This is a genomic window from Nocardioides sp. YIM 152315 (assembly GCF_029210375.1).
Taxonomy (GTDB): domain Bacteria; phylum Actinomycetota; class Actinomycetes; order Propionibacteriales; family Nocardioidaceae; genus Nocardioides.
In genome coordinates, this window is sequence record NZ_JARGER010000037.1 from 56830 (window position 1) to 231331 (window position 174502).

The 174502-nt window shown below is 72.8% G+C and carries 160 protein-coding genes; 78 read left to right on the forward strand and 82 right to left on the reverse strand.

What is annotated here, in order from left to right; all coding sequences use genetic code 11:
* Positions 1 to 23: 23 nt before the first annotated feature.
* Positions 24 to 668, forward strand: coding sequence for a hypothetical protein (locus tag PZ894_RS11875; protein WP_275745003.1), 645 nt, complete (start codon positions 24 to 26; stop codon positions 666 to 668).
* On the opposite strand, the gene PZ894_RS11880 is transcribed toward PZ894_RS11875, so the two are convergent.
* On the reverse strand, positions 661 to 2121 hold the full coding sequence (locus PZ894_RS11880) for a serine/threonine-protein kinase (protein WP_275745005.1): 1461 nt from the start codon (positions 2119 to 2121) through the stop codon (positions 661 to 663). The genes PZ894_RS11875 and PZ894_RS11880 overlap by 8 nt on opposite strands.
* A 137-nt stretch (positions 2122 to 2258) precedes the next feature.
* On the opposite strand from PZ894_RS11880, the gene PZ894_RS11885 reads away from it, so the two are divergent.
* The 6 genes from PZ894_RS11885 (at position 2259) to PZ894_RS11910 (ending at position 8834) form a co-directional block, all read left to right on the forward strand.
* On the forward strand, positions 2259 to 3170 hold the full coding sequence (locus PZ894_RS11885) for an ATP-binding cassette domain-containing protein (RefSeq protein WP_275745007.1): 912 nt from the start codon (positions 2259 to 2261) through the stop codon (positions 3168 to 3170).
* Entirely contained in the window at positions 3167 to 3979 is an 813-nt protein-coding gene (locus tag PZ894_RS11890; RefSeq protein WP_275745009.1) for an ABC transporter permease, read from the forward strand. The genes PZ894_RS11885 and PZ894_RS11890 overlap by 4 nt, the downstream gene beginning before the upstream one ends.
* Positions 3980 to 4206: 227 nt before the next feature.
* Positions 4207 to 4773 carry an RNA polymerase sigma factor gene (locus tag PZ894_RS11895; protein ID WP_275745010.1) on the forward strand — a complete coding sequence of 189 codons (567 nt, stop codon included), beginning with the start codon at positions 4207 to 4209 and terminating at the stop codon, positions 4771 to 4773.
* Positions 4770 to 6206 (forward strand): M1 family metallopeptidase, encoded by a 1437-nt coding sequence (locus PZ894_RS11900; RefSeq protein ID WP_275745011.1) that lies wholly within the window; start codon positions 4770 to 4772, stop codon positions 6204 to 6206. Before PZ894_RS11895 ends, PZ894_RS11900 begins: the two co-directional genes overlap by 4 nt.
* Before the next feature lie 58 nt (positions 6207 to 6264).
* Positions 6265 to 7248 carry an NAD-dependent epimerase/dehydratase family protein gene (locus tag PZ894_RS11905; RefSeq protein ID WP_275745013.1) on the forward strand — a complete coding sequence of 328 codons (984 nt, stop codon included), beginning with the start codon at positions 6265 to 6267 and terminating at the stop codon, positions 7246 to 7248.
* 92 nt (positions 7249 to 7340) lie between these two features.
* Positions 7341 to 8834, forward strand: coding sequence for a carboxyl transferase domain-containing protein (locus PZ894_RS11910; RefSeq protein ID WP_275745015.1), 1494 nt, complete (start codon positions 7341 to 7343; stop codon positions 8832 to 8834).
* A gap of 280 nt (positions 8835 to 9114) precedes the next feature.
* Here the strand turns inward: PZ894_RS11910 and PZ894_RS11915 are convergent, their stop codons facing one another.
* From PZ894_RS11915 to pdhA, 3 genes are read right to left on the reverse strand one after another with little or no spacing between them, the layout of a single operon-like run.
* Complete coding sequence (locus tag PZ894_RS11915) at positions 9115 to 10527, reverse strand: dihydrolipoamide acetyltransferase family protein (RefSeq protein WP_275745017.1); 1413 nt, start codon at positions 10525 to 10527, stop codon at positions 9115 to 9117.
* On the reverse strand, positions 10527 to 11510 hold the full coding sequence (locus tag PZ894_RS11920) for an alpha-ketoacid dehydrogenase subunit beta (RefSeq protein WP_275745019.1): 984 nt from the start codon (positions 11508 to 11510) through the stop codon (positions 10527 to 10529). The genes PZ894_RS11915 and PZ894_RS11920 overlap by 1 nt, the downstream gene beginning before the upstream one ends.
* A 1-nt stretch (position 11511) precedes the next feature.
* Complete coding sequence (gene pdhA, locus PZ894_RS11925; protein ID WP_345799154.1) at positions 11512 to 12600, reverse strand: pyruvate dehydrogenase (acetyl-transferring) E1 component subunit alpha; 1089 nt, start codon at positions 12598 to 12600, stop codon at positions 11512 to 11514.
* Positions 12601 to 12951: 351 nt separating this feature from the next.
* Between pdhA and PZ894_RS11930 the strand changes: the two genes are divergently transcribed.
* Positions 12952 to 13761: a helix-turn-helix transcriptional regulator gene (locus PZ894_RS11930; RefSeq protein WP_275745022.1), complete on the forward strand. Its 810-nt coding sequence runs from the start codon at positions 12952 to 12954 to the stop codon at positions 13759 to 13761.
* 219 nt (positions 13762 to 13980) lie between these two features.
* Here PZ894_RS11930 and PZ894_RS11935 read toward each other — a convergent pair whose 3' ends face one another.
* The 4 genes from PZ894_RS11935 to PZ894_RS11950 form a co-directional block, all read right to left on the reverse strand.
* Entirely contained in the window at positions 13981 to 14904 is a 924-nt protein-coding gene (locus tag PZ894_RS11935) for a cation diffusion facilitator family transporter (protein ID WP_275745024.1), read from the reverse strand.
* A 28-nt stretch (positions 14905 to 14932) separates the two neighbouring features.
* Positions 14933 to 15874, reverse strand: coding sequence for a glutathione S-transferase C-terminal domain-containing protein (locus PZ894_RS11940; protein ID WP_275745026.1), 942 nt, complete (start codon positions 15872 to 15874; stop codon positions 14933 to 14935).
* Positions 15875 to 15994: 120 nt separating this feature from the next.
* The gene (locus PZ894_RS11945) at positions 15995 to 16129 is read right to left on the reverse strand and encodes a hypothetical protein (RefSeq protein WP_275745027.1); all 135 of its coding nucleotides are present in this window, start codon (positions 16127 to 16129) and stop codon (positions 15995 to 15997) included.
* Entirely contained in the window at positions 16126 to 17346 is a 1221-nt protein-coding gene (locus PZ894_RS11950) for a glycoside hydrolase family 3 N-terminal domain-containing protein (protein WP_275745029.1), read from the reverse strand. The genes PZ894_RS11945 and PZ894_RS11950 overlap by 4 nt, the downstream gene beginning before the upstream one ends.
* A gap of 122 nt (positions 17347 to 17468) precedes the next feature.
* Here PZ894_RS11950 and PZ894_RS11955 point away from each other — a divergent pair, with 122 nt between their 5' ends.
* Positions 17469 to 18038: a helix-turn-helix domain-containing protein gene (locus tag PZ894_RS11955; protein ID WP_275745031.1), complete on the forward strand. Its 570-nt coding sequence runs from the start codon at positions 17469 to 17471 to the stop codon at positions 18036 to 18038.
* The gene (locus PZ894_RS11960) at positions 18035 to 19309 is read left to right on the forward strand and encodes an MFS transporter (RefSeq protein ID WP_275745033.1); all 1275 of its coding nucleotides are present in this window, start codon (positions 18035 to 18037) and stop codon (positions 19307 to 19309) included. Before PZ894_RS11955 ends, PZ894_RS11960 begins: the two co-directional genes overlap by 4 nt.
* On the opposite strand, the gene hisC is transcribed toward PZ894_RS11960, so the two are convergent.
* Genes hisC through PZ894_RS11975 form a run of 3 tightly spaced genes read right to left on the reverse strand, consistent with a single transcriptional unit; the run spans position 19299 to position 21574 of the window.
* Positions 19299 to 20369 (reverse strand): histidinol-phosphate transaminase, encoded by a 1071-nt coding sequence (gene hisC / locus PZ894_RS11965; protein WP_275745035.1) that lies wholly within the window; start codon positions 20367 to 20369, stop codon positions 19299 to 19301. The two genes, PZ894_RS11960 and hisC, sit on opposite strands and share 11 nt — an antisense overlap.
* A gap of 10 nt (positions 20370 to 20379) precedes the next feature.
* Positions 20380 to 20940 (reverse strand): VanZ family protein, encoded by a 561-nt coding sequence (locus tag PZ894_RS11970; RefSeq protein WP_275745037.1) that lies wholly within the window; start codon positions 20938 to 20940, stop codon positions 20380 to 20382.
* A 52-nt stretch (positions 20941 to 20992) separates the two neighbouring features.
* Positions 20993 to 21574, reverse strand: coding sequence for a TetR/AcrR family transcriptional regulator (locus PZ894_RS11975; RefSeq protein WP_275745039.1), 582 nt, complete (start codon positions 21572 to 21574; stop codon positions 20993 to 20995).
* Between the two features lie 233 nt (positions 21575 to 21807).
* Here PZ894_RS11975 and PZ894_RS11980 point away from each other — a divergent pair, with 233 nt between their 5' ends.
* Positions 21808 to 22971: a carotenoid oxygenase family protein gene (locus PZ894_RS11980; protein WP_345799150.1), complete on the forward strand. Its 1164-nt coding sequence runs from the start codon at positions 21808 to 21810 to the stop codon at positions 22969 to 22971.
* A gap of 118 nt (positions 22972 to 23089) precedes the next feature.
* Here the strand turns inward: PZ894_RS11980 and PZ894_RS11985 are convergent, their stop codons facing one another.
* On the reverse strand, positions 23090 to 24004 hold the full coding sequence (locus PZ894_RS11985; RefSeq protein WP_275745041.1) for an arginine deiminase family protein: 915 nt from the start codon (positions 24002 to 24004) through the stop codon (positions 23090 to 23092).
* A gap of 58 nt (positions 24005 to 24062) precedes the next feature.
* Between PZ894_RS11985 and PZ894_RS11990 the strand changes: the two genes are divergently transcribed.
* From PZ894_RS11990 to PZ894_RS12020, 7 genes are read left to right on the forward strand one after another with little or no spacing between them, the layout of a single operon-like run.
* On the forward strand, positions 24063 to 24749 hold the full coding sequence (locus PZ894_RS11990) for a GntR family transcriptional regulator (RefSeq protein ID WP_275745043.1): 687 nt from the start codon (positions 24063 to 24065) through the stop codon (positions 24747 to 24749).
* A gap of 9 nt (positions 24750 to 24758) precedes the next feature.
* Complete coding sequence (locus PZ894_RS11995) at positions 24759 to 25160, forward strand: phage holin family protein (protein WP_275745044.1); 402 nt, start codon at positions 24759 to 24761, stop codon at positions 25158 to 25160.
* A 9-nt stretch (positions 25161 to 25169) separates the two neighbouring features.
* Positions 25170 to 25673, forward strand: coding sequence for a low molecular weight protein-tyrosine-phosphatase (locus tag PZ894_RS12000; RefSeq protein WP_275745046.1), 504 nt, complete (start codon positions 25170 to 25172; stop codon positions 25671 to 25673).
* The gene (locus PZ894_RS12005; protein ID WP_275745048.1) at positions 25670 to 26533 is read left to right on the forward strand and encodes a fructosamine kinase family protein; all 864 of its coding nucleotides are present in this window, start codon (positions 25670 to 25672) and stop codon (positions 26531 to 26533) included. Before PZ894_RS12000 ends, PZ894_RS12005 begins: the two co-directional genes overlap by 4 nt.
* Before the next feature lie 43 nt (positions 26534 to 26576).
* Complete coding sequence (locus PZ894_RS12010) at positions 26577 to 27281, forward strand: response regulator transcription factor (RefSeq protein ID WP_275745050.1); 705 nt, start codon at positions 26577 to 26579, stop codon at positions 27279 to 27281.
* Complete coding sequence (locus PZ894_RS12015; protein ID WP_275745052.1) at positions 27278 to 28693, forward strand: HAMP domain-containing sensor histidine kinase; 1416 nt, start codon at positions 27278 to 27280, stop codon at positions 28691 to 28693. The genes PZ894_RS12010 and PZ894_RS12015 overlap by 4 nt, the downstream gene beginning before the upstream one ends.
* Positions 28693 to 29235 carry a DUF3558 family protein gene (locus tag PZ894_RS12020; RefSeq protein ID WP_275745054.1) on the forward strand — a complete coding sequence of 181 codons (543 nt, stop codon included), beginning with the start codon at positions 28693 to 28695 and terminating at the stop codon, positions 29233 to 29235. Before PZ894_RS12015 ends, PZ894_RS12020 begins: the two co-directional genes overlap by 1 nt.
* 7 nt (positions 29236 to 29242) lie before the next feature.
* Here the strand turns inward: PZ894_RS12020 and PZ894_RS12025 are convergent, their stop codons facing one another.
* Positions 29243 to 30187, reverse strand: coding sequence for a helix-turn-helix domain-containing protein (locus tag PZ894_RS12025; RefSeq protein WP_275745055.1), 945 nt, complete (start codon positions 30185 to 30187; stop codon positions 29243 to 29245).
* Between the two features lie 71 nt (positions 30188 to 30258).
* Here PZ894_RS12025 and PZ894_RS12030 point away from each other — a divergent pair, with 71 nt between their 5' ends.
* Together PZ894_RS12030 and PZ894_RS12035 are read left to right on the forward strand one after the other, a co-directional pair.
* The gene (locus PZ894_RS12030; protein WP_275745057.1) at positions 30259 to 31287 is read left to right on the forward strand and encodes a saccharopine dehydrogenase NADP-binding domain-containing protein; all 1029 of its coding nucleotides are present in this window, start codon (positions 30259 to 30261) and stop codon (positions 31285 to 31287) included.
* A gap of 34 nt (positions 31288 to 31321) precedes the next feature.
* Entirely contained in the window at positions 31322 to 32173 is an 852-nt protein-coding gene (locus PZ894_RS12035; RefSeq protein WP_275745058.1) for an acyl-CoA thioesterase domain-containing protein, read from the forward strand.
* 132 nt (positions 32174 to 32305) lie between these two features.
* Here PZ894_RS12035 and zwf read toward each other — a convergent pair whose 3' ends face one another.
* The 4 genes from zwf to PZ894_RS12055 are packed head-to-tail and all read right to left on the reverse strand — an operon-like array spanning position 32306 to position 37529.
* A complete protein-coding gene (gene zwf / locus PZ894_RS12040) occupies positions 32306 to 33745 on the reverse strand; it encodes a glucose-6-phosphate dehydrogenase (protein WP_275745059.1) in 1440 nt (479 codons plus the stop codon).
* A 30-nt stretch (positions 33746 to 33775) separates the two neighbouring features.
* On the reverse strand, positions 33776 to 35047 hold the full coding sequence (locus PZ894_RS12045) for an anthranilate synthase component I family protein (RefSeq protein ID WP_275745060.1): 1272 nt from the start codon (positions 35045 to 35047) through the stop codon (positions 33776 to 33778).
* Entirely contained in the window at positions 35040 to 35606 is a 567-nt protein-coding gene (locus tag PZ894_RS12050; protein WP_275745061.1) for an aminodeoxychorismate/anthranilate synthase component II, read from the reverse strand. Before PZ894_RS12050 ends, PZ894_RS12045 begins: the two co-directional genes overlap by 8 nt.
* Positions 35607 to 35615: 9 nt before the next feature.
* Complete coding sequence (locus tag PZ894_RS12055; RefSeq protein WP_275745063.1) at positions 35616 to 37529, reverse strand: anthranilate synthase family protein; 1914 nt, start codon at positions 37527 to 37529, stop codon at positions 35616 to 35618.
* A 101-nt stretch (positions 37530 to 37630) separates the two neighbouring features.
* Here PZ894_RS12055 and PZ894_RS12060 point away from each other — a divergent pair, with 101 nt between their 5' ends.
* The 10 genes from PZ894_RS12060 (at position 37631) to PZ894_RS12105 (ending at position 51373) form a co-directional block, all read left to right on the forward strand.
* Complete coding sequence (locus PZ894_RS12060) at positions 37631 to 38842, forward strand: DegT/DnrJ/EryC1/StrS aminotransferase family protein (protein ID WP_275745065.1); 1212 nt, start codon at positions 37631 to 37633, stop codon at positions 38840 to 38842.
* 117 nt (positions 38843 to 38959) lie between these two features.
* A complete protein-coding gene (locus PZ894_RS12065) occupies positions 38960 to 39412 on the forward strand; it encodes a GtrA family protein (RefSeq protein WP_275745066.1) in 453 nt (150 codons plus the stop codon).
* A gap of 132 nt (positions 39413 to 39544) precedes the next feature.
* A complete protein-coding gene (locus PZ894_RS12070) occupies positions 39545 to 40642 on the forward strand; it encodes a DegT/DnrJ/EryC1/StrS family aminotransferase (protein WP_275745067.1) in 1098 nt (365 codons plus the stop codon).
* Positions 40639 to 41616, forward strand: coding sequence for a glycosyltransferase family 2 protein (locus PZ894_RS12075; RefSeq protein WP_275745069.1), 978 nt, complete (start codon positions 40639 to 40641; stop codon positions 41614 to 41616). The genes PZ894_RS12070 and PZ894_RS12075 overlap by 4 nt, the downstream gene beginning before the upstream one ends.
* Positions 41616 to 42548 carry a WxcM-like domain-containing protein gene (locus tag PZ894_RS12080; RefSeq protein ID WP_275745070.1) on the forward strand — a complete coding sequence of 311 codons (933 nt, stop codon included), beginning with the start codon at positions 41616 to 41618 and terminating at the stop codon, positions 42546 to 42548. The genes PZ894_RS12075 and PZ894_RS12080 overlap by 1 nt, the downstream gene beginning before the upstream one ends.
* 11 nt (positions 42549 to 42559) lie before the next feature.
* Positions 42560 to 44929, forward strand: coding sequence for a YfhO family protein (locus tag PZ894_RS12085; protein WP_275745071.1), 2370 nt, complete (start codon positions 42560 to 42562; stop codon positions 44927 to 44929).
* Positions 44916 to 47249 (forward strand): YfhO family protein, encoded by a 2334-nt coding sequence (locus PZ894_RS12090; protein WP_275745073.1) that lies wholly within the window; start codon positions 44916 to 44918, stop codon positions 47247 to 47249. Before PZ894_RS12085 ends, PZ894_RS12090 begins: the two co-directional genes overlap by 14 nt.
* Positions 47250 to 47301: 52 nt before the next feature.
* Positions 47302 to 48591, forward strand: a complete 1290-nt coding sequence (locus PZ894_RS12095) for a hypothetical protein (RefSeq protein WP_275745075.1) — start codon at positions 47302 to 47304, stop codon at positions 48589 to 48591.
* A gap of 62 nt (positions 48592 to 48653) precedes the next feature.
* Positions 48654 to 49568: a glycosyltransferase family 2 protein gene (locus PZ894_RS12100; RefSeq protein ID WP_275745076.1), complete on the forward strand. Its 915-nt coding sequence runs from the start codon at positions 48654 to 48656 to the stop codon at positions 49566 to 49568.
* The gene (locus PZ894_RS12105) at positions 49565 to 51373 is read left to right on the forward strand and encodes a hypothetical protein (RefSeq protein WP_275745077.1); all 1809 of its coding nucleotides are present in this window, start codon (positions 49565 to 49567) and stop codon (positions 51371 to 51373) included. Before PZ894_RS12100 ends, PZ894_RS12105 begins: the two co-directional genes overlap by 4 nt.
* A 24-nt stretch (positions 51374 to 51397) precedes the next feature.
* Here the strand turns inward: PZ894_RS12105 and PZ894_RS12110 are convergent, their stop codons facing one another.
* Positions 51398 to 52948 carry a glycosyltransferase family 2 protein gene (locus tag PZ894_RS12110; RefSeq protein WP_275745079.1) on the reverse strand — a complete coding sequence of 517 codons (1551 nt, stop codon included), beginning with the start codon at positions 52946 to 52948 and terminating at the stop codon, positions 51398 to 51400.
* A gap of 9 nt (positions 52949 to 52957) precedes the next feature.
* Here PZ894_RS12110 and PZ894_RS12115 point away from each other — a divergent pair, with 9 nt between their 5' ends.
* Complete coding sequence (locus tag PZ894_RS12115; RefSeq protein ID WP_275745081.1) at positions 52958 to 53344, forward strand: hypothetical protein; 387 nt, start codon at positions 52958 to 52960, stop codon at positions 53342 to 53344.
* Between the two features lie 54 nt (positions 53345 to 53398).
* Here the strand turns inward: PZ894_RS12115 and PZ894_RS12120 are convergent, their stop codons facing one another.
* Entirely contained in the window at positions 53399 to 55597 is a 2199-nt protein-coding gene (locus PZ894_RS12120) for a UvrD-helicase domain-containing protein (RefSeq protein ID WP_275745083.1), read from the reverse strand.
* Between the two features lie 48 nt (positions 55598 to 55645).
* Positions 55646 to 56395 (reverse strand): enoyl-CoA hydratase-related protein, encoded by a 750-nt coding sequence (locus PZ894_RS12125; RefSeq protein WP_345799151.1) that lies wholly within the window; start codon positions 56393 to 56395, stop codon positions 55646 to 55648.
* A gap of 56 nt (positions 56396 to 56451) precedes the next feature.
* Here PZ894_RS12125 and PZ894_RS12130 point away from each other — a divergent pair, with 56 nt between their 5' ends.
* From PZ894_RS12130 to PZ894_RS12175, 10 genes are all read left to right on the forward strand, one after another.
* The gene (locus PZ894_RS12130) at positions 56452 to 57939 is read left to right on the forward strand and encodes a molybdopterin-dependent oxidoreductase (protein ID WP_275745086.1); all 1488 of its coding nucleotides are present in this window, start codon (positions 56452 to 56454) and stop codon (positions 57937 to 57939) included.
* Positions 57940 to 58047: 108 nt separating this feature from the next.
* Complete coding sequence (locus PZ894_RS12135; RefSeq protein ID WP_275745088.1) at positions 58048 to 58722, forward strand: fasciclin domain-containing protein; 675 nt, start codon at positions 58048 to 58050, stop codon at positions 58720 to 58722.
* A gap of 17 nt (positions 58723 to 58739) precedes the next feature.
* Positions 58740 to 59336: an ECF RNA polymerase sigma factor SigK gene (sigK, locus tag PZ894_RS12140; protein WP_275745090.1), complete on the forward strand. Its 597-nt coding sequence runs from the start codon at positions 58740 to 58742 to the stop codon at positions 59334 to 59336.
* Positions 59333 to 60055 carry an anti-sigma factor gene (locus tag PZ894_RS12145; RefSeq protein ID WP_275745091.1) on the forward strand — a complete coding sequence of 241 codons (723 nt, stop codon included), beginning with the start codon at positions 59333 to 59335 and terminating at the stop codon, positions 60053 to 60055. Before sigK ends, PZ894_RS12145 begins: the two co-directional genes overlap by 4 nt.
* Positions 60052 to 62019: an FAD-dependent oxidoreductase gene (locus tag PZ894_RS12150; RefSeq protein ID WP_275745092.1), complete on the forward strand. Its 1968-nt coding sequence runs from the start codon at positions 60052 to 60054 to the stop codon at positions 62017 to 62019. Before PZ894_RS12145 ends, PZ894_RS12150 begins: the two co-directional genes overlap by 4 nt.
* Positions 62016 to 63197, forward strand: coding sequence for a cyclopropane-fatty-acyl-phospholipid synthase family protein (locus PZ894_RS12155; RefSeq protein WP_275745093.1), 1182 nt, complete (start codon positions 62016 to 62018; stop codon positions 63195 to 63197). Before PZ894_RS12150 ends, PZ894_RS12155 begins: the two co-directional genes overlap by 4 nt.
* Positions 63197 to 64387, forward strand: coding sequence for a cyclopropane-fatty-acyl-phospholipid synthase family protein (locus PZ894_RS12160; protein ID WP_275745094.1), 1191 nt, complete (start codon positions 63197 to 63199; stop codon positions 64385 to 64387). Before PZ894_RS12155 ends, PZ894_RS12160 begins: the two co-directional genes overlap by 1 nt.
* Positions 64380 to 65159 (forward strand): DUF1295 domain-containing protein, encoded by a 780-nt coding sequence (locus PZ894_RS12165; RefSeq protein WP_275745095.1) that lies wholly within the window; start codon positions 64380 to 64382, stop codon positions 65157 to 65159. Before PZ894_RS12160 ends, PZ894_RS12165 begins: the two co-directional genes overlap by 8 nt.
* 21 nt (positions 65160 to 65180) lie before the next feature.
* The gene (locus PZ894_RS12170) at positions 65181 to 65738 is read left to right on the forward strand and encodes a protein-L-isoaspartate O-methyltransferase (protein WP_275745096.1); all 558 of its coding nucleotides are present in this window, start codon (positions 65181 to 65183) and stop codon (positions 65736 to 65738) included.
* A 17-nt stretch (positions 65739 to 65755) separates the two neighbouring features.
* A complete protein-coding gene (locus tag PZ894_RS12175) occupies positions 65756 to 66523 on the forward strand; it encodes a tyrosine-protein phosphatase (RefSeq protein ID WP_275745097.1) in 768 nt (255 codons plus the stop codon).
* Positions 66524 to 66696: 173 nt separating this feature from the next.
* Here PZ894_RS12175 and PZ894_RS12180 read toward each other — a convergent pair whose 3' ends face one another.
* The 13 genes from PZ894_RS12180 to PZ894_RS12240 all read right to left on the reverse strand — a co-directional run bounded on the left by PZ894_RS12180 (position 66697) and on the right by PZ894_RS12240 (position 82637).
* The gene (locus PZ894_RS12180) at positions 66697 to 67728 is read right to left on the reverse strand and encodes a YihY/virulence factor BrkB family protein (RefSeq protein WP_275745098.1); all 1032 of its coding nucleotides are present in this window, start codon (positions 67726 to 67728) and stop codon (positions 66697 to 66699) included.
* Positions 67729 to 67820: 92 nt separating this feature from the next.
* Positions 67821 to 69101: a DNA polymerase IV gene (gene dinB, locus PZ894_RS12185; RefSeq protein ID WP_275745099.1), complete on the reverse strand. Its 1281-nt coding sequence runs from the start codon at positions 69099 to 69101 to the stop codon at positions 67821 to 67823.
* Between the two features lie 123 nt (positions 69102 to 69224).
* Positions 69225 to 70385 (reverse strand): acyl-CoA dehydrogenase family protein, encoded by a 1161-nt coding sequence (locus tag PZ894_RS12190; RefSeq protein ID WP_275745100.1) that lies wholly within the window; start codon positions 70383 to 70385, stop codon positions 69225 to 69227.
* A complete protein-coding gene (locus tag PZ894_RS12195; protein ID WP_275745101.1) occupies positions 70382 to 72250 on the reverse strand; it encodes a biotin carboxylase N-terminal domain-containing protein in 1869 nt (622 codons plus the stop codon). Before PZ894_RS12195 ends, PZ894_RS12190 begins: the two co-directional genes overlap by 4 nt.
* The gene (locus PZ894_RS12200; RefSeq protein WP_275745102.1) at positions 72247 to 73797 is read right to left on the reverse strand and encodes an acyl-CoA carboxylase subunit beta; all 1551 of its coding nucleotides are present in this window, start codon (positions 73795 to 73797) and stop codon (positions 72247 to 72249) included. Before PZ894_RS12200 ends, PZ894_RS12195 begins: the two co-directional genes overlap by 4 nt.
* 37 nt (positions 73798 to 73834) lie before the next feature.
* Positions 73835 to 74299, reverse strand: coding sequence for an SRPBCC family protein (locus PZ894_RS12205; RefSeq protein ID WP_275745103.1), 465 nt, complete (start codon positions 74297 to 74299; stop codon positions 73835 to 73837).
* Entirely contained in the window at positions 74296 to 75426 is a 1131-nt protein-coding gene (locus PZ894_RS12210) for an acyl-CoA dehydrogenase family protein (RefSeq protein WP_275745104.1), read from the reverse strand. Before PZ894_RS12210 ends, PZ894_RS12205 begins: the two co-directional genes overlap by 4 nt.
* Positions 75423 to 77108 carry an acyclic terpene utilization AtuA family protein gene (locus PZ894_RS12215; RefSeq protein ID WP_275745105.1) on the reverse strand — a complete coding sequence of 562 codons (1686 nt, stop codon included), beginning with the start codon at positions 77106 to 77108 and terminating at the stop codon, positions 75423 to 75425. The genes PZ894_RS12210 and PZ894_RS12215 overlap by 4 nt, the downstream gene beginning before the upstream one ends.
* Positions 77105 to 77896, reverse strand: a complete 792-nt coding sequence (locus tag PZ894_RS12220; RefSeq protein ID WP_275745106.1) for a TIGR03084 family metal-binding protein — start codon at positions 77894 to 77896, stop codon at positions 77105 to 77107. Before PZ894_RS12220 ends, PZ894_RS12215 begins: the two co-directional genes overlap by 4 nt.
* Positions 77893 to 78495, reverse strand: coding sequence for a TetR/AcrR family transcriptional regulator (locus tag PZ894_RS12225; RefSeq protein WP_275745107.1), 603 nt, complete (start codon positions 78493 to 78495; stop codon positions 77893 to 77895). Before PZ894_RS12225 ends, PZ894_RS12220 begins: the two co-directional genes overlap by 4 nt.
* A gap of 57 nt (positions 78496 to 78552) precedes the next feature.
* Entirely contained in the window at positions 78553 to 81201 is a 2649-nt protein-coding gene (locus PZ894_RS12230; RefSeq protein ID WP_275745108.1) for an ABC transporter permease, read from the reverse strand.
* Positions 81198 to 81920, reverse strand: a complete 723-nt coding sequence (locus PZ894_RS12235) for an ABC transporter ATP-binding protein (protein WP_275745109.1) — start codon at positions 81918 to 81920, stop codon at positions 81198 to 81200. The genes PZ894_RS12230 and PZ894_RS12235 overlap by 4 nt, the downstream gene beginning before the upstream one ends.
* 126 nt (positions 81921 to 82046) lie before the next feature.
* Positions 82047 to 82637 (reverse strand): PadR family transcriptional regulator, encoded by a 591-nt coding sequence (locus PZ894_RS12240; protein ID WP_275745110.1) that lies wholly within the window; start codon positions 82635 to 82637, stop codon positions 82047 to 82049.
* Positions 82638 to 82722: 85 nt separating this feature from the next.
* Here PZ894_RS12240 and PZ894_RS12245 point away from each other — a divergent pair, with 85 nt between their 5' ends.
* Positions 82723 to 84015, forward strand: a complete 1293-nt coding sequence (locus PZ894_RS12245; protein ID WP_275745111.1) for an alpha/beta fold hydrolase — start codon at positions 82723 to 82725, stop codon at positions 84013 to 84015.
* An 8-nt stretch (positions 84016 to 84023) separates the two neighbouring features.
* On the opposite strand, the gene PZ894_RS12250 is transcribed toward PZ894_RS12245, so the two are convergent.
* The gene (locus tag PZ894_RS12250; protein ID WP_275745112.1) at positions 84024 to 87023 is read right to left on the reverse strand and encodes a S8 family serine peptidase; all 3000 of its coding nucleotides are present in this window, start codon (positions 87021 to 87023) and stop codon (positions 84024 to 84026) included.
* Positions 87024 to 87072: 49 nt separating this feature from the next.
* Positions 87073 to 87738, reverse strand: a complete 666-nt coding sequence (locus PZ894_RS12255; RefSeq protein WP_275745113.1) for a histidine phosphatase family protein — start codon at positions 87736 to 87738, stop codon at positions 87073 to 87075.
* Between the two features lie 259 nt (positions 87739 to 87997).
* Here PZ894_RS12255 and PZ894_RS12260 point away from each other — a divergent pair, with 259 nt between their 5' ends.
* Positions 87998 to 88591 (forward strand): hypothetical protein, encoded by a 594-nt coding sequence (locus tag PZ894_RS12260; RefSeq protein WP_275745114.1) that lies wholly within the window; start codon positions 87998 to 88000, stop codon positions 88589 to 88591.
* A gap of 56 nt (positions 88592 to 88647) precedes the next feature.
* Here the strand turns inward: PZ894_RS12260 and PZ894_RS12265 are convergent, their stop codons facing one another.
* Positions 88648 to 90837 (reverse strand): 3-hydroxyacyl-CoA dehydrogenase NAD-binding domain-containing protein, encoded by a 2190-nt coding sequence (locus PZ894_RS12265; protein ID WP_275745115.1) that lies wholly within the window; start codon positions 90835 to 90837, stop codon positions 88648 to 88650.
* A gap of 135 nt (positions 90838 to 90972) precedes the next feature.
* Entirely contained in the window at positions 90973 to 92184 is a 1212-nt protein-coding gene (locus tag PZ894_RS12270; RefSeq protein WP_275745116.1) for an acetyl-CoA C-acetyltransferase, read from the reverse strand.
* A 121-nt stretch (positions 92185 to 92305) separates the two neighbouring features.
* Between PZ894_RS12270 and PZ894_RS12275 the strand changes: the two genes are divergently transcribed.
* Together PZ894_RS12275 and PZ894_RS12280 are read left to right on the forward strand one after the other, a co-directional pair.
* Positions 92306 to 93031: a MerR family transcriptional regulator gene (locus tag PZ894_RS12275; protein WP_275745117.1), complete on the forward strand. Its 726-nt coding sequence runs from the start codon at positions 92306 to 92308 to the stop codon at positions 93029 to 93031.
* Between the two features lie 280 nt (positions 93032 to 93311).
* Positions 93312 to 94193 carry an NAD(P)H-binding protein gene (locus tag PZ894_RS12280; protein ID WP_275745118.1) on the forward strand — a complete coding sequence of 294 codons (882 nt, stop codon included), beginning with the start codon at positions 93312 to 93314 and terminating at the stop codon, positions 94191 to 94193.
* On the opposite strand, the gene PZ894_RS12285 is transcribed toward PZ894_RS12280, so the two are convergent.
* The 6 genes from PZ894_RS12285 to PZ894_RS12310 form a co-directional block, all read right to left on the reverse strand.
* Positions 94176 to 94772: a CPBP family glutamic-type intramembrane protease gene (locus PZ894_RS12285; protein ID WP_275745119.1), complete on the reverse strand. Its 597-nt coding sequence runs from the start codon at positions 94770 to 94772 to the stop codon at positions 94176 to 94178. The genes PZ894_RS12280 and PZ894_RS12285 overlap by 18 nt on opposite strands.
* Positions 94773 to 94794: 22 nt before the next feature.
* Positions 94795 to 94989, reverse strand: coding sequence for a CsbD family protein (locus tag PZ894_RS12290; protein ID WP_275745120.1), 195 nt, complete (start codon positions 94987 to 94989; stop codon positions 94795 to 94797).
* A 56-nt stretch (positions 94990 to 95045) separates the two neighbouring features.
* A complete protein-coding gene (locus PZ894_RS12295) occupies positions 95046 to 96383 on the reverse strand; it encodes a DEAD/DEAH box helicase (protein WP_275745121.1) in 1338 nt (445 codons plus the stop codon).
* A gap of 136 nt (positions 96384 to 96519) precedes the next feature.
* Positions 96520 to 97959 carry an NAD(P)/FAD-dependent oxidoreductase gene (locus tag PZ894_RS12300; protein ID WP_275745122.1) on the reverse strand — a complete coding sequence of 480 codons (1440 nt, stop codon included), beginning with the start codon at positions 97957 to 97959 and terminating at the stop codon, positions 96520 to 96522.
* Positions 97960 to 97983: 24 nt separating this feature from the next.
* Entirely contained in the window at positions 97984 to 98715 is a 732-nt protein-coding gene (locus PZ894_RS12305; RefSeq protein ID WP_275745123.1) for a glutamine amidotransferase, read from the reverse strand.
* A gap of 67 nt (positions 98716 to 98782) precedes the next feature.
* A complete protein-coding gene (locus PZ894_RS12310) occupies positions 98783 to 99946 on the reverse strand; it encodes a CaiB/BaiF CoA-transferase family protein (protein ID WP_275745124.1) in 1164 nt (387 codons plus the stop codon).
* A 249-nt stretch (positions 99947 to 100195) separates the two neighbouring features.
* Here PZ894_RS12310 and PZ894_RS12315 point away from each other — a divergent pair, with 249 nt between their 5' ends.
* The gene (locus PZ894_RS12315; protein WP_275745125.1) at positions 100196 to 101158 is read left to right on the forward strand and encodes a hypothetical protein; all 963 of its coding nucleotides are present in this window, start codon (positions 100196 to 100198) and stop codon (positions 101156 to 101158) included.
* A gap of 139 nt (positions 101159 to 101297) precedes the next feature.
* On the opposite strand, the gene PZ894_RS12320 is transcribed toward PZ894_RS12315, so the two are convergent.
* Genes PZ894_RS12320 through PZ894_RS12335 form a run of 4 tightly spaced genes read right to left on the reverse strand, consistent with a single transcriptional unit; the run spans position 101298 to position 104247 of the window.
* The gene (locus PZ894_RS12320; protein WP_275745126.1) at positions 101298 to 102017 is read right to left on the reverse strand and encodes an amino acid ABC transporter ATP-binding protein; all 720 of its coding nucleotides are present in this window, start codon (positions 102015 to 102017) and stop codon (positions 101298 to 101300) included.
* A 26-nt stretch (positions 102018 to 102043) separates the two neighbouring features.
* On the reverse strand, positions 102044 to 102892 hold the full coding sequence (locus PZ894_RS12325) for an amino acid ABC transporter permease (RefSeq protein WP_275745127.1): 849 nt from the start codon (positions 102890 to 102892) through the stop codon (positions 102044 to 102046).
* Positions 102889 to 103770 (reverse strand): ABC transporter substrate-binding protein, encoded by an 882-nt coding sequence (locus tag PZ894_RS12330; protein WP_275745128.1) that lies wholly within the window; start codon positions 103768 to 103770, stop codon positions 102889 to 102891. The genes PZ894_RS12325 and PZ894_RS12330 overlap by 4 nt, the downstream gene beginning before the upstream one ends.
* Positions 103771 to 103791: 21 nt before the next feature.
* A complete protein-coding gene (locus PZ894_RS12335; protein ID WP_275745130.1) occupies positions 103792 to 104247 on the reverse strand; it encodes a DUF4396 domain-containing protein in 456 nt (151 codons plus the stop codon).
* A gap of 12 nt (positions 104248 to 104259) precedes the next feature.
* Here PZ894_RS12335 and PZ894_RS12340 point away from each other — a divergent pair, with 12 nt between their 5' ends.
* Positions 104260 to 105213, forward strand: coding sequence for a M28 family peptidase (locus PZ894_RS12340; protein WP_275745131.1), 954 nt, complete (start codon positions 104260 to 104262; stop codon positions 105211 to 105213).
* Here PZ894_RS12340 and PZ894_RS12345 read toward each other — a convergent pair.
* Entirely contained in the window at positions 105188 to 106549 is a 1362-nt protein-coding gene (locus PZ894_RS12345; RefSeq protein WP_275745132.1) for a CapA family protein, read from the reverse strand. The two genes, PZ894_RS12340 and PZ894_RS12345, sit on opposite strands and share 26 nt — an antisense overlap.
* A gap of 23 nt (positions 106550 to 106572) precedes the next feature.
* Here PZ894_RS12345 and PZ894_RS12350 point away from each other — a divergent pair, with 23 nt between their 5' ends.
* The gene (locus PZ894_RS12350; protein WP_275745133.1) at positions 106573 to 107700 is read left to right on the forward strand and encodes an aminotransferase class I/II-fold pyridoxal phosphate-dependent enzyme; all 1128 of its coding nucleotides are present in this window, start codon (positions 106573 to 106575) and stop codon (positions 107698 to 107700) included.
* 70 nt (positions 107701 to 107770) lie between these two features.
* Here PZ894_RS12350 and PZ894_RS12355 read toward each other — a convergent pair whose 3' ends face one another.
* Entirely contained in the window at positions 107771 to 109132 is a 1362-nt protein-coding gene (locus PZ894_RS12355) for a GH1 family beta-glucosidase (protein WP_275745134.1), read from the reverse strand.
* A 16-nt stretch (positions 109133 to 109148) separates the two neighbouring features.
* Here PZ894_RS12355 and PZ894_RS12360 point away from each other — a divergent pair, with 16 nt between their 5' ends.
* The gene (locus PZ894_RS12360) at positions 109149 to 109811 is read left to right on the forward strand and encodes a pirin family protein (protein ID WP_275745135.1); all 663 of its coding nucleotides are present in this window, start codon (positions 109149 to 109151) and stop codon (positions 109809 to 109811) included.
* A gap of 102 nt (positions 109812 to 109913) precedes the next feature.
* Here the strand turns inward: PZ894_RS12360 and PZ894_RS12365 are convergent, their stop codons facing one another.
* Positions 109914 to 110822, reverse strand: a complete 909-nt coding sequence (locus tag PZ894_RS12365) for a diacylglycerol kinase family protein (RefSeq protein ID WP_275745136.1) — start codon at positions 110820 to 110822, stop codon at positions 109914 to 109916.
* Positions 110819 to 112402 (reverse strand): FAD-binding oxidoreductase, encoded by a 1584-nt coding sequence (locus PZ894_RS12370; RefSeq protein ID WP_275745137.1) that lies wholly within the window; start codon positions 112400 to 112402, stop codon positions 110819 to 110821. Before PZ894_RS12370 ends, PZ894_RS12365 begins: the two co-directional genes overlap by 4 nt.
* Before the next feature lie 17 nt (positions 112403 to 112419).
* Here PZ894_RS12370 and PZ894_RS12375 point away from each other — a divergent pair, with 17 nt between their 5' ends.
* The 7 genes from PZ894_RS12375 to PZ894_RS12405 all read left to right on the forward strand — a co-directional run bounded on the left by PZ894_RS12375 (position 112420) and on the right by PZ894_RS12405 (position 118822).
* Positions 112420 to 113016 (forward strand): TetR/AcrR family transcriptional regulator, encoded by a 597-nt coding sequence (locus PZ894_RS12375; RefSeq protein ID WP_275745138.1) that lies wholly within the window; start codon positions 112420 to 112422, stop codon positions 113014 to 113016.
* Positions 113013 to 114545 carry a glycerol-3-phosphate dehydrogenase/oxidase gene (locus tag PZ894_RS12380; protein WP_275745139.1) on the forward strand — a complete coding sequence of 511 codons (1533 nt, stop codon included), beginning with the start codon at positions 113013 to 113015 and terminating at the stop codon, positions 114543 to 114545. Before PZ894_RS12375 ends, PZ894_RS12380 begins: the two co-directional genes overlap by 4 nt.
* Before the next feature lie 62 nt (positions 114546 to 114607).
* Positions 114608 to 115639 (forward strand): sigma-70 family RNA polymerase sigma factor, encoded by a 1032-nt coding sequence (locus PZ894_RS12385; RefSeq protein ID WP_275745140.1) that lies wholly within the window; start codon positions 114608 to 114610, stop codon positions 115637 to 115639.
* A 7-nt stretch (positions 115640 to 115646) separates the two neighbouring features.
* Entirely contained in the window at positions 115647 to 116213 is a 567-nt protein-coding gene (locus tag PZ894_RS12390) for a TIGR03086 family metal-binding protein (protein ID WP_275745141.1), read from the forward strand.
* Between the two features lie 68 nt (positions 116214 to 116281).
* Positions 116282 to 117301, forward strand: a complete 1020-nt coding sequence (locus PZ894_RS12395) for a helix-turn-helix transcriptional regulator (protein WP_275745142.1) — start codon at positions 116282 to 116284, stop codon at positions 117299 to 117301.
* A gap of 27 nt (positions 117302 to 117328) precedes the next feature.
* Positions 117329 to 118564: a low temperature requirement protein A gene (locus tag PZ894_RS12400; RefSeq protein ID WP_275745143.1), complete on the forward strand. Its 1236-nt coding sequence runs from the start codon at positions 117329 to 117331 to the stop codon at positions 118562 to 118564.
* Between the two features lie 81 nt (positions 118565 to 118645).
* Positions 118646 to 118822: a hypothetical protein gene (locus tag PZ894_RS12405; protein ID WP_275745144.1), complete on the forward strand. Its 177-nt coding sequence runs from the start codon at positions 118646 to 118648 to the stop codon at positions 118820 to 118822.
* 8 nt (positions 118823 to 118830) lie between these two features.
* Here the strand turns inward: PZ894_RS12405 and PZ894_RS12410 are convergent, their stop codons facing one another.
* From PZ894_RS12410 to PZ894_RS12420, 3 genes are all read right to left on the reverse strand, one after another.
* A complete protein-coding gene (locus PZ894_RS12410) occupies positions 118831 to 119826 on the reverse strand; it encodes a DUF2332 domain-containing protein (RefSeq protein ID WP_275745145.1) in 996 nt (331 codons plus the stop codon).
* Between the two features lie 5 nt (positions 119827 to 119831).
* Positions 119832 to 121301, reverse strand: a complete 1470-nt coding sequence (locus PZ894_RS12415; RefSeq protein WP_275745146.1) for an NAD-dependent succinate-semialdehyde dehydrogenase — start codon at positions 121299 to 121301, stop codon at positions 119832 to 119834.
* A gap of 254 nt (positions 121302 to 121555) precedes the next feature.
* On the reverse strand, positions 121556 to 124264 hold the full coding sequence (locus PZ894_RS12420; protein WP_275745148.1) for a LuxR family transcriptional regulator: 2709 nt from the start codon (positions 124262 to 124264) through the stop codon (positions 121556 to 121558).
* A gap of 149 nt (positions 124265 to 124413) precedes the next feature.
* Between PZ894_RS12420 and PZ894_RS12425 the strand changes: the two genes are divergently transcribed.
* Positions 124414 to 126510 carry an elongation factor G-like protein EF-G2 gene (locus tag PZ894_RS12425; protein ID WP_275745150.1) on the forward strand — a complete coding sequence of 699 codons (2097 nt, stop codon included), beginning with the start codon at positions 124414 to 124416 and terminating at the stop codon, positions 126508 to 126510.
* Positions 126511 to 126598: 88 nt separating this feature from the next.
* Here PZ894_RS12425 and PZ894_RS12430 read toward each other — a convergent pair whose 3' ends face one another.
* A complete protein-coding gene (locus tag PZ894_RS12430; RefSeq protein WP_275745151.1) occupies positions 126599 to 128488 on the reverse strand; it encodes a penicillin-binding transpeptidase domain-containing protein in 1890 nt (629 codons plus the stop codon).
* A 53-nt stretch (positions 128489 to 128541) separates the two neighbouring features.
* A complete protein-coding gene (locus tag PZ894_RS12435; RefSeq protein ID WP_275745153.1) occupies positions 128542 to 128970 on the reverse strand; it encodes a MerR family transcriptional regulator in 429 nt (142 codons plus the stop codon).
* A 28-nt stretch (positions 128971 to 128998) separates the two neighbouring features.
* Here PZ894_RS12435 and PZ894_RS12440 point away from each other — a divergent pair, with 28 nt between their 5' ends.
* Positions 128999 to 129838 carry an NAD(P)/FAD-dependent oxidoreductase gene (locus PZ894_RS12440; RefSeq protein WP_275745154.1) on the forward strand — a complete coding sequence of 280 codons (840 nt, stop codon included), beginning with the start codon at positions 128999 to 129001 and terminating at the stop codon, positions 129836 to 129838.
* Between the two features lie 110 nt (positions 129839 to 129948).
* On the opposite strand, the gene PZ894_RS12445 is transcribed toward PZ894_RS12440, so the two are convergent.
* The 3 genes from PZ894_RS12445 to PZ894_RS12455 form a co-directional block, all read right to left on the reverse strand.
* Entirely contained in the window at positions 129949 to 131673 is a 1725-nt protein-coding gene (locus PZ894_RS12445) for a DEAD/DEAH box helicase (RefSeq protein WP_275745156.1), read from the reverse strand.
* A gap of 65 nt (positions 131674 to 131738) precedes the next feature.
* Positions 131739 to 133559, reverse strand: coding sequence for a glutamine--fructose-6-phosphate transaminase (isomerizing) (gene glmS, locus PZ894_RS12450; protein WP_275745158.1), 1821 nt, complete (start codon positions 133557 to 133559; stop codon positions 131739 to 131741).
* A gap of 12 nt (positions 133560 to 133571) precedes the next feature.
* Positions 133572 to 133841 (reverse strand): hypothetical protein, encoded by a 270-nt coding sequence (locus PZ894_RS12455; RefSeq protein ID WP_275745160.1) that lies wholly within the window; start codon positions 133839 to 133841, stop codon positions 133572 to 133574.
* Positions 133842 to 134055: 214 nt separating this feature from the next.
* Between PZ894_RS12455 and PZ894_RS12460 the strand changes: the two genes are divergently transcribed.
* The gene (locus tag PZ894_RS12460; protein ID WP_275745162.1) at positions 134056 to 134655 is read left to right on the forward strand and encodes a YceI family protein; all 600 of its coding nucleotides are present in this window, start codon (positions 134056 to 134058) and stop codon (positions 134653 to 134655) included.
* A gap of 81 nt (positions 134656 to 134736) precedes the next feature.
* On the forward strand, positions 134737 to 135642 hold the full coding sequence (locus PZ894_RS12465; RefSeq protein WP_275745164.1) for a GNAT family N-acetyltransferase: 906 nt from the start codon (positions 134737 to 134739) through the stop codon (positions 135640 to 135642).
* On the opposite strand, the gene PZ894_RS12470 is transcribed toward PZ894_RS12465, so the two are convergent.
* The 7 genes from PZ894_RS12470 to PZ894_RS12500 all read right to left on the reverse strand — a co-directional run bounded on the left by PZ894_RS12470 (position 135639) and on the right by PZ894_RS12500 (position 143494).
* Positions 135639 to 136850, reverse strand: a complete 1212-nt coding sequence (locus PZ894_RS12470) for an acyl-CoA dehydrogenase family protein (RefSeq protein WP_275745165.1) — start codon at positions 136848 to 136850, stop codon at positions 135639 to 135641. The two genes, PZ894_RS12465 and PZ894_RS12470, sit on opposite strands and share 4 nt — an antisense overlap.
* A 10-nt stretch (positions 136851 to 136860) precedes the next feature.
* Positions 136861 to 138504 carry a sodium:solute symporter gene (locus PZ894_RS12475; protein WP_275745166.1) on the reverse strand — a complete coding sequence of 548 codons (1644 nt, stop codon included), beginning with the start codon at positions 138502 to 138504 and terminating at the stop codon, positions 136861 to 136863.
* Positions 138501 to 138803, reverse strand: coding sequence for a DUF3311 domain-containing protein (locus PZ894_RS12480; protein WP_275745168.1), 303 nt, complete (start codon positions 138801 to 138803; stop codon positions 138501 to 138503). The genes PZ894_RS12475 and PZ894_RS12480 overlap by 4 nt, the downstream gene beginning before the upstream one ends.
* A 106-nt stretch (positions 138804 to 138909) precedes the next feature.
* Entirely contained in the window at positions 138910 to 139374 is a 465-nt protein-coding gene (locus PZ894_RS12485; protein WP_275745171.1) for a DUF1707 domain-containing protein, read from the reverse strand.
* On the reverse strand, positions 139371 to 140108 hold the full coding sequence (locus tag PZ894_RS12490) for a PadR family transcriptional regulator (RefSeq protein WP_275745173.1): 738 nt from the start codon (positions 140106 to 140108) through the stop codon (positions 139371 to 139373). Before PZ894_RS12490 ends, PZ894_RS12485 begins: the two co-directional genes overlap by 4 nt.
* Before the next feature lie 225 nt (positions 140109 to 140333).
* Positions 140334 to 142253: a M3 family metallopeptidase gene (locus PZ894_RS12495; RefSeq protein ID WP_275745175.1), complete on the reverse strand. Its 1920-nt coding sequence runs from the start codon at positions 142251 to 142253 to the stop codon at positions 140334 to 140336.
* The gene (locus PZ894_RS12500; protein WP_275745177.1) at positions 142250 to 143494 is read right to left on the reverse strand and encodes an RNA polymerase sigma factor; all 1245 of its coding nucleotides are present in this window, start codon (positions 143492 to 143494) and stop codon (positions 142250 to 142252) included. The genes PZ894_RS12495 and PZ894_RS12500 overlap by 4 nt, the downstream gene beginning before the upstream one ends.
* Positions 143495 to 143605: 111 nt before the next feature.
* Here PZ894_RS12500 and PZ894_RS12505 point away from each other — a divergent pair, with 111 nt between their 5' ends.
* From PZ894_RS12505 to PZ894_RS12515, 3 genes are read left to right on the forward strand one after another with little or no spacing between them, the layout of a single operon-like run.
* Positions 143606 to 144214 carry a maleylpyruvate isomerase N-terminal domain-containing protein gene (locus PZ894_RS12505; protein WP_275745178.1) on the forward strand — a complete coding sequence of 203 codons (609 nt, stop codon included), beginning with the start codon at positions 143606 to 143608 and terminating at the stop codon, positions 144212 to 144214.
* 4 nt (positions 144215 to 144218) lie between these two features.
* On the forward strand, positions 144219 to 145226 hold the full coding sequence (locus PZ894_RS12510) for a glycoside hydrolase family 6 protein (RefSeq protein ID WP_275745180.1): 1008 nt from the start codon (positions 144219 to 144221) through the stop codon (positions 145224 to 145226).
* Positions 145227 to 145235: 9 nt separating this feature from the next.
* Positions 145236 to 145592, forward strand: coding sequence for a hypothetical protein (locus tag PZ894_RS12515; protein ID WP_275745182.1), 357 nt, complete (start codon positions 145236 to 145238; stop codon positions 145590 to 145592).
* Positions 145593 to 145668: 76 nt separating this feature from the next.
* Here the strand turns inward: PZ894_RS12515 and PZ894_RS12520 are convergent, their stop codons facing one another.
* Positions 145669 to 145887, reverse strand: coding sequence for a DUF4287 domain-containing protein (locus tag PZ894_RS12520; protein ID WP_275745184.1), 219 nt, complete (start codon positions 145885 to 145887; stop codon positions 145669 to 145671).
* Complete coding sequence (locus PZ894_RS12525; RefSeq protein ID WP_275745186.1) at positions 145887 to 146162, reverse strand: DUF1905 domain-containing protein; 276 nt, start codon at positions 146160 to 146162, stop codon at positions 145887 to 145889. Before PZ894_RS12525 ends, PZ894_RS12520 begins: the two co-directional genes overlap by 1 nt.
* Positions 146163 to 146217: 55 nt before the next feature.
* Here PZ894_RS12525 and PZ894_RS12530 point away from each other — a divergent pair, with 55 nt between their 5' ends.
* Entirely contained in the window at positions 146218 to 147519 is a 1302-nt protein-coding gene (locus tag PZ894_RS12530) for an MFS transporter (protein WP_275745188.1), read from the forward strand.
* A 4-nt stretch (positions 147520 to 147523) separates the two neighbouring features.
* Here PZ894_RS12530 and PZ894_RS12535 read toward each other — a convergent pair whose 3' ends face one another.
* The 5 genes from PZ894_RS12535 to PZ894_RS12555 form a co-directional block, all read right to left on the reverse strand.
* Positions 147524 to 148027, reverse strand: a complete 504-nt coding sequence (locus tag PZ894_RS12535) for a DUF664 domain-containing protein (RefSeq protein ID WP_275745190.1) — start codon at positions 148025 to 148027, stop codon at positions 147524 to 147526.
* Between the two features lie 22 nt (positions 148028 to 148049).
* Positions 148050 to 149705, reverse strand: a complete 1656-nt coding sequence (locus tag PZ894_RS12540; RefSeq protein WP_275745192.1) for a DUF429 domain-containing protein — start codon at positions 149703 to 149705, stop codon at positions 148050 to 148052.
* Between the two features lie 78 nt (positions 149706 to 149783).
* Positions 149784 to 149933, reverse strand: coding sequence for a hypothetical protein (locus tag PZ894_RS12545; protein WP_275745193.1), 150 nt, complete (start codon positions 149931 to 149933; stop codon positions 149784 to 149786).
* A 131-nt stretch (positions 149934 to 150064) separates the two neighbouring features.
* Positions 150065 to 150988 (reverse strand): pseudouridine-5'-phosphate glycosidase, encoded by a 924-nt coding sequence (locus PZ894_RS12550; protein WP_275745195.1) that lies wholly within the window; start codon positions 150986 to 150988, stop codon positions 150065 to 150067.
* A complete protein-coding gene (locus tag PZ894_RS12555) occupies positions 150985 to 152082 on the reverse strand; it encodes a carbohydrate kinase (RefSeq protein ID WP_275745196.1) in 1098 nt (365 codons plus the stop codon). Before PZ894_RS12555 ends, PZ894_RS12550 begins: the two co-directional genes overlap by 4 nt.
* A 63-nt stretch (positions 152083 to 152145) precedes the next feature.
* Between PZ894_RS12555 and PZ894_RS12560 the strand changes: the two genes are divergently transcribed.
* Both PZ894_RS12560 and PZ894_RS12565 read left to right on the forward strand, forming a co-directional pair.
* Positions 152146 to 152604: a nitroreductase family deazaflavin-dependent oxidoreductase gene (locus tag PZ894_RS12560; protein WP_275745197.1), complete on the forward strand. Its 459-nt coding sequence runs from the start codon at positions 152146 to 152148 to the stop codon at positions 152602 to 152604.
* 45 nt (positions 152605 to 152649) lie between these two features.
* Positions 152650 to 153291 carry a LysE family translocator gene (locus PZ894_RS12565; protein WP_275745198.1) on the forward strand — a complete coding sequence of 214 codons (642 nt, stop codon included), beginning with the start codon at positions 152650 to 152652 and terminating at the stop codon, positions 153289 to 153291.
* Positions 153292 to 153390: 99 nt separating this feature from the next.
* Here PZ894_RS12565 and PZ894_RS12570 read toward each other — a convergent pair whose 3' ends face one another.
* Positions 153391 to 154923 carry a PucR family transcriptional regulator gene (locus PZ894_RS12570; protein ID WP_275745200.1) on the reverse strand — a complete coding sequence of 511 codons (1533 nt, stop codon included), beginning with the start codon at positions 154921 to 154923 and terminating at the stop codon, positions 153391 to 153393.
* Between the two features lie 81 nt (positions 154924 to 155004).
* Between PZ894_RS12570 and PZ894_RS12575 the strand changes: the two genes are divergently transcribed.
* The 4 genes from PZ894_RS12575 to PZ894_RS12590 are packed head-to-tail and all read left to right on the forward strand — an operon-like array spanning position 155005 to position 159519.
* A complete protein-coding gene (locus PZ894_RS12575; RefSeq protein ID WP_275745202.1) occupies positions 155005 to 156501 on the forward strand; it encodes a CoA-acylating methylmalonate-semialdehyde dehydrogenase in 1497 nt (498 codons plus the stop codon).
* Positions 156502 to 156513: 12 nt separating this feature from the next.
* Positions 156514 to 157818 carry an aspartate aminotransferase family protein gene (locus PZ894_RS12580; protein ID WP_275745203.1) on the forward strand — a complete coding sequence of 435 codons (1305 nt, stop codon included), beginning with the start codon at positions 156514 to 156516 and terminating at the stop codon, positions 157816 to 157818.
* Positions 157808 to 159214, forward strand: a complete 1407-nt coding sequence (locus PZ894_RS12585) for an FAD-dependent oxidoreductase (protein WP_275745204.1) — start codon at positions 157808 to 157810, stop codon at positions 159212 to 159214. Before PZ894_RS12580 ends, PZ894_RS12585 begins: the two co-directional genes overlap by 11 nt.
* Positions 159211 to 159519, forward strand: a complete 309-nt coding sequence (locus PZ894_RS12590; RefSeq protein WP_275745205.1) for a cupin domain-containing protein — start codon at positions 159211 to 159213, stop codon at positions 159517 to 159519. Before PZ894_RS12585 ends, PZ894_RS12590 begins: the two co-directional genes overlap by 4 nt.
* Here PZ894_RS12590 and PZ894_RS12595 read toward each other — a convergent pair.
* Positions 159500 to 160333, reverse strand: a complete 834-nt coding sequence (locus PZ894_RS12595) for a class I SAM-dependent methyltransferase (RefSeq protein WP_275745207.1) — start codon at positions 160331 to 160333, stop codon at positions 159500 to 159502. The two genes, PZ894_RS12590 and PZ894_RS12595, sit on opposite strands and share 20 nt — an antisense overlap.
* A 175-nt stretch (positions 160334 to 160508) precedes the next feature.
* Here PZ894_RS12595 and PZ894_RS12600 point away from each other — a divergent pair, with 175 nt between their 5' ends.
* Genes PZ894_RS12600 through PZ894_RS12610 form a run of 3 tightly spaced genes read left to right on the forward strand, consistent with a single transcriptional unit; the run spans position 160509 to position 162939 of the window.
* Positions 160509 to 161207: a helix-turn-helix domain-containing protein gene (locus PZ894_RS12600; protein WP_275745208.1), complete on the forward strand. Its 699-nt coding sequence runs from the start codon at positions 160509 to 160511 to the stop codon at positions 161205 to 161207.
* Positions 161208 to 161251: 44 nt separating this feature from the next.
* Positions 161252 to 161827, forward strand: a complete 576-nt coding sequence (locus PZ894_RS12605) for a GNAT family N-acetyltransferase (protein WP_275745210.1) — start codon at positions 161252 to 161254, stop codon at positions 161825 to 161827.
* A complete protein-coding gene (locus tag PZ894_RS12610) occupies positions 161824 to 162939 on the forward strand; it encodes a heparan-alpha-glucosaminide N-acetyltransferase domain-containing protein (RefSeq protein WP_275745212.1) in 1116 nt (371 codons plus the stop codon). The genes PZ894_RS12605 and PZ894_RS12610 overlap by 4 nt, the downstream gene beginning before the upstream one ends.
* A gap of 29 nt (positions 162940 to 162968) precedes the next feature.
* Here PZ894_RS12610 and PZ894_RS12615 read toward each other — a convergent pair whose 3' ends face one another.
* Together PZ894_RS12615 and PZ894_RS12620 are read right to left on the reverse strand one after the other, a co-directional pair.
* Positions 162969 to 163505 carry a hypothetical protein gene (locus tag PZ894_RS12615; RefSeq protein WP_275745214.1) on the reverse strand — a complete coding sequence of 179 codons (537 nt, stop codon included), beginning with the start codon at positions 163503 to 163505 and terminating at the stop codon, positions 162969 to 162971.
* Positions 163506 to 163529: 24 nt separating this feature from the next.
* Positions 163530 to 164033, reverse strand: a complete 504-nt coding sequence (locus PZ894_RS12620; protein ID WP_275745216.1) for a GNAT family N-acetyltransferase — start codon at positions 164031 to 164033, stop codon at positions 163530 to 163532.
* A 142-nt stretch (positions 164034 to 164175) separates the two neighbouring features.
* Between PZ894_RS12620 and PZ894_RS12625 the strand changes: the two genes are divergently transcribed.
* Positions 164176 to 164820 (forward strand): TetR/AcrR family transcriptional regulator, encoded by a 645-nt coding sequence (locus PZ894_RS12625; RefSeq protein ID WP_275745218.1) that lies wholly within the window; start codon positions 164176 to 164178, stop codon positions 164818 to 164820.
* A gap of 9 nt (positions 164821 to 164829) precedes the next feature.
* Here PZ894_RS12625 and PZ894_RS12630 read toward each other — a convergent pair whose 3' ends face one another.
* Positions 164830 to 166020 (reverse strand): hypothetical protein, encoded by a 1191-nt coding sequence (locus tag PZ894_RS12630; protein WP_275745219.1) that lies wholly within the window; start codon positions 166018 to 166020, stop codon positions 164830 to 164832.
* 303 nt (positions 166021 to 166323) lie between these two features.
* On the opposite strand from PZ894_RS12630, the gene PZ894_RS12635 reads away from it, so the two are divergent.
* Entirely contained in the window at positions 166324 to 166692 is a 369-nt protein-coding gene (locus PZ894_RS12635) for a YciI family protein (RefSeq protein ID WP_275745221.1), read from the forward strand.
* Between the two features lie 22 nt (positions 166693 to 166714).
* Here the strand turns inward: PZ894_RS12635 and PZ894_RS12640 are convergent, their stop codons facing one another.
* The 3 genes from PZ894_RS12640 to PZ894_RS12650 are packed head-to-tail and all read right to left on the reverse strand — an operon-like array spanning position 166715 to position 169042.
* The gene (locus PZ894_RS12640) at positions 166715 to 167488 is read right to left on the reverse strand and encodes a MerR family transcriptional regulator (protein ID WP_275745223.1); all 774 of its coding nucleotides are present in this window, start codon (positions 167486 to 167488) and stop codon (positions 166715 to 166717) included.
* A gap of 14 nt (positions 167489 to 167502) precedes the next feature.
* Positions 167503 to 168273, reverse strand: a complete 771-nt coding sequence (locus PZ894_RS12645) for an ABC transporter permease (RefSeq protein WP_275745224.1) — start codon at positions 168271 to 168273, stop codon at positions 167503 to 167505.
* A 1-nt stretch (position 168274) separates the two neighbouring features.
* Positions 168275 to 169042 (reverse strand): ABC transporter ATP-binding protein, encoded by a 768-nt coding sequence (locus PZ894_RS12650; RefSeq protein WP_345799155.1) that lies wholly within the window; start codon positions 169040 to 169042, stop codon positions 168275 to 168277.
* Between the two features lie 181 nt (positions 169043 to 169223).
* Between PZ894_RS12650 and PZ894_RS12655 the strand changes: the two genes are divergently transcribed.
* Together PZ894_RS12655 and PZ894_RS12660 are read left to right on the forward strand one after the other, a co-directional pair.
* Positions 169224 to 169451, forward strand: a complete 228-nt coding sequence (locus tag PZ894_RS12655; protein ID WP_275745227.1) for a hypothetical protein — start codon at positions 169224 to 169226, stop codon at positions 169449 to 169451.
* 28 nt (positions 169452 to 169479) lie between these two features.
* A complete protein-coding gene (locus tag PZ894_RS12660; protein ID WP_275745229.1) occupies positions 169480 to 169806 on the forward strand; it encodes a hypothetical protein in 327 nt (108 codons plus the stop codon).
* Positions 169807 to 169852: 46 nt separating this feature from the next.
* Here the strand turns inward: PZ894_RS12660 and PZ894_RS12665 are convergent, their stop codons facing one another.
* Positions 169853 to 172552, reverse strand: a complete 2700-nt coding sequence (locus tag PZ894_RS12665; RefSeq protein WP_275745232.1) for a replicative DNA helicase — start codon at positions 172550 to 172552, stop codon at positions 169853 to 169855.
* A gap of 571 nt (positions 172553 to 173123) precedes the next feature.
* On the opposite strand from PZ894_RS12665, the gene PZ894_RS12670 reads away from it, so the two are divergent.
* Entirely contained in the window at positions 173124 to 174458 is a 1335-nt protein-coding gene (locus tag PZ894_RS12670; protein WP_275745233.1) for an MATE family efflux transporter, read from the forward strand.
* Positions 174459 to 174502: the final 44 nt, after the last annotated feature.

Below are 174502 nucleotides of genomic sequence, written 5' to 3' on the forward strand. Positions count from 1 at the left end.
CCCGGGCCGATACGGTGGGCCGCATGTGGGTGCGCTGGATCGGGCTGGCGCTCGCGCTCGTGCTCGCAGTCGCGGCCGCGCTGCTCGGGTACCGACTGGGCGAGGAGGGTCGGCCGACGCCGACGACGTTCGCCGCCGAGCCGCTGCCCGCCGTCTCTCCCAGCTATCCGGTCACCCCGGCGCGGGTCGTGCGCGACGACCCCTACCCGCCCCTGGCGCCGGGTGCCGCGGTGCGGCCGGTGCGGTTGGGGACGGCGCCCTTCCAGGTCAGCGTGCCGGCGCCGCGCGGATGGGTGCGATCGGTGCCCACGGCCGGCGAGTGGCGGTGGTACCCCTCAGCCGACAAGACGAAGAACGTGTACTTCCTGCGGGTGCGCCAGGTCGGCGCCCAGTACCAGTCGGTCTCGGCCGCCGTGGCCGATCGGATCGCGGCCCTCGACAACGCCGACGACGTCGACGACTTCGTGGTGGAGGACCGCCAGCGAGACCGGTTCGTCTCCCACTACGTCGCCGACGAGCACCGCCGGGTCTCCTACGAGGGCTACCTCCCTCGCGGCGGCGACGTCGCCTACCTGTGGGTGGCGGTCATCGGTCGGGAGGCGGACCGCGACGGTCTCCAGGACCTCTTCACGCGGGTGATGGCGGGGGCGAGGACCGACCTCAGCTGAAACCGTGGGTCTCGACGTCGTCGAGGACCCGGTTGGCGACCGTCGTGCTGTCGCTGCGGACCTGCACCCACAGCAGTCGGTTGTCGGTGAGCTGCACGACCCGCTCGACGACCACCCGGTCCTCGCAGCCGGTGAAGACGACCGTCAGCGCGTCGCCGCCGTTGGCGATGCCGTCGATCGGCGACTTCTCGCTGTCGCACTCGGGGTGGTTGGGCACCCGGTCGGGGAGCTCCGTACCGGGCAGGATGCCGACGAAGACGCCCCTTCCCTCGGTGCTCGACGCCCAGTCGTCACCGGTCCCCACGGACAGCCCGGGATAGTCGCCGTCGGCGCCGCGGGGCTGCCAGCCGTCGCCGGCCACCGCCCCGTCCCAGGCCGACGGCACCGTCACCGTGAGGTAGCCCGACGCGTCGGTGATCGTCGCCTCCGCGGGCTCCCGGCCGCCGAGCGCGTAGCCGATGGCGGCGCCGCCGGCCACCACGAGGAGGGCGGCGAGGACGCCGACCACCCTCCGTCTCCGGCGCGGTCGCCGCGGGAGGTCCGGGTCGGGCAGCGACACGTGGTCGCCGAGCATCGACGGCGCCGCCCCCGGGTGGGTGAGCTGGGGGTCGAGCGGCAGCCACGGCCGCGCGTCCTCCCCCTCCAGCGCCGGGGTCAGGGCGGCCGAGAGCGCCGCGACGTACGACGCGACGTCGGGCCACCGGTCCTCCCGGTCGGCCGCGAGCCCGCGGGCGACCACCGCCGACACCTCCTCGGAGAAGGCCCGGCCCGGCGTCGACAGCGGCGGCGGCGGTCCCGGCTCGGCGGCGGCCGCGAGCGACGCGTGCGAGAACGCCGCCCGCCCGCTGAGCAGCAGGTGGGTGAGCGCGGCGAGCGAGAAGAGGTCGGAGCGCGGGTCCAGCGGCTCGCCCTGCGCCTGCTCCGGGGACACGAACGACGGCGTCCCGGCGATCACCGTCAGTCGCGACGAGACCTCCATCGACTTTCCGAGGCCGAGGTCGGCGACCATCGCGCGCACCTGGCCGTCGACGCCGCGGAAGAGCACGTTGGCCGGCTTCAGGTCGCGGTGCAGCACCCCGCGCTCGTGCAGCGTCTGCAGCCCGGCCCCGACCTGGCGGACCACCTCGAGCGCCTGCGCCGGCGTCAGCCCGTCGATCTCGAGCCGGTCGGCGAGCGTGCCCTGGTCGGCGTACGACATCACCAGGTAGGGCCGGCCGTCGTCGATCTCGCCGGCGTCGTAGACGGTCACGACGTACGGCGACTCGACCCGGCGCAGGAAGCGCCCCTCCTCGAGGAAGCGCTGCCGCACGGCCTGGTCCTCGGTCCAGTTGTCGGCGAGCACTTTGATCGCCACCGGCGAGTCGAGCTGCTCGTCGTAGGCCAGCCAGACGGTCGCGAAGGCACCCGCGCCGATGCGTCGACGCACGGCGTAGCGACCGAGACGGGCGGGCATGGGCACCGACGCATCATCGCAAAACGTCGGCCCGATCTCTCGGGGGTCGTCCCTGAGGGGGATCGGGGTCGGCTCAGGGGTGCGTGCCCCGATCTCCCCGATGTGGCGGACCGGCCCGGCACGGGAGGGTCGTGGCCATGATCAAGGTCGACTCCCTCACCAAGAAGTACGGCGGGTTCACCGCCGTCGACGACGTCTGCTTCACGGCGCGGCCCGGCCGCGTCACCGGCTTCCTCGGGCCCAACGGCGCCGGGAAGTCCACCACCATGCGGATCATGGTCGGCCTGACGCCGGCCACGTCCGGCATCGCCGAGGTCAGCGGCCGCCGGTTCGCCGACCTGCCGAACCCCGGGCTCGAGGTGGGAGTCCTGCTCGACGCCTCGGCCCAGCACGCCGGCCGCACCGGGCGGGAGATCCTCACGATCGCGGCCCGGACGATGGGCCTGTCCACGCGCCGGGTCGACGAGATGCTCGAGCGCGTCAGCCTCACGCCCGAGGAGTCGGGCCGCCGGGTGCGCAACTACTCCCTCGGCATGCGCCAGCGGCTCGGCATCGCGACCGCGCTGCTCGGCGAGCCCGAGGTGCTCATCCTCGACGAGCCGGCGAACGGCCTCGACCCGGCCGGCATCCGCTGGATGCGCGACCTGCTGCGCGGGTACGCCGACCAGGGCGGCACCGTGCTGCTCTCCAGCCACCTGCTGCACGAGATCGAGGTGATCGCCGACGATCTCGTCGTCATCGGCCAGGGCCGGATCGTGGCCCAGGGCACCAAGGCCGAGCTGCTCGCGTCCGCGGGCACCCTGGTCCGCACCTCCGACGTCCCCACCCTCGCTCGCGCGCTCGTCGACGCGGACCTCGACTTCGTCGAGAGCGCCGCCACCGCCGGGGCCGACGCGCTGCGGGTGGAGGCCGACCCCGAGCTCGTCGGCCAGGTCGCGCAGCGCGCGGGCGTCGCGCTCGCCGAGCTGCGCGCCGCCGACGGCGCCGGCCTCGAGGAGATGTTCCTCGAGCTCACCGCAGAGACCCAGCGTGAAGGAGCAGCAGCATGACCGCCACCACCGTCGAGACCCTCGAGCCCGAGGCCGTACGCGCGGCGCGCCCGGCCCCGACGCGGATCCCGATGTCTCGGATCATGGGCGTCGAGCTCCGCAAGTCGTTCGACACCAGATCGGGCTTCTGGCTGATGGCGAGCATCGGCATCCTCGCCGTCATCGCCACCTCGGCCACGATCCTCTTCGCGCCCGACGACGAGCTCACCTACGAGTCGTTCGCCACCGCGATCGGCTTCCCGATGGCGGTGCTGCTGCCGATCATCGCCGCGCTGTCCGTGACGAGCGAGTGGAGTCAGCGCACCGGCCTCACGTCGTTCACGCTCGTCCCCCACCGCGGCCGCGTCATCGTCGCGAAGCTGGGTGTCACCATCGGTGTCGGCGTCGTGTCGATGCTGGTCGCCGCCGCCATCGGCGCCCTCGGCAACGTGGTCGGCACCGCCATCACCGGCACCGACACGGTGTGGAACGTGAGTGTCGCCGAGCTCGCCTACATCATCCTCGCGAGCGTGCTCGGGATGCTGGTGGGCTTCACGCTCGGTGTGCTGATGCGCAGCTCGGCCGCCGCCGTCGTCGGCTACTTCGTCTACGGCTTCGCGCTGCCGCCGCTGTCGATGATGCTCGCCGCGAGCCAGGACTGGTGGGACCGGCTCCAGCCGTGGGTCGACTTCTACTACGCACAGGGCAGCCTCTACGAGGGCCAGGTCAGCGGCACCGAGTGGGCGCACCTCGGGGTCGCCGGACTCATCTGGCTCGTCGTGCCGCTCACGATCGGCCTGTGGTCGGTGCTGCGGTCCGAGGTCAAGTAGGCCTTGTCGCTTCGTCCTCGGCCGTCGCGAGCGTCGCCCAGCGCGTGCGCTGGCAAGGCGGAGGAGGGAGGCGGGACGGAGTCCCGGTGACCGACGACAACGCAGTCCAGCATGCCGCTGGGCGGCGCGCAGCAGGCCATGGGACGAAGTGACGTGGCCATCACGAAGCGGTCACCCTTCCCCGTCGTCGCGCACAATGGTGCCGACGACGGGGAAGAGGTATGTGCGTGAACGACCAAGGACCGGGTCCCGACGAGATCGACGAGCTCGCCCGACGGGCGCAGGACGGTGACCGCGACGCGCTCGAGGCGCTGCTGGCCGCCGTCCGCCCGCGCACGCTCAACGTCTGCCGCGGCGTGCTCCCCCACCTGCCGGACGCCGAGGACGCGTGCCAGGAGGCGTTGATCAACGTCGCCTCCAAGATCGGCTCGTGGGGCCGGCAGGGCCGGTTCACCACCTGGCTGCACGTCGTCGCCGTCAACAGCGCGCGCTCGACGTACCGCCGCCTCAAGAACCAGGCGACACCGCGCGACCCGATGGAGCACGCCGGCGTCGAGCGGCCGGACCCGCGCACCACCAGCGTCATCGCCGGCACCCGGCTCGACCTGCTCGAGGCCATGGAGGCCATCGAGAAGGACCATCCGCAGTTCGTGGAGCCGCTGCTCCTGCGCGACGTCTACGGGCTCCCGTACGACGAGATCGCCCGGCTCGTCGGGGCGCCGCTCGGCACGGTGAAGGCCCAGATCCACCACGGTCGCAAGCTCGCCCGACCGCTGCTCCGGGGCGGCGAGTGAAGGCACGGCTCGCTGCCGCCCTCGCGGCGGCGCTGCTGCTCACGGGCTGCACGTCGGGGAGCGACGAGCCGGGCGACTCGCCGTCGCCGGCGCCCGCGGCATCACCGACCCCGGAGCGCGACCTCGGCGTCAGCACCCCCGTCGAGGACCGGGTCTACCCGGACGTCGGGGACCCGGGCGTCGACGCGCTCAGCTACGACCTCGACCTCACCTGGGACCCGGCGACCAGCACGCTCGAGGCGCAGGAGGAGATCCGGCTGCGCTCGACCCGGGCCGCCGACCACCTCCAGCTCGACCTCGACGACGACCTCCACGTCGCGCGCGTGACAGTCGACGGACGGCCCGCGGCGTTCGACCACGACGGCAAGGACCTCGTCGTCGCGCACCGGGTGCGGGCGGACGACCGCTACACCCTGGTCGTCGACTACGCGGGCACGCCGCGGCCGGTGCCGGCTCCGACGAAGCGCCAGGACTTCGACACGACCGGCTGGACCACGACACCCGACGGCGAGGTCTGGACCATGCAGGAGCCGTACGGCGCCTACTCCTGGTACGCCGTCAACGACCAGCCGTCGGACAAGGCGCTCTACTCGTTCCGCATCTCGGTCCCGTCGCCGTGGGTGGGCGTCGCGAACGGCCGGCTGCTCTCGCGCGCGGAGCGCAACGGGAGCACAGTCACCCGCTGGGCACTCGACGAGCCGGCGTCGTCGTACCTCGTCACGATCGCGATCGGCGACCTGGTGATGACGGAGGACCGCTCGGCGTCGGGCGTGCCGATGACCTACTGGACGCCGCGCGGGCGCGCCGACCTCCTCGAGCGGGTGCGGCTGGCGCCGGCCGGCCTCGGGTGGCTGGAGGAGCGACTCGGCGCCTTCCCGTTCAGCTCGCTGGGGTTCCTCGTCGTCGAGTCGAAGAGCGGCATGGAGACCCAGACCATGATCACGCTCGGCGACACCCGGTACGCCACCTCGCCCGAGGTGCTCGTGCACGAGATGGCACACCAGTGGTACGGCGACCAGGTCACCCCGGTCGACTGGCGCGACGTCTGGATGAACGAGGGCATGGCGATGTTCCTCCAGGCCACCTGGCAGGACCAGCTCCAGGACCAGCCGATCGAGCAGACCATGGACTACTGGGCCGAGCTCGACGCGCAGCTGCGCGAGGACTACGGGCCGCCGGCCAACTACGACGCCGACGCCTTCGGCGGCTCCAACGTCTACACCAGCCCCGCGCTGATGTGGGACGAGCTGCGCAAGCGGATCGGCGACGACCTCTTCTGGCGGCTCGTCCGCGACTGGCCGGCCGCCCACGACAACGGCAACGCCGACTACGACGACATCACCGCCTGGTGGTCGGAGCAGTCGGGCGAGGACCTGTCGGGCCTCTTCGACGACTGGCTGCTCGGCGAGACCACGCCCGAGCGGAGCTCCTGACGTCTGCCGCCAGCGGAATCGCTTGCCCAGCACGGACTTCCGCGACAGCGTGGCGGCCATGAAGATCCTCGTGCTCGGCGGTTCGGTGTTCCTCTCCCGTGCGGTCGCGGTCGACGCGGCCGCGCGCGGCCACGACGTGACGTGCGCCAACCGCGGCACGTCGGGCTCCGTGCCCGGCGGCGCGGCGCTCGTCCGCTGGGACCGCACCGAGGACGTGCCGGCCGAGCTCGCGGAGACGGCGTACGACGCGGTCGTCGACGTCGCCCGGATGCCCTCGTGGGTGCGCGCGGGAGTCGCGACGTGGCCGGGCGCCCACTGGGTGTTCGTCTCGACGGTCAACGTCTACGCCGACGACTCGATCCCCGGCGGCCGACCGGGCACGCTCCCCCTTCGCGACCCCCGGCCGGACGACGTCGACCTCGCGTCCGATCCCGAGGCGTACGGACCCATGAAGGTCGCGTGCGAGGAGGCCGTGCGTGCGGGCGCGGCGTCCTGGACCGTGATCCGGCCCGGCCTGATCGTCGGCCCGGGCGACCCGACCGGCCGCTTCACCTACTGGCCGGTGCGGCTCGCCGACGGCGGCGAGGCGCTGGCCGGCGGGACGCCCGACGACCGGATGCAGGTGATCGACGTCCGCGACCTGGCCGCGTGGATCGTCACCTGCGCGGAGCAGCGCACCTCCGGCGACTACGACGGCGTCGGGGAGGTGCTGCCGATCGGCGACCTCATCGCCCGCGTCCGCGTCGGCGTCGGCTCGGACACCACCGTGACCTGGGTGCCACAGGAGTTCCTCTCCACGCAGGGCGTGGAGCCGTGGATGGGTCCCGAGGCGCTGCCGCTCTGGCTGCCCAGGCCTGAGTACGACGGCCTCGGCAGCCACGACCCGGCGCCGTCGTACGCCGCCGGCCTGGTGCTGCGCCCGCTCGCGGACACCGCCCGCGACACTCTCGCCTGGGTGCGCGCCACGTCGGACGCGCCCGTCACCGGGATCACCCGCGAGCGGGAGGCCGCGCTCCTCGCGGCGTGGCACGCCCGCGGCTGATCGTCGGCAGGTGCATCACCTGCCAACCCGGAGCATCAGCGACGGCAAGAGATGACGTCCGCCTGCGCTCGACCGAGCACTAACCTCGGAGGATGACGACCGCGCCGCGCCCCGCTCGACTCTCGGCCGCCGAGCTGATCGACCTGGTCCTCGACGAGGGCTCGTGGAGCTCGTGGGACACCGCCCCGGCGTACACCGACCTCAGCGACGAGTACGCCGCGGAACTCGCCGTCGCCCGGGAGAAGAGCGGTGTCGACGAGTCGGTGCTCAGCGGCGAGGGGCTCATGCACGGCCGTCGGGTGGCGGTCGTCATGGGCGAGTTCCGCTTCCTGGCCGGGTCGATCGGGCGCGCCTCGGCCGACCGTCTGGTCGCCGCGGTCGAGCGGGCGACCCGCGAGGGCCTGCCGCTGCTCGCCGGGCCGGTCAGCGGCGGCACCCGGATGCAGGAGGGCACGCCGGCCTTCGTGCAGATGGTGCGGATCACCGAGGCGGTCGCGGCACACAAGGCGGCCGGGCTGCCCTACCTCGTCTACCTGCGGCACCCGACGACCGGCGGCGTGATGGCGTCGTGGGGCTCCCTGGGCCACCTGACCGTGGGCGAGCCCGGCGCGCTGATCGGCTTCCTCGGGCCGCGCGTCTACGAGGCGCTCTACGGCAGGCCGTTCCCGGAGGGCGTGCAGACCGCGGAGAACCTCTACGCGCACGGCATCCTCGACGCCGTCCTGCCGCCCGAGGAGATCGCGGGCATCCTCGACCGTGCGCTCGCGATCCTGCTGGCGCCGCGGCACGGCATCAAGCCGGTGCCCGCTCCGGTGCCGCTGACGCCGCTGCCGGAGGTGGAGACCTGGGACTCCGTGGTGCGGTCGCGGCGCCCCGACCGCCCCGGCGTACGCCGCCTGCTGAGGTACGCCGCCAGCGACGTGATCCCGCTCAACGGCACGGGCCAGGGCGAGCGTGACCCCGGCCTCCTGCTCGCGCTGGCGAGCTTCGGCCAGGCACCGTGCGTCTTCCTCGGGCAGGACCGGCGCGGCCAGACCGAGGAGCACCCGATGGGGCCCGAGGCGCTGCGCGAGGCCCAGCGCGGCATGCGGCTCGCCGCCGACCTCGGGCTCCCGCTGGTGACCGTCATCGACACCCGCGGCGCGGCGCTGTCGGCCGAGGCGGAGAACGGCGGCATGGCCGGGGAGATCGCCCGCTGCCTCAACGAGCTCGTGACCGTCCGGGCGCCGACACTGTGCCTGATGCTCGGCGAGGGCAACGGCGGCGGAGCCCTGGCCTTCCTGCCCGCCGACCGGGTCATCGCGGCCCAGCACGCCTGGCTCTCCCCGCTGCCCCCCGAGGGCGCGAGCGCGATCGTGCACCGCGACCTCGACCACGCCCCGGAGATGGCCCGGGCCCAGAAGGTCCGCGCGCTCGACCTCCGCGACCGCGGCATCGTCGACCGCGTCGTCGCCGAGCTCCCCGACGCCGCCGACGAGCCCGAGGCGTTCTGCCAGCGCGTCGGCGCCGTCCTGGAGCACGAGCTGGCCGCGCTGCTCGACGCCGGGCCGGGCGCGCCGGCGGACCGGGCCCGGCGTTACGTGTAACGGGGGATCGTGGGATCTTCCACCCCGTCATAACGGGGTCGCAGAACCCACAACACCCCGTTACAGCGGTCGCACCCGCGCCGCCGCGGCACTAGAACACGTTACAGTCCGGCGCATGGCCGCGGCACCGGTGGTCAACGCGGGACGCAGGTTCATCAAGGGATGACGGTCGAGCCGCGCCTCCCACGGTGAGCTCGGCCAGAGAGGCGCGTCTTCGCCTTCATCCCTTGATGAAACCCCGGCACGCCCGAGGAGCCCACGCCCGACGCCGCCGGCCGCGTCAGAAGAGCAGCGCGGTCCCGGGGTCCTCGAGCACGCCGGCCACGTCGGCCAGGAACCGCGACCCCTTCTCGCCGTCGATGTGCCGGTGGTCGAAGGAGAGCGCCAGCGTCGTCACGTCGCGCGCCACGATCTCACCGGTCGCCTCGTCGACCCACGGGCGCTTGTTGATCGCGCCGAAGCAGAGGATCGCCGACTCGCCGGGATTGATGATCGGGGTGCCCGCGTCGACGCCGAAGACGCCGACGTTGGTGATCGTGAACGTGCCGCCGCTCATCTCCGCGGGCTGCGTCTTGCCGGCCCGGGCGGTGTCCACGAGCGAGCCCAGCCCCCGGGCGAGCTCGACCAGCGAGAGCGACTGCGCGTCCTTGACGTTCGGCACGACCAGCCCGCGCGGGGTGGCGGCGGCGATGCCGAGGTTGACGTAGCGCTTGTAGACGACCTCCTGCGCGGGCTCGTCCCACCAGGAGTTGATCTCCGGCGTACGCCCCATCGCGAGGAGGCACGCCCGCGCCAGCACCAGCAGCGGGCTGACCCGGACGTCGCGGAAGTCGCGGTGCCGCTTCACCCGCTCGACGAGCTCCATGGTCCGCGTGACGTCGACGGTGACCCACTCGGTGACGTGCGGGCTGGTGAAGGCGGACTGGCTCATCGCCTGCGCCATCATCTTGCGCACGCCCTTGACCGGCTCGCGGCTCTCGCGCTCGCCGGTGGGAACCGGCTCTGGGGACGGTAGCTGCGCAACGTCCTCGACCACCGTTCCGGCCGCGGCCTGCACGTCCTCGCGCGAGACGGTCCCGTTCGGCCCCGACGGCGTCAGGGTGGTGAGGTCCACGCCGAGGTCCTTGGCCAGCTTGCGCACGGGCGGCTTGGCGAGCACCCGGACGTCGGCGGCCGACGCGGCCGGGGCCACCGACTGCGCGGGCACGGCCTCGGGCGCCGGCTCGGCCTCGACCATCGGCGGCGTCACACCCGGCTCGAACGCCGCCTGGGCCTGCATGTGTGCGGCCGCCGCGCCCGACGACACCTTGCGCGCGCGGCGCACCGGACCGCGGTCGGCCTTGTTGCGGCCGACCAGCGACTCGCCCTCCCCACCTCCGGAGGCGGCCGGGTTGGAGAGGTCGATCTCGGCGGCATCGGAGTCTCGAGACGGCTGCTGCGCAACCTCCTCGACCGCCGATGCGTCGCCGATCGCGATGATGGGCGTCCCGACGGGGATGGTCTCTCCCTCGGGCACCAGCAGCGCGCTCACGGTGCCGGCGTACGGCGAGGGCAGCTCGACGATCGACTTCGCGGTCTCGATCTCGACGACGATGTCGTTGATCGCGACCTCGTCACCGACCTCGACCTTCCAGCTGACGATCTCGGCCTCGGTCAGGCCCTCGCCCACGTCGGGCAGCTTGTACTCCGGCATCAGAACCCCACGGATCGGTCGACGGCATCCAGGACCCGGTCGAGGTCGGGGAGGAAGTCCTCCTCGATCCGCGACGGCGGGTAGGGCGTGTCGAACGCACCGACCCGCAGCACCGGTGCCTCGAGCGAGTAGAAGCACTCCTCGGTGATCCGCGCGGCGAGCTCGGCGCCCATGCCGAGGTTGACGTGCGCCTCGTGGGTGACGACCACGCGACCGGTACGGCGTACCGACTCGTAGACGGGCCCCATGTCGAGCGGCGACAGCGTGCGCAGGTCGACGACCTCGAGCGAGCGTCCCTCGCCCGCAGCCGCCTCGGCCGCCTTGAGCGCGGTCTTCACCGTCGGTCCATAGGCGAGCACGGTGACGTCGGTCCCGGTGCGCACCACCCGGGACGTGAGCAGCGGCTCGGGGGTAGCGGTGTCGTCGAGCTCGGCCTTGTCGGCGTGGTACTGCCGCTTCGGCTCGAGGAAGATCACCGGGTCGTCGGAGGCGATGGCCTGCTGGATCATCCAGTAGCCGTCGACCGGGTTGGAGCAGGCGACCACCTTGAGGCCGGGGGTGTGCGCGAACTGCGCCTCCGGCGACTCGCTGTGGTGCTCGACCGCGCCGATGCCGCCGCCGAACGGGATGCGGATGACCATCGGCATCTTCAGCTTGCCCTGCGAGCGGAACTGGATCTTCGCGACCTGGCACACGATCTGGTCGTAGGCCGGGTAGACGAAGCCGTCGAACTGGATCTCGACGACCGGGCGGTAGCCGCGCAGCGCGAGCCCGACCGCCGTGCCGACGATGCCGGACTCGGCGAGCGGGCTGTCGATGACCCGGTCCTCGCCGAAGTCCTTCTGCAGCCCGTCGGTGATCCGGAAGACGCCGCCGAGCTTGCCGACGTCCTCTCCCATGAGCAGGACCTTGGGGTCGTCCTCCATCGCCTTGCGCAGGCCCATGTTGAGCGCCTTCGCGAGCGTGACCTTCTGGGTGGTCATGTCAGCGAGCCCCCTCGAACGAGTCGAGGTACGCCGCGAAGCCGTCGCGCTGGGTCTGCAGCTCGTCGGTCAGCTCGGAGTACACGTGGTCGAAGATCGACAGCGGCGACGGGTCCGGCAGCGCCTTGCAGCCCTCGCGCAGGTGGACGCCGAGGTCGTCGGCCTCCGCCTGCACCGACGCGAAGAAGGCGTCGTCGGCGAGCCCGTTGCGCCGCAGGTAGACCTCGACCCGCGCGATCGGGTCCTTGAGCTTCCACCGCTCCAGGTCGTCGGAGAGCCGGTAGCGGGTCGGGTCGTCGGTCGTGGTGTGGGCACCCATCCGATAGGTGTAGGCCTCCACGAACGTCGGGCCCTGACCGTCGCGGGCGCGCTGCAGGGCCGCCTGCGTCACGGCGTACGTCGCGAGCACGTCGTTGCCGTCGACCCGGACTCCCGGGAAGCCGAAGCCGAGAGCCCGCTGGTAGAGAGGGATCCGGGACTGGCGCTCGAAGGGCTCCGAGATGGCCCACTGGTTGTTCTGGCAGAAGAACACGACCGGGGCGTTGTACGACGCCGCGAAGACGAACGACTCGTTGACGTCGCCCTGCGAGGAGGCGCCGTCGCCGAAGTGCGCGATCACCGCCGTGTCGCGGTCGGCGTCGCCGGTGCCGACGAGGCCGTCGCGCTGGACGCCCATGGCGTAGCCGGTCGCGTGCAGGGTCTGCGCGCCGATCACGATCGTGTAGAGGCCGAAGTTCTTCTCCGCCGGGTCCCAGCCGCCCTGGTCGACGCCGCGGAAGAGGCCGAGGAGGTCGAGCGGGTCGACGCCGCGGCACCAGGCGACGCCGTGCTCGCGGTAGGTGGGGAACACGAAGTCCTGCGGGCGCAGTGCGCGGCCCGCGCCCACCTGGGCGGCCTCCTGGCCGAGCAGCTGGGCCCAGATGCCGAGCTCGCCGTGGCGCTGGAGCGCGGTGGCCTCGACGTCGATGCGCCGGGTCAGCACCATGTCGCGGTAGAAGCCGCGGATGACCTCGTCCTCGGGCTCTCCGCCCGTGTCGAAGCGGAACTCCGCGTGGTCGACGCGCTCACCCTCGGGGGTGAGGAGCTGCACGAGCTCTGGCCCGCCGTCCTGCTGGGAGGGGCCGAAGACCTCGACGAGGTCGGGGCCGAAGCCGTCACCGCCCTCGCGTGGGGCTGATTGCTGGGTCACGTGCACTCCTTCGAGGTCACCGGCGTGGCGGGGTCTCCGCGTGCCGAGGTCAGGTGCTCCGGGGGCGGGGCGCGGGGGTGGTGCGTCCTGTGACCCGGAGCACAACGTGCACGGGCAAAAGTACCCGCGTGACGATGCCCGCCGCCAATCCGCCCCGGTCGGCCGGACATCGCGACGGGTCGCGTCCTGGCGAAGCTAGGGTCGGGACATGGCTGCATCCGGCGTCTCGGTCGCGACTGCGGACGAGGCGCCGTGACGACGGACGACCCGCTCGCGCTGCCGGATCCCGGCGACGACCACTCCGTCGTCGGCGTGGGGCTCGGTCCGCGCAACCCGATGCCCGAGTCGGTGCGGCAGACCGTGCTGGACGCGGCGGCGGCGCTCCAGATGCGCCGTACCGAGACCGCGGCGGCACTGCGCCGGGGCGGAGCCGCCGACGCCGAGGTCGTCGCGACGGGCGTCACCCGGGTCAACCGGTACCTCTACGAGGTCGCCCCGGGCTGGCAGGAGCTGTTGTCGGTGCGGCCGTCCGCGACGGTCGAGCAGCTCCGGGTGAGCGTCCCCGCCAACCGCCGGCTGGTCGAGCGGGGGCTGCGCATGGTCAGCCTCTTCGACTACGACGCGCTCGACCTCGACGCCCGCCTGGTCCTCGCCCACGAGCCAGACGGCAACTACCTCTTCGGCTCCGCCCCCGTGCAGATGAAGATCATCGACCGACGCTCGGTGCTGCTCCAGGGGCCGGAGGTCGACGGCGAGCCCTCGCTGATGTCGGTGACCTCCGCATCCTGCCTCGACGCGGCCTGGCACTACTGGGACGCCACCGTCGCCTCCGCCATCCCGCTCGAGACCGGACCCGGTCGCTATCGGGAGCTCACTGCGCGCCAGCAGCAGATCGTCGGCCTGCTGCTCGCCGACCTCACCGACGACGCCGTCGCCGCGTCGATCGGCGTCAGCGTCCGCACCATCCGGTCGGACGTCGCCGCGATCCTCACCGCGCTGGGCGTGAAGTCCCGGTTCGCCGCGGGCGCGCGGCTGCAGCTCTGGGCCGGCCGGAACGGGTGACGGCCCCGAAGCACCGGCTGCAGGAACCTGCAACCCGCATGACAGCAACCCGCCGGATCGGCTGTCCTTGTCCCGGAGTGGAATCGGCCGGCGTCGGGGGAGCTGACCGGATCCGTTCTCGGGGCTCACGGCGTGACCGTCGACCCGGTCGAGCGCCGTGCCACGTGCTGGGACGGCCGCCCCGGGTCGACGGTCGGTTCGCGTCGGACGGACGCGACGTCAGTGGAGCTCGCCCAGGTCCTCGTGTGCCTGGTGCGTGACGGGCTCCACCTGGAACGTCGAGTGGCGTACGTCGAAGTGCGCCGAGGTGCACTCGGCCAGCCGGTCGAGGATGCCGCCGACCCCGTGCGCGGCGAGCGCCTCCGGGGTGACGGTCACGTGGGCCGACAGGCTGGGCATGCCGCTGGTGATCGTCCATGCGTGCAGGTCGTGGACGTCGACCACGCCGGGCATCTCGAGGAGGTGACGTCGCACGTCCTCGAGGTCCATGCCGGCCGGGGCGATCTCGAGCAGCACCGCGGCCGACTCCTTCAGCAGGACCAGCGAACGCGGCAGGATCAGCACGGCGATCACCAGCGACGCGAGCGGGTCGGCACGGTGCCAGTCCCAGACGAGGATGACCAGGCCTGCGACGACGGCGAGGACCGACCCGATCAGGTCGGCGAGCACCTCGTTGGCCGCGCCGCGCAGGTTCAGCGAGCCGGAGTCGGAGCGGTGGAGGATCGCCAGCGAGACGGCGTTGGCGAGCAGGCCGACGACGGCGAACCCCACCATCGCGCCCGCGTCGACGTGGGTCGGATCGGCCAGACGCGAGATCCCGGCGTACGCGAGGTAGCCGCAGACCACGAGCAGCACCAGGGCGTTGACCATCGCCGCGAGGATCTCGGCGCGGTGCAGCCCGAAGGTCGACCGCGGTCCGCCGCGCAGCGACGCGACGTACGACGCACCGAGCGCGAGCACCACCGCCGCCGCGTCGGTGGCCATGTGGCCGGCGTCGGCGAGGAGCGCGAGCGACCCCGTGACGACCGCGCCGACCACCTCGAGCACCATGACGACGACCGTGACCACGAGCACCAGGCGCAGGCGGCGTCGGTCGGCCGCGCGCCCCGCGGCGTGGTGTCCGTGGTCGTGGCCGTGCCCCATGGGACCAGCCTAGGAGGCTGCCGAGCCGTCAGCCGCGGCCGTGCGGCTCCAGCCAGGCGGCGGGATCCGGGCCCTTCGGCACGACCTGGGTGGGGTTGAGGTCCCGGTGGACGACGTAGTAGTGCGTCTTGATCTGCTCGAAGTCGGTGTTGCCGCCGAAGGCCGGGACGGCATAGAGGTCGCGGGCGTAGCCCCACAGGTTCGGCAGCTCGGTGAGCTTCTGCCGGTTGCACTTGAAGTGGCCGTGATAGACCGCGTCGAAGCGGGCGAGCGTGGTCCACAGCCGCACGTCGGCCTCGGTGATCGAGTCGCCCATCAGGTAGCGGCGGGTGGCGAGCCGCTCCTCGAGCCAGTCGAGTGCCGTCCAGAGCCGGTCGTACGCCGCGTCGTATGCGTCCTGCGAGCCGGCGAAGCCGCAGCGGTAGACGCCGTTGTTGACCTCCGTGTAGATGCGCTCCATGACCTCGTCCATCTCGTCGCGGAGGTCGGCGGGCCACAGGTCGGGGGCGTCGGCGCGGTGGAGCTCACGCCACTCGAAGAAGAGGTCGTGGGTGATCCACGGGAAGTCGTTGGTGACGACCTGTCCGGTCGGGACGTCCACGATCGCCGGCACGGTGATGCCGCGGTCGTAGCCGGCGAAGCGCTTGAGGTACGCCTCCTGCAGCCGCTCGATCCCCAGCACCGGGTCGACGCCGCCGGGGTCGAGGTCGAAGGTCCAGCTGCGCTCGTCGTGGGTCGGGCCCGGCGTCCCGAGCGAGATGACGTCCTCGAGCCCGAGCAGCTCGCGCACGATGATCGACCGCGTCGCCCAGGGGCACGCCTTGGCGGCGACGAGCCGGTAACGGCCGGCCTGGACCGGCCACAGCTCGCCGTCGACCGGCCCGTGCTCCGGCCGCCGCCCGTCGCGGGTGACCCGGTCGGGGATGTAGTTCGCGTCGCGCTTGAACTCACCCGAGCTGACGTAGGCCATGCGCCTCACCCTAGGCGCAGCGCCGGATCAGCCCGCGCCCGACTCCGGTGGTCGAGGAGGGACGAAGTCCCGTCTCGAAACCACCACCAGCGCAACGGTGCACGTGCGAGGGGCGCCGGATCACCGGGGCCGCTGCCGCCGCTCGCGGACCTTGTCGGCGGCGGCGCGGATGCGGGCCTGGTTCTCGGGCTTGCGGACCTCGTCGTAGAGCTTCTTGGCGATGCCGGCCAGCGCCACGGTCCTCATCAGCTTCATGGTCCGACGGTACCCAGCGGCTTCGGCAGCAGGCCCCGCTCCTGCTTGGCGGTCAGCACCCGGAGAGCGGCGTCGCGCACCAGCGTGCGGAAGCCGGTCCGGTCCCGGGCTCGGGACAGCACGGCGCCGTACATCGCCGGGAGGGGGGCCGCGTCGACGGTGAGCACCATGTCGCCGCCGGCGGCGATGAAGCGCAGCGCCCGCTGGGCGGGTGCGATGCCGGCGACCTGCCGGGCGTGGGCGAGGTCGTCCGAGATCACCACGCCGTCGAAGCCCAGGTCTCCGCGCAGCATCGTGCCGACGACGTACGGCGAGAAGGCGGCGGGCCGCGCCGGGTCGAGGTGGGTGTAGCGGGCCGTCGACATCATCACGAAGGGCGCCCCGGCGTCGACCGCGGCGCGGAACGGCGCGAGGAAGGCGTCGTGCCGCCGCGTGACGTGGTCGACGACGTTGCCGCTGGTGTCGGTGTTCGCGCGCACCCGGCCGAGCCCCGGGAAGTGCTTGACGACGGCGGTGACGTCCGCCCGCGCCATGCCGCGCATGAACGCCAGGCCGTGGCTGGCGACGACGCGCGGCGTGAAGCCGAACTGCCGGTCGTAGTGGCCGATGGGCGGGTTGTGCCGCGCGGCGCGTCGGCTGGGGACCGTGTCGAGGACGGGCGCGAGGTTGAGGTTCACCCCGACCCGGCCCAGCTCCCGGGCCCACCGCCGGGCGGCGGACCGGAGCCGCGCCGGGGCCCACCGGCCCTGGTCGAGCGCGGTCGGGATGCGGGAGAAGCCGGGTCCCTGGAGCACCCGGACCAGGCCGCCCTCCTGGTCGGTGCCGACGAAGAGCCCCACCCGGGAGGTCGCTGCGGGCGAGACCTGGGCCGTCATCGCCCGCGCCACCCGCGCCGGCGCGCGTACGCCGTGGCGGCTGCGACCGGTCAGCATCACGTTGCCGACGTGGAAGCGGCGGATCTGCGCCCGGGTGCGGGCGTCGATGCGGTCGGCCCGGGTGCCCACCATGAAGAGCTGGCCGACCTGTTGCCGCAGCGTCATCCGGGCGAGTGCGCGCTCGGCCGGCGTCGCCCGCGGCTCGGCCCGGGGCACCGGTGCGGTCCGCGGAGCCGTCGTTCCCTCGGGCAGGGCCACGTCGGCGGCCGCAGGGGAGGCGACGACCAGGCCCGTCACGAGCGCGAGCGCAGCGAGGAGCGGGCGACGACATCGGAGGTGCATCGCGCTCGACCGTACCCGGCGGATCGGCCGCCGAACCTCCGGCGCGCGGCAGGGCGAGAACGGGCTTCGACAAATCGCAAAGAACTCTTTGCAAAGACATCTTTGCGTTCTAGGGTGGACTCGTGGACCTCACCTCGATCACCCCGTCGCCCCAGCAGATGAAGGCGCTCACCCACCCGGTGCGGGTGCGGATCCTCGGGATGCTGCGCATCGACGGGCCGGCGACGGCGACGACGCTCGCCGCACGCCTCGGACTCAACACCGGCGCCACGTCCTACCACCTCCGCCAGCTCGCCCAGCACGGGTTCGTGGTCGAGGACGCCGAGCGCGGCAACGCCCGCGACCGCTGGTGGAGGGCCGCCCACCAGATGACGACGGCCGACACCGCCGGCCCCGCCGAGCCGGAGGCCCGCGACACCCTCGACGCCTATCTCCAGTCCGTCGTCGTCGTGACGACCGAGCGGCTGCAGCGCTCCGTGGAGGAGCTGCCGCTGCTGCCCGAGGAGTGGCGCGCCGCCACGACGTACAGCGACTGGGTCGTGAAGCTGACCCCGCGCAGGGCGCTCGCGGTGATCGAGATGCTCATGGAGACGATGGGGGAGATCGACGAGGAGGAGGACGAGGCGGCGGCGCCCTTCGTGCTCCAGCTCGCGGCGTTCCCCTACCCCGGCAAGGTCGGGAGCGAGGAATGAAGAGGCCGCTCTACGGGTGGCTGGTCTCGGAGGCGATCTCGCTGACCGGCACCCGCATCTCGATGGTCGCGCTCCCGTGGTTCGTCCTCACCACGACCGGGAGTGCGACGAAGACCGGCCTCGTCGCGCTCGCGGAGCTGCTTCCGCTGGTCGTCCTCAAGGTGCTCGGCGGCCCGGTCATCGACCGGGTCGGCGCCCGCCGGGTCGCGATCACATGCGACCTCCTCTCCGTGCTCGCGGTCGGCACGATCCCGCTGCTGCACGAGGCGGGCTGGCTGCCGTTCCCGGTGTTCCTGCTGCTCGTCGCCGTCGCCGGTGGCCTGCGCGGGCCGGGTGACGCCGCCAAGGCCGCGCTCACTCCGGCGCTGGTCGCCGAGGCGGGCGTGCCGATGGAGCGCGCGACCGGCCTGCACTCGACCGTCGAGCGCACCGCCAGCCTGCTCGGTGCCGCGGCCGCCGGCGGCCTGGTCGCGCTCATCGGGGCGGCCGACGCGCTGGTCGTCGACGCGGCGTCCTTCGGCGTCTCCGCGGCGGTGCTCGGCTGGGCCACCGCCCGGATGTCGCTACGGGGGACCGCCCCCGACAGAGCGCCCGACAGAGCGCCCGACAGAGCGCCCGACGGAGCGCCCGACGGCGCGTCGTACGGCCGGCAGCTGCGCGAGGGCTGGACCTTCCTGCGCGGCGACCGGATCCTGCTCGGCATCGCGGTCATGGTGTCGCTGACGAACCTGATCGACCTCGCCTACACCGCCGTCTTCGTACCCGTCTGGGCCGAGGCCGAGACCGGCAGCGCGACGACCGTCGGCCTGGTGTTCGCGACCTTCGGCGGCGCGGCCGCGGTCGGGGCGGTCTGCGCCTCGGCCTGGGCCGACCGGCTGCCCCGCTACCGCACCTACCTGATCGCCTTCCTGGTCTGCGGGGCGCCACGGTACGTCGCCTTCGCGCTCGACCTGCCGCTGTGGGTGATCCTCGGCGTGTGCGCCGCAGGCGGGTTCGCGTCGGGGTTCCTCAACCCGATCCTGGGCGCGGTCATCTTCGAACGGATCCCGGAGGCCCTGATGGGCCGGGTGACGTCGTTGAGCACCGCGATGTGCTTCGCGCTCATGCCGTTCGGCGGGATCCTCGGCGGGCTGCTCGTCGCCGGCCTCGGGCTGGCGCCGGCGATGCTGGCCGCGGGCGCGGCCTACCTGGTCGTCACGATGCTGCCGGCCGTCGACCGCCACTGGCGCGAGATCGACCGACGGCCGGAGCCCGTGCTCGTCAGCGCCTGAACGCGCGGGCGACCTCGACCAGCCGGTCGTTGGCCTCGGTCTCTCCGATGGAGACCCGGCACCCCTCGCCGGCGAACGGGCGCACGACGATGCCGGCGTCGTCGGCGGCGGCCGCGAAGTCCAGCGTCCGCTCGCCCAGCTCGAACCACACGAAGTTGCCTTGGGCCTCCGGCACGTCCCATCCCGCGCCGCGCAGCCCGTCGACGACGCGGGCGCGCTCGGTGACCAGCGTGTCCACCCGCTCGAAGAGCTCCTCGCGGCGCTCCAGCGAGGCGATCGCCGCAGCCTGCGCCACGGTCGAGACGCCGAACGGCAGCGACACCGCCCGCAGCGCGGCCGCGATCGGCGCGGGCGCCGCGGCGTACCCGACCCGGAAGCCGGCGAGGCCGTAGGCCTTGGAGAACGTGCGGGTGACGACGACGTTGTCGTGGCGGCGGTACGTCGCAAGGCCGTCGACCGGGTCGTCCATCCGCACGAACTCGACGTACGCCTCGTCGACGACGACCAGCACGTGTGCAGGCACCTTCGCCAGGAACGCGTCGAGCTCGGCCCGCGCGACCGCCGGCCCCGTCGGGTTGTTGGGCGTGCAGACGAGGACGACCTTCGTGCGGTCGGTGACGGCCGCCGCCATCGCGTCGAGGTCGTGGCGACCGTCGGAGGTGACCGGCACCTTGACCGGTGTCGCGGCCGCGGCGGCGACGGCGATCGGGTAGGCCTCGAAGGACCGCCAGGCGAAGACGACCTCGTCGCCGGGGTCGCAGAAGGCCTGCACCAGCTGGTAGATCAGCCCCACCGAGCCGGTCGCGACCGACAGGTGCTCGACGGGCACGTCGAAGGTCCGCGCAAGTGCCTCGTAGAGCGCGACGCTGCCCATGTCGGGGTAGCGGTTCATCGCCGCGACGCCGGCCTGGACGGCCTCGACGACGCCGGGCAACGGCGGGAACGGGTTCTCGTTGGAGGACAGCTTGTACGACGTCATCCCGGGTCGGACCGTCGGCGGCTTGCCCGCGACGTACGGCGGGATCTCCGCCACGTTCGCTCGGGGCTGGGGTGAGTTCATGGCCGTCAGGCTATGCCCGGCGCCGGTGCCTCCACGGGCGGAAGGCCAGGGCCAGCACGATGCCGATGCCGACACCGAGGATCGCTCCGGTGACGTTGTCGACGACGTCGGTGACGTCGCACGCGCGGTCGATCCGAGCGAGCGCGAGCTGGGTCGCCTCGATCGCGACGGAGTAGCCGATGAGCACGAGCAGCCCGACCGGCACCAGCACCACCGCCGCCCGCGGCCAGCGCGCGACGGCGAGCACCAGCAGCGCGCCGGCGGGGACGAAGATCAGTGTGTTGAGCATCCGCTGGCCCCCGGCGAAGATCCAAAAGCCCTCCGGCGCCGGCCCGCCGATGTCCCAGGAGCACGTCTCGAGGCGGCCCTCGGCCGAGACGATGCCGGGTGCGCCGTTCGCGGGGATCAGGGTGACCGAGCCGATGATCGCCAGCGACCAGAGGAGCCCGGCGATCGACCAGGCGGTGACCACGCCGAGCCGCGGCCGCAGCGTCACGGCCACCAGCCCGCAGAGCCCCCCGGCGAGCGCGATGAGGGCGAGCATCACCCCCACGCCACCGACCGGAAACACGCCCTCGACGCTAGCCGACGCCGATCAGCCGACGCCGATCAGCCGACGCCGATCAGCCGACGCTGGCGAGCAGGTGCGCGAGCATCGGCTGCAGCACCTGGGACTCCGGGTCGTCCAGGTGGCGGTAGAAGTCGGCGATCTCGAGTACGACGTACCCGTGCAGCGCGGTCCAGAGCTGCGCAGCCACGGGCGCGGGGTCAGCCTGCCGCAGCGCGCCGGCGACCATCGCCCGCTCGACCAGCGCGACCAGCTGGTCGAACGCGGCGAGGCCGACCTCGAGCTCCTCGTCGTGGAGGCGGTACTCGCCGAGCGACGCGGAGCCGAACATCACCGAGTAGAGGTGCGGGTCCGCGAGCGCGTGTGCGCGGTAGGCCGCGGCGGCCGCGGCGAGGTCGACGACCGGGTCGTCGGTGAGCCCGGCGGCCGCGACCCGGTCGTAGAGGCGCCGGAACCCCTCCGCGACCACCGCCCGCACCAGCCCGGGCATGCCGCCGAAGTGCGTGTAGACCGCCATCGTCGACGTGCCGACGTCGCGCGCCAGCCGCCGCGCGGAGAGCGCACCGGGCCCCTCCTCCCCGAGCACGTCGGCGGCGGCCTCGATGAGCCGCTGGCGGACGTCAGGTTCGGCGGACACGGTTGCCATCCTTCCATAACGGCGTTATGGTCACCGGATAACACCGTTATCGGAGGCGTCGAGATGAACCGCTACCTGCAGGACAACTTCGCTCCCGTCCACGAGGAGCACACGGCCTTCGACCTCGAGGTCACGGGCACGATCCCCGGCCACCTCGACGGGCGCTACCTGCGCAACGGCCCGACCCCGCGACCGACCCCGGCGTCGACTACCACTGGTTCCTCGGCGAGGGGATGGTGCACGGCGTCCGGCTCGGCGACGGCCGGGCGCAGTGGTACCGCAACCGCTGGGTGCGCCCGGTCGGCGACGACTTCGCGCCCAACACCAACGTGCTCGCGCACGCCGGCCGCACCCTCGCCCTGGTAGAGGCCGGCTCGCCGCCGTACGAGCTCACCGACGACCTCGACACCGTGGGGCCGTGCGCGCTCGGCACGGTCACCGGCGGCTACACCGCCCATCCGCACGAGGATCCCGACACCGGCGAGCTGCACGCCATCTCCTACAGCTGGACGCGCGGCAACCTCGTCGACTACTCCGTGCTCGACACCGCCGGACGGGTCCGCCACCAGGTCGAGATCGAGGTCACCGGCAGCCCGATGATCCACGACTGCGCGCTGACCGAGCACTACGTGGTCGTCTACGACCTGCCGGTCACCTTCGACCTCGGCATGGTCGCCGGCGAGCCGCCGCGACCGCTGCAGGCGACCGACCGGCTGATCGACGCGACGCTGCGCACCCGCACCTACCGGCCGCTGCCCTACTCGTGGGACGCCGACTACCCCGCCCGGATCGGGCTGCTGCCGCGCGACGGCGCGGGCGCCGACGTGCGCTGGTTCGAGATCGACCAGTGCTACGTCTTCCACACGCTCAACGCCTACGAGGACGGCACGGACGTCGTCATCGACGTCGTGCGGCACGACCGCATGTTCGCGACCGACTTCACCGGCCCGAACGAGGGTCCGGCGTACCTCACGCGCTTCACCGTCAACACCGCGGCCGGCAAGGTGCGCGAGCACCGCTTCGACGAGCACAGCCAGGAGTTCCCGCGGTACGACGAGCGGCTGACCGCCCGCCGGCACCGGTTCGGGTACGCCGCGGGCGTCGTCGCGGAGGGCGTGCGCACCGGCGACTCCGTGCTCAAGCACGACGTCGTCGCGGGCACCACCATCGAGCGGCGGCTCGGCGCCGGGCGCGAGGTCAGCGAGTTCTGCTTCGTGCCCGACGCGCCCGACGCCGCGGAGGACGAGGGGATCCTGATGGGCTACGTGTTCGACCGCGACACCGGCCGCAGCGACCTGCGGCTTCTCGACGCAGCCACCCTCGACGACGTCGCCGCGATCCACCTCCCCGGCCGCGTCCCGGCCGGCTTCCACGGCAACTGGGCGCCGACCGCCTGAGGGCCGAGGGTCGCTGACGACTGCGGCCACTTCTCCCGCACCTCCCGCACTTCTCGGGTGTTGCGATGGCCGAGAAGTGCGGGAACACCCGGTGCACCGGGTATTCCGCGAGCGGCGCCTACGGCAGCACGACCTCGCCACCAGGCACGGCCGGCAGGTCCCGGCCGACCGTCACGTCGACCGGGTTGGTGAGGCAGCGGATCGAGCCGCCACCCTTGTGGAACTCCGACACGTCGACGAGGACGACCTCGAAGCCCCACTCCTCCAGCTGCGCGCGCACCCGGTCGGGGCAGGCCGGCATGAGCACCGTGCGGCCCAGCACGATCGAGTTGGCGCAGAACGTCGTGAGCGCCTCCTCCTCGGTGAGCACCAGCGGCTCGGCGACGAGCTCGAGCAGGGCGGCGGCCGACTCCTCGTCGAGGGCGGCCGGGCAGACGAGCGCGCGCCGGTCGTCGAGCGGGCAGAAGGCCAGGTCGAGGTGGTACATCCCCGGGTGGGTGATCCGCAGCCCGCGGACCCGCAGTCCCAGCTCGGTCGCGAGGTGCTTGAGCGCGAGCTCCTCGGTGCGTGGGCCGTAGCCGACCACCAGCGCGTCGCCGAACGCGAACGCGTCGCCCGCCTCCAGGTGCGCGCCGACACCGTCGCGGCCGACGTACGACGTGGCGAACCCGCGCGCGGCGAACCACGGCTGCGCGGAGCGGGTCTCCATCCGGCGCTCGTCGTAGCGCATGTGCGACATGACGACGTGCGGCACGCCCTCCTCGCGGACCAGGCCGAGGCCGAGGTTCATCGCGTAGACCATGTCGGGGGCGTCCTCGCGCTGCGGCAGCGCCTCGACGGTGCCGCCGTGTCGCTCGATCGCGGCCACCAGGCCGCGCCACTGCGCCATCGCCCGGGCCGGGTCGGGCTGGTCGTCGGGGTCCATGAACGGGTTGATGACGTACTCGACCCGGAAGTGGGTCGGCTCGACCATCACGTACCGACGTCCCCACTGCAGCTCCACGACCTGACCTCCCTCGACGGCTTTCCTCATCTATCGTCAGATTGTCTGACAAACTGACAGATCCGGAGTATAGAGCACAATGGACGCCATGTCCGATCCGGCCGGGCCCTTCAGCTCCCTGCACCTCGAGCTCAGCTCGACGGTGGACCGGGTCGCCGACGAGTTGCGCCGGGCGGTCTTCGACGGCGAGCTCGAGTCGGGCACCCCGCTGCGCGAGGTCGCGCTCGCCGAGTCCCTCGGCGTCTCGCGCCCGACCATCCGCGAGGCGCTCGGCACCCTCGTCGCCGAGGGGCTCGCGACCCGAGAGCCCAACCGGGGCGTCGCGGTGTCCGCGCCCGACCCCGACTCGGTCCGCGACATCTGCCGGTCGCGGCTCGTGCTCGAGGGTGCCGGCGTACGCCGCTGGCCGGGCGCCGACGAGCCGCTCCGTGACGCCGTGCGCACCTCGCTGGTCGACTACACCGGGGCGGTCCGGACCGGAGGCTCCTACCAGGAGCTCAACGGGCGCCACCTCGCGTTCCACGTCTCCCTGGTCGGCCTCACCGGCTCCCCGCGCCTGGTCGCGATGGCCGAGAGCCTCATGATCGAGCTCAGGCTCGCACTGGCACAGGTCGACCGGATCCGGCGCAACGCCCACGACCAGGCTGACACCCACACCCAGCTCGTGATGCTGCTCGAGCGCGGGGACGTCGACGGCGCCTCGGCGTTCCTCGAGCGCCACCTCGAGGACGCCGAGACCTCCATCCTCCAAGCGCTGGGCCTCCGACGCCTCTAGGGTGAGGGCGTGGGACTCCTCAAGTTCATCGGGTGGCTCGCCACCAACGTCGTCGCGCTGGGAGCCGCCTGCGTGATCTTCGACGGCATCGGCTTCCGTGGCTCGTCCGGCTGGGACGAGGTCACCGACAACTTCTGGCCGCTGCTCTTCGTCGCACTGATCCTCGGCATCGTCAACTCGTTCGTGAGTCCGGTGATCAAGTTCCTGTCGATCCCGTTCATCATCATCACGCTGGGGCTCTTCCTGCTCCTGATCAACGCACTGATGCTGCTGTTCACCGAGTGGCTGGCCGGGCTCTTCGACCTCGACTTCTTCGTCGACGGATTCTGGAACGCCGTCGGCGGCGCCATCGTGATCACGATCGTGACGTGGGCCGTGGGTCTCGTCTTCGGCGACGCCGCGAAGGCATGAGCCGACGGCGTGGAGAGACTGCCACCGGGGCGTGAGCCCGGCCGCTACCGCATCGAACTGGTCTGCCTGGGCAACATCTGCCGCTCCCCGATGGCGCACGTCGTCCTCGAGGAGCGGCTGGCCGGCGCCGGCCTCGCCGACGTCGTGGAGGTCACCAGCTCCGGCACGGGCGACTGGCACGTCGGGAACCCGATGGACCGCCGCGCCGCCGCCACCCTGACCGCGGCGGGGTACGACGCGAGCCGGCACCGCGCGCGGCAGTGGACCGACCTCGACGCCGCCGACCTCTACCTCGCCATGGACGCCGACAACCTCGGCGGCATCGGCGGTCCGGGCGAACGGGCCCGGATGTTCCGCGACCTCGACCCGACGGAAGCCGGGGCCGACGTACCGGACCCGTACTACGGTGGGGACGACGGCTTCGAGGAGGTCCTGGGGATGGTGGAGCGCACGGCGTCCGCGATCGTCGAGGCGCTGCGTCGCGAGCGGCCCTGGGAACCCTCCGCGCCGTGACCCGGCAACCGTTGGTCGCACGACGTGCCGAGGAGCTCCTGGGCACGTCGGTCATCGCGACCGCGCCCGTCGCCGGCGGAGACATCGCCACGGCCACGAGGCTGCGGCTCAGCGACGGCACCACCGCGCTGATGAAGACGCTGCCCCACGCCCCCGACGAGTTCTTCACCGCCGAGGCCGACGGCCTCCGGTGGCTCGGCGAGGCGGCGGCCACCGGCGCGCAGGTGCCCGAGGTGCTCGGCGCCGACCACGAGTGCCTGATCATCCGGTGGGTCGAGCCGGGCAAGAACTCCGTGGACGCCGCGGCCGCGTTCGGCCGCGAGCTCGCCGCGACCCACGCCGCGGGGGCCGAGTCCTTCGGGCGCGAGCGCGACGGCTACATCGGCCGGCTGCCCCTGCCCAACCGTCCGGCCGACACGTGGGCGGAGTTCTACGCCGTACGCCGGGTGCTCCCCTACCTCAAGCTCGCCCGCGACCGCGGGCACGCCGACGACGCGGACGCCACCACGATCGAGGCGGTCGTGGCCAAGCTGGCCGACCTGGTCCCCGCCGAGCCGCCGGCCCGCCTGCACGGCGACCTGTGGAACGGCAACGTGCTCTGGGGGCTCGACGGCCGCGTGTGGCTGATCGACCCTGCGGCGTACGCCGGCCACCGGGAGGTCGACCTCGCGATGCTGTCGCTCTTCGGGCTGCCCCACCTGCCGCGGGTGCTCGACGCCTACCACGAGGCCGCCCCGCTCGCCGACGGCTGGCAGGACCGCGCCGCGCTGCACCAGATCTTCCCGCTGCTCGTGCACGCGTGCCACTTCGGCGGTGGGTACGCCGCCCGCGCGGCCCAGGCGGCCGCGACGTACCTCTGATCGTTCTCAGTGCCGGCTCAGGCTCGGCTGGCAGAGTGTGACCGTGAGCAGCAAGCCCGTCCCGAAGCCGCGCGTGCTCGTCGTCGACGACGACAAGGCGGTGCGCGAGTCGCTGCGGCGCTCGCTGGAGTTCAACGGCTACGAGGTCGTGCTCGCCACCGACGGCGCGGAGGCGCTGGCGGCGATCGCCGCGACCGATCCCGACGTCGTCGTCATGGACGTGATGATGCCGCGGCTCGACGGTCTCGAGGCGACCAAGGCGCTGCGCCAGGCCGGCAACGACCTGCCGATCCTCGTGCTCACCGCGCGCGACGCGGTCGGCGACCGGGTCGAGGGGCTGGACGCCGGCGCCGACGACTACCTCACCAAGCCCTTCGCCCTGCAGGAGCTGCTCGCCCGGCTGCGCGCGCTGCTGCGCCGCGTCGTCCCTCGCGAGGAGGACGAGGACGAGGTGCTCGGCTTCGCCGACCTCTCCATGGACCTCGCCAGCCGCGAGGTCAGGCGCGGCGACCGGGCGATCGAGCTGACGCGCACCGAGTTCGCGCTGCTCGAGATGTTCCTGCGCCGCCCGCGCCGGGTGCTGGAGCGGTCGTTCATCCTCGAGGAGGTCTGGGGATACGACTTCCCCACGACCGCCAACTCGCTGGAGGTCTACGTCGGCTACCTGCGCCGCAAGACCGAGGCGGAGGGCGAGTCCCGCCTGATCCACACCGTGCGCGGTGTCGGCTACGTCCTGAAGGAAACGTGACCGTCCTCCCGCCCTTCGGGCCGGACGGCCGCTGGCACTACCGCCGGTCGCTGGCGTCCCGGGTGACGATCCTGACCACGCTCGCGGCGGGCGCCACCGTGGCGCTGCTGGCGTTCGGCGCCTACATCACCGTCCGGATGCAGCTCCAGGCGACGCTCGACGACTCGCTGCTGCACCGGGCCGAGACGACGCCCACCGAGACCCTGTGCAACCAGAACTTCACCTTCCCCGCGGACTACTTCGGCGCCACCAACGTGTGGGTGGCCTGCATGGACTCCAGCGGCAGCGGCCTCTTCCGCGGCAAGAAGGTCGACGAGCCCCAGAAGCTCATCGGTGACCAGGAGGTCGCGGTCTCCCGCGGCGAGCGGAGCACCTCGGTGCGCACCGTCAGCGGCAACGGCACCCGGTGGCGGATCGCCGCGGTGCACCGCGACGACGGGAGCACGATGGTGATCGGGCAGTCGCTCGACTCCCAGGAGGCGCTGCTCGCCAAGCTCGGCATCGTGATGCTGCTCTTCGGCGGCGCCGGGGTCATCGGCGCAGGGCTCGCCGGCTGGGCCGTCGCGCGCAACGGGCTGCGTCCCGTGCGCCGGCTGACGACGTCGGTCGAGGACATCGCCCGCACCGAGGACCTGCGGCCGCTGCCGGTCGAGGGCGACGACGAGATCGCCCGCCTGGCCGCGGCGTTCAACCAGATGCTCGCCGCGCTCGCCGCCTCCCGCGACCGGCAGCGGCAGCTGGTCGCGGACGCCGGCCACGAGCTGCGTACGCCGCTCACCTCGCTCCGCACCAACATCGACCTGCTCACCCAGGCCGACGGCGAGGGCGGCATGGAGCTGCCGCCGGGCGCCAAGGCCGAGCTCCTCGACGACGTCCGCGCCCAGATCGAGGAGCTGACGACGCTCATCGGCGACCTCGTCGAGCTGGCCCGCGACGAGCCGCTGACCCACGTCGTCGAGGCCGTCGACCTGCCCGAGGTCGTCGAGCGTGCGATCGCCCGGGTCCGCCGGCGGGCGCCGGGGCTGAGTTTCGCGGTCGAACTCGCGCCCTGGTACGTCGTCGGCGAGGACGCCGGCCTCGAGCGGGCGATCACCAACCTGCTCGACAACGCCGCGAAGTGGAGCCGCGAGGGCGGCCGGATCACCGTCACGCTCGCCGACGGCACGCTCACCGTCGACGACGAGGGCCCGGGCATCGCCGAGGAGGACCGACCCCACGTGTTCGACCGCTTCTACCGCTCGCCGGAGTCCCGCGGGATGTCCGGCTCCGGCCTCGGGCTGTCGATCGTGCGGCAGGTCGCCGAGCGGCACTCCGGCACCGTCGAGGTCGGCGACGCCCCGGGCGGCGGCGCGCGCCTGACGATGTGGCTCCCCGGCTCCGTGAGCCCGGTCCCGAGCTGGACCCCCGCCTGATGCGCGCCCGCCCCGTCGCCGTGCTGGTCGCGGCCGGCCTCGCGCTGGCCGGCTGCTCTTCGGACGACGCTCCCTCCGAGGCCACCTCCGAAGCGGAGTCCGCCGCCGCGAACGTCGGCTGGAGCCCCTGCGACGACCTCACCGCCGCCACGGTCGGGCGCCTGGTCGGCGCGCGCGTGGCCGAGCGGACCGGCAGCGTGACCGAGCCCCGGTGCACGTTCGTCCCGAAGCGCGACGGCGGCGCGGCGTACGACATCAGCTACCTGTGGTTCGCCGGCGGCCTTGACGAGGCACTCGACGCGATGGGCGCCGCCGGTGCCCAGCTGGAGCCGGTGGACGTCGACGGCGCCGACGCGGCGCGGATGGTCGTGCGCACGCAGAGGTCGGGCATGCTCGTCACCGGATTCGTGCAGACCGAGGGCCTGGTGCAGAGCGTCAACGCCGTGCAGGTGAAGCCGTACGACGAGGATGCGGTCGTCGCCGGCGCGAGGGCGCTGATGGCGGAGCTGGCTGACGGGGCGCCGTCGTCGCCGTCCGGATAGCCCGGCGTCAGGTCAGGCGGAACGTCGCCCGGTAGGTCGTCGGGGTCACACCCACCGCCCGGTGGAAGTGGCGGCGCAGGGTCGCCGCGGTGCCCATCCCGCAGCTGGCGGCGACCTGGTCGACGCTGGCGTCGGTGCGCTCGAGGAGCTCCTGCGCGCGGGCGATCCGCTGCTGGTGCAGCCAGACCAGCGGCCCGGCCTGGAGCTCGGCCCGCATCCGGCGGGCGAGCTGGCGGGTGCTGAGGCCGGCGTGGTCGGCGAGCTCGCGCACGGTGAGGGGCCGGTCGAGCCGGGCGCGCGCCCACTCGAGCGTCGGCGCCAGCCCGTCGGGGTTCCGGGGCTCGGTCGGTGCGGCGATGAACTGGGCCTGCCCGCCGCTGCGATGGGCGGGGACGACGAGGCGCCGGGCGAGGCCGGTCGCGGCGGTGGCGCCGAGGTCGCGACGGACGAGGTGGAGGCAGAGGTCGAGGGCGGCCGTCTTGCCCGCCGAGGTGAGCACGTCGCCCTCGTCGACGTAGAGCACGTCGGCGCGGACGTCGACCGCCGGGTAGCGCTGCGCCAGCTCGTCCGCGTGCATCCAGTGGGTGGCCGCGGCGCGTCCGTCGAGCAGGCCGGCCGCCGCGAGCACGAAGGAGCCCGTGCACAGCGACGCGATCTGGGCACCGCCGCGGTGGGCGGCGCGCAGGCCGGCGACGAGTGCCGGATCCGGGTCGGCTCCGACGTCCTCGACGGAGGGCACCACCACGAGGTCGGCTCCGCCGAGGCCGGCGTACGAGGACGTCGGCAGGTGCGGCAGCCAGCGGTGCGGCGCGCCGTCCGGGGTGCACACGACGGCGTCGTACCACGCGCCGCCGGGCGCGAGGTCGGACCGGTCGACCCCGAGGATCTCGGCGGCGATCGCCGCCTCGTAGAGCATCACGGACTCGTGCATGACGAGGGCGACGCGCGGCATGTCCGAAAGTGTACGCACCATGTCGTTTCGGACGCTCGCGCACCGGGCCGGACCGCCCGAGGATCATCGTCGTGAACACATCCGAGCGAGCTTCCGCACCGGTCCTGGTCTACGGCGCCACCGGGCACACGGGGCGCTTCGTCGTCGACGAGCTCCTGCGCCGGGGGGTGACCCCCGTCCTCGCGGGGCGCGACGCCGAGCGGCTCGCCGCCGTTGCGCCCGACCACGGTCTCGAGGTCCGCGAGGTCGGCCTCGACGACCGCGACCGGCTGCGCCGGGCCGCGTCCGACGTCGGCGCGGTCGTCAACTGCGCCGGGCCGTTCCTCGACACCGCGGTGCCGCTCGCGCGGGCGGCGGTCGGGGCCGGGGCGCACTACCTCGACCTCACCGCCGAGCAGTCCGTCGTGCGGGAGCTCTACCGCCGGCTCGACGCACCGGCTCGGCACGCGGGCGTCGCCGTCGTACCCGCCATGGCGTTCTACGGAGGGCTCGCCGACCTGCTCGTGACGTCGGTGCTCGACGGCGACACACGCGCGGACGCGGTGGACGTCGCCATCGGCCTGGACCACTGGTGGCCGACCGCCGGCACGCGCGTCACGGGGCACCGCAACACCGCGACCCGCCAGGTGATCCGGGCGGGCCGACTGGCGCCGCTGGCGGACCCCGCGCCGACCCGCACCTGGTCCTTCCGCGAACCGCTCGGCGACCACGCGGTCGTGGAGCTGCCGTTCTCGGAGGTCCTCACGATCCACCGCCACCTGCGGGTCGGCGAGCTCCGCTCCCACCTGAACGCCGCGCCGCTACAGGAGCTCCGCGACCCGACGACCCCGGCGCCGAGCCCGACGGACGGGTCCGGCCGGTCCGCGCAGCGCTTCACCGTGGAGGTGGTCGTACGCCGCGGCGCCGAGCGCCGCCGGGTGAGTGCCGAGGGCCGCGACATCTACGCCGTCTCGGCGCCGATCGTGGTCGAGGGAGCGGTGCGGCTCCTCGACGGCCGAGGCGCGGGGGCCGGGGCGCTCGCGCCGGGCCAGGCCTTCGACGCCGACGACGTCCTGCGGGCCCTGGAGCGCGAGGCGCCGGACTTCCGCGTGTGCCGTTGAGCGCCTGCCGCGGGCCACCCCCGAGAATGGCCCCGTGACCGACGAGATCGCGTTCTTCACCAGGACCGGCGACGACCTGGCCCCGACCCCGCTCGCGTGCAGCATGTGGAGCGACGACCAGCTGCACGGCGTCGCGCTCAGCGGCGCGCTCGCCCGGGCGGCGGAGCAGGCGCTCGCCGCGACCGGACGCGACGACCTGCGCCCGGCGCGATGGGTGGTCGACCTCTTCCGGGCCGCGCGGATGCAGCCGTGCACGCTGACGACCAGCGTCGTGCGCGAGGGCTCCCGGATCTGCCTGGTCGACGTGTCGATGAGCCAGGCCGGCGAGCCCGTGGCGCGCGCGTCGGCGACGTTCCTCAAGCCGTCGGGGACCGCGCCGGGCGAGGTCTGGCAGCCGCCCGAGCGGCCCGCTCCCCCGCCGCTGGACGTGGCCCCGGAGACCGACGAGCCGCGGGTGCCGTTCCTGCGCTCGGCGTCCGGCTGGTCGCAGGACTTCACCGAGCACCAGAACCCCGACCGGAAGGCGTCCTGGAGCAGCGCGATGCCCGTGGTGTCCGGCGAGCCGCTCTCGCCCTTCCAGGCCGTCGCCGCCGCCGCCGACGGCGCGAGCATGGTGACCAACTGGGGCACCCGCGGCGTGGAGTACATCAACACCGACATCGCGCTGACGCTGGCCCGCGAGCCGGTCGGCGTCGAGATCGGGCTGCTCGCCACCGACCGCGTCGAGCACGACGGCATCGCGTCCGGGACCACCGCCGTCTTCGACCGGGCCGGCGCCCTCGGCACCGTCACGGTCGCCGCCCTCGCCAACGCCCGCCGGCGCGTCGACATGGGCGGCGTGGAGTACGCCGACGACGGGCGGCGGCGTACGGCGTCGCGGGTCTGAGCCACCCGGGTCCGTGTCGACACCCTGGCCGTGACGGTCTGCTTCTCGGGCAGTCCCTGCGCTTCTGCGGGGTTGCATTGCCCGAGAAGTGCGGGAATACCCGGTGCACCGGGTATTCCGGCAAGGTCCGCGTCAAGCGCCGTACGGATTGCGCCAGGATCGCTCGAAGGGCAGCCGCCACGCGTGCGGCGCGACCAGCTGGTGGATCGCGTTCGGTCCCCACGAGCCGGGAGCGTAGAGGCGCACGGGCGACGGGTTCTGCAGCAGCGGCGTCGACTTCTCCCAGAGCGTCTCGATGCCCTCGGCGGTCGTGAAGAGGGTGTGGTCTCCACGCAGGGCGTCGTAGATGAGGCGCTCGTAGGCCTCGAGCACGGCGTACGCCGACGAGGTCTCGTGCGTCGCGAACTGCATCGACAGCTTCTCCAGCTTCATGCCCGGTCCGGGGCGCTTGCCGTAGAAGGAGAGTGACATCTTCGACTGGTCGGCGAGGTCGAAGGTGAGGTGGTCGGGTCCCTGGGTGCCCGCGTTGGAGCCCGCGGGGAACATCGTCAGCGGCGGCTCCTTGAACGCGATCGAGATGATGCGCGCCCCCTCGGCCAGCTTCTTCCCGGTGCGCAGGTAGAACGGCACCCCCGCCCAGCGCCAGTTGTCGATCTCGACCTTGAGCGCGACGAACGTGTCGGTGTCGGAGTCGTCGGTGGCGTCGGGGTTGTCGCGGTAGCCGGCGTACTGGCCGCGGACCACGTTGTGCGGCTCGATCGGTCGCATCGACCGGAAGACCTTGAGCTTCTCGTCGCTGATCGGGCCGGGCGCGAGCGAGGTGGGCGGCTCCATCGCCATGAACGCCAGGACCTGCATCAGGTGGGTGACGACCATGTCGCGATAGGCGCCGGTGGTCTCGTAGAACTTCGTGCGGACCTCGAGGCCGAGCGTCTCGGGGACGTCGATCTGCACGTGGTCGATGAAGTTGCGGTTCCAGATCGGCTCGAACAGGCCGTTGGCGAAGCGGAACGCCAGGATGTTCTGCGCCGCCTCCTTGCCGAGGAAGTGGTCGATGCGGAAGATCTGGCTCTCGTCGAAGACCTGGTGCAGCCGCTCGTTGAGCCGCTTCGCCGACTCGAGGTCGGTGCCGAACGGCTTCTCCATGATGATCCGCGACTGCTTGACCAGCCCGGCCTCGTCGAGCTGGCGGACCACGTCGAGCGCAGCCTTGGGCGGGACGCTCAGGTAGTGGAGGAACCGGACGGGCTGCCCACCGCGGCCGACGTCGCGCTCCGCCGCCCGCATCGCCTCGGCCAACGCCGGCGGACCGGCGGACTGCGGCACGTAGGTCAGCAGCTCCGAGAACCGGCTCCACTGCTCGTCGGAGAAGGCCCGGTGGCTGTACTCGACGCACGCATCGTGGGCGAGCTGCACGAAGGCGGCGGTGTCGATGTCCTCCAGCGACGTGCCGACGATGCGCGAGTCGTCGATGAGGCCGGCCTGCCAGAGGTGGAAGAGCCCCGGGAGGAGCTTGCGCCGGGAGAGGTCACCGGTGGCGCCGAACAGGAGGACCACGTGTGCGTTGTCCATGGATCGAGCCTAGTCCGCCGGCGATGGGCGTCACGCCCCGTCGAAGACGCGCAGCAGTCGCTCCGCCTTCCAGCGTGACTCGGCCCACTCCTCGCCGACGTCGGACCGGACCGTGACGGCGCCGCCCGTCCCCAGCACGTAGCGGCCCTCGCCGGCGGTCATCAGGCTGCGGATCACCACGCCGAGATCGGCCCGTCCGTCGGCGCTGACCCAGCCGAAGGCCCCGGCGTACGCACCGCGCGGCGTCGCCTCGACCTCGTCGATCACCTCCATCGTGCGCAGCTTGGGCGCGCCGGTCATCGAGCCGGCCGGGAAGAGCGCGCGCAGCGCCTCGACCGTCGTGACCTCGTCGCGGAGCCGTCCCCGGACGGTGCTGACCAGCTGGTGCACGGACTCGTAGGACTCGACGTCCATGAGCGTCGGCACCGTGACCGTGCCCGGCTCGCACACCATCGACAGGTCGTTGCGGAGCAGGTCGACGATCATCAGGTTCTCGGCGCGGAACCTCGGGTCGGTGCACAGCCGCTGGCGCGCCTCCTCGTCACGCTCGGCGGTCGCGCCGCGGGGCGTGGTGCCCTTGATCGGCTTGGTCTCCAGCGTGCGGTCGGCCGACACCAGCGCGTAGCGCTCCGGGCTCGAGCTGAGCAGCCACGCCCGCGCGCCGGGGACGTCGTGCTGGAGGAATCCGGCGTACGGCGCGGGGTTGAGGTCGCGCAGCCGCAGGTACGCCGCCGCCGGGTCGAGCTCGCTCGCGCACTCCGCCCGGTAGGTGAGGTTGACCTCGTAGGTGTTGCCGGCGTGCAGGTGCTCCTGGACGCGGTCGAAGGCGGCGGCGTAGGCGGTGGGGGCCGCGGAATACCCGGTGCACCGGGTATTCCCGCGCTTCTCGGCCGTTGCAACACCCGAGAAGCGCGCGTTCTGCCCGAGAAGTGGGTGCTCGAACACGCGCACCCGCGACGGCCGCATCCAGACGGCGTCGGGCAGGTCGCCGCCGACGGCCGCGGGCAGGTCGGGCCGGCACGCGTAGCCGAGGTAGCCGAACCACGAGGCGTCGGCCGGCCCGGACGCCAGCTCGGCGGCGAGCACGTCGAACACGTCGTCGCCCACGACCTCGGCCCGGCCGCCGGCGTGCCGCGTCACCACGCGCGCGGCCGCGTCGTACGTCAGCGAGACGTCGGACTCCTCGAGCCAGCCGACGATCGAGCGGCGGCCCGACCACTCGCGCGCGCCGCCGCCGTCGAGCCAGAAGCAGCGGGCGTGCGAGGACGCGACGGACCGGAAGACCGGCACCGGGTCAGTCATGACGCCCGAGGAAGTTCGCGACCAGGGTGGCGCCGTGCTCCGACAGGACCGACTCCGGATGGAACTGGACGCCCTCCAGCGGCAGCGTCCGGTGCCGCACCCCCATCACCACGCCGTCCTCCGACCGCGCGGTCACCGCCAGACACGACGGGACGTCGACCGCCGCCAGCGAGTGGTAGCGCACGGCCGCGAGCGGCGACGGCAGGCCGGCGAAGACGCCGAGGCCGTCGTGGGCCACGGACCCCACGTCGCCGTGGGCGGGGGTGACGCGGTCGACGGTGCCGCCGTACGCCGTGACGAGCCCCTGCATCCCCAGGCACACGCCGAGCACGGGGCTGGTCGCGCGGCGCAGCACCTCACGCCCCACCGAGAAGTCACCGGGCGCGTCCGGGTGCCCCGGTCCCGGCGACAGCACGACGTAGGGGAACGCGAGGACGTCGTCGGCCGAGACCTCGTCGTGCTGCACGACCGTCGGCAGCGAGCCGGTCACCTCGGCGATGAGGTGGACGAGGTTCCAGGTGTAGGAGTCGTGATGGTCGACCACGACGACGGCGGCCACCGGGCGGCCCTACGACGGCGGCAGCAGCAGGTCGGCCACCAGCCCGTGCAGCACGTCGAAGCCGTGCTCGGTGAGGATGGACTCGGCGTGGAACTGGATGCCGCGGTAGTGCGGTCCGCGCACCAGGTGGATGTCACCGGTCCGGACGTCCGCCTCGACCTCGACGCCGGCGGGCGCTCCGGCGGCGCCGACCCGGCCGACGAAGGTGTTGTAGAAGCCGACCCGCTCGGTGCGGCCGGCGATGGTGACCGGCGACTGCGTGCCCTGGAAGACGATGTCCTTGTAGGCGAGCGGGACGCCGAGGTGGTGGCACAGCGCCTGGTGGCCCAGGCAGACCGCGAGGAACGGTCGCTCGGCGGCCATCAGCTCGGCGACCGCGGCCCGAAGGTTGGTCATCTTCGGGTCGTCGCCGTCGCGCGGGTCGCCCGGCCCCGGCCCGACGATCGCGAGGTCGAAGCCGTCGAGGCAGCCGGGCACGTAGTCCTCGTGCCGCACGACCTCGCTGGTCATGCCGATCACGCCGAGCACGTGGCGCAGCATGTTCACGAAGTCGTCCTCGCCGTCGAGGATCACCACCGACTTCCCGGACAGCCGGGCGTCGGGCGCGGCGCCGCCCTGGTCGGTCAGCCAGAAGGTGGAGAGCCGCCGGTTGCGCGCGTTCAGCGCGAGCAGCACGTCCTCGTCGTTGACGAGCTCGGCGACGTTCACGCCGGGCGTCGGGGCCGGCGGCACCAGGCCGAAGGCGCTCAGGATGCCGCCGGCCTTGGCGTGCGTCTCCGCGACCTCGTACGCCGGGTCGGAGTCGCGCACCAGGGTCGCCCCGGCGGTGACCGTGAGGCGCCCGTCCAGCCCGACGTCGGCGGTGCGGATCACGATCGGGCTGTCGACGACCGGACCACCCTCCTCGTCGCGGCCGAGGATCGCGAGGGCCGCGCCGTAGTAGCCGCGGCCCTCGGACTCGTACTGCCTGATCAGCCGGCACGCGTTCTCGACCGGCGACCCGGTGACGGTGGCGGCGTACATGGTGTCGCGCAGCACCTCGCGCGGGTCGCGGCTCGTGCGGCCGGCCAGCAGGTACTCGGTGTGCACGAGGCGGCTCATGGGCTTGAGGAAGGGTCCGAGCACCTGGCCACCCTCGTGGCAGATGTCGCACATCATCTTCAGCTCCTCGTCGACGACCATGAAGAGCTCGAAGATCTCCTTCTCGTCGTGGAGGAAGTCGAGGAGCTGGCGCTTGAGGCCGGCACCGTCGCCGCTCGGCAGCCGGAAGGTGCCGCTGATCGGGTTCATCCGCACGTCGCCCCCGTGGATGGAGACGTGCCGCTCGGGGCTGGCGCCGATCAGGAAGCGGTCGCCGGTGAAGAAGACGTAGGTCCAGTACGACCCGCGCTCGCGCTCGAGCAGTCGTCGGAACACCGTGAGGGCCTTGTCGGCGCCCCAGTCGGCGACGGTCGCGCGGTAGTGGCGTCCGATGACGAGGTTGGCGCCCTCGCCCTGCCCGATCTCGTCGGTGATGATCGAGGAGACGAGCTTGCCGTAGTCGTCGTCGTCGGTCTCGAACCCGCCGCGGTCGGCGAACTCCACCCCGGTGTCCTCGATCGCGTCGATCACCTCCTCGACGGTGAACTCCAGCTCCGACTCGACGTCCACCACCACCAGCGGGGTGCCGTCGTCGTGCGCCTCGAACCCGCGCTCGGCCACCTGCCGGAAGGGGATCGCGAGCAGCCGGTCGGCGATGTGACCGTCCTCCGGCACCCCGTCGGCGAGAGGTACGTCGAGGATCGACTCGACCACGCTGCGCCGGCCGCCCACCACGCCGACCGTGTCGCGGTCACCGGCCCGCGTGGAGCGCCGGATGATCGCCCACGCCTCGTGCCCCTGGACGGCCGCGATGGCTTCCCGGGCAGACGTGGTCGCGTTCATGGCGTCAATCTACGCACCCGGCGGGCCCGCCGGCGGGGGCTGTCCGGGATCACGAAGGTTGGGTATGCCCGGCCGCGGACCCGCTCGGCGACGGGTGCCTCGTGTCTAGGCTCGCGGACGTCAGCCACTCCCAGCGCAAGGATCCCGTCATCACCACCACCGCAGACGACCCGATCCCGTTCGCGCAGCCGGACGTCGGCGACGCCGAGGCGGACGCCGTCCGCGACGCCATCCGCGCCGGCTGGCTGACCACCGGCAGGATCACGGCCGAGTTCGAGCGCGAGTTCGCGGAGGCCGTCGGCGCCGCGCATGCCGTCGCCGTCACGAGCGCCACCGCCGCGCTCCACCTGGCGCTGGAGGCCGCCGGGGTCGGCCCCGGCGACGAGGTGCTGGTGCCGACCTGGACGTTCACGGCGTCCGCCGAGGTGGTGCGCTACCTCGGCGCGGACCCGGTCATGGTGGACGTCGACGCGTCGACCATGGCGCTCGACCTGGAGCGTGCTGCCAAGGCGGTGACCGACCGCACCAAGGCGGTGGTCCCGGTCCACTTCGCCGGCCTGCCGATGGATCCGGCCGCGCTGTCCCGCTTCGCCCGTGACCACGGGCTGCAGGTCGTCGAGGACGCCGCGCACGCGTTCCCCGCCGGCACCGACGGCCGGCCCGTCGGTGGAGGCGACTCCGCGGCGACTGCCTTCAGCTTCTACTCGACCAAGACGATGACGACCGGCGAGGGTGGCATGCTCACCACCAACGACGACGCGATCGCCGCCCGCGCCCGGATCATGCGGCTCCACGGCATCGACCGCGACGTCCTCGACCGCTACACGCGCGTCGGCGCCAAGTGGCAGTACGACGTGGTCGCGCCGGGCTACAAGTACAACCTCACCGACATCGCGTCCGCCCTGGGCCGCGTGCAGCTGTCACGCGCTCCCGGGATGCGCCAGCGCCGCGAGGTGATCGCCCGGCGCTACACGGAGGCGTTCGCCGACCTCCCGCTCCAGCTGCCGGCCGGTCCCGCCGACAACGTGACCCACGCGTGGCACCTCTACAGCGTCCGGCTGCGGGACGCCGCGATCGATCGCGACGAGTTCGTCGAGCGCATGGGCCGCTCCGGGGTGGCCACCAGCGTCCACTTCATCCCCCTGCACAAGATGAGCTACTGGCGCGAGCGGTTCGACCTGCGCGACGCGGACTTCCCCGTGGCGACCGAGTCCTTCGCGCGTGCGGTCAGCCTGCCGATCTCCTCGTCCCTGACCGATGCCCAGGTCGAGCGGGTGGTGTCGACCGTGCGGGACTGCCTGACGACTGAGTGACCTCAGATCGTCCCGGTCACGGGGTCGACCGAGGGGCGAGATGGTCGTCCGCCGTCGAGCCATTAGTCTGGGGACCGGTGAGCACACCCCTGTGCGCCCGACGGGAGGAGCGCATGCATGCCACGTGAGCTCCACCGGCAGCTGGCCAGGTTCCTGGTCGTCGGCGGCATCAACACGCTCGCGACGTACGCGCTGTTCATCGTCCTCGCCACGATGATGCCGGCCTGGCTCGCATACACGCTGGCGTACGTCCTCGGGCTGGTGTGGGTCGTGCTCGGCACCTCTCGCTTCGTCTTCGGCGCCGCATCGAGGTCGCGACTCCTGGCCTTCGCCGCCTGGTACGTGATGGTCTACCTCGTCGGCAGGCTGGTCCTCCACCTGCTCGACCCGGCGGGTGGCCGCGAGCTGCTCGTGGCCACCGTCGTACTCATGATGGCGACCGTTCCGCTGTCCTTCCTCGGTGGGCGGATCCTGCTGCACCGTCCGGAGCCTCCGCGCGCGCCACACCGTCCCCGCGACGCCGTGATCGAGACACCCGCGGCTCGCGGACGAGTCGACGAGCGTCGCTAAGGGCTGCCCACCAGCGGCGGCACGCGATCCGCGGTGACCTCGACGGCCCTACCCCACGGAGAACGTCGGCGGCGGGAAGCCCGAATCCGCCGGAAGTCGGCGTCACCAGATCAACGTGGTTGAATTCGGCAAGTGTCCAGCCTCGTTCAGGTACCGGTCAACGACCTGTCGCGCGCCATCGCCGCACACCGCCGCGAGATCGACTCCGCGATCGCCGACGTGCTCGATTCCGGGTGGGTCGTGCTCGGGCCCCAGGTCTCGGGTCTCGAAACCGAGCTCGCGGCCCACCTCGGCGTGAGCGAGGCAGTCTCCGTCGCGAACGGGACGGACGCGCTGACCATCGCGCTCACGGCCTTGGGCTGCTCGCCCGGCGACCGCGTCGCGACGGTGGCGAACGCAGGGGGCTACTCGACGACGGCCATCCGCAACGTCGGCGCGGTCCCGGTGTATGTCGACGTCGATCCCGACACGGCGCTCATGACCCCGTCGACACTCGCGCCCGCCCTCGACCTGGACGTCGACGTCGTGGTGGTGACGCACCTGTTCGGCGCCATGGCCGAGATCGGCGAGCTCGTCGACCTCTGTCACGCGCGCGGGGTCAAGGTCCTCGAGGACTGCGCCCAGGCGATCGGTGCCGAGCGAGGCGGCCGCCGGGCAGGGTCCTTCGGCGATGCCGCGGCGTTCAGCTTCTACCCGACGAAGAACCTCGGTGCACTCGGCGACGGCGGCGCCGTCTGCAGCAACGACATCGAGCTGGCCGAGGCCGTCCGCTCCCTGCGCCAGTACGGCTGGCAGGGCAAGTACCGGATCAGTCGGCCGCATGGCCGCAACAGCCGACTCGACGAGATGCAGGCCGCGATCCTCCGCCGCCGACTGCCCTTCCTCGCGGCCGCGAACGAGCGCCGACGTGGCATTCACCGTCGCTACGCCGAGGCGATGCGGACCGGCCGCGTCTTCGGCAGCCACGATCCGTCCTTCGTCGCCCACCTGGCCGTGCTCGACCTGGACGACCGCGAGGCGGCGCGTGCCGACTTCGAAGCGGCGGGGATCGGCACCGACGTGCACTACCCCGTCCCCGACCACCTGCACACCGTGGAGGCGGGCTACCTGGTCGCGGACACGCTCGAGGTCACCGAGCGTCTCGCGGACCGGATCCTGACCGTTCCCTGCTTCGCGGAGCTGGACGACGAGGAAGTCGATCGGGTGTGCGAGGTCCTCGCGTCGTGGTGACGGCCGACTCCGCCGGCGAGGGCTGCTCGCCGATCCGCTACTCCGTCGTGGTCCCCGTCTACGGCAATGCAGAGACCCTGAACGCGGTCGTCGATCGACTGGTCGCCATGGACGGCGACCTCGGCGGCGGGCTCGAGGCCGTGTTCGTGGTGGACGGCTCTCCCGACGACTCCTACCAGCTGCTGAGCAAGCTGCTGCCCGGCTGCGGGATCCCGAGCCAGCTCGTCGCACACTCTCGCAACTTCGGCAGCTTCGCCGCCATCCGCACCGGGTTCCGCCATGCGCGCGGCGACTACGTCGCCGCGATGGCCGCCGACCTGCAGGAGCCGGCCGAGCTCGTGCACGAGTTCTTCCTCCGGCTGCGCGAGGGCGACGTCGACGTCGTGGTCGGCGCCCGGACCAAGCGCCAGGACCCCCTGCTGAGCTCGGTGATGGCGCGCCTCTTCTGGGGGACCTACCGCCGTACCGTGCACCGCGCGATCCCGCCGGGCGGAGTCGACATCTTCGGCTGCACGCGTGCGGTCGCCGAGCGGCTCGTGTCGCTCGAAGAGTCTCACTCCAGCCTGGTCGGTCTGCTCTACTGGATCGGCTACCGCCGCGTCGAGGTCCCGTACGAGCGGCAGGAGCGCACCTCGGGCAAGAGCGGCTGGTCGGTGCGCCGCAAGTACCGCTACTTCCTCGACAGCGTGTACTCGTTCTCCGACCTGCCGATCACCTTGTTGGTGCTGATCGGCGCCGCGGGATCGCTGCTCACGGTGTCCGTCTCCCTGGTCACCATCGTGGCGCGCATCGCCGGCTTCATCGACGTCCCCGGGTACACCGCTCTCATGCTGGTGACCCTGATGTCCGCCACCAGCATCCTGCTCGGGCTCGGGGTGGTCGGCTCCTACGTCTGGCGCACCTACGAGAACAGCAAGCATCGACCCACGGCGATTGCCATGAGCCACGACGTCTTCACTCCGGGAGAGAACTGATGAGCGCCTTCGTCCACCCTCAGGCACTGTGCGAGAGCGAGCACGTCGGAGACGGCACCCGGGTGTGGGCGTTCGCACACGTGCTGCCGGGAGCGGTCCTCGGGGCGGACTGCAACATCTGCGACGGCGTCTTCATCGAGAACGACGTCGTCGTGGGAGACCGCGTCACGATCAAGTGCGGCGTCCAGCTCTGGGACGGCGTCCGTCTCGAGGACGATGTCTTCGTCGGCCCGAACGCGACGTTCACCAACGACATGTACCCGCGCAGTCGCGAGTACCCGGACTCGTTCGCGACCACGGTGGTCGGGACCGGCGCCTCCATCGGTGCGAACGCGACCATCCTCCCCGGTGTCCGCATCGGCCGCCGCGCGATGGTCGGCGCGGGCGCGGTCGTGACCAAGGACGTCCCGCCCAACGCCGTGGTCGTCGGCAACCCGGCCCACATCGCCGGCTACTCCGGCAGCGCCCAGACCGTCGAGCGGCCGGGGTCCGCCTCGCCGTCGATCGCGAAGGAGACCGAGGCCCTCCCCGGAGGAGCCCGTGTCGTCACGCTGACCCGCGCGACCGACCTCCGTGGCAGCCTCGTCGCCGTCGACCACGAGGCCGACCTGCCGTTCGTCGCCCGGCGGACCTTCGTCGTCTACGACGTCCCCAGCCGAGACGTGCGTGGCGAGCACGCCCACCGGGAGTGTGAGCAGCTGCTGGTGTGCCTGCGCGGATCCGTGCAGGCGCTGGTCGACGACGGCAAGGATCGGCGCGAGCTGCTGCTCGATCGACCCGACCAGGGCCTGCACGTACCCGCCATGGTCTGGGGCACCCAGTACAAGTACTCCTCCGATGCCGTGCTGCTCGTCTACGCCTCGCGTCCGTACGAGGACGGCGACTACATCCGCGACTACGAGACGTTCCTCGCAGAGGCCGCCGCGCGGTGACCCGAGGCACGATGTGGGCCCGTCTCACGGGCAGCCCGGTCGCGCGGTCCCGCGCCGCCGTGACCCTGGTCTTCGCGGCCGCCACCCTCGTGCTGGCGTGGCCGACGCTGCGCGGGCGCACCATCTCCGTGGTGCCGACGTTCCAGACCGCCACCTATCCGTGGGCCGCGGACCCGCGGGGCCTCGCCTATGCGTGGGCGCAGTCTGACTCGGCCGAGAGCTCCTACCCCTGGTCGGCGCTGGCTCAGCGCACCTGGCGCGACGGCGCCCTGCCGCTGTGGGACCCCCACAGCTTCGGCGGTGGCACTCCGCTCGCGGTCGACGGCGTGTCCGCGACCCTCTATCCCGTCCGCGCCGTGCTGGACACGGCGTTCCCGCTCTGGCTCGCCCACGACCTCTTCTTCCTGCTCCACATCGTGGCCGCCGGGCTCGCGACGTACTGGCTCGCTCGTCGGTGGGGCTGCCGCCGCGCGGGCGCCACCTTCGCGGGTGTCGGTTGGATGACCAGCGCCTACGTGTGGGGCTGGGCGCAGCTGGAGATGGTCACGCCGTTCCTGCTCTTCCTCCCCCTCGCGCTCGCGGCGTGCGACCGGGCGGTGAAGCAGCCGACCCGGCGCTCCTTCGTCGTCGCGGCGGTCGTGCTCGCGCTCGGCATGGTGGCCGGCAACATCGCCTACGCGCTCGTCGTGATGGCGACGGCCGCGTTCTACGTCCTCGCCCTGCTCGTCGCGCGGGCGTGGCAGTCACGAGAGCGCCGCCCGATCGTCGTCGACTTCCTCCGGGCCGGTCTGCTCCTGGGCCTGGGGCTCGCGCTCAGTGCGGTCGTCGTGCTGCCGACGTTGCTGAACCTGTCGCGGGTGAGCCGGGAGCCGTACACCTTCGAACAGATCCGGACCTCGCTGCTCGTGCCGTGGCACGAGTACACCCGCCTGGTCACGCCGCCTCCGAGTCCCCCGACCGCCCTCGACCTCAACCTCCTGATGTACGTCGCCCCGGTGGTGCTGGGACTCGCCCTGGTCGGGCTGACGTTCCCGGGATCTCGCCCGGCCGGCATCGGCCGGCTGCTGCTCCTGATCGTGCCGGTGCTGGCCGCCTCCGCCGCGCCCGTCGCCTGGCTCACCTACCACCTGCTCCCGGGCTTCGACACGGTGCTGCCCTCGCGGCTGCTCCCGGTGAGCCTGCTGGCCGTGCACCTGCTCGCCGCTGTCGGCCTGGACCGGCTGCTCTCGTGGCTGCGACCGCTGCCACGGCGCCGCTTCACGGTGCCCGTCCTGAAGCGCGAGGCCGCCACGCCGAGCGTCGCGGTCGTGCTGACCGCGGCCCTGCTGCTGGCCGTCTTCTGGCCGTCCTTCGCCGTGGGCCGGTCGCTGAACCCGCCCGACCTGGATGTCGACGAGCACCCGCTCTTCCCCGTCACGCCGGCGCTCGAGGCGATCGCCGCCCTCGACGGCGACGACGACTGGCCGTCCCGGGTGGTCCCCGGCACGACGTCGCTGGCGACCGACCCGCCGAGCACGACCGCACCGGCCCTGGTCGGGGGCACTCCCCTGGTCCCCGGGGTGGACAGCTGGGGCGGGTACTCCAGCTCGACCCCCGAGCGCACCTCGGAGCTGATGCGGGTCGTCTCCGGGGAGGACCAGGCGACGGTGCTCGGCCCGGGCGTCCCCCCGTCCCTGTCGTACCCGAGGTTCCCGACCGGCGCGGTCGACTGGCCGCTGGCCTGCCGGCTGGGCACCGACGCCGCGCTCCTGCCACCGACCACGCCCGACGTGGCGGAGGACTGGGGGTCGCTGGACCCGGAGAGGTCGCTGACCGAGGTCTACTCGGGGCCGGACGGCCGCGTCCTGAGCCTCCCGGAGGCCTGCGCCTCCACGCCGTACGTCGCGACGTCGATCGTGCGCAAGTCGGGCGACGGGGCCGCGTTCGATGCCCTGCGCGACCAGGGCCGGCGCACGCTTCGCGGCAACCAGGAGCGCGCGTGGCGCACGGTCGTGCCCGCGCACGCCCCCGACCTGGACGTGGACGAGGACGCGACCGGCGAGGTGACCACGGCGGTCCGCGACGGCCTCGACGCGGTCGTGGACGTTCGGGCGACCGGGCGGGTCCTGGTGGTGCTGCCGATCTCCCACGATGCCGGCTGGCAGGCCACGATCGACGGGACCGACGCGCCCATCCGGCGGGTGGACTTCAACCGGGTCGGCGTGGTCGTCGGAGAGGGAGAGCACGAGGTCCGGCTCTCCTACCGTCCCGCCGGATGGACGCCGGGTCTCGTGCTGACCGGCCTCGGACTCCTCGCCTGCGTCGCGCTCATGGCCGGCGGGCTCGTCAGGGGATCGAGGCGCAGCAGTCCGAGACCAGGACGACAGCGTGCCCACGGCTGACACGTCACGCCGCCGATCACCGCGCGCCGACTGGCTGCGCCGCGTCGGCGTCGGCGCCTACTTCGCAGCCGCGACACTGGCCTTCGGCTGGCCGGCGCTGCTGGGCAGGGCATCGTCCGTCGTCCCCAGCATGCAGGCGCGTCTGTGGCCCTGGCGAGGCGACCTGGACCCGTCGACGTTGCCGCCGCTCGGTCTCCAGCTCGACGGTGCCGTGTCGTCCTACCCGTGGTCGCAGACGTTCCACGAGGCGATTCGTCACCTGGAGCTGCCGTTCTGGGACTGGCACAGCTTCCTGGGCGGCTACGATCTGGCGAGCAACGGCGTCGCCGGCGCCTTCTACCCGGTGCACTGGGTCGTCTGGATGCTCTTCGACCCGCTGACGGGCCACACCGCCTACATGCTCCTGCACCTGTGGCTGGGTGGACTGGCGATGTACCTGCTGCTGCGCCACTGGCACCTGGGCGGTCCCGCAGGGCTGGTGGGCGGCACCTGCTGGATGATGTGCTCCTACAACGTCGCGTGGCTCCAGGCGGAGATGATGACGCCGATCCTCGTCGTCACGCCCCTCGTCTTCTGGGCGCTGAGCGCGGTCGTCAAGCAGCCGGACTGGCCGCGGGTGATGGTCGGCTCGGCAGCCGTCGCCCTGGCGCTGGTGGCGGGCAACATCGTGGTGTTCCTCGTCGTGCTCTGGGTGGCCGGCCTCGCAGCAGCGCTCCGCGCGGCGCTGCAGGCAGCATCGTCGCGCGACTGGCGAGCCGTGCTCCGGCCGTGGGGTGCGCTGGTGGGCGTCGGGCTCGGCGGTCTCGCGCTGTCGGCCGTGGTCACCCTTCCGACGCTGCACAACCTGCTGACCCTCGGTCGGGTCACGGCATCGCGCGCCGAGTCGCTCCCGCCGCGAGTCGCGCTCGACGACGTCGCGGCGCAGTGGTGGAGCGCTCCACCTGCCGAGAGCTCGCTGGTGCTCTTCAGCCTCTTCTGGTGTGGCCGGGTGGCGCTCGTGCTGGCCGCGATCGGGCTGTCGCGGCGCGGTCGTCTCCGCTGGATGGCGCTCGCACTGGTTTTGCTCTTCGGCGCCCTGCCGTACGTCCCGGAGCTGGTGACGCTCAGCTGGTTCACCATCCCACCCGTGCGTGCCGTCTCGGGGTTCGGCCGGCTGGCGTTCCTCGCCGCGTTCGGCCTCGCGATCCTGGCCGCCCTCGGCACCAGCCAGCTGGCACGCATCGTCTCGAGCCGCGCTGGCGCGCGCCCGCGCGCGTCGACTGCACGGTGGGCTCTCGGGCTCGCTCTGGGGGTGCTCGTCGTCGCCGAGATGATCCCCTTCGCGCGAGCGTCGAACCCTCCCTGGAAGAGCTACTCGGCGGCGTCGCTCTACCCGGCGACCGAGATCCACCAGGCGCTCGCCGAGTTCGACAGGACCAGCCCGTGGCCGGCACTGGTGCTCCCGATCAGCGGAGTCGGCGATCCGCAGGTCCCCTTCAGCGGCAACTCGTTCTGGGGGGCGACCGCGCACAGCGGCGACATCGACTCGGTCGGCGGATACGACAGCGCCGTGCCCCGCCGAGCCGCGGCCGTGACGCGACTGATGCAGGGCACTCCTGCGGCGGAGGCGTGGAAACCGTACGGCGGCGCGCTCCTGCCGACGTTCTCACCCGAGTGGAGCCGGATCGACCTGGCCGGCCAACTGGGAATCACCCACCTCTACACGCCACCGGACGTGGACCTCTCGGTCTCGGCGTACAGCGGGGCGAACGCGCAGCTGCGGCGCGTCGTCTCCGGACCCCACGGCACCCTGTGGCGGGTCGACGGCACGAGTCGAGGACCGAGACTGGTCGACGACGCGGTGCTCGTGCCGGGGCCGGGCGACGCCCTGGCCCGGGTGGCCACCCACGACCCGCAGAGCAGCGCGACCGTCGTGCTCGAGTCACGGGACGGGGACGAGGCGCCGCCGAAGGCCCCGCCGGCCGCCGCGGACAGCCCGGGCTCGGTGCACGAGACCCTCCGGGAGACCAACAGCGCCCACGTCGAGGTCACCGCGGAGCGCGCGGCGTGGCTGGTGATGCCCATCGGGTTCGCCGACGGATGGCACGCCGAGATCGACGGACACCCGACGAGCGTTCGACCGGCCGACTTCGCCTACTCGGCGGTGCGCGTGCCGGAGGGCGACCACCGGGTCACGTTCAGCTACCGCCCTCCGCTCCAGGTCCCCGGCCTGGTGTTGACGTGCGCTTGGGTAGCGTTCGCGACCGGACTGCTCATCCGATCAGGGATCCGGCGACGGAGCCTTCCAGCAGAACAGGAGAGTCATGCCGCGCGGACCTGAGCTCGTCGGACAAGTGCTGGGTCGCTGGGGCGGTCTGACTCCACGTCGGACCATGGTCATCTCCGGCGTCCTGGTCTTCCTCGCGCTGATGTTGATGCGGGATCCGGCGCCGGTGTTCGTCTACGACGCGGGCCAGTACTGGCTCGGGTCCGAGCTCGTCGCCGATGGGCGCGATCCGTGGCTCAAGATGGGACTCAACGTCCGGGGGGTCCTCTCCGCCTTCGTGTACCTGCCCGCCGCCCTCGCGGTGAAGGGGCTCGGGGTGTCCGCCGGGACCGCGGTGTTGGTGCAGAACGCAGTCATGATCGCCGTCCTCGGTGCGGTCGTGCTTCCCTGCCTGGCGGGGAGGGTCGTCGCGCTCCGGAGTCGGCACGTCCTGCTGAGCGCGGCGCTGAGCGCGCTCGTGCTCAGCGGGTTCGCCCCCTACCCGCTCATGGACCTGGTGGCTGGCGCCCTGGTCCTGTCGGGCGTGCTGCTCGCCGATGCTCAGCGGTGGTACGTGCAGGTCGTCGGCGCGCTCTGCCTCGGTGCTGCCGTCAACCTGCGCCCCGCGCATCTCGCGACCGTCGTGCTCGTCGTCCTGGTCGTGCTGGTCGTACGTCGGCTCCGGGTGATCCCGGTCGCGATGGGCGTCCTGCTGGCTCTCCTGCCGCAAGCGCTCTACCTGCGCCGTCACGACTATCCGGCCGGGCTGATGCCCCCGGACTCCTTCCTCATCACCCAGATCCAGGTCGGCTACGGCGCATACGGCGTGCGCTACGACACGGTCGCCTACTCGAACGTCGACCCGCGGCAGTGGTACTGCGACCCCTCGATGGCCCGAGCGGTCGACGGCGACCTGCCGACGACCGCCCGCGGTCTCTTCGGCACGTTCGTCGGCCAGCTCCCCGACTCGGCCTCGTTCGCGATCGACAAGGTCGTCGCGGCCCTCCAGTGGAACTGGGCGACACCGTACGCACCAGCGGGAACCCCGGGCTGGACCGCTCTCGGTCTCGCCGTTCTCCTCGTCACCGTCGTCGGCGTGGTCGGACTCGTGGTCCTGTGGCCCCGAGCAGGTCGGTCGGTGGTCGCGCCGTGCCTGGTCGCGACCGTCGTCGGCACCGCGGTCACCCTCGTCGGATCCGCTCCCGAGACGCGTTTCGCGCTGCCGATCGTGCTCGTGGGCATCGTGGGGTGGACCATCCTCTTCGGCAACGTCGGGCGCGCGAGCCGCCGGCGGTTGACCGTCCTCGGTGCCTCGGCCGCGGTCGTCTTCGTGGCGATCCTGGGCCTGGCCGTGCTCGCGACCGGTCACCCCGCGGAGCCCGGCGACGTCACCGCCGCCACGTGCGGGGAGTCCTGAGGCAGCGGACGCCTGCGCCTCGTACACTCGTCAGCCTCGCCGGCCAGTCACCAGGAGTCCCGTTGACGACCAACCCACCCGCACCGGTGTCGGTGTCGGCACTCACGGTCCTCTTCGGCAACACCGTGGATGCCATGGCGCGCACCATCCGGGCCTTCGACAACGCGGCCCGGGTCGGCGCCGAGACCGGCAGGATCAGCCGGCTCGAGCTCGCCTACGGCGACGCGTCCCCGCAGCCGGTCGTGTCCGCAGACGAGCTCGCGGAGCTCCGGCAAGACGTCGAGCGGCTGGCGGTGACCTACACGTTCTTCGGCGAGAATACCGGCACCTCACGCGGCCAGAACCGGCTGGCCCGGGCGACCGACTCGGACTTCGTGCTGATCTGCAACCCGGACGTGATCCCGGACGGTCGCGCGCTGTGCCGCATGCTCGAGGTCTTCGCCTCCGACCCCGACGTGGGGCTGGTCGAGGCCAAGCAGCTGCCGGTCGAGCACCCCAAGGACTACGACCGGGCGACCGGGGAGACCTCGTGGGGGTCGGGGGCGTTCTCCCTGGTGCGGCGCGCGGCGTTCGAGCAGGTGGGCGGCTTCGACGAGGACACGTTCTTCCTCTACTGCGATGACGTCGACCTGTCCTGGAGGCTGCGGGAGGCCGGACACCGGGTCGTCCACCAGCCGGCGGCAGTCGTCTTCCACGACAAGCAGCTGACCGCGGGCGGCGAATGGATGCCGACCGAGGCGGAGCTCTACTACTCGGCCGAGGCGGCCCTGCTCCTGGCTCACAAGTGGTCGCGAGACGACATCCTCGACGACGTCATGCGGCAGCTCGAGAGCTCTCCTCAGGAGATCCACGGCCAGGCCGTCGCCGCCTTCCGGGAGCGGCGCGACACCGGGACGTTGGCCGCCAGGCACGACCCCGAGCACCGCGTCGGCCAGTTCGTCGCGGGCAACTACGCACCCCACAGGTTCGCGCTGTGACCCGGCACAAGTACGACAACCAGGTCGGTCCCGACAACGCATACGGCCACACCCTCGAGCTGCTGCACCGCCACGTCGAGACCGGCAGCGGCCGTGTGCACCTCGACCTGGCGAGTGGGCTCTCCCCGATCGCCCCCCACGTGGAGAACGACCTGGGTCTCGTCTATGTCGGACTCGACTACGACGAGGCGTCGGTCGAGGCCGTGCGCTCCCGGGGGTTCGAGGCCCACACGATCGATCTCAACTCGCCGGACGTGCTCGACGCGTTGACGGCCGTGCTGGGCGAGCGGCCGCTCGCGTCCATCACGATGCTCGACGGCCTCGAGCACCTCGTGACCGGCGAGCATGCCCTGGCGGCGATCGCGGGACTGCTGCACGACCACCACGCGACCGGCGTCCTCAGTGTGCCGAACGTGACCCACCGCGACCTGGCGGCCAAGCTGCTGCTCGGGCAGTGGGACTACACGGAGACGGGGTTGCTCGACCGCACCCACGTGCGTCTCTACAGCCCGCCGGGCCTGACCTCGGCGCTCGCCGAGGTCGGTCTCCGGGTGGCGGAGACCTACGACGTCGTCCTGGAGTGGAGCGACCAGCACTTCCCCGCAGACCACGCCGCCTTGAGCGAGGCCACTCCCGTGGGGCAGTGGATCCGCGGCCTCCGCGACGGAGTCGACGGGCACGCTCTCACCAACCAGTTCATCTGGGCCGTCGAACCGGACGCCCCGGTCGAGCCCGGCGTCGCCGAGGGCGCCGTCGAGAGCGCGGTCGAGGCGGCGGTCGAGGCGGCGGAGTCGCCGCCGTTCCTCGGCGTGGTGCTCCGCGCCGACGGCAGCAGCGCGCAGGCGCTCCGCGAGTCGCTCCTGTGCCTGTCGGCTCAGTCCGTCGACGACCTCGAGGTCGTCGTGGTCGCGGTGGGCGTGCCCGATGGCGGACTCGCCGCGATCGAGGAGGTGCTCGCCGACCAGCCGACGCACCTGGCCCGGAGGATCCGTCTGACGGTCGCCGACGCCGAGACCGAGGGTGCTGCCTACAACCTCGGACTCTCGTCGGTCCGCGCTCGCTACGCCGCCGCCTTCGACGCCGGGGACCTGGTCTTCGGCGGCTGGCTGACCAGCTTCCAGGACGCCCAGCTGGAGTGGGTCGACCGGGTCATGCGTGCCCCGGCGGTGGTCCAGGAGCACGCCGTCGTCGAGGTCCGCGGCCAGTCCGCCATCCGCGCCGAGGACTCGCCCCGCGCCGAGCCTCCGATCGGCTTCTCCCTCTGGCAGCACGCGACCGAGAACCTGTCACCCGCCCAGAGCTGGATCTGGCCGACGGCACTGCACCGCGACTTCGGGCTGCGCTACGACCCCTCGCTGTCGACGGGAGCGGCCTGGGAGATGCTCGTCAGGTGCGCTCAGCTGGCCGGCGTCTCGGAGATCCCCGGCATCACGAGCCTGCACCGCGTCTGGTCGTCCCGAGCGTCTTCGGCTGCAGCGGGCTCGCTCGACGAAGCGGCGCGCCGCGCCCTCACGAGCCGGCCGCTGCTGTTGCCGGCCGGCGAGGCGGCCCGCTTCCGTGACGGCGTGCCGGAGGGCGGCTCAGCCTCTGCGCTGCGCGAGCAGCTGGAGGCCAGGACCGAGGAGCTCCGACTCACGCATGCGCACGTGGGCAACCTCGAGGCCATCATCTCGTCCCTCGAGCGCAAGCTGGCCGCCGCCGAGGACAGTCACCGCGAGCAGGTGGCCCGGCTGCGCGCCAAGCTGAAGAAGGCGCGCGAGGCCGGTGCCCCGCGGCCTCGCCGAGGGAGACGCACCGACGGCTGACCGGGACCCAGCCTCACCTCGACGCTAATGGCGAGTCGGCCTGCTCCTGCCACGGGGAGCGGCCGCCGGTCGCCGCTGCAGCGTCGCGATCAGTCCGCGAAGCTGCCGGGGGCTCATCGCGAACACCGAAGGGTGCTCTGCCCGGGTGCCGGTCACCTGCAGGAGGTCGTCTGCCTCCCGCATGAGGCGCTGGCGGCGCTTGAACCGCGTCTTCTGCTTCTCCAGCTGACGAGTCAGCCTCTTCGCGGAACGCGTCGCCTCCTCGGCGCGCTTGGTGGCACGGGCAAGCCGTTCCTTGGTCAGCTGCCACGACGCCATGGTGCGTTCGTGCGAGGACCCCACCTCATGGAGCTGGAGGATGATCTGGTGCTGGGAGGTGGCCAGCTCCACTGCCTCGCGTCTCCACTTGTCGGTGACTTCACGGATCCGAGCAGTCGACTCGGGCGGGAGGATCAGGACCGTCTGATCCAACTTGGCCAGGACGCGCTCCCGGGCGTCGTCCCACTCGTCCGAGCTGTGCAGCTCGCGCGACGACGCCCGCTCCAGCCACCAGCGATAGATGCTCGTGACCTCCGTCGACGAGTGCGCCCCGACGAGACCAGCAGCCCGCAGGAGGAAGTCCCAGTCCTCGTTGGCGGGGAGCGACTCGTCGAACCTCATCCCGAGGTCGTGGAACAGGCCACGTGGGAAGGCGACCGACATGCACGGTGTGTGGTTCACCCGCAGGTGGTCCGCGAGGTCGAACGTGTCTGCCCACGCGGCAAAGGCGTTGCCCACCGGAACCGCGCAGAGCTGGTCGTGCCCGTCGAGGGGAATGACGTCCTGCCGCACCGTCGTCGCCCGCAACAGCCTCCCGGGCCGCTGTCGTTCGAGCGCCGCGAAGGTCTCGACCCAGTGCGCGAGGACCGTGTCGTCGTCGTCGAGCATCACGATGTAGCGACCTCGCGCCGCGTCGAATCCCTCGTTGAGCGGGGACGACCGACCCGGGCGCTGCACCTCGATGGTGCGGACGCGCTCCTGGAGCCACGGGGGCTGCGACTCCACGACGCGCCGCACGTCGGCACGCCCGTCGTCGTCCACCCGGTGGCACGCCAGGACGACCTCGAAGTCCCGGTTGGTCTGACCCGACAGGCAGGTCAGCACGTCCTCGAGACACTGCGACCGGGTGCCCTGGGTGCGGGTCACGATGCTGAGGAACGGGCGATCCGCCGCACCGGGATCCTCGGGGCCGGTCCATGGAAGTCCGACGGATCGCAGGAGCCCCCCGAGCGAGGTGTCGGCGAGGGCGCCGGGGTGGGAGTACGACGGGGGCTCGAACGCGTCGGCGGCCATGGGGCCCACCAAGCCGTCGGGGGCTCCCTCACTGTCGACGCCGACCGGCAGGAAGACGGTGGCGGTCGTGGCCACGACGACGTGCCTGCCCGAGGCGTCCGCCCAGGCGGCCACCGCGGCACCGCGCCCGTCGGCGACGGGGACACGCCAGAGCGGCCCGAGCTCGGGCAGCAGGGTTGCCTCGACCAGGCAGCACGCCGCCGACACGCGCAGCGTGGGTGCGAGCCTCAGGAGCCGTTGCACGATCTGATCGTGTCCGTGTGGGTCACCCGGCTCCGCCGGCAGATCCTCCTCGTGGTCATCGACGACGCGCGTCGTCTCCACCGGGAGGACGCGGGCGTCCACCACGACCTCCGGGGAGTCCCCACGGGTCGCGGTCAGCCGACCCACCGGGTCCGGCCCGGGAACCCACCTGGCGTCGGCGACCACCGCCAGGTCACCGACGCCGAGATCCCGCGCAGGGGCGTCGGACCACCAGTCGCGACTCCCGTCGACCACCACGACCTCGGCGGCGCCGACCCCGCCGACGGCCGCGTGCCAGGCGTCGACAGCAGCCCCCTCGAGCTCTTCCTGCGGATCGCCGACGAGAAAGACGACGGTACGTGGAGGGGCAGGCAATGCAGGACGACCTTCCGCTAGGAGCCTCGGCAGGGAACACCCTAGGTCAGGCGGCGCCCCGTCGCCGTGCGGACCTCACCCCAGCGTCGTCAGCAGCTGCGTCGCGCGGGTCAGGACGACGTAGAGCGTGGCGCGGCCGGTGGCGGACTCCTCCTCGATCTCCTGCGGGCGCACGACGACGATGCCGTCGAACTCCAGGCCCTTGGTGTCGAGACCGGTGAGCACGACGACCCGGTCGTCGCCCGACGGGGTGACCGCGGAGTCGACCGCCGCGCGGGCACCGGCCGCGTCGGCGGCGAGCTCCGGCCACGACGCCAGCCAGGCGTTGACCTCCGACCGGCGGGCGACGGGGACGACGATGCCGACCGTGCCCTCGACCTGGCCGGCGACCTCGGCGACGGCAGCCCGGGTCGTGGCCTCGAGGTCGCCGTCGGCGATGCCGGTGCGGACGACGGGGTCGACGCCGGTCGACCGGACCGCCGTGGGCAGGTCGGCGTCGAGGCCGACGCGCTCGGCGTACGCCGCGGCGTGGGCGTAGATCTCGGACGAGTTGCGGTAGTTGGTCGAGAGGTGGAACTCGTGGCGCTCCTTGCCCTCGAGCGCCGCGGCCCGCGCTGCCTCGGCCTCGGCGGGCACCGGCCACGAGGACTGTGCGGGGTCGCCGACGATGGTCCACGACGCCGTCCGGCCCCGCCGGCCGACCATCCGCCACTGCATCGGCGTGAGGTCCTGCGCCTCGTCGACCAGCACGTGGGCGTAGGCGTCGTCCTCGACCTTGTGGGTCGGCGGCGACCAGGCCCGGCCCGACGGCGCGAACTCGCGGTCGGCGGCGGTGAAGAGCTCCTGGACGTCGATGCCGCCCTCGAGCAGCCCGGTGTCGTCGAGGGTCTCCTCGTCGTCGGTGCGTGCGGGCACGTCGCCGATCGCGTAGCGCAGCTCGTCGAGCAGCGGGACGTCCTCGACCGTGAAGTCGGCGGCGTCGGCCCAGGACTTCGCGAGCAGCCGCTGCTCCTCGGGTCCGACGACGCCGTCACCGACGCGCGCGAGGAAGTCCGGGTCGCGCAGCCAGCCGAAGACCTGCACGGCGTCGAGGGGCGGCCACCACGCGGCGACGAAGTCGACGAACGTGTGGTCGGAGAGCATGTCGTCGTCGAAGGACTCGCGCCCGCGCTCGCGGCCGCGCTCGCCGCGCACCTGGCGCCACATCGCGTCGAGCAGCGCGCCGGCGACGCGGGGCAGCTGGCGGTTGCGGCGACCCTGCGACATCAGGTTGCGCCGGATCGCCCCGAGCCGGCCGCGGTCGAGCACGATCGTGTCGTCGCGCCAGAAGATCCGGAACTCGCGCGGGCTGCCCGGCGCCTGCTGGCGGGCGGTCCGCCGCATCAGCTCGGCCATCACGGCCGAGCCCTTGACGTCGGCGACGGCCGGCTCGTCGTGTCGGGTGGCGCGCACGCCGTCGACCACCTCGCCGAGCGAGCGCAGGGCGACGGCGGTCTCCCCGAGGCTCGGCAGCACCCGCTCGATGTAGCGCATGAAGACGCCGCTCGGTCCGACGACCAGCACACCGCCGGTCTCGTAGCGCCGGCGGTCGGTGTAGAGGAGGTACGCCGCGCGGTGCAGCGCGACCACGGTCTTGCCGGTGCCGGGTCCGCCGGAGATCGAGACGACTCCGCGTCCGGGAGCGCGGATCGCCTTGTCCTGCTCGGCCTGGATGGTGGCCACGATCGAGTGCATCGAGCGGTCGCGGGCGCGCGAGAGCTGCGCCATCAGCGCACCCTCCCCGACGATCGGGAGGTCCGCCCCCGACTCCTCGAGCGCCTCGGCGTCGAGCAGCTCGTCCTCGACACCGACGACGTCGCGGCCGGCGGCGCGCAGCACCCGACGGCGTACGACGCGCTGCGGCTCGGCGGCGGTCGCCTGGTAGAAGACGGCCGCGGCCGGGGCACGCCAGTCGATCAGCAGCGAGTCGCGGTTCTCGTCGCGCAGGCCGATGCGACCGATGTAGCGCGGCTCCGGGTCGAGCTCCGGATGCATGTCGAGGCGTCCGAAGACCAGACCCTCGTGGGCGGCGTCGAGCTGGGCGATCCGACGCGCGGCCTGGAACACCATCGCGTCCCGCTCGACCAGCCCGCCCTCATGACCGAGCCGCCCCCGGCTGTGACCCTCCCGCGCGAGCTCCTGGGCCGCCCTGGCCGACACCTCCAGCTGACGGTAGACCCGGTCCACGAACTGCTGCTCGGCCGCGATCTCCCTCTCGACCAGCTCTTCCGACACGCCTGTCCCCTCAACCCGTTTCAGCGAGTCGACAAGCCTACCGAAGTACTACTTCTTGCGAGACAGGAATGCCGTCATCGCCTCACGAGCCTCGTCGGAGGCGAACAACCGGGCCGACAGCTGCGCCATCTCCTCGCCGTGCGCGTCGATGCGCGCGAGCAGCTCGCGGTTGAGGATGCGCTTGGACTCGCGCAGCCCCTGGCCGGAGCCGGTGGCGAGCGAGGCGCAGACCTTCGCGACCTCCTCGTCGAGGCGGTCGGCGGGCACGGCGGCGGTGACCAGCCCGTACGCCGCGGCCTCGGTGCCGGTGAAGACCTCGCCGCCGAGCGTCGTGAGCGAGGCCGCGCGCGGAGTCATCCGGGCATGCACGGTGAGCGAGATGATCGCCGCCGCCAGGCCGAGCTTGACCTCGGTCAGCGCGAACGTCGCGTCCTCGCTCGCGACGACGACGTCGGAGGCGGCGACGATGCCGATGCCGCCCGCGCGGACCGGTCCACCGACCCGGGTCACGACCGGCTTGTCCATGCTCACGATGAGCCGCTGGAGCTCGACGATCCTGCGGGCACCCTCGTCCATGCCACCGCTGGTGGCCTCCGACAGGTCGGCGCCGGAGCAGAACACCCGGCCGGCTGAGGCGATCAGCGCGACCTTCACGCCGCGGTCCGCCTCGGCGCGCTCCAGCGCGGCGAACAGCTCGGACACCAGCTGGCGCGACAGCGCGTTGCGGTTGTGCTCGGAGTCGAGGGTGAGGGTGGCGACGCCGTCGCCCAGGTCGTAGTGCACGAGCTCGTCGGACATGCCGGCCATCCTGCCGCACCCGCCATCCGTGGCCGGTGCGGCTCCGAACCCCAGCCATGCGCTCCCGACTCCTGTTCGCCGGCTTCGGCGTCCTCGCCACTCTCGTCGGCGTGGCGACCGGCCACCTGGTGGCGGCGCTGACGGAGCCGGCCTCCTCGCCCGTGCTGGCCGTCGGCTCCCAGGTCATCGACCTGACGCCCACACCGCTGAAGGAGTGGGCGATCCGCACCTTCGGGTCCCACGACAAGGACGTGCTCGTCGGCTCGGTGACGGCGGGCGTCCTGGTCCTGGCCGCGATCGCCGGACTCCTCGCGCGGCGCCGGTTCGAGCTCGGTGCCGCGCTGCTGCTCGTGCTCGTGCTGATCCCCGCGGTCGTCGCCGAGCAGGTCCTGCCGAGCGTGGCGGCCGGCGCCGTCGGGGTCGCCGTGCTCTGGTGGCTCACCCGTGCCGCCCCTACGCCCGCGCCGGGAGGCTCCGGCCCGAGCCGACGCGCCGTCCTGGTCGCCGCGGGCACCGCCGCGGCAGCGGGGGCCCTCGCGGGCGGCGCGGGGCGCCTGATCACGTCGTACCGCACCCGCGAGACCACCGTGTCACTGCCCGCGCCCGCCGACCCGGCACCGCCCTTTCCCGCTCGCCCGCTCGACGCGCGGGTGCCCGGCGTCACGCCGCTGCGCACGCCGACCGGCGACTTCTACCGGGTCGACACCCGGCTCACCCTTCCGATCGTCGACGTCGACGACTGGACGCTCACGATCGACGGTGACGTCAGCCGGTCGGTGACGTTCACCTTCGACGACCTGCTGGACATGCCCCTCGTCGAGCGCGACATCACGATGACCTGCGTCTCCAACGAGGTCGGCGGGACCTACGTCGGCGGCGCCCGCTGGCTCGGCGTGCCGCTGACCGACCTGCTCGACCGGGCCGGCATCGCCGAGACGAGCGCCGACCAGATCCTGTCGACCGACGTCGACGGGATGACGATCAGCACGCCGCTCGACGTCGCCACCGACGGACGGGACGCGATGATCGCCGTCGGCATGAACGGCTCGTCGCTGCCGCGCGCGCACGGCTTCCCCGCGCGGATGGTGGTGCCGGGCCTGTACGGCTTCGTCAGCGCGTGCAAGTGGATCACCCGGATGACGCTCACGACGTACGCCGAGCAGGACGCGTACTGGACCCGGCGCGACTGGGCGACCGACGCGCCCATCAAGATCGCCAGCCGCGTCGACACCCCGAAGCCGCTGTCCACCGTCGAACCCGGCCGCACCGTCATCGGGGGCATCGCCTGGGCCCAGCACCAGGGCGGCGTCGCCGGCGTCGAGGTGCGCGTCGACGGAGGCGACTGGCAGCGGGCCCGCCTCGGCCCGTCGGTCGGCACCGACTACTGGCGCCAGTGGTACCTGCCCTGGACCGCCGAACCGGGCCAGCACGCCCTCGCCTGCCGGGCGATCGCCGGCTCCGGCGACGTCCAGGCCGCCGAGCGCGCCACGCCGTTCCCCGACGGCTCGAGCGGCATCCAGGAGATCGTCGTCACCGTGGCGTGACCGCGGAGAGCGGCGGCCCGCCGTTCACGTGCGGCCGCCGCCCGACCAATCCGGTCCGGGCGCGGCGCCGAATGACATGCGTCCAGACCGCAACGGGAAGGCACGATCATGAACAGCTCCCTCCGCCGTACCACCGGGCTCGCCGCCCTGGCGCTGACCGCCACCCTCGGCCTCGCGGCCTGCGGTGACGACAGCGACGGCAACGAGACCGCGGCGACCGACGAGTCCAGCTCGGCGGCCCCCTCCGACGAGATGACCCCGTCGGAGGACACCGGATCCGACGCAGGATCCGACGCAGGATCCGACGCCGCGGCCGAGACGTTCGGCGCCGGCTGCTCGCAGATCCCCGCGGACGGCGCCGGCTCCTTCAACGGCATGGCCACCGAGCCGGTCGCGACCGCGGCGAGCGCGAACCCGCTGCTCAAGACGCTGGTCCAGGCGGTCACCCAGGCGAAGCTCGTCGACACCCTCAACTCCGCCGACGGGATCACGGTCTTCGCGCCGACCGACGACGCGTTCGGGCAGATCCCGAAGAAGGACATGAACGCCGTGATGTCCGACAAGGCGACGCTGACCAAGATTCTCACCTACCACGTCGTGCCGGGTGAGCTCGGCCCCGACGAGCTGGCCGGCACCCACAAGACCCTCGAGGGCGAGAAGCTCACCGTCGAGGGCTCGGGCGAGGACTTCACCGTCGGCAAGGCCGACGCGAAGGTCCTGTGCGGCAACATCCCGACCGCCAACGCGACCGTGTACGTCATCGACGGCGTACTGATGCCCTGATCGGGTAGGGATCACGCGTGAACCACATCGGGCCCGTGGCCGCCCCGCCCCCCGAGGGCGGGGCGGCGGGCCCCGACCTGGGCGAACTGCTGCGGCGGGCCGGCCGGGCCGACGAGGCTGCGTTCGCCCGTCTGTACGACGCGACGGCCGCGCGCGTGTTCGGCCTCGCCCTGCGGGTCGTGCGCGACCCGACCCAGGCCGAGGAGGTGACCCAGGAGGCCTACCTCGAGATCTGGCGGACGGCGAGCCGCTACGAGCCCGAGCGCGGCAGCCCGATCGGGTGGCTGCTGATGATCGCCCACCGCACGGCCGTCGACCGGGTCCGCTCGGCGGAGGCGGCCTCCCGGCGCGACACGACCTACCACCAGCAGAACCAGCCGGTCGACCACGACGCGACCGCGGAGGCCGCCCAGACCTCGCTCGAGGTCCGTCGGGTCCGCGGCGCCATGGCGGCCCTCACCGAGGTGCAGCGCGAGGCCGTCGGCCTGGCCTTCCTCGGCGGCTACACCCACACGGAGGTGGCGACCATGCTCGACCTACCGGTCGGCACCGCGAAGACCCGCATCCGCGACGGACTCATCCGGCTGCGCGACGCGCTGGGGGTGCACTCATGACCTCGCCGCACGAGTTCCACGCCATGACCGGCGCCTACGCCGTCGACGCCCTCGACGAGCTCGAGCGCGCGGCGTTCGAGCGGCACCTCGCCGACTGCCCGGACTGCCGGGCCGAGGTCGCCGGCCTCCGCGAGACCGCGGCCCTCCTCGCCGAGACCGTCGCCACCGAGCCGCCCGCGGCGCTGCGCGACCGGGTGCTCACCGGCATCGGCACGGTCCGTCCGCTCCCGCCGGAGGTCCGGTCGACCACCCGGCCTCCGCACCGCCGGCTCCGCCTGCTCGCGGCAGCGGCCGCCGCGGTCGTGCTGGCCGGCGCCGGCGCCGCCGTCTGGCAGCAGCCGTGGGAGGACGGCACGACGCAGGGTCCGACGGTCGCCCAGCAGGTGCTCGACGCGCCCGACGCACAGAGCACGTCGCTCGACTTCCAGGGTGGCGCGTCCGCGACCGTCACCCACTCGGACTCGCTCGACAAGGCCGTGATCGTCACCAGCAAGATGCCGCCGCCCCCCGAGGGCAAGGTCTACCAGCTCTGGCTCGACCAGCCCGGCGAGGGCATGGTCTCCGCCGGCCTGATGCCGGTCGAGAGGGACCAGACCGTCGTCCTCGACGGCGCGGCGGGCACAGCCACGGCGGCCGGCATCACGGTCGAGCCCGAGGGCGGCTCCCCCGAGCCCACCACCGACCCGATCGCGCTCTTCGACTTCGGGAGGAGCGGGTGAGACGGGTCGCCGTCGTCGGCTCCGGCGTCGCCGGACTGACCGCGGCGCACGTCGCGTCGCGGTCGGCGTCGGTCACGCTCTACGAGGCCGACGACCGTCTGGGCGGCCACGCCGACACACATCTGGTCGACGGGCTCGCCATCGACACCGGGTTCATCGTCCACAACGAGCGCACCTACCCGACCCTGCTGCGGCTCTTCCGCGAGCTCGACGTGGCGACCCAGCCGTCGGAGATGTCGCTCTCGGTGCGCGACGACGAGACGGGGCTGGAGTATGCCGGCGCCCTCGGGATGCGCGGCCTCGTCCCGCGGCTGCGCAACCTCGCCGACCCGGCGTACCTGCGGATGCTCGCGGAGATCCCCCGCTTCCACCGGCAGGCCCGGCGCCTGATGAGCCGGGACGGCGACGACGTCACGCTCCGCGCGTTCCTCGACGTCGGCGGGTTCACGGCGTACTTCCGCCGGCACTTCATGGAGCCGCTCGTCGCGTCGGTCTGGTCGTGCGACCCGGACGTCGCGCTCGACTACCCGGCCCGCTACCTCTTCGCGTTCCTCGACCACCACGGGATGCTCGGGGTCTTCGGGTCCCCGCGGTGGCGCACGGTCTCCGGCGGCGCACGCACGTACGTCGATCGGGTCGCGGCCGCCCTCGCCGAGGTCCGCACCGGCACGAAGGTCACGTCGGTGGCCGAGACCCCGCAGGGCGTGGAGATCACCGACGGCAACGGGCGGGTCGAGAGGTACGACGCGGTCGTGGTCGCCGCCCACCCGGGCCACGCCCTCGCGATGCTCGCCGAGCCGACCCGCGCCCAGCGCGAGGTCCTCGGCGCCCTGCCCTACTCCGCCAACATCGCCCTGCTGCACACCGACACCGCGCTGCTGCCGACGGCCGCGGGCGCCCGTGCGTCGTGGAACTTCCGTCGCCCCGCGGGCGACCGCGACCACGTCACCGTCACCTACGACCTGACCCGCCTCCAGCGACTCCCCACCGACACGCGCTACCTGGTGACGCTCGGCGGTGAGGACCTCGTCGACCCGTCGACCGTGATCGACCGGATGGAGTACGAGCACCCGCTCTATACGCCGGCCTCGGTGGCCGCCCGGGCCCGGCTGCCCGAGATCGACACCGACCGGGTCGCGTTCGCCGGCGCCTACCACGGCTGGGGGTTCCACGAGGACGGTGCGCGCTCCGGAGTCGCGGCGGCGGAGCGGCTGGGGTTCGGCTGGGGTGGTTTCGAGACCCGCGCCAGCGCGCCTTCCTCCACCACCGAAACCGGCATCTACCGGACCGAGATCCGGCACACCCGGCGCGCGCCGTGGCGGCGGTCCTTCACCCACCGCTCCCACACCTGGCTGGTCGACCTCGACGACCTGCCCGACCACGGCCCGCTGAGCCCGCTGCTGGGCCGGTTCGAGGCACGTGACCACCTCGGCGACCCCGACCTCCCCCTCCGCGAGAACCTCGGTCGCTTCCTGGCGCTGCACGGTGTCGAGCTCGGCGCGGGGAAGGTCCTGATGGCGGCGCACCCGCGCGCGCTCGGGTTCTGCTTCAACCCGATCAGCGTCTTCTGGGTCCGCCCGGAGCACGACGACCCGTGCGTCGTGATCGAGGTGCACAACACCTACGGCGACCGGCACGCCTACCTCGTCCATCCCGACCAGCGGGGCCGGGCGACGACGCCGAAGGCGATGTACGTCTCCCCGTTCCACGGCACGGACGGCACCTACGACATCGCCGTCCCGGAGCCCACCGACCGGCTCCGCGTCGCCGTCACGCTGACGACCGCGGACGGCGCGCGCTTCAGCGCCTCGATGGACGGGTACCGCACCGACGACCCGCCGTGGCGGGCCGCCCCGGCGGCGCTGCGAGGCGCCGCCCTGATCCGCGCGCACGGGGTCGCGCTCTGGCTGCGCCGACTCCCGATCCGTCCCCGCCCCGACCACCGTCAGGAGGGCGTCCGATGACGCTGACGCAGAACCGCCCCGCCTGGCCGAGCCTCGAGGACGTCCCGCACGGCGCGCGCACCGCCGTCTCGGCGTACGTCGCCCGTGGACTCTTCCGGTCGGCCATCAGGCGCCTGGGCCTGGAGGACTCCGTCACGGTCCATCGCCCCGACGAGCTCTACGCGCGCCTCGGCCGGGACGGCCTGATCGGGTTCGGCGAGGCCTACCTGACCGGCGCCTGGGAGGCCGAGGACCTCACGGCGTTCCTGACCGTGCTCGCCTCGGACGTCGCCGACCTGGTGCCTCGGCCGCTGCAGCGGTTCCGGCGTCTGGTCGGCCGTCGTGCCCCGTCGGCCCATCGGCCGTCGGAGGACCACACGCGCGCCTTGGTCGCGCACCACTACGACCTCTCCAACGACCTCTTCTCCCTCTTCCTCGACGAGACGATGAGCTACTCGTCCGCGCTCTTCGACACCGGCACCGACCTGGCGGTCGCCCAGCGCCGCAAGATCGACCGGCTGCTCGACGTCACCGAGGTCGGCCCCGGCACCCGCGTCCTCGAGATCGGCACCGGCTGGGGCGAGCTCGCGATCCGCGCCGCCGCCCGCGGTGCCACCGTCCGGTCCGTCACGCTGTCCTCGGAGCAGCAGGCCCTGGCCCGCGAGCGCATCGCGGCGGCCGGCTACGCCGACCGGGTCGACGTCGAGCTGTGCGACTACCGCGACGTCCCCGGCAGGTACGACGTGGTGCTGAGCGTCGAGATGGTCGAGGCGGTGGGCCACGAGTTCTGGCCGACCTACTTCGCCACCGTCGACCGGCTGCTCGCCCCCGGCGGCCGGGCCGGCATCCAGGCGATCCTGATGCCGCACGACCGCATGCTCGCGACCCGCGGCAGCTTCACGTGGATCAACAAGTACATCTTCCCCGGCGGCTTCCTGCCGTCGGCACAGGCCATCGACGAGGTCACCGCGGAGCACACCTCGTTGCGGGTGACCGACCGGCTCGCCTTCGGCCGCGACTACGCCGAGACGTTGCGGCGGTGGGACGAGGCGTTCCTGGCCGGCGCCGACGACGTGCTCACGCTGGGCTTCGACGAGACCTTCCTGCGGATGTGGCACTTCTACCTCTGCTACTCCCGCGCCGGCTTCGCCTCCGGCTACCTCGACGTGCAGCAGCTGCTGCTCACCCGGGAGGCCTGATGGGCGTCGCCACCACGCTCGCCGCCGCCGTCGAGCCGTTCGTCGGGGGTGACCTCCCGGTCCGGCTGCGCGCCTGGGACGGCTCCGAGGCCGGCCCGGCAGACGCGCCCCTCGTCGTGCTCGACTCTCCCCGCGCCGTACGCCGCCTGCTGTGGCACCCGGGCGAGCTCGGCGCCGCCCAGGCCTACGTCACGGGTGAGCTCGACGTGCCGGGCGACCTCGACTCCGCGCTCACCCACGCCTTCGCGGTCGCCCGCGACCGAGGCCTGCCGCGGCGTCCCGCACCGGGCGCGGTCCTGCGGGCGCTCCGCGCGGCCCGGTCGGTCGGCGCGCTCGGAGCACCGCCGCGGGCACCGCGGTCCCAGGTCGGCGCGGTCCGCGACCACTACGACCTCTCCAACGAGTTCTACGAGCTGATCCTCGACCGCTCGATGGCCTACTCCTGCGGCTACTTCGCGACCCCGTCGACGACGCTCGCGGAGGCGCAGACGGCCAAGCTCGACCTGGTGTGCGCCAAGCTCGGCCTCGAGCCCGGCATGCGGCTGCTGGACGTCGGCTGCGGCTGGGGATCGCTGTCGCTCCACGCCGCCGAGCACCACGGCGCCCAGGTCGTCGGGGTGACGATCTCGGCCCAGCAGCAGGCGTTCGTCGAGAAGCGCGCCGCCGACCGCGGTCTCGCCGACCGCGTGACGGTGCGGCTGCAGGACTATCGCGACGTGCCGGAGACCGGCTTCGACGCCGTGGGCTCGCTCGAGATGGGCGAGCACGTGGGCGAACGCCACTACCCGGCGTACGCCGCGGCGCTCCAACGCGCGGTGCGCCCGGGCGGGCGGGTGCTGGTCCAGCAGATGTCGCGACCCGGGAGGCGGGGTGGTCGACACCCCGGGGGAGGCCCGTTCATCGAGGCGTTCATCGCGCCCGACATGCACATGCGGCCCCTCGGCGAGACCGTGGCGTACCTCGAGGGCGGGGGGCTCGAGGTACGCCACGTCCAAGCCCTGCGGGAGCACTACGTGCGCACGGTCGCCGGGTGGCTCGAGCGACTCGAGGCCAACGTCGACCGGCTCACCGAGCTCGTCGGCGAGGAGACCGTCCGGGTGTGGCGGCTCTACCTCGTCGGCGGCTCGATGGCCTTCCGGGACGGCAGGATGGGGGTCGACCAGATCCTGATGGAGCGCACGGGTGACTGACCTCCTGCTGGTCGCGGGCCTCTCCCTGGCCGCGGCCGTCGCCGTGATGACGGCGACTGCGGCGTGGGCCGCGCGCGTGGGTCGGGTCGCCGTCGTCGACGTGGCCTGGGGCGTCGCCCTCGTGCTCGTCGCCCTGGTCTGCGCCGTGGTAGCCGGGTCGTGGCAGTCGTGGCTCCTGCTCGGACTGGTCGCGGTCTGGGGCGGCCGCCTCTCGTCGCACGTCCACACGCGCGGCCGCGGCCACGGAGAGGACCCGCGCTACGAGAAGGTGCTCGGCGGCACGCTCGACCGAGTCGGCATGGGCGTCGCGGTGCGCAAGGTCTTCGTGGTCCAGGGCGCGGCGGTGTGGCTGGTCTCGCTCCCGCTCCAGGCGGCGGCCGTCGCCGGACTCGCCTGGTCGTGGGCGCTCTGGGCCGGTGTTGCCGTCTGGGTCGTCGGAGTGGTCTTCGAGACCGTGGGCGACGCCCAGCTCGCGTCGTACAGGCGCGACCCGGATCGCGGGCCGGTCATGGACCGGGGCCTGTGGGCCTGGACCCGGCACCCGAACTACTTCGGCGACGCCTGCGTGTGGTGGGGCATCTGGCTCGCCGGCGGCGTCGCCTCGGGCTGGCTCGCCGGCCTGGTCTCCGCGCTCTCCCCGATCGCCATGACCGTCTGGCTCGTCTGGGTCACCGGAGCACGCCTGCTGGAGCAGTCGATGATGCAACGGCCGGGCTACCCAGAGTACGCCGCACGCACGTCGATGTTCGTGCCCCTGCCGCCCCGACGCTAGCGCGTGCCAGACTGGGACGGCATGGACGTCTCGGAGGCCTTCCGGGCGGTGCCGCGCGCGTGGTTCCTGCCCGAGCAGGAGCGCGGCCGCGACTCGTACGACGGCCCGATCCCGATCGGCGGCGGCCAGACCAACTCCCAGCCCCGCACCGTCGAGGCGATGCTGCGGCTGCTCGACGTGCGACCGGGCGACCGGGTGCTGGACATCGGCGCCGGGTCGGGCTGGACCACCGGGCTGCTGGCGCAGCTGGTCGGCGCCGAGGGTGAGGTGCTGGGCCTCGAGCTCGAGCCGGAGCTCGTCGGGTTCGGCCGGTCCAACCTCCGGCGCGGCGACTGGCCGTGGGCGCGCATCGAGCAGGCCGAACACGGCATCCTGGGCGACCCCGGTGGCGCGCCGTACGACCGTGTCCTGGTCTCGGCCGAGGCTCTCGAGCTGCCGGCGGACCTCGTGGCGCAGCTCGGCGACGACGGCCGGATGGTGGTGCCGGTGAACGGCGAGATGCTGCTGGTGGAGGCCCGCGGCGACGGGCGGCCCCAGGTCAGCCGGCACGGGTTCTACCGGTTCGTCCCCCTGCGTTGACCCCCTATCCTGCGCAGGTGACCGACGCTCCGTCCGAGCTGCTCCGGCTCGCCTCCGCCGACAACTTCCGCGACGTGGCAGGCACCGGTGCGGGATACCCGACCGCCGGCGGCGGACGAGTGCGCCGCGGCGTCTTCTACCGCTCCAACGAGCTGCAGCTCACCGACGCCGAAGCCGGCGAGCTCACCGCGCTCGGCATCACCCGGATCCACGACCTGCGCGGCCGGATGGAGGTCGAGGCACACCCCGACGTCGCCGTGCCGGGCGCGGAGTGGCGGCACGTCGAGGTCTCCGGCATCCCGATGGAGATGGTGTCCGGTCTCGAGGACGCCGACGCTGCGGCGCGGGTGATGCGCGAGGTCTACGACGCCTTCGTGCGCGCGGCGCCGGCCCGCGCGTCGTACGCCCGGCTGCTCACCGACCTCGCCACCGGACCGACGCCCCAGCTCTTCCACTGCACGGCGGGCAAGGACCGCACCGGCTGGGCGGCGGCCCTCCTGCTCGAGATCGCCGGCGTCGACCACGAGACGATCCTCGCGGACTACCTGCTCACCAACGACGTGTCGTCGGCGACGCGGGAGAAGTACCTCGCGCTGATCGCCGAGCACCTCGGCCCCGAGAAGGTCGCCGTCTACGAGCCGACGATGGTCGTGGAGGCGGCGTACCTCGAGACGGCGTACGCCGCGGTCGCGGCCGACCACGGCTCGGTCAGTGCCTACCTCCGGGACGGTCTCGGACTCTCCGAGGAGCTGCTCGGTCGCCTGGGCGAGCGTCTCCGCGCGTGACGCGCCCTCCCGGCGGGGGCCGCGAGGCCGGCCCGCCCGGTCCGGGCCCGGCGGGCGACCGCGGTCACCATCGGGCGCGGCTTCATCAAGGGATGAGGGCCAACCTGCGGTTCCCTCGGTGAGCTCGGCCCGGGAAGCACGGCTCCGCCTGCATCCCTTGATGAACCGGCGCCCTACGACGCGTGGTCGGCCTGGTCGTCCTCGACCGCGGCGGTGCGCATCCGCAGCTTCTGGGTGTCGGTGAAGGTGACCTCGACGGTCTCGAATCCCTTGTGTCGCTGGGCCCTGGCGTAGCTCGTGTAGGCGCGGCGGTCGGCCTCGGTCAGCTGCACCCGGTCGGTGAACGGCGTGAGCAGCGCCCGCGGCCAGAGCCGGCGCTCGAGCACGACGTTGACCTCGATGCCGAGCACGCCGATGACGGCGGTCAGCCAGATGATGCCGATGAGGCCGAGGACCAGGCCGAAGGTCTGGTTCATCGCGCTGGTCTCGGTGAGCACGTTGGTGACGTAGAGCGTGCCGACCTTCTGCAGCCCGATCCACAGCAGCGACGCGGTGACCGCCCCCGGGATCGAGCCCGTCCAGATGTTGTGGCTGCGCGCCGAGCCGACCCGGAAGAGCGCGGTCAGGACGACGGTGTTGACGACGACGGTGATGAGCGTGATCGGCCAGCGGTACGACGACACGGTCTCCCCGAAGACCTCGGTGTTGGCGGCCAGCGTCGAGAGCACGGACACCGCGAGCACGGCGACCCCGGCCGTCAGCAGGAGGAACAGGCTCTTGAGCCGGAGCAGCACGGGGTTGGGCCGGCTGTTGCGCGGGACCGACCATGCGATGTTGAGCGCGTTCTGCAGCGCCTGGCCGAGTCCGAGGGCACCGTAGAGGGCGACCAGCGAGCCGATGACGAGCGCCGCGGCCGAGCCCTCCAGACCCTCCGGCCGGCCGAGCTGGTCGCCGATGATCGGGAACTGGGCCAGCGCCGAGTCGAGCAGCTCCTCCTGGAGGTCCGGGTTGTCCTGGAGGAAGAAGCCGAGGATCGACGACCCCAGCAGCAGCAGCGGGAAGATCGCGATGAAGGCGTAGTAGGTGACGATCGCGGCGAGGTAGTTGCCCTGGTCGTCGAAGTACTTGTAGATCACCGCGATCGGATAGCCCAGCACGGACCATCGGCGCTGGGCGCGATCGGCAGCGTCGACGACCTTGGCCACGCGGACACGCTATCGGGGTTCGGCGCCGAGCACGTGCAGGCCGTTCCCGGCGATCGAGGGGAAACGACCGGCGCCGGGCCAGAGCTCGAGGATCAGGTCGCCGTCGGAGTCCCGCGGGTCGGACGTCGAGGCGGCACGTGGTCGGGCAGCGTCGGCATCTCCAGACCGGTGTGGCGGCCGACGAGGCTGCCGCGGGTGACGGCGCTGCCGCCGTACCGGGCGCGGACCCGGTCGAGCGCGAGGTCGAGGCTGCCGGCTGCGGCCTCCTGCGCGAAGAGCGGCAGCTCGAGCTGCTCGGCGCCGTGGGCGTCGACGAGGCCGGAGATCGTGATCCCGAGCAGCGTGCAGCCGCGCTCCTCGATCAGGGGCCACGCGACCTCGAGCAGTCCCCGGCCGGTCTCCAGCCAGGCCGCGGTGGCGGCGGTCGAGTGCGGGATGGTGGTCGACCTCGTCGCCCGGGTGAAGTCGTCGAAGCGGAGGCGGAGCGTGAACGTGCGGCCGATCCGCTCGCCGCCCCGCAGCCGCCGGGCGACCCGGTCGACGAGGCCGGCGAGCAGCGCGTCGAGCTCGGTGTGGCTCTTGCGCCGACCGGGCCGCCCGATCGCACACTGGGAGCCGATCGAACGACGCCGCCGGCCGACCTCCACCGGACGCGGGTCGCGGAGGTTGGCGAGCGCCCACAGGTGCCGGCCCGCGGCCTGGCCGACCGCGGCCGTCAGCTCCAGCTCCTCGCGCCGCGCCAGCTCGCCGATGGTGCGGATGCCCTCGGCGTGCAGCTTCGCCGCCGTGACCCTGCCGACGCCCCACAGCCGCTCGATCGGCAACGGGTGCAGGAACTCCTGCTCCCGCCCGGGCGCGACCCGCAGCAGCCCGTCGGGCTTGCTGACCGCGCTCGCGACCTTCGCGAGGTACTTCGTGCGGGCGATCCCGACCGAGATCGGCAGGCCCACCTCCTCCCGGACCCGGCGGCGCAGGTCGGCGCCCACCTGCTCGGGCGGGCCCGCCAGGCGGCGCAGCCCGGCGACGTCGAGGAACGCCTCGTCGATCGAGAGGCCCTCGACCAGCGGCGTGGTGTCGTCGAAGATCGCGAAGACCCGGCGGCTCGCCTCGACGTACGCCGCGAACCGTGGCGGCACCACCAGCGCCTCGGGGCACAGTCGCATCGCCTGTCGCCCACCCATCGCGGAGCGCACGCCGCAGGCCTTGGCCTCGTAGCTCGCCGCCAGCACCACGCCGCCGCCGACGATCACCGGGCGGTCGCGCAGCCGGGGGTCGTCGCGCTGCTCGACGGAGGCGAAGAACGAGTCGAGGTCGGCGTGCAGGATGCCCGCCGACCCTCGACCCGCAGCCTCGCTGCTCCGGATGCGCGCCACGCTCCATGATCGAACATCTGTTCGATCACCGCAAGGTGCCCACGCTGGGATAGTCCGGCACGTTCCGGTTGTCGACACGCGGTGCGGGCAACCAGAACGTGCCGGACTATCCCGCCGAGGCGGTCAGTAGGACTTCGGCAGGCCGAGCGAGTGCATCGCGACGAAGTTGAGGATCATCTCCCGGCTCACCGGGGCGATCCGGCCGGCGCGGGTGGCGACCAGGAGGCCGGCCACGCCGTACTCCTGCGTGATGCCGTTGCCGCCATGGGTCTGCACGGCGGCGTCGGCGGCGTTGCAGGCGGCCTCGGCGGCGGCGTACTTCGCCATGTTGGCGGCCTCGCCCGCGCCGAAGTCGTCGCCCGCGTCGTAGAGCGCGGCCGCCTTCTGGGTCATCAGCCGCGCCATCTCGGTCTCGATGTGCACCTGCGCGAGGGGGTGCGCGACGGCCTGGTGGGAGCCGATGGCGCCCTGGAAGACCGTGCGCTCCTTGGCGTACGTCGTCGCCTTCTCGAGTGCGTAGCGGGCCAGTCCGGTGGAGAACGACGCGGCCATGATCCGCTCTGGGTTGAGCCCGGAGAAGAGCTGCGCCAGACCGCCGTCCTCGTCGCCCACGATCGCGTCGGACGGGAGCCGGACGTCGTCCATGAAGACCTGGAACTGCAGCTCGGGGCTGACGATCTCCATCGGGATGTGCGTGTACTCGAAGCCGGCGGCGTCGGTCGGGACGACGAAGAGGACCGGCTTCACCTTGCCGGTCCGGGCGTCCTCGGCACGCGCGACGACGAGCACGTGGTCGGCCTCATCGACGCCGGAGATGTAGACCTTGCGGCCGTTGAGCACCCACTCGTCGCCGTCCCTGCGCGCGGTGGTGGTGATGTTGTGGGTGTTGGTGCCCGCGTCGGGCTCGGTGATCGCGAACGCCATCGTGCCGGTGCCGTCGCAGATCCCCGGGAGCCAGCGCTGCTTCTGCTCCTCGGTGCCGTAGCGGCCGATGATCGTGCCGCAGATCGCCGGGCTGACGACCATGAGCAGCAGCGGGCAGCCCTGCGCCGCCAGCTCCTCGCACACGGCCGCGATGTCGCCGATGCCGCCGCCCCCGCCGCCGTACTGCTCGGGGATGTTGATGCCGAGGTAGCCGTTCTTGCCGATCTCGAGCCAGAGCTCGGTGGTCTTCTCGCCGGCGCGGGCCCGCTCGGTGAACCACTCCCTCCCGTACTTGCCGGCCAGCCGCGCGACCGCCTTGCGGACCTCCTGGCGCTCCTCGGACTCGGTGAACGTGCTCATGCTTCCTCCACGACTGCCAGTACCTCCCCGGCGGCGACCTGCGCCCCGGGCTTCGCGTCGATCTCGGTGACCGTGCCGGCGTACGGCGAGAGGACAGGGTGCTGCATCTTCATCGCCTCGAGCACCAGCACCTGCTGGCCCGCCTCGACCTCTTGGCCCGTCTCCACGGCGACGCTCACGACCGTGCCCGGCATCGGCGCGAGCAGGCTGCCGCTGGCGACCTGCTCGGCCGGGTCGACGAACCGCGGCACCCGCGTCAGGTGCACGTGCCCGCGGCTGCTGTCGACGTCCACATCCCTGCCGTTGACAGTGATCGCGTACGTCGTGCGCACGCCGTCGGTCTCCAGCGTGACGCTCTCCGAGCCCGCCGACACCACCGTGTGGCCGTCGACGGCATACGCGCCGTACCACTCGACCTCTGCCTCCTCGAAGACCGCGCGCTGCGGCTGGGAGACCACGTTGCGCCAGGCGACGGGGATGCCGCGCTGCACCGTGCGTGCCTCCTTGGCCCGCTCGGCCAGTGCGATCGCCGCCGCCACCGCCGCACCGTCGGTGGCCGAGGAGGGACGCAGCCCCGTCTCGAAACCATCGAGGAAGTCGGTGCTCACGTCGCCCCGCAGGAAGGCCGGGTCCCGCAGGATCGCGACCAGCTGGTCGCGGTTGGTCACGAGTCCGTGGATCCGGGCGCGCGACAGGACGCCGGCGAGCTTCCGGGCCGCCGCCTGCCGCGTCGGCGCGTGGGCGATCACCTTGGCGAGCATCGCGTCGTAGTGCGTCGACACCTCGCTGCCGGACTCGAATCCGGCGTCGACCCGGACGCCGTCCTCCAGGGGGATCTCGAACGTCGTCAGCGTCCCGCTCTGCGGCTGGTAGTCGGCGGCCGGGTCCTCGGCGTACAGCCGCACCTCGATCGCGTGACCCTGCGGCGGATCGCTCCACCCCATGAACCAGGTGGCCTCTGCCGAGGCGACCTGCAGCAGGACCAGGTCGACGTCGTGCACGAGCTCGGTGACCGGGTGCTCGACCTGGAGCCGGGTGTTCATCTCCAGAAAGAAGAACCGCTCGGTCGCCGGGTCGTAGAGGAACTCGACGGTCCCCGCGCCTCGGTACTCGACGGCCTCGGCCGCCTGACGCGCCGCCTCGTGCAGCGCGGTGCGGACCTCGTCGGGGAGGTTCGGCGCCGGGGCCTCCTCGACCACCTTCTGGTGGCGGCGTTGGAGCGAGCAGTCCCGCTCGCCATAGACCACCGAGTCGACGACCTGCACCTCGACGTGCCGGCCGCGCTCGACGTACGGCTCGACGAAGACCGTGCCGTCGCCGAACGCCGACAGCGCCTCCGCCTCGGCCTTCGCGACCTCGCCCGGCAGATCCTCGAGCCGGCGTACGACGCGCATGCCGCGACCGCCACCACCGGCGGACGCCTTGACCAGCAAGGGCAGGTCGGCCTCCGTGGGCTCGGCGGGCGCTTCCAGCACCGGAACGCCCGCGGCCTTCATGATCTCCTTGGCCCGGATCTTCGAGCCCATCGCCTCGATGGACTCCGGCGTCGGGCCTATCCAGGTCAGGCCCGCGTCGATGACCGCGCGGGCGAAGTCCGCGTTCTCCGAGAGGAAGCCGTACCCGGGGTGGATCGCATCGGCGCCCGACCCTCGAGCCGCGTCGAGCACGAGGTCGATCCGCAGGTAGGTCTCGGACGGTGCGTTGCCGGGCAGTCGTACGGCGGCGTCGGCCTCACGCACGTAGGGCAGCGCGGCGTCGGCGTCGGCGTGGATCGCGACGGTCTCGATGCCGAGCGATCGACAGGTCCGGAAGACCCGCGACGCGATCTCGGCCCGGTTGGCGACGAGGAGTCGCTTGATGGTCACGGGCGGAACACCCCGAATCGGTCGGTGCCCACGACAGGCTTGTTCTCGATGACGGACAGGCAGATGCCGAGGACGGTGCGGGTGTCGCGCGGGTCGATGACCCCGTCGTCGTAGAGCATCCCGGAGAGGAAGAACGGCAGCGACTGCTCCTCGACCGACTGCTCGACGAAGGCGCGCATGCCGGCGTCGGCCTCCTCGTCGTACTCCTTGCCGCGCCCCTCGGCCGCCGCGCGCGCGACGATCGACAGCACGCCGGCGAGCTGGGCGGGGCCCATGACGGCGGACTTCGCCGAAGGCCAGGTGAAGAGGAAGCGCGGGTCGTACGCGCGGCCGTTCATGCCGTAGTTGCCGGCGCCGTACGACGCCCCCATGATCACCGTGAGGTGCGGGACCGTGGAGTTGCTGACCGCGTTGATCATCATCGCGCCGTGCTTGATGATGCCGCCCTGCTCGTACTCCTTGCCGACCATGTAGCCGGTGGTGTTGTGCAGGAAGAGCAGCGGGGTGTCGGTCTGGTTGGCGAGCTGGATGAACTGCGTCGCCTTCTGCGCCTCCTCGGAGAAGAGCACCCCCTGCGCGTTGGCGAGGATGCCGATCGGGCGGCCATGGATCCTCGCCCAGCCGGTGACGAGCGAGGTGCCGTAGAGCGGCTTGAACTCGTCGAACACCGCGCCATTCGTCTCCGAGACGCCGTCGCAGATCCGGCGGATCACCTCGCGCGGGTCGAAGGGCTCCTTGAGGTCGGTGGGGATCAGGTCGAGCAACCCGTCGGGGTCCTCGTCCGGCTCGGCGTACGCCGACGGCGCAGCAGTGGCCTTCCGCCAGTTGAGCCGAGCCACGATCCGCCGCCCGATCCGGATCGCGTCGTGCTCGTCCTCGGCGAGGTAGTCGGCCAGGCCGGAGACGCGTGCGTGCATCTCGGCGCCCCCGAGCGACTCGTCGTCGGACTCCTCGCCGGTGGCCATCTTCACCAGCGGCGGACCGCCGAGGAAGACCTTGGCCTGCTCCTTGACCATCACCGTGTAGTCGGACATGCCGGGCACGTAGGCGCCACCGGCGGTCGAGTTCCCGAAGACCAGCGCGATCGTCGGCTCCTTGCGAGCGCTCGCCCGGGTGAGGTCGCGGAAGAGCTTGCCGCCGGGGATGAAGATCTCCTTCTGCGTCGGCAGGTCCGCGCCCCCGGACTCGACCAGCGAGATCGTCGGGAGGCCGTTCTCCTCGGCGATCTGCGAGGCGCGGAAGATCTTCCTCACCGTCCACGGGTTGGAGGCGCCGCCCTTCACCGTCGGGTCGTTGGCGGTGATCAGGCACTCGACGCCCTCGACGACGCCGATGCCCGTGACCACCGACGCGCCGACGGTGAAGTCGGATCCCCAGCCGGCCAGCGGCGACAGCTCCAGGAAGGCCGAGCCCTCGTCGACGAGCAGCTCGATCCGCTCGCGGGGCAGCAGCTTGCCGCGGGCGTGGTGACGGTCGACGTACTTCCGGCCACCGCCCTCGACCGCCTTGGCGTGCTCGGCGTCGAGGTCGGCGAGCTCCTCGAGCATCGCCTGACGATTGCGGGACGGGCGCAGAAAGCCCACCTCAATCTGAGATTTCACGCTCGACGACCGCCTTCATCCGCTCGAGGGTGGTGCGCATGCCGCGCTCGTTGGTGCGGCCGCGCAGCTTGCCGAGCAGCAGCCAGTAGAGGCGCAGGTAGGGCTTCGACTCGAGCCGGAAGTACTCGGTCACGTTCGTGCCGGTGCCGTCCGCCTCGAGGCGGTAGCCCCAGTTGTTGATCGCCACGTCCGCGGTGCCGACCCGGAACTCGAAGAGCTCGTTCGGGACGCTCCTCGTCACCTGGCAGGGCGTCCAGTACGTCGGGCCGACGCCGTTGCGCTTCACGTGGCCCTTGAAGTAGGCGCCCTCCTCGGGGCCGGTCGAGCCGCGGGTCCACTCGGCCTCGAAGGTCTCCGGTGAGAACTCACCGATGCGCGTCACGTCGGAGACGAGCGCCCACACCTTCTCCGGCGGCGCGTCCATCCGGACGGTGACCTCGCCCTTCATGAGTAGCCCAGCAGCTTGGCTGAGAGATCGGTCAACACTTCGGTGGCCCCTCCTCCGATCGGCAGGATCCGGGCGTCGCGGTAGTGCCGCTCCACCTCGGTCCCGTGCATGTATCCCGTCCCGCCGTGCAGCTGGACGGCCTGGTCGCAGACGTACGTCGCGCAGTCGACCGCGGTCTGCTTCGCGAGGCACGCCTCGGCGATCACCTGCTCGCCCGCGGCATGCCGGCGGGCGACCTCGCGCGTGTAGGTGCGGGCGACCTCGACCTGGCGCCGCATCTCGACGAGCCTGTGGCGCACCACCTGCCTGCTCACGAGCGGTTGTGAGAACGTGTCGCGGTCGCGGCAGTACGCCGCGGTCAGGTCGAGCGAGCGGGCCGCGATGCCGTAGCCGTGGACCGCCAGGGCCAGCCGCTCCACCACGAACTGCTCGGCGATCTGACCGAACCCGGCGTTCTCCTCGCCGACCAGGTTGGCCACCGGGACCCGCGCGTCGACGAACGAGAGCTCGGCGGTGTCGGAGCAGTGCCAGCCCATCTTCCGCAGCGAGCGGTCGACGGTGAAGCCGGGCGTGCCCTTCTCGATCACCAGGAGGCTGACGCCGCCCGCACCGGGCCCGCCGGTGCGGACCGCGGTGGTCACGAAGTCCGCCCGGACCCCGCTGGTGATGAAGGTCTTGGCGCCGTTGACGACGTACTCGTCGCCCCGTGCCGACTTCTGGCGGACGGCGGTCGTGCGGATGCCACCGACGTCGGACCCGCCGCCGGGCTCGGTGATGCCGAGCGCGCCGATCGTCTCCCCCGCCAGGGTCGGTCGGACGAACCGGTCGACGAGGTCGGCGTTGCCGTGCGCGGCCAGGTGTGGCAGCGCGATGCCGCCGGTGAACAGCCCGGCCATCAGGCCGGACGACGCGCCCTCGGCGAACATCCCCTCCTGCAGGTCGACCGTGTCGAGCACGTCGCCGCCCCCGCCCCCGACGTCCTCCGGGAAGGAGATGCCGAGCAGTCCCTGCTTGGCCGCGGCCAGGTGGAGGGCGCGCGGGATCGTGCCGGCGTCCTCCCACTCCTGGAGGTGCGGCGCCACCTCGCGGCGGACGAACTCGGCACCGAGCTCGCGCAGGTCGCTCACAGCAGGTTCTCCGGGAGGTCGAGGATGCGCGAGCGCACCCACTCGCCGAGTCCCTTGGCCTGCGGATCGAAGCGGGTCGACGCGGCGACCCCGTCGCCGAGCAGCCCGTGGATCAGCACGTTGACGCCGCCGAGGTTGGGCAGCACGTGCACCTCGACGTCGAGGTCGGCCGCCTCGGGCACCAGCTCGCGCACCGTGCGCGGGGTGATCAGCGTGGTCAGCCAGGCGACGCGGGCGTCGTACTCGCCGGAGCCGTCGTGCGCCACCCAGAGCCCGAGGTTGGCGTCGCCGCCCTTGTCGCCCGAGCGCGCGTGCACGAACGAGCCGAGCGGCGCGCGCCGGGACCGGGAGTCGACGGACACGGGCGCCGGAGGCAGGCTCGGGTGGTGCTCCGGCTCCGAGAACCCGGTCGGGTCGGGGATCACCTCGCGCCGCCCGTCCGCGTGCACGACGGCGTGGGTGACCGACGAGCGGTCGACGTACTCCGGCCGATAGATGCCGTACGGCGTGGGCTGGGCGGGCGGACCGGTCATCGTGAAGCCGGGGTACGACGCCAGCGCGAGCTCGACCGCCGCGCCGGTGAACGCCCGGCCGACGGGGTCGGGCTTGGCGTCCTTGACCGTGCAGCGCAGCAGGCAGGACGCGCCCTCCTCGGTGTCCGCGTCCGCCATCGGCTGTGCGGTGAGGGTCCACGAGACGTCGCTCGCGGTGAGTCGCGGGGTGAGCTGCTCGCGCACCCAGTCCGCCTTGGCGTCGATGTCCAGGCCGGTGAGCACGAACTCGGCGGTGTTGCGGAAGCCGCCGAGCTCGTTGACGCAGACCTTGAGCCGCTCCGGCGGTGCCGCACCCCGCACGCCGCCGATCTCGACCCGGTCCTGGCCGACCTCGCGCAGCTCGACGGAGTCGAGGAACGTGGTGACGTCGGGGTTGAGGTAGCGGGTCGACTGGATCTCGTACAGCAGCTGCGCGGTGACGGTGTCGACGGTCACGGCGCCGCCGGTGCCGGCGTGCTTGGTGACCACGCTCGACCCGTCGGCCGCGATCTCGGCGAGCGGGAAGCCCAACGGCCTGCGGTGGTCCGGCAGCGACCGGAACCCCGAGAAGTTGCCGCCGGTCGCCTGGGTGCCGCACTCGAGCACGTGCCCGGCAACCACGGCGCCCGCGAGCTCGTCGTACTGCGTCGGGGACCAGCCGTGGTACGCGACCGCCGGTCCCACGACCAGGCTCGCGTCGGTGACCCGGCCGGTGACGACGACGTCGGCGCCGCCGGTCAGCGCGGCGGCGATGCCGAAGCCGCCGAGGTAGGCGTTCGCGGTGAGCGCCCCCTCGAAGCCGAGCTCGCGCACGTCGTCGCCCTCGACGTGTGCGACCTGGGCGTCCAGGCCGAGGGCGCTGGCGACCTCGCGGATCCGCTCGGCGAGACCCGCCGGGTTGAGACCGCCGGCGTTGCTGACGATCTTCACACCCTTCTCGAGGGCCAGGCCCAGGCAGTCCTCGAGCTGACGCAGATGGGTCTTCGCGTAGCCCAGCGACTGGTCCTTCATGGTGTCGCGACCGAGGATCAGCATGGTCAGCTCGGCCAGGTAGTCACCGGTCAGGTAGTCCAGCGGCCCTCCCTCGAGCATCTCCCGCATCGCGGTGAGCCGGTCGCCGTAGAAGCCGGAGCAGTTGCCGATCCTCACCTCTTCGACCGCCCCTCACCGGCCGGACCGGCGAACGCCTGCGCGATCGTCAGCCACGTCTCGGCGTCGGCGCCGGTCGCGACCAGGTCGGTGTCGTCGCGGTGGACGCGCTGCGTCACGAGCAGGCACAGGTCGTACGCCGAGCCGGTGACGGTCTGCGCCGCGTCCTGCGGTCCCCACGACCACTGGTCGCCGGACGGCGCGATCAGGTCGATCCGGAACTCCTCGGCCGGCGGCTCCAGGTCGTGCACGGAGAACGCGAAGTCGCGGGTGCGTACGCCGAGGTGCGCGACGTGCCGGATCCGGTCGGTCGGCTCGGGCGCGATGCCGAGGGCGTCGTAGACGTCGAGCGCGTGCGCCCAGGTCTCCATGAACCGCGCCGTCGCCATCGACGTCGGCGACATGGGCGGTCCGAACCACGGCATCCTCTCGCCGCTCGGGCGGTCGCGCAGGGTGAGGCGGAGCGCGTCGCGGGCCGCGCCCCAGCGGGCCAGCAGCGCCTCGGGCGCGAGCCGGGCGATCTCGTGCGCGTGGGTGTCGACGTAGCCCGTCGGGTCGGCGATCGCGTCGAGCACGACCGCGTCCCACGCGTCCTCGTCCGTCGCGGCGATGACCGCCACCTCGTCTGTCCAGAGCAGGTGCGCGATCTGGGTCGCGACGGTCCAGCCCGCGGCGGGGGTCGGCGTCGCCCAGCCGCCCCGGTCGCCGGCATCGAGCCCGGCGACGGCGGTCCACAGCAGGTCGCCCTCGGCCTTGAGGTCGTCGAGGAGGTCGTCGAGCAGGGTCATGGCAGCTCCTTCTCGAGCACGCCGGCCCAGCGGTCCAGGATCGCCGTACGGCGGCGGCCGTCGTCGGTGATCGTGTTGGCCAGGCCGAGCCCGCGCACCAGGTCGAGCGTGGCCTGCACCAGCTCGCGACTGCCGGGCACCGACTCGTCGATGCCGAGCAGCTCGACCGTCAGTCGATGGGTCTCGCGGCCGACCCGCTGCTCCAGCGGAGCCACCGCGGCGAGCAGCGCCTCGTCGGTGCGCGCGGCGTTCCACAGCTCGAGGGCCGCGGCGAAGACCGGACTGGCGAAGTGGTCGCCGAGCACCTGGAGCACGGCGCGCGTGTGCCGCGGCCCCTCCGGGAGCGCCGCCGCCGCGTCGGCCAGCTCGCGACCGCGCTTCTCGGTCAGGTGCTCGACCGCGGCGACGACCAGGTCGTTCTTGGTCGGGAAGTGGTGCAGCTGCGCGCCCCGGCTCACCCCGGCCCGCTCGCTCACCAGCGTCGTCGACGTGCCGGCGAACCCCCGCTCCACCAGGCACTCGATCGTCGCCTCGAGCAGCCGTGCCCGCATCGCCCTCGTGCGCTCCTCCTGCGGCACGCGCGTGCTGGTCGCCGGCATGCCGCTCAGCATGGTGGAGGACTAACAAACAGTCAAGTCTGCCTTTTTTGGCGCGCCTCAGTCGACCCGGGCCACCAGCGGCAGGCGGGAGCGGGCGAAGAGGGCCACGAGCGCGGCCGTCACCAGCGGCAGCGCGACGACGACGCCGAGGATCATCAGCCACGGCACGTCGAGGTAGTGGGCCTCGACCTCCGGGTCCCACCCCCGGGTGAGCGGGTAGGTGACCGCGATGCCGGGGATGAACCCGACCGCCGCGCCGAGCACGGCGCCGACGACGCCGATGACGAGGGCGTACGACGCGGCGATCCAGCGTCGCCGGCGGGGCGAGGCCCCCACCGCCGACAGGGTCGCGAGGTCCGGCCGCGCGTCGGAGAGCGCGAGGAAGGTCGCGGTCAGCGTGCCGCCGAGCATCAGCACGCCGCCGAGCCCGGCGAGCACGAGCTGCACGATCACCGTCTCGTCGTCGGCCTGGTAGCCGCGCTCGACGTAGAAGCCGCCGTCGTTCGTGACCGCCTGCACCGCCTCGGTGACCGCCTCCTCCTGCTCCGGCGTGATGCGCCCGCCGCTGACCGCGAGCGCGACCGGGGCGTGGGGCAGGTCGAGCCGGTCGATCACGGCCGGCGGGATGACTAGGCTCGCCGAGGCCTCGGACCGGTCGATCGGCACGTACGTCGCGGGCACGGTCGCCCGCGGCAGGTTCCCGCTGTCGTCCATGGTCGACCACGACGGTCGCAGGACGACGCGGTCGGCGTCGACCGGGCGGTCGGTGAAGACCACGACGCGCCCCTCCGCGAGCGCCGCGTCGCCGCGGCGTCGTCCCGCGTCGGACACGCCCCGGACGATCTCCGGCATGTCGTCGTCGACGAGCACCGACGACCCGAACGTCGTCGCCATCATGGACAGCAGCGGCTGGTGTCGCGGGACGCCGGGCGCCCGGGTCTCGAGGTAGTAGGACCGCGCGTCCGGCTCGGCCATCGACGTGCTCTCCACCAGGCCGTCGACCAGCACGACGTCGGCGTCCGGGACCTTCGCGGCCACGGCGCCGTGCAGGTCACGCCACTGCGGGGGCGTCAGGTCGTACGCCGTGACGGCACCGTCGCCCATCGGCAGCATCGCCTGGTAGGTGCCCTCGTTCTCCGCCTCGTCGCTGGTCACGGCGATGCCGAGCGCGACCACACCGGCGACGGTCGCGGCGACCGCCGCCACGGCCGGCACGGTGCGGGTGCGGTGCCGGGCGGCGTCGCGCGCGGCGTACCGCGGCGAGAGCGGCAGCCGTCCGGCCAGTCGCGCCACCCCGGCGACGACCACCGGCACCAGCAGGATCATGCCCAGCACCGCGACGACCGCCGAGGCGGCGATCGCGAACTCGCCGCTCGAGCCCGAGGTGGCGCCGTACGCCGAGCCGGCGACGCCGACGCCGATCAGCACGACGCCGAGGATCGGCGACCGCAGCGACGGTCGCGTGTCGGCACGGCGTCCGGAGAGCACGGCCACGACGTCCTGTCGCGAGGCGATCCACGCCGGCACCACCGAGGCGAGCACGGCGCTGACGAGGCCGAAGAGCGCGATGCCGAGGAGGTGCAGCCACGGCACGTCGAACGGGCCGAACCACTCTCCGGACCAGTGCTGGACCACCGGCACCAGCAGCCGGCCGGCGCCGATGCCGAGGGCGACGCCCAGCAGGGCGGCCACCGTGCCGAGCACCACGCCGCCGCCGATGATCGCGCGGCGACTCTGTGCGGGCGTCCCGCCGGCGGACGCCATCAGCGCGAGCGTCCGCGCCTGGCGCCGGGCCGTGACCGCGAACGCCGGGCCGGCGAGCAGCACCACCTCGAGCAGCGCCATCACCACGATGAGCACGATCGCGGCGACCATCGCGTCGTCGGTGCCGCTGCTCCACGCCCGGATCTCCTCCGGGGCCTCGGAGTCTGGCGGGGGGTCGGCCAGGACGGCCCTCGACAGCGCTGTCGCTCCGAGGGCGTTGAGCTCCTCGACCTCCGCCCACGACACGTCGCCGCCGGCGGCGAGCCAGGCCGGTCCCGACCACTCGGAGGGCTCGATGCCGAGGCTGCCGATCGGCCCGGCGACCACCGGCATGGTGCGCGAGGTCGTGGACTCGGCGATGCCGACGACGATCGGCGCGGGTGCGTCGTCGCCGACGAGGTCGAGCCGGTCGCCCACGGCGTACCCCTGGTCGCGCACCTCGCGGTTGACGACGACCTCGGAGCTGTCGGCCGGCCAGCGGCCCGACCCGAGGTCGAACAGGCCACGCGTCAGCGGGTCGCGCAGGTCGACCTCGGTCGCCCAGACGTAGGCCACGCCGTCGTCGGTGCGCAGGTAGACGTCGCCCTGGCGGCGCTCGAGGAGCCGGACGCCGCCGAGCACGTCGGAGACCTCCGCGGCGGCCGGCGGCTCGTGGTCGGCCGGCACCCCGTCGGCCGAGGTGGATCCGTCGTAGGGGTCGAACGCCTGCAGCATCGGCGCGCCACCGGCCGGCACCTCGACCAGCGCGTCGGCAGCGCCCAGCCGCCGGTCCAGCGACTCGACGCCACTGACCTCCTGCGTCGCGATGACGACGTCGGCTGCGGTCACGGCCAGCACCGGCAGCGCGATCATCACCAGCACCAGGACAGACCGGCCGCGGTGACGCATGGCGTCGCGCCTGGCCAGGCGGAGCGCCAGACGCCAGGAGGCCAGAGCGCTCATCGGATCCGGCCCGCGTCGAGCAACGCGTCCGCGTGGTCGGCGCCGGTCTCGTCGATGACCACGCCGTCGCGCAGGAAGACGACGCGATCGGCCCAGGCGGCGTGGCGGGCCTCGTGGGTCACGAGCACGCCGGCCGCGCCCGCGTCGCAGCGGGCACGGAGCAGCCGCAGGATGCTCTCGCCGGTCTCGCTGTCGAGCGCACCGGTCGGCTCGTCGGCGAGGATCAGCCGCCGGTCGCCGACCACCGCGCGGGCGATCGCGACGCGCTGCTGCTGGCCGCCGGACATGTGGTCGGGGAAGCGGTCCGCGAGGTCCGCGATCCCGACCTCCTCCAGCGCCGCCCGGGCACCGGCCCGGGCCGTCCGGGACCGGACGCCGTCGAGCTCGAGCGGCAGCGCGACGTTCTCCACCGCGGTGAGCGCGGGGATCAGGTTGAAGTCCTGGAAGACGTAGCCGATCGACGTACGCCGCATCCGGGCGCGGCCCGCGGCGCCGACGCCGGCCAGGTCGACGCCCTCGACGCTGACGACTCCGGACGTCGGGCCGTCCAGCCCGCCGGCGAGGGTGAGCAGGGTCGACTTGCCGGACCCCGACGGGCCCATGACCGCCACCAGCTCGCCGGGATGCGCGGCGAAGGAGACCGATCGCAGCGCGTGCACCTCGGTCGCGCCCTCGCCGTGGACCCGGGTCACCTCCGCCATCCGCAGCACGGCGCTCATCGGGGTCCCCGCGAAGTTGTTCGGGGGAGCGAAGCGGAGGAGAAGAACTTCGGGGGGTGGTTCATCGGGGTCCCCGCGAAGTTGTTCGGGGGAGCGAAGCGGGGGAGAAGAACTTCGGGGGGTGGTTCATCGGCTCGCCTCCTCGTCCGCCTCTTCGGCGAGGATCTCCTCGAGCAGGGCCTCCGGCCGCTCGAGCTGCGCCCGTCGCAGCCGCGCCTCGCAGTGGTCGAGCCACCTGACCTCCGCCTCGGCGGCGAAGACCAGCGAGTCGAGGACCAGCGACCAGGCGAGGTCCTCGCGCCTCGACCCCTCGGCCGCCCGCCGCTTGAGGCGGGTGTAGTCCTGGAGCGCGGCCATCGTGGCCGACCGCTGCTGCTGGATGACGGCCCCGACGTCGACGCCGGGCACGGTCACCGCGAGCGCCAGCTTGATGGCGAGCTCGTCGCGGGGCGGCTGGGTGCGCTCGACCGGGGTGGTGAACCAGTTCGCGACCTCCGCACGCCCCGCATCGGTGATCCGGTAGATGACGTGGCCCTCGCCGTCCTCACCGGCACCCTCGACGAGCCCGTCGCGCTCGAGCCGGGTGAGCGTCGTGTAGACCTGCCCGACGTTCAGCGGCCAGGTCGAGCCGGTCCGCTGCTCGAACTGGGCCCGCAGCTGGTAGCCGTAGCGCGGCTCCTCCTCCAGCAGCGCCAACAACGCCTGACGCACCGACATCGCGGCCTCCCGACCCTCCTCCACCCGCCCCCGTGACGAGTGGATACCGCGTATGTATACCACGTATGCATGCCAGACTCGCGGCATGTCGCGCAGCTACCTCGTCCCCGGCTTCCGGGTCACCGACCACACCGCGGCCGTCCCGCTCGACCACGCGGATCCCGCGGGGCCCACGATCGAGGTGTTCGCGCGCGAGGTCGTCGCGACCGACCGTCAGCACGACGACCTGCCGTGGCTGGTGTTCCTCCAGGGCGGCCCGGGCGCGAAGTCCCCGCGACCCGCGAGCGGGGCGGGCGACTCCTGGCTGGCGGCCGCGGCGCGGCACCACCGGGTGCTGCTGCTCGACCAGCGCGGCACCGGCCGGAGCACCCCGATCTCCGCGCGCACCGTCGCCGGCGTCTCCGGGCTCGGGCAGAGCGACGCCGACCTCGCGGCGTACCTGCGCCTCTTCCGCGCCGACAGCATCGTCGCCGACTGCGAGGCGCTGCGGCAGCAGGTCGCCGGCGGCGAACGGTGGTACACGCTCGGCCAGAGCTACGGCGGCTTCTGCACGATGACCTACCTCTCCGAGGCGCCCGAGGGACTGCTCGGCTGCTACGTCACCGGCGGGCTGCCGGGCCTGACCGCCACCGCCGACGACGTCTACGCCCGCACGTTCCCGCGGATGGCGGCCAAGAACGCCGCGTTCTACCGTCGCTACCCCGACGACGCCGCGGCCGTGCGCCGGGTCGCCGACCACCTCGACGCCGAGGACGTCCGGCTGCCCGACGGCGACCGCCTCACCGCGCGCCGGCTGCGCGTGCTGGGCAACGCGTTCGGGATGAGCGACGGCTACGAGAGGCTGCACTGGCTGCTCGACGACGTCTGGCACGGCGACCTGCTCTCCGACGGCTTCCTGCATCAGGTGATGGCGCTGACAGGCTTCGTGGACACCCCTCTCTTCGCGCTGCAGGAGTACACCTACGGCGGACCCGGATCGGGCCCGACCGGCTGGGCCGCGCAGCGGGCACTCGAGCGGCGACCCGCGTTCGCCGCGGACGCCGACCCGCTGCTGCTCACCGGCGAGACGATGTTCCCCTGGATGTTCGACGACCTCGCCGCGCTGCGCCCCTTCCGCGGGGCGGCCGAGCTGCTCGCGTCGTACGACGACTGGCCGCCGCTCTACGACCTCGACCGCCTCGCGGACAACGAGGTGCCGGTCTCGGCGGTCGTCTACCACGACGACATGTACGTCGACGCCGGCCTCTCGCTCGACACCGCGACCCGCGTCGGCAACGTGCGGGCCTGGGTCACCAACGAGTACGAGCACGACGGTCTGCGCGCCGACCCGGACCGGCTGCTGAGTCGCCTCAGGGACCGCCTCCACGGCCCCGCCTGACCGCGGGGTCAGCCGTCGATCCGCACCAGGGTGAGGTCGTCGGAGTCGGGGTAGGAGAGGTAGCCCAGGTAGCGGACCCCGGCGGAGAGCCCGGTCCAGGAGAGACTGACCGAGGTCTCCCGGTTGGACCGCACCGGTGTCGGGTCGGGCGACAGCTGCAGCCCGCCGGCCGTGGCGGCCGGGTCGAGGCCCCAGAAGTCGAAGGCGTACGCCATCGGGCTGCCCTGGTCGCCGGCCGAGAACCCGGCGACCTCCACCAGGTAGGTGCCCGGCTCCGGGTCGCGCAGGGTCACGGCCTCGTCGCCGGACGCCGTGCCCGACTGGCCGGCCACCGCGAACGCGTCGTCGACGTTGCACGACGTGGACTCGAGGACGGTGAGGTCGAGGTCGGCGGTGTCGTCGACCGCGTCGACCTGGAAGCGGGCGAGCGTCGTGTCCGGGGTCACCGTCACGCACTGGTAGTCGTCCTCCCCCGCCGCGACCGTGTCGTTCACGGTCGTCGACGCGGCGAGCCCGCGGGCGGTGACGTCGAGGTCGCCGGTGAAGCCGGCGGTGAGCGGCACGCCCAGCGACCCGCTCGTGCCGGCGCCGGACACCGACGTCGGCGCGGCGACCGAGACCGGACGCAGGGCGACCGGCAGTCGCACCGACGTCGGCCCGTCGAGGACCACCGCGCCCTGGGTCCAGCGGCCGAGCCTGGCGCCGGTGCGCTCGAAGACGAACTTCACGTCGATGGCGTCGTTGCGGCGGTCGGAGCGGACCCGCGCCGGCGAGGTCTTCACCTTGAAGCCCGGCACCGACGCCGAGATCTTCCAGACGCCGGGTCGGGTCGCCCGGAAGGTACGCCGCAGCGTCGTCCGGGCCGTGACCGCACCGTCGGCCAGCGACGGCAGGTTGACCTTCGCCGCCGCCCGCGGGGGCGTCCCGGTCGGGACGCCCTGCCCGGTCAGGAAGCCGCGCCACTCGACGGGCGTCGAGGTCACGAAGAGGCCCGGGTCGAAGGAGCGGCGTGGCCGGACCTGGCCGGCGCCCTGCGCGAGCGCGTCCTTCGACTTCTTCCCCTTGGCCGTCTTCGAGGGCTTCGCCGTGGTCATCAGGGCGGACTTGATCTCCATCGGCGACCACCCGGGCCGGACGCCGTGGATGAAGGCCGCGAGGCCCGCGATGTGGGGCGAGGCCATCGACGTACCGGAGTAGAGGTCGTAGCGGCGACCCGAGTTCGACGGCGGCGACACCGCGGCCAGCACGCTCACGCCGGGCGCGGACACGTCGGGCTTGAGGATGTCGCCACCGCCGACGAGGGCCGGGCCGCGCGACGAGAAGCCGGCGACCTGCGGCAGCGGCGTCTTGTGCTTGGTCTGGTTGCCGAGCACGAACGACGCGCGCGCGTTGCTGCGCGCGTTGCCCAGGTAGTTGTAGAGCCGGGTGCCGTCGGTGTCGGAGATGTGGATGGTCGGCACCGCGTGGAAGTCGGCGTCGAGGCTGTTCGGCGACGGGTTGACGAGGATCATCGCGACCCCACCCGCACGCTTGACCTCCGCGCTCTTGGCGACCCGGTCGTAGACGCCGCGCAGGCAGATCACGATCCGCCCCTCGACCTTGTCGTCGTCGAGCGAGCCCGGTCCGCAGATGTCGGCGTCGCCGTCGGCGGCGTCCTTCGCCGGTGCCTTGCTGGCGTCGACGATCCGCGTGCTCGGCACCGGCTCGGTCGACACGGAGGCGCCGACGATCTTCTTGCCGTTCGCCAGCACGATCGTGTTCTCGTAGTTGTAGTGGGTGGTGGCGGCGACCGTCGTCAGCCAGGGCCCCGGGTGGTCGAGCGTCGACGGGTCCGGGCCGGCGTTGCCGGCGGAGGTGGCGACGAAGATCCCGGCCTCCGCCGCGCCCTCGAACGCGATCTCGACCGCGTCGACCGTCGGGCTGGCACCGCCGCCGATGGAGAAGTTGATGACGTCGACGCCGTCGATCACCGCCTGCTCGATCGCGGCGATGGAGTCGGCGTTGTTGCAGCCGCTGTCGTCGGGGTTCGCGGCCTCCCAGCAGACCTTGTAGACCGCGAGCCGCGCCGCGGGCGCCATGCCGACGACCCGGCCGAACTTCCGCCCCTCGGTCTTCACCTTCTCCACGACACCGCCAGCCGCGGTGCTCGCGGTGTGGGTGCCGTGGCCGCCGCCGTCGCGGGCGGACAGCTGCTCGGTCGGGGCGAGCTCGTCCTCGGGCACGGTCTGCAGGAAGCTGTCGGCGTAGTAGCGGGCGCCGATGATCTTGGTGTTGCAGTCGCCCTTGTCCCACTTCTCCGCGACGTCGCAGCGCCCGCGGAAGACCTCGCCGTCGACCTTCTCCATGCGGGTCTTCTCGCCGTGTCGCGAGATGTCCCACGTGGTCTTCGGCTTCTTCGACAGCAACTTGTCTTCGAACGACTTCGACTGCGGCCAGATGCCCGAGTCGAGGTCGCCGATGACGACCCCGGCGCCGGCCTCGCCCCGGCCGCCGTGCCGGGCCCACGCCCCGTCGCGCCCGGTGAGGCCGAGGAACTTCGGGGAGCGCCACGTGTCGAGGTGCAGCGTGCGCGACTTCTCGACGAGGAGCACCCGCCGGTCCGAGGACAGGTCGACCACCTGCGCGGTGGTCAGGTCGGCGACGAAGCCGTTCGCCGCGATCGTGAAGTCCCGCACCGGCTCGGCGCCGGCGTCGCGCGCGACCGCAGCGTGCGCGCGACGCAGGTGGGCGGAGTACGCCGCGACCCGCGCGGACCGGGCGTTGAACTGCCCCGTGGTCGATCGGGTCGCCCGGTAGCGGCCGGTGCCGCCGGCGTACCCGGTCGCGGCCGGCTCACGCAGCAGCACGACGTAGCGTCCGGCGGTCACCTCGGCGCCGGTCACCGCCCCGTCGTCGGAGGCCGGCGCGGCGCCGGCCGGCGCACCGGGCGGTGCCGCGAGCAGCGCGGCGGCGACGACCCCCGCCACGACAAGACGACCGACCGAGCTGACGAGCCCAGAGAATCCCACCGGCCCACTCAACGGCAGTGCCCCCGCCCCGTCAAGACCGGGCCGCCCGCTACCGGTAGGTGAGGTGCTCGGCCTCGAGGTGCGGGTGCTCGTTGAAGGTCAGCAGCCGCGCCCCGGTGGAGCCGACGACGACCCGGGTGACCGCCGAGTTCACGAGCACCGTGTTGAACCGGCTCCACAGCCGGGCGTACGTCGCGTCGTCGGCACCCGGATCGACGAGGTCGGCGCACACCGCGGCGATCGGCCCCCCGGAGCTGACCACGACGACGGACCCACCCGGACCCGCCTCCCCGGCGGCCACCCGGAACGCGGAGCGCACCCGGCCGCGGAACGCCGGCCACGGCTCGGCGTACTCGCGGTCGTGGCCGCCCCCGGACCAGCGCGCGGTCGCGAGCTCGAAGACCCGCTGGAACTCGCGCCGGTCCAGCTCGCCCTCCGGGACGTCGGGGTAGGCCGCGACGACGCTGAGGTGGTCGAACTCGTCCCACCCGGGGTCGACGGCGGCCTCCGGCCAGTCGCTGCTCGCCGCCATGGCCTCCGCCGTCTCGCGGTGCCGCCGCATCCCGCCGCGGATCACCGCCGTCGGCGCGAGCGCGCGCTCGCGCAGCCAGCCGCCGAGCAGGCGACCCTGTGTCCACCCGGCCTCGGAGAGCACGTCGTAGTCGTCGGAGCCGAACGACGCCTGCCCGTGCCGGACGAGGAGCACCACACCCATGCGCGCAGGCTAGTGCCGCGCGTCGGAAGTTTCTGTGCGCTTCGCGCACACATGGCACGCGCTCTGCTACGTTGCCGAAGCTCGCGAGACGGGCGGGTATGGCGTCGCTCCGGCGCCTTGCAGCGCACGCACCCTGAGCACGCCAACCGTTCAACAACATCCGACGCACGACACTAGAGGACCTCAATTCGTGCCATTCCCCGGCCCGGCCCGGCGGTCTAGCGTGAAAGATCGCTCAGATGCAGGAGGGAGGCCCCTCATGTTCATCCAGATCATCGAGGGAAGGTGCACGCGGCACGACGAGCTCCGCGCGGTCCTCGACCGCTGGCCGACCGAGCTCGGGCCGGGTGCGGAGGGCTGGCTCGGCGGCACGTACGGCTTCACCGACGACGACCTGTTCGTCGCCGTGGTCCGTTTCGAGGACCGGGCGCACGCCATGGCCAACTCGCAGCGGCCCGAGCAGGGAAGATGGGCGGAGGAGATGATGTCGCTCTTCGCCGGCCCGGTGGAGTTCCACGACTGCGACGACGTGACGCTGCTCTTCGACGGCGGCTCGGACGACGCCGGGTTCGTCCAGGTGATCCGCGGCAAGGTCGACGACCCGGCCCGGCTGCGGGCGCTGATGACCTCCGACCCCACCGAGCTGAAGCGGATGCGTCCGGAGATCATCGGCGCGACCCTCGCCATCGAGCCGGACGGCACGTTCACCGAGACGGTCGCGTTCACCGACGAGGCGAGCGCGCGTCGCGGCGAGACGCAGGAGCCGCCGGCCGACGTCCGCGCCGAGCTCGCGTACGTCATGGAGGGTGCGACGTTCCACGACCTGCACCGACCCTGGTTCACCTCGCACTGACCCACCACGACGCCGACCCGCCCGAAAGTTTCGGGCGGGTCGGCGTTGGCGGCGGCTCAGGCGGGGAACGAGCCGCCGGACGCGGCCAGGTCGCGCAACCAGGCGGACGGGCGGAACCGGTCGCCGTACGCATCGGCGAGCTCGTCGGCGCGGGCGACGAAGGCGCCGAGGCCGACCTGGCCGGCGGCGTTCTCGTAGCCCTGCATGAACTGCGCGGCGCCGCCGGTCATCGCCGGGAAGCCGATGCCCATGATCGAGCCGATGTTGGCCGCGGCCGCCGACTCGATGACGCCCTCCTCGAAGCACTTCGCGGTCTCGATCGCCTCGGCGAAGAGCATCCGGTCCTTCATGTCGGCGAAGGGGACGGCGTCGTTGATCGGGAACTGCTCGGCCAGGCCCGACCACACGCTGCCGCGCTTGCCGTCGGCGTACTCGTAGAAGCCGGCACCCTTCAGGCGCGAGGGGCGGCCGAGCTCGATCATCCTCTCGACGACCAGCGTGCCCGGGTGCGGCTCGTAGTCGACGCCGTCGCGCTCGGCGGCGTCCTTGGTCGCCCTGCCGATCTTGGCCATCAGCTCCATGTTGAGCTCGTCGGTGAGCTGCAGCGGGCCGACCGGGTAGCCGGCCTGGGTCGCGGCCCGCTCGATGGAGTAGGGCCGCTGGCCCTCGGCGACCATCGCCAGGCCCTCGTTGACCATCGTGCCGATGACCCGCGAGGTGTAGAAGCCGCGGCTGTCGTTGACGACGATCGGCGTCTTCCTGATCTGCTGCACGACGTCGTACGCCTTGGCCAGGGCGACGTCGGAGGTCTCCTTGCCCTTGATGATCTCGACGAGCGGCATCTTGTCGACGGGGCTGAAGAAGTGCAGGCCGATGAAGTCGGCGGGACGGTCGACGCCGGTCGCCAGCTCGGTGATCGGCAGCGTCGAGGTGTTGGAGCACAGCAGCGCGTCGTCGTTGACGTACGGCGCGATCTCGGCGAAGACCTGCTGCTTGAGCGAGGGGTCCTCGAAGACCGCCTCGATGACCAGGTCGCAGCCGGCCAGGTCGGCCGGGTCGGCGGTCGGCGTGATCCGGTCCAGCAGCTCCTGGCTCTTCTCCTCGGTGAGCCTGCCGCGGCCGATGGCCTTTGCGTTGAGGCCCTCGGAGTAGGCCTTGCCCTTGGCCGCCGACTCGGCCGAGACGTCCTTGAGCACGACCTGCATGCCGGCGCGGGCGCAGGAGTAGGCGATGCCGGCGCCCATCATGCCGGCGCCGAGCACGCCCACCTTCGTGGCGGTGTACGGCTCGATGCCCTGCGGGCGGAGCTTGCCGGCGTTGATCGCCTGCAGGTCGAAGAAGAACGCCTGGATCATGTTCTTCGAGCCCTGGTTGACGATCAGGCTGGTCAGGTAGCGCGACTCGATGCGCGACGCGGTGTCGAAGTCGACGCTCGCGCCCTCGACCGCGGCCGACAGGATCGCGCGCGGGGCCTGGTAGACCGCGCCCTTGGTCTGCTTGCGCAGCAGCGCCGGGAACGCCGGGAGGAACGCCGCGAGCGCCGGGGTCTTCGGCGTGCCGCCGGGCATCTTGTAGCCTGGCTTGTCCCAGGGGTTCTGCGCCTCGTCGGCGTTGGCCTTGATCCACGCCTTCGCGGCCGGGACCAGGTCGTCGCGGGTCGCGACCAGCTCGTCGACGAGCCCCTTCTCCTTGGCCTTGTCCGGCGAGAACTGGGTGCCCGGGAGCAGCACGTCCATCAGGCCCTGCTGGAGGCCGAGCAGGCGTACGACGCGCGTCACGCCGCCGCCGCCGGGCAGCAGGCCCAGCGTCGACTCCGGCAGGCCGATCTTGACCGAGCGGTCGTCGACCGCGATGCGGTGGTTGCAGGCCAGGCAGATCTCGTAGCCGCCGCCGAGCGCGGCGCCGTTGATCGCGGCGACGACGGGGCGCGGGTAGAGCTCGAGCCGGCGCAGGCCGGCCTTGACGGCCTCGCCCATCGCGAAGACCGAGGCGGCGTCGTCCCTGGTCGCCTGCACCATGTTCTTGAGGTTGCCGCCGGCGAAGAAGGTCTTCTTCGCGCTGGCGATCACGACACCGGTGACGCTCTCCTGCTCGTCGTACAGGCGGGCGACGGCGGCGGCCATCGACTCCTGGTAGAGCTCGTTCATCGTGTTGGCGCTGGCGGTCGGGTCGTCGAGCGTGAGGGTGACGATGCCCTCGGCGTCCTTCTCGTAGTGGACCGCGGTCTGCTGCTGAGTGGTGCTCATCGGATTCCTGTCTGGGAGACGGTGGTTGAGGAGGGCGTCCTGCGCCCGTCTCGAAACCACCGGGGTGTCTGGAGTTCTCTGGTTGCCGCCGTCTTCCGGCTCACAGTCGGAGCGCGAGTCACGGCTGTGCCAGGCTCAGACGACCTCGACGATCGTGGCGATGCCCATGCCGCCGCCGACGCAGAGCGTGGCGAGGCCGCGGCGCAGGTCGCGCCGCTGGAGCTCGTCGACGAGGGTGCCGAGGATCATCGCGCCGGTCGCGCCGAGCGGGTGGCCCATCGCGATCGCGCCGCCGTTGACGTTGGTGATCTCGTGGCCGATGCCCAGGTCGCGCATGAACCGCATCGCGACGGCGGCGAACGCTTCGTTGATCTCGAAGAGGTCGATGTCGCCGACCTCGAGGCCGGCCCTGGCGAGCGCCTTGCGCGCGGCCGGGGCGGGGCCGGTGAGCATGATGGTCGGGTCGGCGCCGGACACCGCGGTCGCGAGCACCCGCGCCCGCGGGGTGAGGCCGAGCTGGCTCCCGATCTCCTCGGTGCCGATCGCCATCAGCGCGGCCCCGTCGACGATCCCCGAGCTGTTGCCGGCGTGGTGGACGTGGTCGATCTTCTCGACCCAGTGGTACTTCTCGAGCGCCACGTCGTCGAAGCCGGCGTCGGCGCCGATCTGGGCGAAGCTCGGCTTGAGGCCGGCAAGACCCTCCACGGTCGTGTCGGGCCGGATCAGCTCGTCGTGGTCGAGGACCGTCAGGCCGTTGAGGTCCTTGACCGGGATGACCGATCCGGAGAAGTAGCCGTTGGCCCAGGCCTTGGCCGCGCGGTGGTTGGACTCCGCGGCGTACGCGTCGACGTCCTCGCGGCCCCACCCCTCGAGGGTCGCGATCAGGTCGGCGCCGATGCCCTGCGGCACGAAGCCGGTGGCGAGGGCCGTGGCGGGGTCGGAGGCCCAGGCGCCGCCGTCGGAGCCCATCGGCACCCGGCTCATCGACTCGACGCCGCCGGCGAGGATCAGGTCCTCGAAGCCACCCCGGACGCGGGACGCCGCCTGGTTGACCGCCTCGAGGCCGGAGGCGCAGAAGCGGTTGAGCTGCACGCCTGCGACGGTCTCGGGGTAGCCGGCCTTGAGGGCGGCGGTCTTGGCGATGTCGCCGCCCTGCTCCCCGATCGGAGAGACCACGCCGAGGACGACGTCGTCGACGCGCTCGGGGTCCAGGCCCGGGTTGCGCCCCTTGATCTCGTCGAGGAGTCCGACGACCAGGTCGACCGGCTTCACCTCGTGCAGCGTGCCCGCCGCCTTGCCCTTGCCGCGCGGCGTACGAATGTGGTCATACACGAATGCTTCAGCCATGACGTCCTACTCCGTGAGGGGGAACGAACCTGCTCGATTGTGACACTATTACTGTCACCGTCAAGGCGGCGAGGCCTGTGGCACAGTTCACGCGATCCGTGGGCTCGAAGGGAAGGCACGAATGGACGAGAGCGTCGAGTCGCTGCGCGAGCTGCTGACCCTCGACGAGCTGACCGACCGGGTCGGCATGAGCGTGCGCAACATCCGCTTCTACACGACCAAGGGCCTCGTGCCGCCGCCGATCCGGCGCGGCCGCTCGGGCTATTACAGCTCCGACCACGTCGCCCGGCTCGAGCTGGTGCAGGAGCTCCAGGCGCACGGCTTCACCCTCGCGGCGATCGAGAAGTACGTCGCCCGCATCCCGATCGACGCCACCCCCGAGGACATCGCGCTGCACCGCACGATGCTCGCTCCCTGGCAGGCAGACCTCCCCGTCGAGATGTCGCGCGCCGAGCTGGACCGTCGTACCAACCGCACGCTCAGCGACGACGACCTCGCCACCCTCAACGCGCTCGGTATCGTCTTCCCGGCGAAGCGCGACCGCTACGAGGTCGCGGTCTCCCAACTCTCGGTCGGCCTCGCCCTGCTCGACCTGGGCTTCCCGGTCGAGGCCGCTGTCGCCGCCGCGGACGTGTACGCCGAGCACGGCCGCCAGATCGCCAAGGAGCTCAACGAGCTGTTCCGCACCATGGTGTGGCCGGTCTACAAGGAGGCCGGCGCCTCCACCGAGACCCTGCGCCGGGTCGTCGAGAGCCTCAAGCCGCTGTCGATCGCCAGCCTGGTCGCGGCGTACGAGACCGCCATGGACGAGACTCGCCGCGAGGACATCGAGCGGCGTACGCGCTAGGGAAGGCGTCCACGCCACGGGTGAACCCGCCGCCGGTCGGCCGCAGCGTCTCCCCCGCCTGGACGGAGAAGGACTGGCCGCGGTCGCCGCTCAGCCTGCGACCGGGGCCGGCACGGTCGGAGGCGTCGTCGGCCTGGGCAGGACCAGCGGTCGCCATCAGTCCGGAGCCGGGCATGGCCACTGGACAGAGCACGGCGGCCGAGCGCGACAGACGCATGCAGGACCTCGGCAACGGGGACGGGGACGGGCACACGACCCCTCATCGACCCGGGAGGCGCAGGTGCAGGTACTGGTCACCGGAGCGACCGGCTTCGTCGGCAGTCGGGTGGTGCCGGCACTGCTCGACCAGGGACACGCGGTCCGCGCGATGACCCGCCACCCCGACCGGTACGACGGCCGGGGCGACCCGGTCTTCGGCGACGTCGCCGACCCCGGCACCCTGGCCGAGGCCCTGGCGGACGTGGACGTCGCGGTCTACCTCGTGCACTCGCTGGACGACGACGACTTCGAGCGCAAGGACGCGGAGGCCGCGCGCGGCTTCGGCCTCGCGGCCGCGGCCACCGGCGTCCGGCAGATCGTCTACCTCGGCGGACTCGGCAAGGACGGCGGCGACCTCTCGCCGCACCTGCGCTCGCGCCGCGAGCTCGAGCGGATCCTGGGCGAGGCCGGCGTCCCGGTCACCACCCTGCGCGCCGCGATCGTCGTCGGGGCCGGCGGCATCTCCTGGGAGATCACCCGGCAACTGGTGAAGAACCTGCCGGCGATGGTCGTGCCCACGTGGGCCACGACCCGCACGCAGCCGATCGCGCTCGACGACGTCGTGCGCTACCTCGTGGGCGTCGTCGGGGTCGAGGACGCGTACGGGCGCGTCTTCGAGGTCGGCGGTCCGGAGGTACTCAGCTACGTCGAGATGCTCCAGCTGGCGAGCGAGCAGATGAACGGGCGGCGGGTGCCGATCCGGACCGTGCCGGTGCTCACCCCGCAGCTCTCGTCCCACTGGATCTCACTGGTCACCGACGTCGACACGACCACGGGTCGCAACCTCATCGAGTCGATGTCGACCGAGGTGATCGTCACCGACCACGCGATCCGCGACCTGGTGCCGGACGAGCCGATGACGTACGCCGAGGCGGTGCGCCGCGCGCTAGAAGAGGACGGGTAGCGCGAGGATCATCACGATCGACCAGGTCGCGTGCACGACGGCCGGGGCGACCACCCCGCCCGAGCGCTGCCGGACCAGGCCTGCCACGGCGCCCAGGAGCGCCGCGGCGAGCACCAGCATCGCGTTGCCGGTCGCGAGGGTCACGACGGTGTAGAGCAGCGTCGCGGTGACGACCGGTCGGGGGACGACGTCGTAGAGCGCACCGCGGAAGAAGACCTCCTCCGCCACGCCGGTGACGACCGCGACCAGCGCGACCGCGAGGCCCGAGCCGCGCTCGGCGTACTCCGTCACCGAGGCCACCAGGTCGTCGAGCGCGGGGATCTCGCGGACCACGACGGCCCCGGCGACGAAGAGGACGCCGAGACCGAGACCGACCAGGAGCGGTCGCCACGGGGAGGGGTCCCCGAGCGGCACCGGTCCGGCCAGCACGGCGCCGAGCGCCCAGACCGCGGCGAGCCCGAGCGCGGCCGGGTAGAACCAGGTGCTGCCGGGCTCGGTGCGGAAGGAGACACCGAGCATCAGGGTGCCGAGGACGACGAGACCGCCGACGACCTGGCGTCGGCGGCGGTCCTCCGTCACGGCGAGACGCTACCCCGGGGGTCTACCTGCGCAGCCCGTCCTTGACGTCCTTGACGGCGTCCTTGACGTGCTCGCCGGCCTGCTTGGCCTTGCTCTCGGTCTGCTCGGCACGGCCCTCGGCCTCGAGGTCGCGGTCGCCGGACGCGCGCCCGGCCGACTCCTTGCCCTCGCCCTTGAGCTCGTCGAGCTTGTTCTCGGCCTTGTCCTTGAGTCCCATGGTCGCCTCCTCCGGTGTGTGCCTGAGCAGTGACCGATGGGCCAGCCGCACAAACCTCAGGACGTCGGTCGGGAGACGCGCCCGCGACCACCCCGACCACCGCGGCGCCGACCGTTGCCGCCCGGACGGCCGGACTGTCCCGACCGCGGGGGACGCGGCCTCGAGCGCTGCTGCGGCTGGGCGGGGGCCTCGACGACCAGACCGCCGGGCACGAGCACCCGCTCGCCCGGGGCGAGGGTCGCGAGCACCGGGTGCGTCGAGCCGGCGACCTTCGTCGTGGTGGGCTTGATCCCGGCGGCGCGGGTCAGGCTGCGCACCTCGCGCACCTGCTCGTCGGTCATCAGGGTGACCACGGTGCCGCGGGCCCCGGCTCGCGCGGTACGCCCCGAGCGGTGCAGGTAGGCCTTGTGCTCGACCGGCGGGTCGGCGTGCACGACCAGCGCGACGTCGTCGACGTGGATGCCGCGGGCCGCGATGTCGGTGGCGACCAGGGTGCTGGCACGGCCGGAGTGGAAGGCGTCCATGTTGCGGGTGCGGGCGCCCTGGCTGAGGTTGCCGTGGAGCTCGACGGAGGGCACGCCGGCGCGGTTGAGCTGGCGGGTCAGCGCCTTGGCGCCGTACTTGGTCCGGGTGAAGACGACCGTGCGCCCCGGTGCGCTGGTCAGGTCGACCAGGACGTCGACGCGGTGCTCGCGGGCGACGTGGAGGACGTGGTGGTCCATCGTCGCGACCGGCGACTGCACCGAGTCCGCCTCGTGGGTCACCGGGTTGCGCAGGTAGCGCTTGACGAGCACGTCGATCGCCTTGTCGAGCGTGGCCGAGAACAGCAGGCGCTGGCTCTCGCGCGGCGTGCGGTCGAGGAGGCGACGGACCGCGGGCAGGAAGCCGAGGTCTGCCATGTGGTCGGCCTCGTCGAGCACGGTGATCTCGACGGCGCCGAGGTCGCAGTGGCCCTGACCGATCAGGTCCTCGAGGCGACCGGGGCAGGCGAGCACGATGTCGGCACCGGCTCGCAGGCCCTGCACCTGCGGGTTCTGGCCGACGCCGCCGAAGACGGTGCGGGTGCGCAGGCCGGCCGCCTCGGCGAGCGGCTTGAGGGAGCTCTCGATCTGGGCGACGAGCTCGCGGGTGGGAGCGAGCACCAGCGCCCGCGGCCTGCGGGACTGTGCTGGCCTCCCACCGGAGAGCCGGGCGACCAGCGGGAGCAGGAAGGCGTAGGTCTTGCCCGAGCCGGTGCGGCCCCGGCCGAGGACGTCGCGGCCGGCGAGCGAGTCGGGCAGCGTCGCGGCCTGGATGGGCGTGGGGGTGGTGATGCCGAGGTCGGCGAGCACGGTGGACAGGTCTGCGGGCACGCCGAGCTCGGCGAAGCCCGCAGCGGAGGCTGCAGAGGACAAGGGAGGTTCACTCACTGCTGGGGGTGTCTCGCCAGCATGGATCCCGAGAGGCACGGAGCCGTGGCGCCCGAGGCAAGACGGAACGGGCTGCGCGGCACAGCCTACGGCGCCGAGCGGCGCAACCCCGCATCGCGGCCTACGTGAACTGCAGCACCCCGTCGTCGACGGGCCGGTGGTTGATGGCGCGGACGTCGCGCAGGTAGTTCTGTCGCAGCTTCCACGGCTCCCGGTCGCCCTGCTGCGGCAGCGCGTCCAGCGCCCGCAGGATGTAGCCGGAGCTGAAGTCGATCAGCCGCTCGGTGCCGACCGACGGGTCGCGGGGCGCCACGACCCGGCGTACGCCGGTGCGGTCCATGTGGGTGAGCAGCCGGCAGACGAAGTCGGCGACCAGGTCGGCCTTGAGGGTCCAGGACGCGTTGGTGTAGCCGATCGTGAAGGCGAAGTTGGGCACGTCGCTGAGCATCAGGGCGCGGTAGGTCATCGTCTCGTGCATCTTCACCGGGGTGCCGTCGACCGTCAGCTCGACCCCGCCCATCGCCTTGAGCGTGAGGCCGGTCGCGCTGACGACGACGTCGGCGTCGAGCTCCTCGCCCGAGCGGAGCCGGATGCCGCTCTCGGTGAACGTGTCGACGTGGTCGGTGACGACCGACGCCCTCCCGCTGCGGAGCGTCTTGAAGAGATCACCATCGGGGACGAAGCAGAGCCGCTGGTCCCACGGGTTGTAGGCGGGCTTGAAGTGCGTGTCGACGTCGACCTCGCGCGGCAGCTGGCGGATCGCCTGCTTGCGGATCATGCCGCGCACCTTGTCGGGCCAGCGGCGCGCGGCCTGGAAGAAGAGGGTGGCGACGAGGATCGCCTTCCACCGGACGATCGGGTAGGAGATCTTCGCCGGCAGCCGGCTCAACCGCTTGGCGACCGGGTCGTCGCCGGGCAGCGAGAGGACGTACGTCGGGGACCGCTGCAGCATCGTCACGTGGCCGGCGCCGGCCTCGGCCATCGCCGGCACGAGCGTCACCGCCGTGGCGCCGGAGCCGATGACGACGACCCGCTTGCCGGCGTAGTCGAGGTCCTCGGGCCAGTGCTGGGGGTGCACCACCGTGCCGCCGAAGCGGTCGAGACCCGGGAAGTCGGGCGCGAACCCCTTGTCGTAGTCGTAGTAGCCGCCGCACCCCCACAGGAAGTCGGTCGTCATGGTGTGTGTCTCGCCGTCGCGGTCGATCTCGACGGTCCAGCGGGCGGTCGCGGTGTCCCAGCTCGCGGCGACGACGCGGTGGCGGTAGCGGATCAGCCGGTCGACGCCGTACTCCTCGGCGACGGCGCGCAGGTAGCGCAGGATCGACGGGCCGTCGGCGAGGGCGCGGGCGCCGACCCAGGGCCGCCAGCGGAAGCCGAAGGTGAACATGTCGGAGTCGGAGCGGATGCCCGGGTAGCGGAAGAGGTCCCAGGTGCCGCCGCTCGCCTCGCGCGCCTCGAGGACGGCCACGCTGCGGCCGGGGTGCTCCGTGCGCAGGCGACAGGCGGCGCCGATGCCGGAGAGCCCGGCACCCACGATGAGGACGTCGACGTGCTCGGTCATGGCGGTCACCCTACTGAATATCTGTCAACAAGAGAAGAGCTCGACGAACCTCGCCAGCATCCGGGGCGGGTGCTCGACGTGGCTCGACCGCGCCATCGCCATGAGGGCGTCGGCCTCGGGAGGATCGAAGTAGCCGTGGTGCCGGTAGGTGTCGATGCGCAGCACCAGCCCGTCGATGTCGAGCTCGGGGTGGAACTGCGTCGCATAGACGTGCTGCCCGATGCGGAAGGCGTGCACCGGGCAGTCCGCGCTCGACGCCAGCAGGACCGCGCCGTCGGGCAGCCGCCGGACCGCCTCCTTGTGCCCGAGGAAGGCGTCGAACGCCGGCGGCATCGTGCCCAGCAGCGGATCGGCGCGACCCTCGGCGGTGAGCGTGATCAGGCGCGACGAGATCGGCTCGGCGTACGTGCGGTCGACGATGCCGTTGCGCAGGGTCCCCAGGACGCCGACGCCGTAGCACGCACCGAGGAACGGGAAGTCGACCTCGACCGCCCGGACCGCCAGCTCGTGCAGCTCGCCCTCGGCTCGGCGCTGCGCGGCGCTCTTGGACTCCTCGGGGTCGCTGACGTTGAACGGGCCACCGCCGAGGATCACGCCCGACCAGTCGCCGAGCTCGACGGGTCCGAGCGCGTCGCGCTCGAGCCGGACTCGGCGTACGTCGCGCTCGTCGAGCCCCGAGCAGCGGAGCACCGCGGCGTACTCGCTGTCCGCCGCGGCGTCCTCGGCGCGGGTGCCGATGAACAGGAAGGGCTTCATCCGGCGTCTCCGCGCAATCGTGGACCGGAGGAGCGAAGCGGGGGAAGCCCGCGAGGTCGTGAGGTGGTCATGCCTGCACGGCTGCTCCGCTCTCGATGAGTGCGTCGACGTCGTCGATGCCCCACGCGGCCAGGGCGGCGCGGGTGCTGTCGCCGGCGCTCTCGGCGACCCGACCGATGGTCGCCTCGGTGCGCGAGAAGCGCGGCGCGGGTGCGGGCTGGACGTGGCCGTCCTTCTCGACGAACGTGCCCCGCGCCTTGAGGTGGGGGTGCTCGAACGCCTCGGTGATCGGGATGATCCCGGCGACGCAGGCGTCGGTGCCCTCGAAGACCTCGATCCACTCGCGTTGTGTCCTCTGCAGGAACGCGTCGGCGATCAGGGCCCTGAGCTTGTCGTTGTTGCCCGGGTCGTAGCGGTCCGGCGCGGAGTCCACGATGCCGAGCAGCTCCACGAACGCGTCGTAGAACTGCGGCTCCAGGGCGCCGACCGACATGTGCCGGCCGTCGGCGGTCTCGTAGACGTCGTAGTAGGCCACGCCGCCGTCGAGCAGGTTGGCCGCGCGCTCCTCCCGGTAGCCGCCCGACGCGAGGAACGCCGCGGTCATCGCGTTGAGGTGGGCGGTGCCGTCGACGATCGCCGCGTCGACGACCTGGCCCTTGCCGCTGACCTTCGCCTCGAGGAGGGCGGCGAGGACGCCGATGACGAGGTACGTCGACCCGCCGCCGAAGTCGCCGACCAGGTTGGTCGGGAAGTGCGGTCGCTCCTTGTCCTGGCCCAGGCCGAAGAGCGTGCCGGTGATGGCGATGTAGTTCATGTCGTGGCCGGCCGCCTGGGCGAGCGGACCGTGCTGGCCCCACCCGGTCATCCGCGCGTAGACGAGCCTCTCGTTGAGGGCCCGCAGGTCGTCGGGGCCGAGCCCGAGGCGCTCCATGACGCCGGGCCGCATGCCCTCGACGACGACGTCGGCGTCCTCGACCAGGCGCTTGACCGTGCTGATCGCGTCCGGGGTCTTGAGGTCGAGCGCGACGCTCGGGCGGCCGCGGTTGATCAGCATGTGGCTGCCCCCGCCCGCCAGCGCCTGGCCGCCCGGCCGCTCCACACGGATCACGTCGGCCCCGAGGTCGGCCAGGATCATGCACGCGTGCGGGCCCGGCCCGATCCCGGCGATCTCGACGACCTTCACGCCCTTGAGCGGCCCGGTGCCCTGTCCCAGCTCGTATGTCTCCGCCATGCCTCGCATCATGACAGAAGTGCTGTCACGGTTGGGGTTGGTGCGAGGCGGACGCGGGTGGCGGTGGGTGTCTTCCCTCGGGCGGCGGTGGGTACGGCTCGGTTTGCAGGGCTTCAAACCGAGCCGTACCCACCGCCGCCTGCTGTCATAGGAGCCACCCTCCATCCACAGGCGGGGTTGCGACCGGACCATCCACCGATGGCGTTGCTCGCCCTCGGGCAGCGGGGCGATCGCCGGTGCACTGACGCCATGAGGCCGATGCCCGACTCCCTGCCGTCCCGACCCTTCACCCGCTCCGAGGCACTGGCCCTCGGCGTGACGAAGAAGATGCTCGAAGGACGACGGTTCGTCCGCATCTACCCTCGGGTGTTCCGATCCGCCGACCACGAGATGACCACCGACGACTGGGTCACCGCAGCGCGCCTGGCCCTTCCGGACACCGCCCAGCTCACCGGCATCAGTCGACTTCAGGCGCTCGGGCTCGACTACGGACCGCGACTCCCGGTCAGGTTGGTCATCGAGGGCGAGCTGCACCTCGCGTTCGAGAACGTCTTCCTCCATCGCACCAAGCGGCTGCCGCCGACCGACCATGTCGGCGTGACGGTCGAGGCGGCGTACGTCTCCTACTGCTCTCGCGCCCGCGTCATCGATGCGATCAAGGTCGGTGACTGGCTGCTCCGCAGCAACAACGCGACCATCGAGAGCATCCGCACCTTCGCGCTCTCCTGCCTCTGGCGCGACGGCGCCGACGAGGCGATCTGGATCCTCGACCACCTCGACGGGCGGTCCCGGTCGCTCATGGAGAGCGAGATGCGCGCGATCCTCACCTTCGCCGGCCTGCCTCGGCCCGAGATCAACGTCGCCGTCGACGTGGGTGAGGACGTCGAGGTGATCAGCGACGTCGTGTACCGCCGATGGTCGACCGTGGTGGAGTACGAAGGCAGTCAGCACCAGGAGGACCGCGCCGTCTACAACGCCGACATCGACCGCTACGGCCTGATCCGTGACTCCGAGCACCGCTACGTCCAAGTGACCAAGGAGCGGATCCGCCAACCGCGAATCATGGTGGGCATGGTCTATCGCGCTCTGCTCAGGGGCGGGTACGATGGCCCGCCCCCCGGGTTCGGCGTCCGGTGGCAGTTGCTGTTCCGGTCCGTCTCCGTGGCCGTCGGTCCCCGCAAGGATCGGGAACGCCGGCCGGCGGTGGGTTAGGCACCGTTTCAGGCACCGCAAACCGAGCCATATCCACCGCCGACCTGGCTCGGCCCCCCGGCGGTGGATCCGGCTCGATGCCGGACACCACGAACCGAGCCATACCCACCGCCGGCCGTCCAGCCCACCGCCACCCGGCTCAGGTCGGCAGCACTCGCCGCAGGAACTGCCGGGTCCGCTCCTCGGTCGGCGAGCTGAAGATCTGCGACGGCGGTCCCTGCTCGAGGATCCGGCCGCGGTCGAGGAAGCAGACCGACGTGGCGACGTCGCGGGCGAAGGCCATCTCGTGGGTCGCGATCACCATGGTCATGCCGGCCTCGGCCTCGGCCCTCACGATCGACAGCACCTCGCCAACGAGCTCGGGGTCGAGGGCGGCGGTGATCTCGTCGAGAAGCAGCAGCGTGGGCGAGGTGCACAGCGCGCGGACGAGCGCGGCGCGCTGCTGCTGCCCGCCCGACATCTGGTCGGGGTGCTTGGCGGCGTGCTCCGCCAGCCCGAACCGCTCGAGCAACGACAGCGCGCGCGACTCCGCCTCCGCCCGGGAGACGCCGTGCACCCGGCGCGGCGCCAGCGTGCAGTTGTCGAGGACGGTCAGGTGCGGGAAGAGGTTGTAGGCCTGGAACACCATGCCGATCCGCGACCGCACCGCGCGCGGGTCGACCCGCGGGTCGGAGATCTCGCGGCTCTCGAAGGCGATGATGCCGTCGTCGATCTCCTCGAGCAGGTTCAGGCAGCGCAGCAGCGTCGACTTGCCCGAGCCCGACGACCCGATCAGGCAGATCACGTCGTGGGGCTCCACGGTCAGCGAGACGTCGTCGAGCACGACGCGATCGCCGTACGACTTCCGCAGCCCGGACACCGACAGGAGGCTCGCCGTCTGACCGCTCACAGCGCACCCGCCAGCTCGCGCCGCCGCATCCGCGCGGTCAGCCAGTCACACAGCCGCGCCAGCGGCACGGTCATCGCGATGAAGAACCCGGCGACCACGAGGTACGGCGTGAAGTTGAAGTTGTAGAGCGTGTAGTCGCGGGCGGTGGCGACCGCCTCGAAGACACCGGCCGCCGACGCGAGCGCAGTGTCCTTCTGCAGGGACACGAAGTCGTTGAGCAGCGGGGGTACGACGCGGCGCACCGCCTGCGGGACGATCACGTGCCGCAGCGCCTGACCGCGGGAGAGCCCCAGGGCCTGCGCACTCGACCACTGCGAGGGGTGCACCGACTCGATGCCGGAGCGGAACACCTCGGCGACGTACGCGCTGTAGGAGACGATCAGCGCCGCCGTCGCCCAGAAGAAGGGGCTGTTGGAGAGGCCCTGCAGCTGCAGCGCGGGCATCCCGAACGCGAAGAGGTAGACCAGCAGGATCGTGGGGATGCCACGCACGACGTCGGTGTAGACGACCGCGGTCACGCGCAGCGGCATCAGCCACGGGGAGCGACTGACCCGCGCCATCGCGATCAGCATCGCGATGACCAGGATGAACGCCTCGGCGATCAGGAACATCTTGATGTTGAGCCAGATGGCGTCCCGGATGTCGGGGAAGGACGCCTTCGCGTCGGGCCAGCTGAGGAAGTTCTCCTTGACCGTCTCCCAGCCGGGCGACTGCGTGACGGCGAAGCCGATCGCGACGAACACCCCGACGGTCATCGCCGTCGCGATCGCCGCCGAACGGGTGCGGAGCCGGCTCCGCACCCGCCGACGGTCGAGCTCGTGCTGGCTGGGAGACCAGTCGCTCACTGGAGCTCGGGGACGTTCACCACGTCGGAGAGCCACTGCTTCTCGATCTGGTCGAGGGTGCCGTCCTCGCGCAGGGCCGCGAGCGCGTCGTTGACGCACGCGACCAGCCCGCTGCCCTTCTCGAAGAGCATGCCGAACTCCTCCTGCTCACCGGTGTCCGGCTGGAACTGCCCGACGATCGCGCTCTTCGGGATCTCCACCGCGGAGATGTAGAACGCCGTGGGAAGGTCGGCGAGGATCGCGTCGACCTGGTCGTTCTGCAGCGCGTTCTTGGCGGCGTTGGTGTCCTCGAAGACGGCGGGGTCCGTCTCCGGCCGGATCACGTCGCGGATCGCGGTCAGCGAGGTCGTGCCCGTCTGGGCGCCGAGGCGCAGGCCCTTGAGGTCGGCGAGGCTGGCGGCCTCGGCCCCGGCGGTGCCCGTGAGCGCGATCACGGCCTGCGCGGCGGAGTAGTAGCCGTCGGAGAAGTCGACGACCTCCGCCCGCTCGGGGGTGATCGAGATCTGGTTGATGTCGAAGTCGAAGTCCTTCGGCCCGGGCGCGTAGGACTTGTTGAACGGGACCTTGACCCACGTCACCTGGTCCTCGCCGAAGCCGAGCTCTCCCGCCACGGCGTAGGCGACCGCCGCCTCGAAGCCCTCGCCGTTGCTCGGGTCGTTGTCCACGAACCACGGCTCGTACGCCGGGGAGTCGGTGCCCACCGTGAGCTGTCCGGCCGTCTTCAGCGGCAGCGAGTCGGTGGCGCAGGCGTCGGCGTTGCTCGAGTCGGTCGCCTCGACAGCCGTCGACGACTCGCCGTCGGACTCGGGCGCGCACGCGGCGGCGGCAAGGACGAAGGGGACGACGGCCGCGACGGCCAGGGATCGACGTACACGCATGGAGGAAGCGTAGAGCCGGAGTCAGTGGTGGTGCTGGGCATCGTGCATCTGGTGGACCACGGCGTGACCGCGGCCACGCCCGATCATCCAGTGGTTCACCGGCACGGTGACGACGAAGGCGACCGCGAGCGCCACCACGAGCGAACCCCAGAACAGTGCGTCGGCGAGTCCGGCGTCGAGCGCGCCCGGCACGGCCAGCATGAAGCCGTTGTCGACGATCTCCATCACGAGGATCGAGACGGTGTCGGCGGCCAGGGCCACCCGGATCGCGGCGCGTACGTCGACACCGGCACGCCGCTGCCCCGTGAAGGTCAGGAGGTAGCCGAAGAAGAACGCGAGCACGATCGACAACGCGATGCTCCCGGTGTTGTGCCAGCCCCACCAGGTGGCCAGCACCATGCCCAGCACCTCGCCGATCGCGCAGCCGGTCAGGCAGTGCCGCGTCGCCGTCACCGCCATCCGCCACGAGGAGTCCATACGATCGAGGCTATGCGGGTCGTCGCGATCGTGCTCGCCGTCGTGGTCCTCGGCGGCTGCTCCGGGGACCCGGTCGAGCCCCGACAACCCGTGTCGACCACCCCGGCGCCCACGACCGCCCCCACGACTGCGCCGCCCTCCGGGACCGCGACCCCGGCGCCGCCCGCCCGCTTCGACGCGACCCGGGCGATGCGCACCGTGCGCCACCTGGCCGGGAGGATCGGGCCGCGGCTCGCGACCGGGCCGGCCTTCCGCGAGGCGGCAGCCTGGGTCGCGGACGGCCTCGCGGCGCAGGGGTACGCCGTGCGACGCCAGTCGTTCCCGCTCCCGGCCGGTGACTCGTGGGGGGTGCCGGTCCGCGCCGGTCGGTCGAGCAACGTGATCGCCACGCCTCGAGACTTCGACCCGGTCGCGCCGTACGCGCTGGTCGGCGCGCACCTCGACACCGTCGCCGTCGCTCCGGGCGCCGAGGACAACGCGTCGGGCGTGGCCGTGCTGCTGGAGCTGGCCCGGGTCCTGGGCGGCACCGGCCAGGTGGTGCTCGTGGCGTTCGGCGGCGAGGAGCCGCGCGGACCGGGCGAGCTCCACCACTTCGGCTCGAAGAGGTACGTCGCCGCGCTGGCGCCCGCCGTCGGCCGGCAGCTGCGCGCCATGGTCTCCCTCGACCGGGTCGGCGTCGGGAGCGTCGTCCCGCTGTCGTCGGTCGAGGGCACGCCGAGCGCGCTGCGCGACCGGCTGGCCCGGGTGGCCGAGCGGGAGGGCATCCCCACCGTCGTCGAGACGGACTCGGCGAGCGACCACGAGTCGTTCGCGGACGCCGGATTCGTCGCGGCGCGGATCGGCAGCACGCCGTACGCCGGCTACCACTCGGCCGCGGACGCGCCCGCGGTCGTCGACCCGGCGCAGCTGCGTCGGGTCGGCCGGCTGCTCACGGCCTGGGTCAGCGCGGCGCTGCGAGCGAGCTGAGCTCCCAGAACGGGTCGAGGATGCTTCCCGCCTTCTCCCGCGGGACCGGCCGCGGCGCGAGGTCGGCGTCCATCCGGTAGGGCACGAAGTTGGCCGCCATCAGCCGCCCACCCCAGAACGTCGCCTCCAGCACCAGCCCCTCACGGGTCTGCGGGGTCGTCATGTCGAAGGTGAAGTTGCCGAGCGAGTGCACGACGAGGGTGTCGTCGACCGGTCCGCGCACCAGCTCGGCTCCCTGCACCCAGTGCGGGTGGCCGCCGACGACGAGGTCGGCGCCGGCCCCCGCCAGCTGTCGCGCGACCCGGTGCTGGATCGGCTCGGGCCGGTGGGTGTACTGGGTCCCCCAGTGCGGCAGCACCACGACGACGTCGACCCGCCGCGACAGCCGTCGTACGTCGCCCAGGAACCGGTCGAGCTCGGCCCGGTCGAGCGGGCCGGTGCGCGGCGGCATGCTCACCGACACGGCACCCGGCCGCCCGGGTCCCGCCTCGGGGGTCTCGCCGATCGCGTTGAACCCGAGGAAGCCGAAGCGGACGCCGTCGCGCTCCAGCACCACGGGCTTCCGCGCCCGGGCGAGGTCGCGGCCCGCGCCGAACGTCGGCAGGTCGCCCTCGCGCAGCAGCCGGACGGTGTCGACGAGTGCGCGGTCGCCGTAGTCGCCGGTGTGGTTGTTGGCCAGGTCGATCGCGTCGAACCCGGCGTCGCGCAGCTCGCCACGCACCGACGGCGGCGCGTGGAACGAGTCGCCGCCCTGCCTCGGCGGGCCGTCGTCGGAGAGCGTGCTCTCCAGGTTGCCGACGGTGAGCTCGGCGTCGGCCAGGCGTCCCGACATCGGCTCCAGCACCGGCAGCCCGGTGACGCCGCGGCCGAGCATGACGTCGCCGACGACGGTCAGCGTGGTCACCTCCGCCGGCGTCGGTCCGGCGACCTGGAGCGGGTACGCCGCGGGGTCGCGCAGCGGGTCGACCCCGTCGACGGTGGCCACCCGTACGGCGGGACCGACCGCGGCGGATGAGACGACGGCGACCGTGTCCATCGGCAGGTGTCGCAGCCCGACGGTCCGCTCGGTGGTGCGCAAGGGCCCGGCGGGCTGGCCGAGCCGCCGCCAGTCGTCGATCGCGCCGCGCCGCAGCCGGCGGGCCTGCTCGAGCGTCAGGGCGAGCGCCGGCCGCCGCGCGTTGACCGCGAGCACCAGGGGACGGGTGGAGGGCGCCACGCTGTCGGAGGGCGACGACGAGGGCACCTCGGTGATCGCCCGGTCGACCGGCTCGGGCTCGGCGTCGTCGGTGCAGCCCGCGAGCGCGAGCACCAGCACGCACCCCACCAGGAGCCTCATGAGGACAAGGGTAGGTTGCCTGAGTGATCCGAGATCTCACCGACGACGAGGCCCGCGCCGCGCTGCCGCTGAAGTGGGAGACCCCGGGAGTGGTCCCGGCCTGGGTGGCGGAGATGGACTACCGGCAGGCCGAGCCGATCACCGAGGCACTCGTCGACGCCGTACGCCGCGGCGCGCTGGGCTATCCGCCGCACGGCGACGACCTCGGTGCCGCCTTCTCCGGCTTCGCCGCGCGGCACTGGGGCTGGGAGGTGGGGCCCGAGGCGTCGATGCCGACCGGTGGCGTGATGAGCGGCATCCGGATCGCCCTCGAGGTGCTCTGCCCGCCGGGGCCCGTCGTGGTGCCGATGCCGTGCTACCCGCCGTTCCGCGACGTCGTCGCCGTCACCGGGCGCGAGCTGGTGCCGGTGCCGCTCGATCCCGACAGCGACGACACCCGGCTCGACCTGGCGGCCGTCTCCCGCTCGTTCGCGGCCGGGGCGCGCACCCTGCTGCTGTGCAACCCGCACAACCCGCTCGGGCACGTGCCGTCGCGCGAGGAGCTGGCGGCGCTCGCCGCGCTGGCGCGGGAGTACGACGCCCGCGTGATCTCCGACGAGATCCACGCCCCGCTGGTGCTGGACGGCGCGACGATGTTCACGCCGTACCTCACCGTCGACGACCGCGCGATCGTGGTCACCAGCGCGTCGAAGACGTTCAACATGCCGGCGACCCACGGCGCGCAGCTCGTGCTCCCCGAACCGGCCGACCGTGAGCGGCTGGCGGCGGTGCCGATCCCCGCGCAGAACACCTGGTCTGCCCTCGGCGTCGTCGCGGGCACGGTCGCGTGGCGCGACTGCGACGACTGGCTCGACGCGCTGCGCGGCCGGCTCTCGACGCAGCGCGGGCTGCTGGTCGACCTGGTCGCTGATCGGCTGCCGAAGGCGCGGATGCGCCCGCTCCGCGCGACGTACCTCGCCTGGCTCGACCTGCGCGACCACGGCGTCGCCGACCCGGCCGCCGCCGCGCTCGCCCACGGGGTGCGGGTCGCCCCGGGCCACGACTACCAGCCCGGCCTCGACGGGCACGTCCGGGTCAACATCGCCACCAGCCCCGACCGGCTGGAGCAGGTCGTCGACGGGCTGGCCGCCGCGGTCGGAACACCCGGTTGACCGGGTATTCCCTCGCTTCTGGGGCAATGCAACACCCCAGAAGCGAGAGGATTGCCTGAGAGGTGCCGGCTCAGCCGGCCGACCTCGTCTGCGCGGCGATCACGTCGGCGTACCACTGGAACGACCGCTTGGGCGTGCGCCTCTGGGTCTCGTAGTCGATGTGCACCAGCCCGAAGCGCTGCTTGAGGCCCTCGGCCCACTCGAAGTTGTCCATGAGCGACCACGTGTAGTAGCCGCGGACGTCGACACCGCGCTGGACGGCGGTGGCGACGGCGCGCAGGTGGGCGTCGAGGTAGTCGATCCGGGGCTGGTCGTCGACGACGCCGTGCTCGTCGGGGCCCATGTTGTAGGCGCAGCCGGACTCGGTGATGTAGATCGGCGGCAGCGCGGCGCGGTAGCGGGCGCGCAGGAGGATCAGCCACTCGCGCAGCGCGTCGGGGACCACCGGCCAGCCGAAGTCGGTCACCGGGTAGCCGAGCAGCTCGCGGAACTCGAACGGCATCTCCGCGTCCTCCGCGGCCGCGCCGATCTTGAACGGGTTGTAGTAGTTCACCCCGTAGAAGTCGAGCGGCTGGCGGACCACCGCGAGGTCGCCGTCGCGGACGATGCCGTCGAAGAGCGGCGCGAGGTCCGTCGGGTACCGGCCGAGCAGCATCGGCTCGATGAACATGCCGTTCCAGAGCGCGTCGAAGAGCTTGGTCGCGCCGACGTCGGCCTCGTCCTCGCTCGCCGGCCACATCGGTGCATGGTTGTTGGCGCAGCCGACGCTGGTCGCGCCGGCCGCGCGCAGTGCGATCGCGGCGCGGCCGTGGCCGAGCAGCAGGTGGTGGGCCACCGGCATCGAGTCGAACATCAGCGTCCGGCCGGGGGCGTGCATGCCGGTCGCGTAGCCCATCATCATCACGACGTTGGGCTCGTTGACCGGTATCCAGTGCTCGACGCGGTCCGCGAACCTCTCGCCGACGATCGCGGCGTACTCGGCGAACCTGTCGACGGTCGCGCGGTTGAGCCACCCGCCGTCGTCCTCGAGCGCCTGCGGCAGGTCCCAGTGGTAGAGCGTGACCATCGGCTGCACGCCGGCCGCCAGCAGCTCGTCGACGAGCCTGTCGTAGAACGCGAGGCCCTGGGCGTTGGTTGGCCCGGAGCCGGTCGGCTGGATGCGCGGCCACGACACCGAGAGCCGGTAGCCGCCCACCCCGAGCTGCCTCATCAGGGCGACGTCCTCGGCGTACCGGTGGTAGTGGTCGCACGCGACGGCCCCGCTCGACCCGTCCTGGATCCGGCCGGGCTCGGCGCAGAACGTGTCCCAGATACTGGGGCCCCTGCCGTCCTCGGCGGCAGCGCCCTCGATCTGGTACGACGCCGTGCTGGTGCCGAACCGGAAGCCGGGTGGGAGCTGGGGGAGGTCCGTGCTCGGGCGGGGGTCTGGCACGGGCACAATGATGCCCGTGAGTGTCGAGATCCGTCGCGGAACCGACCGCTTCCTCACCCGGAATGAGGGCGTCGTCACCCGGCACTCGTTCTCGTTCGGCGGCCACTACGACCCGGAGAACGTCCGCTTCGGACGGCTGGTGTGCCACGACGACCATCTGCTCGCGCACGGCAGGGGCTTCGGCGACCACCCGCACCGCGACGTCGACATCGTCACGTGGGTGCTCGGCGGCGAGCTGCACCACGACGACTCGGCCGGACACCGCGGCGTCGTCCGCCCGGGCGAGGTCCAGGTGCTCTCCGCCGGGGCGGGCGTGACGCACTCCGAGGTCGCCGGTCCCCACGGTCCGACCCGCTTCGTCCAGGCCTGGCTGACGCCGACGAGCGACGGCGCCGAGCCGGCGTACTCCGTCACGCCGGTCTCGCTCGCCCCGGGCGCGCTGACCGAGGTGGCACGGCTCGGCGACGCGGTCTTCTCCGTCGCGCGGCTCGGCGAGGGAGACGAGGTCCGGCTGCCCGACGCCCCCCTCGTGCACGCCTACGTCGCGGGCGGGGCGCTCACCCGATCGTCGCTGGCCGAGCCGCTGGCGGACGGCGACGCCTTCCGCATCACCGACGTCTCGGGTGTCGCGGTCACCGCCGCCGTGCCCACCGAGCTGCTCGTGTGGTCCTTCGTCTGATCGGTGGTTTCGACACAGGCGCCAGGGCGCCTTCCTCAACCACCGTGCCGCCCCGGTGGTTGAGGAGGGACGAAGTCCCGTCTCGACACCACCGAAACCCGCTCAGCAGATCACCGTCAGCGCCCCGGGGACGACCTCGACGACGGCGGGGTCGGCGAGCAGGGCGGGCAGGGAGCCGAGCGGCTCGCCGTCGCCGCCGACGGGGATCGGGGCGCGGCCGGTGCCGCGGACCTCGACACGCTTGCCGGTGAGCACGGTGACCTCGGACAGCTCGACGTGGCCGCCGTCGTAGACCTTGGGCAGCGAGCGCATCAGCGCGAGCCGGCCGGCGGCCTCGATGACGACGACGTCGAGCACGCCGTCCTCGACCGACGCGGGCGGGGCGATCTGCATGCCGCTGCCGTAGTACGCCGAGTTCGCGACGACGACCGTCGCGGCGGCGTACTCGTGCTCGATGCCGTCGACCGCGACCCGGTAGCGGCCGGGCCGGTAGGTCGCGAGGGACCTCAGCGCGGCGTAGGGGTACTGGAGCGACCGCGGCAGCCAGGTCGCGCGGTCCACGATCTCGGCGGCCCGGGCGTCGACGCCGGCGTAGACCGAGCCGGCGACCAACCGGCGCGCGCCCGCGAGCCCGGTGACCGCCAGCAGGTCGATCGCGTGCGCCGGAGCCTCGAGCAGCACGCGCGCCTGCTCGGCGGGCGAGTCGGGCAGCCCGAGCATCCGGGCGAAGTCGTTGCCGCGGCCCGCCGGCACGATGCCGAGCGTCCCACCGCGGGCGGAGACCAGGCCCGCGAGCGACGACAGCATGCCGTCGCCGCCGACGGAGACCACCACGTCGCCGCGGGCCACCGCCTCGTCGACCAGACACGCCATCGTCTGCGGCCCCGGCGAGTAGGTGACGTCGACGACGGCGCCGGCCTCGCGCAGCGCGCGGCCGACGGGCACGACGGCGCCCGGCGCGGCGCCACCGCCCGAGGACGGGTTGACCAGGAAGGTGAAGGAACGGGTCATGGGACCAGCACCCCGGGGTTGAGGATGCCGGTCGGGTCGAGGTCGGCCTTGACCGCGCGCAGCACCGAGACGCCGAGCGGCCCGATCTCCTGCGCGAGCCAGGGCTTGTGGTCGGTGCCGATCGCGTGGTGGTGGGTGATCGTCGCGCCGGCCGTGACGATCGCGTCGCTCGCCGCACGCTTCGCCGAGCCCCACTGCGCGAGCGGGTCCGCGGACTCCCGGGCGGCGACCGTGAAGTAGAGCGAGCAGCCGGTCTCGTAGACGTGCGAGACGTGGCAGAGGACGATCGACGGGTCGCCGAGCGACTCCGCCAGCGCCGCCTTCACGTCGGCGTACGCCCGCTCCACGTTGGACCAGAACGTCGCCGTCTCCAGCGTCTCGACGAGGACCCCGAGGTCGAGCAGCGAGTCGCGGAGGTACGGCGCGTCGAAGCGTCCGTGCGCCCACTTCTCGCCCGCGGCCTCGCCGACCGCCGTGCCGCCGAGGTCGGTCAGCAGCGCCGTCACCGCCGCCCGCTTCGCCTCGACGGCGGCGCTCGTGCCCTCGAACCCGGTGATCATCAGGCAGCCCGTGGCGCCCTCGCCGCCGATCGCCGCCGGGTCGGCGAGGTTGACCGCGGTCTCGCTCTCGTCGGAGAGTCGCAGCACGGTCGGCAGCAGTCCCGACTGCGCGAGCGTGCGCATCGCGGCGGTGCCGGCGCCGAACGACGGCCACCGCCAGCCCTCGTAGACCTTGACCGCTGGCAGCCGGCGGACCCGCACGGTCACCGCGGTGATGACGCCGAGGGTGCCCTCGGAGCCGAGGAAGAGCTGGCGCAGGTCGGGGCCGGCGGCACTCGCCGGGGCGGTGCCGAGTTCGAGCGGACCGCGCGGCGTCGCGACCCGGAGACCGACGACCAGGGAGTCGAAGCGGCCGTAGCCCGCGCTCGACTGGCCGCTGGAGCGGGTGGCCGCGAAGCCGCCGATCGTGGCGTGCTCCCACGACTGCGGGTAGTGGCCGAGCGTCAGGCCCTCGGCCGCGAGCAGCGCCTCCGCCTCCGGGCCGCGCAGGCCGGGTTCGAGGGTCGCGATCATCGAGACGTGGTCGACCGCGAGCAGCCGCTTCATCCGCACCAGGTCGAGGCTGACCACGCCGGCGAATCCCTGCCGCCGGGCGACCAGGCCTCCGGTGACCGACGTACCGCCGCCGAACGGCACGACCGCGAGGCGGTGCTCGACCGCGAAGGCCAGCACCGCCGCGACCTCGTCGTGGTCACCGGGGCGTACGACGGCGTCGGGCGCGTCGCTCAGGTCTCCGGCCCGGGCTCGGAGCAGGTCGGGCGTCGACTTGCCGCGGGTGCGCAGGCGGCGGGTCTGGTCGTCGGTGCGGACGTGGTCGCCGCCGACGAGGGCGGCGAGACCATCCAGCAGGTCCGGACCCAGCGCCGAGGGCGCGAGCGCCGGGTCGGCCGCGACCGGGCGTTCGTCGAGCCCGAAGACGAGCTCGATCAGGCCGCGGGTGGACTCCGGGAGGGCGGCGGCACGGGCCGGGTCGCCCCAGCGGGAGGGATGCATCTCAGCGCCCTGCTGACTCGATGACATGCGTTACACTGTGACACATGACGTCACTTCGTCACAATACCGACAAGGAGCCGCGCGACGCCTACCTCGACACCGCCCGCGACTGCATCCTCGACGTCGGCTGGCGGCGTACGACGCTCACCGAGGTCGCCCGCCGGGCCGGGGTCTCGCGGATGACGATCTACCGCTCCTGGGCCGACATGCAGCAGCTGCTCGCCGACCTGATGACGCGCGAGTGGGGCACGGTCGTCGCGGCGAGCCTCGCCGAGGAGGACGCCGACGCCCCGACCGTCGACCGCCTGGTGGGCGACATCCTCACCACCATCCGGCGGCTCCGCGACAACGAGCTGTTCGTCCGCATCGTCGAGCTCGACCCCGAGCTGCTGCTCCCCTACCTGCTCTCCCGCCGCGGCCGGTCGCAGGACGGCATCCTCGAGCTGACGGTCCGAGCGGTCCGCGACGGCCAGGCCGAGGGCACCGTCCGCGCCGGCAACCCGGACGCGATGGCGCGGGCGATGCTGCTCGCCGCCCACGGGTTCGTGCTCTCGTCGCACACGATGGTCGACGACGACGTCTCCGGCGCGGAGCTCGACGCCGAGCTCGCGCTCGCGCTCGGCCGGAGCCTCGCGCCGTGACGTCGCCGCGCATCACCCCGGGTCTCGCCGGCGCGCCGGCGGAGGTCGACGTCGTCGTGATCGGACTCGGCATCACCGGCGCCGGGGTGGCCCTCGACGCCGTCACCCGCGGGCTGTCGGTGCTCGCGGTCGACGCCCACGACCTGGCGTTCGGCACGTCCCGCTGGTCGTCGAAGATGGTCCACGGCGGGCTGCGATACCTCGCGAAGGGCCAGGTCGGCGTCGCCCACGAGAGCGCCGTCGAGCGCGGGATCCTGATGGAGGTCACCGCACCCCACCTGACCCGACCGATGCCGATGCTGATCCCCCTCGCCTCCAGCGTCAGCCGGCTGCAGACCGCCGTCACCCGCGGCGGGCTCGTCGCCGGCGACCTCCTGCGCCGCGGCGCCCGCACCGGCACGGAGACCCTGCCGAAGCCGCGCCACCTCTCGCGGACCGAGGCGTTGCGCCTGGTGCCCGCCCTGCGCCCGGCCGGCCTGCGGGGCGCGATGCTCGGCTGGGACGGCCAGCTCGAGGACGACGCCCGCCTCGTCACCACCGTCGCCCGGACCGCGGCGGCGTACGGCGCGCACGTGCGCACCCGGTCACGCGTCCTCCACGCAGACGGCACGAGCGTCGGGCTCCGCGACCAGCTGACCGGTGCGACCAGCACGGTCGCGGCCGGCGCCGTGGTCAACGCCACCGGCGTGTGGGCCGACACCCTGGTCGACGGCATCACGCTGCGCCCGAGTCGCGGCACCCACCTGGTGCTCCGCCGGGACTCGCTGCCCGGCGTCGAGATCTCGGTCTTCTGTCCGGTGCCGGGTGCGACCAACCGCTACGTGATGGTGCTCCCCCAGCCCGACGGCACGGTGTACGTCGGGCTCACCGACGAGCCCGTCGACGGCGCGGTCCCGGACGTCCCGGAGCCGACGGACCCCGAGATCGGCTTCCTCCTCGACGTCGTGTCCGCCGCGTTCTCACGGCAGCTGCACCGCTCCGACGTCGTCGGCGCCTTCGCCGGCCTGCGTCCGCTGCTGCACACCGGCGACGGCTCGACCGCCGACCTGTCGCGGCGGCACGCCGTGCTCACGAGCGACAGCGGGGTCGTCACCATCGTCGGCGGCAAGCTGACCACCTACCGCCGGATGGCCGAGGACGCCGTCGACGCCGCCGTCGCCCGCGCGGACCTCGTCGCCGGCCCGTGCCGCACGGCCCGGCTCCCGCTGCTCGGCGCGGCGTCGCGGTCGGTGCTCGCCGGGCTCGAGGCCCCGGCCCGGCTGGTCCGGCGCTTCGGCACCGACGCCCGGCTGGTGCTCGAGACCGCGCGCGCGGTCACCGGCCTCGCCGACGACGAGCTGCTCGCGCCGGTCGCCGACGGCATCCCGGCCACGCTCGCCGAGCTCGTCTTCGGCGTCACCCACGAGGGCGCGGCCGACGTCGCCGACCTGCTCGACCGGCGCACGCGCGTCGGGCTGGTCGCCGCCGACCGCGCGCTCGTCGTGCCCGCCGCCGAGCGCGCCCTGGAGCTGGTCGCCGCGCACCGATGAATTTCCCCGTCGACGGCTGTCGGTACCAGCAGGCAGACTGGACGACGCGAGGAGCAGGACCCATGACGGCGCTTGAGGCGGAGACCGTGGTGACCCAGGCAGACAGCAGCACGGCGGAGCTCGACGACTTCCCGACGCTGACGCAGCGCTACCAGCGCGAGCTGCTCGCGCACTGCTACCGCATGTCCGGCTCGGTGCAGGAGGCCGAGGACCTGGTGCAGGAGACGTTCCTGCGGGCGTGGAAGGCCGCGGAGAAGTTCGAGGGTCGCTCGTCGGTGCGCACCTGGCTCTACCGGATCGCCACCAACGTCTGCCTGACCAACCTCGAGAACAAGCCGCGTCGCCCGCTTCCCGCCGGCATCGGCACCCCCGAGGCGATGGCCGGCGACGCCCTCGAGACCGACCACGAGATCGCGTGGCTCGAGCCGGTGCCCGACGCCGCCGTCGTGGTGGCCGAGCGGGACTCGATCCGGCTGGCGTTCGTCGCCGCGCTCCAGCACCTGCCCGCGCGGCAGCGCGCCGTGCTGATCATGCGCGACGTGCTGCGCTGGTCTGCGTCCGAGGTCGCCGACGCGCTCGACACCTCGACCGCCGCGGTCAACTCCGCCCTCCAGCGCGCCCACGCGCAGTTCGCCGAGCGCGGCCTGACCGAGGACACGGTCTGCAACGAGCTGACGCCCGCCCAGGAGCAGCTGCTCGAGCGGTACGTCGACGCCTTCTGGCGCAAGGACATCGGCTCGATCGTCAGCCTGCTGACGGCCGAGGCCACCTGGGACATGCCGCCGTTCACCACCTGGTTCAAGGGTCCGGAGAGCATCGGCGAGCTCATCGAGACGCACTGCCCCGGCGGCTGGAACGACATGCCGATGCTGCGCACGTCCGCCAACGGGCAGCCCGCCTACGGCCTCTACATGCGCACGGCCGCGGGAGACTTCGAGCCGTTCCAGCTCCAGGTGCTCGAGCTCGAGGGCGAGCGGGTCCGGCACGTGACCGCGTTCTTCGACCGGGCGCTCTTCGACACCTTCGGCCTGCCCGACCACCTGGACGCCGACTACCGTCCCGGCGACCACCCGATGAGCCTGGTCCCTCGGTGACCCTTCGATGACCCCGACGCTCGGCGGGTCCGTCGAGCTGCTCGACCGGTCCCTCGCCTACGCCTGCGGCCGGCTGACCCGGGTCCGCGACGACCTCCTCGACCGACGTACGCCGTGCGCGCAGTGGGACCTCGCCGCCCTGCTCGCCCACATGGAGGACGCCCTCGACGCGTTCACCGAGGCCGCCGGCGGCTCGGTCGACGTGCTCCGGTGGCGGACGCGGGCCGCTCCGGTGCCCGCGATCCGGGCCAAGGCGACCGCGCTGCACGAGGCCTGGTCGCACCCCTCGCCCGGCGACGTCGTGATCGAGACGGCCGGCGGCGGCCGCCACGACCTGGCCACGCCGCTGCTGGTCGCGACCGCGGCGCTGGAGATCACCGCGCACGGCTGGGACGTCGCCCGCGCGACCGGTGAGGACACGCCGATCCCTCCGGAGCTCGCGGCGGCGCTGCTCCCGGTCGCCCGCGCGACGGTGACACCGACCGACCGCGGCGTCCGGTTCGGGCCGGCGCTCCCGGCGCCGGACGACGCGACCGCCGACCTGCGGCTGCTGCGGTTCCTGGGCCGGACCTGACTGGACCGCCGCAAGCCTTTGCCCGATTCCACCGCGGGGGAGGACGCGTCCTTCCTAGGCTCGTCCGCATGCCCGCGCCCCTGGTGACTCCGACCTCCGACGCGGCGGCGAAGAACGGTGCGATCTCACACCCGTTCGAGCTGCTCGAGCGCGGCCTCTCCAACGCACGTGCCGGCGCGATCGGCGCGGCGGTCGGCTACCTGGACCGCGCCGCCGCAGCGGCCGACCTCGACGACCTCCAGCGCGCGACGCTGCTCGCGGCCACCCTCGACTGCCGCCTCGCCCGAGGAGAGCTCACCCGGGCCCGCGCCGTGGGTGAGCAGCTGGGCGGCTACCTCGACCACTCCGGCATGGTGGGCGCTATCGCGCACCACGGGCGTGGCGAGCTCTGCGCTGCGCTCAACGAGATCGAGCTGGCCGCCACCCACTTCGCGCGCGTCCCGCGCGTGCTGGGGGCCGGCGAGGACGACCCCGACGTGGTGCCGTGGCGCACCGCGGCCGCGTTGACGGCCGTCCGCCTCGGCCACCGGGTCGAGGCGGCCGCGCTGGCGCGCGAGCACCTCACGATCGCGGGCATGAGTGGCGCGCCGTACCCGGTCGCGCTCGGCCTGCGCACCCTCGCCACCGTCGACGCCCGCGCCGACCGGCCGTCGCTGCTGCGTCAGGCGATCGACGAGCTCGACGGGGTGCCGGCGGCGCGGCTCACGGCCCAGGTCGAGACCGACCTGGCCGGACTCCTGCTGCTCGCGAGCGGCCCCGGCACCTCGCGCGAGGCCCTGGCCCTGCTGAGGCGGGCCGAGACCTACGCCGGCAACGAGAACCTCTGGCCGCTCCTGGGCCGGGTGCGACGGCTGCTGGCGCGGCTCGACGAGCAGCCGCAGCCCGTCGTCAGCGAGACGCTGGCGTCGCTGACGGCCGCGGAGCAGCGCGTCGCGCGGCTCGCGGCGGCTGGGCTGACCAACCGCCAGATCGCCCACCGCCTCGTCGTCACGGTGAAGGCCGTCGAGTGGCACCTCTCGCACGTCTACCGCAAGCTCGGGATCAGCTCCCGCGGCTCGCTGGCGTCGGCGCTCGGCACCGCGCTCTGAGGCGTTCGCCCTTCTAGGGTGTGTGCCATGTCGGAGCGGACGGCGCACACCGCGGTCAGGATGTCGGGTCGCGACCCGCACGAGACCGGTCGCGCGGCCACGCCGCTGGAGCTGCTCTTCGACCTGACCTTCGTCATCGCCTTCGGCACCGCGGCGGACGAGCTCGCCCACCTGCTCGTCGAGGAACACGTCGCCGACGGGGTGGTCGGCTTCTGCTTCGCGACCTTCGCCGTGTCGTGGGCGTGGATCAACTTCTCGTGGTTCGCCTCGGCGTACGACACCGACGACTGGATCTACCGGCTCACGACGATGGTGCAGATGATCGGCGTGCTGATCCTCGCGATCGGGCTGCCGGACATGTTCGAGTCGCTCGTCGACGGCGGGCACATGGACAACCAGGTGATGGTGCTCGGGTACGTCGTGATGCGGGTGCCGATGATCCTGCAGTGGTACCGCGCCAGTCGGCAGGACCCGGCCCGGGCCTCGTCCTGTCGCATCTTCATCCTCACGCTCGTCGTGTCGCAGGTCGCGTGGGTCGGGCTCGCCCTGGTCGAGACGTCGATCCCCGTCTTCTTCGCGTGCGCCGTGCCGCTCGTCGTCGTGGAGCTGGTCGGCCCCTTCGTCGCCGAGCACGTCCGCGACGGCACGCCCTGGCACGCGCACCACATCGCCGAGCGCTACGGCCTGCTGGTGATCATCGCGCTCGGTGAGGGCCTCCTCGGCGGCGCGGCCACCCTCACGGCGCTGGTCTCCGTCGAGGGCTGGACCACGGACGTGGTGCTGCTCGGGCTCGCGGGCGTCGGCGTCACCTTCGGCATGTGGTGGACCTACTTCGTGGTGCCGAGCGGGCACATCCTGCACGCGCGCCGGCGCCGCGGCTTCGGGTGGGGCTACGGGCACATCCCGCTCTTCGGCGCCCTCGTCGCGGTCGGCGCCGGCCTGCACACCGCGGCGTACCGGCTCGAGCACCACTCGGCGCTCTCGGACACCGCCACCGTGCTCGCCACGGCCGTCCCGCTCGGCCTCTACGTGCTGCTGCTCTACGCCCTCTACGCGCAGCTCACCCACGCCCTCGACCCGTTCCACCTCGTCGTGATCGCCGGCTCGGCCGCCGTGCTCGTCCTCGGCGTGGCGCTGGTCGCCGCCGGCGCCTCGCTGTCGTGGTCGCTGCTGGTCGTCGCCTGCACGCCGTGGGTGACCGTGGTCGGCTACGAGACCGTCGGGCACCGCCACAACGAGCGAGCGCTGGCGCGACTGGGCTGAGCATCCGGGTGCCACGTGGGCCGCGGTGGGCAGGCAACCTTCCCCGCCGGTCGCCGTCCAGGTCGTCGCTCAGCGCAGCGGGTGCTCGACCTCGTCGCGGGGCAGCCGGGCCAGGACGATCGCCGCGACGGCCGCGACCGCCGGCGCGAGTCCCGCGACGAGGAAGGTCGTGCGCAGGCCGAGCGCCTCCAGACGGGGCCGGCGAGCGCCATCGACACCGGTCGCGCGAGCTCACGACCAGTCAACGACCTCAAGTGAGCTTCAGGTCAAGCGAGCCAGCGCAGCCACCGGCCGTGTCCGTGCGTCCACGCCACCGCACGGCCGTCGACGCCCAGCACGAACCCCCGGACGTCCGGCGGCATCGCCGGACCGAGCCCGGTGACGCCCGGCAGCACCCGCGGCGCCTCGTTGCTGACCCAGCGGCACCGGCCCTCGGCCACCAGCCCGGTCATCATCGACGCGAATCGGGCGCGGTCGTCGTCGTCGAGGTAGGCGATGACGGCGCTGTGGAAGACGACCACGGTGCCGTACGCCGCGGCGGCGTCGACCAGCGCGGGCAGCTCGGTGAGCAGGTCGCCGCGCAGCAGCCGCGGCGGGTCGGCGCGCGCGACCCCGACGGCGCGGACGAGCTGGGCGCGACGTCCGTCGTCCTCCGGCCACACCAGGTTCGCGAGCCAGGCCATCTGGTCGGGGTCGGTCACGTCGAGCGGGTTGAGGTCGACGCCGGTCCGGTGGGCGACCTCGGGCAGCGCGGTCGGCAGCGGCGCCGGGCCGTCGACCCGGCAGGTCAGCTCGGGCCGGCCGGCTCCGGGTCCCCGCAGCCGGACGGTGCCGGCGTCGGTCGCCCAGGCGTAGTCGTAGCGGTCCGGGTAGAGACACAGGCCGGCACTGGGTCCGACCTCGACGAGCGCGATCGGACCCGTCGCCTCCAGCAGGTCGAACGCCGGCAGCAGCGTGGCCAGCCGGCCGACCTCGTTGGTCTGGGTCGCACGCCCCCGGATCGTGGCCTCGATGCCGCCGTCGTCGGCGAGCAGGGCGCGGCGCAGCCCGGCGTACGGACCCGGTGCGGGCACGTCGTGCCAGCGGGCGGCGGCGAAGACCAGGTTGGGCTGTCGCTTCGGCACCGGGAGGCGCTCCAGCCACGCCAGCACCTCGGGGTCGTCCGCGACACCCCGCGCCCACTCCGCGAAGCAGGGGGAGTCCGGGACCGCGTCGGCCGCGAACTCGACGTACTGCCGCCGGGTGTCCCCGTGGACCTCCAACGTCGTCAGCCGGCCGGCAGGGCGACGTACGTCGTCTCGAGGTACTCCTCGATGCCCTCGAAGCCGCCCTCCCGCCCGAAGCCGCTGGCCTTGACGCCGCCGAACGGCGCGGCCGGGTTGGAGACCAGGCCGGTGTTGAAGCCGACCATGCCGAAGTCCAGCGACTCCGCGACCCGGATCGTGCGGGCCAGGTCGCGGGTGTAGACGTAGGAGGAGAGGCCGTACTCGGTGTCGTTGGCCTGGCGGACCGCCTCGTCCTCGGTCTCGAACGTCGTGATCGGCGCGACCGGGCCGAAGATCTCCTGGACGTTGATCTCCGAGTCCGACGGCACGTCGAGGAGCACCGTCGGCGGGTAGAAGTAGCCGGGTCCGTCGGGGACGCTGCCGCCGACGACGACCCTCGCGCCGTCGTGCACGGCGTCGGTGACGAGCTGGCTGACGCTCTCGACGGCCTTCTCGTCGATGAGCGGACCGACGTCGACGCCCTCGTCCTGCCCACGACCGAGGCTCAGCCCGCCCATCCGCTCACCGAGCTTGTCGCCGAACTCCTGCGCGACCGAGGAGTGCACGAGGAACCGGTTGGCGGCGGTGCACGCCTCTCCCATGTTGCGCATCTTGGCGACCATGGCGCCGTCGACGGCGGCGTCGATGTCGGCGTCCTCGAACACGATGAACGGCGCGTTGCCGCCGAGCTCCATGCTGAGCCGCTGGAGCTGGTCGGCCGACTGCCGCACCAGCACCCGGCCCACACCCGTGGACCCCGTGAAGCTCACCTTCCGCAGCCGGTCGTCGGCCTGGAGGGTCTGGCTGAGCTCGCCGGTGTGGCTGGTCGTGACCACGTTGAGCACGCCATCCGGGAGGCCGGCCTCGGTCAGCACGCCGGCGAGCGCGAGCATCGTGAGCGGCGTCTGGCTCGCCGGCTTGACCACCATCGTGCACCCCGCGGCGATCGCCGGCCCGATCTTGCGGGTGCCCATCGCGAGCGGGAAGTTCCACGGGGTGATGAACAGGCAGGGCCCGACGGGCTTCTTGATGGTCAGCAGCCTGCTGCCACCGGCGGGCGCCTGCATCCAGCGGCCGTGGATGCGCACGGCCTCCTCGGCGTACCAGCGGAAGAACTCGGCGCCGTAGGACACCTCGCCGCGGGCCTCGGCGACCGTCTTGCCCATCTCGAGGCTCATCAGGTGCGCGAACTGGTCGGCGCGGTCGGTGATCAGCCCGAACGCCGTCCGCAGGATCTCGCCGCGCTCGCGCGGCGGGGTGCGCGCCCAGGACTCCTGCGCGGCGACGGCCGCGTCGAGCGCGTCGACGGCGTCGCCCACCGAGGCGTCGGCCACGTCGGTGAGCACGGAGCCGTCGGCCGGGTCGATGACGTCGAGCCGGTCGCCGCCCTCCGCCTCGCGCCACGCACCGCCGATGTAGAGGCCACGCATGTCGGGGCCGAGCAGATCGAGTCCGTCCGTCTGAGTGCTCATGGAGCCAGCCTCGCACCCGATCTGCTTGCCGCAAACCACTGACACCCTCACCACAATCGTGACAGGCTTGGAGACGTCGACTGGAGGGAGCACCTTGATGTCGGCACGAGCCCCTTGCTGACCCCATGCAGCGAGGGGCTCCTCCTTGGATGGCCCGATCCGGCGCACCCCCCTGCAGCGCAGGGATCACCAGAGCCACAGGGAACGGGGCCCCGGCGTGCACGCCGGGGCCCCGTGTCATCTCGCACCCGGCGCTACTCGGCCGGTGCCGGCACCAGCAGGGTCGCGAGCTGGGTGCGGGAGCGTACGTCGAGCTTGCGGTAGATCCGGGTCAGCGCGGCCTCGACGGTCTTGACGGAGAGGTGCAGCCGCTCGGCGATCTGCCGGTTGGACGAGCCCTGGCAGACCAGCTGGGCGATCCGGGCCTCGGTGTCGGTGAGGCGGCCGAGCATCGGGTCGCCGGCGCTGGCGACCGGGTCCGGGGCGAGCTCGGCGCGCACCTCGGTCAGCCACGGCTCCGCGTGCAGCTCGGCGAAGACCGCCTCGGCCGCCTCGAGTGTGGCGCGAGCGGCGGCCGCCCGGCGGGCGCGGCGCTCGACGTGGGCGCGAGTCAGCAGCAGGCGACCCAGGTCGACGCGCATCCCGACGTCGGCACAGACCTTCACCGCCCTCTCGATCAGGTGCACCGCCGCGTCGAGGTCACCCGTGGCGCAGAGCAGCTCGGCCTCGGCGCGGTCCAGCTGCGCACCCGCGCCCTCGGTCCCCGACCTGCCGTCGAGTGCCGCGCGTGCCTGCGCCAACACCGCGGCGGCGTCCTCCGGCGCGCCCAGCGCGACCAGCGCCGACACGAGCTCGGGCTGCCAGCGGTTGACCGTGGGGTCGCTGATGCCGTGCGTCTGCTCGATCCGGCGGATCCGTTCGAGGCTCGCCCGGGCGGCTGCCGCGTCGCCGCTGCGGAGCTCCGCCTGGCCGAGCACGAGGAGGTGGCGCTGCAGGTAGCGGGTGTCGCCCCGCTCCTCGGCGGCGAGGGCCCCACGCTCGGCGAGGGTCCGGGCCGTCCCGAGATCCCCGCCGGCCAGCTCCGCGAGCGCGCTGATGAACCAGCCCGTGTGCGGGTCGAGCCCGAACTCCTCGCCGACCTGGGCGGCCCGCGCGGCGTACGCCATCGCCTCGCGGCAGCGCCCGACCCGCACGCCCACCTCGACGAGGCAGCGCAGCACGTGGACCTGGTCCATGCCCGCACCGCGCTCGACCCGGGCGAGCATGGCGAGGAAGGCGGCCCACGCCTCCTCGAGCCGATCGTCGTAGAGCGCGAAGCGGGCGGCGATGTACGCCGGCGACGTGTGGGTCAGCCCCGGCTGCGCCGGCGCGGTCGGCGGCACGAGCGCGAGCGCGGCCGCGAGATGGTCGTCGTGGGTGCCGGCGCCGGTCCAGCGGGCCGCGACCGCCAGGGTGGTCAGCGCCGACGCCTCCGCGACCCGGTCGCCGGCGCAGCGGAAGAGGCCGGCGGCCCGCTCCGCCAGCCGCGAGGACTCTGCTGGGCGCGACTCCATCAGCGCGACCCGCGACCGCTGCAGCAGCACCATCGCCACCAGCCGATCGTCCTCGCCGGCGTCGGTCAACGCGGCGGTGAGCACCTCGTCCATGGCGGCGACCCCGGAGCCGGCGAGCTCCGGCAGCGCCAACCGCACCCGCACCATCTGCGCGGGGCAGGCGTCCTCGCGCAGGAAGTCGTCGAGCGCGCGGTGCACGAGGTCCGCGTGGTTGCCGGGCGCCCCGGTCTCGACGGCGGTCGCGAGCCACTCCACGCGCTCGGTGAGCAGCTCGGCGGGCGCCCGGTCGGCCGCGAGGAGGTAGAGCTCGGTGGCGATCGACCGGTGGCCGGCGGTCGCCGACGCCCGTGCGGCCACGGCCACCTCGCGGGCGAGCGCTGCGTCGGGCCGCGGGTCGGCGAGCGCGTCGTGCCGCACTCGCTCGGCCGTGCCTGGTGCGACCTCGGCGAGGGTGCGGTGCCACGCGGCGCGGCGAACCGCCGGCGTCGCCTCGCTCACCACCCGGCCGAGCTCGGTCGGCGCGAAGCGCAGCGTGTCTCCCGCCCGGGTCAGCAGCCCGGCCTCGGCCGCGGCGCGCACGTGGGCCTCGGCCTCGACCCGGCCGGCCCGCTCGAGCTGGCGCACGGTCGGCCGGTGCAGCAGCGCGGCGACCGAGAGGGTGGTGCGGACCTCGTGGTCCTGGGCGAGGAACCGGTCGCGCAGCACCCGTTCGAGGCTGGCGGGCAGCGGGGTGGGCCGGCCCAGCAGCAGCGGCTGCTCCCGGGCGGCGCCGCCGAGCGCGAGCGCCAGTGACGGCAGCCCGCCGGACTCGACGTGGAGCCGCTGCGCGACGTGGGCGGGTACGCCGTGCGCGGCGAGCAGCTCGATCATCTCGGCGGCGTCGAGCGGCGGCACCTCCAGCTCGTGCAGGTCCGAGAGGTCGATGCCTCGGTCGGGCTCCGGCACCGGGCCTACGGTGGCGACGAGCCCGACCCGCGACGCGACGCGGCGTCGGCCGTAGCCGATGACGCAGGCCGAGTGCGGGTCGAGCCACTGGGCGTCGTCGAGCAGGACCAGCACCGGACGGGTGCGGGACGCCTCGTCGAGCAGCGCGCGGAAGCGGCCGCACAGCGCGCTGCGCAGCCGGTCGTCCTCGACCGGCGCCGCGAGCGCCGGCAGGGTGCCGCGCAGGTCGACGGGCAGCTGGTCGACCAGGTCCTGGAGCGCGGCGTACGGCAGTCCGTGCTCGGCGGGAGCGCCGTTGGCCCGGAGCACGAGGGCGTCGTGGCGCTCGCGGTGGCCCTCCTCCAGCGCGTCGAGGAGGGCGCTCTTGCCGATCCCCGCGGGTCCGCGCGGGGCGACAGCTGCTCCCTGCGTCAGCAGGGTGCTTACCTCTGTGAGCAGGGTGAGGCGACCCACTACCCGAGCCATGGAGCCCTCAGGCTAGACCGAGGAATCCGTGCCCGACAGCCCCTTGTGCCCGCGCGCGTTCAGGAGTTCTCTCGGACCAGGGGTCGGCGGGCGGCCCCCGGTGTAGACGTCAGCAGACACACCAGCGCGGACGGCAGGAGGTGTCGGCGATGGCCGACAAGGGCAACCGGAGAGCGTCGGGGCAAGATCTGGGGGCGAGCAGCCCGGACCGGATCAGGAACGTGGTGCTCGTGGGCCCGGCGGGGTCCGGCAAGACCACGCTGGCCGAGACCCTGCTCGCCGCCTCGGGCGCGATCCCCCGCGCCGGCTCCGTGCGCGACGGCACCACCGTCTGCGACCACGAGGAGTCCGAGCACGCCCACGGTCGCACCATCTCGCTCGCGGTCGCCCCGCTCGTCCATGAGGGCACCAAGGTCAACCTCGTCGACACTCCCGGGTACGCCGACTTCGTCGGTGAGCTGCGCGCCGGCCTGCGCGCCGCCGACTGCGCGCTGTTCGTGATCGCGGCCAACGAGGCGGTCGACGACGGCACCCGGTCGCTGTGGCGCGAGTGCGCGAGCATCGGGATGCCGCGGGCCGTGGTGATCACCAAGCTCGACCAGGCCCGGGCCGACTACGAGGGGCTGCTGATGCAGGCGCAGGACGCCTTCGGCGACCGGGTGATGCCGCTCTTCGTGCCGGTCCGCCGGGGCGACGAGGTCGTGGCGCTGACGGGCCTCCTCGCGCCGAGCGAGGAGGCCGAGGCGACCGGCCTGCGCGGTGACCTGATCGAGGCCGTCATCGAGGAGTCCGAGGACGAGACCCTCATGGACCGCTACGTCGGTGGGGAGGAGATCGACGAGAAGGTGCTGGTCGACGACCTCGAGCGGGCGGTCGCGCGCGCGACGTTCTTCCCGGTGGTCCCGGTCTGCTCCACCACCGGTGTCGGCTGCGACGAGCTGCTCGATCTCGCGGTCCGCGGCTTCCCGTCGCCCGCCGAGCACCCCTCCCCCGACGTCTTCCTGCCCTCGGGCGCCACGGCCGACGCGATCTCCTGCGACCCGGACGGACCGCTGGTCGCCGAGGTCGTGAAGACGACCAGCGACCCCTATGTCGGACGGCTCAGCCTGGTGCGCGTCTTCTCGGGCACGCTCGCCGCGGACCAGTCGGTGCACGTGTCCGGCCACTTCTCGTCGTTCTTCGGGGAGTCCTCCGGCCACCCCGACCACGACGAGGACGAGAAGATCGGCGCGCTCGCCCACGTCCTCGGCAAGTCCCAGGCGCCGGCCGGCGGCGTCGTCGCCGGCGACATCTGCGCGATCGGGCGCCTCTCCCGGGCCGAGACCGGAGACACCCTCTCCGCGGTCGACGACCCCCGCGTGCTGCGGCCCTGGTCGATGCCCGAGCCGCTGCTGCCGGTCGCCATCGTCGCCCGCAGCAAGGCCGACGAGGACAAGCTCTCCCAGGCGCTCGCCCGGGTCGCCGCCGAGGACCCCTCCCTGCGCGTCGAGAACAACGCCGAGACCCACCAGCTCGTGCTGTGGTGCATGGGCGAGTCCCACGCCGAGGTGACGCTGGAGCGGCTCACCGAGCGGTACGGCGTACACGTCGACCAGGAGCCGTTCGTGGTCTCCCTGCGCGAGACGTTCGCGGGTCGCGCCGGTGGCCTCGGGCGGCACGTCAAGCAGTCCGGTGGCCACGGTCAGTACGCCGTCTGCCACATCGAGGTCGAGCCCCTGCCCGAGGGCAGCGGCTTCGAGTTCGTCGACAAGGTCGTCGGCGGCGCGGTGCCGCGACAGTTCATCCCCAGCGTCGAGAAGGGCGTGCGCACCCAGATGCAGAAGGGCGTGCGGCTCGGCCACCCGGTCGTCGACGTGCGCGTCACCCTCACCGACGGCAAGGCGCACAGCGTCGACTCCTCCGACATGGCCTTCCAGACCGCCGGCGCGCTCGCGCTGCGGGAGGCCGCGGCGGCCACCACCGTCACGATCCTCGAGCCCTACGACACCGTCACCGTCGTCGTACCCGACGAGCTGGTCGGTCCTGTGATGAGCGACCTCTCCGCCCGCCGCGGCCGGCTGCTCGGCACCGACAAGGTCGGCGAGGACCGGACGTCCGTGCAGGCCGCCGTGCCGCAGACGGAGCTGGTGCGCTACGCCGTCGACCTGCGCTCGGCGACCCACGGCGCCGGCGTCTTCACCCGCACCTTCGCCCACTTCGAGCCCATGCCCGAGGAGGTCGCCCGCACCGTCGACCCGCGGGAGTGAGGTCAACGGCCGTTGCGGGCGCGCCTGCGGGATAGCCAGCGACAGGGTGGTCGTCCCGAGACCCCGGGGACAGCCATCTCGTCACTGGCTATCCCCGAGACCGCAGGAACTGCTCCAGGATCGGCCCGGCGGTGCCGGAGCCCGACGCGCCCTCGTCGACGTACACCGCCACGGCGAGGTCGTCGTGGGCCGCGACCATCCAGGCGTGCAGGAGGACCTTGCCGTCGCGCTCGAACTCGGCGGTGCCGGTCTTCGCGATCACCGGGCCACCGGGCACGTCGAGCAGGCCACGACCGCTGCCGGAGGTGACGACGCCGCGCAGCATGGTCCGCAGCGCGGTCACCTCCTGCCTGCTCAGCGGCGACGCCTCGGCCGGCACGGAGACGTCGACCCCCTTCACGAGTCGGGGGACGACCGTCTGCCCGGACTGGATCGAGGCCATCACCGTCGCCATCGCCATGGGCGAGGCGAGGATGCCGCCCTGACCGATCATGTCGGCGGCGGCCTCGGTCTCGGACTCCGGTGCGGGCACCTGGCCGAAGTACGCCGGGAATCCCAGGTCGTGGTCGATCCCCAGGCCGAGCGAGGCGGCGGCGCCGGCGAGGTCGCCGTCGGAGAGCTTGTCGGCGTTGGCGATGAACGCGGTGTTGCACGAGTTCGCGACCGCCACGCTGAGCGGGATGTCGCCGAGGGCGCCGCTCGGGTAGTCGTCGTAGTTCTCGAACGGCTTGCCGTCGACGACGACCTCCCGGGTGCACGGCACCACCGTCTGCGGGGTGAGCCCGGCCCGCAGCAGCGCGAGGCTGCTCACGGTCTTGAACGTCGACCCGGGGGCCGCCTGACCGTACGTCGCGAAGTTGTAGCCGTTCGTGCCCGGCCCGTTGGCGGCGGCGAGGATGTGCCCGTCGGAGGGACGGATCGCGACGAGCGCGCTCGCCGGGCCGACGTTCGCGAGCGCTGCCTCCGCGGCCTGCTGCGCCTCGAGGTCCAGGGTGATCTCGAGCGGCCGGCCGGGCTGGGCGTCGACCCGGTAGAGCTCGCGCTCCTTCCCGTCGGACGCGACCGCGTTGACCACGACGCCGTCGACGCCGCGGAGCTGCTCGTCGTAGCGAGCCTGGAGCCCCGACAGGCCGGCCTGGTCGCCGACCTCGTAGCGGTCGGGGTGCTCGTCGATCATCTCCGCGGTGACGTCGCCGACCGTCCCGAGGATCGGCAGCGCGAAGTCGCGACTGGGTCCGAGCGGGATGTCGTCGGCGATCGCCACGGCGCCCTTGATGCCCGCGTAGCCCTGCGCGACGGCGCCCGGCACGTCGTCCTTGCGGATCACGATCGCCTCGACGAACGCCTTGTCGCCCGCCGCCTCGACCCGCTTGGCGTACGCCGCGGCGTCGATGTCCAGCAGCTGCGCGAGCTGCAGCGCGGACTGCCCGGCCCGCGCCTTCGGCACCTGCGACCGGTCGATGCCGAAGCGGGTCACGGACCGGTCGGTCACGATGGTGTCGCCCCTGTTGCCGAGGATGAGGCCTCGGTCGCCGGTGATCGGCGTGAGGTCGAGAACGGTCCCCGACTGGAGGGACGGCTCGACGAGCGTGCGGTCCCACGCGACCTGCCACTCGTCGTCGACGAGGTCCATCTCGGCCTCGGTCGTGTAGCTCCACTCCTCACCGCCGACCGGCCACATCCAGGCCAGGGTCGCGGTGGCCGAGTCGCCCTCGTCGCCCTCCTGGACGTCGCCCGCCGCAACCGTCGGCGTCAGGTCGCCCATGCCGTCGACGACCTCGGCGTACTCGTCGGCCACGCCGGCCTCGTCGCGATCGGCGGCGAGGCCGACCGCGGAGAAGTCACCCGACACGAACGCCTCGGCCAGCGCGTCGGCGGCTTCCTCGGGATCGGGTCCGGAGCCTTCGTCGGACCCGCTGCAGGCGACGAGGGAGCTGGCGGCCAGCGCGAGGGTGACGACGGAGATCAGTGAACGCACGACGTCGGTTCTACCAGCCTCCCCCGACGCGTCCGGGCACCGCTCTCGGGGCGTCACGCCCAGTGCGCCCGGCTGCCGCCGGCGACCAGGTCGGCGACCGCGTCCTTGAACCTCGGACAGGTCGCGATGTCGTGGGCGCGGCAGCGCAGCGCGTGCTCGGTCATCTCCCGTGAACGCTCCATCTCTGCCATCCGCCGGTCGAGGTCGGCGATGTGCTCCTCGAGCACGCGGTGCCGGTCCGCCGCGCCGGCATCGAGCATGATCCCGATCTGCTCGAGGCTCATCCCCGCCGCCTTGCTGCGCAGGATCACGGCGATCCGCACCAGGTCGTCCTCGCCGTAGCGCCGGCGACCCGCGCCGTCCCGCCCCGGCGTCAGCAGCCCGACGTCCTCCCAGTGGCGCAGCACGTGGGTCTCCAGACCGAACCGTGCTGCCATCCCGCCGATCGACGAGAGCCTGTCGTCACGCCCGCTTGACTTCATGTCAACATGAAGTCAGATCCTCGTGCACATGGCAAATACTCCTGACCTCCTGTACGACGCCGTCGTCATCGGCGGCGGTCCCGCGGGCCTCCAGGCCACCCTCACGCTCGCCCGGGTGCACCGGCGCGTGCTGATGCTCGACTCCGGCAGCTACCGCAACGACCCGGCCCGGCACATGCACAACGTCGTGACCCACGACGGCACCCCGCCGGCGGACTTCCGGGCCGCGGCGCAGAAGGAGCTCGCGGCGTACGACACCGCGACGATCCGCGCCGACGCGGCCACCGCGGTCGCGGTCTACGGCGACGGCTTCCGCGTCGAGATCGGCGCCGAAGACGTCACCACCCGCGGCGTGGTCCTCGCGACCGGGGTGCGCGACACCTTGCCGGACAGACCGGGCCTCGCCGAGCTCTTCGGCGACGTCGTCGCGCACTGCCCCTTCTGCCACGGGCACGAGTTCGCCGGCAAGCCGGTCGCCGTCGTCGGCAGCGCCGCGCACCTCGTCGGCATCATGACGCCGGTCGCGTCGTCGGTGACGATGGTCGACGAGGAGTCCGTCGCCCGCTTCGAGCGGACCGACGACGGCGTCCGGATCGTCCTCGCCGACGGCACGACCACGGAGTACGGCGGCGCCTTCGTCGCGACGCAGCTCCAGCAGTCCGCACCGTTCGCCGAGCAGCTGGGGCTCACGCTGCTGCCGTCGGGCTGCGTCGAGATCGACGTGATGGGCCGCACCAGCCTGCCGGGCGTGCACGCCGCCGGAGACATGGCCCACCTCGCCGCGCTGCCGATGCCGATGGCCTCGGTGCTCACCGCCGCCGCCTCGGGCCAGATCGCCGCCAGCGCGCTGGTCGCCCACCTCCTGTGACGTCGAGTCGGGACTCTTGACGGTCGAATCGGGAGTTCTGGCGGTTGAGTCCGGACTTTTCTCCCGACTCAAGCGTCAAAACTCCCGACTGAACCGTCAGAAGTCCCGATTCAACGGGACTTGTGGCGGGGCTTCTTCTGCCGGGCCGGGGGGCCGCCGGCGTCGCGCGAGAGCTCGATGAGCTTGCCGGAGATGCGGGTGCCGCGCAGCCGGTCCCAGGCGTCGCCGGGCAGGTCGGCCGGGAGCTCGACCAGCGAGTGGTCGCCGCGGATGTCGATGTGGCCGAAGTCCTCTCGCGACAGGCCGCCCTCGTTGGCGAGCGCGCCGACGATCTGGCGGGGCTCGACGCGGTGCCGCTTGCCCACCGCGATCCGGTACGACGCCATCGGGACGTCGGAGGACCGGCGCGGCCGGCGCTCGCGCGGTCCGCGGCCGCGGTCGCCGCGGTCCGCACGGCCGTCGCGGGTGCGCTCGGGGCGGTCCTCCCGCGGCGGGCGCAGGTCGTCGGAGCCGGGCTGGAGCAGCAGCGGCGTCTCACCCTGGGCAACGACCGCCAGCGCCGCCGCGACGTCGACCTCGGGCACGTCGTGCTCGCGCACGTAGTGACCGATGATGTCGCGGAAGGCCTCGATGCGGGTGGCCTGCGTGAGCGCCTCGGTGATCGCGTCGTCGAAGCGCGAGAGTCGCGTGACGTTGACGTCCTCGACCGTCGGCAGCTGCATCTGCGTCAGCGGCTGGCGGGTCGCCTTCTCGATGTGCTTGAGGAGGTAGCGCTCCCGCGGTGTCACGAACGAGATCGCGTCACCGCTGCGACCGGCCCGGCCGGTGCGGCCGATGCGGTGCACGTAGGACTCGGTGTCGGTGGGGATGTCGTAGTTGACGACGTGACTGATCCGCTCGACGTCGAGCCCGCGCGCGGCGACGTCGGTGGCGACGAGGATGTCGAGCTTGGCCGACTTGAGTTGGTTGACGGTCCGCTCGCGGACCGTCTGCGGCACGTCGCCGTTGATCGCGGCGGCGGAGAAGCCCCGGGCGCGCAGCTTCTCGGCGAGCGTCTCGGTCTCGTTCTTGGTGCGGACGAAGACGATCATGCCCTCGAAGTTCTCGACCTCGAGGATGCGGGTGAGGGCGTCCACCTTCTGCGGATAGCTCACCACCAGGTAGCGCTGGGTGATGTTCGCGGCGGTCGCGGTCCTGTTCTTGACCGTGATCTCCTGCGGGTCGCGCAGGTAGCTCTTGGAGATCCGCCGGATCTGCGCGGGCATCGTGGCCGAGAAGAGCGCGACGTTCTTGTCCTCCGGCGTCTCCGCGAGGATCGTCTCGACGTCCTCGGCGAAGCCCATGTTGAGCATCTCGTCGGCCTCGTCGAGGACGAGGAAGCGCAGCTCCGAGAGGTCGAGCGTCCCCTTGTCGAGGTGGTCCATGATCCGACCCGGCGTGCCGACGACGACGTGGACGCCGCGGCGCAGCGCGCTGAGCTGGACGCCGTACCCCTGGCCGCCGTAGACGGGCAGGACGTGGACGCCCCTGATGTGTGCGGCGTACCGCTCGAACGCCTCGCACACCTGCAGCGCCAGCTCGCGGGTCGGCGCGAGCACCAGGGCCTGCGGGGTCTTCTGGGCCAGATCGAGCTGCGAGAGGATGGGCAGCGCGAAGGCCGCGGTCTTGCCGGTGCCGGTCTGCGCCAGACCGACGACGTCGCGCCCCTCCAGCAGCGGCGGGATGGTGGCGGCCTGGATCGGCGACGGGGTCTCGTAGCCGACCTCGGTGACTGCCTTCAACACCTTCGGGTCGAGCCCGAGGTCGGCAAAGGTGACGGTGTCCTCGTTGCTCACCCGTCAACGGTAGTGGCTGCGCGCAACGCCGCCACCTTCGTCGTCGCGGTGGGCTGGGTCACCCGTCACTCGACCGTGACGGACTTCGCCAGGTTGCGGGGCTTGTCGATGTCGTGACCCAGGCGCAGCGCGGCGTGGTAGGACAGCAGCTGGAGGGGTACGACGAGCAGGATCGGGTCGAGCTCGCGCTCGTTGCGGGGCACGTCGATCCGCACGCACTCCACGCCGCCGAGGTCCACGCCCTCGTGGGTGACGACGACGAGCGGCCCGCGGCGCGCCGCGATCTCGTGCAGCGCGCCGACGTTGCGCTCGGTCAGCTCGTCGTCGGGCACGATCGCGACCGTCGGGACCTCCTCGGAGACCAGGGCGAGCGGGCCGTGCTTGAGCTCGGAGGTCTGGTAGGCCTCAGCGTGGCGGTAGGAGATCTCCTTGAACTTCTGCGCGCCCTCCCGCGCGACCGGGTAGCCGCGCACGCGTCCGACGAAGAAGAGGCTGTCGGCCGCGGCCAGCCGCTCCGCGACCTCGGCGATCTCGTCCTCGCGGTCCAGCACCTCCTGGATCTGCGCCGGCAGTCGCTCGAGCCCGGCGATCAGCCGCTTGCCGTCGGCGATCGAGAGGTCGCGCACCCGGCCGAGCTGGAGGGCGAGCAGCGTGAAGCCGAGGAACATGTTGGTCAGCGCCTTGGTCGACGCGACCGCGACCTCGGGCCCGGCGTGCAGGTAGATGCCGCCGTCGCACTCCCGCGCGATCGCGCTGCCGACGACGTTGACCAGGCCGATGACCCGCCCGCCCTTGCGCCGGATCTCCTGTACGGCGAGCAGCGTGTCGATCGTCTCGCCGGACTGGCTGACCGCGACGTAGAGGGTGTCCGGCTCGATCACCGGGTCGCGGTAGCGGAACTCGCTCGCGGCCTCGGCGTCGGCCGGGATGCGCGCGAGCTCCTCGACCAGCGAGGCGCCCATCTGGCCGACGTAGTACGCCGAGCCGCAGCCCAGGATCTTGACCCGGCGGATCGCACGGGTCTCCCGGGCGTCCATGTTGAGGCCGCCGAGGTGGGCCGTCCCGAACCGGTCGTCGAGCCGCCCGCGCAGCACGCGCTCGGCCGCGGCGGGCTGCTCGACCATCTCCTTGTGCATGAACGAGTCGTGCTCGCCGGCGTCGTACGACGCCGGGTCGACGTCGACGGTCTCCGCGATCCGGCTCACCGGGCGCAGGTCGCCGCCGTACGTCGTGAAGCCGGTCGCCGTGACCGTGGCGATCTCGCCGTCGTCGAGGTGGGCGACGGTCGTCGTGTGCCGGACGATCGCGGCGAGGTCGGAGGCGACGTACATCTCGCGCTCGCCGACGCCGATCAGCAGCGGGCTGCCATTGCGGGCCACGACCAGGCGGTCGGGGAAGTCGGCGTGCAGGACGGCCAGCCCGTAGGTCCCCTCGATCTGGGCCAGCGCCGCGCCGACCTTGCCCTCGAGCGTGTCGGCCTCCGAGGCGGCCACGAGGTGGGCGAGCACCTCGGTGTCGGTGTCGCTCACGAGGTCGACGCCCTCGTCGGCGAGCCGCTGCCGCAGCGCGCCCGCGTTGTCGATGATCCCGTTGTGGACCACGGCCACCCGCCCCTTGGCGTCGGCGTGGGGGTGGGCGTTGACGTCGTTGGCGGGGCCGTGGGTCGCCCAGCGGGTGTGCCCGATGCCGGCCTTGCCGGCGAACCGCTTCGGCAGACCCTCGGTGAGGTCACGCACCCGGCCGGCGCGCTTGGCGACCTTGATCCCGGTGCCGCCGAGCAGGGCCAGGCCGGCCGAGTCGTAGCCGCGGTGCTCCAGACGGGTCAGCCCCTCGAGCAGCAGCGGCGCTGCCTGCTGGGCACCGACGTACCCCACGATTCCGCACACTTGACGTTCCTCTCAGCCGTAGATCATCCGCCGGAGCTGTCGCTCGGACAGCTCCGGAGCGGCGACCACGCGGTCGGCGAGCTCCTCGGCGATCCGGGCGAAGATCTCCGGGTTCCTCGCGCCATAGGTCTTCAGGTCGGCGTGCCGGCGCCGCACGTAGTCCTCCACGGGCTCGGCGTGGAAGGCCACCACGTCGGCCACCACGCGCGCCGCCTCCGGACGGGAGAGCCCCGTGCTGGACGCGATGCGCTCGACCAGCGCGGAGTCGGAAGCCGTCGACACGCGGTCGATCGTGCGGCGAGACGGGCCCAGATGCAACTTCTTGCCCGCTTTCGGGCAGGAAGATGCCCAACCTGGGGCATGTCCGCGTCGCGCGGAGCGCCTCGACCGCCGTACGGCACATGCGGGACCGGTTCCGGGGCAACGGGAATGAATCGGACCGCGGTCCGGTTCAGGTGATCAAAGGTTCAACCACGCAACCCGACCAGGAGCCACGATGTCGTTCTTCACCCGCCAGTCCGCCGAGCAGTTCGACGCCCCCACCGCGGCCGTCGACGACGTCTCCGGCGACTACACGATCGACCCGACGCACACGCGCATCGGCTTCAGCACCCGCCACGCGATGGTCACCACCGTCCGCGGCCAGTTCACCGACTTCGCCGGCACCGCGACCATCGACGCCGCGAACCCCGGCAACTCCAAGGTCCAGCTGACGATCCAGACCGCCAGCATCGACACCGGCGTGGCCGACCGCGACGGTCACCTCCGCTCGGCCGACTTCTTCGACGCCGACAACAACAAGGAGATCACCTTCTCCTCCACCGACGTCGCGCGCGACGGCGACGACTGGGTCATCACCGGCGACCTCTCGATCAAGGGCGAGACCAAGCCCGTCACCATCACCTTCGAGCCCACGGGCTCCGCGCGCGACCCCTTCGGCAACCTCCGCGTCGGCTTCGAGGGCGGCACCGCCATCAACCGCAAGGACTGGGGCCTGACCTGGAACGCCGCGCTCGAGACCGGCGGCGTCCTCGTCTCCGAGAAGGTCAAGCTCGAGTTCGACGTCTCGGCGATCCGGAACGCCCAGGACGCCTGAGCCACACCACGACGCCGACCCGCCCGAAAGTTTCGGGCGGGTCAGCTTCGTCCGGGCCGGGTCGTCGGCGACACTTGCGCCATGTCCGAGCTGCTCGAGCTGCCCGCCGACCTCACGGCACGGCCCCTGGTGATGACCGACGCCCGCGCCGTCTTCGAGGTGATGGCCGCGCAGGAGCTGCACGACACCGGTGAGGTCTCCCTCGAGGAGGCCGACATCGTGGGCGACTGGCAGCGCCCGTCGTACGACGTCAGCGCCGGCACCGTCGGCGTGTTCGTGGCAGATCGCCTGGTGGCCTACGCCGAGTACATGGGCTCGGCCCGCGGCGACGCCGCCGTGCATCCGGAGCACCGCGGCCGCGGCATCGGCACGGTCCTCGCGGGCTGGATGCAGGAGCGGGCCCGGGCGGCCGGCGAGTCGGTCATCGGCATGCCGGTGCCGGTCGGGTCCGACGGCGACCGGCTGCTCGAGGCGCTCGGCTACCACGTGCGCTGGAACAGCTGGGTGCTCCAGCTGCCCGAGGGCGCGACGGTGCCGCACCGGGAGCTCCCCGCCGGCTACACCCTCCGCGAGGCGACCACCGTCGACCACGAGGCCTGCTGGACCGTGCTCGAGGACGCCTTCCTCGAGTGGTCGGAGCGCGACCGTGAGCCGTTCGACGACTTCGTCGCGAGGACGATCAAGCGGCCCGGCTTCGAGCCGTGGAACCTGCGCCTGGTCACCGACCCCGCGGGTGACGTCGTCGGCGTGACCGTCGTCTACCCGTTCGGGACCGAGGGGTACGTCGACCGGATCGCCACCCGCAGGGACCAGCGCGGCAAGGGAGTCGCCCAGGCGATGCTCGTCGACGCCTTCGCGACCGCCCGCGCGCACGGCGCGCTCACCTCGGGCCTCAACACCGACTCGCGCACCGGCGCCCTCGGCCTCTACGAGAAGGTCGGGATGCGGGTGACCCAGCACTGGGTCAACCGCGCGATCGGCCTCTAGCGGATCGGCGCTCCCGAGATCGACCGCGCGATGACCAGTCGCTGGATCTCGGAGGTGCCCTCGAAGACCGTGTAGATCCTGGCGTCGCGAGCCATCCGCTCGACCGGGTACTCGCGGGTGAAGCCGTTGCCCCCGAGGATCTGCATGGCCTGACCGGTCACCTTGACCGCGGTCTCACCGGCGAAGAGCTTGGACATCGAGCCCTCGGCGACCTCGAACGTCTTGCCCTGCCGCGCCATCCACGCCGCCCGCCACACCAGCAGCCGGGACGCCTCGATCGAGGTGGCCATGTCGGCCAGAGCGAAGGCGATCGCCTGGTTCTCGATGATCGGCTTGCCGAACTGCTCGCGCGTCCTGGCGTAGTCGAGCGCCACCTCGTACGCCGCGCGCGCGATGCCGATCGCCTGGGCGCCGACCGAGGGCCGGGTGCGCTCGAAGGTCGCCATGCTCGCATTGCCCCGGGCGCCCGATCCTTGCCGAGCGCGGGCGAGGCGGGCCTCGAGCCTCTCCTTGCCGCCGAGCAGGCATCGCCCGGGCACGCGCACGTCGTCGAGGACGACCTCGGCCGTGTGGGAGGCGCGGATGCCGTGCTTGTGGAACTTCTGGCCCTGGCTGAGGCCCTTCGTGCCCGGCGGCACCACGAAGCTCGCCTGCCCGCGGGTGCGCAGGTCCGGGTCGACCACGGCGGTGACCACGTGGACGTCGGCGATCCCGCCGTTGGTGGCCCACGTCTTGGTGCCCCTGAGGACCCACTCGTCGGTCGCCTCGTCGCACGTCGCGCGGGTGCGCATCGCCCCGACGTCGGAGCCGGCGTCGGGCTCGGAGGAGCAGAACGCGCCGAGCCGCAGGTCGCCCGGGGTGCCGTACATTGCGGGCACCCACTCCGCGACCTGCTCGTCCGTGCCGTTGGCGCGGACACCGGCCGCGGCGAGCGACGTGCCCACGATCGACAGGCCGATGCCGGCGTCTCCCCAGAAGAGCTCCTCCATGGTGATGGGGAAGCCGAGGCCGGTCTCGTCGAGGGCCTGGGCGACGATGAAGTCGACGGAGTAGAGCCCCGCCTTGGCCGCCTCCTCGACGACCGGCCAGGGGAACTCCTCCTTCTCGTCCCACTCCGCGGCCGCCGGGCGGACGACGTCGGCGGCGAACTGGCGCACCCAGGCGCGCAGGTCGAGGTGGTCCTGGTCGAGCTCGAAGGAAGGAGTCACGCGGCCGACCCTACGGCCGGACCGCCTCGGTCGGCTCCAGCTCGTCCTCCACACCGGGGTCGCCGGCATCGGCGTAGTAGTCCTGCCCCCGGGTCTGGTCGACGCCCTCGGCGAGGTGCATCGCCCGGAACACGAAGGTCAGCACGATCGCGACCACCAGGTTGGCCAGGAACGCGACCAGCGCGATGTAGACCTTGGTCTCGGTGCCGGGGAAGTTGACCAGCGGACCGCCGAAGTGGTCCTGCGCCGGTGACGCGACGCCGTACGCGAGCCAGGTGCCCCAGGCCATGCCGACCGCCCAACCGGCGAACAGCGCCCACCGGTGCATCCAGCGGGTGTAGAGGCCGATCACGATCGCCGGCAGCGTCTGCAGGATCCAGACCCCGCCGAGCAGCTGGAGATTGATCGCGAAGGACTTCGACAGCGCCAGCACGAAGATCAGCGCACCGAACTTCACCAGCAGCGAGGCCACCTTGCTCTGCGCCGCCTCCTGCGCGTGGGTGGCGTTGCGGTTGATGAACGCCCGGTAGATGTTGCGGGTCCACAGGTTGGCGGCCGCGATGGACATGATCGCGGCCGGCACCAGGGCGCCGATCACGATCGCCGCGAACGCGACGCCCGCGAACCACGGGCTGAACTGCTCCTCGAAGAGCTGCGGCACCGACTGCTGCGGGTTCTCGACCTTGACGCCCGCCGCGATCGCGACGAAGCCGAGCAGGGCGAGCAGCCCCAGCAGGAAGGAGTACGCCGGCAGCAGCGCGGCGTTGCGGCGGATCACCGAGCGACTGCGCGTGGAGAGCACCCCGGTCACCGAGTGGGGGTACATGAACAGGGCGAGCGCCGAGCCGAGGGCGAGGCTGCCGTAGGCCCAGTGCAGCGCCTCCGGCGGCATCGTCGCCTTCGGCGCCGCTTCGCCGGCGGCGATGGCGTCGGCGTTCTCGCTGTTGAACGACGCGAACGAGTCGCCGACGGTCGAGAAGATGTGGTCCCAGCCTCCGATCTGGCCCGGGATGTAGAACACGGCCACCAGGATGACGATGTAGATCAGCGTGTCCTTGACGAACGCGATCAATGCCGGGGCGCGCAGGCCGCTGGAGTAGGTGTAGGCAGCGAGGACGACGAACGCGATGAACAGCGGCAGGTCCTTGACGAACCAGTTGTCGCTGTCGGTGCCGACGCCCATCACCTCGAGCACCACCTGCATGCCGACGAGCTGCAGCGCGATGTACGGCATCGTCGCGAGGATGCCGGTCAGCGCGACGACGAGCGCGAGCGCGCGGCTGTCGTAGCGACCCTGGACGAAGTCGGCGGGCGTGACGTAGCCGTGGCGGTGGCTCACCGACCACAGTCGCGGCAGGAAGAGGAAGATCAGCGGATAGACGACGATCGTGTACGGCACGGCGAAGAACCCGACGGCGCTGCCGGCGTAGAGGGTCGCCGGGACGGCGATGAAGGTGTACGCCGTGTAGATGTCGCCGCCGATCAGGAACCAGGCGATGAACGTGCCGAAGCCGCGCCCGCCCAGGCCCCACTCGTCGAGGCTCGCCATCGACTTCGCGCGCCGCCACCGCGCCGCCGCGAAGCCGAGGACCGTGACGACCAGGAAGAGGAAGATGAAGATGCCGAAGGCGACCCCGTTGACGTCGTCGATCATCGCGGCTCCCCGCCTTCCTGCATCTGCTGGCCGGTCGGCTCGGGCGGGAGGCCGTGGGCCTGCCGGTCGGCGCGGTCGGCTCCCTTGGCGAGGAGGTAGGCCGGGACCGTGAGCGAGACCGCGATCACGATCAGCGCGAACTGGAACCAGTAGTAGAACGGGAAGCCGAGGAACGTCGGGTCCTCGCGGTCGTAGAGCGACACCCACAGCGGCAGCACCACCGCCGGCGTGAGCAGGACGTAGACGAGAGCCCAGCGCCTCGTCGAGGACGGGCCGGCACCGTCGGGCACGTCGGACATGAGCACCTCCGGGAGGGGAGCGCAGTGACTGCCGTCACCACCGAAGGGGCCCCTACCCACTCGGCGGCCGACGTACGCCGGATTGCCTCGAGCCCGGCGTGCCGGCCTACCGCACCGGCCTCGCCCACCGTGCGCCGCGGTGCCGCAGCACGACGAACAGCGCCGCCGCCGCGCCGAGCAGGATGAACGGCACGTGGGTGACCACGGTCAGCACGACGAGGGCCGCGATCACCAGGAAGAGCGGCGGCGGGAAGCCGCCCCTGCAGGTGGCGCCGCGAGACCAGTAGGTCGGCGGACGGGAGCGCGACGCATGCCGCTCGGGCGTCGGCCCGGTCGGGCCCGGCAGGTCTCGGAACACCGGGGCGAGGTCGCCGCGAGTGCGTGCGGCCCAGATCCGGTCGAGCCTCTCGCCGTGCTCGTCGGCGGTGAGCCGGCCCTGGGCGAAGTGCTCGCCCAGGGCCGCGGCCGCCTGCTCGCGCTCGACGTCGCTGATGCGCAGGTGGCCCTCGCCCGCCTTTCCGGGGTCCCCGGCCGAAGCGGAGCGAAGCGAGCATTCGGCTGGGGTGGTCATCGCTGCTCGCCGTCCTCGGTCTGGTCCCCGGTCTCGTCCTCGGTGCCGGTGTCGTCACCATCGGCGAGCAGGCCGTAGAGCCGGCGCCGGGTGTCGGCGAGGATCTCGGCGGCGGTCCGGCGCTGCGCGTCGCTGCCGGTCGTCACGACCTGCCACACCGCGCCCATGACCTGGCCGATCTCGGGGCGGAGGTCGGCGAAGGCGTCGCCCTCGCCCTCCGCCCCGCGGTCCTCGAACGGCGCCCACACGCCCGCGAGCTCGTCGCCGTGCTCGGCGACGTACTCCTCGCCCTCGGCGGTCAGCCGCAGGCTGCGCCGCGAGCGGCTGTCGTCGGTCTCGACGAGGCCCTCGTCCTCGAGCTGCTGGATGGTCGGGTAGACCGAGCCGGGGCTCGGGCGCCATCCGCCGTTGCTGCGCTCGGCGATCTGCTGGATCACCTGGTAGCCGTTCACGCTCTCGTCGTTCTCCTGCGCGGTGCGCAGCACGTCGAGGATCGCGGACCGCACGTCGCCACGGCGCACCCGCGGCCCGCGCTGGCGGTCTCCCTGGGCCAGGCCGAAGAGGCCGGCGACCCACGGCGGCGGTCCGGGGTGGCCGGGGCGGCCGAAGCCGCCGGGCCCGAAGCCGCCCCAGCCGCCGGCGCCGCCCCAGCCACCGCCGCGGCGTCCGCCGTGCTGGCGGCACTCGCCCTCGGCGTACTGCGCCCACTGTCGGTTGAATCCCTTGTGTCCCATGTCAGGACTCCTTGTCTGTGTGTTCGTGTTGTCCTTGGCTATCGCGGGGCGACAGTTCGCTGAACTGTCGTCAACCTTTCGCGATATATCGTGAGCGTACGCCGACTTCGGTGACGACACAAGCCGGAATACCCGGTGCACCGGGGAATCTGGCGCTTCTCGGGCAATGCAACCCCCGAGAAGCGCGGGGATACCCGGTGCACCGGGTATCCCTGCACCAGCCCCCTACCGCGCCAGCCAGGCGGCGTACGCGTCGAAGGTGTACGGCCGGCCGAGGAAGTCGGCGACCAGGTCGGCGGCGTCGCGGGTGCCGCCGGGGGCGAGCACGCGGTCGCGGTAGCGCGCGGCGACGTCGGCGTCGAACATGTCGTCGGGGTCGAAGGCGGAGAAGAGGTCCTTCGCGATCACCAGCGACCACATGTAGGTGTAGTACGCCGAGGAGTAGCCGCCCAGGTGGCCGAAGCTCGCGAACATGTGCGTGCCCTCGATGTACGGGAACGGCGAGTAGCGGCCCTGCAGGTCGCGCATCGCGGCGGTGAGGTCGTCGGGCCGGTCGGTGTGGAACCAGTAGGACATCGCCGCGTAGAACATCTGCGTCCGCGCGTGGTAGCCCTTGCCGAAGTCGTCGGCCGCGCGCATCCGCGCCACGAGCGAGGCCGGGATCGGCTCACCGGCGGCGGAGACCGCGAAGGTGCGCAGGACGTCGGCGTCCCAGGCCCACTCCTCGAGCATCTGGCTCGGCGCCTCGACGAAGTCCCACTCGGTCGCGACGCCGGAGAAGCGGGCCCACTCCCCCGCACCGGCGAGCACGTGGTGGAGCAGGTGCCCGAACTCGTGGAAGAGCGTGACCACGTGGTCGTGCTCCATGAGCCCGCGGCTGAAGTTGCACACCAGCACCCCCTCGGGCAGCTGGCGCCCGGCGAGGCCGTCGACGAGGGTGAACTGCGCGGCGTGCTTGTACTTCCCCTCCCGGGGGTGCAGGTCCAGGTAGATCCGTCCGATCCGCTCCCCACCTCGCAGCACGTCGTACGCCGCGACCTCCTCGTGCCAGACGACCGCGTCGGCGACCGGCTCGTAGGTGAGTCCGAACAGCCGCCCGGTGACGTCGAGCAGGCCCTGCCGGACCCGGGTGAAGTCGAGGTAGGTGCGCACCCTCTGGGCGTCGACGTCGTGCCGCTCCTGACGCACCAGCTCCTCGTAGTACAGGGAGTCGGCGGTCGTGATCGAGTCCGCGTCCGGCACGTCGCGGCGGTAGCGCTCCAGCAGCAGGTCGAGGTCGCGCCGCATCGGCTGCTCCGCAGCGGACGCGATCCGGTCGATGAACTCCCGGATCGCTGGGCCCTTGCCGATCATCTTCACGTCCGCGTCGTACGACGCCCAGTCGGCGTAGCCGACCAGCGTCGCGAGCTCCTCGCGCAGCGCGAACATCTCGCGCAGCAAGGGCTCGTTGGCCGGCCAGCCGCGCTCGAGGAAGGCGACCGTGATGTCCCGGCGCACGCCGGCGTCGTGGGCGAACATCCGCACCGGCACGGAGTCGGGGTAGTCGGTCGTGACGGTGACCAGTCCGTCGTCGTCGGCCGGGTGGGCGTCGCGCCAGTCCTGCGGCAGCCCGGCGAGCCGACCGTGGACCACGCGGACCGTGCGGACGTCGTCGCGGATGGTGCGCCCGAACTCCTGACCGGCCGCGGTGAGCCGCTCGTTGATCTCGGCCAGCCGCCCGCGGGTGGCGTCGTCGAGGTCGACGCCGGCGCGCCGGAAGTCGTCGATCGTCTTCGTCAGCAGCCGCGTGGCGACCGGGTCGAGCCCGGCGGGGTCGGCCGCGGCGAAGGCGTCGTAGAGCGCCCGGTCCTGGCGCAGCTCGGTGACGTAGCGGTCGACCTCGACCTCCGCCTGCTCGCACGTCGTGCGCACGGCCGCGACCGGGTGCACGTTGGCGAGCAGCGACGCCGCCGCGGCGACGTTGCCGAGGTGGCGCGCCGCCTCGTCCCACTCGCGCAGCAGGTCGATCGCCGCGTCCGGCGCCCGATCGCGGAGCCGGTCGACGATCGCCCGAGCCGCGGCGAGGCCGTCGCGGGTCCGGACCTCGACCCAGTCCTGCGCGTCGTCGACGGTGGGCAGTGAGAGGGGCGTCCCCGCAGGCGTCATTGCGCCAGACTGCCACGCCTGCGGGAGAGGTACGCGCGCTCGGCCGGGTTGTCGGTCGCCGCGATCGCCGCGTCGTACGCCGCGCGTGCCTCCGCGCTGCGGCCGAGGCGGCGGAGGAAGTCGGCCCGGGTGGCGTGCCAGGCGTGGTACGTCGTCAGGCCGGGCTGCACCTGCGGGAGCCGGTCCACCTCTGCGAGGGCGACCGCCGGGCCGTCGAGCTCGGCGACGACGACCGCCCGGTTGAGGGCGACGATCGGTGTCGGCGCCACCGCGTACAGCTGGTCGTAGAGCGTCGCGACCTGGCTCCAGTCGGTCGCGGCCGCGTCGGGAGCGTCGGTGTGCACGGCGTTGATGGCGGCGAGCAGCTGGTACTGCCCGGGGCGCCGGCCCCCGGACGCGCGCAGCGCCAGGCACTCGCGCACCAGGTCGTGCCCCTCGGCGATGAGCTCTCGGTCCCAGCCGCCACGGTCCTGGTCGCGCAGCGGCACCAGCTCGCCGTCGGCCACCCGGGCGGTGCGGCGGGCCTCGGTCAGCAGCATCAGCGCGAGCAGCCCGGTCACCTCGGGCTCCCCGGGCAGCAGCGTCCGCAGGATGCGCCCGAGCCTGATCGCCTCTCCGGTGAGGTCCTCGCGCACCGAGTGCTCGCCCGAGCTCGCGAGGTAGCCCTCGTTGAAGACCAGGTAGACGACGGCAAGCACGGCGCCGAGGCGGCCCCTCAGGTCGGCCGGTGCCGGGACGCGGTAGGGGATGTGGGCGTCCTTGATCTTCTTCTTGGCGCGGGTGATCCGCTGCGCCATCGTCGTCTCGGGCACGAGGAACGCCTGCGCGATCTCGGGGACGGTCAGCCCGCCGAGCAGGCGCAGGGTCAACGCCACTCTCGCCTCCGGCGCGAGCGCGGGGTGGCAACAGGTGAAGATGAGGCGCAGCCGGTCGTCGTCGACCACGCCGGTCGGCTCGTGGGGGGTGTCGTCGTGGATCATGAATGCCGCCTGGTGCTTCGCGTCGCGGTGCGACTCGCGTCGGATCCGGTCGATGGCGCGGTTGCCCGCGGTGGTCGTCAGCCAGCCGCCCGGGTTGGGCGGCACGCCGTCGACGGGCCACCGCTCGAGCGCGGTGAGCAGCGCCTCGCCGGCGGCCTCCTCGGCGATGTCGATGTCGCCGAAGCGGCGCACCAGGGAGGCGACCACCCGGCCGTACTCCTCGCGGTAGATCCGCTCGACCGCCGCATGGGCGTCGCTCACGTCGCCTCCTTCTGCCACGGGACCCGGTGGCCCCGCACACCCTCTCCACGAACGGCCTGCCCCGGGCACGACACCCTTCCCGAAAATTCCGCCGGCGCCTACCGTCTGACCATGACGGACAGCGGCGCGGCGACCTGGGGCGACCTCTATCGCGCGAACGTCGCCGCCGTGAGCCGGCTCGCCGCCGACCTGGCCGACGCGCAGCTCGCGATGACCGTGCCCGCGACTCCCGCCTGGAGCGTCCACGACGTGCTCGCCCACCTCGCGGGCGCGCCGGCGGACGCCGTCACCGGACGGATGGACGGCGCACCGGCCCCGGAGTGGACCGCACGCCACGTCGCGGAGCGGCGGGGCACGACGGTCGCCGACCTGACGGCGGAGCTCGCGTCCCACCAGGACGCGGTCACCGAGGCGATGGTCGACAACCCGCGGCCGGTGCTCGCCTGGGACATCGCCGTGCACCATGCGGACCTCCACGAGGCGCTCGAGCTCGGCGTACCCCCCGAGGAGCTGTGGGCGCCCGTCCTCGCCGCCGCGGCCGCCCTCAGGTTCGGCGCGGCGGGAGTGCCCGAGGAGGTCGACCCCTACGAGCTGTTCCGGGCGCTCTTCTCCCGGCGCTCGCGCGCCCAGATGCAGGCCTGGGGGCTGCCGCTGTCGGCCGACCAGCTCGACGACCTGTGCATGTTCGGGCCTCGTGAGGACGACCAGCCCGTACCCTGAGCGGATGCTCCCCCGTCCCGTCGCCGCGCGCGCGGGTGCGACGGCCGTCGCCGTCGTCCTCGGCACCGTGGGCGCGGTCGGTGTGACGACGGCGTCGGACGCGGAGGCGGCGGCGAGGCCGAAGGACCCTCGCCGGAGCCAGGGGCTCTTCGTCGACCGGACCATGCTGGCCTACCAGCAGGGCGGGGTCTACCGGAGTCGCCTCGGCCGGGTCCCGCAGTCGTTCTGGGTGATCCCCGAGGAGTACGCCGCCGACACCGTGCGCGACGACGTGCACGAGTACGCCGACGACGCCGCCGCGGCGCGGAGGACCCCGGTGCTCACCGTCTACGGGATCCCCGGCCGCGACTGCGGCGAGTACTCCTCCGGCAACCCCCTCACGACGGCCGCGGAGTACCGCGCGTGGATCCGGCAGGTGGCCGCCGGGCTCCGCAGCCAGCGGGCGCTCGTCGTCCTGGAGCCCGACGCGGTGCCGCTCTTCGGCGGCCCGGCCGGCGCCTGCCCCACGAAGCCGCCCGGCTGGCACCGCATGCTGCGGTTCGCCAGCCGCACGCTGAGCCGGGCCGGCGCGTGGGTCTACCTCGACGCGGGACACTCGAGCTGGACGCCGTACACCCGGCGAGCGGCGCACCTGAAGGCCTCCGGCATCAAGTTCGCGCGCGGGATCAGCACCAACGTCTCCAACTTCCGTCCCACGAGGGCGGAGAAGAGGTACGCCGCCGGCCTGCTCCGCGGGCTGCGGCGGCTCGGGGTCCAGCACTTGCACTACGTCGTCGACACCTCCCGCAACGGCGCCCGGCCGGGCGCCGACGGGTACGACGTCATCAACCCCACCTGGGCCCGGGTGGGCAAGCGTCCGCGGCTGGTCTTCCGCGGCGCCTTCGACGGCACCCTGTGGGTCAAGCATCCCGGCGAGTCCGACGGCACCGAGCACGGCGGTCCGGCCGCGGGCCAGTGGTGCGACCTCCTGGCCGACCGCCTCCTCGGCCGCCCCGAGAGCGGCAGCTGCTGAGGACGTGTGATGGCGACGTACGACGTGAACCCCGACGCCGTGGCCCACGCCCGCGCGCTGATCGACAAGAGGCAGTACGTCCTCGACAGCGACTGGGGCACCGTCCAGCCCGCTGCCGACGCCCAGAACGCCTACCTCGAAGGCCACTCCTGGGACGAGTACGCCGCCTGGCACCTCGGCCTGACCCAGGGTGCTCGCGACGGGACCAAGGCGCGCTACGCGTTCGTGTACGGCGACCTCCGCCGGGTCCATCGCACCGGTCTGATCGCCTGCGTCTACCGCGCCGCCGAGTGGCGGCACAAGGCCGTCGAGCGCGCGGCGTACGACCTCCTCCAGCGACTCGACGCGGCCGCCGGGATCACCTGAGGCTGCGTCGGGCGGTGGTTGAGGAGAGGCAGCTGGCGCCTGTCCCGAAACCACCGACCCGCGGCAGCCGCTGGCGCTACTTGTCCTGCGCCAGCGTGTAGGCGACGACCGCGTTGGCGTGGCCGTGGCCCAGGCCGTGCTCGTCCTTGAGCAGCGTGACGAGCTCCGAGTGCTTCGCGCCGGCGCCGTAGCCCGGGGCGGAGCGCACCACGGCCTGCCAGTCCTCGATCGGGCGGCCGTACTTCCTCTCGATCGACGGGAAGTACGACGCCGGCCCCTGCACCTTCTCGGCCATCACTTGATCCTCTCCTCGAGGTGCACGGTCACCGTGTCCCCCGCCTGCTTGCCCGACTCCACGCGGAGTGCGTTCCTGACCGGCAGCTTGTGGTTGCCGTCTCCCAGGGCCATGAACGAGCTCTGGAACGGTTCGCCGTCGACGGTGCCGCGCACCTTCACGAGCCCGCGCGTGCCGAAGTACGTCGCGGACTCCGGCCAGACCACGTAGCTCCAGCCGCCCTTCGCGTCGCTCTGCCGGAGCACTGCCTCGAAGGTCACGTCGATGTCGGTCATGCGAGGTCCGACCAGCGTGGGGAACAGATCTCATCGCTGACTAAGTTGGGGGATCGTGCGCGGACTCGGGGAGCGGATGGGGAGCCTGGTCGCCGACACCCGTCCCCTGCGCGACGAGCACTTCCGGCGACTGTGGCTGGCGAACATCATCACGGTCGTCGGCGCGCAGCTCACGGTCGTCGCGGTCCCGGCCCAGATCTACGACGTGACCGGCTCCTCGGCGTACGTCGGGCTCACGGGCCTCTTCGGGCTCGTGCCGCTGGTCGTCTTCGGTCTCTGGGGCGGTGCGCTCGCCGACGTCTTCGACCGGCGCACGATGATGGTGGTCACGACCATCGGCCTGATCGGCACCAGCGCGCTCTTCTGGCTGCAGGCGGCGCTGGGCAACGCCGACGTGTGGGTGCTGCTGGGCCTGTTCGCCGTGCAGCAGGCGTTCTTCGCGGTCAACCAGCCGACCCGCAGCGCGATCCTGCCCAAGCTCCTCCCGATGGAGCTGCTGCCCGCCGCGAACTCGCTCAACATGACCGTCTTCCAGGCCGGCGCGATCGGCGGACCCCTCGTCGCGGGCGTGCTGATCCCGGTGGTCGGCTACGAGTGGCTCTACCTCATCGACACGATCACGCTCTTCGCGACGCTGAGCGCCGTGGTGCGGCTGCCCCGGCTGCCGGTGGAGGGCCCGACGACGAGCCCCGGCCTGCGGTCGGTGCTGGAGGGGTTCCGCTACCTGGCCGGCCACCCGGTGCTGCTGATGTCCTTCGTCGTGGACCTGATCGCGATGATCTTCGGCATGCCGCGGGCGCTCTTCCCCGAGATCGCGCACGTCTCCTTCGGTGGACCGGACGAGGGCGGCCTGGTCTTCGCCCTGCTCTTCGCGGCGATCCCGGCGGGCGCCGTGGTCGGCGGCGTCTTCTCCGGCTGGGTCTCGCGCGTCGACCGGCAGGGGTACGCCGTCATCGTCTGCATCCTCGTCTGGGGCGCGGCGATGACGGGCTTCGGTGTCGCGGTAGGTCTGGCAGAGCAGTGGCAGACCACGATGCTGAGCGTCGCGCTGCTGATGCTCGTGATCGGCGGCGCCGCCGACATGGCGTCCGCGGCCTTCCGCACGAGCATGCTCCAGAGCGCCGCGAACGACGCGGTCCGCGGGCGGCTGCAGGGCGTCTTCATCGTGGTCGTCGCCGGCGGGCCGCGGATCGCCGACGTGGTGCACGGCGCGGGCGCCGCGATGGTCGGCACGGCCGCGGCCGCGGCCGGCGGCGGCGTCCTCGTCGTGATCGGCACGGTCGTCGCGGCGATCGCCGTGCCGTCGTTCGTGCGCTACCGGATCGCCCGTTCCGCTGACCCGTCAGAAGGTTTCTGACAGGTCAGCGGGGAAGCAGGCCGCGCAGGTAGGCCGCCTGGCCGACGTGCTGGGCGTCGTCGTCGACGATGCTGACGAGCCGGACGCCGCGCGTCACCGGCGGGTCCCAGTCGCGGTCGACGACGTCGTCGAGATCCTCCGACGTCACCGTGCGCAGGTAGGCGACCGTCGCCTCGTGGGTGGCCCGCAGGTAGCCGCCGAGCAGCTCGGCACTCGCGCGCAGCTTGTCGACCTGCTCGCGGGAGTGACCGTAGCCGTGGTCGCCCGGGTCGAGGTCGAGCCCGAACCGCTCCGCCCACCCCTGGCTCGACCACACCTCGTCGGTGCCGGCCAGCGGCGAGACCTGGGCGTCCTGGACGCGCGCGGCGTGCCAGACCAGCCACGCGATCGAGTTGGCGTCGGGGGTCGGACGGTGGGCGAGCTGCTCCTCGGTGAGACCGTCGACCGCGGCCAGGCCGTTTTCCTGCACGCGCTCGAGGAAGTCGATGAAGACGTCTGCCGGTGTCATGCCACCGACGATAGTGCGCCGGTCAGGACCGCATCCGCTCCAGACGGGTTTGCAGCAGCGGCACGCGGTGGGCGTTGCCGGGCAGCTCGACGTACCTCTCGCCGTACGCCGCGAGCAGGGCGTCGTCGAGGCGCCGGACCGCGCCGGGCGGGTACTTGTAGGCCATCGCCGCATCGATCTCGGCGGCGCCGATCGTGGCGGACGCGAGGACGTTGCCCAGCTCGCCCAGCGTGGTGATCCCGAGCTCGCCCAGCAGCGCGACGATCCAGGCGTAGTGGTCGGTGCGGGACCACTCGGCGTCGGGGTACTGACCCGCGAGGTACGCCGCGAGCTCCCGCGCACTGATGCCGACGGCACCGATGTCGGGCTCGTCGACGGCGCTGCCGCGGAGGCGCTCGCGGATCGTCGTGAACTCCTGGTCGGCGAGCTCGAGCAGCCCGGCCGCGAGCGTGAAGCGGCGGTCGAAGTCGACGACGTGCTCCGCGGGCACCGAGCCCTTGTAGCGGATGTCGTGCTCGAACTCCGCCCAGGCGTGCTGGAGCACGGTGCGCACCTGCACCTGCGCGACCCGGCCGTCGTCGCGGGCCACCTGCAGGTGGCGGCTCGCGTAGCCGAACCGCCCCTGCCGGGCGGTCTCCCGCCCGAGGTCGCGGTCGTCGAGGATCCGCAGCTGGGTGCCGAGCACGTCGGCGACCGCGGCGACGTCGGCGCGCACGTAGGTGATGACGCGCACCCCGACCTGGTCGCCGATCTCGGTCAGGGGGTCGGTGTAGGCGGGCGTGCCGTCGACGACCCGGGCGGCCTTCGCCGCGAACGAGTCGACTCCCTTGGCCCGGCCCGTCACCGACAGGTAGTTGATGCCGGCCTCGTCGAGGATCGAGGTCACCTGCGCGACGTACTCGCCCGCGACCGCGACCAGGTCGGGGTGCCGCTCGGCGTACTCCTCGACGGCCCGACGGATGACACCGTGGGTGTCGAGCAGCGTCGGGGTGACGATGTAGCCCTGCTCGAAGGAGCCGTACGTCGTGACCCGGGCCGGCCAGCGGTGCGCCATCAGCGCGACGTAGGCGCACACGACCGCGTCGACCTGGTCCTCGGCCCGCCCGAGCTCGGTCTTGCGGCCCGCCTGTTCGACCTGGGTGCGCAGGGCGCGCCACGTCGGGTCGGGCGGCACCAGCCGCTCGACGTGGTCCATCAGCCGCAGCAGCTCGGCGCGCAGGGAGTCGAGGGTGCGGCCGCGCTTGTCCTTGTACTTCAGGGTCTTCGAGAGGTTGAACAGCACGATCGTCGCCGGGTGCGGGTAGACCTCGATCGCCCGTCGCTGGCGTCCGGAGCGCGGGTCCATGTCGAGGCCGAGCAGCTTGCAGACCTTCGCACCCCGAGGCCCGTCGGCCATCTCCACCTTGCCGAGGTTGGTCGGGTGCGCGCCGGCCTCGAACTGGTGGAAGTCCCTGTTGAGCTCCTGCTCGGCGACCCGGGACCCGGTCGGGTTCGTGACGATCAGGGGCGCGTCGATGCCGACCAGGCACGGACCCTCGACGTACGCCGCGAGCACGTCGCGGATCTCCTCGTCGGTGTGGACGCTGGAGAGGTGCACGAGGTGGCCGCCCTCGTCGAGGACGGCCAGGCCGGTGCGCTGCCGTTGACCCCAGGCGAGGTCGATGCCCACGTAGAACACGGGGCACAGCCTGCCCTACCAGGCCCTGCCCGCGCTGCGCGAGGACGCCCGGCACGACGTACCTCTCCGGCGCCGGGGTCAGAGTCCGGCGCGCTCCAGGGCGACGCGGGCGGTGCGCGCGGCGTTCTGGGCGCGGCGGGCGCGGCGGTTCCGGGCCGCGCGGTCCGCCGACCCGGCGCGCAGCGCGTGGTCGAGGACGATCGCGGGGTTGACGCTGAGGGGATTCATGACTGCCTTCTCGGGAGTGGGCCGGGTGGATCTCGTGGCAGTCCACGCTCCCCGATGAGGCGCTGCCAGACATCGGGAGGAGTCCCGAGATCGCGGCCAGATACGCCGTCGACGGCGAGAGCTGAGGTGCCTCAGCGCACGGCGTACGCCGCCGCGATCGCGGCGCCGAGCCGCGCGTTGTGGCGCACCAGGGCGATGTTGGCGGTCAGCGAGGCGCCGCCGGTGATCTCGACGATGCGCCCGAGGAGGTACGGCGTGGCGTCCTTGCCGTGGATGCCGAGGCGACCCATGTCGGCCAGCGCCTGCTCGATGATCACGCCGATCTCGTCGTCCGGTATCTCGTCCTCGGCGGGGATCGGGTTGGCGACGACGATGCCGCCGTCGAGGCCGAGGTCCCACTTCGCCCGCATCACCGCCGCGACCTCCGCGGCGCCGTCGACGCGCATCGGGGCGCCGAAGCCGCTGGAGCGGGAGTAGAACGACGGGAACTCGTCGCTGCCGTCGACCAGCACCGGCACGCCGAGCGTCTCGAGGGTCTCGAGGGTCAGGCCGATGTCGAGGATCGACTTCACGCCCGCGGAGACGACCGCCACCGAGGTCTGGCCGAGCTCGGTGAGGTCGGCGCTGACGTCGAAGGTCTGCGGAGCCTCGCGGTGGACGCCACCGAGGCCGCCGGTGACGAACACCCGGATGCCGGCCATCGCGGCCACGCGCATCGTCGCGGCGACGGTCGTGGCGCCGTGGGCACCTCGCGCCACGACGTACGGCAGGTCGCGGACGCTGACCTTGGTGACGTCGTCGTCGCTGGCGAGCAGCTCGAGCTGCTCGGGCGAGAGCCCGACGCAGAGCCGACCGTCGAGGACCGCGACGGTGGCGGGCGTCGCGCCGTGGTCGCGGACGATGCCCTCGACCTCGGTCGCCATGGCGACGTTCTGGGGGTAGGGCATGCCGTGGCTGATGATCGTGCTCTCGAGCGCGACGACCGGGCGGCCCTCGGCGATGGCGTCGGCGACCTCGGGCGCGAGCTGCAGGGCGGGGTGGGGGACGGCGGTCATGCGTGGGTGCTCCTGACGAGGCGTTCGGTGAGGTCGGGCCGCACGGTGTGCGGGCTGGCGATGGTGAGTGCGGCGGCCGCGTGGCCGTACGTCGCGGCCGCGGCCGGCGCCGCCCCGCCGAGCAGGGCGTGGCAGAAGGCGGCGAGCATGGCGTCGCCGGCACCGGTGACGTCGACGACCTCGGTCGGTACGGCGTCCAGGGTGGTCGTCCCGGCGGGGCCGCTGAGCAGCGAGCCGCCGGAGCCCAGGCGCACCCAGACCAGCTCGACGCCGCGGCGGTGCAGCGCCGCGACCGCCCGCTCGACCTGGCGTTGGGTGCGCGTGGGCAGGTCGGTGAGCGCGGCCAGCTCGTCGCGGTTGGGGGTCACGACGTGGACCGGCCGGTCGGCGACGAGGAGTGGCGCGAGCGCCGCCGCCTTGGGGACGCTGACCGGCTCGAGGACGACCCGCGCGCCGACCCGAGCGGCGAGGTCGAGTGCGAAGTCGAGGGTCGCCGTCGCGAGGTTGCCGTCGAGGACGACGAGCGACGCCGCGGCGACGAGGTCGCGGGCAGCGGCGACGTGGTCGCTGTCGAGCTCGTCGGTGGCGGCCATGTCCGAGACCGCCACGAGGAGCTCGCCGTCGACGTCGAGGACCGCGGTGTAGGTGCCGGTCGACCGGGCGCTGCGGCGTACGTGCTCCACGTGCACGCCGGCGGCCGAGGTCGCGGCGAGCACCTGGTCGCCCGGCCCGTCGGAGCCGATCGCGGCGACCAGGTGGGTGCGGGTGCCGAGGCGGGCGAGGTTCTCGGCGATGTTGCGACCGACGCCACCCGCCGACATCGTCGCCGTGCCGGGGTTGCTGGTGCCGGAGACGACGGCGCGCCGGCTGCGTGCCTTGACGTCCAGGTTGGCCCCGCCGACGACCACGACCGACTGCTGCTCGCTCAGCACGTAGCCGCGTCCCAGGATGACGCCCTTCTTGCCGAGGTTGGACAGGTGCACGTTGACGGCGGCGCGCGTGGTGCCGAGCTCGCGGGCGATGGCCTCGGACCCGATCAGCGGATCGCGACGGAGCAGGGCCACGACCTCGCGCTCCCGATCGGTCAGACTCACACTTGTCAGCATAAGCCATCTTTGGTCCGGCAAGCGCCCGGTTGGTCTGGCAGGCTGACGGTCGTGAGCATCGCGAGCCGAGTCCTGTCGACGCGCTGGTTGGTCCGTGCCCCGATCCCGATCTTCCGCCACGGGTTCGGCTGGCTCTTCGGCCGACGGCTGCTCCTGCTGGAGCACGTTGGTCGAACCTCCGGTCACCCCCGGTACGTCGTGCTCGAGGTGGTCGTGCCGGAGGGTCCCGACGCGGTGATCGTCGCGTCGGGCTTCGGGCCGAGGGCCCAGTGGTTCCGCAACGTCGTCGCCACGCCCGCCTGCCACGTCACGCTCGGACGGACCCGACGCGCGGCGGTCGCGGAGGTGCTCGACCGCGGCGAGCTGGACCGGGTCCTCGCCGACTACGCGCGTCGTCATCCCCGCGCCTGGCGGAGGCTCTCGGCCACCATGCTCGAGCTCAACGGCCAGCCGGCGGACGGCTCCCCCGACATCCCGCTGGTGCGGCTGGTGCTGGGCGAGGCCACCTGACGGAATCCGCTGGCTCCGTGGGCGGCGGGCCGCCACACTGAGCACGTGCCCACGACCAGTCAGTGGCTCGCGTTCCTGGTGGCGAGCGCGCTCTTCATCCAGCTCCCGGGTCCGAGCCTGCTCTTCACCATCGGCCGGGCCCTGACCGTCGGCCGCCGCGACGCCCTGCTCTCGGTGGTCGGCAACGCGCTGGGCATCACCGCCCAGGTGCTCCTCGTGGCCGTCGGCCTCGGCGCCGTCGTGGCCGCGAGCGCCCAGGCCTACACGGCGTTGAAGATCGCCGGCGCGGCGTACGTCGTGTGGCTCGGCGTCCAGGCGATCCGCCACCGGGCCGACGCGCGGACCGCCCTCGGCGCGGTCGACGACCTCGCGGTGGGGCGGGCCTCGGCACACCGTTCGCTGCGGATCGGGTTCACGGTGGGGCTCACGAACCCGAAGACCATCGTGTTCTTCGTGGCCTTCCTGCCGCAGTTCGTCAACGAGTCCGCCGGCCACGCGGGCCTGCAGCTCGCCCTGCTCGGCGTCGTGTTCGGCACGATGGCCGGCTGCTCCGACAGCGTCTGGGCGCTGGCCGCCGGCCGGGCGCGGGACTGGTTCGCTCGTCGACCGGCCCGCCTCGACACGCTCGGCGTCGCCGGGGGCGTGATGATGATCGGCCTCGGCGCGACCATGGCGGCCTCCGAGTAGTCCCCGACCTCTCGGGCATTGCTGGCACTTCTCGGGTGTTGCAACCGCCGAGAGGTGCCGGAGTACCCGGTGCACCGGGTATTCCGCGGACGGACCGCCCTACAGCTCCCGGCCCTGGTCGTAGGCCAGCAGCGCGACGCCGAGGGAGAGCCGCGACGCGGGATCGTCCAGCGGATGACCGACCAGCTCCTCGAGTCGGCGCAGGGCCGGATAGAGCGAGGTGCGGTTGCGGTGCGCGACCCGGGCCAGCTCGGCCTTGTTGCCGCCGACGGCGAGGAACTGCCGCAGCAGGCCGACCAGGCCGCCGCCGTGCCGGGCCTCGTGCTCGAGCAGCCGGCCGATCTCGGCCTCGACGAACTCCTGCAGCCGGGCGTCCTGCCGCAGCGACATCACCAGCCCGGGCAGCCGGATGTCGGCCTGCCGCACGCAGCCCTCGACGCCCGGCATCGTGGCCGCGACGTCGGCGACCACCCGCGCCGAGCGCAGCGAGGTCGCGGTCGCGAGCACGCCGTCGACCGACTGACCCGCCGCCAGGACCGCGTCGGGCTCGCGCGAGGTCAGCGACCGGGCCGCGGCGTCCAGGTCGGTGTCGGCCGGGACGAGCAGCCCGACGTGCACGGCGTCGAGCACGCCCACCAGCCCCGGCACCTCGCCGAGCGCCGACACCAGGCGCTCGACCGAGCCCTCGGTGCGCAGACGGGCGACCGCGCCGACGTACCGGCGCGACTCGGGTACGCCCAGGGCGCGCAGCCGCGCGGCGGCCACGGCCTCGGGACCGAGCCGGTCGTCGAGCAGGTCGAGCAGGAAGCCGCCGTGCACGCGCAGCTGGACGGCCGTGTCGTCCCGGTCGATCATCCGGCCGAGCTCGAGCGCCTGCGCCGCGCGCTCGACGACGAGTCGCGCCCGCGCCTCGTCGCGCACGGTCGTGACCACGAGCCGCCCCCACGCCCCGCCCTGGATGCCGACCGGCGTGGTCAGCCAGGCCTCCGGCCCGCCGCGATCCGTCGCCCGGGCGAACGGCGTGAGCCGCGAGCGTCGCTCCCAGTCGGTGAGCAGGCGGTCGACCGGCTCACCGCGGGAGGCAGCGACCAGCACCCGCCGCGAGAGGTCCTCGAGCACCACCGAGCCGCCGGCCAGGTCGGCCGCGGCGTCGACCAGCCGCCCCATCGGCGCCCGCGCCAGCCCCAGCTCGGTGAAGGTCTCGTGCACGTCGCCCGCGAACCGCACCTCCTCGAACTGCTCCGCCACGATCGCCCGGTGCACCTGCTCGGTCACCTCGACGAAGCGCACGCCGCGGTTGAGCGCGACGACCGGCAGCCCGGCCGCGCGGGCCCGGCGCAGGGCCGGCTCCGGCACCGAGGGGTACGCCGCGCTGAGCTCGATGACCAGCCCGGCGGCGCCGACCTCGACCAGCTGACGGACGAAGTCGTCGGCCGCGGCCGGCGAGGCGGCCATGCCGAGGCCGGTCGTCAGCACCAGCTCGTCGCCCGAGAGCACCGCGCCGACGTCGCGCACCTCGGAGACGTGCACCCAGCGCAGCACGGTGTCGAGGCCCGGCTCGCCGCCGAGCACGACCGGGTCTCCCGCGGCGAGCACGGGCAGCGCGAGCGCCTCGCGCACGGTGACCGGCATGCGACGTACTGTCGCACACAGACCTCGATCGACGACAGGGCGTCCCTCGCCGTACCGCAGGGCCCCGGGCACGCTGGCGGCATGACGACCACCATCCCGCACTGGATCGACGGCAAGGCGCACCCGGGCGGCGGCACGAGAGCCGGCGACGTCACCAACCCGGCCACCGGCCGGGTGACCGGGCGGGTCGCGTTCGCCGGCCCGGAGGAGATCGAGGCGGCGGTCGTCTCGGCGAAGAAGGCCGCCGGCGACTGGGCGGCCACCTCGATCAGCGCGCGGACCCGGGTCGTCTTCAGGTTCCGCGAGCTGCTCGACGCGCGCAAGGTGGAGCTGGCCGCGCTGATCACGGCCGAGCACGGCAAGGTCCGCTCCGACGCCCTGGGCGAGGTGTCCCGCGGGCTCGAGGTCGTCGAGTTCGCGTGCGGCATCCCGCACCTGCTCAAGGGCGGCAACTCCCCCCAGGTCTCGACCGGCGTGGACGTGAAGAGCATCCGGCAGCCGCTCGGCGTCGTGGGCATCATCAGCCCGTTCAACTTCCCCGCGATGGTCCCGATGTGGTTCTTCCCCATCGCGATCGCCGCCGGCAACGCGGTCGTGCTGAAGCCCAGCGAGAAGGACCCGTCCGCCTCGATCTGGATGGCCGAGCTGTGGAAGGAGGCCGGTCTCCCGGACGGCGTCTTCACCGTGCTGCAGGGCGACAAGGTGGCCGTCGACGGCCTGCTCGACCACCCCGACGTCGCGTCGATCAGCTTCGTCGGCTCGACCCCGATCGCCGAGTACGTCTACGAGCGCGCGAGCCGGGCCGGCAAGCGCGTGCAGGCCCTCGGCGGCGCCAAGAACCACATGGTCGTCCTCCCCGACGCCGACCTCGACCTGGCCGCGGACGCCGCGGTCAGCGCGGGCTACGGCTCGGCCGGCGAGCGCTGCATGGCGATCAGCGTCGTGGTCGCGGTCGGGGAGACCGGCGACGCGCTCGTGCAGAAGATCGCCGAGCGCACCCACACCCTGCGGATCGGCGACGGCGCGCAGGACACCGACATGGGCCCGCTCGTCACCAGGCCGCACCGCGACAAGGTGGCGTCGTACGTCGACGCGGGCGAGTCGGAGGGCGCCACGCTGGTCGTCGACGGGCGCCAGGTCGACGCGGCCGGCGAGGCCGACGGCTTCTGGCTCGGCCCCACGCTCTTCGACCACGTGACGCCGTCGATGAGCATCTATGCCGACGAGATCTTCGGCCCCGTGCTGAGCGTGGTGCGCGCCGACACCTACCGCGAGGCGCTCGACCTGGTGAACGCCAACAGGTACGGCAACGGCACCGCGATCTTCACCGGCAACGGTGGCGCCGCGCGCGCGTTCGAGACCGACGTGCAGGTCGGCATGATCGGCGTCAACGTCCCCATCCCGGTGCCGATGGCCTACTACTCCTTCGGCGGCTGGAAGGCCTCCCTCTTCGGCGACACCCACGCCCACGGGACCGAGGGCGTGCACTTCTTCACGCGTGGCAAGGTCGTCACCGCACGCTGGCCCGACCCGGGCACCGCCGGCGGCCTCGAGCTGGCCTTCCCGAAGAACCACTGAGGAAGAGGAACCATGAGCACCGCGTACGACCTGGACCGCAAGCACGTCTTCCACTCCTGGTCCGCCCAGGCCGAGATCACCCCGATGGTGATCACGGCCGCGCGCGGGTCCTACGTCTGGGACGACGACGACCGCCGCTACCTGGACTTCTCCAGCCAGCTGGTCTTCACCAACATCGGACACCAGCACCCGCGCGTGGTCGCGGCGATCAAGGAGCAGGCCGACCGGCTCTGCGCGATCGCCCCGGCGTTCGCCAATGAGCAGCGGGCGCAGGCCGCGGAGCTGATCGCGGGCATCGCTCCGGACGGCTTCGAGAAGGTCTTCTTCACCAACGGCGGCGCGGACGCCAACGAGCACGCCCTGCGGATGGCCCGCCTGCACACCGGCCGGTTCAAGGTGCTCTCGACCTACCGCAGCTACCACGGCGGCACCCAGACCGCCATCAACGTCACCGGCGACCCGCGCCGCTGGGCCAACGACACGGCGACCGCCGGCACCGTGCACTTCTTCGGCCCGTTCCTCTACCGCTCGGAGTTCCACGCGACGTCGGAGGAGGAGGAGTGCGAGCGTGCGCTGGCCCACCTGCGCCGCACCATCGAGTCCGAGGGGCCGCAGACCATCGCGGCGATCATCCTCGAGACGATCCCCGGCACCGCCGGCATCTTCCCGCCGCCGCCCGGCTACCTGGCCGGGGTCCGCGACCTGTGCGACCAGCACGGCATCATCATGGTCCTCGACGAGGTGATGGCCGGATTCGGTCGGGCCGGCAGCTGGCTGGCGCTGGACCGGTACGACGTGGTGCCCGACCTCGTCACGTTCGCCAAGGGGGTCAACTCCGGCTACGTGCCGCTGGGCGGCGTCGTCATCAGCGACCGGATCGCCGCGACGTTCGACCACGTGCCCTACCCGGGTGGCCTGACCTACTCGGGCCACCCGCTCGCCTGCGCGGCCGCGGTCGCGACCATCCAGACGATGCGCGACGAGGGCATCGTCGAGCACGCCGACCGGCTCGGCCGCGAGGTCCTCGGCCCCGGCCTCGCCGAGATCGCCGAGCGGCACCCGTGCGTCGGCGACGTGCGCGGCGTCGGCGCCTTCTGGGCGCTCGACCTGGTCACCGACCCCGAGACGAGGGCGATGCTGTCGCCGGCGCAGCTCAACGACGTCGTCGTGGCGTGCAAGTCGGCCGGCCTGCTGCCCTTCGCCAACACCAACCGGATCCACGTGGTGCCGCCGTGCACGATGAGCGACGACGAGGCGCGCGAGGGGCTCGCGATCCTCGACGAGGCGCTCAAGGCCGGCGACGTCCATGCCCGCTGAGCGGACCGCGTACGAGAAGCACGCGCCCGCGAGCGCCGTCGTCGAGGCGGCGCTCGCGGGCTCGCGGTCCGCGGTCTTCTGGCTGGAGGACGCCCCGGCGACGTCGTACGACGCCCTGACCTCCGACACCACGGCCGACCTCGCCGTCGTCGGCGGCGGCTACAGCGGCCTGTGGACCGCGCTGCTCGCCAAGCGGCGCAACCCCGGCGCCCGCGTCGTCCTGCTCGAGGCGAGCGCCGTCGGCTGGGCGGCCTCGGGCCGCAACGGCGGCTTCTGCGAGGCCAGCCTCACCCACGGCGAGGAGAACGGCCGCGCCCGCTGGCCCGACGAGTACGACGAGCTCGAGCGCCTCGGCCACGAGAACCTCGACGCCCTCGAGGCCGACGTCCGCGACCTCGGCCTCGACTGCCAGCTCGAGCGCACCGGCGCGCTGTCGGTCGCCGTCGAGCCGCACCAGGTCGAGTGGCTGCGCGGGGAGGGCTTCCTCGTCCGCGACGCCGTGCGCGCCGAGATCGACAGCCCGCTCTTCCTCGCGGGCGGCTGGGACCGCGACGGCTGTGCGCTGGTGCACCCCGCCCGCCTCGCCCGCGAGCTGGCCCGGGCCGCCGCCGAGCTCGGCGTCGAGATCCACGAGCACTCCCGCGTCACCGGGCTCGACACCGCGACCCGCGGACCGGTCGCCGTCCGCACCACCGGCGGCACCGTCACCGCCGACCGGGTGGCGCTGGCGACCAACGTCTTCCCGTCGCTGCTGCGCCGGACCCGGCTGATGACGGTCCCGGTCTACGACTACGTGCTGATGACCGAGCCGCTCTCCGACGCGCAGCTCGCCGCCGTCGGCTGGGCGAACCGGCAGGGGCTCGGCGACGTCGCCCACCAGTTCCACTACTCACGCCTGACCGCGGACAACCGGATCCTGTGGGGCGGGTACGACGCGATCTACCACCCCGGCCGACGCGTACGCGCGTCGTACGAGGACCGGCCGGAGACCTTCCGCCGCCTGGCCTCCCACTTCCTCGCGGCGTTCCCGCAGCTCGAGGGCATCGCGTTCACCCACCGCTGGGCGGGGGCGATCGACACCTCGACGCAGTTCGTCGCGTTCCACGGGCTCGCGGCGCAGGGGCGGGTGGCCTACGCCGCGGGCTTCACCGGCCTCGGCGTCGGCGCCACTCGCTTCGCCGCCGAGGTGATGCTCGACCGGCTCTCCGGGCTGTGCACGCCCCGCACCCGGCTGGCGATGGTGCGACGCAAGCCCCTGCCGTTCCCACCCGAGCCGCTCGCCACCGTCGGCATCAACGTCACCCGCTGGTCGCTGGACCGCGCCGACCACCGTCAGGGCCGGCGGAACCTGTGGCTGAGGGCCCTCGACGCCGTCGGACTGGGGTTCGACTCGTGACCCGCGCCCTCTGCGCCGACGTGCTGACGGTCGGCCTCGGACCGGACCGCACGCTCGCGCTCGACGCCGTCGGCGACACCGAGGTCGGCGTGTGGGAGATGCCACCGGGCACCGAGCAGGACACCGAGGCCGACGAGGTGTTCGTGGTCCTCGCCGGCCGCGGCACCGTGACCTTCGACGATGGAGAGGTCGTCGAGCTGCGACCCGGCGTCGCCGTACGACTCCGCGGCGGCGAGCGCACCACCTGGACCGTCACCGAGACGCTGCGGAAGGTCTACGTCGCCGTCACGCCCGCCGCCCGGTGACCAGCAGGTACTCCCACTCCATGCGACCGCCGCCGAGGTCGTGGGCGCGGGCCAGCTCGTCGAGGGCGGCGTCGAGCTCCGCGGCGCGGGCCGGGTCGTCGGCCAACGACCGGTAGACCGCGATCGTGGGGCCGTAGACCGCCTTGAAGAACTCGCGGAACTCGACCGCCGTCGCGAACCGGTCGACCGGCAGCTGCTCACGCACCACCGCCAGCTCGGTGACCCGGTCGGCGAGCAGGTGCCGGACGTGCGCCTCGTCGCCCCACAGCGGCGGCGGCTGCGCACCCGGCGCAGGCGCGGGCGCATAGGGCTTCATGGTCGCGAACATCCGCCCGATGAAGCCCTCCGGCGTCCAGCTGATCAGGCCGATCCGGCCGCCGGGCCGGACCACGCGGACGAGCTCGTCTGCCGCCTGCTGGTGGTGTGGTGCGAACATCACGCCAACCACCGAGATGGCGGCGTCGAACTCGCCGTCGTCGTACGGCAGTCGTTCGGCGTCCTCCTCCCGCCAGTCGATGTCGAGGCCCTCCGCCTCGGCCGCTGTGCGGCCGGTCGCGAGCAGCTCGGGCGTGAGGTCGGACGCGACGACCTCGGCCCCGGCGCGGGCCGCCGGGAGCGAGGCGTTGCCGGAGCCGGCGGCGACGTCGATCACTCGGTCCCGCGGGCCGATCGCGGTGGCCGCCACGACCCGCGGGCCGAGCGCGGCGATCACCTCCGTCGCGACGGCGGCGTAGTCGCCGAAGGCCCAGAGCGCCTTGTGCTTGGCCTTGATGGCCGCGTCCGCCGCGGGGTCGATCAGGGTCTGCTGGTTCATCGTCTCTTCCTCTCGGGATCCGACGTGGTTGTCGGTGCGAGAAGCCTCCGGCCCGATCAGGGTCGAGCTCCAGTGCCAGGTCTGAACCACCGCCGGTTCACGATCTGTACTGGTGCTCGACGCGGGAGCGGGCGTCTACTGGGGGTCCGAGGGAGTGCGCTCAGGGAGGTGCGCCATGGCGACGTACGGCCAGTTCTGCCCGGTGGCGAAGGCCATGGAGGTGCTCGACGAGCGGTGGACGCTGCTCGTCGTCCGGGAGTTGATCGCCGGCAGCACCCACTTCAACGAGCTGCGGCGCGGCAACCCCAAGATGTCGCCGGCCCTGCTCTCCAAGCGGCTGCGGACCCTCGAGCGTGCGGGCGTGATCCGACGCGACGTCGTCGACGGGCGCACGAGCTATCACCTCACCGAGTGCGGGATGGAGCTCAGGCCCGTCGTCGAGGGCCTCGGCGCGTGGGGAATCCGCTGGATCGGCGACCTCGGCGAGGACGACCTCGACCCGCACCTGCTCCTCTGGGACATCCGCCGGTCGGTGCCGCTCGACGCGTGGCCGCGCCGCCGGACCGTCGTCCGGTTCGACTTCACCGACCAGCCCGCGCGCACGTCGTCGTGGTGGCTGTGCGTCAACGGCGAGGACGCCGACGTGTGCGACTACGACCCCGGCTTCGACGTCGCCGCCACGGTCGTCACTACGCTCTCGACCATGGTGCGGCTGTGGCGCGTCGACCGCACCTGGGACGATGCCCTGCGCACGGGCGACGTGCGCATCGACGGGCCGTCCGACGTACGCCGCGAGGTGCCCGCCTGGCTCGGCCGGATGTCGCTCTCGGTGGTGCCGCATCCGCTGCGCGACCCGGCCCTCGACCCGGCGTAGTCCACCGGTCGCAGCAGGTCGGCTCCGTCGGGCAGGATCGGCCCATGCCCCAGGACCTGAGCGCCGTCGCCTGGCCGGTGCGCACCGACCGGCTCGAGATCCGCCCGGCGACGGCCGACGACGTCGACGCGACGTGGGCCTTCCGCCGGATCCCGGAGGTCAGCGAGTGGCTGTCGCGGGCGATCGCGGACCGCGACGAGTACGCCGAGGCGTTCCGCGATCCCGAGCGCCTGGCCACCACGCTCGTCGTCGAGCGCGACGGCACCGTCGTCGGCGACCTGATGCTCCGCATCGAGTCGCCCTGGGCCCAGCACGAGGTGGCCGACCGGGCCCGGGACCGGCAGGCCGAGCTCGGCTGGGTGATCGCGCCCGAGCACGCGGGGCAGGGTTACGCGACCGAGGCGGCGGCCGCGCTGCTGCGGGTCTGCTTCGACGACCTCGACCTCCACCGGGTCACCGCCCTCTGCTTCGCCGACAACGTCGCGTCGTGGCGGATCATGGAGCGACTGGGCATGCGTCGCGAGGCGCACAACCTCGGCGAGTCGCTGCACCGGTCCCGCGGCTGGCTCGACGGCCTCGGCTACGCGCTGCTCGCCGACGAGTGGCGATCACGGCAGTGAGCCAGGGCCATCGGCTCGTCGGGCTGGACGTCGCCCGGTGCCTGGCCCTGCTCGGCATGGTCGCCACCCACGTCCTCGACGAGCGGACGCCGGCGGGCGACCTGACCTTCGGTCAGTGGCTGGCCGGTGGCCGGGCGTCGGCGCTGTTCGCGGTGCTCGCCGGGGTGAGCCTGGCCCTGATGACGCGCGAGCCGCTGCGCGGCGCGCCGCTCGCGCGGCGGTCGGCTGCCATCGCCGTCCGTGCGGTGCTGATCGGCCTGCTGGGGCTGGTGCTCGGTGGGCTGGAGACGGGGATCGCGGTGATCCTCGCCTACTACGGGCTGCTGTTCCTGCTCGGACTGCCGTTCACGCTCCTGCGCCTGCGGGCACTGGTGGTGCTCGCCGTCGGGTGGGTGGTGCTCGCCCCGGTGGCCTCGCACCTGATCCGTCCGCACCTGCCGCCGCGGGGCTTCGAGAACCCGTCGTTCGGCCAGCTCCTCGACCCAGGCCGGCTGGCGAGCGAGCTGCTGTTCACCGGCTACTACCCGGTCGTGCCGTGGCTGGCGTACCTGCTGGTCGGCCTCGCCCTCGGCCGCGCCGACCTGCGGGACAGGTCGCTGCTGACCGCGCTCGCCGGCGGCGGCCTGGGCGTCGCGCTGCTCGCCACGCAGGTCTCGCGCACACTGGTCGATCCGGTCGTGGCCGCCGAGAACGCGACGGGCATGTTCGGCACCACGCCGACCGGCGGCGACTGGTCGTGGCTGCTGGTGGTCGCGCCGCACTCCGCGACGCCGTTCGACCTCGCCCAGACGATCGGCAGCGCCGTCTGCGTGGTCGCGACCTGCCTGCTGCTCGCGCGGGTGCTCCCCCGCGCGGCCACGGTCGCCCTCGCCGTGGTCTTCGGCGCCGGCACCATGACGCTCACGCTCTACTCGCTGCACGTCGTCATGCGCACGCCGGAGGTCTGGCCGCCCGAGGACCCCACGACGTACGCCGACCACGTGCTCGCCCTGCTCGCCATCGGCGCGGCGTTCGTCCTGCTCGGCCGGCGCGGTCCGCTCGAGACCGTAGTGGGTCTGCCGGTGCGCTGGGCCAAGAGCCGGGATGGTCCGTCACGACGTGGTCGCCCTTGACGGCGTTTCGGCAGCCACTTCGTGACGGACTACCCCGACAGCGCGCTGAGCGCCGCCTGCGTCTGCGCGGCGCGCGGATCACCGAGCCGCACCCGGATCGACAGGGCGTCGGCGAACATCGAGCGGGCGCCATCGACGTCGCCCTGGTCGACGAGGTGTCGGGCGGCGTGGTGGAGCACGTAGTGCTGGAGCTCGTCGTCGCCGCGCTGCCGCGCGATCTCCAGGGCCTCGGCGAAGCCCGCGGTCGCGGCGTCGGCCCGGCCGAGGTACTGCTCGGCGGTGGCCAGCATCAGCAGCGCCCAGCCGAGCGCATCGAGCGGGACGTCGTCCGCGCGGGCCGCGGCCACGACCGGCGCGAGCAGCTCGACTGCCTCCGCCTCCCGGCGTGCGGTCGTCAGCGCGTTCGCGAGGTCGATGGTCGCCTCGAGCGCGGCCCGCCGGTCGTCGAGGTCGGCGACCGTCTCCAGCACCTGGCGCGCGTCGACCACCGCAGCGGCCGCCTCGGCCTCGGGGAGTGTGTAGCGCCCGAACTGGGGCGCGCCGGGCACGAAGGTCGTCTCGCTCACCCGAGCATCATGCCGGGCGGGGACTCAGGCGACGGGCCGGACCGTCCGTCGTGACACGGACGAGGGCGCCGGGAAGGAGTAGGTGACCGTGGCGCCGTCGAGCTCGCGCACGGCGTCGGGTGCCTGGCGCGTCACCATCCTGACGACGGCCTCGTTGGTCGCGCTCGCGAAGACCTCGACGCGCTCGACTCCGCGGGCGGCGAGGTCGCCCATCAGCGCCCGCGCCATCGCGGTGCCGATCCCCCTGCCCTGGTGGGCATCGGCGACCACGAGGCCGATCTCGGCGACCGGCGCCGCGCCGGCACGCACCCAGACGCCGTGGCCCACCACGAGCCGCCCGGCGTACGCCAGCACGGCGCCACCGCGCAGGCGGTCGGGCAGCAGCGCGGTCAGGACGGCTGCGCCCGGCTCCGGCCCGATCCCGGTCTGGAAGCGGCGGTACGACGACTCGGCGGACAGCCCGCGCAGCAGCGCGGCCACGGCGGCGCGGTCGGCGGATCCCGCCGCGCGGATGCGCACGGCATTCATGTCGGCACCCCGGTCGCGAGCCCGACCGGGAGATCGGTGGTGGTCATCGGGGGCCTCTCGCTCGGGGATGGACCAAACAACACGAACGATCGTACTATTTTCTTGCCGCGTCAATCCCCTTCCCGCAACTAGGCTGGACCCGATGAGTGAGCAGCTGGTCGACGACACGTCTCCCGAGGGGGTCACCGACGGGCGGGTGCGCCGCGGCGACCGGACCCGCCGGGTCGTCCTGCGCAGGGCGGTGGACGTCGCCTCGGTCGAGGGCCTCGAGGGCCTGTCCATCGGCCGACTCGCCGGCGAGCTGTCGATCAGCAAGAGCGGCCTGATCGCGCACTTCGGGACCAAGGAGCAGCTCCAGCTCGCGACCATCCGCGCCGCCCGCGCGATCTTCGTGCACTCCGTGATCGAGCCTGCCCTGGAGTCGACGCAGGGGATGGCGCGGCTCCGGCGGCTGCTCGAGGCGTGGCTGGAGTACTCCTGCGATCGGCGCTTCCCGGGCGGCTGCTTCTTCAGCCGCGCCGCACACGAGTATGCCGCGCGGCCCGGCGCGATCCGCGATGCGATCGCCGCCGTCGACGAGGAGTGGGTCGGGCTGATCGCCGCGACCGTGGCCGAGGCGCAGGCGGTCGGGGAGGTGCGGGCGGACGCCGATCCCGCGCTGGTGGCCTTCGACCTCGTGTCCTACCTCGACTCGGCCAACCTGCGGTCGCTGCTGCTGGGCACCGACGACGTCTACGACCAGGCCCGGGTGGCCGTCGAGCGTCGACTGGCCGACGCGGCCTCCTGACGCGAGGCGTCAGGACAGGCAGCCCGCCGGGGCGCCGATCCTGGTCATGCCGGCCAGGTCACCCGCGCCGAACGTCAGGTTGCGCCACGTCGCGGTGCCGTACATGAGCTGGTTCGAGCCCGAGGCGTGGCCCAGGCCGAGCGTGTGCAGGATCTCGTGGAGCTCGATCTGCCCCCAGCCGGGCCGGTCGAACCCGGTCGGCAGGGCGTGCCCGTTGTCGAGGACGAGGAACCCGCGCCGGAGCCGGATGCGCACGTCGGCGCCCGGAACCGTCCAGCCGCTGGCGCCGCCGTACCCGACCGTCATGTCGCTCAGGACGGGCAGTTCCGCCGCGCTGGCCCAGCCGACCGCGATGTCGGCCGTGTCGCCCGGGAAGCCGCTGGCGTCGTCGGAGCTGCCGAGGTAGCGCCACGACGTGGCGCCGACGTAGTGGAAGCGGAGCCCGGAGGCGCCGGCGATCCTGGCGAACGCACGCTGCACGTCCGCGAGCGCGTCGTAGCCCTGGCCCGCCGGGTTGTAGGCCCACCGGATCACCTCGCACGGGTTCCACCGGGAGCCGCCCGAGATCAGCGCCGACCAGTCGCTCGCCGAGCCGGCTCCGGCGTACCCCGCGGGCAGCGGCTCGGCGGGGTCGGCGACCTCGCCGGTCGCGGGCGCGGGCGTCGTGGCGGGTCCGGGATCGGGGGCCGACGGCGTCGGGTCTGCGGTCACGCCCGCGACGACCCGCACCCGGAAGGACCTCGACGCGCCGCCGCGCAGGCCCCGGCCCCTCGAGAGCTCGGCGCGGAACGTGCGCGTCGTGAGATCGGTGCCGGCGTCGAGCACCACCGACCAGGCGCCGAACCGGCGGGTCCGGGTCGACTCGACGCGCCTCCACCTGCCGCTGGTCCGCTCGACGAGCGTGACCCTCCGCGCCCGGGCCCGGCCGTGCCGGCGCGCGGTGACCGCGTCGCCGGAGATCCGGATCCGGTCCCCGGCCTGCACCGTCCGGTCGGCGGGGGCGCCGGTCACGACGTACCTGCGTCGCACCTGGATGCCGTGGGCGTCCTCGACGTACTCCGCGGACCCGGCGGTCGCGACGCCGGCCGTCGAGACCCTCGCAGCGGGCGCCGTCGGCGGGTCGCCGACCAGGCCGCCGAACAGGGCGGCGGCGGTGAGCGCGCCGAGGATCGACAGCGCGCGACGGCGTACGGCGGACATGGTTCACTCCTCGTGACCGGCAGGATTCGGTCACGAGATCGGCCGCGCGCTCCCACCCCTGAGGGCTTCGCCCCTCACCGGGACGGGTGAGCGCGGTCACTGCGACGGGAGACCCGGTGAAGGTCGACCTCGAGAAGAGCTCGACCCCTACCGGGCACGCCGAGGCGAGCTCCGATCCTGCGGCAGCCGATCGTCTCCGAGCCATGCGGATCCACGAGGGTGTCGAATGGTGCCGTCGCCGTTCGTAGCGAAGGTGAGCGGCGGCCACCGGGCCGCCGACAACCGAGATCAAGGAGCAACGCGATGCCCAGGTACATGATGTCCGTGCACGGCCCGGCGGAGTACGACGACTTCGGCAACTACTCGTCCCGGGAGGAGATGGAGCAGGCGTTCGCCGACACCGGCGCCTTCAACGACAAGCTGCAGGCGGAGGGCTACTGGGTCTTCGCCGACGGCCTCGACCAGGCGACGACCGCGACGGTCGTCGACGGCCAGGGCGACGAGCCCATCATCACCGACGGCCCCTACCTCGAGTCCAAGGAGCACCTCGGCGGCTTCTGGGTCATCGAGGCGCCCGACCTCGACGTCGCCCTCAGGCTGGCCGCCGAGGCTTCGAAGGCGTGCCGCGGCAAGGTCGAGGTGCGGCCCTTCCAGACCGAGATGCCGCAGTAGTCGTCGCGAGCCGGCGGCGCCGTCACGAGCGCGTCGCCGGCTCGCGGCGCTCCAGCTTGGTCCACCCGGTCCAGCCGCGCTCCTCGATCAGCTCCATGATCCGGCGGGCCGCCGGCACCGAGTCGAGGAACACCGAGTCGAGCAGCGCCGCGAGGTCGTCGCCGAACGCCGAGTCCGCTTCCCAGGCCTCCGCCGGCACGTCGTTGATCTGCGCGACCAGACGGTCGACGAACTCCACCAGGCGGGGGTCGTCGGGCGACCACTCGAGCATCGCGGGGAAGTCGTGGTAGACCGCGACCGTGCGTGGATCGTCCAGCTGCTGCCGCTTCAGCTCCATGTAGACGGGCATCTGCTCGGGTAGCTGGGCGGCCACGAGGATCCAGGAATCCCGCTCCGCCTCGACGATCTGCTCGGCCACCCCGATCTCGCGCAGCCGGTCGAGATAGGCGACCGCCTCCGGCGGCAGCGCCAGGCTGTCACCGGCCGCCAGCTGCGCGATCCGCTCGCGGTGCCGCTGCCGGTCGCGGATCTCGGCGCGCAGGCGGCGATCGATGTCCTCGACCGCCGCCGCGAACTCCTCCTCGTCGGCCGCCATCAGGTCCCGCACCCGGGAGAGCGGCACGCCGGCCTCGGCCAGCGTCCGGATCCGGATCAGCTCGACCACGGCCGCGGCGTCGTACCGGCGGTAGCCCGAGTGGTCCCGCCCGGGCTCCGGCAGCAGCCCCTTGGCGTGGTAGTGCCGCACCGCGCGCACCGTCACGCCGGCGTACGCCGCGAGCTGGCTGATCGTCAACATGGCGACAGCCTGCCTCACGCGACCCTGCGGTCGTGGGCGCGCATCGCCCCCAGGTAGGCGACCGCCAGCAGGCCGACGCACCAGCCGAGCGCGACCCAGATGTCGGTGCCGACGGGCTGCCCGGCGAAGAGGTCGCGCAGCGTGTCCACGATCGAGGTGACGGGCTGGTGCTCGGCGAACCAGCCGACCGGACCCGGCATGCCGGCGGTGGGCACGAACGCCGAGCTGATGAAGGGCAGGAAGATCAGCGGGTAGGAGAAGCCGCTGACGGCGTCCACCGACTTCGCGGTCAGTCCGGGGATCACGGCCAGCCACGTCAGGGTCAGCGTGAAGAGCACGAGGATCCCGACCACCCCGAGCCAGGCGAGCACGCCGGCGCCGGTGCGGAAGCCGATCGCCAGCGCGACGAGGAGGACGAGCGCGAGCGCCAGCAGGTTCGCCACCACCGAGGTCACGACGTGTCCCCACAGCACCGCCGAGCGGGCGATGGGCATCGACTGGAACCGCTCGAAGATGCCCCCCGAGACGTCCATGAAGAGGCGGTAGGCCGTGTAGGAGATGCCGGTGGCCACCGTGATCAGCAGGATGCCGGGCAGCAGGTAGTTCACGTACTCCTCACCACCGGTGTCGATCGCGCCGCCGAAGACGCAGACGAAGAGCAGCAGCAGGGCGATCGGCGTGACCGCGGTGGTGACGATCGTGTCGGGGCTGCGCAGGATGTGGCGCAGGGACCGGCCGCTCAGGGCGGCGGCGTCCGCGACGCCCCGCCGGATCGTGGTGGGCATGTCAGATCTCCGTCCGGGTCGTGGTGAGGGCGAGGAAGACCTCCTCGAGGGTGGGCTGCTTCTCGACGTACTCGACCTGCGCCGGCGGGAGGAGCTGCTTGAGCTCGGCGAGCGTGCCGTCGACGATGATCCGGCCCTCGTGCAGGACCGCGATCCGGTCGGCGAGCTGCTCGGCCTCCTCGAGGTACTGCGTGGTGAGCAGGACCGTGGTGCCTGCCGCGGCGAGCTCGCGCACCGCGCGCCAGACCTCGATGCGCGCCTCCGGGTCGAGCCCGGTCGTCGGCTCGTCGAGGAAGATGACGGGCGGGTCCCCGATCAGGCTCATCGCGAGGTCGAGGCGGCGGCGCATGCCGCCGGAGTACGTCGCGACCCGCCGCGCGCCGGCCTCGGCCAGCGCGAAGCGCGCCAGCAGCCCGTCGGCGACCGCGCCGGGGTCCGGGAGGTGCCGCAGCCGGGCGATCAGCGTCAGGTTCTCGCGCCCGGTGAGGATCTCGTCGACGGCGGCGAACTGGCCGGTGAGGCTGATCGAGCCGCGCACGTCGCCGGGCCGCGTGGCGACGTCGTGGCCGTTCACGACGGCCGTCCCCCCGTCCATCCGGAGCAGGGTGGCGAGGATGCGCACGAGCGTGGTCTTGCCGGCCCCGTTGGAGCCGAGGAGGGCGACGATGCTGCCGGGAGCCGCGTCCAGGTCGACGCCGCGGAGCACCGCGTGGTCGCCGTACGACTTGGTCAGGCCGGCGATCCGGAGGGCTGGTGTGGCTGCTGTCATGGTCATGACACGACCTTGCAACCCTGACCCTGCGTCAAGGTCAAGCACGGGTTCTCGTCGTCCGCCGGACCGGGCTGCCAGACCGAACTGGCCGGACCCTTCGAGCCGTGAGATCCGCGCGACGGCGCTGGGCGGAGCGAGGCACGGGTACCGGGACGACGAGCCCGAAGGGAGCACCGCCATGAACCCCTCCCACGTCTACGACGCCACCCTCCACCAGCCCGGCACGGTCGCGGCCACCGGCCGATGCTCGTGGCACGACAGCGACGGCTCCGGAGGAGATGCCTGCGCCGGCGACGCCGTCGTGTCCTTCCAGGACCGCAACGGGGACTGGCAGTCCGGCTGCCGCCGTGCCCTCGAGCAGCTCGTCGAGCGCGGCGACATCGAGCCGCTCGGCCAAGGCGCCTGACCGACCGCCACGGGACAGCCGCGTGGGTGTGACCGTACGACGAACCACGTCCCAGCCCGACGAGTGGAGCGTCCTGGCCGGAGAGACCCGGTGGGTGGACTACAGCGCCGACCGCGACGGGAACGACCTCGTCGTCTACGCCCACACGTTCCGCCGGCTGCGCGACCGCCTCGACCAGAGCCACGACGTCCTGCTGTGGAAACCGTCGACCACCACCGTCGCCCACCGGTACCCGGGCGGCGAGTGGGACGAGGTGATCCGCGCCGAGCAGGAATGGCCGCCCGTCCGGCCCGAGCGCGTGCCACGGCGCCCCCGCCACGGCGCGCTCCGCAGAGAACGCAGGCCCCGGGCGTAGCGAACCGGCCGCCACATCCCCTGGGCACCTGCCCGACGACGTCGGGTCAGTGCGCCATGTCGACGAACCGCGAGTAGTGGCCCTGGAAGGCGACGGTGATGTCGCGGGTGGGGCCGTTGCGGTGCTTGGCGACGATCAGGTCGGCCTCGCCGGGGCGGGTCGACTCCTTCTCATAGACGTCGTCACGGTGCAGCAGGATGACCATGTCGGCGTCCTGCTCGATCGAGTTGTGAGCCGCGATCCCCTCGACCACGAAGTTGTGCGTGCCCATGACGGTCGCGTCGTAGACGTCCTGCTCGCCGACCAGCTCGATCGAGGCGACCGTGTCCCAGAAGACGTCGTTGGTGGCGAGCACCTCGAGGTCGGCGTCGTTCAGCACCGCGGCGACACGGGAGAGTCGTTGCCGAGACGGCGCGTGCTTCCACGTAGACGAGCCGCCGAACTGGGTGCCCATCGCCGCGGCGAACGCCCGGTGGGACATCCCCTGCTCGGCGAGGATCCCGCGCACGTCCTCCCATACCTCGGTCGGGATCGTGTCGAGATTGGTGTTGCCGCGAACGCCTCGGATCGCCTCGGCGAGCACTCGGGCCCGCTCACCACGAGCACCGTGGACGCCGATGTCGTCGAGGAAGCGCAGCTGGTTCTCGACACCGTAGACGTGCAGGTGCCATCCGTCGCGGTAACCGGCCTTGCGGGTCCGCTTGATCCGCGTGAAGACGTTGAACCGGAGCAGGAGGCGAGCAACGTCGTCCACCAACCGACGGCTCGTCGAGGCGTAGTACACCCGCCCCAGTCGACGCTGCTCGTCGAAGAAGACACAGCCATCGGTTGCCCAGAGGTGGCGGAGGAAGAGCCCGACCTGATCCTTGGGCAGCCCGAAGACCCAGCCGGGCACGAACTTCTCGTGGCTGCGCAACCCGAAGAGACCGTCCTCGTCCAGCCAGGCGGCGACCGGGTTCCGCTTGCCGTGGGTCAGGCGGTACGGCGAGGGCAGCCGCAGCGTCGTGACGCGGGCAGCGGCGTACTCGTCCCGAACGGCTCTGATGCCGAAGCGGCTGCGGGCGGCGTCGGCGACCGCGGTGAGGTTGGCCTCGTCGACACTCGCGTAACGCAGCGGCTGGCGGCGGACGAACGAGCCGTCGCCGAGCAGGTGCGCCAGGAGCACGACCTCGTCCTCGTCGCGCCTGGTGATCTCGAGCGGGGGCGGCACGTGGCGCACCGACCCGATCCGTGACCCCGGGCTCAGCTCGAGCAGCGGCACCCATCCGTCGTACGTCAGGAACTTGTGGTTGCCCGTGGCGGCGATGCGACGGCCGGAGGCCAGGGTCAGCTCGTAGACCGGCTTCCGGCCGGAGGGGAAGGCATGGGTGAGCGTGCGCGGCACCAGCTTGAGACGGTCGTCGAGCGACCACACCGGGATGTCCCGAGCCCCGGACTCCATCAGCTCGCCGAGCGTGATCTCGGTGTTGTCGGCGGCGCGCATCAAGCGGGTGTCGGCCGTGAGACAGCCCGACTCGCGGAGGTCGGACATCATCGGGCGCTTGTCGCCGCGCTGCTCGGGGCCGCGGTTGAGCTGGGAGAGCGCGATGATCGGGATCTCCAGCTCCTTGGCCAGCAGCTTGATCTGGCGGGAGAACTCCGAGACCTCCAGCTGGCGGGACTCGACCTTCTTGCCCGACGTCATCAGCTGGAGGTAGTCGATGACCATCAGCTTGAGGTCGTGCCGCTGCTTGAGGCGACGGGCCTTGGCCCGGATCTCCATCATCGTCATGTTCGGCGAGTCGTCGATGAACATCGGCGCCGACGACACCTCGCCCATCTTGCGGGCGAGCTTGGCCCAGTCCTCGTCGCCCATGTTGCCGTTGCGGATGTGGTTGAGCGGCACCTTCGCCTCGGCCGAGAGCAGGCGCATGGTGATCTCGGAGCGCGTCATCTCCAGGCTGAAGAAGGCGCTGGTCAGGTTGTTGTGGATCGAGGCGGCCCGGCAGAAGTCCAGGGCGACCGTCGACTTCCCCATGGCGGGACGGGCCGCGACGATGATCATCTGACCCGCGTGCAGGCCGTTGGTCAGGTCGTCGAGGTCGGCGAAGCCGGTGGGGACGCCGTACAGCCCGGCCTCGCGGTTGGAGATCGCCTCGATCTCGTCGAGGACGCCGTCCATGATGTCGCTCAGCGGCGCGTAGTCCTCGCTCGACCGCTTGTCGGTGATCTTGTAGACCTCGGCCTGCGCCTGGTCGACGATGTCGTCGACCTGGCCCTCGCCGGCGTAGCCGATCTGCACGATCTTGGTGCCGGCGTCGACCAGCCGGCGCAGGATGGCGGTCTCGCGCACGATCTCGGCGTAGTAGCCGGCGTTGGCCGCGATCGGCACGTTGGCCGAGAGCGTGTGGAGGTACGGCGCGCCGCCGATGCGCTGCAGCTCGCCCCGACGCTGGAGCTCGGCGGCCACCGTCACCATGTCGACCGGCTCGCCGCGACCGTAGAGGTCGATGATCGCGTCGAAGATGGTCTCGTGGGAGGGCCGGTAGAAGTCGACGCCGCGGATCGTCTCGGTGACGTCGGCGATCGCGTCCTTCGAGATCAGCATCGCGCCGAGCACCGACTGCTCGGCCGCCATGTCCTGCGGCGGCGTGCGGTCGCCCGGGGTGGTCGGCCGCTCGCCCGGTGCGTACGACGCGGGGCCGTCGCCCCAGTCGTCCAACGGTGGCTCCGGGAACCCCCGGGAGTCCTGCTCGGTGAGGCTCATCCGCCCTGCTGCTCCCCTCGAATGACTACCAGACCGACCCCGTTCGCGACCCCGTTCCGACCGTGCGCGAGCCACGGTAGACCGGGCCGCCGACACTGCAGCGACACCGGATCCGCACCCGCCCGCACCGGGGCCGCCGTGGCACCGCGCTCGAGCCACGCTCGAACCACGCCGCCGCGACCCCGTCGGACCTCCGGGACCGTACGCGGTCCGGGTGCCGCCGCGACAGCCCCGTATCCACAGGACCCCGAGCAAGCTGGGGATAACCGGCGGACCGGCCGTGGACGACACGCCGGGAGGTGTGCACAGCCTGGGGACCGCGCTGTGGAGACCACGCCCCGATCCGCGATCGGACCGCCGTTGACCTGCGCAAACACGTGCTCACAGGTGTGGACACGGAAAAGTTGGGGCGACCGCGACGTTCAGCTGCGCGTCACCTGCCGGTCATCTGCTGGTTTGTCGACATAGCGTGGTGGATCGGCTCTGCCCCAGGATTGTCCACAAGCGCCTCTGACTAGTCAGGTATCGAGCACATGCCGACATTGCACCTTACGATGACTAGGCCCGCGCGTTGACCACGGCACGCGACCGGGAGATCCTCCGACTGGCCGTCCCGGCCTTCCTCGCGCTGGTCGCCGAGCCGATGTTCCTGCTCGCGGACGCCGCCATCGTCGGGCACCTCGGCACCCTGCCCCTGGCCGGCCTCGGCATCGCCGCGGCGGTGCTCCAGACGGTCATCGGGCTGTGCGTGTTCCTCGCCTACGGCACCACGGCGGGCGTGGCGCGGCACCTGGGCGCCGGCGACCTGCGCGGGGCGATCGCCCAGGGCGTCGACGGCCTCTGGCTCGCGGTGCTCATCGGTGCGGCGGTCACCGTCGTCGGCGTCCCGCTCGCCGGCCCGGTGGTGCGCCTCTTCGGCGCCTCGGCGGACGTGGCCGACCCGGCCACCACCTACCTGCGGATCGCGCTGCTCGGCACCACGCCGCTGCTGCTCATGCTCGCCGCGACCGGCGTGCTCCGCGGCCTCCAGGACACCCGGACGCCGCTGGTCGTGGCGGTCGGCGGCAATGCCCTCAACGTCGTGCTCAACCTGCTCCTCGTCTATCCCGCCGGCCTCGGCATCGCGGGATCCGCGCTCGGCTCGGTGCTGGCCCAGGTCGCCAGCGCCGCGGCGTTCGTGGTCGTCGTGGTCCGCGCCGCGCGACGTCACGGCGCCGCGCTGCGACCCGACCTGCCGGGCATCCGGGCGGCCAGCCGCGCCGGAGCGCCGCTGGTCGTGCGCACGATCACGCTGCGCGCCGCCATCCTGGTGACGACGTACGCCGTGACCGTGGGCGCGGTCGCCGACGACCAGGAGGTCGACCTCGCCACCCACCAGCTCGCGATGACGCTCTGGACGTTCCTGGCCTTCGCGCTGGACGCGATCGCCATCGCCGCGCAGGCGCTCACCGGCCGGTTGCTGGGCGCCGGCGACGTCACCGGCACCCGCGAGACCACCGACCGGATGGTGCGGTGGGGCGCCTGGAGCGGGGTGGTGACCGGCGTGCTGCTCGCGGCCGCCAGCCCGTGGCTCGGGCGGCTCTTCACCGGCGACGACGCGGTCCGGGACCTGCTGGTGCCGGTGCTGATCGTGGCCGCGCTCGGGCAGCCGGTCGCCGGTGTGGTGTTCGTGCTCGACGGGGTGCTGATCGGTGCAGGCGACGGCCGCTACCTCGCCCGCGCGGGCCTGGTCACCCTGGTCGCCTACGCCCCGGTCGCCCTGGCGCTCGCGGCGCTGTCGGCGGGTCTGGTCGCGATCTGGGTGGCCTTCTGCACGGTGTTCATGGGCGCGCGGCTCGTCGTACTCGTGCACCGGGCCCGCGGGGATGCCTGGCTGGTGACCGGGGTCGTCCGAGCCCCGAAATGACGTCGACCCCCCCGCAAGGTTGGGGGGGGGCGCCGGGGGGGGGG

Excerpts from the sequence above, each read along its gene's own strand:
- PZ894_RS11875 (WP_275745003.1), top strand. The coding sequence starts at position 24 with ATGTGGGTGCGCTGGATCGGGCTGGCGCTCGCGCTCGTGCTCGCAGTC.
- PZ894_RS11880 (WP_275745005.1), bottom strand. The coding sequence starts at position 2,121 with ATGCCCGCCCGTCTCGGTCGCTACGCCGTGCGTCGACGCATCGGCGCG.
- PZ894_RS11885 (WP_275745007.1), top strand. The coding sequence starts at position 2,259 with ATGATCAAGGTCGACTCCCTCACCAAGAAGTACGGCGGGTTCACCGCC.
- PZ894_RS11890 (WP_275745009.1), top strand. The coding sequence starts at position 3,167 with ATGACCGCCACCACCGTCGAGACCCTCGAGCCCGAGGCCGTACGCGCG.
- PZ894_RS11905 (WP_275745013.1), top strand. The coding sequence starts at position 6,265 with ATGAAGATCCTCGTGCTCGGCGGTTCGGTGTTCCTCTCCCGTGCGGTC.
- PZ894_RS11910 (WP_275745015.1), top strand. The coding sequence starts at position 7,341 with ATGACGACCGCGCCGCGCCCCGCTCGACTCTCGGCCGCCGAGCTGATC.
- PZ894_RS11915 (WP_275745017.1), bottom strand. The coding sequence starts at position 10,527 with ATGCCGGAGTACAAGCTGCCCGACGTGGGCGAGGGCCTGACCGAGGCC.
- PZ894_RS11920 (WP_275745019.1), bottom strand. The coding sequence starts at position 11,510 with ATGACCACCCAGAAGGTCACGCTCGCGAAGGCGCTCAACATGGGCCTG.
- PZ894_RS11935 (WP_275745024.1), bottom strand. The coding sequence starts at position 14,904 with ATGGGGCACGGCCACGACCACGGACACCACGCCGCGGGGCGCGCGGCC.
- PZ894_RS11940 (WP_275745026.1), bottom strand. The coding sequence starts at position 15,874 with ATGGCCTACGTCAGCTCGGGTGAGTTCAAGCGCGACGCGAACTACATC.
- PZ894_RS11945 (WP_275745027.1), bottom strand. The coding sequence starts at position 16,129 with ATGAAGCTGATGAGGACCGTGGCGCTGGCCGGCATCGCCAAGAAGCTC.
- PZ894_RS11950 (WP_275745029.1), bottom strand. The coding sequence starts at position 17,346 with ATGCACCTCCGATGTCGTCGCCCGCTCCTCGCTGCGCTCGCGCTCGTG.
- PZ894_RS11960 (WP_275745033.1), top strand. The coding sequence starts at position 18,035 with ATGAAGAGGCCGCTCTACGGGTGGCTGGTCTCGGAGGCGATCTCGCTG.
- hisC (WP_275745035.1), bottom strand. The coding sequence starts at position 20,369 with ATGAACTCACCCCAGCCCCGAGCGAACGTGGCGGAGATCCCGCCGTAC.
- PZ894_RS11980 (WP_345799150.1), top strand. The coding sequence starts at position 21,808 with ATGGTGCACGGCGTCCGGCTCGGCGACGGCCGGGCGCAGTGGTACCGC.
- PZ894_RS11985 (WP_275745041.1), bottom strand. The coding sequence starts at position 24,004 with ATGAGGAAAGCCGTCGAGGGAGGTCAGGTCGTGGAGCTGCAGTGGGGA.
- PZ894_RS11990 (WP_275745043.1), top strand. The coding sequence starts at position 24,063 with ATGTCCGATCCGGCCGGGCCCTTCAGCTCCCTGCACCTCGAGCTCAGC.
- PZ894_RS12020 (WP_275745054.1), top strand. The coding sequence starts at position 28,693 with ATGCGCGCCCGCCCCGTCGCCGTGCTGGTCGCGGCCGGCCTCGCGCTG.
- PZ894_RS12025 (WP_275745055.1), bottom strand. The coding sequence starts at position 30,187 with ATGCCGCGCGTCGCCCTCGTCATGCACGAGTCCGTGATGCTCTACGAG.
- zwf (WP_275745059.1), bottom strand. The coding sequence starts at position 33,745 with ATGGACAACGCACACGTGGTCCTCCTGTTCGGCGCCACCGGTGACCTC.
- PZ894_RS12045 (WP_275745060.1), bottom strand. The coding sequence starts at position 35,047 with ATGACTGACCCGGTGCCGGTCTTCCGGTCCGTCGCGTCCTCGCACGCC.
- PZ894_RS12055 (WP_275745063.1), bottom strand. The coding sequence starts at position 37,529 with ATGAACGCGACCACGTCTGCCCGGGAAGCCATCGCGGCCGTCCAGGGG.
- PZ894_RS12065 (WP_275745066.1), top strand. The coding sequence starts at position 38,960 with ATGCCACGTGAGCTCCACCGGCAGCTGGCCAGGTTCCTGGTCGTCGGC.
- PZ894_RS12080 (WP_275745070.1), top strand. The coding sequence starts at position 41,616 with ATGAGCGCCTTCGTCCACCCTCAGGCACTGTGCGAGAGCGAGCACGTC.
- PZ894_RS12085 (WP_275745071.1), top strand. The coding sequence starts at position 42,560 with ATGTGGGCCCGTCTCACGGGCAGCCCGGTCGCGCGGTCCCGCGCCGCC.
- PZ894_RS12095 (WP_275745075.1), top strand. The coding sequence starts at position 47,302 with ATGGTCATCTCCGGCGTCCTGGTCTTCCTCGCGCTGATGTTGATGCGG.
- PZ894_RS12125 (WP_345799151.1), bottom strand. The coding sequence starts at position 56,395 with ATGTCCGACGAGCTCGTGCACTACGACCTGGGCGACGGCGTCGCCACC.
- PZ894_RS12130 (WP_275745086.1), top strand. The coding sequence starts at position 56,452 with ATGCGCTCCCGACTCCTGTTCGCCGGCTTCGGCGTCCTCGCCACTCTC.
- PZ894_RS12135 (WP_275745088.1), top strand. The coding sequence starts at position 58,048 with ATGAACAGCTCCCTCCGCCGTACCACCGGGCTCGCCGCCCTGGCGCTG.
- PZ894_RS12145 (WP_275745091.1), top strand. The coding sequence starts at position 59,333 with ATGACCTCGCCGCACGAGTTCCACGCCATGACCGGCGCCTACGCCGTC.
- PZ894_RS12155 (WP_275745093.1), top strand. The coding sequence starts at position 62,016 with ATGACGCTGACGCAGAACCGCCCCGCCTGGCCGAGCCTCGAGGACGTC.
- PZ894_RS12160 (WP_275745094.1), top strand. The coding sequence starts at position 63,197 with ATGGGCGTCGCCACCACGCTCGCCGCCGCCGTCGAGCCGTTCGTCGGG.
- PZ894_RS12170 (WP_275745096.1), top strand. The coding sequence starts at position 65,181 with ATGGACGTCTCGGAGGCCTTCCGGGCGGTGCCGCGCGCGTGGTTCCTG.
- PZ894_RS12190 (WP_275745100.1), bottom strand. The coding sequence starts at position 70,385 with ATGAGCACGTTCACCGAGTCCGAGGAGCGCCAGGAGGTCCGCAAGGCG.
- PZ894_RS12200 (WP_275745102.1), bottom strand. The coding sequence starts at position 73,797 with ATGCTCGAGGAGCTCGCCGACCTCGACGCCGAGCACGCCAAGGCGGTC.
- PZ894_RS12205 (WP_275745103.1), bottom strand. The coding sequence starts at position 74,299 with ATGAAGGGCGAGGTCACCGTCCGGATGGACGCGCCGCCGGAGAAGGTG.
- PZ894_RS12220 (WP_275745106.1), bottom strand. The coding sequence starts at position 77,896 with ATGACCCTGCTCGACGACCTCCTCGACGACCTCAAGGCCGAGGGCGAC.
- PZ894_RS12225 (WP_275745107.1), bottom strand. The coding sequence starts at position 78,495 with ATGCCGGCGACCAGCACGCGCGTGCCGCAGGAGGAGCGCACGAGGGCG.
- PZ894_RS12230 (WP_275745108.1), bottom strand. The coding sequence starts at position 81,201 with ATGAGCGCTCTGGCCTCCTGGCGTCTGGCGCTCCGCCTGGCCAGGCGC.
- PZ894_RS12235 (WP_275745109.1), bottom strand. The coding sequence starts at position 81,920 with ATGAGCGCCGTGCTGCGGATGGCGGAGGTGACCCGGGTCCACGGCGAG.
- PZ894_RS12240 (WP_275745110.1), bottom strand. The coding sequence starts at position 82,637 with ATGTCGGTGCGTCAGGCGTTGTTGGCGCTGCTGGAGGAGGAGCCGCGC.
- PZ894_RS12245 (WP_275745111.1), top strand. The coding sequence starts at position 82,723 with ATGTCGCGCAGCTACCTCGTCCCCGGCTTCCGGGTCACCGACCACACC.
- PZ894_RS12255 (WP_275745113.1), bottom strand. The coding sequence starts at position 87,738 with ATGGGTGTGGTGCTCCTCGTCCGGCACGGGCAGGCGTCGTTCGGCTCC.
- PZ894_RS12260 (WP_275745114.1), top strand. The coding sequence starts at position 87,998 with ATGTTCATCCAGATCATCGAGGGAAGGTGCACGCGGCACGACGAGCTC.
- PZ894_RS12265 (WP_275745115.1), bottom strand. The coding sequence starts at position 90,837 with ATGAGCACCACTCAGCAGCAGACCGCGGTCCACTACGAGAAGGACGCC.
- PZ894_RS12270 (WP_275745116.1), bottom strand. The coding sequence starts at position 92,184 with ATGGCTGAAGCATTCGTGTATGACCACATTCGTACGCCGCGCGGCAAG.
- PZ894_RS12275 (WP_275745117.1), top strand. The coding sequence starts at position 92,306 with ATGGACGAGAGCGTCGAGTCGCTGCGCGAGCTGCTGACCCTCGACGAG.
- PZ894_RS12290 (WP_275745120.1), bottom strand. The coding sequence starts at position 94,989 with ATGGGACTCAAGGACAAGGCCGAGAACAAGCTCGACGAGCTCAAGGGC.
- PZ894_RS12300 (WP_275745122.1), bottom strand. The coding sequence starts at position 97,959 with ATGACCGAGCACGTCGACGTCCTCATCGTGGGTGCCGGGCTCTCCGGC.
- PZ894_RS12305 (WP_275745123.1), bottom strand. The coding sequence starts at position 98,715 with ATGAAGCCCTTCCTGTTCATCGGCACCCGCGCCGAGGACGCCGCGGCG.
- PZ894_RS12310 (WP_275745124.1), bottom strand. The coding sequence starts at position 99,946 with ATGGCGGAGACATACGAGCTGGGACAGGGCACCGGGCCGCTCAAGGGC.
- PZ894_RS12315 (WP_275745125.1), top strand. The coding sequence starts at position 100,196 with ATGAGGCCGATGCCCGACTCCCTGCCGTCCCGACCCTTCACCCGCTCC.
- PZ894_RS12330 (WP_275745128.1), bottom strand. The coding sequence starts at position 103,770 with ATGCGTGTACGTCGATCCCTGGCCGTCGCGGCCGTCGTCCCCTTCGTC.
- PZ894_RS12335 (WP_275745130.1), bottom strand. The coding sequence starts at position 104,247 with ATGGACTCCTCGTGGCGGATGGCGGTGACGGCGACGCGGCACTGCCTG.
- PZ894_RS12340 (WP_275745131.1), top strand. The coding sequence starts at position 104,260 with ATGCGGGTCGTCGCGATCGTGCTCGCCGTCGTGGTCCTCGGCGGCTGC.
- PZ894_RS12345 (WP_275745132.1), bottom strand. The coding sequence starts at position 106,549 with ATGAGGCTCCTGGTGGGGTGCGTGCTGGTGCTCGCGCTCGCGGGCTGC.
- PZ894_RS12365 (WP_275745136.1), bottom strand. The coding sequence starts at position 110,822 with ATGACCCGTTCCTTCACCTTCCTGGTCAACCCGTCCTCGGGCGGTGGC.
- PZ894_RS12370 (WP_275745137.1), bottom strand. The coding sequence starts at position 112,402 with ATGTCATCGAGTCAGCAGGGCGCTGAGATGCATCCCTCCCGCTGGGGC.
- PZ894_RS12375 (WP_275745138.1), top strand. The coding sequence starts at position 112,420 with ATGACGTCACTTCGTCACAATACCGACAAGGAGCCGCGCGACGCCTAC.
- PZ894_RS12385 (WP_275745140.1), top strand. The coding sequence starts at position 114,608 with ATGACGGCGCTTGAGGCGGAGACCGTGGTGACCCAGGCAGACAGCAGC.
- PZ894_RS12390 (WP_275745141.1), top strand. The coding sequence starts at position 115,647 with ATGACCCCGACGCTCGGCGGGTCCGTCGAGCTGCTCGACCGGTCCCTC.
- PZ894_RS12395 (WP_275745142.1), top strand. The coding sequence starts at position 116,282 with ATGCCCGCGCCCCTGGTGACTCCGACCTCCGACGCGGCGGCGAAGAAC.
- PZ894_RS12400 (WP_275745143.1), top strand. The coding sequence starts at position 117,329 with ATGTCGGAGCGGACGGCGCACACCGCGGTCAGGATGTCGGGTCGCGAC.
- PZ894_RS12415 (WP_275745146.1), bottom strand. The coding sequence starts at position 121,301 with ATGAGCACTCAGACGGACGGACTCGATCTGCTCGGCCCCGACATGCGT.
- PZ894_RS12420 (WP_275745148.1), bottom strand. The coding sequence starts at position 124,264 with ATGGCTCGGGTAGTGGGTCGCCTCACCCTGCTCACAGAGGTAAGCACC.
- PZ894_RS12425 (WP_275745150.1), top strand. The coding sequence starts at position 124,414 with ATGGCCGACAAGGGCAACCGGAGAGCGTCGGGGCAAGATCTGGGGGCG.
- PZ894_RS12435 (WP_275745153.1), bottom strand. The coding sequence starts at position 128,970 with ATGAAGTCAAGCGGGCGTGACGACAGGCTCTCGTCGATCGGCGGGATG.
- PZ894_RS12440 (WP_275745154.1), top strand. The coding sequence starts at position 128,999 with ATGGCAAATACTCCTGACCTCCTGTACGACGCCGTCGTCATCGGCGGC.
- PZ894_RS12460 (WP_275745162.1), top strand. The coding sequence starts at position 134,056 with ATGTCGTTCTTCACCCGCCAGTCCGCCGAGCAGTTCGACGCCCCCACC.
- PZ894_RS12465 (WP_275745164.1), top strand. The coding sequence starts at position 134,737 with ATGTCCGAGCTGCTCGAGCTGCCCGCCGACCTCACGGCACGGCCCCTG.
- PZ894_RS12475 (WP_275745166.1), bottom strand. The coding sequence starts at position 138,504 with ATGATCGACGACGTCAACGGGGTCGCCTTCGGCATCTTCATCTTCCTC.
- PZ894_RS12480 (WP_275745168.1), bottom strand. The coding sequence starts at position 138,803 with ATGTCCGACGTGCCCGACGGTGCCGGCCCGTCCTCGACGAGGCGCTGG.
- PZ894_RS12485 (WP_275745171.1), bottom strand. The coding sequence starts at position 139,374 with ATGACCACCCCAGCCGAATGCTCGCTTCGCTCCGCTTCGGCCGGGGAC.
- PZ894_RS12490 (WP_275745173.1), bottom strand. The coding sequence starts at position 140,108 with ATGGGACACAAGGGATTCAACCGACAGTGGGCGCAGTACGCCGAGGGC.
- PZ894_RS12495 (WP_275745175.1), bottom strand. The coding sequence starts at position 142,253 with ATGACGCCTGCGGGGACGCCCCTCTCACTGCCCACCGTCGACGACGCG.
- PZ894_RS12505 (WP_275745178.1), top strand. The coding sequence starts at position 143,606 with ATGACGGACAGCGGCGCGGCGACCTGGGGCGACCTCTATCGCGCGAAC.
- PZ894_RS12510 (WP_275745180.1), top strand. The coding sequence starts at position 144,219 with ATGCTCCCCCGTCCCGTCGCCGCGCGCGCGGGTGCGACGGCCGTCGCC.
- PZ894_RS12515 (WP_275745182.1), top strand. The coding sequence starts at position 145,236 with ATGGCGACGTACGACGTGAACCCCGACGCCGTGGCCCACGCCCGCGCG.
- PZ894_RS12520 (WP_275745184.1), bottom strand. The coding sequence starts at position 145,887 with ATGGCCGAGAAGGTGCAGGGGCCGGCGTCGTACTTCCCGTCGATCGAG.
- PZ894_RS12525 (WP_275745186.1), bottom strand. The coding sequence starts at position 146,162 with ATGACCGACATCGACGTGACCTTCGAGGCAGTGCTCCGGCAGAGCGAC.
- PZ894_RS12535 (WP_275745190.1), bottom strand. The coding sequence starts at position 148,027 with ATGACACCGGCAGACGTCTTCATCGACTTCCTCGAGCGCGTGCAGGAA.
- PZ894_RS12545 (WP_275745193.1), bottom strand. The coding sequence starts at position 149,933 with ATGAATCCCCTCAGCGTCAACCCCGCGATCGTCCTCGACCACGCGCTG.
- PZ894_RS12550 (WP_275745195.1), bottom strand. The coding sequence starts at position 150,988 with ATGACCGCCGTCCCCCACCCCGCCCTGCAGCTCGCGCCCGAGGTCGCC.
- PZ894_RS12570 (WP_275745200.1), bottom strand. The coding sequence starts at position 154,923 with ATGCCGGTCACCGTGCGCGAGGCGCTCGCGCTGCCCGTGCTCGCCGCG.
- PZ894_RS12575 (WP_275745202.1), top strand. The coding sequence starts at position 155,005 with ATGACGACCACCATCCCGCACTGGATCGACGGCAAGGCGCACCCGGGC.
- PZ894_RS12580 (WP_275745203.1), top strand. The coding sequence starts at position 156,514 with ATGAGCACCGCGTACGACCTGGACCGCAAGCACGTCTTCCACTCCTGG.
- PZ894_RS12585 (WP_275745204.1), top strand. The coding sequence starts at position 157,808 with ATGCCCGCTGAGCGGACCGCGTACGAGAAGCACGCGCCCGCGAGCGCC.
- PZ894_RS12595 (WP_275745207.1), bottom strand. The coding sequence starts at position 160,333 with ATGAACCAGCAGACCCTGATCGACCCCGCGGCGGACGCGGCCATCAAG.
- PZ894_RS12600 (WP_275745208.1), top strand. The coding sequence starts at position 160,509 with ATGGCGACGTACGGCCAGTTCTGCCCGGTGGCGAAGGCCATGGAGGTG.
- PZ894_RS12605 (WP_275745210.1), top strand. The coding sequence starts at position 161,252 with ATGCCCCAGGACCTGAGCGCCGTCGCCTGGCCGGTGCGCACCGACCGG.
- PZ894_RS12620 (WP_275745216.1), bottom strand. The coding sequence starts at position 164,033 with ATGAATGCCGTGCGCATCCGCGCGGCGGGATCCGCCGACCGCGCCGCC.
- PZ894_RS12625 (WP_275745218.1), top strand. The coding sequence starts at position 164,176 with ATGAGTGAGCAGCTGGTCGACGACACGTCTCCCGAGGGGGTCACCGAC.
- PZ894_RS12630 (WP_275745219.1), bottom strand. The coding sequence starts at position 166,020 with ATGTCCGCCGTACGCCGTCGCGCGCTGTCGATCCTCGGCGCGCTCACC.
- PZ894_RS12635 (WP_275745221.1), top strand. The coding sequence starts at position 166,324 with ATGCCCAGGTACATGATGTCCGTGCACGGCCCGGCGGAGTACGACGAC.
- PZ894_RS12640 (WP_275745223.1), bottom strand. The coding sequence starts at position 167,488 with ATGTTGACGATCAGCCAGCTCGCGGCGTACGCCGGCGTGACGGTGCGC.
- PZ894_RS12645 (WP_275745224.1), bottom strand. The coding sequence starts at position 168,273 with ATGCCCACCACGATCCGGCGGGGCGTCGCGGACGCCGCCGCCCTGAGC.
- PZ894_RS12650 (WP_345799155.1), bottom strand. The coding sequence starts at position 169,042 with ATGACAGCAGCCACACCAGCCCTCCGGATCGCCGGCCTGACCAAGTCG.
- PZ894_RS12655 (WP_275745227.1), top strand. The coding sequence starts at position 169,224 with ATGAACCCCTCCCACGTCTACGACGCCACCCTCCACCAGCCCGGCACG.
- PZ894_RS12665 (WP_275745232.1), bottom strand. The coding sequence starts at position 172,552 with ATGAGCCTCACCGAGCAGGACTCCCGGGGGTTCCCGGAGCCACCGTTG.